The organism is Delftia sp. SD018, assembly GCF_017355445.1.
GTDB classification, from domain to species: domain Bacteria; phylum Pseudomonadota; class Gammaproteobacteria; order Burkholderiales; family Burkholderiaceae_C; genus Comamonas; species Comamonas acidovorans.
In genome coordinates this window covers 56,304-247,086 of record NZ_JADDRN010000003.1, presented here as the reverse complement: position 1 = coordinate 247,086, position 190,783 = coordinate 56,304, and the positions used below count along the sequence as shown (strand labels likewise).

The following is a 190,783-nucleotide window of genomic DNA, read 5'->3' as shown; positions in this document are numbered from 1 at the left end:
CGCGATGAGCGTCCGCGTGATGGTCAACGCGATGGCCAACGTGACGGCCAGCGCGATGGACCCCGTGACGGCCCGCGTGAAGGTGGTTTCCGCGACCGTCCCCGCGACGACGCTCGCGGCCCCCGCCGTGACGATGCGCGCGGACCGCGCCGCGACGACGCCCGTGGTCCCCGCCGTGATGACGCCCGTGGCCCGCGCCGCGACGAGGCGCCCCAGGCCGAGCCCGCCTACCGTCCGCTCAGCGGCATCCGCACCTACCGTCCCGCCGACGGTGGCGCCAGCCGCGAAATCCCCGTCAAGCGTGCTCCCGAGCCGCTGCAGGAGCAGGTTCCCGGTGGCGTGCGCATCAACAAGCGCCTGGCCGACATGGGCCTGTGCTCGCGCCGCGAGGCCGACGAGTGGGTGGACAAGGGCTGGGTCCGCGTCAACGGCGAACTCGCCGTGATGGGCCAGAACGTGGTGGCGGCCGACCGCATCACGGTCGAGCGCGAGGCGCGCGAGCGCCAGGACCAGCAGGTCACCATCCTGATCCACAAGCCCATGGGCTATGTCAGCGGACAGGCCGAGGACGGCCACGAGCCCGCCGTGGTCCTGGTCACGCCCCAGAACCACTGGAACCAGGACACCAGCCGCACGCGCTTCAACTTCGCGCAGCTCAAGGGTCTGGCGCCCTGCGGCCGGCTGGACATCGACTCCGTGGGCCTGCTGGTCATGACCCAGGATGGCCGCGTGGCGCGCCAGATCATTGGCGAAGACTCGGAGATGGACAAGGAGTACCTGGTGCGCGTGACCTACGGCGACCGCGACATCGACGTGCAATCCGTGTTCCCGGCCGAGCAGCTGGCACGCCTGTGCCATGGCCTGTCGCTGGACGGCGAGGCACTCAAGCCCGCCAAGGTGGACTGGCAGAACCCCGAGCAGCTGCGCTTTGTGCTGACCGAAGGCAAGAAGCGCCAGATCCGCCGCATGTGCGAACTGGTGGGCCTGCGCGTGGTGGGCCTCAAGCGCATCCGCATCGGCCGCGTGACGCTGGGCAACCTGCCTGTGGGCCAGTGGCGCTACCTGGGTGCACACGAGAATTTTTAGCACCTCCTGAGCGGCTGCGCCGCTTCCCCCTCTCTACCCGCTTCGCGGGGGAGGGGGACGACACCCTCGCGGCGGGGCGGCCCTTGCTTGGTGTCTCTGGTCTTGGGCCGCGCCGGTTTCAGTGAGCGCACAGCTCGTGTTTAGAATGCGAACCATTCTCAAACGAGCTTCAGCGCTGCGGCACGCCAGTCCGGAGCGCGTCCGTCTTTTCATGCGCGCACCGGCCGATCCCGTACACACCCTCTATGTCGAACACCACGGCTGGCTGCAAGGCTGGCTGCGCCGCAAGCTGGGCAATGTGTTCGAGGCTTCCGATATCGCGCACGACACTTTCGTCAACGTGATCACCTCGGGCATGGCCTGCCGCATCGAGCAGCCGCGCCCCTTTCTGGCCACCGTGGCCCGCCATCTTGTGATCCGCCAGCACCGGCGCCGGCTGCTGGAGCGCGCCTATCTCGACACCCTGGCCCTGCTGCCCGCTGAACTTGCCCCTTCGCCCGAAGAGCGGCTGATCGCCCTCGAATCGCTGCAGGCCGTGGACCAGGCGCTGGACGCGCTGGCGCCCAAGGTGCGCGAGGCCTTCCTGCTGGCCCACCTCGAAGGCCTGAGCTATGCGGACATCGCCACGCGCCTGGGCGTGTCCATGACCAGCGTCAAGCGCTATCTGGCTCAGGGCTATGAGCGCTGCTTCGTGCTGGCGCTGTCCTGATGGCGCCGGTGCCTCCTTCCGATCCTCGGCGCCTGTCCAGCGCCGCGCCGCTACCCGGCAGCAGTATCCAGGCGCCCCAGGCGCTGGGCCGGCCCTTGCCGGCCGGCGTGGCGCGGGCGGCTGCCGGCTGGTTTGCGCTGCTGCAATCGGGCCAGGCCTCGGCCGCCGACAGGGCGCGCTGGCAGCGCTGGCTCGATGAAGACGCCGACCATGGCCGCGCCTGGGCCCATCTGCAGGCCGTCACGGGCGCGCTGACGGGGCTCAACGCCGGTGGCGCGGGCTATCGCAGCCTGTCCGCCGCTCCCCGGGCTGCGCGGCGGCGCCTGCTGGGCCTGTTTGCGGGCCTGGGCACGGCGGCCGGCGCGGGCTGGCTGGCCAGCCGCACGCCGCAGTGGCAGCAGATGGCGGCCGACTACGCCACGGGCACGCAGCGCCGCCGCTGGACCCTGCCCGACGGCACGGACATGCTGCTGGGCCCCGGCAGCGCCGTGGCCTTGCAGTTCGACGGCAGCGAACGCCGGCTGCGCCTGCTGGCTGGCGAGGCGCTGTTCACCACCGGCCATCCCGCAGGACCGTTGGGCGATCTGCCCTTTGTGGTGGAGACCGCCCACGGCCGCGTGCGCGCCCTGGGCACGCGCTTCATGGTGCGCAGCAACCATGCAGGTGCGCGCGTGGCGGTGTTCGAGCGCGCCGTGGAACTGCGCACGGCCGGCACAGGCGCATCCGCACGGCGTCTGCAGGCGGGCGAGGCCATGGACTTCACGCGCACGGGCTGGAGCACGGTGCAGCCGGCCGGCCCTGCGGACGACGCCTGGAGCCGGGGCCAATTGTGGGTGGACAACCAGCGCCTGGACGACTTCCTGGCCGAGCTCAACCGCTACCGCCCCGGCTGGCTGCACGCCGATCCGGCCGTGGCCGGGCTGCGGTTCTCAGGCGTGTTCCCGCTGGACGAAGGCGGCATCGATGGCACGGACGCCGTGCTGGCCATGCTGCCCGGTGCGCTGCCCGTGCAGCTGCGCTGGCGCACGCGCTGGTGGGTGGTGGTGGAGCCTGCGCAGGCGCGCGGCTGAGGCTTTTTCTTCCTTTTCGTTTTTTTTGCGCCGGGGGTGACCCGATTTCCCGCGCCGCGCTTCCTTGCTTCCGAGAGCTTTGATTTTCGACATCGGAACACAGGGAGAACCCAGGACCATGCAACCCCTTTTCATGCCCCGCCCCGCGCTGGCGCTGGCCATCGCGCTCATGCCTGCCGCCGTGCTGGCCCAGGCCCAGCGCAGCTATGACGTCGCTGCCGGCCCGCTGGATGCCGCCTTGCGCAGCACGGCCGCCCAGGCCGGCGTGGCCCTGATCTTCACGGCCGATCAGACGGCCGGGCAGCGCAGCGCGGGACTGCGCGGCAGCTACACGGTGGAGGCTGCCTTCGAGGCCCTGCTGGCCGGCACCGCCTGGCAGGCCGTGCGCCAGGCCAGCGGCGCCTATGCGCTGCGGCGGGTGGAGCAGGTGGTGCCCGCTGCCGCTGCAGGCGCCACGCTGGCCACGGTCAACGTGACGGCCGCTGCCGAGCGCAGCGCGGTCTCCGAAGGCACGGGCTCCTACGCCACGCGCCAGTCCAGCACGGCCACACGGCTGGGCCTGTCGCAGCGCGAGACGCCGCAGTCCGTCAGCGTGGTCACGCGCCAGCTGATGGACGACCAGGGCCTGACCAGCCTGCCGGAGGTGCTGGAGAAGACGCCCGGCATTACCGTGGGCCGCAACGACAGCGAGCGCACCACCTTCTACTCGCGCGGCTATGCCATCGAGAATTTCCAGTTCGACGGCGTGCCCAACACCATGGACTCGGCCAACCAGTACACCACCTCGCTGGCCGACAGCGCCATCTATGACCGCGTGGAAGTGGTTAAGGGAGCGACCGGCCTGCTCACGGGCGCGGGCTATCCGTCGGCCGTGGTCAACCTGGTGCGCAAGCGGCCCACCAAGACCTTCCAGGCCTCGGCCGAGGCGGCCATCGGCAGCCATGACCGGTTGCGCGGCGTGGGCGACATCTCCGCTCCCCTGACAGAGGACGGCCGCGTGCGCGCCCGCGTGGTGGCCGTGGCGCAGAACGCCAAGTCCCATGTGGACGACTACAGCCGCAACGTGCGCAGCCTGTACGGCATCATCGAGGCCGACCTGGGTCCGGGCACGGTGGCCAGCCTGGGCATTGACCACATGCAGACGCGCGCCAACGGGGCCAGCTTCGGCCACATCCCGCTGTTCTTCAAGGATGGCAGCCGCACGCATTTCCCCACCTCGCTGAACCCGGCCGCGCGCTGGTCCTACTGGGACAACGACAGCACCAACCTGTTTGCCGAACTCAAGCACAGCTTCGGCAATGGCTGGAAGGCGGACCTGTCGGCCAGCCGGCTGCGCCAGTCGCGCGACGTGGAGGTCGGCGTGGCCGCCCACGGCATGGTGGACCCTGTCAGCGGCCTGGGCATCAACATGCTGTCCAACAAGATTCCCACCGATGCCACCACGCAGGCCGTGAATGCGGCGCTGTCCGGGCCGTTGCAGCTGTTCGGGCGCGAGCACGAGCTGTCGTTCGGCGCCAGCTGGTCGCGCCAGCGCCGCCATGCGCCCGGCTACACCAACGCCTACGGCCCCGTGGGCAACTACTTCGAATGGGACGGCCAGGTGCCCCGGCCCGATTTCCAGCTGCGCGACCACCGCATGACGCGCATCGTGGAAAAGGGCGTCTTCGGCGCCGCGCGCCTGCGGCCCACGGACGACCTGTCCGTGATCCTGGGCGCGCGCGTGAGCTGGTACGACATGCTGGACGACACCACGGGCCTGGACGGCAGCTACGGCGTGAACAACGCGCTGCGCGTGGCGCACAAGACCGTGCCCTATGCAGGCGTGGTCTATGACCTGAACCGCCAGCTGTCGCTGTACGCCAGCCAGACCGATATCTTCAATCCGCAGACCTACTACAAGGACGCAGCCGGCAGCCCGCTGCCGCCGCTCACCGGCCGCAGCCGCGAAGTGGGCGTGAAGGGCGAGTTCCTGGACGGCCGGCTCAACGCCTCGCTGGCGCTGTTCCACATCCAGCAGCGCAATGCCGCGCAGTACGTCAGCGCCAATCCGGAAACCGGGGAAGAGGTCTATGCGGCCATCGACGGCGTGACCAGCAAGGGCGTGGAGATGGAGGTGTCGGGCAGCATCACGCCGGCCTGGAATATCTACGGCGGCTACACCTACCGTACCTCGCGTGCACCGGCCCAGCCCGATGTGATCCTCAGCGCCGTCAACACCAACCAGCCGCGCCACCTGTTCAAGCTCAGCACCAGCTACCGTCTCAACCCGCAGTGGACCGTGGGCGGGTCGCTGGCCTGGCAGAGCCTGACCTACTACCAGCAATCCTCCGCCCCCTATGCACGCGCCGACCAGCGCGCCTATGCGCTGGTGGGCCTGATGGCGCGCTACGACGTGGACCGCCAGTGGTCGGTGACGCTGAACGTCAACAACCTGTTCGACAAGACCTATATGCCGGGCCTGGGCTCCTATGGCACGGGCGTGTATGGCGATCCGCGCAATGTGCTGGTCACGGCCCGCTACAGGTTCTGATGCGGCTGCCTGGCGGCTGTGCCACTAGGCCTGCGACCACATCCGCAACAGGTTGTGGTACGTGCCGGACAGCGCGGAAAGCGCGGGGTCTTGTGGGTGGCGCACCGTCAACTGCTGGATCTGCTGGTCCAGGTCGAACAGGATGCGGCGCTTCTCGTCCGAGGCCACGAGGCTGTGCGTCCAGAAGAAGCTGGCGTAGCGCGTGCCGCGCGTGACGGGGTTGACGCGGTGCAGGCTGGTGCCGGGGTAGACGATGGCGTCGCCTGCGGCCAGCTTCACGCTCTGGTGGCCGAAGGTGTCCTCCACGATCAGCTCGCCGCCTTCGTACTCGTCGGGCTCGCTGAAGAACACGGTGGTGGAGACATCGCTGCGCACCTTGATGGCCGTGCCGGGGATGGTGAAGATGGCGTTGTCTATATGGTTGCCGTAGGTGCCGCCGCCCTCGTAGCGGTTGAAGCGCGGCGGCAGCACCTTCAGCGGCAGGGTGGCCGACATGAACAGCGCGCTGGCCCCCAGCTTGTCGAGGATGAGGTTGCCTATCGCCTGGCCGGCCTGGCTGTCCAGCGGCAGCTGCAGGTTGGCCTTGACCTGGGCCGCCAGAGGGCCGGCCGTGGCGCGGCCGTCCTGCCACGGGGCCTGCTCCAGCGCCTGGCGGCACTGGCGCACTTCGTCGGGGCTGAGCAGGGCGGGTATGCGGAGCATCATGGCAGGCGGTCCTCAGGGGCGGAATCAATGAGTGTCCCGCAAAAAAGCCCCGCAGGCGGCGATGGCCTGCGGGGCTTTGCGGTGATCTGCGCAGCGTCAAGCCGCTGCGCGTTCGCGCGGGGCGATCAGCAGATCAGTACGTCCACTTGAGCGAGGCCACGGCCGAACGGCCTGCGGCCATGGTCGCGTAGTGGGGCGAGCGGATGCCGCTGTAGTAGACCTTGTCGCCCAGGTTGTACAGGTTCAGCTGCACGGTCAGGTTGCGGTCGATCTGGTAGGCCACCATGGCGTCGTAGCGCGCGTAGCCGCTGGCACCCTTGGTGACGATGCCGCCATCCACCGTGGACAGGATGTAGCTCTGGTTCACGCTGCTCTGGGCGTAGATGCCCAGGCCCACGGTCAGCTTTGCCATGGGCTTGTAGCTGGTCCACAGGCTGAAGCTGTGCTTGGGCGTGTTGGGGAAGGGCTGGCCATTGGCCACGCTGCCCGCGCCTGCGTTCTTCTGCTCGCTGTCCATGTAGGTGTAGCCGCCGAAGACGCTCAAGCCCGGCAGCACGCTGCCCGTGAAGCCCAGTTCCACGCCGTTGACCACCTTGTTGCCGCCCATGTAGGTGACGCCGTTTTCGGTGATGCGCGCATTGGTCACGTCGTTGCGGAACAGGGCTGCCGTCAGCGCCAGGCGCTTTTCCATCAGGTCCCACTTGGTGCCCAGCTCGAGCGAGCGGGTCTTCTCGGGAGCGAGGTTGGCCAGCTGGTCGGTGGAGATGCCCAGGTCCTCGTTGCCGTTGCCCAGCATGGAGCCGCCGGGACGCGAGGAGGTGCCGATGCTGGCGTAGATGCTGCCGTTGGTGGCCGGCTTGTAGACCAGGCCCAGCTGGTAGTTGAACAATGTGTCCGAACGGCTCAGGTCATAGGCCGGCGTGTTGCGGCCGGCGGGGCCGGAGGAGCTGATCTTGTAGTGGTCCATGCGCAGGCCGGCATTGAGCAACCACTGGTCGTTGAACTTCAGCGTGTCGAAACCGTACAGCGCCACGGTGTCGATCTGGTTGTGGCTGGGGTCGCCCAGCGTCACGGGCAGGTTCCACAGCGGGCTGCTGTCGGGGTTGTTCAGCGAGGCGCACCACAGGCTGGCGGCCGTGCAGGTGGTGTTGGTGGTCTGCAGCGCGGCGGTGCGGGATTCAGCCTTTTCCTTGGACAGTTCCAGGCCGAACGAGTAGCTGTGGCCCACGCTGCCGGTCTGGGCCTTGCCCGTGAATTCCGAGAGGTTCTGCAGCGTCTTGATGTCGGCCACGCGTGCATTGCCGCGGCGGAACACATAGCCATTGACGACATTGCCCTTGCTGTCGTCGGGCTGGGTCCACAGGTAGTCCTGTTCGGTCTTGCTGTAGCGCAGGCTGTTGCGGAACTTCTGGGTGTCGGTGAACTTGTGCTCCACGGTGGCCGTGAACAGGTCGCTCTTTTCCTTTTCGTAGTCGCGGCTGGTCAGGCCGTACCAGTTGTCGCGGTTGTTGCCGTAGGTGGGACGCACCACGCTGCCGCCGCGCAGGCCGGCCGCAGCCGTGCTGCTGTACAGGTAGGGCACGCCGCCATCGGGAATGTTGTCGGTCTGCAGGTGCTGCCAGGACAGCGAGACCTCCGTGGGCGTGCCCATGCCGAAGGTCACCGTGGGGGCAATGCCCCAGCGCTTGTTCTCGGGGCCGCTGCGGCCCGGAACGTCGGCGTCGTGCACCATGGCGTTCAGGCGCAGGCCCACGCCTTCGCCCAGCACGCGGTTGGCGTCGATGGTGGCGCGCCGGTAGCTGTCCGTGCCCAGGCCCACGTCGCCGCTGATGAAGTTCTCGTTCCTGGCCTTCTTGGTCACCAGGTTGATGGAGCCGCCAGCGCCGCCACGGCCTGCATAGGCCGAATCGGCGCCCTTGATGACTTCCACCGCTTCCAGGTTGAACACCTCGCGCGTGCCGGCCGCAATGTCGCGCATGCCGTCCACGAAGGTGCTGGCCTGGGCATCCATGCCGCGGATGAAGGGCTGGTCACCCGAGGGGTTGCCGCCTTCGCCGTTGCCGAAGGTGATGCCGGGCGTGGACCGCAGGGCTTCCTGCAGGCTGGTCGCGCCGGTCTGCTTGATGATTTCCTCGTTGATGACCTGCACCGTCTTGGGCGTGTCCACCAGCGGGGCCGTGAACTTGGCCGAGGAGGCGTTGTCGGTCTTGACGGGCGCTTCGGTCGAAGACGTCACGTTCACGGTGCCCAGCGTGGTGCTGGTCTGCGCGAAGGCCGGGGTGCCCGCGAGGCACAGGGCAGCGGCAAGGGCCAGCTGCGTGACGTTCGCGGGGGGGAGGATTTGTTGGATTTTGCTCATGTTCACTCCGATGAAAGCCCGCGAATTGTTATTGCGAATCACTAGCGTTCGGTTTCTGTTTCGTAAAGTTGGCCGGTTTGTGCCGGGTGAAAGTCCTTCGCGTTGCCGCCATGCAACAAACGAAAACCGTGTTTCACCAAAGATTCAATGAAAAAAGCGGCTGTCGCCAGCCGCTTGAGTCTGCTGCGGGGCGCCTGCAGCGCCCGTCCCTGGCCTTATTCGTTGGCCGGGTTGGCCAGCAGGGCCTTGTAGATCACGGCGCCGATCAGCGCACCCACGATGGGGGCCACCCAGAACAGCCACAGTTGCGAGATGGCGATCTCGGGGCCGAACAGGGCCGGGCCCGTGCTGCGCGCAGGATTGACCGAGGTATTGGTCACGGGAATAGAGATCAGGTGGATCAGCGTCAGGCACAGGCCGATGGCCAGCCCGCCAAAGCCGGCTGCCGCGCGCTTGGCCGTGGCGCCCAGGATGACCAGGATGAAGAAGGCGGTCATCACCACCTCGGTGACCAGGGCTGCCGTCATGCCGTAGCCGCCCGGCGAATGCGCGCCGTAGCCGTTGGTGGCAAAGCCGCCGATGTCGGCACCGGCCTTGCCCGTGGCGATCACATAGAGGATGGCCGCGCCCGTGATGGCGCCCAGCACCTGCGAGACGATGTAGCCCGGCAGTTCGCTCCAGGCAAAGCGCCCGCCCATGGCCAGGCCCACGGAGACGGCCGGGTTGAAGTGTCCGCCCGAGATGGGCCCGAAGGCATAGGCGCCCGTGAGCACCGTCAGGCCGAAGGCCAGCGAGACGCCGACCAGGCCGATGCCCACCTGCGGGAAGGCGGCGGCCAGCACGGCCGCACCGCAGCCGCCCAGGGTCAGCCACAGGGTTCCGAGGAATTCGGCGGACCATTTTTGAACAGAGCTGTGCATGGAAAATCTCCTGAAGCAGGCCCGCCATTGCGCCCGGGCCCTGCGCGCACCGTCCGCCGCACAGCGGAAAGTGGCGCAGTTATAGCCCTGCGCCAGCCCCGCCGTGAGGGCGAAAAAGTGAACAATCGTCCAGAGCCTGCGCCGCCACAGGGGCGGCGGGGTCTTGATAATGCGCTCGCAGGCCCGAGATGAGGGCTGATTTTTTCCCTGTTGTGAACCCATAGGACATAGGACACTGTCTGCATGAGCAAGCAAACCCATTCTTTTCAGGCCGAAGTTGCACAACTGCTGCACCTGGTCACGCATTCGCTGTATTCCAACCCCGAGATCTTCCTGCGCGAGCTGGTCTCCAACGCATCGGACGCCTGCGACAAGCTGCGCTTCGAGGCGCTGAACAATGCCGCGCTGTATGAAGACCAGCCCAACCTGGAAGTGCGCGTGTCCTTCGACGCCGCCGCCAAGACGCTGACCATTGCCGACACCGGCATCGGCATGAGCGAGCAGGAAGCCATCGACAACCTGGGCACCATCGCCAAGAGCGGCACCAAGGCCTTCATGGACAAGCTGTCGGGCGACCAGAAGTCGGACTCGCAGCTGATCGGTCAGTTCGGCGTGGGCTTTTACTCGGGCTACATCGTGGCCGACAAGATCACCGTGGAAACACGCCGCGCGGGCCTGCCGGCCTCCGAAGGCGTTCGCTGGACCAGCGGCGGCACGGGCGAGTTCGAGGTCGAGCAGATCGAGCGCCCCCAGCGCGGCACCAGCATCACGCTGCACCTGCGCCCCGAGGCCGAGGAGTTCCTCAACGCCTGGAAGATCAAGCAGGTCATCGGCAAGTACTCCGACCACATCAGCCTGCCCATCCTCATGGAAAAAGAGGAGTGGAAGGACGGCGAGAACGACCAGCCCGGCACCATGGAGAAGACGGGCGAGTGGGAGACCATCAACAAGGCCAGCGCGCTGTGGACGCGTCCCAAGAAGGACATCACGGCCGAGCAGTACCAAGACTTCTACAAGGCCATCAGCCACGACTTCGAGAACCCGCTGACCTGGAGCCACAACCGCGTCGAGGGCAACACCGAGTACACGCAGCTGCTGTTCATCCCGGCCAAGGCGCCGTTCGACCTCTACAACCGCGACAAGAAGGCCGGCGTCAAGCTCTACGTCAAGCGCGTCTTCATCATGGATGACGCCGAGGCGCTGATGCCCGGCTACCTGCGCTTCGTCAAGGGCGTGATCGACTCGGCCGACCTGCCGCTGAACGTCAGCCGCGAGCTGCTGCAGGAAAGCCGCGACGTGCGCCTGATCCGCGACGGCTCGACCAAGCGCGTGCTGTCCATGCTGGAAGACCTGGCCAAGCACGATCGCCACGACGCTGCCGCTGACGCGGCGGCCGACGGCGTCACCGACGTGGTCAGCGAAGAGGACAAGGCCAAGGAAGGCAAGTACAGCCAGTTCTACGCCGAGTTCGGCCCCGTGCTCAAGGAAGGCCTGGGCGAGGACTTTGCCAACAAGGAACGCATCGCCAAGCTGCTGCGCTTTTCCTCCACCAGCCAGGACGAGGCGATCGTCTCGCTGGCCGACTACAAGGCCCGCATGAAGGAAGGCCAGGACGCGATCTACTACATCACGGCCGACTCCCTGACCGCAGCCCGCAACAGCCCGCAGCTCGAAGTCTTCCGCAAGAAGGGCATCGAAGTGCTGCTGATGGCCGACCGCGTGGACGAATGGGCCATGGGCTACCTGACCGAATTCGACGGCACGCCGCTGCAGTCCGTGGCCAAGGGCGCCGTGGACCTGGGCAAGCTGCAGGACGAAGAGGAAAAGAAGGCCGCCGAGGAAGCGGCCGAGACCTTCAAGCCCCTGCTGGCCAAGCTCAAGGAAGCGCTCAAGGACAAGGCCGAGGACGTGCGTGTGACCACGCGCCTGGTGGACTCGCCCGCCTGCCTGGTGGTGCAGGACGGCGGCATGAGCCTGCAGCTGGCGCGCCTGCTCAAGCAGGCCGGCCAGCAGGCGCCGGACGCCCGCCCCGTGCTGGAGGTCAACCCCGAGCATCCGCTGGTCAAGAAGCTGGACGGATCGGTGCATTTCCATGACCTGGCCAACATCCTTTTCGACCAGGCCGTGCTGGCCGAAGGCGGCATGCCCGAGGACCCGGCTGCCTACGTCAGGCGCGTGAACGTGCTGCTGGCGTGAGTTCCTCACAAGGATTGCCCCGCCGCATTCCCTAGGCCTTAGTGCCTGCTCACTGCCGCGCCAGCGCGCGGCAGATCAGCATTGCAAGCCGGTGCCAGCCAAGCTGCCACCGGCTTTTTCACGTCTGCGTTCCGTGAGGAAAACCGACCGGAAAAGGTCGACTCACGAAAAACTCACAAATACCTCTAAATACTCACTTTTGTTAAAAATTCCAGATCATATTTACTTTTGGTAATAAAGAACCATCATGCCTCCTTTTGGTGCGTCCGGTAGTCGGCTTTCTGACAGAGCTGTTCCAGCCGGGCACCTCGTGCGTCCGTGCCTGCGGCATTCGGCGCTGTCAACGAAGCAAAAGAGAGGTTTGTATGGCTTTCACGAGAAAGGGCTGGCTGGCGCGTGCGCTGCTGTCCGGCGGCTTGCTGGCAACAGCGGCTGCCGTGGCGGCGCCGGCCGACACCGACATCCTGGTCAACCAGGACGGTCTCTATGACGGACAGGACGCATCGGCAGGCCCTGCCGGCGGCAACTTCACCTATGTGGCCAAGGTCAGGCACAACAACATCGGTCCCGACGCCATAGGCGTCACCCTGACCGAGGTGCTGCCCGTGGGCGCCGTGTTCCAGGGCTACAGCAGCAGCCCGGGCGGCATCACCTGCACGGCACCGGCTGCCGGCACGGTGCTCACCGCAGGCAACAACACGCTGGTCTGCAACATCGGCAACCTGGCGCCCGCCGATGGCTTCAAGTCCGTGGGCTTCGAGGTCATCCTGCCGACCGTCGGCACCAACTGGCGCGCCGTGGCCAGCGCGCGCATGGCCTCGCCCGACTACGACAACGACCAGAACAACACGCAGCTCGATCGCAACTTCACCACCACCGAGGCCGCCGATCTGGCCATCGCGATAGCGGCTCCCGCCAGCGTCGCCAACGGCGGCGCCTTCCAGTACACCATCGACGTGCAGAACAAGGGCCCGTCCGAGGTGCCCGCCGGTGGCCGTACCGTGGTGCGCTTTCCCGTGCCCAACGGGGCCGTGATCACCGGCGCGCCTGCAGGCAGCGGCTGGAGCTGCACGCCGGCCTCGGGTTATCCGCTGATCTCGGGCGAGCTCAGCTGCACGCGCGGCGGCCCGGTGCTGCCGGGCGCCGTGCTGCCTTCCATCTCCGTGCCGGCCATCGCCAACATGAGCGGCACCATTGCCGGCGCTGCCAGCGTCAAGGGCTACAAGGACGCCAGCACGGAGATGCCTGACGGCCAGTCCGGCAACAACACCGCCAGCGCCGCCGTGGTCTCCAGCGGCAGCGAGTTCGTGGATGTCTCGCTGCGCAAGCAGGTGGCGCCCACGGTGCTGGATGCGCTGCAGGCGACCGAGGTCACCTACACGCTGCAGCCGCGCCGCGAAGGCGGCTCGCTCGTGCCGCGCGATCTCACCATCACCGACACCCTGCCGGCCGGCGTGACCTTCACGGGCTTCGACGGCAGCACGGCGCCCTGGAACTGCGGCCACAGCAGCGGCACCATCACCTGCACCCACGCGGGCGAGTACCCGGTGGCCGGCTACGCCAACATGCAGGCCATCCGCTTCAAGGCTAGCGTGGCTGCGGGTGGAACGCCGGGTGCGCAACTGGTCAATCAGGGCGTGATCGGGGTTCCACCCGAACTCAACGAGCCCAACAAGACCAACAACACCGATAGCGCGGCGGTGAGCTTCAGCAACGATGCACGGCTGCGCCTCGTCAAGGCCGGCCCCAGCCGCCCGGTGCTGGCGGGTGAGGAGTTCCAGTACACGATCACGGTGACCAACAACGGTCCCATGCCTGTGCTGCCGAATCAGCTGATCACCGTATCCGACACCCCTGCGGACAACCGAATGACCGTCATCGGCATGTCCGGTGCGGGCACCGGCGCGGGGGACTGGACCTGCGCCGCCCAGAGCTGCACCTCGACCGCGGGCTTGGCCGTGGGCGCCAGCCGCCAGATCACGGTCAGGGCCAAGGTCACGCTGGCCTCGGGCCATCTGGACTTCACCAATAACGCCTCCGCTGGCGTGGTCGGCCGGGACAATGCGTCGGCCACCACCTCCGCGACCGTCACCGTGTCTGCCGACAAGGTGGATGTGGGCATCGTCAAGAGCGTGGTCAGCCCTGTGCCGCCGGCCTCCATCAAGAGCGGTGAGGAGGTCACCTACCAGCTGGTGGTGAAGAACCACTCGGCCAGCACGACGGTGACGAATGTCCGCGTGCGCGACGCGCTGCAGTCCCTGGTCAAGCAAATTGACGGCGTGCGCATCGTGGGCGGCAACCCGGTGGACGAGGCCGGCAATCCCGTGCCGTACACCTACCCGGGCGGCGGCTTTGTCTCCAGCCGCATCGTCTCCGGGGCCAACGCCAGCTGCGGCACCCCTTCGGGCGGCGTCAACAGCGAGACGCGCGATCTGACCTGCGACATCTCCTCCATGGCCCCGGAGGCCGAGGTGGTGATCGAGGTCAAGATCCGCCCCAAGCGCGCCACCACCGGCACCTATGCCAACGCGGCTTCGGCCCAGTCGCTGGACATCCATGACGCCGATCCCGGCAACGATTCCTCTACGGCCAGCATCACCGTGCAGGCCATCGCGGAAATCGCGGCGCAAAAGCAGGTCTCGCCCAAGGTGGCGGCTGCGGGCGAGCCGCTGACCTATACGGTCACGGTGCCCAACTACGGCCCCTCGTCGGCCGCCAATGTCACGCTCAAGGACGTGCTGCCTGCAGACGCCATCTTCATCGGCACGCCTACGGTCTCCGGCGGCGGCACCTGCACTCCGGCTGCCACCGATGGCGTGCAGGGCGGAACGCTGGAATGCGCCTGGACCGATCCGCTGGCTGCAGGCGAGCAGTACACCGTGAGCTACAAGATGCGCTCGCGCGGCGATCTGGCGGCCGATACGGAGATCTCCAACACCGTGGCGGTGGACACCACCACCGAGGAGCTGACCAAGGCCAACAACCAGGCCGAGGCCAAGGCCCGGCTCAAGCGTGCCGAGCTGGATGTGAACATCAGCATGCGCCACACTGCAGACGGCCTGGTGCTGGGTGAGGACACCGAATACACCATCACGGTGACCAACTCCGGCCCCTCCTACGCCACCCAGGTGGTCGTGACCGACAAGTTCCCCGCATCGGGCTCCACGGCCACCTTCAGCTACCAGAACGGCCTGGCGTTGGCCGGCATTCCCGGCGCCTCCGCATCCTGGTGCGGCGTGCAGCCGGCGCTGAACGCGACCAGCGGGCCGCTGCAGTGCACCATCCCGGCGCTGGCTCCGGGCCAGAGCATGACCATCAAGTTCAAGATGCGCGCACAGACCCTGCCCGACAAGGCATCGGGCGGCACCATCTACCACGAGGCCTCGGTCAAGCCCTTCGAGACGGAATGGCTGAGCAATGGCGGCGATGTGATCGTCAACAACACCACCACCGACCGCACCTCCACCAGCCGCCAGGGCAATGCCGTGGACCTGGGGATCGGCAAGCAGGGCCCCGCCGGCCCGCTGGACGATGGCGACACGGCCAGCTACACGCTGACCGTCACCAACTACGGCCGCGATCCGCAGTCGCCCGCGGGCGGCTCGGTGACCGACGTGCTGCCCGCCGGGCTGGAGTTCGTCTCGGCCTCGGCAGGCTGCAGCTACGCCAGCGGCACGCGCACCGTGACCTGCAGCGTGCCGCAGCTGGCCCAGGGCGGCACGGCGGTCTTCACGCTGGAGACAAAGCTGGACAAGCCCTACAAGGGCGCCCGCCCGCTGGTCAACTCGGCCACGGTCTCGGTGCCCGGTGACGGCAATCCCGACAACGACAAGAGCACGACCACCACGCCGCTCAAGCCGGGCCCGGACACCACGGCCAGCATCCCCACGCTGTCGCAGTGGGGCCTGATGCTGATGTCGTCCCTGCTGGCGCTGATGGCGCTGGGGACCATGCGCAGGCGCGAGCGTCGGTGATGCGCCCGTGACGGCAAGGGCCGGTGGCGTGATTCACGCACCGGCCTTTGTCGTCTTTGAGCGGTCCGAAGATAATGCGAGCCTATAGAGGGACACTGTTTCGCAACTGCCAGGTCGCAAGCCCGGCAACCAACACTCCAAGACCTGCCATGCTGCGCTTCTTTCTGATCTTTCTGGCCATCCAGCTGACGATGTTCGGGCTGAACCTGCTCAGTTGGGTGCAGCAGCACATCGTGCTGCCCTGGACGTCTTTTCTGGCGCACATCTGCGCCTCGCTGGTGACCTGGTTCGACAGCACGGCCTCGGCCACGGGCAAGGTGCTGTGGAACACGGCCACGGGCTTCGGCGTCTCCATCGAGGCCGGCTGCAACGGCCTGGAGGCCTACATCGTGCTGTTTGCCGCCGTGATGGCCTTCCCCTCGTCATGGCGCCAGAAGCTGGTGGGCCTGCTGGCCGGCTTCGTGGCCGTGCAGGCCATCAATGTGCTGCGCGTCATCAGCCTGTTCTACCTGGGCCAGTGGAGCACCACGGCCTTCAACTTCGCGCATGAGTACCTCTGGCAGGCGCTGATCATGCTGGACGTGCTGGTGTTCTGGCTGCTGTGGGTGCGCTGGAGCGGCCGCAAGGCGCCGTCGCAGGATGACGGCGGCCAGCCGCCGCTGCCGCCCGCCGCTGCAGCTTCCGCCGCCGTGGCCGCCTGAGGAGCAGGCCATGATCGGACGCAATCCCATCTCGCGCTTCGCGGCCCTGGCCATGGGCGGCATCGTGGTGCTGACCCTGGCCTGGACGCTGGCGGCCGGCTGGCTGGCCGTGCCGGTGTCCGGCATGAGCAAGTGGGTGCTGGAGAACGCCGCCAACGGCTGGGTGCAGCGCGTGGACCTGGAGACGCCCCGCAACCTGGTCGTCAATTCCTCGGTCCAGGTCTCCAACGAGCAGACCGGCTGGCGCCGCGCCGAGGCCATCGTCGAGGTCGATCCTGCCCGCTACGGCTACGGCCTGCCGGTGCTGGTGGCCATGCTGCTGGCGGCCTGGGGTCCGGGCCGGTGGTGGCGCATCCTGGTGGGCTATGTGGCGCTGCTGCCCTTGCAGACCTTCAGCGTGGTCTCGCAGGTGCTGATGCAGCTGTGCCTTGCGGCGCGGCTCGACCTCAACGTGCTGGGCATACAGACATGGCAGCTGGAGGCCATCGTCTACGCCTACCAGATGGGCGGGCTGATGGTGCCCACGCTGTGCCCGGTGCTGCTGTGGCTGGCGCTGGACATGGGCTTTGTGCGCCGCGTGCTGCTGCCGGCCTGGAACCGCAGCCGGGCGCCTGCCCCCGCGCCCCAGCCCATGGTGGCGCCCAAGCCCTCGGCCTGGCGCCAGACTGATGGTGCGGCCACCTCCACCGGCCATCCGCTGGTGTCTTCCAGCAGCGCGGCCACCCTGCCCAAGGCCAAGGCCACCAGCGGCACGCCGCAGCGCTGAAGGCCGTGCGCGGCCGTCTTCAGGCCTGCGCGGGCATGGGCGGCAGCAGGCCGCGCTCGGTGATGAAGTCGATCACCTCGCGCAGGCCCTTGCCGCTTTTCACGCTGCCCATCACATAGGGCTTGTGGGCGCGCATGCGCTGCGTGTCGGCTTCCATGATGGACAGGTTGGCGCCCACGTAGGGCGCCAGGTCGGTCTTGTTGACCACGAGCAGATCGCTCTTGGTGATGCCGGGGCCGCCCTTGCGCGGAATCTTCTCGCCGCCGGCCACGTCGATCACGTAGATGGTCAGGTCCGACAGCTCGGGGCTGAAGGTGGCGGCCAGGTTGTCGCCCCCGCTTTCGATGAAGACGATGTCCGCCTCGGGGAACTGGCGCAGCATGCGGTCCACGGCCTCGAGGTTGATGGAGGCGTCCTCGCGGATGGCCGTGTGCGGGCAGCCGCCGGTCTCCACGCCCATGATGCGCTCGGGCGGCAGGGCCTCGGCCACCGTCAGCAGGCGCTGGTCTTCCTTGGTGTAGATGTCGTTGGTGATGACCACCAGGTCGTAGTGGGCGCGCATGGCCTTGCACAGCATCTCCAGCAGCGTGGTCTTGCCGGAGCCGACAGGGCCGCCGATGCCGACGCGCAGCGGGGGGAGTTTCTTGGTGCGGGTGTTCATGGTGGACTTGGGGTAAGTGATCAGGACCGGAAGAGCCGGGAGTACTGGTGTTCGTGCCGTGCCTGCAGCACGCTCCATTGGGGCAGCATGGTGTCCAGCCGGGGCGGCGCCTCGCTGGCGCGGCGGCGTGCCTTGCCCACGGCCTGCTCCAGCAGCGGATGCAGGGCCAGCAGCAGGCTCTGGCCCGCCACTTGGCCCAGCGGCACGGCCTTGATGGCGGCGGCCACCTGGTTCTCCAGCCAGGCAAAGCCATAGGCCAGCAGGGCATGGTCCTCGTCGGCTTGCACGGCGGCGCAGGCGCAGGCAAAGGCCGTGGGATAGGCCAGGCCCGGTCCCTCCACAAGGGCGCCCAGTTGTGCGATGCGGGGCGCAAAGGCCTCGCCGCCCCAGGGCACGGAGCGCAGCAGGCTGTGCAGCGACCAGCCCATCTGCAGCGTCTCGGCACGGGCCTCGCGGCTGTCGCGGCTGGCAATGAACCACTGGTTCCATTCGCGCACCACCCCCTCGTCGCCTGCGCTCCAGGCCCGGCGCAGCAGCAGCCACAGCGGCGCCTCGCAGCGTGCAAAGCCGTGGGCCAGCGCATCGGCAATCCAGGTGCGCGCCGTGCCGGCATCCGTGACCAGGCCGTGCTCGATGGCGGCCTCCAGCCCCTGCGAATAGCTGAAGCCGCCCACGGGCAGCTGGGGCGATGCCAGGTGCAGTAGGGCGCACAGCCCCTGTATCGACAGGTCAGCCATGCGGATGGTCGTGGCCGTGCCCGTGTCCGCAGCAGCCTTTGTGATCATGGTCATGGCTGTGGTCGTGGCCATGTTCATGCCCGTGGGAATGATCGTGTGAATGGTCGTGTGAATGGCCGTGTACGTGCCCATGGTCATGCAGCGCATACACGCTCTGCGCCAGTGCCTGGTCCTCGGCAAAGCTGGCGTCATGGCCGTGGCGGTGGCCGCCGCCATAGGCACCGGCCTCGGGCTCGAAGGGCGCATCCACCAGGGCCACCTGCGCGCCCAGGCGCAGCAGCATGTCGTGGAGCACGGGGTCGTTTTCCAGGTGCAGGTGCGTGGGCGTGACCTCCACCGGGATATGCCGGTTGCCCAGATGGTAGGCCGCACGCAGCAGGCCCAGCGGCGTGGCCGCCGTCACGCGCAACACCGCCTGGGGCGCCGCGCGCACGGCGACCAGGCTGCCGTCCTCGGCCACCAGCACATCGCCGCCGCGCAGCACGCTGCCGCGCGCCAGCACCACGGCCAGCTCGCGCCCCGTGGAGTCTGTTGCCGCAAAACGGCTCTTCTGGCGCATGTCCCAGTCCAGTTCCAGCGTGGCGGCGCGCCTGACCAGCACGGCGGCAAGGCCGCCGCCCTGGGGCATGTGCTTGTTGACGGTGAGCATGGATTGTTTTGTATTAACGTTCGTTATAACATTGCAAGGTCAATGACTTTGCTGGAGATTCCACCATGACCACTCTCAAACTCACCCAGGTCGGCAATTCCGTGGGCTTGATCCTGCCCAAGGAGATTCTGGCGAAGCTGAACCTGGGCAAAGGCGACACGGTGTATCTGACCGAGGTTGCCGACGGCGGCATCAAGCTTTCTCCGTATGACGAGGACTTCGGGCAGCAGATGGATGCAGCGCGCCTGATCATGAAAAAGCGGCGTGGTGTTTTGCGTGAGCTGGCGAAATGACCGGGAACATGCAGGTTTGGGTCTGGCTCAGCGAGGCCGTCATGCTGGCTGTTCACGAAGAGCAACTGACCGAGCATGGTGGCCCGGTGGGCGTGCGTGATGCCGGGTTGCTGGCATCCGCCCTGGCCAGGCCGCGCCATCTGGCCGCTTATGGGGCGCCTGATGCGGCCGAGCTGGCGGCCAGCTATGGCTTTGGCATCGCGCGCAACCATCCCTTTGTGGATGGCAACAAACGCACAGCCTTTGTGGCGACCGAGCTGTTTCTCCATCTCAATGGCTGGGAATTGACGGCTGGTGACGAGTCCTGTGTGCTGACCATGGTGGCCTTGGCCGCAGGCGAACTGGACGAGGCCGGGTTCGCCCTCTGGATACGTGAGCACGGTGCGCCCTTGCCCCGCTGACCCCATTGCTCCGCCTTAAAAAAGAAAATACCGCTGCGCCATCGGCAGCTCGGTGGCGGGCTCGCAGGTCAGCAGCTGGCCGTCGGCCACGACCTGGTAGGTCTCGGGATCGACGCTGATGTCGGGCTGCCAGTCGTTGTGCACCATGTCGCGCTTGCTGACGCTGCGGCAGTTTTCCACGGCCACGGTGCGCTTGCGCAGGCCGTAGCGGTCGGCCACGCCGGCCTGCTGGGCGGCCTGCGAGACGAAGGTCAGGCTGGCCGCCGCCACGCCGCTGCCCTGGCCCGCGAACATGGGCCGGTAGTGCACGGGCTGGGGCGTGGGGATGCTGGCGTTGGGGTCGCCCATGGCGGCGCTGGCGATGCTGCCGCCCTTGAGGATGAGGCTGGGCTTGACGCCGAAAAACGCCGGCCGCCACAGCACCAGGTCGGCCAGCTTGCCGACCTCGACCGAGCCCACGACATGGGCGATGCCATGCGTGCGTGCGGGGTTGATGGTGTACTTGGCCACGTAGCGCTTGACGCGGAAGTTGTCGTGGCGCGCGTTGTCGCCCGGCAGGCTGCCGCGCTGGACCTTCATCTTGTGCGCGGTCTGCCAGGTGCGCAGCACGACCTCGCCCACGCGGCCCATGGCCTGGCTGTCGCTGGAGATCATGGAGAAGGCGCCCAGGTCGTGCAGCACGTCCTCGGCGGCGATGGTCTCGCGGCGGATGCGGCTTTCGGCGAAGGCGATGTCCTCGGCAATCGAGGCATCCAGGTGGTGGCAGACCATGAGCATGTCCAGGTGCTCGTCCAGCGTGTTCACCGTGTAGGGCCGCGTGGGGTTGGTGGACGAGGGCAGCACGTTGGCCTCGCCGCAGACCTTGATGATGTCGGGCGCGTGGCCGCCGCCCGCGCCTTCGGTGTGGTAGGTGTGGATGGTGCGGCCCTTGAAGGCGGCCACCGTGGCCTCGACGAAGCCGCCCTCGTTGAGCGTGTCGGTGTGGATGGCGACCTGGGTGTCGGTCTCGTCGGCCACGCCCAGGCAGCAGTCGATGGCGGCGGGCGTCGATCCCCAGTCCTCGTGCAGCTTCAGGCCGATGGCGCCCGCCGCGATCTGCTCGCGCAGCGGCGCGGCCTGGCTGGCGTTGCCCTTGCCCAGCAGGCCGATGTTCATGGGGTAGCCGTCCACGGCCTGCAGCATGCGCTCCATGTGCCAGGGGCCGGGCGTGACCGTGGTGGCGAAGGTGCCTGTGGCCGGGCCCGTGCCGCCGCCGATCATGGTGGTCACGCCGCTGGTCAGCGCCTCGTCGATCTGCTGCGGGCAGATGAAGTGGATGTGCGTGTCGATGCCGCCGGCCGTGACGATCATGCCCTCGCCTGCAATGATTTCCGTGCCGGGGCCGATGACGATGGTCACGCCCGGCTGCATGTCCGGGTTGCCGGCCTTGCCTATGCCTGCGATCAGCCCGTTCTTGATGGCGATGTCGGCCTTGACGATGCCCCAGTGGTCAATGATCACGGCATTGGTGATGACGGTGTCGGCGCAGTCGGCGGCCATGCGCTGGCTCTGGCCCATGCCGTCGCGGATGACCTTGCCGCCGCCGAACTTGACCTCTTCGCCGTAGATCGTGTGGTCCTTCTCGATCTCGATGACCAGGGCTGTGTCGGCCAGCCGCAGGCGGTCGCCCACGGTGGGGCCGAACATCTCGGCATAGGCCTGGCGCGTGATGCTTGCCATAGCATTCCCTTTCTGTTGTCTACGACGCTATGCGTTGCTCGTTGTACTTAAAACCGGCGTGGTCCAACCCGGGGACACCGAGGAAGGGCCGCCCCGCACCGAGGGTGTCGTCCCCCTCCCGCGAAGCGAGAGAGGGGGAAGCGGCGTAGCCGCTCAGGGGGTACTTCAAAGCCTGCCCATCACCTTGGCGTTGAAGCCATAGATGATGCGGTCGCCGGAGATTTCCACCAGTTCCACAGTGCGCTCCTGGCCCGGCTCGAAGCGCACGGCCGTGCCGGCCGCAATGTTCAGCCGCCAGCCGCGTGCGGCGGCGCGGTCGAAGTGCAGGGCCTCGTTGACCTCGAAGAAATGAAAGTGCGAGCCCACCTGCACCGGCCGGTCGCCGGTGTTGGTGACCGTGAGGGTCTGCACGGGCCGGCCTGCGTTCAGCAGGATCTCGCCGGGCTCGGCCAGCAGTTCGCCGGGGATGATGCGCTCGGTCATGTGCGGCTCCCGCGCTCAGCCTGCCAGCGCCACGGCACCGTAGCCCATGGCGGCCACTCCGGCCAGGCGTGCGGCCCAGGCCGATGCCGTGCCGCCGCGCATGGCCCGGCCAAAGGCCACGCCCAGCGCATGCAGCACCAGCGTGGTGGCGACCATGCCCGTCATGTAGGCCCAGAACACGGCTGCGGGCAGCGCGTGGGGGAAGACCTCGCCATGCGCGTATCCGTGGAACAGCGCGAAGGCGCCGGCCAGCACCATGGCCAGTGCCACGGGCAGGCGGCGCTGGGCCACCAGCAGCAGGCCGAAGGCCAGCAGCGAGGCGGCCACCATGGGCTCGACGGCCGGCAGCTCCAGCGGGGTCTGCGTCAGCGCCAGGCCCAGCGCCATGCAGGCGGCAAAGGCCACGGGCGGCAGCCACTGGCGCTGCAGCATCAGCCCGCACCACAGGCCCAGCGCCAGCATGGCCAGCAGATGGTCCAGGCCCGCGATGGGGTGGGACAGCCCGGCCATCAGGGCCTGCATGGCGCCGTCGCCGGCGTGCAGGTGCGCGCCTGCACCCGTATGGGCGCTGGCGGCCGTGGCGGTGGCCAGCAGGGCCGGGGCGAGCAGAAAGCGGGGATGGAACATGGCGGATCTCCTCAAACGATCGGGTGATGAACGGTGACCAGCTTGGTGCCGTCCGGGAAAGTGGCTTCGACCTGGATGTCCGGGATCATTTCTGGAATGCCCTCCATCACATCGGCGCGCGTCAGCACCGTGGTGCCCAGGTGCATGAGCTCGGCCACGGTCCTGCCGTCGCGCGCCCACTCCAGCACGGCGGCGCTGATCAGCGCCACGGCCTCGGGGTAGTTGAGCTTCAGGCCGCGCGCCTTGCGCCGCTCGGCCACCAGGGCTGCGGTGAACAGCAGCAGCTTGTCTTTTTCACGGGGCGTGAGTTCCATCGATGAGTCTCCGTTGATCAGGTGGCCCACAGGCGCGGGGGGCGGGCCGGTTGGTCCAGCAGGGCCGGGCGCAGCAGGCGCCAGCCTTCATGCAGCACGGCCCGTGCCGCCTCCATGCGCCGTGCCAGCACGCGCAGCAGCAGTACCGAGGGTGCGCCGCCCTGACCGGCCAGCAGGCTGGCGCCGGCGCGCACTTCATCGCTCCAGGGCAGGCTGGCGGCCAGTTGCTCGCTCAATGGCTCCATGGCCGCCAAGGGTTCCGGGGCCACGGCCCAGAGGCTGGCCTGTATGGGCAAGCCTGCCCAGGCAACGGGGCTGGACAGCAGGGCATGGCCGGCGTGCAGTTCGCCTTGCTCCAGCCACAGCGGCCGTCCGCCGCATGCGAGCCGGTTGTGAAGCTGCAGGCGCGCGGCAGCGGTGGGCGCGGCGCCGGTGTGGTTCCAGTGCTCGCCCGCGCCATAGCGGCCCAGCACCACGGCGTCCCAGCCGATGGCGCGCGCGCCCGGCGCAAGATCCAGGTCCAGCGCCATGGTGGCGTCGGCACCGGCGAAAAGCATGTTTTCCTGTGGCAGCCATTCCAGGATGGCGCCTTCTTCCACGCGCAGCCGCACGCGCTGCGCGGCCGGGCGGCCCTGGGACTTGTACCAGCGCGTGGCGCCCGGCGTGGTCAGCAGGGCGTGGGCGCCGGGCTCCACGGTCACATCGATCTGCAACTGGTCGCCGCCGGCCACGCCGCCGGGCGGGTGCAGCAGCACGGCATGGCAGATGCCGGGGCCTTCGGGGTGCAGCGGTTTTTGCACGCGCAGCGGGCCGCTGTGGCGTGCGTAGGAAAGCACGCTGCCCTGGCCGGCGCGGTGCCCGAAGCGCAGGTCCAGCATGGCCTGCCAGCCCGAGGCGCAAGCGGGCACGGCGGTGATCGGTAGCGCTGCGGACATGGGCGGGGCGGACGGTACAGGGCGTGGTGGTTGTAACGGCCTTTGTCATGCATTTAGCGTGCCAATCCGGTGCAGTGGCGGTTGCGCCATGCTGGTGCGCTGGCGCATCGGATTGGTGCGTTTCCTGCATGGCAAGGCGCGCAAGACGGCACGTTTGCAGTGCATTCTTGCGCAGCGTGCCGCAGGCTGGTGCTCTTTCTTACGCGTGGCCCTGCTGTCGATCTGCCTGGCCTGCCTGGCGCGCGAGGGACCTGTCCCAGGCCACGACGGCCAGCGTGGCCAGACTCAGAATCAGGCCCGCCACGCTGGCACCTGTCCATCCCCAGTGCAGCCAGACCGCCGAGCCCACGGCCGAGCCTGCCGAGGCGCCGATGAAATAGCCCGTCATATAGACCGCATTGATGCGCGAGCGCGCCAAGGGTGCCAGCGCGTAGATCACGTTCTGGTTGCTGATGTGCAGGGCCTGCAGCGCGGCATCGACGATGAGCAGCCCCGCCAGGAACCACCACAGGCTGGTGCCGCCCAGCCACAGCGCCCCCCAGCCCGCCAGCATCAGCAGGCCGCCGGCCAGCGTGGTGCGCTGCTCCAGCCCCCGGTCGGCCAGCCGGCCGGCCATGTTGGCCATGAGGGCGCCGGCCACGCCGACCAGGCCGATGAGGCCGATCTGCGCGTCGCCAAACCCGTAGCCCGGCCCGGCCAGCAGCAGTGCCATGGTCGAGAACAGCACGCTCACCGTGGCAAAGCCCATGCCGCCGATCAGCGCCCGGCTGCGCAGGCGCGGCTGCTCGCGTGCCAGCGTGAGCAGGGAGCGCATCACCGCGCCATAGCCTATGGGCTGGGCCGGCTGTGCCAGGGGCAGCGCGCGCCGCAGCAGCAGGGCAACGCCGGCCGTGGCCAGGGCGCCCACCCAGTAGACGGCATTCCAGCCGCCCAGCTCCGACAGCAGGCCCGCCACGCTGCGTGCCGCCAGGATGCCGATCAGCAGCCCGCTCATGACCAGCCCCACGGCGCGCCCGCTGGCGCCGGGCGCCGCAAAGCTGGCCGCCATGGGCACCAGCACCTGTGCCGCGACCGAGAACAGCCCCGTCATCAGCGTGCCCGCCGCCAGCAGCGCAAAGCTGTGCGCCATGCCGCTGGCTAGCATGCCCAGCGCGGCCAGCAGCATCAGGCCCAGCACCAGGCGGCGGCGTTCCAGCATGTCGCCCAGCGGCACGAGCAGCAGCAGTCCCAGCGCATAGGAGACCTGGGCCATGGTCACCGTCAGCGAGGCACGCGCCTCGCTGATGCCCAGGTCGATGGCGATGGAGTGCAGCAGCGGCTGGTTGAAGTAATTGGCGCCCGCGCACAGGCCGCATGCCGTGGCCATGAGCAGCAGGGTGCTCTGGGGCAGCACGGGCGTGGCGGTGGCCTGCATGGGCGGTGAGGGCTGGGCGCAAGCCTGGGAGGATCTGTTCATCGGACGAATGCCTGTGTTGTCTGCTTATGGGTGGCAAACGGATGGCTCAGACCCACAGCGGCGGCCGTGCGGGCTGGGCGTGGGCGGGCAGTGCGGCCACGGCATCGACCTCGATCAGCATGCCGGGCAGGGCCAGCCGGGGCACGGGGATCAGGGTGCAGGCCGGAAAGCGCGGCAGGGTATTGCTGGGGGCGCCATCGCTGGGGGCGCCGTCGCTCCAATGCAGGCGCACGGCGGCCTGCCAGTCGTTGAAGCGGGCCTCCGAGTGGTCGACGATGAGCAGGGTCAGCTTGACCACCTGGCCCATGTCCGCGCCCGCCGCCTGCAGCGCCAGCTTGAGGTTGGACAGCGCCTGCTGCGCCTGGGCCGCGAAGCTCTCGGGCAGGTCGCCCGCCTGGTTCTCGCCGCCCTGGCCCGAGACGAAGGCCCATTGCGCCGGCCCGTGCACGGTGACCACATGGGTGTAGCCGTTGGGCGTGGCGTCGTAGAGGCCGGCGGGCTGCAGATGGTGCAGTTGCGGGGCCGTGGAAGCAGCGGGCTGCGCCGAGGAGGTGGCAAGTGCGTCGTGTGGCATGTATGGCTTGGAGTCTGAGAGTGGGCCGGACCGGGCGGCGAGGCTTGCCAGTGTGAAACCTCAACCAAAGTTGAGGTCAAATGCAGGCCTGCTTGGACCTATTTTTCCTGCGCCTATTTTCCTGCGCCTATTTTCCTGCTGCCATGAATCTGTCTTCTGCCGGTGTCACCGCGTCCGACCATGACGGGCCGGCCATCCTCTCCGTGGGCGAAGTCGCCCGGCGCAGCGGCATCACCGTCTCGGCCCTGCATTTCTACGAGCGCCAGGGACTGATCGAGAGCCTGCGCACGCCCGGCAACCAGCGCCGCTATGCGCGTGCCGTGCTGCGGCGCGTGGCGGTCATCAGGGTGGCCCAGCGCATGGGCGTGCCGCTGGCCGAGATTGCCGAGGCGCTGCAGGACCTGCCCAGCGGCCGCACGCCCACGCAGGCCGACTGGGCCGCGCTGTCCGCGCGCTGGCGCCACGCGCTGGATGCGCGCATCCAGGGCCTGACCCAGCTGCGCGACCAGATCGACGGCTGCATCGGCTGCGGCTGCCTGTCCCTCAAGGTCTGCCCGCTGCGCAATGACGGCGACTGCCTGGCCGAAGACGGGCCGGGGCCGCACTTTCGCTGAACAGGCATGCGCCCTTGGCGGAACTAGTGCTTGGGCATGGGCAGCGTGGGCGTGCGCGTGCACATCCAGCACAGCCAGCCGGCCAGCGCGCCCATGACGATGCAGTAGGCGACCAGGGCCTCGGTGATGCCGATATGGTCCGAGAGCCAGCCCAGGCCGAGGATGGGCACGATGGTGCCCAGGTAGCCGACCACCAGGTACGTGGACAGCAGGCCCGTGCGTGTGGCCGGCGTGGAGACCTTGTTGACGATGGACATGCCCGCCAGGTTGCACAGGCCGTGGCCCGCCGCCGTGGTGATCACGCTGAGCGCGAACAGCAAGGCCGAGCCCGCGAAGCTGTTGACCAGCAGCAGGAGGTTGCAGGCCACCAGGCAGGCAAAGCCCACAATGGCCGAGCCCTTGGTCGGGCGCGGGCGCGCCAGGTACTGGAAGCCCGCCGAGAGGAACAGGATCACGCCGATGGACAGGCCCGAGACAGCCGGCCCGTGCCAGGGCACCATGCGCTGCATGAAGCTGGGCGCCAGCGATGCGAACAGGCTGAACATGCCGAAGGCGCAGAACGCGCACATGCCGCCCAGTGCGTAGTGGCGCGCAAAGCGGCGCTCCGGCAGCGTGATGGTGGGCATGAAATCGCGCCAGTGCAGCGCGCGTGCCTGGGTGGAGGCCAGCTCGGCCGGCTCGGCAATGCGCACCTGGTACAGCGCATAGACGGCCAGCAGGCCCAGCCCCAGCGAGGGGATGTAGGCCGTGACCAGCGGCCAGGGCAGCCACTGCGCGATCAGCCCGCCCACCACGGGGCCCAGCCCGAAGCCGAAGGCAATGGTCAGGCTGGTCGTGGCTGCGGCGCGCTGCAGGTCGCCCCGGTTGTTGAGCCGGGTCATGCCTACCGAGGCCGAGGTGGTGATCAGCCCCGAAGCCACGCCGATCACCACGCGCCCCAGCGCAAAGCTGGGCACGTTCCAGGCCACGGCGGAGACCAGCACGCCCAGCGTCATCAGGATCAGCCCGGCGCGCAGCACGGTGACAAAGCCGAATCGGTCGGTCAGCCGGCCCAGGAACAGCAGGCTGGCCAGCGCGCCGAACATATAGGCCACGAAGATCTGCGTGATGTGGCTGGGCTGCAGCCCCCAGGCCTGCTGGTACAGCGGGTACAGCGGGCTGGCCAGGGCGGTGCCCATGACACCCACGCACATGGAAAAACACACCCACGCATAGGGTGGCCAACGGGTTTGCATAGAAAAGGGAGCGAAAAGGGAGCGCGAAGAAAGCGAAGGGCAAAGCGGCGCCGCGCAGGCCTGGCGCCACCGGGGCGCCACGGCACTGTCCGGGAGCGCATGGAATCTGGAATGACCCGCAGGCCAATGGGTGAATTCTAAGAAACCCGCGTGTCCTGGGTGTTTCGCTGCCTCCGAGCCCCTGGCATGGACCCGGGCATACCGCTGGCATCGTGCGCCGGGCGGGCGGGTGTACCCTGTGGCCGTCCCTGTGTTTTCCCTTGTCCAGAGAGTCCGGCATGCCAGTTCCATCCTCCGCCTTCATGACCTCCCAGCCATCCCGCAAGGCAGCGTGGACCGCGCTTGGCGCGTGCGCGCTGCTGCTGGCCGGCTGCGGCTCGGTGGGCGGCGGCGTGGGCATCGGAATTCCGGTGGGCCCCGTGTCGGTGGGCGTGGGGCTGGGCAGCGGCGGGCTGAGTGCCGGAGTCGGCACGGGCGTGGGCCCGGTCGGCGTTGGCGTCGGCGTCAACCAGAGCGGCCAGGTGCTGGGCAGCGCAGGCGTGGGCGCCTCCACGGGTGTGGGCGGCGCGCGGGTCGGCGTGGGCGTGGGTTCATCCACCGTGCTGCACGATCCGCAGCGCTCCAACGTTCAACCGGCCCCGGCCCCGGCCCCGGAGCCAGCGCCTGCAGCCCCGCCTCAGACCCCGGCCGGCCAGGTGCAATGGCGTGATGCCAGCGGTCAGGTCGTGCCGACCTGCCGCGTCGATGGACGTTGCTGAGCCGGTGCGAGACAGGGGAACGGCGCGTAGCGCCTCAGGGGGTGCTTCTGATCACCCAGCCCAGACGATGCGGTCGCGACCAGCGTTTTTTGCGAGATAAAGGCGCCGATCGGCATCGGCCAGCAGTTGCTGGGCACTGTTGGTGGGCGAAGGCGCAATGCAGGCCACGCCCAGGCTCACGGTCAGCGCCTGGCCCAGGGGCGAGGCGGCATGCGGCAGGTCCAGCAGCCTGAGCGCATCGACGATGCCCTGCGCCACCAGCACCGCGCCATCCAGCGCCGTATGGGGCAGCAGGCAGACGAATTCCTCGCCCCCATAGCGCGCCAGCAGGTCGCCCGGCCGGTGCAGTGCGCCCTGAATGGCCTGGGAGATCTGGCTCAGGCATTCATCGCCGACCAGATGGCCGTAGTGGTCGTTGTAGGCCTTGAAGTGGTCCACGTCCATCATCACCAGCGACAGCGGCTCGCCCAGGCGCTGCAGGCGCATGAACTCGCGCTCCAGCTGGGCACTGAAGAAACGCCGGTTGGCCACTCCCGTCAGCCCGTCGCTGTGCGACAGCAGTTGCAGCATCTGGCGCTGCTGCGCAATCTCCAGATGCGTGCGCACGCGTGCCTTGAGCACGGCCGGACGAAAGGGCTTGGTCACGAAATCCACGGCGCCCAGGTTCAGGCCCAGTTCCTCGCAATGGGGCTCGGTCAGCGCGGTGAGGAAGATGATGGGGATATGCGCGGTCTGCAGGTCGGCCTTGAGGCGGCGGCAGACCTCGAAGCCGTCCATCTCCGGCATGCGGATGTCCAGCAGGATGAGGTCGGGCTGGTGCTGGTGGGCCAGGGCAAGCGCCTCCTCGCCGGTGTAGGCCACAAGCGGGCCGCACAGATCCTTGATCACCTGGCAGATGATGGTGGCGTTGTCCGGAACGTCGTCCACCACCAGCACCTTTTGCGCGGCAGGCAAGGGCTGTAGCGGGTTGGGCAGCGATGGTGGGAAGGCGGAGTAGGGCATGGCCGATGGGATTTCGGGCCGAGAATACCCCGGAATCCGCAGCCCTGGATAGGGCGCCGCGGGCCTGGACAATTTGTAAAGATATCTGTCTTCGGGAGGCAGGCAGTCCGGTGGCCTCAGGCGTATAGAGGCTCTTCCTGCATGGCCTCGATCTGCTCGTTGAGCATGTCCACCTGCCCGCGCCAGTAGTCGGGCGTGCCGAACCAGGGGAAGTTGATGGCAAAGATCGGGTCGTCCTGGCGCCGCGCCAGCCAGGCGCTGTAGTGGATGAGGCGCAGCGTGCGCAGCGGCTCGATCAGGGCCAGCTCGCGGCGGTCGAAGGGGCGGAACTGTTCGTACCCATCCAGCAGGGCGCCCAGCTGGCGCGTGCGCTGGCCCCGGTCGCCCGACAGCAGCATCCACAGGTCCTGCACGGCCGGGCCGGTGCGCGCATCGTCCAGGTCCACGAAATGCGGGCCGCCGCGGCCTTCGTCGTCCAGCGGCGTCCACAGCACGTTGCCGGGATGGCAGTCGCCATGCAGGCGCAGCGTGCGCGCGCTGTGCAGGCCGAAGTGGCCGGCTGCGCTCATGCCGTCGGCGGCGGGTGCCATCAGGTCCAGAGCGCGCTGGCAGGCGGCCTTCCAGGTGGATTCCACTTCCAGCGGAATCATTTGCCGGTCCAGCAGCCATTGCATGGAGTCGTGGCCGAAGCTGGCCAGGTCCAGCGCCGGCCGGTGCGCAAATGGCCGGGCCGCGCCCACGGTATGGATGCGGGCCAGGAAGCGCCCGGTCCACTCCAGCACCTCGAAGTCGTCCAGCTCGGGCGGACGGCCTCCGCGCCAGGGGCTGACCGAGAAATCAAAGCCCGCGTGGCTGTGCAGCGTGGCGCCTTCCAGCACCAGCGGGGGCACGGCGGGCACTTCGGCGGCCGTCAGCTCGGCGCTGAAGGCGTGCTCCTCCAGGATCTGATCGCGGCTCCAGCGGCCCGGGCGGTAGAACTTGAGCACGACGCGATCGCCGTCTTCCAGTACGGCCTGGTAGACGCGGTTTTCGTAGGAGGCCAGGGCCGTGAGCCGGCCGTCGCCCCACAGGCCGACCGAGGCCAGGGCGTCGAGCACCACGTCGGGCGTGAGGCGGGCATAGGCGTGCGAGTCGTCGTCGGGGACGACATTCAGATCAGGATCGTGCGGTGTGGCGGACATGGGCCGATTGTCGCCGGGCTGGCTTAAGCTGTGCGGCTGCCTAGCCTTCGCCGATTCGCCCGCCGTGCCGCTGCTGCCCCATTTCCTGCAATCCCATGCCATAGCGAGCGCCAGCGCCAGCTCCAGCGCGGCAGGCGCATCCGACGACTGGAGCGGCTGGCACCTGGGCCGGCGCCGCTATGCGGTCTGGGTGCTGGAGATCCAGGCGCTGGGCCCTGCCGAGGGCGAAGCCGTGCGCCGCGCCTGTGCGCAGGCGCGCCAGGCCCTGGCCGCTGCGCTGGCTCCGCGGTACGAGCGGCAGCTGCATGTGACCCTGGCCACGGCCGGTTTTCTGGATGGCGATGCGGCCCTGCCGGACGCCTACGGCGCGGCGGAACTATCGCGCGACTTGCACGCGCTGCAGGACCTGCCGGCTGCACCGCTGCAACTGGAGTTCGGCGGCTGGGGCAGTTTCGAGATGGCGCCATATCTGCAGGTGCGCGACCGCAGCCAGGGCGGGCCCACGCTGGGCATGCTGCATGGTGCACTCACGCCGGCAAGGCCCGAACTGGCGCTGACCGAGGCGCTGCGCCCCTACGTGCCCCATGTGACGCTGGGCGCCTGGAACGCCGCCTGGCCACGCGCCCAGGTGCTGCAATGGATAAGCGGCCTGCCGGTGCTGGAGCACTGGCAGGCCGCCGTGGGCGAGATCGCGCTGGTCAGCTATGCGGCCGACGCCTTGCACGGCCCGCTGACCTGCCATGCACGCTACGACCTCCGGGGTCGCAGGCTGCAATGGCGGGAGCGGCCGGGCTGGGCCTGATCAGACCAGGGTGATCTGCACGTCGATGTTGCCGCGCGTGGCGTTGGAGTAGGGGCAGACCTGGTGGGCTGCGTCCACCAGGGCCTGGGCGGCGGCCTTGTCCATGCCGGGCAGGCTGACCTTCAGGCGGGCAGCGATGCCGTAGGCGTTGGGGATGGTGCCCAGGTCCACTTCTGCGTCGATGGACAGGTCCTGCGGCAGGCTGATCTTCTGCTTGCCGGCCACTGCCTTGATGGCGCCGATGAAGCAGGCCGAGTAGCCTGCGGCGAACAGTTGCTCGGGATTGGTGCCCGTGCCGCTGGTGCCTGGCGAGGAAAGGGTCACGTCCAGGCGTCCGTCATCGGTGCGCGAGGCGCCGTCGCGGCCGCCGGTGGTGTGGGCACGTGCGGTGTACAGGACTTTTTCGAGCTGGGCCATGGTGTCTTCCTTTTGCAAAGTTGTCCGGCTGTGCGGACGGGTGGAGGAAATCGGCAATCCGTTGTCAGTCGCTGCGGCGCGGCGCCAGCCGCTCGCGCAGTGCGCCGAGTTGCTGCGTCAGCGCCTGCAACTCGGGCAGCGTGCACTGCGTGCTTTGCAGCACGCAGGCGGGAATCTTTTCAGCCGCATCGCGCAGTGCCCGGCCTTGCGGGGTGAGCGTGATGCGCACGCGGCGCTCGTCCTGTGCATCGCGCACCCGCTCCAGCAGGTTCGCGCCTTCGAGCCGCTTGAGCAGCGGCGTCAGCGTGCCCGAATCCAGGGTCAGCTGCTCGCCGATCTCCGACACGGTCAGGCCGTCGCGCTCCCACAGCACCAGCATCACCAGGTACTGCGGATAGGTCAGGCCGATGCCGTCGAGCAGGGGCTTGTACAGCTTGGTCATGGCCAGCGACGCCGAGTACAGCGCAAAGCAGACCTGGTTGTCCAGGCGCAGAAGCTCGGGGGTGTCGGTGGGCAGGGCGTTGCGTGGCATGGGTTGAATTATTGCTGTCAATTAAATTGTGCACAACTTAATTGATGAAATCCCTCCAGATCGGAGGGGGAAGATCGGGAGGGCGAGAAAGGCCTACCGGTCCGTGAAGCGCGCGGGGCGTTTCTCGATGAAGGAGCGCACGCCTTCGGCGGCATCCTCGCTGCTGGCCAGGCGCTGCTGCACGGGAATGAAGTCGGCCACGGCGGCGGCCTGGCCCAGCTCGATGGCCTTGAGCACATTGAGCCGCGTGGCCACCACGGCCTGCGGGGCCTGGGCGGCAATCCGCTCGGCAATGCGCAGGGCCTCGGCCAGTTCCTGGCCGGCCGGCACCACCTTCTGCACGAAGTTCAGGCGATAGGCCTCGGCGCTGTCGAACTCATCGGCCGTGAGCAGGTGCAGCATGGCATTGCCCACGCCCGCACGCTCGGCCATGCGCAGCGTGGCGCCGCCCGTGGGCATGATGCAGCGCTGCACTTCCAGCTGGGAAAAGCGGCAGTCATCGGCCGCGACCACGATGTCGGCGCCCAGCATCAGCTCGATGCCCACCGTGAAGCAAATCCCCTTGACCGCCACCACCATGGGCTTGGCGCGGCGCCGGTAGCCGACCAGGCCGTAGTCGTGCGGCTCCACCAGGCCTTGCGGGATGGCCTTCCTGCCCGAGCGCAGGTACTCCGCCATCACCGGCAGGTCCAGCCCCGCCGTGAAATGGCTGCCAAACGCATGCAGCACGCCCACGCGCAACTCTGGATCGTCGTCCAGGCGCGTATAGGCCTCGGCCAGCTGCTGGAACATGGGTGGCGTCCAGCCGTTGCGCTTGGCGGGTCGGTTGATCCCGATCAGCAGCACATGGCCGCGCACTTCGCAGCTGATGCAGCCTTCGGGCGGCGGGGTGGGGGTGTTGATGTCCATGGTTGTCTCCTGCGCATGGACCTTAGAGCAGGCCGCTGGAGGGCGCAGTCGCGCAGAAGACGGCCGGCCCGTGCGGGCCGGCAGGCCAAGGCCGTGTATCAGTAGCTGTACACGCCGCGGCCCGTCTTGCGGCCCAGGCGGCCGGCGGCCACCATTTCCTTGAGCAGGGGGCAGGCGCGGTACTTGCTGTCGCCGAATTCCTTGAGGTAGACCTCCATCACGGCTAGGCACACGTCCAGGCCGATCATGTCGGCCAGCGCCAGCGGGCCGATGGGCTGGTTGCAGCCCAGCTTCATGCCGGCGTCGATGTCCTCGGCCGATGCCAGGCCTTCGGCCAGCACGAAGAAGGCCTCGTTGATCATGGGCACCAGGATGCGGTTGACCACGAAGCCGGGCGCGTTCTTCACGGTGATGGGGCTCTTGCCCAGGCGCACGGACAGTTCCTTGACCGTGGCGTGCGTCTCGTCGCTGGTCTGCAGGCCGACGATGATCTCCACCAGCGCCATCATGGGCACGGGGTTGAAGAAGTGCATGCCGATGAACTTGTCGGCACGGCCCGTCACGGCGGCCAGCTGGGTGATGGAGATGGACGAGGTGTTGGTGGCGACGATGACGTCGGCATCCAGCAGGGCGTCCAACTGCTTGAGGATCTTGACCTTGAGCTCGTAGTTCTCGGTGGCGGCCTCGATGACCAGTTGCGCGCCCTTGAGCGCCGCGTAGTCCGTCGATGTCTTGATGCGGGCCAGGGCGGCGGTCTTCTCTGCCTCGGTCAGCTTTTCCTTCTTGATCAGGCGGTCCAGGCTGCCCGAGACCGTGGCCACGCCCTTTTGGACGGCGGCCTCAGAGATGTCCACCATGACCACGTCGATGCCCGATACCGCGCAGGCCTGCGCGATGCCGTTGCCCATGGTGCCTGCGCCGATGATGCCTAAGGTTTGAATTGCCATGACTGTCAGTCTCCTCAAACGAACAAAGTGAATGCGAACGTGAATGCGATCCGGCGATCGTAGCGGGATTCGGAGCATCCACCGGGTTTGCCCCGGCTTGCGGCGCCGCGCAGGCGACTGCAACAGTGGATGGCTACACCGCAGGGGAGGGGAGACATGCTGGACTACATCGTGATCGGAGGGGGATCGGCGGGCTCGGTGCTGGCCGGGCGGCTCAGCGAGGATGCCGAGACGCAGGTGGCGCTGCTGGAGGCCGGGCCCCCCGACTCCAGCGTGCTCATCCACTGTCCGGCGGGCATGGCCGCCATGGCCAAGGGCGGTCGCCACAGCTGGGGCCTGTCCACCGTGCCCCAGCCGGGCCTGGGCGGGCGGCGCGGCCACCAGCCGCGCGGCAAGGTGCTGGGCGGCTCCAGCGCGGTCAACGCCATGGTCTATGTGCGCGGCCAGCCGGCCGACTACGACCACTGGGCGGCCCAGGGCAACCCGGGCTGGAGCTGGAGCGAGGTGCTGCCCTATTTCCTGCGCGCCGAACACAACGAACGCGGCGCCGATGCCTGGCATGGCGCGGACGGGCCGCTGAACGTGGCCGACCTGCGCGATCCCAACCCGTTGTCCCGGGCCTTCGTGCAGGCGGGCGTGCAGGCCGGCCATGCGCACAACGCGGATTTCAACGGCCAGGCGCAGGAGGGCGTGGGCCTGTACCAGGTCACCCAGCGCAACGGCGAGCGCCACCACGTCGCCAAGGCCTATCTGGCGCCGCACCGTGCCAGGCCCAATCTGCGCGTGGAAACGGGTGCCCAGGTGCTGCGCATTCTGTTCGAGGGCCGGCGCGCCGTGGGCGTGGAGTACCTTCAGGGCGGTACGGTGCAGCAACTGCACTGCCGGCGCGAGGTGCTGCTTTGCGGCGGCGCACTGCTGTCGCCGCAGCTGCTGATGCTGTCTGGCGTGGGGCCGGGCGATCACCTGCGTTCGCTGGGCATCGATGTGGTCCACCATCTGCCCGGCGTGGGCGCCCATCTGCATGACCACCCGGATGTGGTGCTGGTGGTCGATGGCCCCCAACTGGCCGACAGCTTCGGCCTGTCCCTGGGGGGCGCACGCAGATTGCTGGCCGCCGTGGGCCAATGGCGCAGCCAGCGGCGCGGCATGCTGACCACCAACTTTGCCGAGGCGGGCGGCTTCATCCGCAGCAGCCCTGGCGAGCCTGCGCCCGATCTGCAATTGCATTTCGTCGTCGCCAAGCTGGTGGACCACGGGCGCAAGACGGTCTGGGGCCACGGCTATTCCCTGCATGTCTGCGTGCTGCAGCCGGCCAGCCGGGGCAGCCTGCGCCTGGCCAGTGCCGACCCGCTGGCCCTGCCGCTGGTGGACCCGGCCTTTTTCTCCGACGCGCACGACCTGCGGCGCATGGTGAACGGCGTGCGCCGCGCCCACGAGATCCTGGCCCAGCCGGCGCTGGCGGCCCTGGGCGGGCGCGAAATGCCGGCCTCGGCCGGCGCGCAGGACGATGCAGGCATCGAGGCCTTCATTCGCAGCCATGCCGACACCATCTACCACCCCGTGGGCAGCTGCCGCATGGGGCCGGGGCCCATGGACGTGGTCGATGCGCAGCTGCGTGTCTACGGCATCAAGGGCCTGCGCGTGGTCGATGCCTCGGTCATGCCGCGCATCGTCAGCGGCAACACCAATGCGCCCACGGTGATGATCGCGGAGAAGGCGGTGGACATGATCCGAGGGGGATCCCTCTAGGTGCCTGGCGTGCGCCCGTGCGCCATGGCCTGCTCAGGGATGGAGGCCGACGGCTGCGGTCCCTGCGCCTCGGACGCGGCCACCGGACTCAGCCGCACCTGCGTCCAGCAGTCGCGCCCGCGGCGCTTGGCGGCGTAGAGGGCGGCGTCTGCGGGGGCCAGCATCAGCTCCAGGCACAGGCCGTTCCAGGCCTGGGGTGCGTGGGCGCAGCCGGCGCTGAAGCGCACTTCGAAGCCCAGCACCTTGCGCGAGGCCTGCAGCAGCGCGGACTGCAGGCGGGTGCACAGGGTGTCCACGCCGTCGTCCGTGGTGTAGAGCAGCAGGCAGAACTCCTCGCCGCCCCAGCGCGCAGCGATTTCGTCGCTGCGCAGCTGCTGCTGCAGCAGGCGGGCGAACAGGCACAGCGTCTGGTCGCCCACGGCGTGGCCGTGCTCGTCGTTGACATGCTTGAAGTGGTCCAGGTCCAGCATCACCAGGGCCAGGGCCTGGCGGTGGCGCTGGGCATGGGCCAGCATGGCGGGTGCGCGCTCCAGCAGGGCGCGGCGGTTGGGCAGCCCGGTGAGCATGTCCTGCAAGGCCAGGTCGCGCAGTTGCTGGCTGGTCTCGTCGCGCCAGGCCACGAGCACGGCCACCATGAGCAGCGTGCTGCTCAGCGTGGTCAGCAGGGCGAAGATCTGGTTGGCGCCGCTGTCCGCAGTGAAGCTGGGCAGGAAGGGCGTGGCCAGGGCCAGGTAGCTGCGCACGAACAGCATCAGCCCCATGAAGGCGGCCACGCCGCACATCAGGTAGCGCCAGCTGCGCGCCACGGGCCGCTGTGGGTCCAGGCACAGGCCGGCCAGCGCCATCAGGCACAGGCCATGGACGGCGCTGAACCAGCCGGTGCGCAGGGCCGCCTGGGGCAGCAGCAGCGCAAAGCCCAGCGGCCCTAGCACGCACAGCGCGATCAGGCCGCGTTCCAGCAGCATCGGGCGCGGCCCCAGCCATTCGCGCAGGGCGCGCGCCATCTGCCACTGGGCGGTGGCGGCCAACGCCGCCGCGCCCAGCGACAGCAGGTCACGTCCCATCAGGCCGTGGGGCAGGCGGCTGGCGATCAGGATGAGGGTCCAGGCCACGGCCTGCATCAGGAAGAAGTGCTGCGCATGGCGCGCCGCACCGCTGACGCGCCGCCCCATGGCCAGCGGCAGGGCGGCCGACATGGCCATCATGTTGATGGCCACGACGGCGGTCATGGAGAAAAAGTCCAGGGTGGGCAGCGTGGATGGCATGTGCGTCCCTGGATGGCGGTGCGAAGCGTGGCCCGAGGCAGGAGGTGGCCGGTGGCGGGGCGCTACTGGAACGCCACCTCCGCGAAGCTGCGCAGCTTGCGGCTGTGCAGGCGCTGGGTGCCGCCTTCGCGCAGGATGTCGATGGCGCGCATGCCGATGCGTAGATGCTGGTCCACGCGCTCGCGGTAGAAGTGGTTGGCCATGCCGGGCAGCTTGATCTCGCCGTGCAGCGGCTTGTCGGACACGCACAGCAGCGTTCCATAGGGCACGCGGAAGCGGAAGCCGTTGGCCGCGATGGTGGCGCTTTCCATGTCCAGCGCCACGGCGCGGCTCTGGCTGAAGCGCAGCTGGGGCAGGTTGTTGGGCAGCAGTTCCCAGTTGCGGTTGTCGGTGCTGGCCACGGTGCCGGTGCGCATGATGCGCTTGAGGTCGGGGCCGTCCATCTGCGTGACGTCGGCCACGGCCTGCTGCAGTGCCAGCTGGATTTCGGCCAGCGCGGGAATGGGCACCCACAGCGGCAGCTCCTCGTCCAGCACATGGTCCTCGCGCACATAGGCGTGGGCCAGCACGTAGTCGCCCAGTTGCTGGCTGTTGCGCAGGCCTGCACAGTGGCCCAGCATCATCCAGGCGTGCGGGCGCAGCACGGCGATGTGGTCGGTGATGGTCTTGGCATTGGCCGGGCCCACGCCGATGTTGACCATGGTGATGCCGCTGTGGTCGGCGCGCACCAGGTGGTAGGCCGGCATCTGCGGCAGGCGCGGCGGCGGCGTGCCCAGCTCGTCATTGGGCTGGGCCGGCAGGCCGGTGCGGCGCGTGACCACGTTGCCGGGTTCGATGAAGGCCACGTACTCGCTGTCCTCCCGGGCCATCTCGGCGTGGCCCAGGCGGATGAATTCGTCGATGTAGAACTGGTAGTTGGTGAACAGCACGAAGTTCTGGAACCACTCGGGCTGGGTGCCCGTGTAGTGGCGCAGGCGGTGCAGCGAGTAGTCCACGCGCGGGGCGGTGAACAGGGACAGCGGCAGGGCCTCGCCGGGATGCGGGCGCCAGGTGCCGTTGGCAATGCCGTCGTCCATGGCTTCGAGGTCGGGCAGGTCGAACACATCGCGCATCAGCTGGCGCCGCTCGCGCGTGAGCGTTCCCTCGATGTGGTCGTTCTCGGCGAACGAGAAGTGGATGGGAATGGGCTTGTCGCTCAGCCCCACCTCCAGCGGCACGCCGTGGCTCTTGATCAGCAGGCGGAACTGCTCGGCGTAGTAGCGCGAGAACAGGTCGGGCCGCGTGAGCGTGGCCTCGTGCGTGCCCGGGCCCTCGACGAAGCCGTAGGCCAGCTGCGTGTCGGCGCGCGCCACGGTGCTCGTGTGCATGCGAACGAAGGGGTAGTAGGCGTGGACGGGAGCGGCCGGGGTTTCGCCGGAGACGAAGCGCTGCATGTTCGAGCGAAGGTGCTCTATCTGCTCCCGGTAGATCTGCTGTACGTGCTCCAGGGCCCGCTGGGGGTCGGTGTGCAAGGTGGCTGCGGCCCTGGAGGCCTGCGAGGGGTTGTGAAGCAAAACCATGGGCTATTGTCGTTGGACTGGATGACTGTTGTGCAATTGCCAGGCGCGCGCCCTCTCGGCCGGCAGGGGGGGCGCCACAAGGTATCCCTGCATCATGCCGCAGCCCAGCTCGCGCAAAAGCGCCAATTGGGCAGGTGTTTCCACGCCTTCCGCCACGATGTCCAGGTGCAGACTGTGGCCCATCTGCACGATGGCGGTGACGATGGCCGTGTCGTCCTCGCTATCGGGGACGTCGGCGATGAAGGAGCGGTCTATCTTGAGCTGGTTGATCGGGTGGCGGCGCAGGTAGGCCAGGGAGGAGTAGCCGGTGCCGAAGTCGTCGATGGCCAGGCCCACGCCCAGGGCCTGCAGCGCCTGCAAGGTGTCCTGCACCTGCCCGCTGGTGTGCATCAGCGTGGACTCGGTCAGCTCGATGTGCAGCCAGCGCGCCTCCAGCCCCGTTTCCTCCAGCACCTGTGCCACCTCGCGCGCCATGTCGCGCTGGCGGAATTCCAACGCCGAGAGGTTCACGGACAGCGGCACCGGCGCCAGGCCCTCGTCCTGCCACTGGCGCGCCTGGCGGCAGGCCTCGCGCAGCACCCAGTGGTCTATGGCCGAGATCAGGCCGCGCGCCTCGGCAAAGCCGATGAACTCGCCGGGCAGGACCAGGCCGCGCTGCGGGTGGCGCCAGCGCACCAGGGCCTCGAAGCCCGCCAGCCGGCCATCGGCCGTGAAGGTCTGGGGCTGGTAGTACAGCTCGAACTCGCCGCGCTCCAGCGCGCCGCGCAGCTGCTGCTCCTGCATCAGCATCTGGGCCTGGGTGGCCTGGCCGTCCTGGGCGGGTGCATAGAACTGCAGGTTGCGCCGGCCGCTGTCCTTGGCCATGTGCATGGCGCTTTCGGCGCGGTTGAGCAGCTCTTCGGCGTTTTTCCCGTCGCCGGGGTACATGGCGATGCCCATGCACGGCGAGATCACCAGCGGCGTGCCATCGATGGCGCAGGGCGCCTCGATGATGCGCTGCAGGTGGCTGGCCTGTGTCTCGGTTTCCTGCGGATCGGGGTCGTCGGTGAGCACGACCACGAACTCGTCGCCGCCCACGCGCGCCACCAGGTCGTGGGCGCGCACGCTGCCGCGCAGGCGCTGGGCGACCTCGCACAGCAGCAGGTCGCCGGCCTGGTGGCCCAGCGAGTCGTTGATGGTCTTGAAGTGGTCCAGGTCGATGATGAGCACGGCCAGGGCGCGCCGCTTGACCGAAGCCAGCGACAGCGCCTGGCGCAGCATCTGGATCAGGCGCACGCGGTTGGGCAGCTGGGTGAGCTGGTCGTGCTGGGCCAGGAAGTCCATGCGCTCTTGCGCCAGCTGGCGCAGCGTGATGTCGCGCACCAGCACGATGCGGTAGGGCCCGCCCTCGGCCGGCATGGTCTTGGCCTCGATCTCCACGGGGATGCGGTGGCCGTCCTTGTGCTGGATGGCGCCGTCGAAGCGGTCCTCGCGGCCGCTGCGCATGTACTGCAGCGCGTAGAGGCGGAACTCGGGGCAGATGTAGTCGAGGATGGGGCGGCCGGTCAGCTCGTCCAGCGTGTAGCCGGCCAGGCGGGACAGGGCCTCGTTGCCGTCGATGATCAGGCCGTCGCGGTGCATGACGATGGCTTCGGTCGTGACCTCGGTGAACTTGCGCATGCGCTCTTCGCTGTCGCGCACCTTCTGCGCCACATGGTGGTGGTGGCTCACGTCGGTGATCTGCACCACGGCACCCTGCAGCTGCCCGTGCTCGAAGTGCGGCATCAGCAGCGATTCGATATGGCGAGGCGGTCCATCCGGCTGGGGCACCTCGCGCTCGTAGCGCACATGTTCGCCGCGCAGGCCGCGCTCCACATGCTCGGCGATGAGCTGCCACACGGCTTCGCCCACGATCTCGCGCACGGTCTTGCCGACCGCCTCGGCGGGCGTCAATCCGAAATTGCGTGCGTAGTTGATGTTGGCGAAGCGGCAGCGCAGCGTGCGCGCATCGAAGTAGGCCAGCATGGCCGGAGCCGTATCTGCTATCAGCCGCAGCAGCGTATCGTTGGGCCCCGTGATTTGCGCATCGACGTTCTCTGGCATTCGTCCCCCTCGCTGGGGATTTATAGCGGAATCGCCGAGATTTTGATAGCGCTCTTGTGCGAGGGTGAGCGGCCGCTGACGCGAGGGAGCGCGTGCGGCTGTCGAGCCTCCGGGGCGACCGTGGTGGCCTGTCTTTTTTTTGCAGCGCCGCATCACGTGCGGCGCGGCTTCTTTACTTGAGCACGTCCTGCACCTGGCCCAGTGCAGCCTGGGCGCACTTGTCGTCCAGGTGGCCGCCGGGCGCGCCGCCGATGCCCACGGCGCCGATCACCTCGTTGCCCACCTTCACCGGCAGGCCGCCGCCCAGCAGCAGGTAGCCGGGAATGTTCACCAGGTTGGCTGCGCCGGGGTTCTTCTGCGCGCCTTCCATGATGGCCAGCGTGCTGTTCTTGGCCGATGCGGCCGTATAGGCCTTCAGGCGGCTGGCCTCCAGCGTGTGGGGGCCCGCGTTGTCGGCGCGCTGCACGGCGCGCACGGTGCCGGCACGGTCCACCACGGTGGCGGTGACGGCATAGCCGTCGGCGGCGCAGGCGGCCACGCTGCGTGCGGCGATCTGGTTGGCCAGCTCCAGCGACATGTTCTTTTCCGTGCGCACGGCCTCGGCCTGGGCGGCGGTGGTGATCAGGCCCAGGGTCAGGGCAGCGAGGGTGGCGAGCTTGGTGGCGTGGCGTTGCATGGTCTTCTCCTTGGGGGTCAGGACGGCCCGGGCCACAAGCCCGGACGGCATGCATGCACTGTAGAAAATGCCGCCGCCGCGCACCATTCGGACGGCTACGCGCGGCGCTGCGTAGAAATACGGAGAAGCCAGGCGCGCTGCTGGGCGAGGAGGTGGCGCCTCAGGCGCCTGCCGCCGTGTCCGCCAGGCTGGCGTAGCGGCGTATGAGCTGGGCCAGGCTGGGCGCCTCCAGCTTGGCGAAGAGGTTGGCCCGGTGCGTTTCCACCGTGCGCGGCGACAGCTCCAGGCTGCGGCCTATCTCCTTGTTGGTCAGGCCCTGCACGATCAGCGCCAGCACCTCGCGCTCGCGCGCCGAGAGCTGGGCGAAGCGCTGCTGCGCATCGCGGTCGGCCTGCTGGCGTTCGCGCGACTGCACATGCTGGCGCACGGCGCCTTGCAGCGCGTCGATCAGCACCTCGTCGTCCACGGGCTTTTCCAGGAACTCGGCCGCGCCGGCCTTGAAGGCGCGCCGGCACATGTCCACCGTGCCATGGCCGGTGAGCATGATCACGGGCTGGTCCACGCCCTGCTCCACCAGCCGGCCCAGCAGGGCCAGCCCGCCGATGCCGGGCATGCGCACGTCCATCACGATGGCGCCTATGCCCTGGCGGTCCAGCCCTTCGAGAAAGGCCAGCGGATCGGCCCAGCACTGCACGCGCAGTCCCACGGTGCCGATCAGCAGGGCCAGGCTGTCGCGCACGGCCTCGTCGTCATCGACCAGATGGATCAGCGGGGACAGGTCTTGGACAGGCGCGGCGGTCATGGGTTCGGTGGTGGTGGTGGTGTGGATGCGGTGGGGGCGGCGCGTGCCGTGGATGCATTGGCGCATGCACTGGCGCACGCCGCAGGCAGCAGCAGCTCGAAGCGGGCTCCGCTGCCCGGTCCCGAGGTGGCCAGCTCCAGGCTGCCGCCCATGGATTCGGCCAGGCTCTGGCTCAACGTCAGGCCCAGGCCCAGCCCCTGGGCGCGGCCCGTGGCAAACGGGGTGAACAAGCGCTGGCGCATCTCGGGCGCCACGCCGGGTCCGCTGTCCTGCACCGCCACCAGCAGGCGGGTGTCGCGTCGTTCCAGCTCCACCCGCAGATGGCGTGTTGCGGGCGGCTGCTCTTGCATGGCCTGCAGCGCATTGACCAGCAGGTTGTGCAGTATCTGCTGCACGGCCACGGGGTCGGCCTGGGCGGCGGGCAGATCGGCGGCCTGCACTTTCATCTGCACCTTGACCTGGACCTGGCGGCGCCGCAGCTCGGGCTCCAGCAGATAAAGCGCTTCGGCAACGGCCTGGTTCAGATCCAGCGGCTCGGCCTGGGGCGCAAGCCCCGGTTGCTCCACCAGGCGGCGCAGCCGGCCTACCACGGCGGACGCACGCTTGGCCTGCTCGGCCGCCTGCGTCATGGCCTGGCGGGCGGCGTCCATCTCGGGCGGGTCCTCGGCCAGCAGGCGGCGCGCGGCCTGGCTGTTGGACAGCACGGCCGTCAGCGGCTGGTTCAGCTCATGCGCCATGCCGGCGGCCAGTTCGCCCAGCGTATTGAGCCGCGCCACCTGGCCCAGCTGCAGCAATTGCTCGGCGCGGCGGCGGGCCACGCGCTGGCGCAGCAGGGCGCGCAGCGCGGCCACGGCCAGCGCACAGCCCAGGGCCCAGCCCAGCATGGCCGTCCAGGGCAGCACCGAGGCGTCCAGCGGCTGGCGCAGGTACAGCACCAGCCGCTGGCTGGGCGAGGCCAGGGTCTTGCTCACCTCCCAGGACCATGTGTTCCAGCCTGGCGAGCCTGTGCTGCCTGGCTGGATCAGGAATTCCTGCCCGCCCAGGGCCAGCCAGGCGCGCACCGGGCTGGTGGCCGGTGGCATGGGCCATTCGTCGGCGGGAATGGTGGCTCGCAGGTCCAGCAGCAATGCATAGCTGGCCGGCAGCCCGGCCTGCACCAGGTACAGGCGGCCCCGGGCCAGATCGGCCAGGGCCAGTTCGGCATGGCCGCTGGCCTGGGAGCGGCGCTCGGCCTCGGCCATGCCGTGCGGCCAGGGCGCGGGCCAGGACTCGCCTGCGGCGGCCGAGCGGCGCGCCACATCCAGCACCTGCGGATACAGGCGCGGCAACTGCTTCCACGAGGCCTGGTCGGGAGCGGGCTGGCGCGGCTGCAGCAGCGCCAGCGTGCCCAGGATGGCATCGTGCTGCACCATGCGCTGGCTCAGCAGCCGGTGGGCAATGCGGGCATCGGTATCGAAGACCTCGCGCAGCGACTGCAGGCGCCCATGCGCCAGCCAGGCCGCGCCGCAGCCTGCGGCCACGGCCCAGGCCAGCACCCACCCCGCTGATCGCTGCCATCCATTCATGGCGCGGATTCTGGCATGCGGCCCGCGCAGGCAGTGGTCTAATCCGCAGCACCCCCACCTATCGCAGCGCAGCATGGCCGAGTCCACTCCATCTACCGCCAACGCACCCGACTGGATGGCGCCGCACAGCCTGCTGCGCATCTCGGTCGTTGTGGCGCTGCTGACCATCGTGCTCAAGACCCTGGCCTGGTGGCTCACGGGCTCGGTGGGCCTGCTGTCGGACGCGCTCGAATCCTTCGTCAACCTGGCCGGTGCCGTGTTCGCCCTGACCATGGTCACCATCGCCAAGCGGCCGGCCGACACCGATCATCCCTATGGCCACCACAAGGCCGAGTACTTCTCTGCGGGCTTCGAGGGCATCCTGGTCATCGGCGCCAGCCTGGCCATCGCCTGGGCGGCGCTGGCGCGGCTGTGGAACCCGCAGCCGCTGGAGCAACTGGGCTGGGGCCTGGCGCTGTCCGTGGTCAGCTCGGCCCTCAACGGGCTGCTGGCCGTGGCCATGCTGCGCTCGGCGCGCCAGCACCGCTCCATGGCGCTGGAGGGGGATGCCCGCCACCTGCTCACCGATGTCTGGACCTCGGCAGGCGTCGTCATCGGCCTGATCGGCGCATCGCTCACAGGCTGGCTGTGGCTGGACGCGGCCGTGGCCATCGGCGTGGCGCTCAACATCTGCGTGCAGGGCGCGCAACTGGTCTGGCAGTCGTCCCAGGGCCTGATGGACCAGGCGCTGGACGCGCCCGAGCGCCTGCGCATCGACGCCGTTCTGGACCGCCATGCGCACCGCGAGCAGGGCGTGGTCTTCGACAACATCTCCAGCCGGCGCGCCGGCGAGCGCAGCTTTGCCGACCTGCACATGCATGTGCCCGGCGACTGGAGCGTGGCCCGCGCCGCGCGGCTGCGCACCGAGATCGAGGCCGAACTGCTGCAGGCCGTGCCCGGCCTGTACGCGCGCATCGAGCTGCTGCCGCTGGGCATGCAGACCGCGATGGAAGCCGCCATCGAGGCGGCAGGCCAGGCGGACACTCCTTCCCCATCCACCGACAAGAACCCGAACCCCGAACAATGATCAGCATCCTGCAGCGCGTGAAACAGGCCCGCGTGGAAATCGACGGCCAGGTCGCCGGCAGCATAGGCCCCGGCCTGCTGGCCCTGGTCTGCGCAGAGCGCGGCGACACCGAGGCCGAAGCCGACAAGCTGCTGGCCAAGATGCTCAAGCTGCGCATCTTTGCCGACGACGCGGGCAAGATGAACCGCAGCGTGCAGGACCTGGACGGGCAGGGCGCCTGCGGCGGCCTGCTCATCGTCAGCCAGTTCACGCTGGCGGCCGACACCGGCGGCGGCAACCGCCCCAGCTTCACGCGCGCCGCGCCACCGGCCGAGGGCGAGCGCCTGTACGACTACATCGTCCAGCGGGCGCGCGCCCTGCACCCGGAAGTCGCCACGGGCCGCTTCGGGGCCGACATGCAGGTGCACCTGCTCAACGACGGGCCCGTGACCATCCCGCTGTCGATAGCTCCGGCCACCGCGGCATAGCGCGCCGCAGACCTGCTGTTCCGGGGCGGATTCTGGCGCGATCTGCGAGCACGTCCTGGCCGGAGAAGGGCTGCAAAGCCCGTATTCTTGCGGCCTCAGCATTCATCGACAGACCGACGACCATGAAGAACCATCCGTTCAAAGCCTCCACCCTGGCCCTTGCCATGAGCATGGCCCTGGCGTGGAGCGGCGCGGCCGGCGCCGACACCCTCAAGAAGCCCGCGCTGGACGCGCTGGCCCAGGCCCAGCCGGCACCCACCGACTTCGCCAGCTTCCTGAAGCAGGCCGCGGCCGCGCAGCCTGCCATCGCCCAGGCCGTGCAGCGACATGCGGCAGGCCAGGCGCTTGCGGGGGAGGACCTCGACCACATCGCCCGCCTGCTGGGCCTGTACACGCGTCTCACGCAGGAGCGGGCCGTGCTGGCCAGCATCGAGCGCATGGTCGCCCTGCCGACCGTGCGCGATGCCAAGGTGCCGCCCCATGAAAGCCCGGCCATCCTGGCCTTCGGCGAGCTGGTGCAGCAGATGGCCAGGGACTTCGGCCTGCAGTACCGCAACGTGGACAACCGCATCTTCGAAGTCACCCTGCCTGCGACCACCGCGAACACCGCGAACGCGGGTGCCGATGAATTCGGCATCCTCACCCATGCCGACGTCGTGCCCGTCGTCCCCGCCGAATGGGTGCTGGACGGCCAGGCCATCGACCCCTTCAAGGTCACGCGCGTGGGCGACAAGCTCTACGGGCGCGGCACCATCGATGACAAGGGCTCCATCGCCACCGTGCTGTTCGCCATGAAGGCCGTCAAGGACAGCGGCCTGCCCCTGTCGCGCGGCATACGCCTCATGATCGAGACCACCGAGGAAACCGGCGGCGACGCCATGAAGTACTACCAGGGCAAGACCACGCTGCCCGCCTACAACATCGTGCTGGACAGCAAGTACCCGGCCGTCGTCGCGGAAAAAGGCTCGGGCGCGCTCAAGGCCGTATTCGACGACGTGAAGGCCGACCCCGCCCAGCCCGCCATCACCGCCATGGCCGGCGCCGCCTCGGCCAACGCCATTGCCCAGACCGCCACGGCCACCATCACGGCCGGCGACGAAGCCGCCATCGAAGCCATCGCCGCGCGCCTGCAGGCGGCCAAGGGTGACTTCACCACCAGCTATGCAGGGCAGGGCGGGCCGTTCACCATCGACATCCAGCGCAGCGGCACCGCAGCCACCGTCAAAGTCACGGGCACCTCGGCCCACGGCTCGCGCCCTGAGGAAGGCGTCAACCCCGTGCCGCGCCTGACGCTGTTCCTGCAGCAGGTGCTCATGCCCACCGATGGCGTGGCCCTGGTCCAGCCCAATGCCTACAGCAACGCCCTGCGCTACATCAACGGCGCCTTCGGCCTCGACTACTTCGGCAAGCAGCTGGGCGTTGCCTATGCCGACGACTTCATGGGCCCGCTGACCCTGTCGCCCAACCTCATCAAGGCGGCAGACGGCAAGCTGGAAGTCACCACCAACGTGCGCATGCCGCGCGGCAAGACGCCCGAGCAACTGCGCACCGAAGTCGAGCAACGCATCACCCGCTGGAGCGCGGCCGCCAAGGTCCCCCTGACCCTGCAATACACCCAGGGCAACTGGATGGCGCGCGACCCCAAGGGCGCCTGGCTGTCCACCCTGCTCAACATCTTCGGCGACACCACGGGCCTGGACGCCAAGCCCGTGCCCACGGCCGGCAGCACCACGGCCAAGCTCATGCCCAACGCCATCAACTTCGGCCCTGCCATGCCCGGCAAGAAGTACACGGCGCACAACGCGCTCGAATACAAGGAACTGCCGGACCTGCGCGCCGACATGCAGATGTTCACGGAAATGCTGGTGCGCATCGGGAATCTGAAGCAGATGCAGTGACACTCTCCGGCTATTGAAATGCGAAAGCGCCTTGTGAAAGCAAGGCGCTTTTTTTCGTCCACTTCCGCCCAGTCATTCGACACATGAAAGCCGACTGCCCTGGATGCGGCAGAGGCCTGCCTGCATTCAACCTTCCGGACCATGCTCCGCGTATTCCACAAAGGACGGTGCTTCATCAAACAGTTGCAAGAGCAGTTTCAGGCGCCGGGCGTAGAGACTATGTGGACGATTGAAGGCCTGGGCGGCCAGGGCGATGGCTGCGCGGGCGAGATACCACTCGTTGTCGAATTCGCTGGCGTCCTCGAATACCTTGTGCCGAATTTGCCGGATGTGATTCAGCGCCAGGTCTGCGGCCAGGTCCACCTCTACATCCGCGTCATGCCAATCCATGTCGGCGCAGCGTGTTTCGATCAGGGCAACCAGCCCCATCTCTGCGCGGGCAATGGACAGGGCGATCATTTGCTGCATGGTGGGCCAGGCAGCGGTGTCCATCGTGCAGGGCTTGTTCGTTGAGTGCCGTGACGCAGTCATATCGATTCCTTTGTCGTCGCTTCAATGACTCGGGCTTTCTATGCACGATCTATGCACTCAATATTCTATGCATTGTGCATAGAAAATGGCAAGCGTGTTCCATGGCAAAGTGCGCGGATGGCACGCGACGACCCAACCATCTACATGCGTATCCCTCAGGAGTTGAAGGATCTGCTGGATGCCGCTTCTGAAGAGAACCGGCGCTCAATGACTGCCGAGGTCGTGTCTCGGCTACAGCAGACCTTTGCGGCGCCGCGCGTTTCGGGCATGGACAGCGGTAGTTCGCAAATGAATCTGGATACACGCGTCGGTGACGAAACGCTGGAAACCGTGAAGCGTATCGAAGAGCGGTTGCAATCGCTTGCGCAAGCCCTGGCCCTGCCACAGCGCGGCCCTCAGCCAGACACGGATGCGGCGACGCCGGAAAAATCCACAGGCAAGCGCGTATCGAAGTCAGCGCAGAGTGCGGCGCCGAAGAAGTAGCTTTCTGGCCTCACTGCCGCCAGAAAAACACCCCCGCCATCACCAGCCCCGTCAGCACGATGCCCGCGCGCAGCCATTCGGGCGGGATGCGGCGCGCCAGGCGGGCGCCGCCGTAGCCGCCTGCGGTGGCGGCGATCATCATGACCAGGGCCTGTTCCCACTGCACGACGCCGCCGGCCGCATAGATGGCGACGGCAATGGCCGTGAGCAGGGCGGAGACCAGGTTCTTCATGCCGTTCATGGCGTGCAGCCTTGTCTGGCCCAGCAGGCCGAACAGGGCCAGCAGCAGTATGCCCAGGCCGCCGTTGAAGTAGCCGCCGTAGATGGCCACGGCCAGCATGCCGGCGCCGGCCTTCAGGGGCGATGCATGGGCGGCATGCTCGGCGCTGCCGCGTGATGCCATGCGCCTGAGCTGGGGCGCGAAGGCGAACATGGCGGTGGCGGCCAGCAGCAGCCAGGGGACGACCTTGCGGAACAGGTGGTCGGGCGTGACCAGCAGCAGGGCCGCGCCCAGCGAGCCGCCGATGAGCGACAGCACGATCACGCCGCGCATGCCCAGGCCGGGCGGCGGCTCCATGTCCTGGCGAAAGCCCCAGGCACCGGCCATGTAGCCGGGCAGCAGGGCGACGGTGCCGGTGGCGTTGGCGGCCACGGGCGGCACGCCGGTGAAGACCAGGGCGGGCAGGGTGAGGAAGCTGCCGCCTCCGGCAACGGCATTGAGCGCGCCGGCCACGAAGGCGGCGGCCATGAGCAGTGCGATGTCCCACATGGGTGTTGTCTCCTCCTGGAGCCGGGCATCGGCAGGCCGCCGTGGCCTTGCGCGGCCAGGCCGGTGTTATAGGTCGAGGCCGATCTTAGTGCCGGACCATCGGGCGGGCTGTCGCACCGGCATGGCGGCGGGGTCAGGGCTGCTTTGCGCAAAAGGACAGGATCGCGCCGGCGTGGTGGCCACCTGGCGACTAGGGCGGCTCCACCGCCGGGCCGGGCAGGCCCAGCGTGGCGCGCAGCAGGGCGACGCGTGGGTTGGCGACGGCGCTGCGGTAGATCAATGCCACGGGGCCCATGGAGATGGCGGGTGTGACATGCACCCTGCGCACCCCCAGCGACCGGGGCGAGGCCTGCAGCGTGGAGTCGGGTACGGCGCTGAGCCCCAGGCCGGCCCGGACCAGTTGCAGGTTGGTGAAGGGGCTGGTGGATTCGATGACGGGCGTGGGCGCGATCACGCCTTCGCGGCGGAACACCTCTTCCATCATGCGGCGCAGCATGGAGCTGCGCGTGGGCAGGATCCATCGCTGGCGCGCCAGCTCCTCCCAGCGGTTGCTGCGCGCGTGGCCTGCAGGGTGGTCCGGCGGGGCGATGACGGTGAAGCCGGTGTCGAACAGTTTTTCGTAGCGCAGCGGCTGGCCTGCAGCCTCGGGCAGCTCGGTGGGGTAGCTGGTGATGAGGGCGTCGAGCTCGCCGTGCAGCAGGCATTGCACAAGCAAAGGCACGCGTTCTTCCTTGAGCTGTACCCGCACATGGGGCTGCTGCGCGGCCAGGTCCGCCAGTACGCCGGGCAGGTAGCCCTGTGCCACGAAGGGCGGGGTGCCGATACGCAGCAAGGTGATGGCCGGTTGCTGGGCGGTCTCGCTGCCCAGATGGCGCAGCTCGGCCAGCAGCATGGCCGCGCCGCGGATGGCGATCTCGCCCTGGGCCGTGGGTTCGAGCCCGCGCGCATTGCGCAGGAACAGCGTCACGCCGAAGGCCGCCTCGATTTCGCCCAGGGCCTTGCTCAGCGCGGGCTGGGTCAAATGCATGAGGCCGGCGGCGGCACGCAGGCTGCCTCCCTGGTGCAGGGCCAGCAGGAGCTGCAGGTGCTTGAAGCGCAGCCGCGACAGCAGGCGTTGCGGGTCGAAGTCGTGCATGTTCCCGGGGGGGGAGTGATTACCGGAGGTTTGCCATCCATCCAAACATATCACTATTGGAAATGGGCCTGCCGTTCTATCGTGACCCCACGACGACAAGCGACAAGGAGACAGGACCATGGACAGACGCGTCTTTCTGGCAGGCGGCCTGGCGGCTGCCGCGCTTCCGCTGGTGCGGGCCAGCGATTTTCCGAGCCGGCCGGTGCGGGTGATTTCCCCGTATGCGGCGGGCGGGGGGCCTGATGTGCAATTGCGCCAGGCCGGCCCGGTGCTGGGGGAGATCCTGGGGCAGTCCATCGTGATCGAGAACAAGGTGGGCGCGGCCGGCGTGCTGGCCGCGCAGTATGTGGCGCAGCAGCCCGCCGATGGCTACACCTGCCTGATGGGCTCCAACACCCACCTGATCCAGAAGCTGCTGCAGCCGGGCCTGCGCTTCGACCCCATCGGCGACTTCACGCCCGTCAGCAACCTGGCCTCATCGCCCACGGTGCTGGTGGTGCGTGCCGATGCGCCCTGGCGCACGGCCCGGGAGCTGATCGCGGGGCTGAAGGCCCAGCCGGCGCAGGCCAACTACGGCTCGGGCGGCATAGGCACTTCGGCCCATCTGGCGGGCGCCACGCTGGCCTCGCTGGCGGGCCTGCAAGTCACGCACATACCGCTCAAGGGATCGGTGGAGATTGCTGCATCGCTGATCCGCGGGGATACGCAGTATGCGTTTCCGGTGGCGGGCACCGGCATTCCCCAGGTGCAGGGCGGCAAGCTGCGGGCCCTGGCGGTGACCAGCCGCAAGCGCCTGGCGCAGCTGCCCGAGGTGCCCACGCTGCAGGAGGTGCTGGGCAGCGAGCTGGCGGTGCAGGAGTCCTGGTTCGGGCTGTGGGCTCCGGCCAGGACGCCCCCTGCCGTGGTCGAGCGCCTGCACGCTGCCGTGCGCCAGGCCGCTGCCCAGCCAGCGCTGCGCGCCTCGTTCGAGGCTGTCGGCAACGAGGCCACGGCCAGCGCTTCGCCGCAGGCCTTCGCCGATTTCGTGCGCAGCGAGAACCGCAAGTGGGCCGCCATCATCGAGCTGGCCGGCATCACCGCCAACAGTTGAACCAGGGAAAGGCAAGACGGGTATGGACAAGCCGCTGCAAGGAGTGCGCGTCATCGACATGTCGCATGTGATCGCGGGGCCGCTGGCCTCGCACTACCTGGCCCAGCTCGGGGCCGAGGTCATCAAGGTCGAGCCCACGCGTGGCGAGGTCATGCGCAACAGCCGGGCGCCCGGCGAGCCCGGGGGCGGCATGCCTTCGGGCTTCGTGGCGCTCAATGCGGGAAAGCGTTCGCTGGCGGTGGACATCCGCCAGCCCGAGGGCGCGGACATCGTGCGTGCCCTGGCGCGCACGGCCGATGTGTTCATCGAGAACTTCCGCCCCGGCGTGGTGGCGCGCCACGGCCTGGGCTACGAGGACATCCGGGCGGTGCGTCCCGACGTGGTGTATTGCTCCATCTCGGGCTTTGGCCAGCAGGGCGAGTGGGCCGGGCGGGGCGCCTATGACCATGTGGTGCAGGCGCTCACGGGCATGATGATGATGGCGGGGGGCGACGAGGAAGCGCCGCCCGTGAAGGTGGGCTTTCCTGTGATCGACGTGGCGGTGGGCATGCTGGGGGCGCTGTCGGTCACGGCGGCCCTGCACCAGCGCAACGCCTGGGCGCCTGGCGAGCGGCGCAGCCAGCACATCGATGCCTCCATGCTGCAGGCCTCGCTGATGCTGATGTACCCGCATGCCTGTACCTATCTCACCCATGGCGTGGAGCCGCGGCGCGTGGGCAACCGGGGCTATACGGGGAGCCCGGCGGCCGACACCTACCGGTGCGCCGACGGCTGGCTGTCCACGGCCGCCAACACGCCGCAGCAGTTCCGCAGGCTTGCCAGCGTGCTGGGGCTCGATGCCCTGTGCGAGGACGCCACGCTGCTGGACCTCGATGCCTTCAACGCGCCCGAGGGCGGCTTTGTCGCCGCGCGTGATGCGTCCGCGCTGCAGCGACTGCAGGCATGTCTGGCCGAGGCCTTCGCCGCACGCAACGCACGGGACATGGAAGCCCGGCTCAACGCCGTGGGCGTGCCTGCCGCCAGGGTGCGGCGCCTGGGTGAATTCCTGGGCGAGGCCCGCGCCGCCGGCACCGTGTCACCTGTGAGCTATGGCGCCGGCGGCGCTGCGGTGGACACTCCGGGACTGGGGTTCCGGTGGATGGATGCCGAGCCCCTGCCGGGTGCGCCGGCCCCCGTCCTGGGCGATGGCAATCTCGCGCTGCTGCGGGAACTGGGGATGGCGGATGAGGCCATCGCCTGCCTGTGCCGCAGCGGCGTGCTGGGCGCGCCGCAGTCCTGATTGCCTTTGGATTCCTTTGCCACTGCCTTGCTGGAGACCCCATGTTCAAAGCCTTGCTGCTGACCCAACCCGTACCGCGTGAAACCCGTGCCGAGTGTGTGGAGCTGGACGAAGCCAGCCTGCCCGCCGGCGCGGTGCGCGTGGCCGTCTCGCATTCCACGCTCAACTACAAGGATGCACTGGCCATCACGGGGCGCTCGCCCGTGGTGCGCCAGTTCCCCATGGTGCCGGGCATCGACCTGGCTGGCACGGTGCTGGACAGCGAGGACGCGCGTTTCCAGCCCGGCGATGCCGTGCTGCTCAACGGCTGGGGCGTGGGCGAGACCCACTGGGGCGGGCTCGCCCAGCAGGCGCGCGTGAACGGCGACTGGCTGATCCGCCGGCCCGAGGCCTTCAGCGCACGGGATGCCATGGCCATAGGCACGGCAGGCTATACGGCCATGCTGTGCGTGATGGCGCTGCAGGCGCATGGCATCACGCCTTCCAGCGGCCCGGTGCTGGTGACGGGGGCCAATGGCGGCGTGGGCAGCATTGCCGTGGCCCTGCTGTCGCGCCTGGGTTTCGAGGTGCACGCCGGCACCGGGCGGCCCGAACAGGCCGAGCACCTGAAGGCGCTGGGCGCGGCGCGGATCGTGGAGCGCAGCAGCCTGGATGCGCCCGGCAAGCCGCTGCAAAAGGAGGTCTGGGCGGCGGCCGTGGACAGCGTGGGCAGCCATACGCTGGCCAATGTGTGCGCCAGCCTGCGCTACGGCGGCTGCGTGGCGGCCTGCGGACTGGCCCAGGGGCTGGACCTGCCGGCTTCCGTGGCGCCGTTCATCCTGCGCGGCGTGTCGCTGCTGGGCATCGACAGCGTCTATGCGCCGCAGGCGCGGCGTGAGCAGGCCTTGGCGCGGCTGGCTGCCGAACTGCCGCGCGAGGTGCTGGAGCGCAATACCGAAGAGGCGGGCCTGGCCGATGCGGTTGCGCTGGCGCCCAGGCTGCTTGCCGGCCAGGTGCGCGGCCGGGTCGTCATCGATACGGCGCGCTGAGGCCCGCGCGGGCCCTACTTGGCGTAGGGGTCGGCAAAGCCCAGCTCGACCATGATCTCGGTCTCGTAGGCTTCCATTTCCTCGGCGTCCTGCTCGCTGGTTTCATGGTCCCAGCCCTGGGCATGCAGCGTGCCATGCACCAGCAGGTGGGCGTAGTGCTCCTCCAGCGTCTTGTTCTGCTCGCGCGCCTCGCGCTCGACCACGGGGGCGCACAGCACCAGGTCGGCCATGGCGGTGGGCTCCTGCTGGTAGTCGAAGGTCAGGACGTTGGTGGCGTAGTCCTTTTGCCGGTACTCGCGGTTGAGCTGCTGGCCTTCCTCGGCGTCGACGATGCGCACGGTGATTTCGGCATCGACGGCCAGGGCGTGGCGTATCCAGCGCGTGACCTTGCTGCGGGACAGCACGGCGCGGTGGACAGGTGCCTCGGCAAAGCGCGCGAATTGCAGGGACAGTTGCAGTTGGTTCAGGGACATGGGAGGAGGCGTGGGCGTGAGCTTGGGCGTGTGCTTTGGGGCGCCCGTGGGCGGGCGTCTGCTGTGGCTGTCGAGATCAATGCGCGGCAAGGCGCGGTGCGGCACGGCGCGCAGGGGCCTGGCCGCGTGCGTCGTAGGCGTCCACGATGCGGGCCACCAGCGGGTGGCGCACCACGTCGGCGCTGGTGAAGTGGTTGATGGCGATGCCCTTGACGCGCTTCAAGACGCGTTCGGCATCGATCAGGCCGCTCAGGGCGCCCTTGGGCAGGTCGATCTGGCTGACGTCGCCCGTGACCACGGCGCGGGCGCCGAAGCCGATGCGCGTGAGGAACATCTTCATCTGCTCGGGCGTGGTGTTCTGCGCCTCGTCCAGGATGACGAAGGCGTTGTTCAGCGTGCGCCCGCGCATGAAGGCCAGCGGCGCGATCTCCAGCACATTGCGCTCGAAGGCCTTTTGCACCTTCTCGTAGCCCATGAGGTCGTAGAGCGCGTCGTACAGCGGGCGCAGGTAGGGGTCGACCTTCTGCGTGAGGTCGCCGGGCAGGAAGCCCAGGCGCTCGCCTGCCTCCACTGCGGGGCGCGTGAGCACGATTCGCTGCACGGCGCTGCGCTCCAGCGCGTCCACGGCGCAGGCCACGGCCAGGTAGGTCTTGCCGGTGCCGGCCGGGCCGATGCCGAAGGTGATGTCGTGGCGGGCGATGTTCTCCAGGTAGGCCGACTGGTTGGCCGTGCGCGCGCGCAGGTCGGGGCGGCGCGTGGACAGCTGGATGGCGTCCTGGGGCTGCTCGATGAGTTCGGTATCACCGGCCAGCATCAGTTGCAGGGAGTCGTCCAGGATGGGGTCGTCGGCCATCTCGTAGAGGGCCTGCAGCAGCTCCAGGGCGTCGTTGGCCTTGGCCTTGGGGCCGTCGATCTTGAATTGCTCGTGGCGGTGGGCGATCTTGACGCCCATTGCGATCTCGATGGTGCGCAGGTGCGCGTCGGCCGGGCCGCAGACGTGGCTCAACCGGTTGTTGTCGTGGGGTGTGAAGGTGTGGCGCAGGATCACGCGGATAATTCCAGAGATTCCGGGCGGCGGCCAGCGCGAGGGCGTGGTGCCATACCCTGTGAATGGGCCGGCGTTCGGTTGCGGACGGGCATGAAAAGCCGCCCCCAGGGCGGCAAAGGACACCAATGATAGGCAAATTGACAGGAACGCTGCTGGAAAAAAACCCGCCCGAGGTGCTGGTGGACTGCGGCGGCGTGGGCTACGAGGTGCAGGTGCCCATGAGCACCTTCTACAACCTGCCCGCCAGTGGGGCCAAGGTCAGCCTGCTGACGCACTTCGTGGTGCGCGAGGATGCGCAGCTTCTGTACGGCTTTGGCACGCACAGCGAGCGCCAGGCGTTCCGTGAGCTGATCAAGATCACCGGCATCGGCCCGCGCATGGCGCTGTCGGTGCTCAGCGGCATGAGCGTGGAGGACCTGGCCCAGGCCGTGACGCTGCAGGAGGTGGGCCGCCTGGTCAAGGTGCCGGGCATCGGCAAGAAGACGGCCGAGCGCCTGCTGCTGGAGCTCAAGGGCAAGATCGGCGCCGATACGGGCGCGCAGTCGCTGTTCGTGAACAACGATCAGAACGACATCGTGCAGGCGCTGATGGCGCTGGGCTATTCCGACAAGGATGCGGCCGCCGCGCTCAAGAAGCTGCCACCCGACGTGGGCGTGACCGAAGGCATCAAGCTGGCGCTGAAGGCGCTGGCCAAGTGAGCGGCACATGAGCATCCATACCGACGATTTCGGGCAGGGCGGTTTCGCGCCCGACAAGGCCCCGGAAAAGCCGCGCATGATCTCGGCAGCGCCGGTCTCGCGCGGGGAAGAGGCCATGGAGCGCGCGCTGCGCCCCAAGCTGCTGCAGGAGTACGTGGGCCAGGCCAAGGCGCGCGAGCAGCTGGAGATCTTCATCGGCGCGGCCCGAAAGCGCAACGAGGCGCTGGACCATGTGCTGCTGTTCGGCCCGCCGGGCCTGGGCAAGACCACGCTGTCGCACATCATCGCGGCCGAGCTGGGCGTGAATCTGCGCCAGACCAGCGGCCCCGTGCTGGAAAAGCCCAAGGACCTGGCGGCGCTGCTGACCAACCTCGAAGCCAACGATGTGCTGTTCATCGACGAGATCCACCGCCTGTCGCCCGTGGTCGAGGAAATCCTCTACCCGGCGCTGGAGGACTACCAGATCGACATCATGATCGGCGAGGGGCCGGCGGCGCGCTCCATCAAGCTGGACCTGCAGCCGTTCACGCTGGTGGGCGCGACCACGCGCGCGGGCATGCTGACCAACCCGCTGCGCGACCGCTTCGGCATCGTGGCGCGGCTGGAGTTCTATACGGCCGAGGAGCTGGCGCGCATCGTGCGGCGCAGTGCAGGCCTGTTGAACGCGCCCATCGATGACGAGGGCGCCTTCGAGATCGCGCGCCGCTCGCGCGGCACGCCACGCATTGCCAACCGCCTGCTGCGCCGCGTGCGCGACTATGCCGATGTGCGCGGCGACGGCAGCATCACGCGCGAGCTGGCCGACCGTGCGCTGGCCATGCTCGATGTCGATCCCCAGGGCTTCGACATCATGGACCGCAAGCTGCTGGAGGCCGTGGTGCACCGCTTCGACGGCGGCCCCGTGGGCCTGGACAACATCGCGGCCAGCATCGGCGAGGAGGCGGGCACCATCGAGGATGTGATCGAGCCCTATCTGATCCAGCAGGGCTTTTTGCAGCGCACGCCGCGCGGGCGCATGGCGACCCAGGCGGCGTACCGCCATCTCGGGTTGCCGGTGCCGGGCGACGACGCCAGCTGACGCAGGCTCACTCCTCCGTGCCGGCGTTCCAGAAGGCCTGCAGCACGCCGGGCAGGGCCTCGATGGCGGCGATCACGCGGTCGAGCTCGTCGGAGTCCACCGAGGTGGCGTAGAGCATGGCCTCGATCTCCGTGTCCTGCGGGCCGAAGGCGTGGGTTTCCACGCCGCGCACGGGGTAGCTGGCGTTCTCCAGCAGCTCCAGCATCTGCTCGCGCACATCGCCCTGGGCGCCGCGGTGGCAGATGGCGTATACGTAGTAGGTCGACTCCGTGGATTCGTCATCCACCGGGCGGCGGTTGATGCGGTTGACCACGGGGCGCAGCAAGGTGTTGCTGGCCAGCACGAACAGCGTGGCCAGGCCGGCCTCGGCCACCAGGCTGGCGCCCGCGCAGGCGCCCACGGCGGCCGAGCCCCACAGCGTGGCCGCCGTGTTCAGCCCGGTGATGTTGGCCCCTTCCTTCATGATGGCGCCCGCGCCCAGGAAGCCCACGCCCGAGACCACGTAGGCCACCACGCGCGTGGCGCCCTCGGCCCCGCCCAGGCGCACGGCCAGGTCCACGAAGACGGCCGCCCCCACGGCGACCAGGGTGTTGGTGCGCAGCCCCGCCGTGCGCTGGCGCACCTGGCGCTCCAGGCCGATGAGGGCGCCGAACACGAAGGCCGTGGTCAGGCTGACGAAGGTGTCCAGCATGGCGCCGGGGTTGAGGTTCTGCAGGGCCTGCATGGGGTTCCGGGCTTTCCTGGTGAATGGGTTGAAGGGTGCGTCACTGCCAGCCGTAGCGGCGGATGTAGACGCGCTTGAGCAGCGTGGCCAGGCAAGCGTAGCCCAGCAATATGGCAATCATCCACGGGAAGTAGGCCGCCGGCAGCGCCTGCAGCTTGAAGTAGCCGGCCAGCGGCCCCATCGGCAGGAAGATGCCGGCCGCCATCACGGCCGCCGTGGCCAGCAGCAGCGGCCAGGACGGGCGGCTTTGCAGGAAGGGGATCTTGGGCGTGCGGATCATGTGCACGATCAGCGTCTGCGTGAGCAGCCCGATGACGAACCAGCCCGACTGGAACAGCGTCTGCTGCTCGGGCGTGTTGGCCGCGAAGACGAACCACATCAGCGCGAAGGTCAGGATGTCGAACAGCGAGCTGATGGGCCCGAAGAACACCATGAAGCGGCCCAGGTCGGCCGGGTTCCAGCGCAGCGGCTGGCGCACCAGTTCGTCGTCCACGTTGTCGAAGGGGATGGCGATCTGCGAGAGGTCGTACAGCAGGTTCTGCACCAGCAGGTGCAGCGGCAGCATGGGCAGGAAGGGGATGAAGGCCGAGGCCACCATCACCGAGAACACGTTGCCGAAGTTGGAGCTGGCCGTCATGCGGATGTACTTCAGCATGTTGCTGAAGGTGCGCCGGCCCTCGATCACGCCCTGCTCCAGCACCATCAGGCTTTTTTCCAGCAGGATGATGTCGGCCGCTTCCTTGGCGATGTCCACGGCGCTGTCCACGCTGATGCCGATGTCGGCCGCGCGCAGGGCCGGGGCGTCGTTGATGCCGTCGCCCATGAAGCCGGTGATGTGGCCGTTGGCGCGCAGCGCATGCACGATGCGCTCCTTGTGCAGCGGCGTGAGCCGGGCGAACAGCTGGTGCCGTTCCACGGTCTGGCGCAGCATCTCGTCGTTCATGTGCTCGATCTGCGTGCCCAGGACGATGTGGTCTGCGGGCAGCCCCACATCACGGCAGACCTTGGCGGCCACCAGTTCGTTGTCGCCGGTCAGCAGCTTGACGGCCACGCCGTGCGCGGCCAGGGCGGCCAGCGCCTCGGCCGTGGTTTCCTTCGGTGGGTCCAGGAAGGCGATGTAGCCGATCAGGGTCAGCTCCGACTCGTCGGCCACGCCGTAGTCGCTCTTGTGCGGCGGCACTTCCTTCATGGCCACGGCGACCACGCGCAGGCCCTCGCGGTTGAGTTCGCGCGTCACGCGGCGCACGCGGGCCAGCTGCTCCTCGTCCAGCGGGCGCGTGCCGTCGCCTTCGCGAAGCCGGGTGCAGGCGCCCAGGATCTCCTCGACCGCGCCCTTGCAGATCAGCTCGTGGTGGTGGTTGCGTTCGGCCACCACCACGGACATGCGGCGGCGCTCGAAGTCGAAGGGGATCTCATCGACCTTGCGGTAGTCCTCGGCCAGGCGCATCTGGGTGTGCAGCTCCACGTGTTCCAGCACGGCATGGTCGAGCAGGTTCTTCAGGCCCGTCTGGTAGTGGCTGTTGAGGTAGGCGAAGCGCAGCGTCTCGTCGCAGGGCTGGCCAAAGGCGTCGGTGTGCCGCTCCAGCACGATGCGGTCCTGGGTCAGCGTGCCGGTCTTGTCGGTGCACAGCACGTCCATGGCGCCGAAGTTCTGGATGGCGTCCAGCCGCTTGACCACGACCTTGCGGCGCGACAGCACCACGGCGCCCTTGGCCAGGGTGGAGGTCACGATCATGGGCAGCATCTCGGGCGTCAGGCCCACGGCCACGGACAGCGCGAACAGGAAGGCCTCGGCCCAGTCGCCCTTGGTGTAGCCGTTGATGAACAGCACCACGGGCACCATCACCGCCGCAAAGCGGATCAGCAGCCAGCTGACGCTGTTGACCCCGGTCTCGAAGGCCGTGGGCGCGCGGTCGTTGGAGGTCACCCGCGTGGCAATGGTGCCGAAATAGCTGCGGTTGCCCGTGGCCAGCACCACGGCCAGCGCCGTGCCCGAGACCACGTTGGTGCCCATGAACAGCAGGTTGCTGGCGTCCAGCACGCCGGTGCCATTCGATGCACTGGCGTCGGCGCGCTTTTCCACGGGCAGGGATTCGCCGGTCATGGCGGACTGGCTCACGAACAGGTCCTTGGCGCTGAGCACGCGGCAGTCGGCAGGAATCATGTCCCCGGCCGACAGCACCACGAAATCGCCGGGCACGACCTCGCGCAGCGGCACCTCGTAGCGGCGCGCCTGCTGGCCGAAGCCGCTGTGCGGGGCGTCTGCGGAGTCGGCATCTGCCGGCGCCGTGGGGCCGCCATTGCGGCGCAGCACCGTGGCCGTGCTGCTGACCATGGCCTTGAGTCGTGCGGCGGCGCGGTTGGAGCGGCCTTCCTGCACAAAGCGCAGCAGCGTGGACAGCAGCACCATGGAGGCGATGACGACCGTGGCCTTCATGTCCTCCGTGGCGTAGGAGACCACGGCCAGCAGCGTCAGCAGCAGGTTGAAGGGATTGCGGTAGCAGTACCACAGGTGCAGCCAGCCGGGCAGCGGCTTTTCGTGCTCGACCTCGTTGGGGCCCAGACGCGTGAGCGCGGCGCGGGCCTGCTCGCGGGTCAGGCCGTCCTCGCTGGAGCCGGTGCGCGCCAGCACGGCGGCAATGTCATCGCGCGAGGCGCGCAGCAGCTCGCGCGTGAGGGTCGGCGATACCGAGCGCGAGTGGTGCACGGCCGTGCCCGAGGGCAGGGCATTGCGCCGGAACAGCCCCAGGGCATGGCGGCTGCGCAGAAACGCCTGGAACAGGTGCTTGAGGCTTTTCATGGTGACCTCCCTGGCGGCTCAGGCCTGGCTCGAACGAAGGGTGGCGCGCAGCCAGTGCCAGTTGCGCTGGCAGGCGCACAGCAGGCGGCGGCGCAGCGGCGGGCGGGTCACGGTGGCCGACTGCAGCCATTGGCGCCGCGCATGGGCAGGCAGGTGGCGGTAGACCTCGGCGCGCTCCTGCGCCGCCAGCAGGGACAGGACGTCGGCCTGCTGGCGCTGCGTGAGCGCCACGAGGGCGTGGGCGAAGAGATCGGGGCCGTGTTGCTGCAGCAGGGCGTGCAGTTGTCCGGTGTGGCGCGCCGCAATGGCGGCTTGCAGGGCCAGCTGCAGGGTGCTGGCGCGGGAGGTGTGGCTGGCGCTTGTGGCGGCCGGCGTGGCTGCGGGCAGGGTGCGCAGCGCGGTGATGACGTGTTGCATGGCGGGCTTCTTTCGTTGCGGCCGAAAGAAGCCCGGCACCTATCCGTCAATGGACGTGCGCGGGTCTCCCGGCCGGGGCCTTGGGATGGGGCGGAAGGGCCGCAGGCATGTGCGGCCGGACCGTGTCGGAGGGGTCAGGGCAAGATCGACTCGGATCGGGGTCCATGGGGGAGCTCCTTTCTGACGAGGGGACGGACAAAGGCGCGGCGCGTTCAGCGTGGCTGCAGGCTCAGAAAGCTGCGGATGCGGTGCGTGGGCCAGTGGGTCTGCAGGTCCAGGTGCATGGCGTGCTCCATGGCCGAAGGGGCCTGGGCTTGCATCTGTGCCTGTGCCTTGGCCTGCATTGCTGCCTGGGAGGCAGCCACGCGCGTGCCGGTGGCGCCGGGGCAGGGCGCGGCAGTGGCAGGCTGCAGGCGTTGCATTGCGGGGCGGACGAACGGTGTGGACATGGCTTTCTCCTTGGCGAACCAGGAAGACCGCCGTAGGCAGGGCCGTCAAGCAGCGTGGGCCGGGCGCTGCTCGATAGCAGCCACACGGGCACGCGGTCAGTGATCAACAGCCATTGGAATCTTCGGTGCAGGAGCGGCGTGCCTGATGCAGGCAAGCGCCACTGCAGCGCCGGGCGGCGCGAAGAGCCAAGGGGAAACGCAGCAATGGATGGAAGCCGACCGACATGGCCGCTCCCATCACAGGAGTCGGTCAGTCAGCCAGCAGCGAAGCCATTGCGGCGCGCTGTTTGTCACTGGTTGAACTGGCACTGTCCACGGAGGACTCCTGAAAATGCGATCCCTCGATTGTGCCTTGCGAGCTGCTTCGGGTCAACCCTGATGTCGATGCGCCACGGGCCAGCCAGCCCTGCACGATCAGCAGTTGCGCCGCGTAGTAGGTGGACAGCACGCCGGCTTGCGCACCGTCGAAGGGCTGCACAAATCGGTTGATGGCCAGCAGCGAGTCGCTGGCCATGAAGAAGCAGGCACCCATGGCCACCTGCCAGGCCGCCTTGCCGCCCAGATGCCGCGCGCGGCCCAGGGCCTGGGCCGCCATCAGCGCAATGACCAGCACATAGGCGGCCACGGGCAGGCGCAGCGCGGCGGGCAGGCCGCCCTGCCAGAGCACGGCATACATGCCCGCGCCCAGGGCCAGCGTGGCGGCCAGCGAGGGCCGGTGCGCAAACCAGGGTGCGTCCTGGCGCAGCAGCACGATATAGGCCAGGTGGGCCAGCAGGAAGCTGGCCAGGCCCGGGATGAACAGATCAGGCAGCATCAGGAACACGTCGCCCGCCAGGGATGCCGCCAGTGCCGCGGCCAGCCAGCAGGCGCCGCGCGCGGGTTTCGCCAGTGCCGAGAAGGCCGTGCTGCCGCGCCACAGCTGCATGACGGCGATCAGCGCAAAGACCATGGTCAGCGGCTTGAACAGCCAGTGCCAGTGCAGCATGTCCAGCGCGGCGGTGGCGGTGGCCAGTGCGCCGGCCTCGATGGCCAGTGCCAGCCACAGGCTGATGCGCCCCTGCATGGCTGCGCCCAGCGCCCATTGGCAGGCCAGCAGCACGGCAAACCACAGTGCATTGCGGGCCGTCGAGGACTGGTCGGCATGCCAGAGAAACAGCGACACCCCGGCGATCAGCGCCACGAACTGCAGTCCCGCAAACCAGCGCAGGCCGCGCTCCATCCCCGGTGCGTAGAGCACGCGGTGCGCGTCCAGGTCGAAGGCCGGCCTGGGAAAGCGCTGCGCCACATCGGCAGGGCGCCATCCGGGCGGCTTGAGCCAGACGCGCAGCTTGTCGCTCCAGCGCCGCGCATGCCAGCTGTCATGGATGAGTTGCCGGTACACCACGGCGTTGGCCCACAGCGGATCCCAGCTTTGCAGCAGGCCGCGCGTGCCGTAGACACAGGGCTCGCTGTCGTCTTCGGGCTTGAAGGTGCCGAACATACGGTCCCAGACGATGAGGATGCCGCCGTAGTTCCTGTCCAGGTAGCAGTCATTGACGGCGTGGTGCACGCGGTGGTTGCTGGGCGCACAGAACCAGCGGTCGAACCAGCCCAGGCGCCGCACCTGCTCGGTATGGACCCAGAACTGGTAGAGCAGATCGATCAGGCCCACGATGGCAAACACCAGCGGCGGCACGCCGGCCAGCGCCATGGGCAGGTAGAACAGCCAGCCCAGCAGCGCGCCCGAGCTGGTCTGGCGCAGCGCCGTCGACAGGTTGTAGTCCTGGCTCTGGTGGTGCACGGCGTGGGCTGCCCACAGCACGGCCACCTCATGGCCCATGCGGTGCAGCCAGTAGTAGCAGAAGTCATAGAGCAGCAGGGCCAGCAGCCAGCCGGGAATGCTGGTCCAGAAGGCATCGTTGCGCCACAGCGCCACATGATCGAAGGCCAGTGTGTACAGACCTATGCGCAGCAGCTGGGTGAAGACGGCGCTGGTCTGGCTGAGCATGCCCAGGCTGATGGAGCTGACGGCATCGGCCAGCCGGTAGGCATTGCGCCCGCGCCACAGGCTCACCCCCCATTCCAGCGCGATCAGCAGCAAAAAGGCCGGCGTGGCGAAGACGATGATTTGGCTGGGTGAAGGCATCATGGCCTGCCAATTCTGGACAGGGCCGTTGTGCGGCGCCTTAGGCGTGAACCCTAGGACACGGAATCACAAGGGTTGAAACGGATTGCAATAAATGGGGCTTCATGGCAAGCGCATGGCAGGAAAATTGCGCCCTATGGCAGAATCGCCCGCTTTCCACGCGCTGGACGTGCTTGCCCTGCAGGCCATTGCCAGCCCGCACCGCCTTTGCCGGCATGCGCCTTGCATGCCCAAGCCCCATGCCCTTGTCCCGCCGCTCCCTGCTATCGGCTGCCGCCTCACTGGCTGCGGCCCTTGCCGCTGCACCCGCCGCCCATGCCGCGCCGGGCGCGGGCAAGCCCTGGCCGGCAGCCGGGCCCATCACCCTGATCGTGCCCTTTGGCGCAGGCAGCGATGTGGACGCCACGGCGCGGCTGATCGCCGAAAAGCTGGGTGCGCGGCTGCACCAGTCGGTGGTGGTGGACAACGTGCCGGCCTCGGGCGGCGTGCTGGGCGTGAGCAAGGTGGCGCGCTCGCACGCCGATGGCTATACGCTGCTGCTGGGCTTTGACGGGCCGGTGAGCATTGCGCAACTGGTGAACTCCTCCGTGCGCTATGACGCCGAGCGAGATCTGGCGCCCGTGGGTCTGGTCACCGCGGCGCCCATGGTGATCGTGGCCCGCCCGGGCCTGCCGGTGCACAACCTCAACGAGCTGATCAGCATGGCCCGCGCCCGGCCCGGCGCGCTGACCTATGCCACGCCGGGCGTGGGCACGGTGCTGCACCTGGCCATGGAGCGATTGCAGGAGCGCGCCCGCATCCGCCTGGTCCATGTGCCCTATCGCGGTGTGGCCCAGGTGACCAGCGAGGTCATGGGCGGCCAGGTCGATCTGGGCATTCTGATGACCACCGGCGCCACGCCGCTGGTGCAGCAGAAAAAGCTGGAAGGCGTGGGCGTGACCTCGGCACAGCGCATCGACGTGATTCCCGAGGTGATGAGCTTTGCGGAGGCGCCTGATCTCAAGGGCTTCGAGCTGGAAGCCTGGACCGGCCTGTTCGCACCCGCCCGCACACCCGAACCCGTGGTCAGCCGCCTGGCCGCCGAACTGGCCGAGGTGCTGAAGCTGCCCGAGGTGCGCAAGCGCCTGCAGGACAGTGGCGCCACGCCCGGCTCGGGCACGCCGGCCACGTTCGCCCAATTCCTGAAGAAGGAAAAGGCGAGCTACACGCAGATCGTCAAGTCCGCCAATATCCAGGTGGAATAGGCCGCGCTGACGGTCACCGGGTCACCGCTTTTTTCCATTGAATGAAGACAGGGCCGGCGAAATCGGCGGAATTGTCGGCAGTCGCCTTTGTGCGCCGAGTGCCACGTATTGGTGTGTGAAATCTGTTACCCTCCGCTTACATTTTTAAGGGGGCGGTGTGGGGGTGGAGAAAATCATGCGCCGGGCCATGGCATGGCTCTGGCTTTTTGCGCTTGCAGCGTCGGGCGCTGCAATGGCCGAGGACCGGCCCAATGTCACTTTTGCGGGAGTCGCCTATTCGGGCGACGCCAGTTCGCAGCAGCAGCGATTCCCTTATTCAAAGCAGTATGAGAGCCGCCTGAAGGCCGCCGGGCACAGTCCCTATGCGCGGGTACTGGCATTCGTGCAGCAGGCGCCTGCACAGCATCTGCAGATATCCACCAATCCCATCGATGAGCTCAAGGGGCGCGACCAGGCCCTGGTGGTTTCTCTGGTGCTCAATTCCGAGACGGTCTCCGTGGAAAGCTTTGGCGGCGTGCGCAAGCTGTTCATCCTGATTCGTGGACAGGCCCTGTTTTTCGATTTCAAGTCCATGACGGCGGTGCGTTCGTATCCGCTCAGCTTTGCCTTCATCGACAACCTGCGCCACGAGCCGTCGCAAGAGGAAATCATGGAGCGCGTGACCAAGGTATACGAAGGCGCGGGAGGCAAGCCCGGCATCTTCGGCCGTTTTGCCCAGGTGCTGGCCACGGCCACCGTGCCCTCGCAGACTCCGCGTTTCCTGCAGGTCACCGATATCCAGATTCCCGCCGCCATGGCCGAGATGCTGCCCGGCTATCTGCAGGACCCGCAGGTGCACAAGACCTGGGCCGCCGATATCGTGGGCGAGGCCATTTCCAGCCGCATTGGTGTGCCCATCATTCCTTTTGCCATGGGCTATGCCGTGGGCAATGTGATGCGCATGCAGGTGCTTGACGGAGAGGTCTACACGCTGCAACTGCCCAGTGCCGATTACGCCATCAGCGTCGATTTCAAGGGATTCAAGAAGCTCAAGTTCAAGGAGTCCAGCGCCGGCACCAGCTATGTCTACGGCACCTTTGCCGATATGCGCATCCAGGAACCCAATGGGCCGGTGTTTCTCGGCGCCTCGCTGAAGAACGCGGAAGTGAAGGTGGTGCCTTCCACGCAAACCCATGTCGATGATTTTCCGGCGTTCTATGACTCGCTCAACGGCCTTTTCGTGAAGCTGGCCGAGACGGTGGCGGCTGGACGGGGCAATGACTGGCTCAAGTCGGCTGCTGCCGAGAGCGACATCGAAGCGCAAATTGTCAAAACAAAAGACCTGATGAATCTATGCAAGTAATCCAGAAAATCCTCCTGTGCCTTTCCATGGCGCTGTTCGCGGCCGGTGCGGGCGCGCAGGTGCAGCAGGCACGCGGCAAGGCCTCGGTCAGCTACCAGGATTCAAAGGTCAGCCCGCAGGACAAGGAGCGTGCGCTGATGGCGGCCCAGCTCAAGGCCGTGGAGTTCTACTACGCCGAAGCCGGCCAGTCGGAGGCCGAGAATTTCGACGCCGTGCGCGACAAGATCCTGGCCAACCCCGATCGCTACATCCTTGAGCACACCGTGCTCAGCGAAGAGGACAACGCCGACAGAAAGCAGTACACGGTCTCCGTGCGCGTGGCGCTGAACGTGGCCAATCTGCGCAATGCCGTCAAGGCCAACTCGGCCGTGGCCAGGGGCGGTCCCGCAGGCCGGTCGCCGCTGGCCTTCATGTTCGTCTCGCGCCAGGTGGCTACGACCAAGTCCTTCGATGACCGCGTCTACAAGCGCGTGGACGAGACCGAGGACGTCAAGGCCCAGGTCAGCGCTTCCGAAAAGGGCAGCGAGGGTGAATCCATCCGTGGCGGACGCATCAGCACGAATGCCTCCACGGCGACCTCGGGCACCGCCTCGGTCAAGAGCAGCCGCACTTCCGAGACCGGCGGCAGCACGACGCGCCGCTCGGCCGAGTCCACCTGGCGCGTGATCCCCAGCGCCAACCTGTCCCAGGTCTTTTCCTCCAACTTCGCCAAGGCCGGCTTCAAGGTGTCAGAGGCTGCCATGGTGGAGCCCTACACGGGCGGCCACTTCAAGGTCGCGGCCGTGGAGAACGACTACAAGAGCGGCATGGACCTGCAGCCCTCGACGCTGGCGGCCATGGTGGCCGGCATGCGCACGGCACAGATTCCCTACATCGCCCTGGGCACGCTGGATGTGGGCATGGGCGAGCCCGACCCCCAGACCGGCCTGATGCGCGTGAGCGTGACGGTCAACGCCAAGATCCTGGACATCGCCCAGACCATTCCCGACACGATTGCCGCCGTCGGCCCCGTGCTGTACGCGGGCATGGGCCCGTCCGAGGATGAGGCGCGCAACAACGCGCTGAAGCTGGCCGCCAACAACGCGGCCCGCGATCTCACCAGCCAGGTCACCAATCTGGGCCTGCGCTGAGCGCTGCGGCTTCCAAGGTCCGGCTGCCATGCAGCCGGACCTTTTTTCCGTTCTTTCGCTTTCCACGTTTTCCACGCCTACCTCGTTTTTATCTTCGCCGTCCGCGTTCACGGACTGCTGCAACCCGAGTCCATCTCCATGAAAAAGCTCTTCACCACCGTCGCCGTTGCCGCCGCCATGGCCAGCCCCGCCCTGACACAGGCCCAGTTCTCCATGCCCTCCATCCCGGGTGTCGGCAAGCTCATGGGCGGCAGCGGCTCTGCCGACGTGGCCGGCCAGGGCGACGCCCTGGTGCGCAGCTATGTGGGCGCCAGTAAGGAGGTGCTCAGCGCCAATGCCAAGATGGCCACGGCCCTGGGCCTGAAGGAGCAGGCCGCCAGCGCCGCCAGCACGGCGGACAGCCTGGGCGATGGCGCGACCATCGGCGCGCTGGGCGATGGCAACAAGGTGGTCTCGGACACCAGCGGCGCGATTGCCGAGTCCATGGCGAAGAAGCCCGTGCTCGATGCCGCGTCCAAGGCCACCTTCGCCGAGGGGCTGGTGCACCTGGTCAACGGCAGCGTGAAGTACGCCGGCATGGGCAAGGATGTATCGGTCATGGGCAAGAGCCTGCAAAGCGCCAACCCCATGCAGCTGACCAAGCTCACCTCCGCGGCCTGGGTGGTGTCCAAGTTCCCCGGCTCGGCCTCCGACCTGTTCAGCACCGTGCAGACGGCCATTGCCTTCGCGCGGGCCAACGACATCGAGGTGCCGGCCAATGCGGCTGACGCCACGGCCGCGCTGGGCACGCTCAAGCTGTGATCCGGTACAGGCAAGGAGCACCTTCTATGCGTATCCGCATCATTGCGGCCGTCGTGGCTGCCTGCGCCGCCATGTCCGGCTGTGGCGACAAGCCATCCGAGCAGCCCAGGACCGACGCGCCTGAACAACCCCAAAGCGTCGCCCCGCCCGTGCCCGACGTGGGCAAGCTGGAGACCGTCGAGGTCCAGGTCATCGGCCTGGGCCAGTCCCCTGGCGAAGCCATGGCGCAGGCGCTGCAGATGGCGCTGCTGCAGGTCAATGGCGCCGTGATCCAGTCCGCCTCGGTCACGGCCAAGTACGGCCTCGACGTGGCGCTGGGGCAGGACGCCGCCTCGCTGCGCGCCAGCGCCTTCGCCGAGGTGGTCAAGCAAAAGTCCGGTGGCGTCATCCAGTCGGTCCAGGTGGTGGATCTGGAGGAACCCAAGCCCTGGGCCAAGCGCTACAAGTACACCATCAAGGCCAACATTTCCAAGTTCAAGCCTTCGGCCGAGATGCAGAAGATCAAGGTCGTTGTGGGGCCGGTGCGCTTCGAGCAGGCCTCGCTGCCCATGGGCGACCGCAGCGTTTCCGCCGCCGAGGTGGGTGCAACGCTGAGGCAACGCATCAGCGACGCCCTGGTGCAGACAGGCCGCTTTGCCGTGCTGGACCGCGAATTCAGCCCCGAGATCGAGCAGGAACTGGCCATCATCGCCACGGGCCAGGCGCCCAGCGCCGAGCTGGCCAAGCTGTCCCAGGCTGCCAGCGCCGATCTGGTGTGGAGCGCCCGCGTCAGCAGCTTTGCCTACAACCGCCATGCCCGCCAGCTCAAGACCAGTGACCGCCAACTGGTGAGCTACTCGGGCGGCTGGGCCCTGTCGCAGAAGCTGGTGAACGTGGCCACGCGCCAGGTCACGGCCTCGGATTCGCTGCGCGGCTCCGTCCCTTCCATGGCTCCGACCACGCTGGGCGCGGGCGTGGATGGCAACAAGGTCATGACCGACATGAGCGATGCGCTGGTCGCCGGCGTGGTCAGCTCCATCCTGCAGCGCACCTTTCCGCTGACCGTGGTCGCCCGCGATGGCGAAAGCGTGGTGCTGAGCCAGGGCGGCCAGGCCGTGAAGGAGGGCGCGCGCTACCAGGTGGTGGCCATGGGCAAGGAGATGAAGGACCCGCAGACAGGGCAAAGCCTGGGGCGCCTGGAGTCACCGTGCTGCGAACTGGTGGTCGATCGCGTGACCCCCAACCTCTCCTATGGCCACCTGGAGAATATGCGTGGCGGCATGGAAGACCTGCCACCGGGCGGGCTGCAGGTGCGTGAGGTGCTGAAGGCATCCGCCGCGCCCGTGCTGGCTGCACAGGCTGCATCAGGTGATATGGCCGCGGCCGCTGAGCCCCAGGCCGCACCGGCACGTGCTGCACAACCGCCCGCAGCACGCCGCGCGGCATCGCCCGCCAAGGAGGCCGATGCCCCGGTCGGCAAGAAGGACGACGACAACTGGTAAGCGACAAGCGGCGGGAAGGCGCGCAGCGGCGCCCTTCCCCGTGCGGGTGCTTAGCTGAAAACCTCGTCGCGCGCACCGCCTTCCAGGTGCTGCACATCGCCCCAGCCGACCAGGCCCAGGCCCTGGGGCGTCCACAGCAGGCGGTTGATGGCCGCATTGCCCAGCGCCCAGGTGCGGGGCGCCTGCACTTCCTGGTGCGTGGCCAGGCGGTAGAGCACATCCATCACGCCGCCATGCGCCACGATCACGATCTGCTCGCCGGGATGGCCACTGGCCAGCCGGTTCACCGTGGCCGAGATGCGGTCGCGCAGCATCAGCAGCGACTCGCCACCGCCTGCGGGCACGAACTCGGGATCGCGCTTGCGCCAGCGCAGCGCATCCTCCGGGTGGGACGCCTCGATATCGTTGAAGGTCTGGCCCTCGAAGCTGCCGAAGCAGCGCTCGCGCAGGCCCTTGTCGGCCGTCAGCGTCGCCCCCGTGCTTGCGGCCACGGCCTCGGCCGTGACATAGGCACGCAGAAGGTCGCTGCTGTAGATGGCGGCTACCGGCTCACCCGCCAGGGCCTTGCCGGCCTGGGCGGCCTGCCAAAGTCCCATGTCGTTCAGAGGAATGTCCAGATGGCCCTGGATGCGGGCGTCCACATTCCAGGCGGTTTCTCCGTGGCGGATGGCAATGATGCGCGTGGCTTGCATGAGGGGCTGGCGTGGGGAAGCTGCAAAAAGAGCAGGCATTGTCCTGCAAGCTGCGGGAGCCTGCATGGCCCAGGTGCGCAGGCCAAGTGGATCCTTGGCATAGTCAACTAAAAGGCGAAACTGGCGCGCCCTAAACCCAGGGACACCGAGGAAGGGCCGCCCCGCACCGAGGGTGTCGTCCCCCTCAGGGGGAAGGCGCGCAGCGCCTCAGGGGGATCAAATAAGACTTTTTGCGTTGTTCAGCACGAAGTCGCAGGCCTTTTCCTTGAGGTCGCCCTTGAGCTTGTCGATGCTGAAGCTCTTGCCGTTGGAGCCGGTGACCAGGCCGCCCAGGCCGTTCTGGAATCCCGTGTCCTTGGGCTCTTCCTGCTTTTGCATGCCCAGCTTGCCCAGCAACTGGTCCTTGACCTGGGCCGCCTTGTCGGCATTGAGGTAGTTGTTCTTCATGCAGTAGGAGATGACGCCTGCCGCATTGCCGGCCGTGGCCGAGGGGCTCAGGCCCAGGGCGGACAGCGCACCCGCACCGCCCGCCCCCGCACCCAGCATGCCGCCGAGGCCGGAGCCAGCGCCTTCGCTGCTGGCGGCGGCCTTGTCACCGCCAAGGCCCGAGGCCTGGCGCAGCGAGTCGCCCAGGCCCGACGCCTGGGCAGGCAGGGCGCCCAGGCCCAGCATGGCGCACAGCAGTGCGCTGGCAATGGATGTCTTCATGGATGCTTCCTTTCCGCGGCAACCCGCAGGCTCGATACAGGGCCTGAAATTAGCACGCCGTGCGGCGCAGACATGTGCCCGATTGCAAACCTTTGCCAGAGTGGGCCGTGGCGGTCTTTCGCGTTTTCACTAGCTGTCAAAGCCGTTGGCCTGTCCATGATGGCCGCACGCCAATGGCGGGCCGCAGGCGGCGGGCTTGTTATTTGGAAATGGCTTTTAAGTATAAAAATCAATTCAACAAGCTGTAAAAGTTATTTACAGTGGGGCGCACCTATATGGCCCGCTTCTTGCGGCGCTAGGGCTGCTGCGTCGCATGACCGCCGCCCTTCCAATCAATCCACAGGGGAGCAGACAAATGATCATGAAGATTCTGGGCAGTTCTTTGCTGGCCGCAGGCCTGTTGACCTCGGCCGCGCTGGCCCAGGCCGAGACCGTGCGCTGGGCGCGCGGCTCCGATCCGACTTCGCTGGACCCGCATGCCTTCAACGTGGGCACCAATTTCGTGCTGCTGCACCAGATCTACGAAACCCTGGTCATCCGCTCGGCCGACGGCAAGCTGGTGCCCACGCTGGCCACCTCGTGGAAGATGACCTCCGACCCGTCGGTCTGGGAGTTCAAGCTGCGTCCCAACGTCAAGTTCCATGACGGCACGCCGTTCACGGCGCGCGACGTGGTCTTCTCGCTGAACCGCGCCAAGGGCGAGAACGCCCAGGTCAAGTCCCTGCTGTCCTCGATGGAGGAGGCCAAGGCCGTGGACGATCTCACGGTGCAGGTGAAGACCAAGGGCCCGAACCTGATCTTCCCCGACAACCTGACCAACCTCTTCATCATGAGCGAGAAGTGGTCCAAGGCCAACGGCGCCGAGACCACGCAGGACACGGCCAGCAAGACCGAGAACGGCGCCACGCGCGCGGCCAACGGCACGGGCGCCTACGTGCTGGCCAGCCGCGAGGTCGATTCGAGGACGGTGATGAAGCTCAACCCCGACTACTGGGGCAAGGGCCAGTTCCCGCTGCAGGTGACCGAGCTGATCTACCTGCCCATCAAGTCCCCGGCCACGCGCGTGGCGGCCCTGCTGTCGGGCGAGGTGGACTTCGCCCAGGACATTCCCGCACAGGACGTGGCGCGCCTGAAGCAGGACAAGCGCCTGCGCATCAATGAAGGCCCCGAGAACCGCTCCATCTTCCTGGGCCTGAACGTGGGTGCGGCCGAGCTCAAGAGCAGCAACGTCAAGGGCAAGAATCCGCTGGCCGATCCCAAGGTGCGCCAGGCCATCGAGCTGGCCATCGACCGCGATGCGATCAAGCGCTCGGTGATGCGCGGCCTGTCGATTCCCACGGGCGTGATCGCGCCGTCGTTCGTCAATGGCTATGACAAGGCCTTCGCGGCCTATCCCAAGGCGGATGCCGCCAAGGCCAAGCAGCTGCTGGCCGAGGCGGGCTACCCCAACGGCTTCACCATCACGCTGAACACGCCCAATGACCGCTATGTGAATGACGAGGCCATTGCCACGGCGGTGGCGGGCTTCCTGGGCCGCATCGGCATCAAGACCGAAGTCTCGGCCCGGCCGATCGCCATGCACAGCGTGTCGCTCACCAAGGCGGACAGCGACTTCTACCTGTACGGCTGGGGCGTGCCCACCTATGACTCGGCCTACATCTTCGACTTCCTGGTGCACACGCGCGGCAAGGACAGCCGTGGCGCGCAGAACGCGACGCACTACAGCAATGCCGATGTGGATGCCAAGATCCTGTCCCTGTCCTCGGAGAGCGACAAGGCAAAGCGCGATGCCACCATCAAGAGCATCTGGGAGACCGTGCAAAAGGAGCGCTTCTACATTGCGCTGCATGACCAGGTGATCCACTTCGCGTCCGTGCCCCGGATCAATGTGCCCGTGCACCCGGACAACGCGCTGCACTTCAAGTTCGTCAAGTTCGAGAAGAAGTAAGCACCGATGCTGGTCCATCTGCTGCGCCGGCTGGGCCAGTCCGCCCTGGTCCTGCTGGCCGTTTCCTTTGTCTCGTTCATGGTGTTCCGCCATATCGGCGATCCCACGATCAGCCTGCTGGGCGAGGACGCGACGGTTGCCGAGCGCGAGGCGCTGACGGAAAGCCTGGGCTTCAACAAGCCCGTGCCGCTGCAGTACCTGGGCTACGTGGGCAAGGTGCTGCAGGGCGACCTGGGCATCTCCTACCGGCTCAAGCGCCCCGTGACCGAGATCATTGCCGAGCGCCTGCCCGCCACGCTGGAGCTGGCGATGACGGCGGCGCTGTTCGCCCTGGTCATCGGCGTGGCGCTGGGCGTGTACACGGCCATACGGCGCGAGGGCTGGCTGAGCCGCTCGATCATGACGGTGTCGCTGGTGGGCGTGTCCCTGCCCACCTTCCTGATCGGCATCGCCCTGATCTACCTGTTCGCCGTGGAGCTGCGCTGGCTGCCGTCCTTCGGGCGCGGCGAGACGGTGAAGCTGGGCGGCTGGGAGACCGGGCTGCTGACGGCTTCGGGCTGGTCGGCGCTGATCCTGCCGGCCATCACGCTGGGCTTCTACAACATGACGCTGATCATGCGCCTGGTGCGCGCCGAGATGCTGGAGGTGCTGCGCGCCGACTACATGCGTTTCGGCCGCGCGCGCGGGCTGCGCGAGCGCGACCTGTACTTCGGCCATGCGCTGCGCAATACCCTGATTCCCGTGATCACCATCGCGGGCCTGCAGATCGGCTCGCTGATCGCCTTTGCCATCGTCACCGAGACCGTGTTCCAGTGGCCCGGCGTGGGCCTGCTGTTCATCTCCTCCATCCAGGGCGTGGACGTGCCGCTGATCGCCGCCTACCTGATGTTCATCGCGCTGCTGTACGTGGGCATCAACCTGCTCGTCGATTTCCTGTACGTGATCGTGGACCCCCGCTTGAGAAACCGATGACCGATTCCGCCAAACAAGCAATCCCTCCCACGGGCTGGCGCGCCAGCGACTCGCCGGTCAAGCGCGCCTTTGCACGCTCGCGCCTGGTGCAGGCGGCGGCGCTGGTGCTGGCGCTGATCTTGGCGGCCACGCTGCTGTCGCCCTGGCTGGCCTGGCAGAACCCCTTCGATCCGGCCAATCTGGACCTGATGGATGCCTTCACGCCGCCGGGCCAGGCGGGCACCAGCGGCACGCTGTACGCGCTGGGCTCGGACGACCAGGGCCGCGATGTGTGGAGCGCCATTCTCTACGGGCTGCGCATGTCGGTGCTGGTGGGCGTGTCGGCCGTGGGGCTGTCCCTGCTGATCGGTGTGCCGCTGGGCCTGGTCTGCGGCTATGCGGGCGGCTGGTTCGACACGCTGATGATGCGCATCGCCGATGTGCAGCTGACCTTTCCCGTGATCCTGGTGGCGCTGCTGGTCTTCGGCATCGCACGCGGCCTGCTGCCCGAGGGCTACCGCGACGACATGGCGGTCTTCGTGATCATCGTGGCCATCGGCCTGTCCGACTGGGTGCAGTACGCACGCACCGTGCGCGGCGCGGTGATGGTGGAAAAGCACAAGGACTACGTGCTGGCGGCCCAGCTCATTGGCCGCAGCCGCGTGGCCATCCTGGTGCGCCACATCCTGCCCAACCTGCTGGCGCCCATCCTGGTCATCGCCACCATCAGCTTCGCGCATGCCATCGTGGCCGAGTCCACGCTGTCCTACCTGGGCGTGGGCCTGCCGCCCACCCAGCCTTCGCTGGGCACGCTGATCCGCATCGGCCAGGGCTTCCTGTTCTCCGGCGAGTGGTGGATATTGCTGTTCCCCTCGCTGGTGCTGCTGGCGCTGGCGCTGTCCGTCAACCTCGTCGGCGACTGGCTGCGCGACGCACTGAACCCCAAGCTGCAATGAGCACGACACAAGAATCCGGGCAGCCCCCTGCACAGCCTCCGGTGCTGAGCGTTCGCGGCCTGTCCGTCACCTTCGACACCTACAAGGGCCCCGTGCAGGTGCTGGATGATGTGTCCTTCGACATCGCGCCCGGCGAGATCCTGGGCGTGGTCGGCGAGTCGGGCGCGGGCAAGTCCATGACGGGCGCCGCCGTGATCGGCCTGATCGAGCCGCCGGGCCGCATCTCGGCCGGCACGGTGCAGTTGCGCGGCGAGCGCATCGACACGCTGCGCGGCGAGGACCTGCGGCGCATACGCGGCCGGCGCATAGGCTCCATCTTCCAGGACCCGCTGACCAGCCTGAACCCGGTCTATACCGTGGGCCGGCACCTGGTGGAGACCATCCGCACGCACCTGCCCGTCTCCGAGAAAGAGGCCGAGGCACGCGCGCTGGCCCTGCTCGAAGAGGTGGAGATCCCGCAGGCGCGCGAGCGCATGGCCCAGTATCCGCACCAATTCTCGGGCGGCATGCGCCAGCGCGTGGCCATCGCCCTGGCGCTGTGCGCCGAGCCCGAACTCATCATTGCCGACGAGCCCACCACGGCGCTGGACGTGTCCGTGCAGGCGCAGATCATTGCCCTGCTGCGCCGCGTGTGCAAGGAGCGCGGCGCGGCCGCCATGCTGATCACGCACGACATGGGCGTCATCGCCGAGACGGCCGACCGCGTCATGGTCATGTACCAGGGCCGCGTGCTGGAAACCGGCCCCGTGCGCCAGGTGCTGGACGCGCCGCAGCAGCCCTACACCCAGGTGCTGATGGGCGCCATTCCCAGCGTGCACCACCGCGTGCAGCGCCTGCCCGTGCCCGAGGTGGGCGGCGGCCCGGCCGCGCCCGCCGTGCCCTGGCAGCCCAGGGCCGGTGCGCAGGAGCCCGCGGCTGCCCTGCTGGAGGTCCGGGATCTGTGCAAGGAGTTCGACCTGTCCAGCGGCTGGCTGGCCCGGATGCTGGCGCGCGAGGACAAAAAGATCCTCAAGGCCGTGGACGGCGTCGGCTTTTCGATCCGCAGGGGCTCCACCTTCGGCCTGGTCGGCGAGTCCGGTTCGGGAAAATCCACGGTGGCGCGCATGGTGGCCGGGCTGACGCCGCCCACCAGCGGCACCGTGCTGTTCGACGGCGTGGACAAGTGGAGCCCGGCCGCCCAGACCGTGGCCATGCGCCGGCGCTTCCAGATGATCTTCCAGGACCCGTATGCCAGCCTGAACCCGCGCTGGACCGTGCAGGAACTGATTGCCGAGCCCCTGCAGGTGCTAGCCCTCACGGCCGGCAAGGACGAGACGGCCGAGCGCGTGCAGGAGGCGCTGCGCCGCGTGCGCATGAAGCCCGACGATGCGCGCAAGTACCCGCACCAGTTCTCGGGCGGGCAGCGCCAGCGCATCGCCATCGCGCGCGCCCTGGCCAGCCGGCCCGAATTCATCATCTGCGACGAGCCCACCTCGGCGCTGGACGTCTCGGTCCAGGCCCAGGTGCTCAACCTCATGCGCGACCTGCAGGAGGAGTTCGGCCTGACCTATCTGCTGATCAGCCACAACCTGGCCGTGATCCGCCACATGTGCGACGACATCGGCGTCATGCAGCGTGGCCGCCTGGTCGAGGCCGGCGAGGCCGGCGCCGTGCTCGATGCGCCGCAGCATGCATACACGCGCGCGCTGATGGCTGCCGTGCCTGATATGGAGCATGTGCACTGAGGCGGGTGCACTGCCATGGCCTGGCGTTCAGGTCGCGGCAACGACCCGCACGTCGAACCGGACCTGAAGCCAGTTCTTGATGGCGGCAAAGATCGCGGCAAGATTGTCCATGCTGGGGTTGCCTTTCGGCGAAAGCATGCGGTGCAGGCTCTTGCTCGGCTTGTGCGTGAGGTCGGCCAGCGTCTCGAATCCCACCGTTGCGTTGACGAGATCGCGCAGGACGAGGCGTGCCGTTTCTGGCTCACCGCTCAGAAAAAGAGTGGCCGCCTCATCAAGCAGCGCCTGTGCGAAAGCAGGGTCGCGCTCAATGCGCTGAATGACCGTTTGTTTGAAATCGCGGGTGAGCGTCATGCCTTCGTTCCTTTTTTGGCATTGTCCGAGGGGCGTTGCCTCTTGCGAGCCTTGTATTCGCTGTGCAGGGCCACGGCTTCGTCGATGGCCTTCTGCTGGCCCTTTTTCGTGCTGCCCCCGAACAGGATGATCAATCTTTCCCCGTCCTTGGCGAGATAGATGCGGTAGCCCGGGCCCCAGTCGACCTTGTATTCGCCAATACCCCGGAACCATTCGATATTGGAGGTGTTGCCCAACTCCATGCGGGCCATGGCGACGGCCACCTTGGCGGCCGCCTGGCCATCCAGCCCGTTGAACCATGTCTGGTACGCGCTGCTGCCGTCTTCGCGGATGTACTCCTGGAGCTGGATTCGCATGGATTGGATGGTAACTTATGAGTTACCAACGCTGCAAGGCGCTGTCCACATGACCTACAGCGTTCTCATATCCCCAGGAACGAATGACAGCGATGGACCCAAAAAAGGCCTGCGGATGCGGGCCTTTGCTTTTGGGACGCGCGATGGCTTACCGGGCGGGTGCTGGCGTTGCCGGTGCGGCCTGGACTGCAGCGGGTGCCGACGGAGCCGGCGGCTGCGCCGGCGCGCCACCCTGCTGCACCGGACCGATGGTGGTGCGCACCACGCGCGAGCCCTTGGGCGGGTTGGGGAAGCCGGTGAGCGCAGCGTCGAACAGGATGCCGAAGATGGCCGGGTCATCGGTCCAGACATCCTGGCGCTGGGCCGAGGTCTCATAGACGATCTGCTGCGTGGTGGCGTTGCGCATCACGATGCTGACGGCGCGGTAGTACTCCAGCGGCGGGCCGTCGAACATGAAGCTGCCGCCAAAGCCCATGCCCCAGCCGCGCCCGTAGCCCACGCCCCAACCCCAGCGCGGGCCGCCCCAGCGGTCGTAGTAGGGCCAGGCGGCGTAGTCGCGCGCATAGCGTGCGTCGGCACCGATCTGCACGATCAGGCTGGCCCGGGAGTCGTCGCGCTGCAGGCCCACGCGGCCCAGGGCCTGCTGGGCCTGGGATTCGATGGCCGCGAAATGCGTCTGCGCCTCGCGTTGCGAGGGCAGCACTTCCAGGCGGTAGGTGGGCGGCGCGGGCAGGGCGCCCAGCGTGGAATAGCTCTGGACGGTGCTCTGGACTTCGCGCACGCTGGCGCAGCCCGTAAGCAAGGCCGTGGCCACGATGGCCAGGACATGGATGCAGCGCAGCTTCATGGTGTACTCCTTGGTCGAAAAAAGGCCCGTTTGCACGGGCCTTGGTTGGAGTGGGGCGATTGTTATAGGTTCAGCCGTCAGGACGACAGTTGTACCACCTGCAGGCCGGGCAGTGATGCGGAGACGGGCATCTCTTCATGGTCGAAGGCCATGTCGCCGTTGGGGTCGGCAATGCCGGTGGCCTTGGCGTTCTTGAAGTCGTGCAGCTCGGGGTCCATCATGTGCGTGGTCACGATGTGGCCCATGGCGCGGAACATGCTTTCCACGCGGCCCGGGAATTTCTTGTCCCACTCGCGCAGCAGCTCGCCCACGGCCACGCGCTGCAGGCCGTCCTGGCTGCCGCAGAGGTTGCAGGGGATGATGGGGAAGTTCTGGTACTGGGCCCAGCGGACGGTGTCCTTCTCGGGCACGTAGCACAGCGGGCGGATCACCACATGCTTGCCGTCGTCCGAGACCAGCTTCGGGGGCATGCCCTTCATGCGGCCGCCGTAGAACATGTTGAGCATCAGCGTCTGCACGATGTCGTCGCGGTGGTGGCCCAGGGCCACCTTGGTGCAACCCAGCTCGTCGGCCACCTTGTACAGGATGGCCCGGCGCAGGCGCGAGCACAGGCCGCAGGTAGTCTTGCCCTCGGGCACGACGCGCTTGACCACGCTGTAGGTGTCCTGCGTTTCGATGTGGTAGTCCACGCCGATGCTCTTGAAGTACTCGGGCAGCACATGGTCGGGAAAACCGGGCTGCTTCTGGTCGAGGTTCACAGCCACCAGCTCGAATTTGACGGGCGCGCGCTTTTGCAGCTTGCGCAGCACGTCCAGCATCGTGTAGCTGTCCTTGCCGCCCGACATGCAGACCATGATCTTGTCGCCTTCCTCGATCATGTTGAAGTCGGTGATGGCGCGGCCCACCTCGCGGCACAGGCGCTTTTCCAGCTTGACCTGCTCGCGCTCGATCTTGATGCGGTTGCCGTTCGCGGTATTGGCTTGGGCATCCGCATCGGCGGCGGCGGTTTCGGTTTCGGGGGCGGCTTCTTCGGCCAGCCAGGGGTTGTCGGTCACTGCATTCATGGGGTTCACCATTGTCCGGTTTCTATGCGAATGGCCACTTCGCAGTCTTCAAAGATTTCCAGCTTGGCGATTTTCACGCGCACGCCCAGCACGCCGGGCAGCTGCATCAGGCGCTGGGCCAGCTTGCCGATCAGGCTCTCCAGCAGGTTGACGTGCTCGGCCGTGCACTCATCGATGATGATCTGGCGCACCTTGCGGTAGTCCAGCACATGCAGGATGTCGTCGTCGCGCGGCGCCAGCGGTTGGGTGCCCAGGCTCAGCTCGGCATCGACCTGGATGGGCTGGGGCATCTGTTTTTCGTGGGCGAGGATGCCCAGGTTGGCGTCGAAGCGCAAACCCGTGAGCGTCAGGATCTGTTGTCCGGTGGCGGAGTGCATGGGGAAAAGCCGTGGAGTGTTTGGGGTGGCGCGCGCGGGCGCCTACATCATGGAAAAGTCGCGCTCGAAGCGCTGCAGGTGCTGGCCGCCATCGACCAGCAAGGTGGTGCCGGTGATGGACTGGTTGTCCAGCGCAAAGCACACGGTGGCGGCTACGTCGGCCGCGCTGGACGAGCGGCCCAGCGGGCTGAGGCGGTGCAGCGACTCGAAGCGCTCCTGGCTCAGCATGTGGCTGGTCAGCGTCAGGCCCGGGGCCACGCCGACGACGCGCACGCGCGGTGCCAGCGCCAGCGCCAGCATGGTGCCGGCGGCCTCGAGAGCCGCCTTGGACAGCGTGTAGCTGAGGAAATCGGGGTTCTGGTTCCAGAGCTTCTGGTCCAGCATATTGATCACGGCGCCGCTGGCATGCTCCTCGCCGGCCGCCACGCGGTCCTCGATATGGGCATGCAGCGCCTGGGCCAGCAGGATGGGCGCGCCGGTGTTGCTGCGCAGGTGGGCTTCCAGGGCCACGTAGCTGAAGCTGCCTGCATCGTCATGCTCGAACAGCGAGGCGTTGTTGACCACGGCATCCAGGTGGCCGAAATGCGCCACGGCGCGCGGCACCAGGGAACGCACCGAGTCCTCGTTGAAGAAATCGGCATCCAGGGCGGCGCTGTCGCCGGCCAGTTCAGCGCAGGCGGCGGCCGTCTCCAGCGCCTCGTCGTGCGAGTCGCGGTAGTGCACGGCCACTTGCCAGCCGGCGCTGGCAAGCGCGAGCGCGATGTCGCGCCCCAGGCGGCGGGCCGCGCCGGTCACCAAAACGGTGCGTGTTCGGGCAGGTGTGGACATTCGAGGACAATGTACGGATCGTGACGACAGAACCCTCAATTTTAACGGCCGCCCTGCAATCCCGTGTTGCGCAAGAGATTGCGTCCTCTGGAGGCTGGCTGGCTTTCGACCGTTTCATGGCCCTGGCACTGTACGAGCCGGGCCTGGGCTACTACGCCAATGACACCGCCAAGTTCGGGCTGATGCCATCGTCGGGCAGCGATTTCGTGACCGCGCCCGAGATGTCCCCGGTCTTCGGCCAGCTGCTGGCCGCCCAGGTGGCCGAGGCGCTGCAGCGCACGCATACCCGCGAAGTCTGGGAGTTTGGTGCCGGCACGGGCGCGCTGGCGCTGCAGGTGCTGGACGAGCTGGCCGCCCTGGGCGTGCGGCCGGACCGCTACACCATCGTCGATCTGTCGGGCACGCTGCGTGCGCGCCAGCAGCTCAGGCTGGTGAAGTACGAAGGACTGGTGCACTGGGCCGATGCCTTGCCCGAACGGCTCGAAGGCGTGGTCATCGGCAACGAGGTGCTGGATGCCATGCCCGTGCAACTGCTGGTGCGCAAGGCAGGTGTCTGGCACGAGCGCGGCGTGGTGCTGCAGCCGGACGGCAGCCTGGGCTGGGAAGACCGGCCCACGCAGCTGCGCCCGCCCATGGAGATCGAGGGCGAGCACGACTACCTGACCGAGATCCATCCGCAGGGCGAGGCCTTCATCCGCACGCTGGGCGAGCGCATGGCGCGGGGCGCTGCCTTCTTCATCGACTACGGCTTCGGCGAGTCCGAGTACTTCCATCCGCAGCGCCACATGGGCACCCTGGTCTGCCACCGCCTGCACAAGGTGGACGACGACCCGCTGGCCGAGGTCGGCCTCAAGGACATCACGGCCCACGTGAACTTCACGGGCACGGCCGTGGCCGCGCAGGAGGCGGGCTTCGAGGTGCTGGGCTATACCTCGCAGGCCCACTTCCTCATCAACTGCGGCCTGGGCCCCAAGCTCGACGCCCTGGCCCAGGGTCCGCGCGCCATGGCCACCAAGCTGATGATGGAGCACGAGATGGGCGAGCTGTTCAAGGTCATCGGCCTGGCCAAGGGCGTGGAGCCCTGGGACGCCATGGGCTTTGTGCGCGGCGACCGCACGCACCGCCTGTAGCGGGCCGGGGCCCGCCTGCCTCAGCGCTGGACGCTGCGGCCGTTGCTGACGTCGTGGACCGTCTGGTCCTTGAGGTTGATGCGGTAGATCTCGCGCGTGACGTTGCCAGAGAAACCCAGCTCCACGATGGACAGGTTCTCGAACGTGGTCGTGAAGCCGCCGGGCAGGATGCGGTTCAGGCGCGCGGCGGTCTCGCCCATGGCGCGCTCGATCTCGGGCGTGAAGGTGGCTTCGCTGTAGACCAGGGTGTTGTGCGGATTGTGGCTGCGCACCTCCTTGCCGGCCTGTACCTGGTTGATGCCGCTGACGCCCACGGTTTGCACCATGGCCTTTGCCGAATCGTTCATGCGGGCATAGACGGGCCCCGTCACGCGCGGCAGCGGGCCGTCGCGCAGCGGTGCCATGGCGGCGGTGGCGCGGGTGTTGAAGTCCATCATGGCCTCGTAGGCCGGGCCGGACTTGACGATGCCCAGGTCCAGCCACCACGGCTTGCCGGCGCCCTTGGCGGCCTCGGTGGTGTAGAAATTCTTCAGGTGCACGTCCTGCAGCACGGGCGGCAATGCCGGCAGGGCGGCCAGCATCTTGCGCGGCGTGGTCGGGTCGGCGCTGTGGATATGCACCACGGTGACATGGGGCAGGTTGAAGGTATTGGCCTCGGCCACCAGCTTCAGGCGCAGCAACTGCTCGTGCACCACGGGCGTGACCTGGCTGTCCATGATGGCCATGGCATCGGCCGGCAGTCGGTAGACCAGGCCATAGGTGGCCTGGTGGGCGCGGAAATCGCTGCGCTGCAGGGCGCTGTTGTCGATGGCGCCCGACGCTGCGGCTGCCGTGGTGGGGGCCGGAGCGCTGGCGCAGGCCGCCAGCAGGGCGGCAGGCAGGATGGCGAGAAGAAGGCGCCTGGATGTGTGTTGCATGGTGGGCTTGTCTTGTTGCGGCATGGAGCCATGGAAGAAGGGGGCGTGTCGCGAATGGTCCCGAAGCCTCCCGCCACGGGACTTTCCCAATGTAGGACGCCCATGTGTCCTGCCCATGACGCGCCGCCGCCGTACACTCGGCGCCATGATCCGCTGGCTCCTCGTCATCTTCCTGGCCCTGCTGCTGTTCAATGGCCTGCACGCCTGGCTGGAGCGCATAGGCCTGGGCCGCCTGCCGGGCGACTTCCGCTTTCGCCTGTTCGGCCGCGTGATTTTTCTGCCCATTGCCAGCACCGTGTTGCTCAGCGTGATTGCCGCCCTGATCGCCAAGCTGGTCTGAGCATGGCTTGAAGCACGGGCACGCCGCCCGTATATGCAGGCATTGCCCCATGACTTCCGAACAAGAGGCCGCCCATGTCCGACAAGCTGCATTTCGTCTGCCCCCATTGCCACACCACCAACCGCATTGCGGCCGACCAGCTCGGCAGCGCGCCTGACTGCGGCAGCTGCCACCAGCCGCTGGTCACCGGCCAGCCCGTGGCGCTGGATGCGCAGAGCTTTGCCAGGCATGTGGGGCGCAGCCAGGCGCCGGTGGTGGTGGACTTCTGGGCGCCCTGGTGCGGCCCCTGCCGCATGATGGCGCCCGCCTTCGAGCAGGCGGCGCAGGCGCTGGCGCCCGGCGTGCAGCTGGCCAAGCTCGATACCGAAGCCCATCCCCAGGCCGCCGCGCCCTGGAACATCCGCAGCATCCCGACCATGGTGGTGTTCAAGGAAGGGCGCGAGATCGCCCGTGTCTCCGGCGCTTTGCCGGCCGGCGAGATCGTGCGCTGGGTGCGTTCGGTCGTCTGATTTCTCTGCGGGTCCCCAAGGCCGGGCGCCTTCAGGCCCGCCCTCAGGCCTGCACTTCGCCCGCTTGGTAGAAGCAATAGCCGCTGTTGCGCAGCGTCTTGACGGGTAGTTGCTGGCCGCTGGCCTCCTCCACCTTGCGGCGCAGCCGGCGCATCTGGGTGTCCAGGCGGCGCTGGTCGTAGACCAGGTAGTCGCCGCCCAGGGCCTGCACGATCTTTCGGCGGCTCACCTCGGTGCCTGCCTGGCCCATAAGGCACTGCAGCACCAGCAGGTCCTGCTGGGAGAGCGCGACCGGCGGGGCCGATGGGGGCAGCAGGCGGCTCGGACCCAGCTGCAACAGCCAGCGCGCCTGGCGCTGCTGCAGGCCCAGGCGGCGCACCAGCGCGGCCAGCGTGGCCTCCAGCTCGTCCAGATCACAACCTTTGCCCAGATAGTGGTCGGCTCCGTTTTCCAGGCCGTCTATGCGGTTGGCGCTGGTGTTGTGCGCGCTGAACACGATGATGCCCAGTTGCTGGCCCTGCTGGCGCAGGCGCTGGATCAGGGCCAGGCCGCTGCCATCGGGCAGGCCGATGTCGATGATGGCCAGGCGGTGGCGCCGGGCGTCGAAGTGGCGGTCGAACTCCTGCAGGCTGGCAACGCATTGCGGCGCGTAGCCCAGGCCCTCCAGGAATTCACCCAGTTCATGGCGCAGCACGGGCTCGTCTTCGAGCAGGATCACATCAAGCATGGAGGGAAGGGGGCGGAGCGGCGAGGCCGGGAGGCTGGTGTACGCTGGCGGCCCTGTGGTGGACCTCCGATGCGATATTACCGTGCAACCCTCCTGCTGCTGGCCTGGCTGCTGTGTCCGCTGCTGACCCAGGCCCAGGCGCTCCTGCTGAACCCCGATGTGCCCATGCTGGAGACCGCCGGTCAGTGGCAACGGCTCGATGACGCCGCTGGCCTGCTCGACGCCGGGCAGGCCGACGCCGCCCCCGGATGGCAGCCGCTGCCCGGTCACCTGAACGCCAGCTTCACGCAGGTGGCGGTCTGGCTGCGCATGCCGCTGCAGGTGGAGCAGCCCGGCAGCTGGATGCTGCTGCTGGGCAATGCCCTGCTGGACGAGGTGGAGGTCCACGTGCGCAGATCCGGTGGCCCCTGGCAGCTGCTGGGGCGCAGCGGCGAAGAAGTGCCGCGCCACGCCTGGCCGGTGGACTACCGCAGTCCGGCATTCCAGTTCGAGCCCCCTGCCGCCGGGTCTTACGAGTTGCTGGTGCGCCTGCGCGCGCGCAACGCGCTCGTCACCCGCATCGATCTGTGGCAGCGACTGGCGTTCGACAACCACACGCGGCGCGAGGCCCTGTCGTTCGGCCTGTATTTCGGGCTGTACCTGCTGTTGATCGGCGTGCAGCTGGTGTTCTGGCTGGGCACGCGGGCCCCCTTGAGCGGCCTGTTCCTGGCCTATCTCAGCGTCTGCGTGCTCAATGAGGTGGTATCGCTGGGGCTGGTGCAGCAGCTGACGGGCCTGCCCGGGTTCTGGAGCGACCGCCTGCTGGGATGCGGCATTGCCGCCGCCCTTGCGATCTCCATACAACTGGCCTGCAGGCAGCTGGACCTGGCGTCGCTGTACCCGCGGCTGGTGCGCCAGATCGTGCCGCTGCTGTGGCTGTTCAGCCTGTGCTGCATGCTGCTGGTGGTGTCGGGGCACTACTCGGCGGGCATGGTCCCGGTGCAGGCCATGACCCTGCCGCTGACCCTGGGCTTTCTTGCTTTCGCCCTTTGGCTGTGGCGGCGCGGCCATGCCCCGGCGCGGTTCTTCATGCTGGCGTTCGGCATCTTCTATGCCGGCGTGCTGATCTCTTTTCTGCGCAACCTGGGCTGGCTGCCCATGAATGCGCTGACCGCGCTGGTGTCCACGCATGCGTCCGCGCTGGGCACCATGGCGCACATGCTGCTGCTCAGCGGCTGGATCATCGGCGGATACGAGCACAAGCGCCGCGTTCGAGAGCGGGAGCAGGTGCTGCTGGAGGCCGAGCTTGTACAGCGCCAGTTGCGCGAGAGTGAACTCAGCGAGGCGCTGGTGCTGGAGCGCAGGGTCCGCCAGGAGCAGCGCGACTTTGTCGCCATGGTCTCGCACGAACTGCGCACACCGCTGGCCATCATCCTGACCAGTGCGCAGCAACTGGCGCGCAATCTGGCGGCACCGCCCGACAAGACGCTGGCACGCAGCCGCAACATCCGCGAAGCCGCACAGCGCCTGCTGGCCCTGGTGGACGACTGCCTGGCCGACGACCGCATGGCCGACCCCCAGCCCCATGCCGAGCCACGCCTGCAGCCCTGCGACCTGCATGCGCTGGTGGATGGCTTGTGCCTGGACTTTGCGCCCGGCCGCATCGTCTGCCACCTGGGCGGGGGCACGCAGCAATTAATCACTGACGCCGGCCTGCTGCGCATCGCGCTGCGCAATCTGCTGGCCAATGCAGACCGCCACACGCCCGAAGGCGAATCGGTCCGCCTGGACGTGACCAGGCAGGGCGAGGGTCTGGAGATCCAGGTCTCGAACCCGGCAGAGCCCATTGCCCAGGCGGACCAGGACCAGTTGTTCGAAAGGTATTACCGTGGCCGCAACGCCCAGCACCGGCCCGGCGCCGGGCTGGGGCTGTACCTGGTGCGGCGCATCGCCGAGCGGTTGGGCGGCAGCGTGGCCTTGTTGACGGCAGGGGGCGAGCAGCCCGTGTGCCTGCGACTGGTCCTGCCCGTGGCGCGAGCCTGATTCCCGTGTGTGGCGGCCTTTGCGCTCAGGCGGCCGCCTGGGCCAGCCAATCGGCCACGGCCTGCGCGCGGGCTGCTTGCACGGCCTCGCCTATGGCCTTGCCCTGTTTGCCGCGCGCGGCGGCCTGGGCCGCGATGTCCGAGGTGGAGATGGACAGCGCGGCAGCCAGCGCATCGCGCAGGCGGGCGCGCTGGGGGTAGGGCCGGTCCTCGAAACCCAGGCGTCCCCGCGCGTCGCTTTCACAGGCCGCAAGGGCCTGTTCGAAGCGCGCGGGCTTGCGGATGGCGTCGCAGCGCTCCAGCAGGCGCACGATGGCGGCGCCGTTGAGCTCGCCGCTGCGGTGGATGTTGCCGTGCTCGCGCGCCACCACGTCGCCCAGTTCGCGGCAGTCGGTGGGCACGCGCAGCCGCTCGCCCACCTTTTCAGCCAGGCGGGCGCTGCGGTGCTCGTGTCCTATGTGGCGCGGCAGCACATCGGCCGGTGTCGTGCCCTTGCCCAGGTCGTGCACCAGGCAGGCATAGCGCACGGGCAGCGGGGTGTCCAGCTGCGCGGCCATGTCCAGCACCATCATGGCGTGCACGCCGGTATCGACCTCGGGGTGGTATTCGGCACGCTGGGGCACGCCCCACAGGCGCTCCAGCTCGGGCAGCAGCACGGCCAGCGCACCGCATTCGCGCAGCAGCTCGAACATGCGCGAGGGCTGGCGCTCCATCAGGCCCCGGCTGATCTCCTGCCAGATGCGTTCGGGCACCAGGGCATCCACCTCGCCGGCGGCCACCATCTCTTGCATCAGGGCCATGGTTTCCGGTGCCACCGTGAATTCGTGGAACCGAGCCGCAAAGCGCGCCACGCGCAGGATGCGCACCGGGTCTTCGCGAAAGGCATCGGTCACATGGCGCAGTACCCGTGCCTGCAGATCGGCCTGGCCGCCGTAGGGATCGTCGATGGCGCCTTTGCCATCCCAGTCCGGCGGGGCAGCCATGGCGTTGATGGTCAGGTCGCGCCGGGCCAGGTCCTGCTCCAGCGTGACGTCGGGCGCCGCCTGCACGACGAAGCCGCGGTAGCCCGGCCCGCTCTTGCGCTCGGTGCGCGCCAGGGCGTACTCCTCGTGGGTTTCGGGGTGCAGGAAGACGGGGAAGTCCCGTCCCACGGGCATGAAGCCGCGCTCGGCCATCTGCTCGGGCGTGGCGCCGACCACGACCCAGTCGCGGTCATGCACGGCCCGCCCCAGAAGGCGGTCGCGCACCGCGCCGCCCACCATGTACACCTGAAATTCGCTCATCCCGCAATGGTACGGCCTGGGCGGTGACATGATGGCGGGCTGCACCGGGCGCCGAGGGGCGCCGCATGCCCATTTTCCATTTGGAGACAAAACCATGGCTTGGTCCTTTCGACCGCGTGTTCCCGCCCTGATCCTGGGCCTGGCGGCTGCCGGCCTGCTGTCCGCAGCCAGCGCCGCACCGCTGGCCGACACCACCCGGCAGGCGGCCCGTGCCAGCCTGCATGAATGGGTCGAGGTGCTGGCCCTGCCCAACGACGCCAATGTGCCCGTTGACATCCAGAAGAACGTGACCTGGTTTGCCAAGGCCTTCGAGCGGCGGGGCTTCGAGGTAAGGCAACTGGCCAATGGCGACAAGCCCATGCTCATGGCCACGCTGCCGTCGGCTGGGCCCGGGCGCAAGACCGTGCTGTTCTACGCCCACCTTGACGGGCAGGCCGTCAAGCCCGAGGAGTGGCAGCAGGCCAGCCCCTGGCAGGCTACGCTCAAGCAGCGCCAGCCGGACGGCCGCTGGGCCGCGCTGCCGCTGGAACAGCTGTACGGCGAGCAGCCCGATCCGCAGTGGCGCGTGTTTGCGCGCTCGTCCTCGGACGTCAAGGCGCCCATCGTCATGCTGCTGGCGGCGCTGGATGCGCTCAAGGCCCAGGGCAAGCAGCCGGGCGTGGACATCAAGGTGCTGCTGGATTCCGAAGAGGAAAAGGGCTCTCCCACGCTCGGCCGCGTGATCGGCGAGAACCTGGGCGCGCTGAAGTCCGATGCCATGGTGGTGCTCGACGGTCCCATGCACGCCAGCAACCGGCCCACCCTGGTGTTCGGCAACCGGGGCATTGCCCAGGCCACGCTCACTGTCTATGGAGCCAGCCAGGAACTGCACAGCGGCCACTACGGCAACTACGCGGCCAATCCGGCCCAGACCCTGGCGCGCCTGCTGGCCAGCATGAAGGGCGATGACGGCAAGGTCCTGATCCAGGGCTACTACGACGGCATCGAGTTCGATGCGCAGGCACGCGAGGTGATGCAGGCCGTGCCCGACGACGAGGCCGCCCTGCGCAAGCGCCTGGGGATTGCGAAGGCCGAGACCGTGGGACGCAACTACCAGGAGTCCATGCAATACCCCTCGCTGAACGTGCGCGGCCTGCAAAGCGCCGAGGTGGGCAGCAAGGCGCGTACCGTCGTGCCCTCCGTGGCCGTGGCCGAGATCGACATGCGCACCGTACCCGAGACGCCTCCCGAGCGGCTGGAGAAGCTGTTGCGCACCCATATCGAGGCGCAGGGCTTCCATCTGGTCGATGGCCCGCCCACGGCCGAGCAGCGTGCCAGCCACCCCAGGCTCGCCACCCTCAAGCTGGGCGGTGTATCAGCCTCCGGCTCTGCCGTTCGCACACCGCTGGATGCCCCTGTCGGCCAGTGGCTGCGCAAGGGCATGAACAAGGCCTGGGACAGCGACCCGGTGCAGATCCGCATGATGGGCGGCACCGTGCCCACGGGCGCCGCCGTGCAGGCGCTGAAGATTCCCTTCGTCATCGTGCCCCTGGTCAATGCCGACAACAACCAGCACAGCTTTGACGAGAACATGCGCCTGGGCAACTACTTCGATGGCGTGCACAGCCTGGTGCATCTGCTGGCCGAGCCGTTCTGACAGGCGGCAGACTGGCAGCAGACAGGCGGCACTCAGCCCGCCGCAGCCGTGCGGTACGGCTCCTCGAACGGCCGGAAATCATGCTCGGCCAGTGCGCCCTGCACCCAGTCCTGCACGCCCGGCAGGGCGCGCACGCGGCGCACATAGGCGTCGATGGCCGGTGCCACGGGCAGCTCATAGGTCGCCAGGCGCATGCACACGGGGGCGAAGAAGGCATCGACAATGCTGAACTGGTCGTACAGCATGGGGCCGCTGGCCGTGGACAGCAGCGGTTGCCACAGCTCGGACAGGTGCTGCACATCGTCGCGCAGTGCGGCGTTCTCTGCCCATAGCCGTGCGCCGACCTCGGGCAGCTGGGCCTCGATGTTCATCGGGCACAGCGAGCGCAGGGCGCCGAAGCCGCTGTGCATCTCGGCGCAGAGGCTGCGCGCGCGGGCGCGGTTCAGCGCCAGCGTGGGCCACAGGTGCTTTTCAGGGAATTTCTCGGCCAGGTACTCGCAGATGGCCAGGCTGTCCCAGATGGCCATGCCTTCATCCATGAGCACGGGCACGCGGCCCGAGGGCGAGAGCGCGCGGGCGCGCTGCTTGAAGGCGGACTGCTCGTCGAAGCTGTCAAAGCGCAGCATGACCTCTTCGAAAGCAATGCCGGCCTGGCGCATCAGCACCCAGGGGCGCATGGACCAGGACGAATAATTCTTGTTGCCGATATAGAGCGTGAGCATGGCCGCAACCTCCGCGATAGGCCCTACAGCTTAGCAAGCATGGCAGGAAAACCCATGTAGGAGCCGGGCGCTGCCTGGGCGCGCTCTAATGCGTTCCATGCAAAACGATAGCTCTTCTCCCCAGGCGCCAGCGGCGCGCCACACGGCTGCGCTGGTCCTGTTTTCCGGCGGCCAGGATTCGACCACCTGCCTGGCGCAGGCGCTGTCGCTCTACGAGCGCGTCGAGACCCTGGGTTTTGACTACGGCCAGCGCCACAGCGTGGAAATGCAGGTGCGCCAGCAGGTGCGCGAGCGGCTGGCCAGGGACTTTCCCCAATGGGCTCCGCGCCTGGGCGATGACCATGTCCTCTCGCTGGACGTGCTGCAACAGATCGGCGGCTCCTCCCTGACCGAGGACGTGGCCTTCGCCATGCAGGCCGACGGCCTGCCCAACACCTTCGTGCCCGGCCGCAACCTGCTGTTCCTGACCCTGGCCGGCGCGCTGGCCTACCGGCGCGGCCTGTCGGTGATCGTCACCGGCGTCTGCGAGACCGACTACTCCGGCTACCCCGACTGCCGAGACGACACCATGAAGGCCATGCAGCTCGCCCTGAACCTGGGCCTGGAGCGGCGCCTGCGCATCGAAACGCCCCTGATGTGGATAGACAAGGCCCAAACCTGGCAAATGGCCCACGACCTGGGTGGCGACACCCTGGTGGACCTCATCCAGCGCGACACCCACACCTGCTACCAGGGCACGCGCGAGACGCTGCACGACTGGGGCTACGGCTGCGGCACCTGCCCCGCCTGCGACCTGCGAGCCCGCGGCTGGCATCAATGGCAGGCGCAGCGCGAGACAGCAAACTAAAGAAGCACAGCGCTAAAAACCGGCGCGGCCAAAAGCGAGGGACACCGAGCAAGGGCCGCCCCGCAGTGAGGGTGTCGTCCCCCTCCCCCGCGAAGCGGGCAGAGAGGGGGAAGGCGCGCAGCGCCTCAGGGGGTGCCTGTTCTACACCGGCCAGACGACCCCATGGTCATTCAGGATGGCGTCCAGCGGCAGGTCATGCGGCTCGGGCTCGAACTCGTCCACATAGCCGCAGCCGTAGCCCAGGCCCACGGTGAAGGGCTTGGGCTGCAGTTCGGCCAGGGTGCGGTCGTAGAAACCCCCGCCATAGCCCAGGCGGTAGCCGCCGGCCGCGTAGCCCACGCAGGGCACGAACAGCAGGGTGGGGGTCAGGGTTTCGGTGTCCTTGGGCTTGGGAATGCCGTAGGCATCCTCTTCCATGGGACAGCCCGGGTACCAGGCGTGGAAGCTGAGTGTCTTACGCTGCTTGTCAATCACCGGCAGTCCGATTCGGCGCCTTTGTGGGGTACCCTGTAGCTCGCCATCTTCCTTCCAGCGGTGAAGCGCGGGCAGCGGATCGAACTCTCCCTTGATCGGCCAATAGGCGCCGATCACGGTGTCGGGCCGCTGTATCAGCCAAAAGCGCATGACCTGTTGCAGCGCGTCGGCGCGCTGCAGTCGGTCGGGAAGATTGAGGCGCTGGTCTATCAAGCTGCGGCGCAGGGCTGCTTTGTCCATCAGATAATTTCCTCCATGCACTGGCTGAAGATTTTGACACCGCTTTTGGCGGCTTCCCTCTGGACCACCGCAGCCACGCCTGCGCTGGCGCAAAACCGTGGCGACGATGTCTTGCTGGAAATGCAGCAGGCCTTCCGCAAAGGCGACAAGGCCAAGCTCACGCAGCTGCTGCCTTCTGCGCGTGGCCATGTGCTCGAACCTTGGGCCGCGTACTGGGAACTCAAGGCCCGGCTGGATGAAGCCAGTGCCGATGAGATTCTGGGGTTTTTCAAGCGCTGGCCCGGCACCTACCAGGAAGACCGGCTGCGCAACGACTGGCTGCTGCTGCTGGGGCAGCGCCGCGACTGGGGCATGTTCGACCAGGTGCATGGTGCGTTTCGCATGCGCGATGACCGCTCCGTGAGCTGCTACGCCCTGCTGATCGACAGCATCAAGGGCCAGCCTGCTGCCAACCTGGGCCAGCAGGTGCGCGACCTGTGGTGGGCCCAGCGCGACGCCGACGACGGCTGCACCTACGCCGCCGGCGAGCTGTACGCGGCCAAGCAGATCAGCGAACCCGAAGTCTGGCGCAAGGCGCGCCAGGCGGCCGAGGCCAATCGCCAGAAGGCCACGCGCGATGCCGTGGCCATCGTCGCTCCCGAGGCCTTGCCCCAGGTGGCGCAGGTCTTTGCTTCGCCCGCCAAGTACCTGGCCGGGCAGACGCGCGTGCGTGGTGCCGTGCCCAAGGAACTGGCGCTGCTGGCGTTGATCCGCATGGCCTCCAGCGACCCGGCGGCGGCGGCCACGCAGCTGGAAGGCGGCTGGGGTGCCCGGCTGACGGCCGAGGAGAACAACTGGGCCTGGGGCGTGATCGGCAAGCAGGCCGCACTCAAGCTGCAGCCCGAGGCGGCGACCTATTTCGGCAAGGTGCGCAAGGACGGCGACCTCAGCGATGAACTGCTGGGCTGGAAGGTGCGCGCCGCGCTGCGCGCCGGCGACTGGCGCACGGTGCGCCGCGCCATCGACGCCATGGGGCCTGAGCGCACCGAACACACATGGACCTACTGGAAGGCGCGCGCCCTGCTGTCCGGCCGACCGAGTGAGCAGGAACGCTCCGAGGCGCGCCAGCTGCTGGAGGACATGGCCGGCCCCGGCAGCTTCTACGAGCAACTGGCGCTGGAGGATATCGGCCAGCGCGTGACGGCGCCACCTCCGCCTGCGCCGCCCACGGCACAGGAGAAGGCCGCCGCCCGCGCCAACCCCAGCCTGGTGCGCGGCCTCTACGCCATCCAGAACGGCCTGCGCAGCGAAGGCGTGCGCGAATGGAACTACGCCACCAACCTGCACCAGGCCGGCGGCATGAGCGACCGCGAACTGCTGGCCGCCGCCGACCTGGCCTGCCAGCAGCAGGTCTGGGACCGCTGCATCAACACCAGCGAGCGCACCCGCAGCTTTGCCGACTGGGGCCAGCGCTTTCCCATGCCCTTCCACGACACGGTGCTGGCGCGCTCGCGCTCCATCGGCCTGGACCCGGCCTACGTCTACGGCCTGATCCGCCAGGAAAGCCGCTTCATCATGGATGCCCGCTCGGGCGTGGGCGCCTCGGGCCTGATGCAGGTCATGCCGGCCACGGCCCGCTGGACGGCGCGCAAGATCGGCATGACGGACTTTTCCCCGTCCATGATCAATGACCGCGAGGTGAACATCACCATCGGTACCGCCTATCTGAAGCTGGCGCTGGACGATTTCGACGGTTCCATGGCGCTGGCTGCAGCCGGCTACAACGCAGGTCCCGGCCGCCCGCGCAACTGGCGCAACGGCCCGGTGCTCGACGCCGCCATCTGGGCCGAGAACGTGCCCTTCACCGAGACGCGCGACTACGTGAAGAAGGTGCTGTCCAACACCACCAACTACGCGGCGCTCATCACCGGCCAGCCCCAGTCGCTCAAGAGCCGCCTGGGTACCATCGGCCCCCGCGATGCAGCCACGCCCGACCCCAGCAAGGACCTGCCCTGAGCCGCACTTGACATTCCTGCGGGGTGCAGCGTCGCCTGGTGTCGCTACACTTGGTTACCGATAGGCGGGCCGCATGCCGCGGCCCCGGATACCGCAGGGGTTTCAACAATGACAACAACATGGAGCCGCGCGGCCTGGGCCGCGCTGGGTCTTGCATGGGCGTGCACGGCGGCAGCGCAGCCGGTCTACAAGTGGGTGGACGCGGAGGGGCGCACGCATTACGGATCGCAGCTGCCCACCGACCAGGCCGATGCCGGCCAGATCAAGGTATCGCCCAATGGCAGCTCGGGCGCAGGCTCGGGCCGGTTTGGCGAAGAGCGCAATCCCGACGGCACGAAGAAGTTGCCCAAGCAGGTGCGCGAGATGGCGGACGGCGTGGCCAAGGGCCTGAGCAAGGTCGATTCCAAGGAGGTGCCGCTGAACTGCGCCGCCGCCGTGGACAACATCCGCAGCCAGGTGGACACCATGGTCGAGAACGGGCAGAAGAACGTCAAGGGCGGCTACATCACCCAGGCGCAGTTCGATGCAACCGCCGGCAAGTTTCGCGAGGCGCGCACCCATGCCACGGTGGCCGACTGCCAGGCCGCCACGGGCCGCTCCAAGGCCATGTACCAGTGCATGTCCAGCAGCTACAACCACCTGATCGGCTGCGCGGAAAAGCACAAGCCCTGAGCCTGGCGCCGGCAACCCATACAGACGCCAGCGTGCCCATGTGCTGAGTCAGGGCCGCTGGCCTTGCCCTTCGGGAAATGGGCCGTGATGGTGCTGTCCGGACGCATTTGCAGGTATGCCCGCGTTCAGGCCTTCAGGCATTCAGGCCTTCAGGCATTCACCAGCCACTCGCCCTCACGCTGCGCCGCGCCGGAGTGCACGAGCATGTCCACCAGCGCACGGCCCCAATCGTCAGGGGGCTGGTCAGAGAAATAGCCTGCGTGCAGTGTGCCGAAGTAGGGCGTGGCGGCCAGCCAGGCCAGCAGATCGGTGGTGCGTATGCGCTGCCAGTCCAGCAGCCGGTACTTGAGCAGCACCTTGGCCGCGTAGAGCGCGTGGCGCTCGGGGGCGCGCACAAAGCCGTCCAGGCGGCGGCGTGCCGTGTCCAGCGCGGCGGCCACGCTCGTGAAAACGCCGCCGTGGCCGGGGACGATGGTCAGCGGTGCCAGGCCTTCGATCACGTCGAGCGTGGCGGCCACCTCGTCGAAGGCGCTCAGGCCCTCGATCTCGGGGAAGACCACGCCGAAGCCGTTTTCCCAGAGCGCGTCGGCCGAGATCAGGGTGCGGCTGGCGGGCTCGAACAGGATGATGGAGTGCGGATCGTGCCCGGGCGCGGCATGGATCTGCCAGTCGCGCCCCGACAGCCGCACGCTGGTGCCGGGCTGCAGCACGCCGGTCAGCGCAAATTGCGGGCATTCCTGGCCGGTGGGCGTGTAGCTCAGTGCAGCGGGGTTCCAGTCGCGCACGAAGGCGGCCTGGCCCGGTGCGGCGTAGGTCCGGGCCTGCGGCCAGTGCGCCTGCAAGGCTGCATTGCCGCCGCAGTGATCGCTGTGCAGATGGGTGTTGAGGATGCGTGCCAGCGGTTGGCCGGCCAGCGTCTGCTCGACCAGCAGCACGGTCTGCCCGGCATGGCTGACGTAGCCGGTATCGACCACGGCAGCGCCGTCGTCCTGCGGGTCGTCTACAGGGACATCGGCATCGGCGGCGAAGACGATGTTGTTGGCCGACAGCCAGCCGCGCTCCAGCACGGTCATGCCGGGGGGCAGCGCGGCGCTGTCGCTGGTTGGGGCGGAAGTTGTCATGAGGAGGCGGGGCGGCTTTTGCCCGAGGCTAACAGCCGCAGGCAGCCACGGCTGACGCGTGGGCTACAGCTGCGGCCGTGCGGGTTTCAGGCGGGATCGCGCAGGGCGCGCCTGAGGATCTTGCCTACGTTGGTCTTGGGCAGTTCGTCGCGGAACTCCACCGTGCGCGGGCGCTTGTAGCCGGTGAGCTGGTCATGGCAAAAGCGCATCACCTGGTCCTCGGTCAGTGCCGGGTCGCTGCGCACCACGTAGACCTTGATGGCCTCGCCCTGGCGCTCGTCGGCCACGCCCACGGCTGCGCATTCGAGCACGCCGGGGCACATGGAGATCACGTTCTCCAGCTCGTTCGGATAGACGTTGAAGCCGCTGACCACCATCATGTCCTTCTTGCGGTCGATGATGCGGGTGAAGCCCTCCTGGTCCATCACGCCGATGTCGCCGGTGCGCATGTAGCCGTCGGCCGTGAAGGCCTTGGCGGTTTCGTCGGGCTGGTTGTAGTAGCCGCGCATGACGTTGGGCCCCTTGATGCACAGCTCGCCGGCCTCTCCCATGGGCAGGTCGCGGCCTTCGTCGTCCTTGATGGCGATGGAGATGCCCGGCAGCGGCAGGCCGATGGTGCCGCTGAAGGAGGTGGTGATGACGGGGTTGTTGGTGCCGATGGCGCAGGTCTCGCTCATGCCCCAGCCTTCGATCATCACGCTGCCCGTGACCTGCTGCCACTGGCGCGCCGTGCCCTCGCTGGCGGCCATGCCCCCGGCCTGCGACACGCGCAGTTGCGAGAAGTCCAGCTCGCGGAACTGGGCGTTGTTGAGCAGGGCGTTGAACAGGGTGTTGACGGCCGGCAGGATGTGGAAGGGCCGTTTTTGCAGCACCTTGACGAACTTGGGGATGTTGCGCGGATTGGGGATCAGGCTCAGGCTGGCGCCCATGCGCATGGCAAACAGGCTCACCGTGAGCGCGAAGATGTGATACAGCGGCAGCGCGGCGATGATGTGCGTGTCCTGGGCCTTCACGCGGCCATGCAGCGCCGGCGTGAACCAGGCATGGGCCTGCAGCGTGGCGGCCACGATGCAGCGGTGGGTGAGCACGGCGCCCTTGGACAGGCCCGTGGTGCCGCCCGTGTACTGGAGAAAGGCCACCGAATCCAGCCCCGCCTGGCTGGGCCGCAGCTCTTTCTGGGCGCCGCGCGCCAGTGCCTGGGAAAAGGTCGTGACCTCGCGCACTGTGCCGCCCGCGCCGTCCAGCGGCAGGCTGTAGGCCGGCACCATCTTGGCCAGGTGGCGCACGGCGAAGGTGATCCAGCTGCCGTACATGCCGCCCAGCAGATCGCCCATGGCCGTGACGCAGATATGGCGTATGGCGCTGCGCTCGATCACGTCGGCCAGGGTGTGGGCGAAGTTCTCCAGGATGATGATGGCCGTGGCGCCCGAGTCCTTGAGCTGGTGCTCCAGCTCGCGCGGGGTGTACAGCGGATTGACGTTGACGCAGGTGTAGCCGGCGCGCAGCACGGCCGCCATGCTGACGGCGAACTGCGGCACATTGGGCAGCATGATGGCCACGCGCGCATCGGGCTCCAGGCCCAGCCCCTGCAGCCAGGCGCCCAGGCGGGTGGACAGCTGGTCCAGCTCGCGGTAGCTCATCCAGCGGTCCATGCAGACCGAAAAGGGCAGGTCCGCATGCTGGGTGAAGGCCTCCTCCAGCAGGTGTGTGAGCGAGCGGTATTGCTCGGGATGCACCTCGTGGGGCACATCGGCGGGATAGTTCTTGAGCCAGGGCGCAGCGTCCATGCAGGGTACCTTGGGTTGCTGGGAAGACAGGGGGACAGCGAAGTTGCAGGCGCCGGTCGGCCGGCCACCGCTGCGGCCGATTCTGGTCAGGCGGGTGCTTTGCGGTCTACACGGGGTTGTCCTAGGGCCTGTGCTACGTTGGCTTCTTTTTTCATTGGGGACGGGCTGCCGTGAACGCACGCATTCTGCAAATGGTGGCGCTGGGCACGCTGGCGGGCGCCGCGGCCTGGCTGGCATGGTGGTGGCCGCGTTCACCCGGGCTGGCGCTGGCGGGGGCGCTGCTGGGCCTGTGCTGGCCGGGCCTGCACCTGGGCCTGCAGATGCTGCTGATGCGCCGCGTGGTGCGCAAGGCGGGTGCGCCCGTGCCGTCATGGCGCACGGTGGCGGCGGCCTGGCTGGCCGAGTGGCGGTTGGCCGTGCAGGTGTTTGGCTGGCGGCTGCCGTTTCGCGCCCGTGCCCAGGCCGATGGCTGGCCTGAGGGCGGCACCACCGGCCAAGTGGGTGCGATGGGCCAAGTGGGCGTGGTGCTGGTCCACGGGTTCTTCTGCAACCGCGCGGTCTGGGCGCCCTGGCTGCGGCGACTCAAGAAAGGCGGCATTGCCTGCGCTGCCATGACGCTGGAGCCGGCGCATGGCGCATCCATCGATGCCATGGTGGCCGACCTTGACGCCTGCGCGCGCCGCATGGCCCAGGCCACGGGGCGCGCTCCGCTGATCGTGGCGCACAGCATGGGTGGACTGGTGGTGCGGGCCTGGCTGGGGCAACTGTCGGCGCAGGAGCGCCCGCAACTGGCGGCCCACGTGGTGACGCTGGCCACGCCGCACCGTGGCACCTGGATGGCGCGCTTCGCCCATGGCCTGCCGGCGCTGCAGATGCGCACGGACAGCGCCTGGTTGCAGCGCCTGGGGCCGCCGCCCTCGGACGTGCCCTTCAGCTGCTGGTGGAGCTGCTGCGACAACATCGTCTTTCCATCGCCCGTGGCCACGCTGCCGGGGCAGGATGCGCACCGCCTGGACGATGTGGCCCACGTGCAGCTGGTGTTCGACGAGCGCGTCTGGCGCTTTTGCCTGGCGCTGCGCGAGCGGCTTCAGGCTGCAGATTCCTACAGAGCGACCTCGCCCGGCAGCAGCGCATCTGCCGCGACGGTGGGCTGATCGCGCAGCTGGCGGTACAGCGGCTCGAAATCGGCGGCCGTGAGGTCGAACAGCTGCTGCAGGTCGTCGATCACGAAGTAGGTGTGCTGGTAGCTGTCGATCTTGTAGAGCGTGCGCATGGCGCGCTCCAGCGACAGCGGCAGGCGCTGCGGCTCGGGGCTGCGCACCGAGTAGTTGAGTTCGCCCGATGAACTGAGAATGCCCGCGCCATAGGCGCGCAGGCCGCCCTGCTCGCGGATCAGGCCGAATTCGATGGTGTACCAGTATAGGCGCGACAGCATCTCGCAGGCGCCCAGTTCGGCCGCCTTGAGCCCGCCCTGGCCGTAGGCCTGGATGTAGTCGGCGATGACGGGGTTGAACAGCAGCGGCACATGGCCGAAGAGGTCGTGGAAGACATCGGGCTCGACGATGTACTCGAACTCCTCGGGCTTGCGGATCCAGTCCGTGACCGGGAATTTGCGGTTGGCCAGCAGCGAGAAGAAGGGCACCTCGGGAATCAGCCCGGGCACGCCGACGATTTCCCAGCCCGTGGCGCGGCGCAGGCGCTCGTTGACTTCCTCGAAGCGCGGAATGCGGTCCTTGGCGCCCAGCGAGGGCAGGGCGTCGATGAAGTGCTGGCTTGCCAGGCCCGGCAGCAGGGCGGACTGGCGCTCGTACAGGCGCCGGTAGGTGTCGTGGTCGGCCTCGGTGTAGGCGTCGTAGTCCTGCGCGCAGGTGTAGTCGTCGCTGGCGCGGCTGTAGTCGCCGCGCGGGGGGCGGTCGGCCTGGCCGTAGACCACGGGTGCCACACCGGGGGCGTGGGCGGGGGCGTGGGACGAGGTGGGGGTCGCTGCGGTGCTCATCATGGTGCTCTCCAAGGATCTTGTCATTGCCGCCCCGGGCCGGGGGCAGGCAAGGCACCTGCGCGGCTCAGAGCTGGCGGATTCGGGCGGCCTGTACCAGCAGGCCGTATTTGCTGTGCTCGGAGCGCACAAAGCGCGCGAACTCCTGCAGTTGCAGTTCTTCGGGCAGCGCGCCCATGGCGGACAGGGTGTCCTGCACCGGGCGGCTGCGCATGGCCTGCGAGAACGCGGCGGCATGGCGCTGCGCCTGTTCCGCGGGCCAGCTGGCCGGCGCAAACAGGCCGAACCAGTTGGCCATGTTGAAGCCCTGCACCGTGTCGTTGAGGCTGGGCACCTCGGGCAGCAGGGGCGCGCGCTCCAGCGTGGTCACGGCCAGGGCCTGCAGCCGCCCTGCGCGGATGTGCGGCAGCGAAGACGCCAGGCTGTCGAACAGCAGGTCGGCCGATCCGTCGAGCAGGGCCGACAGTGCCGGCTGCGTGCCGCCGAAGGGCAGGTGCAGCAGCGGCAGCCGCGTGAGCATCTGGTACATCTCGCCCGACAGGTGGCCGCTGCTGCCCGGCCCGCCCGAGGCATAGCGCAGCGGCTGGCGGTGCTTGGCAAGAAAGCGCTGCAGGTCCAGCGGCGTGCGTATGCGCCACTGGCGTGCCAGATCGCTGCGCATGACCAGCACATTGGGCATGCGCGCCACCAGCACCAGCGGCTGGAAGTCGCGCAGCGGGTCGTAGCCCAGCTGGGGCTGCAGCCAGGGCAGCACGGCATGGGTGGCGGCCGCGCCCATCAGCAGCAAGCGGTCCTGGGCGGTGGCCTGGGCCACCATGTTGGAGCCCTTGGCGCCGCCGTCGCCCGGCACATAGAGGATTTGGATGGCTCCCAGCTTCGCGGTGCTGGCCTCGACCAGCGGCCGTGCCGTGCGGTCCAGCGGGCCGCCGGCCGCATAGGGAACGATCAGGGTCAGGGAGTCGGACTTCGCATCGCGCGGCTGGGCGGCGGAGGGCTGCTGGGCCTGCGCCGCCGCAGGCAGCCAGGGCAGGGCGGCCAGCGCTGCCAGCAGGCTGCGCCGCGCCAACCGGGCCGACGGCTGCGGGCGGGCTGGCGCAGGCGCTCGGGCATGGCGTGACATGGCGCGGTTGGCGTCGTGGCGGGGCGTCATGGCGTGAAGCGAAATGGAGGCGATCCCCGCAGTATAGGCAGCGTGGGCAGGCCGGAAGGCGTGGACGATGCATGTCCCGTTGGCGCTTGACTGTTTGCGCGCAGGCCTGGGCGGCAGCCTGGTTCAGCGGGGCATTCATGGGGATCTCCGGCCAGTTCAGTGCAGGACAGTCGGACGGGCGCCATGGCCGGCGCCTGCGTCTTCTCGATCGGTGCTGTCACTGTAGGCGGGAGGGGCTTCAGCTTTTTGCCGTTTGCCCGTGTAGGGAAAATGCGAAATGCATGAAAATTGCGGAATTCTTTCGCTTATCGCAATTTAACTGGTTAATTCGGGTTAACCCTGAAGAAATCCGTACTTATTTACGAGTCCACCGCCATGAGCGCCACGCACAACATCGACAAACTGGATCGGGCCATTTTGCGCCGCCTGCAGGCCAACGGCCGGGAAACCTATGACGTCATCGGGGAGCAGGTCGGCCTGTCTCCCAGCGCCGTGCTGCGCCGGGTCAAGCGCCTGGAAGACGGCGGTGTGATCGATCGCTACGTGGCCCTGGTCCAGCCCGAGACGGTGGGCCTGGGGCTGACCGCCTATCTCAACGTGCGCCTGGAAAAGTACACCGAGACCAGCAAGCGCAACCCCATGGACGTGTTCCGCGCCAGCGTGCAGACTTGGCCCGAGGTGGTGGAATGCGTGTCACTGACCGGCGAAATGGACTACCTGATGCGCGTGGTCGTGGCCGATATGCAGCACTACACGCGCTTCGTCATGGACACCTTGCTCAAGCACCCCAGCGTGCAGGACTGCAAGACCAGCTTCGTGATGGACCGGGTGAAGGTGACCACGGCGGTGCCTCTGTAGCCCCGAAGGCTCGGACAGGGGCCTGGCCGTCGATAGGTGCAGGGAGGGTAAATTGGTTTGCATGCCAAAACCTTACGGTTTTGTTGCATTGCAATATCTCCGTTGCTCGACATCGGGTTTTTACCTATATTTGAGCCATGAATGCATCCAAAGACTGGTTGAAGGCGTCCTGGCAGGCCGGCCGGGACATGTTGCGTGCGAGCGCAGGCCAGCCGCACCGTCCCGATGGGCGCTCCGCGTCCATGGTGCCCATTCGCTCGCTGGGCCCGTCCCACCGCGAGCGCGTGGTGGCGCATTTGCTCAAGCTCGATGAAGGCGACCGCTACCTGCGCTTCGGCTATGCCGCCAGCGACGAGCAGGTCCGCCGCTATGCCATGCAGCTCGACTTCGAGCGCGATGACATCTTCGGCATCTACAACCGCCGGCTCGAGCTGATCGCCATGGCGCACCTAGCCTTTGCCTCGCATCCCGAGCACAAGAGCTGCGCCGAATTCGGCGTCTCCGTGCTCAAGCAGGCACGTGGCCGTGGCTATGGCGGGCGCCTGTTCAACCGCGCCGTGATCCATGCACGCACCAAGGGCGTGTCCATGATGTTCATCCACGCGCTGTCGGAGAACACGGCCATGCTCAGGATTGCGCGCAAGGCCGGCGCCACCATCAAGCGCGATGGTTCCGAATCCGAGGCCTACCTGCAACTGCCGCCCGCCGGCATCGACACGCACATGGCGTCTCTGATGACCGAGCACATCGGCGAGGTGGACTACCAGTTCAAGAAGCAGGCCAAGCAGTTCTGGGATTTCCTGGCCGACGTGCAGGAAATCCGCCGTGGCGTGCAGGATGGCCGCCACCAGGCCGGCGAATAAGCGCAAAACGCCGCAAGGGAATTGGCGCAGCGCATGCAGGGGTGACGGAGCAATCCGCTATCCTTGCAGCTTGTTTCACTACCGCACGTCCTGCACTCCAAGACAGTGTCCGACCCCCATCCTGCGCGCTCTTCCGAGAAGGAAAGCAAGCGAAGCTTCCTGCAAAAGGTGGCCGAGTTCATTCACCCGGCCCCCGACTCTCCCGACGAGCTGATCGAGACCCTGGCCGACGCCGAGGACAATCAGGTCATCGGCCCCGAGTCGCGCGTCATGCTCGAACGCGTGATCCGCATGGCCGACATGACGGCCGGCGACGTCATGGTTGCAGCCCCTCGCATGGACCTGGTCAACATCGACGCGCCGTTCGATGAATTGCTGCACCAGGTCATCACCACGGCCCATTCGCGCTTCCCGGTCTACCAGGGCGAGCGCGAGAACATCATCGGCATCCTGCTGGCCAAGGACCTGCTCAAGCTGCAGCGTTCGCCGGACCTGAACATCCGCGCCCTGCTGCGCCCCGCCGCCTTCGTGCCGGAGAGCAAGGGCCTGAACGATCTGCTGCGCGAATTCCGGGGCAACCGCAACCACCTCGCCGTGGTCATCGACGAGTTCGGCCGTGTGGCGGGCCTTGTGACCATCGAGGACGTGCTGGAGGAAATCGTCGGCGAGATCGAGGACGAGTTCGACATCCCCGAGGACGAGGGCGACATCTTCGCCCTGGCCGACAACAGCTACCGCGTGGCGGGCGACACCACCATCGAGCATGTCAACGAGACCTTCGAGGTCGCCCTGCATGCCCGCGATCCCGACGATGAGTTCGACACCATCGGCGGCCTGATCGCCCACGAAATGGGCCATGTGCCCAAGCGCGGCGAGCAGATCCATCTGGCGGGCCTGGAATTCACCGTGCTGCACACCAAGGGCGGCGCCGTGCGCTGGTTCAAGGTGGTGCGCGATCCCGCCGCCGACAGCCTGCTGCGCAGCTGAGGCTGCGCCTGAACCTGCCCTTGGCTGGACCTCTCTCACCCGAGACCTACCTCTTTTTGCGCACAACCGGCCGATGCCCCTGTCCAGTTCTTCCGCTTTCTCGCAAGACGGCCGGCGCATGGGCCGGTTCGCCCAGGGCATGCTGCTGCTTGTCGCGGGTGCGGCACAGGCCCTGTCACTGGCCTGGCCCTGGGCGCGCGGGCAAGGTGACGGGCCGCTGAGCCACATCGGCGGCTATGGCCGCCCGCTGTGGTGGCTGCAGATTCTGTCGCTGGCCGTGCTGGCGCGCGCCCTGCAGACGGCGCAGCGTCCGGCCCAGGCGGCAGGGCGTGCCATGCTCTTCGCCACGGCCTGGCTGGTGGCCACCTTCTGGTGGCTGTTCATCTCCATGCATGTCTATGGCGGCCTGCCTGCGCCGCTGGCCGTTGCCGCCGTGCTGGCGCTTGCGGCGTTTCTGGGCAGCTACTACGCGGTGGCCGCCTGGGGTTGGCAAAGGCTGCGCCCTGCTGGTGCTGCGGGTGGCGCGCTGCTGTTTTCCGCCGTCTGGCTGCTGGCCGAGCTGGCGCGTGGCTGGCTGTGGACCGGCTTTCCCTGGGGTGCGGGCGGTTATGCCCATGTGGAAGGCCCCTTGTCCGTGCTGCCGCGCTGGATTGGCGTCTATGGCACGGGCGCCGTGGCGGCCTGGCTGGCATATGGGCTGGCGCATGGGCTGGCTGCCTTGCTGGACAGACAGGGTCTCCGGCCCGTCCGCCTGGTGGCCACTGCAGCGGCGCTGGTCCTGGCCTGGGGCGGGCTGTGGTGGCTTCGCGATGCCGCCATCAATGCACCGTCGGCCGAACGGCCGGCGCTGAGCGTGGCCTTGCTGCAGGGCAATATCCCGCAGGATGAGAAATTCGAGGCCGGCAGCGGCATTCCGCTGGCGCTGGGCTGGTACGGGCGCGAGTTGCGCGCGGCCACCGCGCAACTGGTCGTGGCCCCTGAGACGGCCGTTCCCCTGCTGCCCCAGCAACTGCCCGACGAATACCTGGACCTGCTGCGCGAACCGTATCTGAAGAAGGACGGCCGGCAGGCTGCGCTGCTGGGCATTCCCCTGGGGTCGGAAGAGACCGGCTACACGAACTCGGTCGTGGGCTGGCAGCCCGGCCAGATCCAGGACTACCAATACGACAAGCACCATCTGGTGCCCTTCGGGGAGTTCATCCCGCCGCTGTTCCGCTGGTTCACGCAGATGATGAACATACCGCTGGGCGACTTCAACCGCGGCGCGCTGGGCCAGCCCTCCATGGCCTGGGCCGGCGAGCGTCTGTCGCCCAACATCTGCTACGAGGATTTGTTTGGCGAGGAGCTGGGTGCGCATTTTGGCAACGCGGCGACGGCGCCGACGGTGCTGGTGAATTTCAGCAACATCGGATGGTTTGGCGACAGCGTGGCCATCGACCAGCATCTGGCCATCAGCCGCATGCGCGCGCTGGAATTCGAGCGCCCCATGCTGCGCGCCACCAACACCGGCGCCACGGTTGCCATCGACCACCGGGGTGTGGTCACGCAGGCGCTGGTGCCTTACGAGCGCGCCGTGCTGCAGGCCAGCGTGCAGGGGCGCGAGGCCTTGACGCCATTCGCGCGCTGGGTGCACGCGGCAGGTCTGGTGCCGCTGTGCCTGGCTGCCTTGGCGGTGCTGGCGGTGGCGTGGATCAGGCGCCGCAAGCGGCCGGTCCAGGGGCTGTAGCCAAGGCCCGCGACCTGGGTCGGCGTGGCTTTTGTGGCAGAGTTTTGATGCGGCCTCGGGGTTTTGTTGCAGTCTGGCAACGTTCAACCCCGATAATGCGCGGCTGCATGGTCCGCTGCGGGCCGCACCCATTCAGAGATAGAGGTGGCGTCAGTGCCGCCGTGGAGCAAGTTAGACAATGGCCGATTCTTTTTCGTATGAGCAACTGATCGCTTCGGGCGAAGGCAAGCTGTTTTCCGCAGACAGCGGACGTCTTCCCCTGCCTCCCATGTTGATGTTCGACCGCATCACGCACATCGACACCGATGGTGGCGCCCACGGCCTGGGCAAGATCGTCGCCGAACTCGACATCAAGCCTGATCTCTGGTTCTTCGATTGCCATTTCCGGGGCGATCCCGTCATGCCCGGCTGCCTGGGCCTGGACGCCATGTGGCAGTTGATCGGCTTTTACCTGACCTGGCTGCGCCTTCCCGGCCGTGGCCGCGCCCTGGGTGCCGGCGAGGTCAAGTTCACGGGCGAAGTGGGTCCTGACGTCAAGCTGGTGACCTACGAAATCAACATCAAGCGCGTGATCAAGCGCAAGCTCAACATGGCCATCGGCGATGCACGCCTTCTGGCCGATGGCAAGGAAATCTACGTGGCCAATGACCTGCGCGTGGGTCTGTTCCTGCGCGAGGGTGAAGGCCAGGGAACGGCAGCATGACCAAACGTCGCGTAGTCATCACCGGCGCGGGCATTGTCTCGTGCATCGGCAACGACCTCGATACCGTGGAGACCTCGCTGCGCGAGGGCCGCACGGGCATCAAGGCCATGCCGAAGTTCACCGAACTGGGCATGCGCAGCCAGGTGGCCGGTGTGCCGGAGATCGACGTCGAGGCACGGATCGATCGCAAGCAGCTGCGCTTCATGGGCGATGCCGCTGCCTATGCGCAGATCGCGCTGGAAGATGCCATCGCCCAGGCCGGCCTCACGCCCGAGCAGGTCAGCCATCCGCGCACGGGCCTGATCATGGGCTCGGGCGGCGGCTCGCCGGCCAACCAGATCGAGGCGGCCGACACATTGCGCGAGAAGGGCATTCGCCGCGTCGGTCCCTACCAGGTCACGCGCTGCATGAGCTCCACGGTGTCGGCCTGCCTGGCGACCAATTTCAAGGTCAAGGGCATCAACTACTCCATCACCTCGGCCTGCTCCACCTCGGCGCACTGCATCGGTGCTGCGGCACAGCAGATTGCCTGGGGCATGCAGGACGTGATGTTTGCCGGTGGTGGCGAAGAGCTGTCCTGGGGCATGGCCCTGCTGTTCGACGGCATGGGTGCCATGTCCAGCAAGCACAACGATCAGCCCGAAAAGGCTTCGCGCGCCTATGACGCCAACCGCGACGGTTTCGTGATCGCAGGCGGCGGCGGTGCCGTGGTGCTGGAAAGCCTGGAGCACGCCCAGGCCCGGGGTGCGAACATCCTGGCCGAAGTCGTGGGCTTTGGCGCCACCAGCGATGGCGAGGACATGGTCGCGCCCTCGGGCGACGGCGCCATCGCCTGCATGCAGCAGGCCCTTGAAGGCATCGAAGGCGGCGTGGACTACATCAACACCCACGGCACCTCCACGCCTGTGGGCGACATGCAGGAAGTGCGCGCCATGCGCGCGCTGTTCGGCGACCAGGTGCCGCCGTTCTCCTCCACCAAGTCGCTGACCGGCCACTCACTGGGCGCGACCGGCGTGCAGGAAGCCATCTACTGCATGATCATGATGAACAAGGGCTTCATCGCAGGCTCGGTCAATGTGGACACGCCCGATCCGGCACTGGGCGACATGCCCCTGGTCACCCGCACGCGCGATGCCCAGTTGAACACCGTGCTGTCCAACAGCTTCGGCTTCGGTGGCACGAACGCCTCGCTGGTGCTGCGCCGCTGGCAGGGCCAGTGAACACGCCCTGGTGTGTAAAAGGCGTGTCCTGAAGGAAAAAGCCCGCCTCCTGCGGGCTTTTTTACTGGCGAGCGCCGACAATGCCCAGGCCGGGCGGGAGGCTGCACCCCATGCTGCTGCCGGATCCCCGCCCCAAGAACAATGAAATTTTGCAAGGTTGAACCATGATTCTTGTCACAGGCGGCGCTGGCTTCATCGGCGCCAATTTCGTGCTGGACTGGCTGGCTGCCGGCGATGAGCCGGTGCTCAACGTGGACAAGCTCACCTACGCCGGCAACCTCAAAAGCCTGGAGAGCCTGCAAGGCGATGCGCGCCATGTCTTCGTGCAGGCCGACATTGGCGACGGCCAGACCCTGGCCCGACTGCTGGCCGAGCACAGGCCGCGCGCCGTGGTCAACTTCGCGGCCGAGAGCCATGTGGACCGCTCCATCCATGGCCCCGAGGACTTCATCCAGACCAACGTGGTCGGCACCTTCCGCCTGCTCGAAGCCGTGCGCGGCTACTGGAGCGCGCTGGATGCCGAGGCCAAGGCGGCCTTCCGCTTCCTGCATGTCTCCACTGACGAGGTCTACGGCAGCCTGGCGCCTGCGGCACCGGCCTTCACCGAAGACCACCTCTACGAGCCCAACAGCCCGTACTCGGCCAGCAAGGCCGCCAGCGACCACCTGGTGCGCGCCTGGCACCACACCTACGGCCTGCCCGTGCTGACCACCAACTGCAGCAACAACTACGGCCCGCTGCACTTCCCCGAGAAGCTGATCCCGCTGATGATCGTCAACGCCCTGGCCGGCAAGCCGCTGCCCATCTATGGCGACGGCATGCAGGTACGCGACTGGCTCTATGTGCGCGACCACTGCAGCGCCATCCGCCGCGTGCTGGAGGCGGGCAGGCTGGGCGACACCTACAACGTGGGCGGCTGGAACGAGAAGCCCAACGTCGAGATCGTGAACACGGTCTGCGCGCTGCTCGACGAGCTGCGCCCCAAGGCCGATGGCACCAGCTACAGCGCACAGATCACCTATGTGAAGGACCGGCCCGGCCATGACCGGCGCTATGCCATCGACGCGCGCAAGCTCGAGCGCGAACTGGGCTGGAAGCCTGCCGAGACCTTCGAGACCGGCATCCGCAAGACCGTGCAGTGGTACCTGGACAACCCCGAATGGGTGGCCGATGTGCAGTCCGGCGCCTACCGCGAATGGGTCAGCCGCCAGTACACCGACGGAGCCGGCGCATGAAGCTGCTGCTGCTGGGCCGCAATGGCCAGGTGGGCTGGGAGCTGCAGCGCAGCCTGGCGCCACTGGGCGAACTGATTGCGCTGGACCGCCAGGGCGACGCCGGTGGCCAGGGCCTGTGCGGCGATCTCTCGCACCTCGATGAGCTTGCACGCACCGTGCGCGCTCTGCGTCCCGATGTCATCGTCAATGCCGCAGCCCACACGGCCGTGGACACGGCCGAAAGCGAGCCTGACCAGGCGCGGCTGCTCAACGCGCTGGCACCCCAGGTGCTGGCCCGCGAGGCGGTGCAGACCGGTGCGCTGCTGGTGCACTACAGCACGGACTACGTCTTCGACGGCAGCGGCAGCGCCGCGCGCACGGAGACCGAGGCCACGGCGCCGCTGTCCGTCTATGGCAGCAGCAAGCTCGAAGGCGAGCAACTGATCCAGGCTTCGGGCTGCCGCCACCTGATCTTTCGCACCAGCTGGGTCTATGCGGCGCGCGGCGGCAACTTCGCCAAGACCATGCTGCGCCTGGCCCAGGAGCGTGAGGCGCTGAGCGTGATCGACGACCAATGGGGCGCACCGACGGGTGCGGACCTCATCGCCGACGTCACGGCCCATGCCATTCGCCAGCTGCAGCGCCAACCCGGCGACCAGGGCCTGTACCACCTGGTGGCCGGTGGCGAGACCACCTGGCACGCCTATGCCAGCCACGTGATCGCCCGCGCCCGCGAACTCGCGCCCGACCGGCCCTGGAAGGTGCAGCGCATAGCTGCCGTGCCCACCAGCGCCTTTCCCACCCCGGCGCAGCGTCCGCACAATTCCCGGCTGAACACCGACCGGTTGCAGCAGACCTTCGGCCTGCGCCTGCCGCACTGGCAGGCAGGCGTGGACCGCATGCTGCAGGAAATCATCTGAGCGTGGCTGCGCGCTTCAGCAAGAACCCCAGGATCCAGGACATGAACCAGACACGCAAAGGCATCATCCTCGCGGGCGGCTCCGGCACCCGCCTGCACCCGGCCACGCTGGCCATCAGCAAGCAACTGCTGCCGGTCTACGACAAGCCCATGATCTACTACCCGCTGAGCGCCCTCATGCTCGCGGGCATCCGCGAGATCCTCGTGATCAGCACCCCGCAGGACACGCCGCGCTTCGAGCAATTGCTGGGCGACGGCTCGCAGTGGGGCCTGAAGCTGGAGTACGCCGTCCAGCCCAGCCCGGATGGCCTGGCCCAGGCCTTTCTGATTGCCGAAGACTTTCTGGCCGGCGCCCCCAGCGCCCTGGTGCTGGGCGACAACATCTACTACGGACACGATTTCCCCCGCCTGCTCGAACGCGCTGACGCGCGCAGCGAAGGCGCCACGGTGTTTGCCTACCATGTGCAGGACCCGGAACGCTATGGCGTGGCCGAGTTCGATGCCCAGGGCCGGGTTCTTTCCCTGGAGGAAAAGCCCAAGCAGCCCAGGAGCAACTACGCGGTCACGGGCCTGTATTTCTACGACAACCAGGTCGTTGAGCTGGCCAAGTCCATCAAGCCCTCGGCGCGCGGCGAGCTGGAAATCACCGACCTCAACCGCCTGTATCTGGACAAGGGCCAGCTCAATGTGGAACTCATGGGCCGTGGCTATGCCTGGCTGGACACGGGCACGCACGACAGCCTGCTGGAGGCTGGCCAGTTCATTGCCACCCTGCAGCAGCGCCAGGGCCTGAAGGTTTCCTGCCCCGAGGAGATCGCCTTCCGCCAGGGCTGGATAGACCGTGCCCAGCTCGAGACGCTGGGCCAGGCCCTGGCCAAGAATGGCTACGGCCAGTACCTGCTGCAGATCCTCAAGGAAAAGGTGCACGCATGAAGGCAACACCCCTGGCCATCCCCGAGGTGATGCTGATCGAGCCCAAGGTGTTTGGTGACGATCGCGGCTTTTTCCTCGAAAGCTTCAACCAGCAGGCCTTCAACCAGGCCACGGGCACGGACCACCAGTTCGTGCAGGACAACCACAGTCGCAGCAAGAAAGGCGTGCTGCGCGGCCTGCACTACCAACTGCCGCCCCATGCCCAGGGCAAGCTCGTGCGCGTGGTGCGCGGCGCCGTGTTCGACGTGGCCGTGGACATCCGCAAGGGCTCGCCCACCTTCGGCCAATGGGTGGGCGCCGAACTGACGGAAGACAACCACCGCCAGCTGTGGGTGCCCCCAGGCTTTGCCCACGGCTTCATGGTGCTCAGCGACAGCGCCGACTTCCTCTACAAGGCCACGGCCTTCTACGCGCCCCAGGCCGATCGCGGCATTGCCTGGGACGACCCGGCCATCGGCGTGCAATGGCCGCAGCTCGATGTGGAGCTGTCGCTGTCTGACAAGGACCTCAGGCAGCCGCCGCTGGCGGATGCCGAGCTGGCCTGAGCCGGTTCACATCTGGTCCGGCAGCACCCCGCCCGGCACGGCTTCCTCCAGAAAGCCGGCGATCAGCCGGGCCTGGCGGCGTTCGCGCAGGCAGTACAGGTATTCGGGCAGGCGCGGCACGGGGCCGGCGAAGGGCAGGACGACGATGTCGGGGTGGGCCGAGGCTTCATGCCGGGCGAAGACGCTGATGCCCATGTCGCGGATAACGGCCTCGCGGATGGCTTCGCGGCTGGCGATTTCCATGATGTGGCGCGGTGCCAGGCCGGCGGCGGCCAGCATCTGTTCGGTGAGCTGGCGCGTCATGGAGCCGCGCTCGCGCAGGATCAGCGTGTCGTGCACCAGATCGGATGCCTGCACCATGGTGCGCTGCGCCAGCCGGTGGCTGCGGTGCACCAGCAGGGCCAGCGGGTCCTGGCCCAGCTCCACGCGCAGCAGGCGCGGATCGCTCTCCAGGTGTGACGAGGTCGCCAGGTCCACCTGGTAGTCCACCAGCGCCTGCACCATCTGGCGCGAGTTGCCGCCCACGATGGCCACTTCCACCCGCTCGAAGCGCCGCTGGTAGCGCTTGACGATGTCCAGCACGTAGTAGGGCGCCGTCGCGCCTATGCGCAGCTGGCCCTGGCTGGCATCGCCCGAATGGCGCAGCGCCGACTCCAGCTGGATGGTCTGCAGCAGCAATTGCTCGACCTGGGGCAGCAGGCGCAAGCCGGCATCGGTGATGGACAGCCGTCCGCCCTGGCGATGGAACAGCTCCACGCCGTAGTGCTCTTCCAGCGCGCGGATCTGGGTGGTCACGGTGGGCTGGCTCAGTGCGAGCTGGCGCGCGGCTTGCGTGATGCTGCCAAGACGGGCGACCCAGAAAAAGGACTTGAGCTGCGTGACGAACATGGCGGGGTTGGAGGGAGGGGAGGTCCGGCTCCATATTTCACCATGTCGCCGCAGCCTGAAGGCCTGCGGTGGCCGGGTATGTCCCGGGAAAAAACTCCTGCGCTCAAAGGCACACTTCTTGCATACCAGTTTGCGTGCCAGTTTGTGTGCCAGCTGATCATGGGTTTCGGCTGGTCTTGTGTCAGTGATTACTCGTGGTCAAGGAGCGCATCAATGGACATCCGCAACCCCTCGCCAGGTCTCTACAACGAAGACTTGGCGCCCACCAAGGACCGCCGCTGGGGCGCCTTCAGCATCTTCAACGTCTGGACTTCGGACGTGCACAGCCTCTGGGGCTACTACCTGGCGGCCAGCCTGTTTCTGCTGTGCGGCAGCTTCGTCAATTTTCTGATCGCTATCGGCATCAGCTCCCTGGTCATCTTTTTTCTGATGAACCTGGTGGGCTATGCGGGCGAGAAGACCGGCGTGCCCTACCCGGTGCTGGCGCGTGCCTCGTTCGGGGTCTGGGGGGCGAATCTGGCCGCACTGGTGCGCGCCATCGTGGCCTGCTTCTGGTACGGGGCGCAGACGGCGGCGGCCTCGGGCGCCATGGTGGCGCTGCTGGTGCGCAATGAGGCGTTGCTGTCCTTCCACCAGACCACGCACTGGCTGGGCCATTCGGGGCTGGAGGTGATCTGCTACGTGGTCATCTGGGCCTTGCAGCTGCTGATCATCCAAAGGGGCATGGAGACCGTGCGGCGATTCCAGGACTGGGCCGGGCCTGCCGTGTGGATCGCCATGCTGGTGCTGGCCATCGGCCTGTGCGTGAAGGCCGGCGGCTTCAGCTTCGACCATGGCATTCCCATGGATGTGCTGCTGGACAAGACCAAGGATGCGGGGGTGAGCGGCGCGCCGGGCAGCTTCTGGGCGCTGATGGCCGTGGGCGCGACCTGGATCACCTACTTTGCGGCGCTGTACCTGAACTTCTGCGACTTCTCGCGCTATGCGAAGAACAAGGAGGCGGTTGCCAAGGGCAACCTCTGGGGCCTGCCCGTGAATCTGATCGCGTTCTCGCTGGTGGCCGGCATCACCACGATTGCGGCCTTCAAGGTCTATGGCGAGGTGCTGCTGCATCCCGAGCAGATCTCGGCCAAGTTCGACAGCTGGGTGCTGGCCCTGCTGGCCGCCGTCACCTTTGCCGTGGCCACGCTGGGCATCAACGTGGTGGCCAACTTCGTCTCGGCGGCCTTCGATATTTCCAACGTTTTTCCCAAGCGCATCGACTTCAAGCGCGGCGGCTACATCGCCGCACTGATTGCCCTGGCTCTCTACCCCTTTGCACCATGGGAGGGCGGCGCTGCCCACTTCGTGAACGCCATCGGCGCCACCATGGGGCCGCTGCTGGGCATCATCCTGGTGGACTACTACCTGGTGGCCAAGGGCAACATCAACGTGGCCGCGCTGTATGACGAGCATGGCGAGTACCGCTACGAGGGCGGCTGGAACGTCAACGCGCTGATCGCCACCGGCATCGGCAGCGTGTTCTCCACCATCCTGCCCAACTTCACCAGCCTGCTGCCGGTCTGGTGGGGCACCTACGGCTGGTTCTTCGGCGTGCTGATCGGCGGCAGCGTGTACTGGGTGATGGCCACGCTGCGCCCGCGCCGCATTCCGGCCGCGGCCTGAGGAGGCCGCCATGTCCGAGCCACAGGATGCGCCGGCCACCGGGCCGGCCTTGATTGCCGAGCGTGTCATGCGCTCCATCGTCGAGCGCAAGCTGCGCCCTGGCGAACGCCTGGGCGAAAAGGAACTGGCCGAGGTCTTCGGCGTGAGCCGCACCATGGTGCGCGAGGCGCTGATGCAGCTGCAGGCGCGAGGCTTCGTCGAGGTGCGCTCGCGCCAGGGCTGGTACGTGGTCGAGCCCTCGTTCGAGGAAGCCCAGGAAACCTATGCCGCGCGCCGCGTGCTGGAGTCCGGCATGCTGCGCGACGCGGGCCGGCCGCTGCAGGCGGCCATACGCACGCTGCGCGAGCATGTGGCCCAGGAGCGGGGCGCCATCGCCGAGGCCGACAACGCCGGCCAGCGCAGCGTGCTGCTGGCCGACTTCCACGTCTGCCTGGCCGAGCAGATGGGCAACCGCTTTCTCACGGCCATGATGGCCGACCTGTCGGCGCGCACCACCCTGGTGTCTGCGCTGTACCAGTCGCAGACCGAGGCCCAGCACTCCAATGCCGACCACGAGGCCATCGTCGATGCGCTGGCGGCCGGCGACATGGCGCGCGCCGAGCAACTGATGCGCGAGCACATCGACGCGCTGGCCGCGCGGCTGGATCAGAACCTTGCCCACCGCGCGCGCCTGCAGGACCGGCTGCTGGATGCGCTGCAGCCCCAGGCGGCCCAGGCAACGCGCACAGGCAGGGGCAAGCCGCGCGGCTGAAGAGACGGGGTGGGCGATGGGTGGGACACCCAAATCCGCCAATACCCGCTTCGCCAAATTTCCGTTGTGTGACACGGGCGTTTCACCTGCGCTTCCTAAAGTGGGTGTCAGAGGTGGTGAACCTGCCACCTGTCCACGAACCCACAACGGAACTGCCACGCCATGCGCCACACCCTTGCCTCCCTGGGCCGCCGCCTCGCCATTGCCTCTGCGGCGCTGACCGTCGCCTCATTCGCATCCCTGGCCCACGCGGCCAAGACCGAGCTGCTGGTCTACAGCGCGCTGGAGGCCGACCAGATCAAGGCCTACAAGAGCGGCTTCGAGAAGGCCCATCCCGATATCGAACTCAAGTTCGTGCGTGACAGCACGGGCATCATCACGGCCCGCCTGTTGGCCGAAAAGGCCAATCCCCAGGCCGACGTGATCTGGGGCGTGGCCGCCACCTCGCTGATGCTGCTGGACAAGCAGGGCATGCTCCAGCCCTACGCGCCCAAGGGCCTGGACAAGGTGCGCGCCAACATGCGCGATCCGCGCGCCCAGCCGACCTGGGTGGGCATGGACCTGTGGTCCTCGGCCATCTGCTTCAACACCGTGGAGGCCGGCAAGCGCAAGCTGCCCGTGCCCGCCAGCTGGGCCGACCTGGTCAGGCCCGAGTTCAAGGGCACGATCACCATGCCCCACCCGGCCTCCAGCGGCACGGGCTACCTGATGGTCGCGGCCTGGCTGCAGATCATGGGCGAGGAAAAGGGCTGGGCCTACATGGACGGCCTGCACCAGAACATGGGCGTGTACACGCACAGCGGCTCCAAGCCCTGCCGCCAGGCGGGGGCCGGCGAGTTTCCCGTGGGCCTGAGCTTCGAGTACCGCGCCAGCAAGACCAAGAAGGACGGTGCGCCCATCGACATCGTCTTCCCGCAGGAAGGCCTGGGCTGGGACGTGGAGGCCACGGCCATCCTCAAGACCAGCAAGAAACAGGAAGCCGCCAAGGCGCTGGCCGACTGGGCCGTCACGCCAGAGGCCAACAAGCTGTATGCCGCCAACTTCGCCGTGCTGGCCCTGCCCGAGGCGCAGGAGAAGCTGGAGTTCATTCCTGCCGAACTGGAAAAGCGGTTGGCGAAAAACGATTTCAACTGGGCTGCCGATAACCGCGACCGCATCCTGGCCGAGTGGAGCCGCCGCTACGAAGCCAAGGCAGAGAAAAAGTAAGCCGGAGCCACGCCATGCTGCGCATAGACCATATCGCCAAGCGCTACCGCGAGCAGCAGGTGCTGCGCGGCATTGACCTGAACGTGGAGGCGGGCGAGTTCGTCAGCCTGCTCGGCCCTTCGGGCTGCGGCAAGACCACGCTGCTGCGCATCGTCTGCGGCATCGACATGCCTGACGAGGGCAGGGTGCTGTTCCAGGGCGATGACATCACGCGCTGGCCGGCCGCACGCCGTGGCTTTGGCGTTGTGTTCCAGAGCTATGCGCTGTTTCCCAATCTCACGGCCGCGCAGAACGTGGCCTTCGGGCTGAACGGGCAGCCTGCGGCGCAGGCGCGCGAGCGTGTGGCCGAGATGCTGTCGCTGGTGGGCCTGGGCGCGCAGGCCCAGCGCTACCCGGCCCAGCTGTCGGGCGGCCAGCAGCAGCGCGTGGCCCTGGCCCGTGCGCTGGCGCCCCGGCCGCGCCTGCTGCTGCTCGACGAGCCGCTGTCCGCGCTCGATGCCCAGGTGCGCACCGAGCTGCGCAGCGAGATCCGCCAGCTGCAGCGCCAGCTGGGCATTGCCTCCATCATGGTCACGCACGACCAGGAAGAGGCCTTGTCCATGGCCGACCGCGTGGTGCTCATGCACCAGGGCCGCATCGAGCAGCAGGGCTCGCCCGAGCAGCTCTATGCCCGGCCCGTGAGCCAGTTCGCGGCCGGCTTCGTGGGCCGCATGAACCTGCTGCCGGCCACGGCCGAATCGGCGGACCAGGTGCGCATCGGCGAGGCCAGCCTGCGCTGCGCGCTGGCCGGTTTCGAGCCTGGCGCTGCCCTGCTGGTGGGCGTGCGGCCCGAAAGCGTGGTGCTGCACCCGGCCCAGCCCACGGCATTGGCCAACCTGTTCCGCGCCCACGTGGTGGAGACCTCCTTTCTGGGATCGATGGCCCTGGTGCGCCTGTTCAGCCCCACGCTGCAATGCCAGGTTGACGCCCAGTGGCCCCTGCGCCACGACGTGGGCCTGCCCGACTGGCTGCAGGGCGAGGTGCTGATGGAGCTGCCCGCCGCCGCGCTGCAGCCGTTGGCGGCGCCCGACGTGAGGAAGGCCGCATGAGCGCGCATCCCATGGACACGGCCATTTCCGTGCCTGTGCCCGTCCCCGTGCCCGTGCCGGTGGACCGCTCCGTTCCCGCCCGCCGCAGCGCGCCTGCAGGGCCCGCGCGTCCGCGGGGGCGCAGCGCAGGCTGGGAGCGCTGGTGGCTGGGCGCGCTGGTGCTGGGCGCACTGGCCTGGCTGCTGGCCACCATCGCCCTGCCGGTCGCCAGCCTGCTGGGCAGGAGTTTCTGGGACGACACGGGCCGCTTCACGGGCCTGGCCCAGTTCATCACCTATGCGCGCATGCCGGGCGTGGCGCAATCGCTGTTCAACAGCCTGTGGCTGTCGGCCGTGAGCAGCACGGTCTGCGTGCTGCTGGCCTATGTCTACGCCTATGGCGTGGTGCGCAGCTGCATGCCGCTGGCGCGCTGGTTCCGGGGCCTGGCGCTGGTGCCGCTGCTGGCGCCTTCGTTGCTCATGGCCATCAGCCTGATCTACCTGTTCGGCAGCCAGGGCCTGCTCAAGGGCTGGCTGCAGGGGGGCTCGGCCTACGGGCCCTTCGGCATCATCGTGGGCTCGGTGCTCTGGACCTTTCCGCATGCGCTGATGATCCTGTGCACCACGCTGGCCTCGGGCGATGCGCGCTTGTACGAGGCGGCCGCCACGCTGGGCGCCAGCCGCTGGCGCAGCTTCCGCCAGGTCACGCTGCCGGCCAGCCGCTACGGGCTGATGATTTCGTGGATCGTGGTCTTCGTGCTCGTGGTGACCGACTTCGGCGTGCCCAAGGTCATTGGCGGCAACACGGCCATGCTGGCCACCGATATCTACAAGCAGGTCATAGGCCAGCAAAAGCTGTCCATGGGTGCCGTGGTGGCCATGCTGCTGCTGGTGCCTGCGGGCCTGGCCTTTGCGGCAGAGCGCCATTTGCGTGCGCGCCAGGCGGCGACCATGGGTGTGCGCTCCGTGCCGCTGGTGCCTCAGCCCCATGCGCCGCTGGACCGCGCGCTGCTGGCCTACTGCGCGCTGGTGGCGCTGGCGCTGCTGGCCGTCATGGGCACGGCCGTGCTGGCCTCCCTGGTCAGCTACTGGCCCTACAACCTCACGCTGACGTTCAAGAACTACCGCTTCGACATGATGGACGGCGGCGGCTGGGCCAGCTATGGCAACTCGCTGTCCATGGCGCTGGCCACGGCGGTGGTGGGGGCGGTGCTGAGTTTTGTGACCGCCTACCTGGTGGCCAAGCCCCAGCGCTGGGCACGCACGCGCCAGTGGCTGCATGCCGTGGCCACGCTGCCCATGGCCGTGCCGGGGCTGGCGCTGGGCCTGGGCTACATCCTGTTCTTCAATGCCCAGGGCAATCCGCTGCACTTCCTGTACGGCAGCATGGTCATCCTGGTGCTGTGTTCGGTGGCGCATTTCTTCTCGGTGGCGCACATCACGCAACTGGCCGCGCTGCAGCAGCTCGATGCCGAATACGAGCGCGTGGCCGATTCCCTGGGCGTGGCCTTCTGGACGCTGCTGTGGCGCGTGCACCTGCCGGTGTGCATGCCCGTAGTGATGCAGGTGGCCGGTTACTTCTTCGTCAACGCCATGACCACGGTGTCGGCCGTGGTGTTCCTCTACTCGCCCGAGACCACGCTGGCCTCGGTGGCCGTGCTGGCCATGGACGACGCGGGCGACACCGCGCCGGCCGCCGCCATGGCCGCGCTGATCTTTGCCACCGCTGCCACGGGCCGGCTGCTGATCGCGGCGCTGGATGCCTGGGTGCAGCGGCGCACGCAGCGCTGGCGCCAGCGCTGATTCCTTCTCTCTTCCTCCCTCCGTTTTTTTCTCATGAAGAACTACGACCTGATCGTGGTGGGGGCCGGCATTGTCGGCCTGGCCCACGCCTATGCGGCTGCGCGCCGTGGCCGCAGCGTGCTTGTCATCGAGCGCGACGCGGCCTGCATCTCCGCCTCCATCCGCAACTTCGGCTTTGTGACCGTCACGGGCCAGCAGGCCGGTGCCCACTGGCGGCGTGCCATGCGCTCGCGCGACACCTGGGCCGAGATCGCGCCGCAGGCCGGCATCGAGGTCGTGCACCGCGGCCTGTGGCTGACGGCGCGCCGGGCCAGCGCCGAGGCCGTGCTCCATGCCTTTCTGAGCACCTCCATGGGCGAGCGCTGCGAGCTGCTCACGCCGGCCCAGGCCGCCGAGCGCCATCCTGCACTGCGTACCGGGGATTTGTCCGCCGTGCTCTACAGCCCGCATGAACTGCGCGTGGAGTCGCGCACGGCCATTCCCAGGTTGGCGCAGTGGCTGGAGCAGGCCATGGGCGTGGATTTCCGCTTTGGCGAGGCCGTGCTCGACGTGGCCGCGCCCCGGGTGCGCAGCACGCGCGCCAGCTACCACGGCGAACGCGTGGTGGTCTGCAACAACGCCGACCCGGGCGGCCTGTTCGCCGGCCTGTGGGCGCCGCACCGCATCCAGCTGTGCCAGCTGCAGATGCTGCGCGTGCGGCCGCAGCCGGGCTTTCGGCTCAAGGGCTCGGTCATGGGTGATCTGAGCATGGTCAGATACGAGGGCTACAGCGCCCTGCCCGAAGCCGCCGCGCTGCGCGCTGAGCTGGAGCGGGAGGAGGGCGAGAGCCTGGCCCACGGCATCCACCTGATCGCCGTGCAAAGCGCTGATGGCAGCCTGGTGGTGGGCGATTCCCACCACTACGGCGCAGCGCCCCAGCCCTTTGCCAGCGAAGCCGTGGACCGGCTGATGCTGCGCCACATGAACGAGGCCCTCAATCTGCGCGATGCGCAGGTGGTGGAGCGCTGGGTGGGCGTCTACCCGAGTGCGCAGGACGCGCCCTGCGTGGTGCATGCGCCCGACGAGGCCACACGCGTGGTCGCTGTCACGGGCGGGTCCGGCGCCAGCACGGCGTTCGGTCTGGCCGAGGAGGTCTGGAGCGCGTGGTGAGCGGCAGCCGGCCTACTTGCCGAACATCACCCACAGCAGCGCCAGCACCATGATCGTGGCCAGCACGGCCAGCGTGATCTTGAGGGCGCTGTAGGGGCGCTCGCCCGCAATCTGGCCCGTGTAGCCGTTGGCGATGATCTGGAAGGTCTTGCTGCCGTAGGTGTAGCCCACCAGCCAGACCGGCACGAGGATGTGCTTGAAGGTGCGGCCCTGGTACTCGCGCTGCATCTGCAGGTTGCGGTAGGTGTCGCCGGGCACCTGGCGCGCGCACAGGGCGCGCAGCTGCTCGTCCATGTCCTGCACGTTGACCTGGGCGGCCTTGCCCAGGTCGATCTGGTAGCGCTCCACGGTCCAGCCGCGCACGAACTCGGGCGTGTAGGGCTTGAGGTCGGTGGTGGTGGGAAAGGGCTCCACCTGGCGCAGCAGGTTGGCGTGCACGCCCACGGTGCCGGGCACCAGCTCGTCGTCGAAGAAATGGGCGAGGCTGCCCGAGGCCGGCTCCCAGCGCACATGGCGCACCTGGCGCGTCTGCACGTTGCCGTTGCTGTCGCGGTAGGACTCGGTGGTGTAGTAGTAGAAGCCCGCCTCGGCCTGCCAGTCGGCGCTGGCGTGGGCGTCGAAGGTCCAGTAGGGCAGGTAGACGCCGTGCAGCGTGTCGGTCAGCGCGGCGGACTTCAGGCGGTTGGGCGCGAACCAGCGGCTGCCGTACCACTGGCGGATGCGGTCGCGGATCTGGCCGTCGCTGATCTTGAAGGGCAGGATGCTCTGCGGCGTGATGGCATCGCCCTGGTCCTCATGGGCGACGATGGAGGGCGAGCCGCAGAAGTCGCAGCGCTGGGCCACGGTGCGGTTCACGAAGACCGAGATGGCACGGCAGTTCTGGCACTGGACCTCGTAGCGGTCCTCCGTGCCCCAGCCCCGGCCGGACTTTGGGTTGCGCAGCGCCTCGGCCAGGTCCTGCTCGACCACATCGCGGCCCAGTTCCTCGCGCGTTTCCTCGCTCCAGGGCACCGTGGTGCCGCAGTACGGGCACTTGAGCGCCTGGGCCTGGGCATTCCATTCGAGGTTGGCGCCGCATTCGGGGCAGGGGTGCTTGCGCACCATGGCCGGCGCGGCGGCTGCGGCCTCCCAGGAACCGGAGGCGGGGGAAGTCGAGGTGCTGGAGGAACTGGAGGAAGGCGCGCTCACGGCATCGGTCCTGGAAAACGGGACGCGGCGCCAGGCAGGGCCTGGCGCCGCAAAGGGTCAAACCACGGAAATGTCAGCCGCGCAGGAAGTCATCGAGTGCGGCTTGCGCAATGCGCCACTGGCTGCCGATCTGGCGCGCCTTGAGGTTGCCGGCCTGGATCTCGGCCAGCACATCGGCCTCGCTCACACCCAGCACCTGGGCCGCCTGCGCCGGGGTCAGCACCTGCAGTCCACCGGCGGCGGGCGCTGCGGGGGCCTGGGCCGCCTGTGCGGCAGCGGGCGAGAACGGATCGGACGCCTGGCCCTGGCCGGCCGGTGCGCCACCGCCACCGCCGTTTTGCATGCTCTTCATCATCTCCTGCGCCATGCCGAAACCCATGGCCATGGTGGCGGGCAGGGTGGCTGCGGCAGCGCCTTCGCCGCCCGTGGTCATGGCCTGGCCCATCTGGTATTTGACGTAGTCGTTGAGGTTGCCGATGGCCGTCATGCTGGAGCGCTTGTCGATGGCCTGCTCCACCTCGGGCGGCACGGACACGTTCTCCAGCACGAAGCTGGTGATCTCCAGGCCGTACTTGTCCGTCATGGCCGGGTTGATCAGCGGCAGCAGCGCATCGCCCAGCTCGCCATAGCGCTGGGCCACGTCCAGCACGGGCACCTGGGCCTTGGCCAGCGACTCGGTGAACACGCTGATGATGCGCGAGCGCATGGTGTCGGCGAACTCGTCGATGCGGAAGTTCTGGTCCGTGCCCGCCACTTCCTTGAGGAACTTGGCCGGCTCGACGATGCGGAAGTCGTAGGTGCCGAAGGCGCGCAGGCGCACGGCGCCGAAGTCCTTGTCGCGCACCATCACGGGGTTGGATGTGCCCCACTTGTTGCCCGTGAACAGGCGCGTGTTGATGAAGTAGACATCGCACTTGAACGGCGAGTTGAAGCCGTACTTCCAGCCCTGGATGGTGGACAGGATGGGAATGTTCTGCGTGGTCAGCGTGTGCTTGCCGGGGCTGAACAGGTCGGCGTACTGGCCGGCCGAGACGAACTGCACCTGCTGCGACTCGCGCACGATGAGCTGTGCGCCGTTCTTGATTTCCTTGTCGTCGTCGGGCCAGCGGTAGGAGAGCGTGTCGCGCGAGTCATCGGTCCACTCGATGATCTCTATCAGTTGCTTGGTGATGATGTTCATCAGGTTCATGGCAGGCTCCGGGGCGGTGGTGGTCCACGACAAAAAAGGTCAGTGGGCCATTCTAGGGGGCGTGCATGGCGGCGTGGCGAACGGTCACCGGCCGCTGCCCTGGTGAATTGTCAAAAAATGATCCGGATGCGTCGTGCAAGGCGGGCTTTCGGGTCTTCGCGCGCCACGGCCTTTGCCGGCATGTGTCGCCTGCTCCGTTTTTTGATGCAGATCGCCCTGTGGAGCGTCTGCCGTGGGGCCGCAGGCCCGCGCCACGGCGCAGGGCCGGGCGGCGCCTTAAAATCGTCGTTTGCGCGGCGCGAGCCGCCTCTCATTCACCGGCGCGGCCCCGGCCTGCGTGCGACGCCTGAAACAAGTCATGCTCACTTTCCAACAAATCATCCTCAAGCTGCAGTCCTACTGGGCCGACCAGGGCTGCGCGCTGCTCCAGCCCTATGACATGGAAGTGGGCGCGGGCACCTCGCACACCGCCACCTTCCTGCGCGCCCTGGGCCCCGAGCCCTGGAAGGCCGCCTACGTGCAGCCCAGCCGCCGCCCCAAGGACGGCCGCTATGGCGACAACCCCAACCGCCTGCAGCACTACTACCAGTTCCAGGTGGTGCTCAAGCCCGCGCCCGACAACATCCTGGAGCTGTACCTGGGCTCGCTCGAAGCCCTGGGCTTCGACCTGAAGAAGAACGACATCCGCTTCGTCGAGGACGACTGGGAGAACCCCACGCTGGGCGCCTGGGGCCTGGGCTGGGAAGTCTGGCTCAACGGCATGGAGGTGACGCAGTTCACCTACTTCCAGCAGGTCGGCGGCATCGACTGCAAGCCCGCCACGGGCGAGATCACCTACGGCCTGGAGCGCCTGGCCATGTACCTGCAGGGCGTGGACAACGTCTACAACCTGACCTGGACCGACGGCCTGAGCTACGGCGACGTCTACCACCAAAACGAGGTGGAGCAGTCCACCTACAACTTCGAGCATTCGGACGCCGACTTCCTGTTCACCGCCTTCGGCGCCTACGAAAAGCAGGCCAACCACCTGATCGGCGAACAGCTGGCGCTGCCGGCCTACGAGCAGGTGCTCAAGGCCGCCCACACCTTCAACCTGCTCGATGCGCGCGGCGCCATCAGCGTGACGGAGCGTGCCGCCTACATCGGACGCATCCGCAACCTGGCCCGCGCCGTGGCCAAGGCCTATATGGACAGCCGTGCGCGCCTGGGCTTCCCCATGGCGCCCAAGGCCCATGCCGACGAAGTGCTGGCCGAGCTGGCCAAGGCCGCCGAACAACAGGGCAAGAAGGCCGCCTGAGGCGGACACCGCTGCACCGAGAGAACACCAGACCATGAACGCATCGAATCTTCTTGTTGAACTGTTTGTCGAAGAGCTGCCCCCGAAGGCGCTGCAAAAGCTGGGCGACGCCTTTGCCGGCGTGCTGTTCGAGCAGCTCAAGGCCCAGGGCCTGCTGGCCTCCAGCGAAGCGCGCCTGACGGCCTATGCCTCGCCGCGCCGCCTGGCCGCCCACATCACCGAAGTCCTGCCCCAGGCCGAGGACAAGGCCGTGTCGCAAAAGCTCATGCCCGTCTCCGTGGGCCTGGACGCCGACGGCAAGCCCACGCCCGCCCTGATCAAGAAGCTGGCCGCCCTGGGCGCCGGCGAAGAAGCCGTTGCCGGCCTGACCCGCCAGGGCGAAGGCAAGGCCGAAGCCCTGTTCCACGCCTCCACCGTGCGCGGCGTGATGTTGGCCGACGGCGTGCAAAAGGCGCTGGACGAAGCCATTGCCAAGCTGCCCATCCCCAAGGTCATGCGCTACCAGCTGGCCGACGGCTGGAGCAGTGTCCATTTCGTGCGCCCGGCCCACGGCCTGGTGGTGCTGCACGGCACCGAGGTGCTGATCGGCGTCAAGGCCCTGGGCCTGACGGCCGGCACGGCCACGCATGGCCACCGCTTCGAGGCGGCGGTCGATCCCGTGGTCATCCGCTCCGCCGATGACTACGCCGCGCAGCTGCGCGAGGAGGGCGCCGTCATCGCCAGCTTCGCCGAGCGCCGTGCCGAGATCGCGCGCCAGCTGCAGGCCGCTGCCGAGCGCGTGGGCGGCGGTGTCCGTCCCATCGAGGACGAGGCCCTGCTGGACGAAGTCACGGCGCTGGTCGAGCGCCCCAATGTGCTGGTCTGCGAGTTCGAGAAGGAATTCCTCGACGTGCCGCAGGAATGCCTGATCCTCACCATGAAGGCCAACCAGAAGTACTTCCCGCTGCTGGACGCCGCCGGCAAGCTGACCCACCAGTTCCTGGTGGTCAGCAACATCAGCCCCCAGGATGCCAGCGCCGTCATCGGCGGCAACGAACGCGTGGTGCGCCCGCGCCTGGCCGACGCCAAGTTCTTCTTCGACCAGGACCGCAAGAAGACCCTGGCCTCGCGCGTGGACGGGCTGGGCAAGGTGGTCTACCACAACAAGCTCGGCACCCAGGGCGAGCGCGTGGAGCGCGTGCGCTCCATCGCCAAGAGCATTGCGCGCCAGCTGGGCGACACGGGCCTGGCCCAGCAGGCCGATCTGGCCGCGCAACTGGCCAAGACCGACCTCGTGACCGACATGGTGGGCGAGTTCCCCGAGCTGCAGGGCACCATGGGCCGTTACTACGCGCTCAACGACGGCCTGGACGTGGCCGTGGCCGATGCCATCGAGGACCACTACAAGCCCCGCTTTGCGGGCGACGAACTGCCGCGCGGCAACGCCGGCGTGGTCGTGGCCCTGGCCGACAAGCTGGAAACCCTGGTCGGCATGTTCGGCATCGGCAACCTGCCCACGGGCGACCGCGACCCGTTCGCGCTGCGCCGCCATGCGCTGGGCGTGATCCGCATGCTGGTCGAGAAGGACCTGGCGCTGGATCTGGAAACCCTGCTGGTCAGCGTGCTGCCTGCCTTCGGCGACAAGATCGAGGACGCCACGCCCCAGCTGGCCGACTTCATCTACGACCGCCTGGCCGGCAACCTGCGCGAGCAGGGCTTCTCGGCCCAGGAAGTGGACTCCGTGCTGGCCCTGCGCCCGCAGCGCCTGTCCGACGTGCAAAAGCGCCTGGAAGCCGTGCGCGCCTTCGGCGAGCTGCCCGAGGCACCGGCCCTGGCCGCCGCCAACAAGCGCGTGGGCAACATCCTCAAGAAGGCCGACCAGGCCGTGCAGGCCCAGGTCAATGCCGCCGTGCTGGCCGAGGTGGCAGAGAAGGACCTGTACGCGGCCCTGCAATCGGTGGCGCCCAAGGCACAGCAGCAGTTTGCTGCCGGCGACTACACGGCCAGCCTGCAGACCCTGGCCGCGCTGCGCGCCCCGGTCGATGCCTTCTTCGAGCATGTGATGGTCAACGCCGAAGACCCGGCGCTCAAGGCCAACCGCCTGGGCCTGCTGGCCACGTTGCACGAAGCCATGAACCGCGTGGCGGACCTTTCGCGACTGGCGTAAATGGAGCACCCCCTGAGGCGCTTCGCGCCTTCCCCCTCTCTACTTGCTTCGCAAGGGAGGGGGACGACACCCTCGGTGCGGGGCGGCCCTTCCTCGGTGTCCCTCGTCTTGGGACGCGCGCAATTGAGTTCTGACATTCTTGGGACCCGACCATGAAAATTGCGATCCTGGACCGTGACGGAACCCTCAACCAGATCGGTGAGGAGGGCTTCATCGGCTCTGCCGAGGCCTGGAAGGCCCAGCGCGGGGCGCTGGAAGCCGTGGCGCGCCTGAACCGGGCGGGCTGGCATGTGGTGGTCGCCACCAACCAGCCGGGCCTGGGCCGGGGCCTGTTCGACGTGACCGAGCTCAATGCCGTGCACGCGCGCATGCACCGCGAAATGGCGGCGGCAGGCGCGCGCGTCGATGCGGTTTTCTACTGCCCCCATGCCCCGGACGAGGAATGCCATTGCCGCAAGCCCGGCACGGCGCTGTTCGAGCAGATTGCCGAGCGCTTCGGCGTCGAGGGGCATCAGCTGTGGGTGGTCGGCTCCTGCGTGGCCCACCTGCAGGCCGGCGCCGCCATGGGCGCGCGCCTGCACCTGGTCTGCACGGGCGCCAGCGCCGGAGTGTCTCTGGACGGGGCGCTGCCGCCTGGACTGCCGCCCGGCACCCAGCGCCATGCCAGCCTGGCCGCGCTGGCCGATGCGCTGGTTCCGGCAGATGCCGCACCCGCTCCCTGAACGCCTGAACGCCCGAATGGCGCTTTGCCCATGCGCCGCCGGCCTGCCGTCCTGCGCACAATGCTATCTTTGTGAATTCCGATTCCTGAGGGCGCAAGGCCCGGGCCTGCCGCCCGGCCCCTGCGCCGCTTTCTGCACCACACTGCCGCCATGTCCCTGATCCGCTCCACCCTCCACATGCTCTGGATGGGCATCACCGTGATCCCCTACACCCTGGCCGTGCTGCTCACGCGCTGGCTGGGCGGCGGGCCGCGCCGCGTCTATGCCGTGGCGCGCGCCTGGCTCAAGCTGTCGGTGGACAGCGCCCGCGTCATCATGGGCGTGCGCCACCGCGTGCAGGGCATGGAGAACCTGCCCACCGACCCCAAGCAGGGCGTGGTGCTGCTGGTCAAGCACCAGTCCACCTACGAGACCTTCCTCATGCCGGCGATCATGCCGCGCCCGCTGGCCTATGTGTTCAAGAAGGAGCTGCTCATGGTGCCCTTCTTCGGCTGGTCCATCGGCAGCATGGACATGATCCACATTGACCGCAAGCACGGTTCGCGCGCCTTCCACAAGGTGGTCGAGCAGGGCAAGCGCCTGTTGGGCCAGGGCACCTGGGTGATCATGTTTCCCGAAGGCACGCGCATCCCGCGCGGCCAAAGGGGCGAGTACAAGACCGGCGCCACGCGCCTGGCCATCATGACCGGCGTGCCCGTCGTGCCCGTGGCCGTCACCTCGGCCAAGTGCTGGCCGCGCAAGGCCTTCATCAAGACGCCGGGCGTGGTCGATGTCTCCATCGGCAAGCCCATTCCTTCCGTGGGCCGCAAGCACGAGGAGCTGATGGTGGAAGTCGAAAACTGGATCGAGGCCGAAATGCAGCGCCTCGACCCCGAGGCCTACCGCGCCTGAGGCGCCGGAGAGCGGCATGGCGGACCCGGCACAGCGCAGTTGGGATTGGCTGCTGCCACCTGCCGTGCAAACGCAGGACGGCGGGCTGAAGCCGCGCCGTGACAGGGCCGCTCCCCCCGCCCAGCCTTCGTCCGCGCCTCTTCCTCCTTCTCCTCCTTCTCCTACATCTCTCCCATCTCCATCCACCATCCCCGAGCCCAGTGCCCGCATCCACCCGGACGCCAACCAGCAGGCGGTCCTCCAGGGGCAGGTGCTGCATTACCGGTTGCAGCGCTCGCGCCGGCGCACCATAGGCTTCACCATCGGCGCGCAGGGGCTGGTGGTCAGCGCGCCTGCCTGGGTCAACATGGCTGCCATCGCGCAGGCGCTGGAGGCGAAATCGGGCTGGATACTGCGCAAGCTGCATGAGGCCGGCCAGCGCCAGCAAGCCCAGCATGCGGCACGCATCCGCTGGGAGCACGGCGCAGAGATCGGCTATCTGGGCCGCCCCTTGCAGCTGTGCCTGACCGGCGGCGAAACCCAGCCGCTGCGCACGCGCCAGGTACACCGTGAACAGGCGGCCGATGGCAGCCAGTCCCTGCACCTGCCGCTGGCGCCCGGGGCATCGGCCGCCGAGGTGCGCGCCTGCGTGCAGGCCTGGATGCTGCGCGAGGCGCGCTCCTGGTTCACGGCCAGCCTGCAGCGCCACGCGCCGCTCCTGGGCGTGCAGTGGACCAGCCTGAGACTGACCAGCGCAAGCACGCGCTGGGGCAGTGCCAACTCGGCGGGCGCCATCCGGCTGAACTGGCGGCTCATGCAGCACGCGCCCGAGGTCATCGACTACGTGGTCGTGCACGAGCTGTCCCACCTGCGGTACATGGACCACAGCCCGCGCTTCTGGGCCACGGTGGCCAGCGTGATGCCGGGCTGGGAGGCGCAGCGCCAGGTGCTGCGCGACAGGCTGCTGCCGCCCTGGGAATAGGCGATCCGGGCACCGGCGAGCCGGCGCCAGTCGGGCTGGACGGTTATTCTTGCCGGGCACACAACCGCGTCCTATCAAGAAAGCCAATCCATGTCCGCAAGCGCTCCCGTTCCCGCAGCCATTCCGCTGACCGTCCAGCCCGCACAGGGCTATGCAGGCGACATTCCTCCCGAACTTGCCTGGCAATGGCAGCAATCCGGCGAAGCCGTGCTCGTCGATGTGCGCACCGATGCCGAGCGCGACTGGGTGGGCCGCGTACCGGGTGCCGTGGCCGTGGCCTGGAAGCAGTGGCCGTCCATGGCGATGAACCCCGATTTCGACAGCCAGCTGCGCGCCGCCGTGCCTGAAGGAGGCAAGGTGGTCCTGCTGTGCCGTAGCGGCGTGCGCTCGGTGGCCGCTGCCCAGCGCGCGGCCCAGCTGGGCATCGAGGCCTACAACATCCTCGAAGGTTTCGAGGGCGATGTGGACGCCAACGGCCAGCGCGGCCATGTCGGCGGCTGGCGCCTGCGCGGCCTGCCCTGGCGCCAGTAAGCCGGGGCCGACCTGGCGTCGTTCAGAGCTGCGGCTCCGCGAATCCCAACGCCACCGCCCGGGCGGCCACCATGTCCACCAGGGCCTGGGCCGGTCCTGACAGCGTGGCCTGCGAGCGCATGGCCAGCAGCAGCCGGCGCCGGGTGTTGAGCGCCCCCAGCGGGCGCAGCCGCAGTGCCCGCGCGGCCAGGTGCGGGGCGGTGGCCGCGCGCGGCAGGATGGCCAGGCCCAGACCCACCGAGACCATGTGGCACATGGCGTCGAAGCTGCGCACCTGGATGCGGATCCGCACGGGCCGGTTGATGGATTCGGCCTCGGCCGCAATGCGCCGCATCAGCGAGGTGGAGCGGGCCAGGCTCACGAAGTCGTGGTCCAGCACGGTGGCCAGGGGCACGGGGGAGGCGTCGTCCGTGTCCAGCGCATGGCCGCGCGGCATGACCAGCACCAGCTCGTCCACATCGCAGACCTGGGTGCTCAGCCCTTCCAGGGGCGTGTTCTCCCCGATGATGGCCAGCTCGGCCACGCCGCTGAGCACGGCGCGCACTGATTCCTCGCTCAGCGCGTCCTCCAGGTCCACCGAAACGCCTGGGTGGGCGGCCATGAAGTCGGCCAGCAGCCGGGGCAGAAATCCCGCAAATGCGGAGTTGTTGGCCCACAGGCGCAACTGGCCCGTGGCGCCGCTGCGAAAGTCGTCCATGGCCAGGGCCAGGTGCTCCAGCCGGGCCACCACGTCCACGGCATGGTGGTACATGCTCTGACCAGCGGGCGTGGGCGTGACGCCGCGCTTGCTGCGCACCAGCAGGGTCACGCCGCAGTGCTGTTCCAGCTCGGCTACGCGTTTGCTGGCGGCCGCCAATGACAGCCCCAGCGTGCGCGAGCCGGCCGTCAGGCTGCCGGCATCGACCACGGCCACATACAGGCGCAGCGTCAGCAGATCGAATCGGTGCAGGTTGATCATTCCCATCCTCCACCGCAGACGAAGGATGGATCAACGAGATACGGCTGTTCGGCCGCGCGCAGGCCCGCAAGAATGCGCCGGTACAAAGAGAACATGGAGACAAGCATGAATCGACGCATTGTGCTGCAGGCCGCCGGCCTGGCAGCGGCCGCCCTGCTGGGCGCAGGAACCGTCCAGGCCCAGGCCTTTCCAACCAAGTCCATCACCCTCGTGGTCCCCAACCCGCCCGGCGGCGTGGTGGACACGGCTGCACGCCTGGCGTCCGACCCGCTGTCGCGCCTGCTGGGGCAGTCGGTCGTGGTGGACAACCGGGGCGGCGCCAGCGGCAACATTGCCTACCAGATGGTGGCCCGGTCGCCCAAGGACGGCTACACGCTGCTGGCCTCGTATTCGGCCTACCACGTGGGCAATCCGGCACTGTTCCCCAAGCTGCCCTGGGCGCAGTCCGAGCTGGCGCCCGTGGGGCTGATCGTGGCCGCCACCAATGTGATCGCCGTTCATCCTTCCGTTCCGGCGAACAATCTGCAGGAGTTCATTGCCTATCTGCGCAAGAACCCGGGCAAGGTCAATTACGCGTCGCAGGGCAATGGCTCGCTGTCCCATGTGGGCACGGCCGTGTTCGCCCAGGTGACCCAGACCCAGATCACGCATGTGCCCTACAAGGGGTCCGGCCCGGCCATCCAGGACGTGCTGGGTGGCCAGGTGCAGATGTTCATCACCACGCCGCCTTCAGTGCTGGGCCATGTGCAGACGGGCAAGCTCAGGGCCCTGGCCGTAACCAGCAAGACGCGCCATCCCATGCTGCCCGATGTGCCCACCACGGCCGAAGCGGGCCTGCCGGGCTTCGAACTGGAAGCCTGGGTCGGCCTGTTCGCACCTGCGGGCACGCCGCCCGAGGCCATCGCCAGGCTGTCGGACGCGCTCAAGACCTCCCTGGAGTCGCCTGACGTGCAAAAGCGCGCGGCCCTGCAGGGCGTGGAGCCGCGATTCCTTGGCCCGCAAGCGCTGGGCGCGCTGGTCCAGCGGGAGACCGATCACTGGGGCAAGGTCATCAAGGCCAACCACATCACGGTGGATTGACATGACAGCCAAAACCCATTTCCGCATCGGGCAGATCGTGCCCAGCTCCAACACCACGATGGAGACCGAGATCCCCGCCATCCTGCGCGCCCGCGAGGCGCTGGCGCCCGAGCGTTTCACCTTCCACTCCAGCCGCATGCGCATGAAGCATGTGACCAAGGAGGAACTGGCCGCCATGGACGGCGACAGCGATCGCTGCGCGCTGGAACTGTCGGATGCGCGTGTCGATGTGCTCGGCTATGCCTGCCTGGTGGCCATCATGAGCATGGGGCGCGGCTATCACCGTGTCTCGCAAGCGCGCCTGCACCAGCGCACCGTGGACAACGGCGGTCCCGCGCCCGTTGTCACCAGCGCCGGCGCCCTGGTCGATGGCCTGCACGCCATCGGCGCGAAGAAGGTGGCGCTGCTGGCGCCCTATATGAAGCCGCTGACGCAGCTGGTCATCGACTACATAGAGAACGAAGGCATCGAAGTGGTGGACAGTATCTCGCTGGAGATTGCCGACAACCTGCAGGTGGGCGCCCAGGATGCGCGCGCACCCATCGAGATCACGCGGCGCCTGAACACGGCCAACGCCGACGCGGTCATCGCCTCGGCCTGCGTGCAGATGCCCTCGCTGGCCTCGGTGCAGCCCATCGAGGACCGCGTGGGCCTGCCGGTACTGTCCTCCTCGGTGGCCACGACGTTCATGATGCTCAAGCGCCTGGGCTTGCCGACAGCCGTTCCGGGATTCGGTGCGCTGTTGAGCGGTAAATACTGACTACTGACTGAGCCCACGAAAAAACCGCCCGAAGGCGGTTTTTTCACGGAGGCAAAGAGATCACAGCGCCGGGATGCGCAGCTTCTGGCCGGGATAGATCTTATCCGGGTGGCTCAGCATGGGCTTGTTGGCCTCGAAGATCACCGGGTACTTGTTGGCATCGCCATAGAACTTCTTGGCAATGGCCGACAGCGTGTCGCCGCGCACCACGTCGTGGTACTGGGCCTCGGGCTCGGGGTTGGTCACCGTCATCTGGTTGTCCACCGACTGCACGCTGGAGACGTTGCCGCAGCACAGCGTTACCTTTTCCTTGACCGCCTGGGTGGGCGCCGTGCCCAGCACCGTGACCTTGCCCTGAGAGCCGTCGAACTGCACCTTCACGTCGCTGACGCCCAGGTTCTGCGTGCCGATATAGGTCTCGATGGCCTTGGCGGCCTTGGCATTCAGGTCTTGCGCAGGCTCGGCTGCCTGTGCGGCGCTGCCGCCGAACAGCTTTTCGCCGGCTTCCTTGATGAAACTGAAAAGTCCCATGGGTGACTCCTGTTGGTGGGTGGAAAAACGGAAAGGCCAATGTAACGCCTAACAGTGGCAGCGCGCGCTGCCGGGCAGGAGCGCTCCCGGATTTTTGACATTTGCGCCATTCTTGCGTTCACGTCCTCACTCAGTTGTCGTCCATGGCTGACGCTATCCTCCGGAAAACTCCGATAATCGCGCCCATGACTTTTTTGGCCATAGACATCGGCAACACCCGCTTGAAATGGGCGATGTACGACGCGCATCGGCCTGGCGCCGCTTTGCTGGCGCACGGCGCGGAGTTCCTGGAGCACATCGAGCACCTGGCCGAAGGGCCGTGGAGCGACCTGCCCACGCCTACGCGCATGCTGGGCTGCGTGGTGGCCGGCGACACGGCGCGCCGGCGCGTGCACGACCAGATCGACATGATGCTGGGATGGGATTTCGAGCCGCAGTGGGCCGTGCCCGGCGCGGCCGAGGCCGGAGTCACCAACGGCTACGACTTCCCCTCGCGCCTGGGGGCGGACCGCTGGGTGGCCATGATCGGCGCGCGCCAGCACATCCTGCAGCGTGGGCCAGAGCGGCCCCTGATCGTGGTCATGATCGGCACCGCCGTCACCGTGGATGCACTGGACCAGCACGGCCACTTCATGGGCGGCCTGATCCTGCCGGGGCACGGCATCATGCTGCGCGCCCTGGAAAGCGGCACGGCCGGCCTGCACGTGCCCACGGGTGCGGTCACGCCATTCCCCACTAACACCAGCGACGCGCTGACCAGTGGCGGCACCTACGCCATCGCCGGGGCCGTGGAGCGCATGTACCAGCATCTGTACATGCATTGCAGCATGGAGCCCGCCTGCGTCATGGCCGGCGGTGCAGGCTGGAAGATGGTGCCCAGCATGACGCGCCCCTTCGAGCTGGTGGACAACCTCATCTTCGAAGGCCTGCTGGTCATGGCGCAGCGCCGCTGGGGCGATGCCAGCGGCCTGCCGGCCGACGCGGTCAGAGCGGCCTGAAGCCACTTCGATCGTGCGGCGCAGCATCGCGCCGTTATATCCGTTGCGTAACAGTTGATGACAGCGCTGGTGCCGGGTGCAGGGGCGGGCGTGGACCCCGCATCCGGAGCCTTTCGCGGGGGATGCGGCGACAGTGGATAATCCGCGGCAATGTCTTCCACCAATCACGTCATGGAACCGATTGCCGGTGTCGAAGCCCCGATCAAGGGGCGGCTGGGCGAACGCCTGCTTTCCGCCGGCAAGCTGAACGAGCGCGATCTGCAAAACGCCCTGCAGGCGCAGCAGGAGCTGGGCGGCTACCTGGGCCAGGTGCTGGTCCAGCTGGGCGTGGTGGCGGAAGCCGACGTGGCCCAGGCGCTGTCCGAGCAGCTGCACATGCGCTGGCTGCGCGCGGAAGAGTTTCCTGACCTGCTGCCCGATGTGCCGGGCCTGCTGGCCAGCTTTCTGGATGCGCAGTGCGTTTGCCCCATTTCGCTGCAGGACGGCGTGCTGGAAGTGGCCATGTCCGTGCCGCAGGATCCCTTCATCACCAAGGCGCTGCGCCTGGCCACGGGTCTGCAGATCAAGCCCGTGCTGGCGCTGGAAGCCGATATCCGCAAGGCCCTGTCCGAAGCCGGCCAGGAACCCGAAGGCGAAGAAGGCCAGGACTGGGAGTCGGACGCCACGGGCGGCGACTTCGTCGAGCATCTGAAGGACCTGGCCAGCGAGGCGCCGGTCATCCGCTTGGTCACGGGCATCATTTCCCGCGCCATCGAGCTGCACGCCTCCGACATCCACCTGGAGCCCTTCGAGGCCGGCCTGCAGGTGCGCTACCGCATGGACGGCGTGATCCATGCGGCCGAACTCGTGCCGCCCCGGCTGAGCGCGGCCGTGGGCTCGCGCGTCAAGCTGCTGGCCCATCTGGACATTGCCGAGCGGCGCCTGCCGCAGGACGGTCGCATCAAGACCCGCGCCAAGGGCCGCGAATTGGACCTGCGTGTCTCCACCGCACCCACGGTGCATGGCGAGAGCATCGTCATGCGGGTGCTGGACCGCGCCAACGTGCGCCTGCGCCTGGAAAGCATGGGCTTCGAGGTCGATACGCTGGAGCGCTTCAACACCTTGCTGGCCAAGCCGCACGGCATCGTGCTGGTCACGGGGCCCACGGGCTCGGGCAAGACCACCACGCTGTACGCGGCCCTGTCTAAGATCGACGCGGTTTCCAACAAGATCATCACCGTCGAGGACCCGGTCGAGTACCAGCTCGACGGCATCAACCAGATCCAGGTCCATCCGCAGATCGACCTCACCTTTGCCAACGCCCTGCGCTCCATCCTGCGCCAGGACCCGGACATCATCATGATCGGCGAAATGCGTGACGGAGAAACCGCGCAGATCGCCGTGCAGTCCGCGCTGACGGGTCACCTGGTGCTGTCCACGCTGCACACCAACACGGCCGCAGGCGCCGTCACCCGCATGCGCGACATGGGAGTGGAAAGCTACCTGATCACGTCCTCGGTCAACGGCGTGTTGGCCCAGCGCCTGGTGCGCACGCTGTGCTCGCATTGCAAGCAGCCCGACACGCTGCCGGCCGCCGCCGTCGAGGGCAGCGGCCTCAAGCGTTTTTTGCGCGAGGGCTCGCCCATCTACCGCGCCGTTGGCTGCGAGCATTGCCGGGGCACGGGCTACAAGGGCCGTACCGGCATCCATGAACTCATGGTCATCGACGAGCCGCTGCGCCGCGCCATCATCGAAGGCCAGGACGCCAACGCCCTGCATGCCATGGCGGCCAAGAGCGGCATGCTGAGCCTCTACGACGACGGCCTGCGCAAGGTGGCCTCGGGCGCCACCACGCTGGACGAAGTGCTGCGCGTGACCCAGGATCAAAGCGATGCCTGATTACAGCTGGGAGGCCGTGGACAGCCGCGGTCAGATGGTCAAGGGCACTTTTTCCGCTGCGGCCGTGGCCGAGGTGGTGGTGCACCTGCGCAAGAGCCGCCTGTCGCCCATCAAGGTCGAGGAAGCCGCAAGCCTGGGCAATGTGCCGCTGGCGGCGCGTGCGCTCAAGAAAGGCCGCATCAAGGCCGACGACATCCAGGGCATGACCACCGAGCTGGCCATCATGATGCGGGCCGGCCTGTCGCTGGACAACGCGCTCAAGGTCCTGGTCGAGATGAGCCACAAGGTGCAGATGCAGGCCATGCTCCAGTCCGTGCTCGACAGCGTCAAGGCCGGCATGCCGCTGAGCCAGGCACTGGGCAAGCACCACGACCTGTTCGGCGACTTCTATATCAACATGGTGCGATCGGGCGAAGCCAGCGGCCAGATGTCGGGCGTGCTCAACCGGCTGGTGGAACACATGGCGCGCCAGCGTGCCCTGCGCGACAGCGTGGTCTCGGCCACCATCTATCCCGCCATCCTGCTGGGCGTGGCCGTGCTGTCCCTGGTGGCCATGCTGGGCTTCGTGGTGCCGCAGTTCGAACAGCTTTTCAACGACATGGGTGACGCGCTGCCCCTTCCCACGCAATTCGTGATGGGGCTGGGCCATGCGTTTCGCAGCTACGGCTGGGCGGTGTTCATCGTGCTGGGCGCGCTGGGCTGGGTCTTCGCCCGCTGGGCCAAGAGTCCCAAGGGACGTCAGACCTGGCAATCGTGGCTGCTGGGCCTGCCGGGCCTGGGTGGCGTAGTGCGCAAGTACCAGCTCACCCTGTTCAGCCGCTCGCTGGGCACGCTGCTGGGCAACGGCGTCACGCTGCTGACCGCACTGCGCATTGCCAGCGACACGGTCTCCAACGTCGCCATCCGCGAGCGCCTGGAAAAAATGGGTCCCATGGTCAAGGAAGGTCATCGCATGGCCCATGCCGCCCAGAAAACCGGAGAATTCGAGCCCCTGGCCCTGAATCTGGTGCGGGTCGGCGAAGAAACCGGCCGCCTGGGCGACATGATGCTGGAGCTGTCCAACATATTGAACCGCGAGGTCGAAAACGCGATCAAACGCCTCCTGACCATGCTGGAGCCGGCGCTGATCCTGGTCCTCGGTATCCTTATCGCCTCCATCATCGTGTCGATCCTGCTCGGAATCCTGTCCGTCAACGATCTGGCCGTCTGATGAATCTGAATTGACTGAAAGGTATGTAGAAGATGATGCGCATGCAAAAGCAACTGTCCTCCCGCGCCCGCAAGCGTGGCTTCACGCTGATCGAACTGCTGGTCGTGCTGGCCATCCTGACCCTGCTGGCCGGCCTGGTCGGCCCCAAGGTGCTGAACCAGTTGGGTGGAGCAAAGACCAAGACGGCCGGCGTGCAGATCGCCGACATCGAAAAGGCGCTGGAGCTGTACAAGCTCGACGTGGGCCGCTACCCCACCTCGCAGCAGGGCCTGGACGCGCTGGTCAAGCAGCCTGCCGGCGTTGCCGGCTGGGCAGGCCCCTACCTCAAGGGCGGCGTGCCCAATGATCCCTGGAACAACCCTTACCGCTACACCTACCCGGCTGCCAATGGCGACCTCGAAATCCTCTCGCTGGGTGCTGACGGTGCTCCGGGCGGCGAAGGTGAAGCAGCCGACGTGCGCAACACCAAGTAAGGTGCTCTTGAACACTGCTGTCGCCACCGTTGCCGCACCGTTTTGCCAAGGATGAGTCTTGAAGCGCGCCCAGGGTTTCACGCTGATCGAGCTGCTGGTGGTGTTCGCCATTCTTGGTGCCATCATCGGCATCGTGCCGCCTGCCATGGGCAAGCTGCGCGATGCCGTGGACTATCGGCAGACGGTGCAGGACGTGACGGCCCTGCTGCGCAAGGCGCGCCAGCAGGCCACGCTGCAGGGCATGCCTGTGGCATTCGCTGTCAATACGAATAGCAGGCAGTACGGCATCGCCGGACAGGCCACGGCCAAGCTGCCCGACAGCCTGACGGTGCAACTGACCACGGCAGCCGGCATGGCGCTTGCCGATGGCAGCCAGACCATCGTCTTTCTGCCCGAAGGCGGCGCCACGGGGGGCAGTATTTCGCTCGCCCGCGCGCAAAGCGGCGGTGGCGTGCGTCTGCGTGTGGACTGGCTGTCCGGCCAAGTCACCAAAGAGGCCCTGTAATGCGTCGGCGCGCCGCTTCCCGCCCCAGGGTGCGGGGCATGACCTTGCTGGAGCTGTTGGTGGCGCTGTCCATCATGGCTATCTCGCTGGCGCTCATTTATCGGGCCGTTGGTGGTTCCGCGCGCGGTGTTTCCAAACTGGAGCAGAACCAGGGCGTGGCCCTGCTGGCCGATTCGCTGATGGACGCCTTTCCCATGGTCGATCCTGGAGGCACCCAGGCCTCAGGGCAGGATGGTGTCTACGCCTGGCAGGTGGCTTCCGCGCCTTTCTCCGTGGGCGGCCTGCCCGAAACCGCGGTTCCCCTGCATGCCTTGCGCATCACGATCTCCGTTGAAAACCGCAGTTGGGTCTTCGAGACCCTGCGCCCGCAGCGCCCTTTGCAGCAAGGCGAGGTGACGCGATGACCGGGCGCGCTCCATCTTCTGGCAGGCAAAAGGGCTTCACGTTGGTGGAGCTGCTGGTGGTCATGGCCCTTCTGTCCCTGCTCATGCTGGGGCTGGCGTCGGCCATGTCCACGGTCTCGCAGACGCAGGAGCGTGTGGATGCGCGGCTGGACCGCATGGACCACCAGCGTGTCTCGATTGGTTTTCTTCGTTCTATCCTGGGACAGGTGTCCGCCGTGCGGCGCCAGGCCGGTTTGCGCAAGCAGGGCGAGAGCGAATTGTTCTTCGAAGGCGGCCCGCAAGGCATGCGCTGGTTGGGCATCATGCCTGCGCGCTTCGGCATGGGCGGCCGTACCCACTTCCAGCTTTCCGTCGAAGGCGATGCGCTGGTGCTGCGCTTCGCGCCTTGGCAGGGTCCCGATGTCATGCCCGACTGGGGGCAGAGCCAGTCCTATGTGGTTGATCGCGGTGTCACGGCTTTTGCCTTGCGTTACCAGAATGCCAAGCTGGGCGTGGCACATTGGCAGCCGCAATGGGGACCCGAAAAGGACAACGAAAAGGAACTGCCGTCTGCCGTGCAGATCGAGTTGCAGTCGGCTTCTGGGGCGTGGCCGTTGATGATCATCGCGATGAACACGCCTGCAGGTTCGAATCCCGCAAGCACCGTTCGAGCCACTTTGGGCGGAGGCTCCGTCTGGTGAAAGGCCGCTCAATTACGTTCATGCGTCGTTCTGTTATGCAGCGTGGCATGGCCCTGGTGCTGGTGCTCTGGATCGTGGCTGCCTTGGCCATCTTCGCGAGCAGCTTGGGGCGCGTGGTGCGCAGTGAGGCTTCGCTCATAGGCGTGACCCGCCAAATGGCCGAGGGGCGGGCGCTGGGCGAAGCCGCCATCTACCAGCTTCTGCAGCGGATCGCTCTCAAACCGACGGAGTTCCGTGAGTACGCCGTAATCCCGGTGCCGACGGCAAAAGGGATAATAGAGATTGCCGTTGTCCCTTGGAGCGGTTTGGTGAACATCAACGACGCGCCGCCTGCTTTGCTGGCGTTGTTGCTGTCCAAGGCGGCCGGTCTCGGTGGCGGTGCCGCCGAAGCATTGGCCCAGGCCATTGTGCAGTCGCGCAATGGTGTAGACAATCGCCAGCCGCTGCGCCCTGCCTGGGACGCACCTGAAGATTTGCTGCAGGTGCCAGGCATGACCTATGGGATTTTTGCCAGCATTCGTGACTTCATTGTTGCGGATTCGGACGGGCGTGGCGCTGTGAACCCCGGGGCCGCTCCGGAAGGGCTCAAGCCTTGGTTGGAAGGGGGCACGGGCTCCCAGCAGGGCGTATCCGGTTCGCGCTACACCCTCATTGCCAAGGTGCCGTTTGACGGCGCGGGGGAGGCATTGATCACGCGGCAGGTGGACGTGCCGGGCGGAATGGGGCCCGGGCGTTTGCCCTGGACTGTGCTCGCTGCCTCCCAGACCTGGAAAGGGCGCTTGTAGCGCTTCAAGTGCCAAGAAAGGAAGAATTTCAAGATGGCTCAACGTGAGAGTGGAGGGGGTAGTCCATGCCGATGCTGAGTTCCGACGCGAAACTGTTCGGCATCGACCTGAGTTCGCTGGGTGGCCAATTGCGCGAGGCATGGCAGCAACTGGCACACCTGCCCTGGATGCGGCGTTTTATGCCGCGGTTCCCCGTGAAGGTGGCAGGCTGGGAGTCCCGGCCTGATGGTATGGCCTGGGTCAGGGGAGATCGTTTCGAGTGGGGGCAGCGGGGCAATGGCGGGACCACCGCCTCGCCTGACTATGCTGCCGTCTTGCTGCCGTCCGAGTTGGTGCTGGTACGCACGCTGCGCCTGCCTGCCATGTCTCCCAAGGCGCTGCATGGGGCTGTACAGCTCGATGTGCAGATGATGTCGCCTTTTACTGAAGAGCAGACCCTTTGGGCCTATGCTGCGCGTTCCCCAGGGGGGGCATCTTCAGTCCGGCTGGTCGATGTGGTGATCACATCTCGCGATCAGGTGGAGCGGGCTCTAAGGGAGCAGGGATACCGCCTGCCGGCCGGTGTGGCGCCCGAGGTCTGGGCAGATGCCGTGACGCAGACCATCATGATCACGGGGTTTGGCGAGCAGCGCCGTCTGGCCCGTGAGGCGCGGCAACGCGTCTGGCTACTGACTGGCGTATTGGTCGTGGCGGCGCTGGCCGCAGCCCTGGCCGCCACGCCTACCGCACAGCTTTATCTGCGTGCCGAGGATGCCAACGCCCAATTTGCCCGGCTGACCCAGGCTACCCGGGAAGTCGTGGCCAAGCGGCAGGCCTTGGTGGCTGAAGCGGAAAGCGTTTCCGCCCTGATGGATCGCAGGAATCAGCAGATCGACCATCTGCGTGTAATGGCGCTCCTGACGCGGGTGTTGCCTGATGACACAGCCGTTCAACGCGTGCAGTTCAAGGGAGACAAGCTCACGGTGCAGGGCCTGAGTGATGACACCTCCGAAGCGGTGCGCCTGCTCTCCAAGGAGCCTGGATTGCGCGATGTGCGTTTGCCCAGCGCCGTGACACGGTCCTCGCGAACCAGCAAAGAGAGCTTTACGCTCGAAGCCACGCTGGATCCAGCCGTGCTCGGTGTGCACGCCATGGACGAGGCCAAGGATGAGTCTGAAGCAACGGGTACGCCCTCCGTGCCGGCGAAGGAGGGTGCGTAATGGCCGAGAAGCCAAGACTGCCCTGGCGCCAACTGGCAATCCTGTCGCTGCCTGCCCTGGCATTGTTGCTCCCTCTGGTTGTGGGCGGGCTCTGGGTCCATGCCAAGCACAACTGGGGGCAGAGCCAGCTGGATGTCGTGGAGCCACGCCATGCGCGGTTGCTGGGTCTGCAGCAGCAGGAAGAGGAAATTCAACAGGCATTGGAAAGCCTGGCCGAGACCAAGGCCAAGCATGTCTATCCGGGCGAGAGTGACGCTACCCAGACCGGTAACGCGGTGCAGCAGCGCCTGCGTACGGTGCTGGACCGTGCGGGCCTGGCCATCGTCAGCAGCCAGGTGCGCCCCAATCCTGAAGACGGCAACTATGAGCGCATTGATGTTGTGATGTCCACGGAGGGCGACTGGCCCTCGATCCAGATGGCACTGCTGTCCCTGCGCGACATCAGCCCCACGGTCTGGCTCGACGACCTGGAGGTCAATCTGCCGGGCAGCCTGCAAAATGCCAATCCCCGAGTGGCGCCCAGGTTGAGTGCGCAATTTACCTTCAGCATTCTCCGGAGCAAGACGCCGTGAATCAGATCAACTGGCTGGGATGGGGCGTAGGAGCCACCCAGGTATTGCTGTGCGGTGCCCTGGCGATGGCCTGGCTCACGCCACAGATGGAGATCAAGAACAGCCGCTGGCAGCCGCCTGAACCCATCAAGGCGGACGTTCAGGCATTGCTGCCAAAGCAGCCGGAGACCCCTGAGCTTGGCATACGCCAGGAGGATCAGTTGATGCTCCAGATGCAGGAGCGGCCTTTATTCGCGCTCAGCCGTCGTCCTCCCCCCCCCCCCGCCGCCTCCCAAAAAGTCGGACGAAGAACCGGTCGAGCAGGACCAATGGTCCAAGGCCAAGGTGCTGGGCCTGTTTGATGGGGCCGTCACGGGCGCCATCGTCCAGTACGCAGGCAAGGAACAGCGCTTCATGCTCAGCCAAAGCCTTGGCGGCTGGAAGCTGTCTCGTGTGCTGGACCGCGAAATTGAATTGGAACGTGGCGGCCGCAAGCGCAGGCTGCCCATAACGCGGGCCGCAATGGACAAGGGACCGGCCATTCCCGCAAATGTTCGTGTGCCGTCGCCTCCTGCTCCGGTGGCGCGAGTCCCCAGGGGGGGCTCATATGCTGGGCAACAGCTGGAGGCTGAGCAGCCGCAAAACACCGGTCCGGCGCCCCAGGAAGAGGGCGCCTCGTTGGGTGGCGGGATTGTCCGCTGAGACTTCCCCGCCTCAAGAAACCAGTCAAGAGAATCTATGCAACTGCCTAATCGACCTATCCGAACCGCATTGGCACTCGCCGTGTGCCAGTTGCTGCTGGCCTGTGCCCAACCGGCCAAGAACAACTTCGTGAGCCATTTCCGTGACGATACCGTTCAACGGGACTATGTCTTTCTGCCCGAAGGGGAGGGTACCGATGGCGCATCGCAGGGCAAAAAGACGTCGGACGATGCTGATGGCGCCAAGCCACGCATCCTGTCCGGGACGGGCAAGCTGCTGGGCGATGCCAAGGCATTTCCTCCGGTGGCTGGCAAGCCCTCCAAGCTGAACTTCGAGGACGCGCCACTATCCCAGGTAGTGCGCACGGTGCTGGGCGACATCCTGTCGCTCGACTATGTGTTGCATCCGCCGATCACGGGCAACATCACGCTCAGTACGCGCAGTGCCATTCCGGCGGACCAGATCCTCAACCTGCTGGAGACTGCTCTGCAAGCCAATGGCATGGCCATGGTGCGCGATGCGCGCGGCACCTACCATGTGGGCCGGGTCGATGCACTAAAGAGCATAGGTGCCACCGTGCGCCAGGCCACGACCGACAAGCCGCTGGCACCAGGATACGGAACCATCATCGTGCCGCTGCAGTACATCGGTGCCAACGAGATGGCTGCCATCCTGCGGCCCATGGTGCCTGGCGATGCCATCGTGCGCGTGGACAACATCCGCAACCTGCTGGTGATGGCAGGCTCGCGGGCGCAGGCTGAAGGCTGGCTGGACATGGTGCGGACTTTTGACGTGAACCTGCTCGAAGGCATGTCCGTGGGAGTTTTTCCCCTCAAGTATGTTTCCATCCAGGAAGTCAGTGCGGCGCTCCAGATCATGAATGGTGGAGGCGCTGGCGGTGCCGCAACCCCTGGGGCGCCCGGCGCTGCCGGTGGATCAGTCCGGCCGGGCGCGGCCGTTGGCGCCGCTGCGGCGGCCAGCGCAGGCGCGGTGACATCGCTGAGCGAGGGCAACCCCATGTTCGGCGCGCTGCGCATCATTCCCATCGAGCGTCTCAACAGCGTGATCGTCATCACGCCCCGGGCGGCCTATCTGGACGAGGCGCGGCGCTGGCTGGCCAAGCTGGACCAGCCGGGCTCCGGAGGCTCGCAGCCGCAGTTGAACATCTACCGCGTGCAGAACGGCAATGCCAGGCATCTGGCCGGCGTGCTGGCCGGCATCTTCGGTGGCTCTGCGGGCGGCAGTACGGCCAACAGCGGTGTGGCTCCTGGGTTGGGAACCTCGACTTCAGGGACCTCGGCTTTCGGGAACAACAGCTTTGGCAATAGCGGGTTCGGAAATAGCGGGTTCGGCAATAGCGGGTTCGGCAACAGCGGGTTCGGCAACAGCGGGTTCGGCAACAGCGGGTTCGGCAACAGCGGATTTGGGAACAGTGGTTTCGGCTCGAACTCTGGGCAGCGCTTCGGTTCCACGACATCGGGGATCGGCAACCAGGTTGGGACAGGGCAGGGCATGGTCAGCGCGAGCCTGGGTAGCGTGCGCGTCATGGCCGACGAACTCAACAACTCCGTGCTGGTCTGGGGCACGCCAGCTGAGTTCGAGCGCATCGAAGCTTCGCTCAAGAAGCTGGACCTGCCGCCCACCCAGGTGCTGATCGAGGCCAGCATCGTGGAGGTTACGCTCAACGACACGTTGCGCTATGGCCTGCAGTGGGCCTTCAGTGGCGATGTCGGTAACAAGGGCTACAGTGGAAATGGTGGACTGCTGGGGCAGGCGGGCGATGACCGTCCCCCTGGCGCTACATCATTGGATACAGCCACAGGAGGGCTGGGCGGTCTTAGCCTTGGACAGGGCTTCAATTACACACTTAAAAACTCTCTTGGCAACATCAAGGCCGTTTTGACAGCCCTGGCCGGCAAGACCCAGGTCAAGGTAGTTGCCAGTCCCACGCTGATGGTGCTGGACAACCATCCGGCGGCTATCGCCGTCGGTACGCAGCAGCCTTACAAATCCGGCACTACTGTGACTGGGACCTCGGGGACCGCCATCGACAACTTCTCTTATAAGGACACGGGGGTGAATTTGCAGGTCGTCCCTTCTGTCAATGCGGGCAATCTGGTCACTATGACAGTCAATCAATCGGTGACAGATGTGGGCGCCATGGATGAGGTGACTCGGCAGCGAGCCTTCCTTCAGCGCCAGATCTCAAGCCGTGTGGCCGTACGGTCGGGTGAATCCATCGTCATGGGGGGGCTGATCCAAGAGAATTCGAATGAGGGCCGGTCGGGCATACCTTATTTGTATGATCTGCCCGTGGTCGGCAATCTGTTCGGCTCCACCAACAACTCAGGTGCCCGCACCGAGCTCATCGTCATCATCACCCCGCGCGTGGTCCGCACCGACATCGATGTGCGCGAAGTCAGCGATGACCTGCGCGAGCAGATGCGTTCACTGGCTCCTCTGCTCAAGTCGCCTTCTTCGAACCGGACGGCTCCCGTTGATTCCTTCCCGGCGCCCGCGAAGGCGTCTGTGGAAGTCGGGCCTCTTGCGCCCGCTGCGCGCTGAATCCGTGGAACATTCAGGCCTAGCCTGTCTCGAAACTTCTTTTTGGAGAAAACCATATGAGCAACAAGATCATCAAGCAACCCCTGGCACAAGGCTCGCGTTGGCTGGCCTGGGCGTTGGGCGGCGTATGCGCCGCGCTGCTGGCAGGCTGCGCCACCACGGGTGATGGAGGCAAGACGCCCGAGGACATCGTGAACGCCCGCTCGACGGCCTACCTCAAGGCACGGCAGAGCGGCGATGTGGACAAGGCTTACACCTATCTGACCCCTACCTACCGCGCGCTCAAGAACAAGGAGCGCTTCCGTCTGGAAAACGGGGCCGCCACCGTGCTCAAGGGCGGTGAGTTGCTGTCTACCACCTGCGTGCCCGAGCGCTGCGTGGTACGCCGCAATTTCACGACCGTGGCACCCACCATGCCGAGTGTGGATGTACCCATCAGCATCACCGAAGCCTGGGTGGTCGAAGATGGCCAGTGGTGGCTGTTCCTCGAATAAGTTCAGGTGCCATTGTGTGAAGTGGTAGATTGAGGGGATAATTCGCCGTCCCTGTGGTAGTGCATGTTGGGCAAGTGTTGTTTTTTTCGCAAAGCGGCGCTTGCAAGCCCCCAGAAAGCCATATGGCGGCGTAACCGGCTGTGCTACGATTCCTCGGCGATCAATCGTGGTGGTTGCAACTACCTTATCTTTTTTACTGGAGATAGTTCTTATGAAGAAAAATGTTCTGGCCCTGAGCATTGCTGCCATGGTTGGTGGCCTGGGCTTCGCAGGCGCGGCTTCGGCTGGTGTCGTTCCCGGTACGCTGGTTCCTGACGCGGCGACCCTCGGCGCTACCAACGCAACTGGCTTCCAGCTGACCGAAGGCGGCACGGGCCACAACCTGGTGGTGCCTTACTTCAGCGCGCAAAACGGCAACATGACCGTTCTGCACCTGGTGAACACCGACACCCAGAACGGCAAGGCCGTCAAGGTGCGTTTCCGCGGCGCCGCCAACTCTGACGACCTGATGGACTTCCAAGTCTTCCTGTCGCCCCAAGACGTGTTCACTGCTGCCGTGACGCAAGGTGCCAATGGCATTCTGCAACTGGTCAGCTCTGACAACACCTGCACGCTGCCCCGCCTGAACTCCGCTCCTCTGCAAGCCACTCCCGATGGCGCAAAGGCTGCTAACGCAGTCGGCTTCTTCAACGGTACCACTGCCCGCCTGAACCCCAAGCTGTCGGCTGATGCCCTGGCTGCCGGTTCGCGTGAAGGCTATGTTGAAATCTTCAACATGGCTGACATCCCGAGCGCTGCTGTATACAACGGCAACAACACCCAGTCCAACCTGTACAAGACCATCAAGCACAACGCTGCTGGCGTGGCTGCTTGCGATAGCACCGTGCTGAACCCCAGCGTGCTGACCACGGACCACGTGGCTGAAGGCACTGCCGCCGCTGTTGGCCTGGCCACTCCGACCACCGGTCTGATGGGTGACTGGTACATCATGAACGTGCCGCAAACGACGACCTTCTCGGGCGCCGCTACGGCTCTGACGGCTGTTGACGGTACGGGTGTTGCTGCTCGCGGCAACTTCGTGCTGTTCCCCCAGCGCGCTACCGCTGTGACGACTGCTGTGGCCAACAACGCCACGGCTGACCCGCTGTTCCGTACGGTTGACGTCGGCCTGTCCAAGGATGCAACCACTGGTGCCGTGACCGGTGGCACGTTCACGAACCCCGTGATCCGCGCTGGCCAGTACGACCTGCCCGACATGTCCACGCCTTACTTCGCGGCTCCTGCTCCTGCGGCTCCTCTGGCCCAGGCTGAGGCTCTGTCGCGTCAGCTGGCGGTGACCAGCGTGATCAACCAGTACGCAAACGACACCAGCATCTCCGGCAAGACCGACTGGGTGTTCTCCATGCCCACCCGTCGCTACAGCGTGGCTCTGAACTACAACGGCGCAGGCACCACGCCCGCAGCCCGCGTGTTCTCGGCACAAATCATGGGTGCCGCTGGTACGCCCTTCTTCCACGATGGCAACACGGAAGTGACTGCCGCCGCTGCTGATGCCCGCATCTGCGTGACTGCCGACGGTCAAGCCTTCTATGGCCGTGAAGAACAGTTCCGTGAAGACGGCGCCGTTCTGTCGCCCGGCCAAGTCGCTCAAGTTCGCTTCTGCGGCGAAACCAGCGTGCTGAGTTTTGCCGACGCAGGCACCTCCGTTCTGGGTGCTACGGTTGCTCGTCAAGACACCGGTGCTTCCGCCTTCATGCGCGGCTGGGCCAACGCCAACGTCGCCAACGGTGGCAATGGTCTGCCTATCCTGGGCGCTTCCTTCCAGAAGCTGACCAACCCCAGCGCTGGCGCTGGCTTCTCGGGCACCTACGGTATCACCTGGCCCCACCGCGCTACTCGCGTTGCTCCCTAATGTATTGTTTGCGTAAGCAGGCAACTTAGGAACTAAGTAGCACTCTAAGAAAGCGGGACGCAAGTCCCGCTTTTTTTATTTGTATCGATGACATCCGACGCAACATGCAATTGACCAAGACTGCTTTTTCTTCCCTGTCACGCAACTCCGTGGCGCTGGCCCTTGCTGCCGGCTATCTGCTAGGCGCTACGGCCCAGGCTGATCAAGCTGCGGCACTGATGGACGGTCCTGCCCGGATCACCGCCGCCGATGTGAATGCCGACGCACAGCGCATGCCCGAGATGCTGCGCAGCCAGGTACTCAGTGATCCGAAGAAGGTGGAACAGGTCGTCTCCAACCTGTATGTGCGCCGCGCCCTGGCTGACGAGGCGCAGAACATGGAATTTGCCAAGCAGGCCGATGTGCAGGCCGCCTTGCGCCTGGCACGCGACAAGGTGTTGTCGGATGCATGGCTGCAGCATATGCAGGCCAAGCATCGCCTTTCGGATCAGTTGGCCGAAGCACAGGCCCGCAATGTGTACAACGCCAAGCCCGTCCGCTTCGAGCAGTTCGAGCAGGTCCAGGTGCGCCACATCCTGGTGGCTGGCGACACCCCGGAAGCCAAGGCCAAGGCCGAAGAACTTCTGACCCAGCTCAAGGCGGGCGCTGATTTCGCCGAGCTGGCCAAGACCAATTCGGACGACAAGGGCAGTGCTGCCAAGGGTGGCGATCTGGGCTACTTCGAAAGCGGCCGCATGGTACCCGAGTTCGACAAGGCCGCCTTCGCGCTCGAAAAGCCCGGCGCCCTGAGCGACTTGGTGAAGACTCAGTTCGGTTATCACATTCTGCGTCTTGAGGCACGTCGCCCGGCCGGTGTGCAGCCCTATTCGGAAGTGCGTGACCAGTTGCTGACCGAGGTGCGCAACAAGGCCGTGCAGGAGGCAATTGACCTGGAAGCCGAAAAGCTGCGCAGCCAGGGCAAGCTGAATTCGGATGCGGTTCGCGCCTTCAGCGAAGGCGTCAAGAAGCCCTGACCGCTTTACTGCGCAAGGCTGCCTAGAGGTTTAATCAGGTGGGGGCCGGTAGGGTCTGCACCCACTGCACTTGCTTGCCTTTGAGGCCAAGCTGCAAAAACTGACAATCTTTGCGCAAGCTACCCATGTAGCAGTGACACATCACGTGTGTAATGCGCGAAAATCGCAGGTTTGGCATGAATGAAGTGCTGCGCCACCGTTTCTGGGGCGCGGCGCTTTTGCTTTACAACGCATGTACTCTCTACTCGGCGAATGCCGCGCGCTGTGGCAGGCCCGCAGCCTGCTGTGGGTGATGACCCGGCGCGAGGTGGCGGCTCGCCACGCAGGCACGGCCGCTGGCGTGCTCTGGCCCTATCTGCAGCCGCTGCTCACGGTGGCTGCCTACTATCTTGTCTTCGACGTGGTGTTCTCCATGCGCCTGGGGGACAACGCGCCCACGCATGCCGTAGGTGCGTTCCTGGTCGTGGGCGCCCTGCCCTGGATGGCGTTCTGCGATGCCACGTCGCGCGGCATGAACAGTCTTGTCGAGGCGGGCGGCATCCTGCAGAAGAACCCTTTGCCACCGGTGCTCTTCCCCCTGCGGGCCGTCTTGGCCAGCAGCGTGATCTTCGGGCCGCTGCTCGTGCTGGTGGCTCTGGCCTATCTGCCGCAGCACGGATTGAACGCATCGATGCTGGCCTTGGTGCCGCTGTTGCTGGGTCAATTGCTGCTGTGCGCACTGCTGGCCTATGCACTGGCCATCCTGACGGCGGCGCTGCGTGACGTAGGCCAGCTGGTGACCTTCTTTTTGTCGGTGGGGATTTATCTGTCGCCCATTCTGTTTCCCTTGGCCTTGTTCCCCGAGCGATGGCGCTGGGTGCTCTGGGCCAACCCCATGACGGCGCTGGTGCTGGGTTACCAGAACGTGTTGCTTCAGGGGCTGTGGCCCCAGATCTCCGTGTGGGTGGCGCTTGCCGCATGGCTATTGGTGCTGGCCGTACTGCTCAACGGCCTGGTGCGGCGCAGCCGCGATCAATTGGTGGACTGGCTATGAACGCCAAGCATGTCGAGCTGCCCGAAGATCTGGTCCTGCGCGTGCGTGACCTGGGCAAGGAATACAAGCTGTACCCGTCGCCGCGTGCACGGTTCAAGGCGCTGCTGACGGGCGCTGCCACGCACCGCAGTCATTGGGCGCTGCGTGATGTGTCGTTCGAACTGCACCGTGGCCAGTGCATTGGCGTGATCGGCGATAACGGTGCGGGCAAGAGCTCGCTGCTGAAGCTGCTGGCGGGCACTTTGCAGCCCAGTTGCGGAACGATCGAGCGGGTGGGCCGGGTGACGGCCATCCTTGAGTTGGGCGCGGGCTTCCATCCTGATTTCAGCGGCCGGGACAATCTGTATTTCGGCGGTAGCCTGATCGGCATCAGTCCCGAACGCATGCGCGAGCTGGAGCCTGAGATTGCTGCCTTTGCAGAGCTGGGCGAGGCGATGGAGCGCCCGGTCAAGACCTATTCATCAGGCATGACCGTTCGGTTGGCGTTTGCGTTGGTGACGGCGGTGCAGCCGGATGTGCTGATCATCGACGAGGCTCTTGCCGTGGGCGACCAGCATTTCCAGAAGAAGTGCATAGAGCGCATCATGGCGTTCCGCAACAGCGGCTGCACCATCCTGTTCTGCTCCCACAGTCCGTATCACATTCGCCATCTCTGTGATGCTGCGCTGTGGTTGCGCGGTGGACAGGTGGCACAGTTCGGTGATACCGAGCCGGTGCTGGCCGCCTACGATCTGCATACCCGCGAACGCCAGGAGCGTGAGCAGCTGGCACTGGAGGGCGCGGTTGCGCCGCAGGTGCCGGGCCATGAGGAGGAAAAGGCACGCGAGGCCACGGCGTCTCCTGCAAACCCCGTGGCTGCGGTGGACAGCGGCACGGCCTGCATCCTGTCGGTGGATGTGAAGGACCTTGCGGAGCCCGTGGGCGACCAACCTGGACTGCTGCAGAGCCAGGATCTGGTGGTCACCATCACGGCGCGAGGACGTGGCAATGAGCGGCCCCACATAGGCTTCATGATCGAGCAATCCAAAGGCGTGGGAATCACCTCGCTGGCCACCCACGAAGACAATGCGTTCCCGCGTCAACTGCCGGATGGAAGCTGGCAGACGGTGCTGACCTTTCCCGAGCTGCCTTTGCACAGCGGGGACTATGTGATCAGTGCCTTCCTGTTCGATGAGACGGGACTTGCCGTTTATGACGAGTGGTTCCAGTTCCTGCATCTGCGCTTTATCTTCCCAAAGCCGTTGCCAGGGCTTGTGCGCCTTCCTCATCACTGGAGCTGAACGATGGCGCAGGAGTCGGCACGATTGCAGCAGCACGCGTCACCCACCGGCGAAGCGAGGAGGGGCGTTGATCCGCGCTTGAATTTGCTCAAGGTGCTGGCATCGTTCGCCGTGATCATGGTGCACACGGCGGTTCTGCGGGTCTCTCAGGTAGACGTGCACAGCCTTGGCTGGTGGGTGGCCAATATTGGCGATGCGGCAGGGCGTTTCGGCAGCTCGATGTTCGTGATGGTCGGGGGAGCCGTATTGCTGGCGCGTCCTGCAGAGCGTGATCCCTGGGGTTTTGTCGGCCAGCGATTGTCCCGCCTGCTGCCTGCACTGCTGTTCTGGTCGGTGTTCTATTTCGCCTGGCGTGAATGGATGTGGGGTGGCATTACCTGGCCCGGTATCGTGCAGGATGTCGTGCTGGGCAGCCCCTGGTACCACCTGTGGTTCATGTACATGATGCTGGGCCTGTATCTGATGATGCCGGCCATGCGTTACGCGGTCCTGGGCGTGGGGGAGGGGCCAGGCTGGCGCCACCTTTTGATGGTGGCGGCAGGAATGACCTGGTTTGCCTCCATCGCTCAGACGCTGCAAAAGACATCGCATGCCAGTTTCATCGGTCTGGCCCCCTTGTTTGTGGTCTATTTCCTGGGTGGCTACTATCTGCTGCGGCGTCCGGTGCGCGTTGCCACTTGGCAGCTTGTGGCCGGTGTAGTGCTGGCCGTTGCGGGCATGGCGGTTGGCGTGGCGGTGGCCTATCCGGTGCTCAAGGATTGGGCCTTCGTGCTTTTCTACAGCAACCGCAGCCCCTTTGCGATGCTGCTGACTTTCTCGGTGTTTTTGCTGGCATTGCGCCTGCCGCCTCAAGCCGTGCCCGCCTGGGTCAACCACCTTGGCAAGGCGACCCTGGGCATCTATGCCATCCACCCATTCTGGATCGACATGCTGGCGCGCTGGGGCTATGGCCTGCCGCAGGCAGGCGGATACTGGCCAGTACTGACGCTGGTGGTGTTTGCCTTGTCTGCCCTGACCTCGCTGACTCTTTTTTCGATTCCCGGGTTGAGGCGCCTGGTGAGCTGAGGTCGGCGGCAAAGCCGATCTCTCGCAATTTTTGGTATACCGATGAATACAACGAATTCTTCCCCCGCGATAACCAGTGAAGGACAGCGACTGTTGCTTGAGGCGCAGCAGCTTTTGGTTCAAGGAGACTTGGCTGGAGCAGCCCAGGTCCTGGTGCGGGCGCGCAGCGAGCGCGATACGCTGCTTCAGGCGCATGAACTGATTGAGGCCCATGGCCTTGTGGGCTCGTTCTCCAACATCATGGGGCTGGAGTGCCGGATTTCGCCCCAGGACGATATCTTCGGATTTTTCTGCGCCCACCCTTCCAGCCTGAATCCCCTGCGCGACTACTTCGCCGACGGTTGGCGCACGCTATCGGAGCTGATGCTGCTGCTGGAGGCTGTGGACAAGCCTTTGCTGCGCACGGCCAGCGTCCTGGAGTTCGCGAGTGGTCACGGCCGCTTTACGCGGCACCTGGTCAAGGCGCTGGGGGCGGAACGGGTCACGGTCTCGGACATCGTGGTCGATGCTGTGGATTTTTCGCAGCAGACCTTCGGGGTGAAGGGCTTTGCGTCGGCCAGCGTGCCGGAGCAAGTACGCTGGCCGCAGCAGTACGAACTGGTGTTCGTGCTCTCGCTGTTCAGCCATCTGCCGCGCTCGACCTGGACGCGCTGGCTGCAGGTGCTGCGTGATGCCGTGGCTCCTGGCGGGTTGCTGGTTTTCAGCACGCACGGCATGAAGGCCGCAGATTTCGACAGCGTGAAGCTGGATGACGAGGGATTTTTCTTTGCCCCGTCCAGCGAGTCGAATGCCATCGATGCCAATGAGTATGGAACGGCGTTCACTTCCGAGCAATTCGTCCTGGACCGCATTGCCGAAACCTGGGGGGGCGATGCACTGCGTCACCGATCACTTGTGCATTTCTGGAACCACCAGGATGCCTATGTGCTTCAGCGGCTGTGAGCGTGTTGACAGGGTTGTAGAGAGAACAGAGAGGACGATTGCATGAGTTGGATGCTGCGTTTGCAGGAACGGCTGTTGGGCCTGGCGCCATGGGACGCAGGCAAGATCACCGATGAGTGGTTTCGTGCGCATTTCAACTATGCGGCGGATCTGGCCCATGACTGGCTCGGACGGTCGTTGGACCTGTCCAAGGCCAGGTTGCTGAATTTCGGATGTGGCGATGGCATCACCGATCTGGCTTTGGTACTGCGCCATGGCGCAACCTCCATCCATGGCATCGATATCCGTCAGGAGTACGCCAAGCTGCCCCGCATTGCACGCGAGCAGTTGGGCATGTCGCGCATTCCCGCTGCGCTGAGCTTCGAGACCATCGTGCCGAATTCGCCATTGGCCGGCCGGCATGCGAACTATGACGGATTGCTTAGCTGGTCCACCTTCGAGCATGTGCAGCGCGACAAGGTGCTGCCGATCCTGTCCGACCTGCATGCCTGCCTGCGCCCGGGAGGCGTGTTCTTCCTGCAGATCGAGCCCTTGTTTCATTCTCCCTGGGGCTCGCACCTGCGCCGCTACGACGATGTGCCCTGGCACCACTTGCTGGCGTCGGAGGAGGAGTTGTGGAGCATCATCGAAAAGCATGAAGGTCCGCTGGACGCCGCCGAGGTGGACTTCGGCTTTGCCGATTTCGGTGTCGATGGCTACAAGCGCTTTGTCTTCAAGGAGTACCAGGCGCTGAACCGGTTGACGGCAGACGAGCTGGTCGATATCGCTCGTCAGGCCGGCTTTGAGGTGTTGCGTGAGGAGCGGCGCCACGTGGACATGGCCATTCCCGAGGCGCTGGTGGGGCGCTATCCCGAGGAGTGGCTGCGCAACAACGAGATTTTGCTTTTGTTGGGCAAGAGCTGAGCTTGCGATGAGTGCTCCTGGCCTCACGGCGCGGCCTGCGCATCACAATGGCTTTGATGTGTTGCGCATGGCTGCAGCGTCTGCCGTGATATTCAGCCATCACTTCCACATCACGGGCACCAAGCCTCCCGGGTGGCTGCACGCAGACATGGTGGGCGGAGTGGCCGTGATGACCTTTTTCAGCATCAGCGGCTTTCTTGTCACATTGAGCTGGTTGCGCGATCCTCGGGTTCTGGCATTCGTTTTCAAGAGGTTGCTGCGACTTTGGCCAGGCATGCTTGTCGCCGTCTTGTTGGGCGTATTTCTGTTCGGTCCCATCTTCACGTCGCTGCCACTGGGCGAATTCCTGATTCATCCGGAAACGCTGGCGCATTGGCGCAATCTCTTACTGGTCAAGGCCTATGTCGTGATGCCTGGGGTGTTCCCTGCAAATCCACTGGCAGGACTGATGAATGGCCCTTTATGGACGATTCCCTTGGAGCTGTTGTGCTACGCCGTCCTTGTGGGTGCTGGCGCCCTGGGGGTTTTCCGCTGGAGGCCATTGGCATGTGCCGTGCTTCTGGCCTATCTGGCCTTCTTTTTGGCAATGAGAAACGCGGACCTGACAGGGTCGATGCGGCATTGGTTTGAGTATCCTGCCTACTTTGCCTTCGGCAGTCTGCTTGCCTTGTGGCAACAGAGGTTTGCTGAGCACGGCGGTGTGATGGTGCTGGTACTGCTGCCGTTGTCTGCCGTGCTGTTCTTCGGATTGAAGCTTCAGCACACGGCGGGGCTGCTGCTGCTTCCTCCGCTTCTGGTCTATCTTGGATCTTTGCGCGCCCCTGTCTTTTCCTGGCTGCACCGGGCAGGAGACCCTTCATATGGCATCTATGTATTGGGATGCCCGATACAGCAGGCAGTGCAGGCGACGTGGCCACACTTGCCGTTTGCCTGGAGCCTTCTGGCCGCGCTCATGCTGGCGTTGGTTGCTGGTTATGCCTCCTGGCATCTGGTGGAGGCTCCCGCCTTGCGTTTCAAACGTCTGGCGCATCGTTTTTGAGTTTGGCAGAGGGTTAATGCTGCATGGAGAATTCCCAAGGCATCGGCAACCGCTTTGATCTTCTGCGCCTTGCGGCGGCTCTGGCCGTCTTCGCCGCGCACGGAGATTTTCTGTATCGACTCCATCTGCCCGTGCCATTTCCGGGCCATAGCCTGGGGTCGTTGGCGGTTTATGTGTTTTTCTTTATCAGCGGTTATCTGGTTTGCGAGAGCTGGATGCGGGCACCCATGTGGCGCGCCTTTTGGCTGAAGCGCTTGATGCGCATCTTCCCGGGTCTGGCAGTGGCTGTCACTTTTTCGGTTTTTGTGCTGGGCTGGGCCGTCACCACGATGCCGTCCACTGAATACTGGGCCGCGCGAGGAACCTGGAATAACTTCCTGAACAATGTGATGGGCTTGGCGACCGTCCAGACCCTGCCAGGTGTGTTCGAGTCAAATCCGTTTGCGCGCGCAGTCAATGGTTCGCTGTGGACCATACGCTACGAGCTTTTCATGTACCTGCTGCTGGCGTCGCTGGCATGGTTTGCCAGAGGACGCCGCTGGATTTACCCCCTGTCGGCTTTCCTGCTGGCGATTGCGTGGCAGCTTGCCCGCAGCGGAGGGTGGGATGAAGCCTTGGCCGCCACAGGTGGTCCGGTGGCCGAGTTGTTCAGATGGCGGGATTTCTGCGGCTTTGGCGTGCCGTTTTTTCTGGGCAGCACGATGGCAGCCTACCGCGTCCGTCCCCGTGCATGGATGGCTGCAATTGCATTGGGCGCCATCGTATGCGCATTGCTGGCTGACGTTGCGCTTTGGCGGCAGGTTGCTGTCTGGGTCCTGATTGCCTGCGGGACGCTCTATGTGGCCTTCGTGGGCAATCCGAAGGCTGGCAGCCGTTGGCGTGCAGATTTGTCCTATGGCGTATACATCTACGCTTTCCCTGTGCAGCAAGCCGTCGTTGAACTGTGTCTGCGCAGGGTATGGCCGCTGTGGGTCAGCTTGCTGTTGTCTCTGGGGCTGATCCTGGCGTTGGCCCTGCTGTCCTGGCATTGTGTGGAGCGCCCCTGCATTCAGACGGCCAAGCGTTGGTTGAAGCGCTGGCCTACCACCGAAGGGACGCAGCCTAGGCCTGCAGCCAATTCTTGACCCGGCGCTGCCAGTGCGCGGGAATGCGCCTAGCCACGCCGCGCAGGATGGGGAGCGAGCGCAGATGGGCCAGCAGGATCAAGGCCCCAGATCTTGCCGCATGGTCCTGGCGTTGCAGGCGATGTGTGGCCAGGAAAGCCGAATCCAGTGGCTGGAGCAGGGCCTGATCGCGCGGCTGCAGTCCCTGGAGATAACCGTCGCCATAGAAAGTGGCTCCCGGCTGGGCGGTCGCACTCTCTGTCGCGGTGGGTTGCTGCGGTGGCTGCCCTTCAATGAAGTGGCGTTCGCGTATTTGCGCGAAGAAGTCCAGCCATTGGGCGGTGCTGGCGTCCCAGGGCATGACCCAGGACCAGTCGCGGCCCGCCAGCCTTTCGGGAAAGGCCCCTATGTCGGGCGCGACGATCGGCAGCCCGGCGGCCAGGCAGGCGCTCAGGGTGTAGCTGTAGGTCTCCGGCCATTGGGCAGGGAACCAGGCCAGGTCGGGCTGCAACCACTGCAGCAGAGCAGGCAGTTCTTCTTCCTTGTAGCCGCCGTGCACGGTCAGGCGTGCGCGCGGCTGGGTCTGCAGGCTGCGGTAGCCATAGCCGAGCAGATGGAATTCCACAGGAGCTCCCCGCTTAGCGGCTTCGATCGCCACGGCTTCCAGTACGTCGGCGCCCTTGATGGCGCTCATGGCTCCCAGTACGACGATCTTGAGCGGGGCCGTGGCGGCCAGCGGGTGTGCCACCGGGGCCGGCAGCTGTGCCGGCAGGTCGGTGTGGGCAACTGCCTGGACGCGGGCACCGGGCACGAAACCGGAGATCCGGCTGGCCGTGTCCTGGCTGGGGGCCAGCACATGGCGCGCGTTGTTCAGCAGCAGCGCATTGCGATGGCGCCACTGGGCCACGGTGCCGGCATAGGGGGCTGTGTCCGTTGGTTCGCAGCAGCCGCACTCGCCCGCGCGGGGCGGCACGACGTAGCGGTTGTCGATGCCGGTCAGCGAGATGTTCTTGCAGTAGGTATAGAAATCATGGGCCGTGAAGTCATGGGCCGCACCCAGACGGGCTGGAAGGTCCAGGATGGTTTCGCTGTGGCCCAGGAGATGCTGGTAGTGCACATGCACCACGCCCAGCTGGCGCAGTGCCTGCACCAGTTCCTCCATCTGGTCGGCGACGCGGAAGGCGAGCTCGAATGCTTCCTTTTCCTCGGCACGGCGCAATATCACGGTGCCACCTGCGGCTGGCGAGAGCATGAGGAACAGTGCCTTGCCTTGCAGGAACTGCGCCAGTTCGCGGACATGGCGCACGGTGCCGCCCGCCCGGTCGTGGAGTACGGCCAGCACCACAGGCTGGTGTGCGGCCTCTGCCTGCAGGCGTGCCACATCCAGCGCAAGGCGCGCGGTGCGCGCAGGGTCGGCCTGGACGAAGGTCATGACATCGGCTTCGTAGCGCGGATGCAGGCGGCGCAGCGTCTCCATGGCGGCACGTTCGCGCGGGCTCTTGCTTTCGCCGAAGCTCACGCCGCCCGTGTGCAGCACGAAGGTGTCCAGCAGATGCAGGTTGCGCCAGCCGGCCGCAGCGGCGCGCTGGCAGAAGTCGTTTTCTTCGCCATAGCCCTTGCCGAAGTGCTCGGTATCGAACAGGCCGACGGCGTTCAGGCTATCGCGGCGGATGTACATGCAAAAGCCCACGCCGGTGGGCACGTCCACCACCTGGCCGGGATTGGTGCGCGCGCACAGTGCGTCGATGGCGGCGGTGTCCATGCCGGGCGGCAGGTCGTTGCCCTCGCAAAAGCGCGGATAGCTGCAGATGGTGGCGTTGTTGGAAAACGGCGTGACGGAGGCGATACGTGCATCGCCGTAGGCGGCCTGGCGGATGCGGTCCAGCCAGTCATTGGCGACTACGGTGTCGCTGTTGAGCAGCAGCACGTCATGGGCGGTGTTCAGCGCCATGCCCCGGTTGACGGTGCCGACGAAGCCGAGGTTCTCCTCGTTCTCCAGCAGGGTGATGCGAGGCTCTTGTGCCGCCTTCTCGCGCAGCCAAGCCGTGACTTCGGGCTCTGGGCTGGCATCGTTGATGACCACCAGTTGCCAGTGCGTGCGGCAGGGGCTGGCCAGAACGGATTCGATGCAGTTGCGCGTGTCATCCAGGCCGCGGTACACGGGCACGATCACATCGACGGGCTGCTGGGGCATCTGCTGGGGTACGGGCGTATGGAGGACGGGGGCAGGCACTGGCGTGCGGCCCAGCAGGCGGTCAATGCGCATCTTGGCGTGGACGAGGGGGCGCGTGGCCCGGAAGACGGTGGAGTTCTCGATGTCGCGCAGGTGCTGTTCCAGGCGCGCGAAATCCCGCTGTACGCGGGTGGCTTCCTGTTGCCAGATGGCGCGCTCCTTGCTCTGTGATTGGTGGCTGTCTTCCAACAGGGCGTTGCGGTGCTGCAGGCGCTGGATCGAAGCACTGCGTTCCTCCAGCTGCTGGATATCCTGCGCATGCTGCTGCTCGAGCAGCATGCGCTGTGTGTGCCATTGGTCCTGCAGATCATTGGCCCTGCTGCGTTCCTGCGCGATCTGCCGCTCAAGCGGCTGCACGGCCCCGGCCAGTGCCAGATAGTCGGCCGACATGGGCCATCCCATCTCGATCTCCAGCGAGGCGCCACGCAGGGGGGCCAGGGTTTCTGCGGGAATGGGAAGTTCGAACCAGGGGTCATCGCCGGTCAGCAGCAGCATCAGCGCGAATGCGCCTGCCGGATGGAGCCCGTTCCACACCAACTGATGGTGAGGGCGTTGCCCCAGCAAGGCGGCGTCCGAATCCTCGGGCAGCCATTGCCAGACGACGGCGCCTTGCGCATCGAACAAGGCCAGCCGGTGCAGATGTACGAAGCCCGGCCGGTCGGCCAAGTCCAGGCGCAGATGGCTCAGCGAAGTGTTGTGGTCGGGCAGTGCAAAGCGCAATGTCTGACGTGCCTGGCCAATGATGCCGGTGGTGGAGAGCTTGCTCTCTTCCTCATAGCGGCCAGCGCGTGCCATGTAGAGCTGGGCCGTGAACAGCGCATGCCCCTGAGGGTAGTTCAGCGGCGGCTCGATGGGCAGCGCCTGGGCGGCGGGCGCTGCACTGGCGATGAACTGGTAGGCCAGTGCATCGGGCGTGGCCAGCAGGTGGCGGGCAACGGCCGGGGGCAGGCTGTCGTAGGCGACGCGGAATTCCGATTCGGGAAGGGCGCGCTCGATGGTGTCGATGTCATCGACCTGCCAGTTTTGCTCGGCCAGAAAGCGCGACAGCGAGCGCCGCGTGAAAAAGCGCAGGTGGGTGCGGTCCAGCAGGCCTTCTTCGCGGTAGCGGAATTCGCCGTGCAGCAGTTCTGCCACCAGGCCGCTGTAGCCTGCGTTGGGTACGGAGATCAGCAGCCGACCTTCCGGCGTCAGCCGCTTGCGGCAGGCAGCCAGAATGCGCTCGGGCTGGCGCAGGTGCTCGAGCACGTCGGCGCAGACGATGTAGTCATAGCGCGCGTCGCCGAAGAGCTGGTCCAGGTCGCAGTCCTCCAGGTCGGCCACATGGACATGGCGGTAGAAGGGCGCGGCATGGCGGGCCTCTTCCTGGCTCAGGGTGACGCCGTCGCAGACGCATTGCTTGTGCTCGGCGAGGAAGGCGCCCAGCGCGCCGCTGCCGCAGCCCAGATCCAGTATGTGCGCCTGGGCCCGGACATGGCCGGCCAGCACGGACAGCGACGTGCGCTCGTTCAGATCGACGGTGCGCAGGTAGACGTGGGGATCGGGAATGGGTGTGGTCATAGGAAATGAGGTGCCAGGCGCGGTCCGGGCAGGGATCGATCGCCCGTCATATTCATCTGCGCCAGTCGACCGTGGCCGGTCCGCAGAGAGCGGCGGAGCACGCCCACGCCAGGCGCAAAAAATCCCGGAAGTCCGGGCGGCAGATTGTCGCGCATCATAATCCCGGCCACCGCAGTGATTGCATGGCATGGCGGGTTAATGACATTTTGTGCGGCTGTTGCATTTCCTTGCATCACGGCATACCCGCTGACGCCTTCCGGGCGCCTTCCGCTGAATACTCGGAGCCGCCGTTTTTTCGGCACAGGTATGCGGGTTGGAATTTGAAGATCTGAAGGGCGGCATTGATGGGTTCATCGTTGGTCGTGTCGGTGGTGAGCCACGGACATGGCGCTCATATACAGAGGCTGCTTGAATGCCTGGGTTCGGCGCGCCTTGCGCCGATGTCCCGCGTGGTGCTGACGCTCAATATTCCCGAACCGGAGCCCCTGGCTCCAGCGACCGGCTGGCCTTTTGTCCTGGAGATACGGCGCAATGCGCAACCCCTGGGTTTTGGCTGCAACCACAACCGGGCGCTGGCGAATGCCCGGGAGGCGTTTGTCTGCGTGATCAATCCTGACGTGTACTGGGGAGCGCAGGAAGAGCCGCTGCAAGAGCTTCTGGCGCTGGCGGCCCGGCCGGGGTTGGCCCTGGCCTATCCCCCGCAGATCGGCGAAGACGGCACGCTGCAGGATTTCGAGCGGGAACTGCCATCTTTCTGGAATTTGCTGCGACGCAAGCTGCACGGGCGTGTGGAGCAGCGTGTGGAATGGGTCAATGCGGCCTGTCTGGTGCTGGGCCGGGATAGCTGGATGCGGCTGCGTGGGTTTGACGAAGGTTTCTATATGTATTGTGAGGATGTGGATCTGTGCCTTCGCCTGCGGGTGCTGGGCGGAGAGCTTCGGCGCGGTGAGTTGCCTGTCGTCCATGCGGGTCAGAGGGCGAGCCGGCGCAGCCTGCGCCATGGCGCATGGCACGTGGCCAGCCTGCTGCGGCTGTGGAGCCGTCCGGCCTACCGCAAGGCCCGAGACCTGCCGCAGGCAGCGCCCTCGCTGCGCAGCCTGCACGGGGAGCCATCGTGATCTGGATGGCGGTATTGGCCTTCATGGTGTCTTGCACCGGCTGTGCACTGCTGGTGCGCTGGGCCGGGCGGTCCTCGACGTCCTCTTACGGATACGACAAGCCGCAGCGCTTTCACATCGGCGAGGTACCCCGGCTTGGGGGCGTGCCGATGTACCTCGGGCTGGCTGTCTCCTGGGGCGTGGGCACCTGGCTGAGCATGCGCGGAGATCCTTCCTCGCTGCGCATGCAGTTGTGGGTTGTCGTGTGCCTGGCCGCCATGCTGCCGGCCGTGGTCGGCGGCGTCATCGAGGATGTATCGCAGCGCCTGAGCGTGCGTTACCGCCTGGTGCTGACCCTGCTGAGCGCCGTGCTGGCGGTTTTGCTGTGCGGCCTCACCGTGCCCCGGCTCGGCTGGCCCTGGCTGGAGCAGGCACTGGGCCCGGCCATGCCCTGGCTGGGCATGGGCCTGGCCGTCCTGGCCCTGACGGGCCTGCCCCATGCCTTCAACATCATCGACGGCTACAACGGGCTGGCCGGCATGGTGGCCACCATCATCTGCCTGGCGCTGGCCCACGTGGCACTGCAGGTGGGGGACCGAACCCTGGCCGCCATGCTGGTGACGCTGGCCGCCGCCACCTGCGGCTTCCTGGTCTGGAACTACCCGCGCGGCATGATGTTTGCAGGCGATGGCGGGGCCTATGTCTGGGGGCTGGCGATTGCCTTGGCCAGCATTGCCCTGGTGCAGCGCAATTCCGCAGTCTCGCCATGGTTTCCCATGCTGCTGCTGATCTATCCCGTCTGGGAGACGGTGTTTTCCATCTACCGCAAGCTGATGCGCGGCATGTCGCCGGGCATGGCGGATGCCCTGCATTTCCACCAGTTGATCTACCGGCGCATCGTGCGCGGCGTGTTCGACGACGATCTGGCACGGCGCATGCTGCGCCGCAATAACCGGACTTCGCCCTACCTGTGGGCCTTCACGCTGCTGACCGTGGTGCCGGCATTGCTGTTTTGGAGCAACACGCCCGTTCTGGTGGGTTTTTGCCTGCTGTTCGTGGTCAGCTATGTGATCGCCTATCTGGCCATCGTGCGCTTCAAGCTGCCGGGCTGGATGCAGAACAATGGATGATGGCCGGGCGCCAGTGGGCGTTCCGTCATCCGGGCATGCAACACTGCGGCGCAGTTGCGGCACAATGCCCGCCTTGTTGTTGACTACTTCCACGCCCCAGGGCTAGCACCATGAACGATATCCTCTCGATTGCCCCCCGCGACAAGGCCGAAATCCTCGCCCAGGCCCTGCCCTACATCCGCAAGTTCCATGGCAAGACCATGGTCATCAAGTATGGCGGCAACGCCATGACCGATCCGGCCCTGCAGGCCGACTTCGCGGAAGACGTGGTGCTGCTGAAGTTGGTGGGCATGAATCCGGTGGTGGTGCATGGCGGCGGGCCGCAGATCGAGACGGCCCTCAACCGCCTGGGCAAGAAGGGCGAGTTCATCCAGGGCATGCGCGTGACCGACGCGGAAACCATGGAAGTCGTGGAATGGGTGCTGGCCGGCGAGGTGCAGCAGGACATCGTGGGCCTGATCCACCAGGCCGGCGGCAAGGCCGTGGGCCTGACAGGGCGCGATGGTGGCCTGATCCGCGCACGCAAGCTCAAGATGGTCGACAACAAGGATCCGAACATCGAGTACGACGTGGGCCAGGTGGGCGATATCGTCTCCATCGACCCCAGCGTGGTGCGCGCGCTGCAGGATGACGCCTTCATCCCCGTGATCAGCCCCATCGGCTTTGGCGAGGAAAACGAGAGCTACAACATCAACGCAGACGTGGTTGCCAGCAAGCTGGCCACCGTGCTGCAAGCCGAAAAGCTGGTGCTGCTGACCAACACCCCCGGCGTACTGGACAAGGCGGGCAGCCTGCTGACCGACCTCACGGCGCGCGAGATCGACGCCCTGTTCGCCGACGGCACCATCTCGGGCGGCATGCTGCCCAAGATCAGCGGCGCCCTGGATGCCGCCAAGGCGGGAGTCAACGCAGTGCACATCATCGACGGCCGCGTGCCGCATGCCATGCTGCTGGAAATCCTGACCGACCAGGCCTACGGCACCATGATCCGCAGCCATTGAGGCCCGATGGCGCGGACTTTGCGGTTCGCGTTACCATCGTGCATGGCCCGGGCGTGGTCTGACGGCCTGGGCCGGTTTGCTGCAAGCCGCCTTTGGGCGGCTTTTGTTTTTTAGGTTTGATATGCGTTTGCTTCTTGTGGAAGACGATGTGATGGTGGCCAGCGGCATCAAGCTGGGGCTGTCCGATGCGGGCTATGCCGTGGACTGGGTCGGCAGTGCCGAGCGCGCCCTGGAGGTGCTGGCCCAGGAAGCCTTCGACCTGGCCGTGATCGACATCGGTCTGCCGGGCATCGACGGGCTGGAGCTCACACGCCGCCTGCGCAGCAGCGCCGTCGAGAGCTCGGCCATGCCCGTGCTGATCCTGACGGCGCGCGATGCGCTGCAGGACCGCGTGCAGGGCCTGGACCAGGGCGCCGACGACTACATGGTCAAGCCCTTCGAGCTTCCCGAACTGCTGGCCCGGCTGCGTGCGCTGCTGCGCCGCTCGCAGGCAGCCACATCGGCCGTCCTGAGCTTCGGTCCCATCGAGCTGGACACGGCAGGCCGCCGCGCCGGCGCGCGCCAGCCTGCGCAAGACGATGAGAGCGAGGGAAAACTGCTGCCCATCGACCTGGGCCCACGTGAATGGACCGTGCTGGAATACCTGCTGATCCACGCGCCCAAGCCCGCCAGCAAGGACAAGCTGCTGCAGGCGCTCACGGGCTGGGACCGCGAGATCACGCCCAATGCGGTCGAGGTCTATGTCTCTCGCCTGCGCAGCAAGCTGGAGCCGCATGGCGTGGCACTTCGTTCCATCCGTGGCTTCGGCTATCGGCTGGAGCTCTCGCATACCGCTGCCTGATGTGGACATGGCGCATGGCCCCAGGCGCTGACCGCCCATGACAGCCAATCTGCGCCTTCGCCTGCTGGTGCTGCTGGTGGTGCCGCTGACGCTGCTGGCACTGATGGGCGGCTGGTTCGGCTATCGCTCGGCAGACGAAGCCTCCACCCAGCATGACCAGCGCCTTTTGCGCCTGCTGCCTGCGCTGGCCGATTCAGTGCTGGCGCCGTCGATCGCCGAGGGAACGCCGCCCCTGGTGGCGCTGACGCCCGCCATCGAGGACGTCTTGCGCCAGCGCGGCGACGACGTCGGATATGCCATAGGTGACCTGCAGGGCCATGTGGTTGCCGGCGACACCTGGATCCGCTTCGACGTGCCTTCCACGCCGCTGGCCGAATTCCACAGCCAGGAGCATGACGGCCTGACCTACCGCGTGGCCGTCATGCGCGCCGAGACCTATGGCGCCGGTGAAATGGTGCTGGTGCTGGCCGATGGCGGCGATGTGCGCCAGCAATGGGTACGCCAGTTGCTGCTGCATGTGCTGCTGCCGAGCGTGCTGCTGATCGCGGGTGCCGGCATCGCCATCTACTGGTCGGTCAGCCGGGCTTTCCGGCCGCTTCTGACCCTGACCCAGGCTGTGGAGCGGCGCTCGCCGCGCGACCTCAGTCCCATCTCGGAGCACAGCTCGCCGGCCGAAGTCCGTCCGCTGGTGCGCTCGCTCAATCGCCTGTTTGCACTGGTCAACGCACAGGCCGAAGGCCAGCGGCGCTTTGTGGCCGATGCGGCCCATCAATTGCGCACGCCGCTGGCGGCCTTGCAGGCCCAGGTCGAGGCCTGGGCGCTGAGCGCGCAGGCTGCCCAGGCCGAGGCGCGGCGCAAGGGCACCGAGGCCCAGGTGGTGCTCAGCGTGACGCAGATCGAGCAGTTGCGCGATGCCACGCGGCGCACCTCGCAGCTGGCACGCCAGTTGCTGGCGCTGTCACGTGCCGACGCCCGCAATGCCGAAGTCCAGCCGCTGCAGAAGGTGGACCTCAAGGACCTGTGCGAAAGCATGCTGGAAATGTTCTTCGACCAGGCCAGCGCCAAGGGGCTGGACTTCGGCCTTGACGTGGCGGCCGCCAGTGTCTGGGGCCACAGCTGGCTGCTGCGCGAACTGGTGTCCAACCTCGTGGACAACGCCATCAAGTACACGCCGCCCGGCGGCAGCGTCACGCTGCGCTGCGGCATGTACCATGGCGCGGCACAGTCTGCGGATGAGCCGCAAGGCTGGGCCTTCCTGGAGATCGAGGACGACGGCCCCGGCGTGCCCGAGGCCGAGCGCTCGCAGATCACGCAGCGCTTTTACCGCGCGCAGGGCGCGGCCGGCGACGGCACCGGGCTGGGATTGGCCATTGCCGAAGAAATCGCCCTGCTGCACCAGGGCACTCTGGCCTTTGGCGCCGCAGCGCAGGGCAAGGGCCTGCTGGTACGCTTGGAGCTTCCATTGCAAATGCCGGCCATGCTCTCGGAAACAATAGCAGCGCAAGCAACAGGCAAGCGATCCTGACGGTTGCGCTCATGGGGACAGCTTTGTGCGGAGTTGCCGCCGAGGGCTGTGAGAGAATTACTTACAAATAGTTGATCTGCTTATGTCCGAGTCTGAAGTTCTGTCGCCTTTATCCGCTCCTGGCGCTGATGTCGTTTCCGACGAAGCCGCCTCCGCTTCCGCCCCTACGCCTGCGCGCAAACGCCCCAAACCCGGGGAGCGGCGCGAGCAGATCCTGCAGGCGCTTGCGGCCATGCTGGAGAAGCCGGGCGCAGAACGCATCACCACGGCAGCGCTGGCAGCCCATCTGGGCGTCAGCGAGGCAGCCCTGTACCGCCACTTCGCCAGCAAGGCACAGATGTTCGAAGGCCTGATCGAGTTCATCGAGCAGTCCGTCTTCACGCTGGTGCAGCAGATCGTCGGGCGGGATGTGCCGGAGGAAGAGCGTCCCGCAGTGGACGGAATGCGCCAGGCCAGCCGCGTGATCTCCCTTGTGCTGCAGTTCGGCGAGCGCAACCCCGGCATGGTGCGCGTCATGGTGGGCGATGCCATCGTCTTCGAGCACGAGCGCCTGCAGGCCCGCATGAACCAGTTCTTCGACCGCATCGAATCCACGCTGCGCCAGTGCCTGCGCCCCGCCGCCGGTGCGCTGGGCTCTTCCGCCCCGACGGTCGATGCCCAGGTGGCCGCCAGCGTGCTGACATCGTTCGCGCTGGGCCGCCTGCAGCGCTACGCGCGCTCGGGTTTCCGCCGCCTGCCGACCGAGCATCTGGAAGCCAGCCTGGCCTTGATGGTCTGAACATGGCCCAGCGGACCCCAGGGTCCGCTTTGCAGCCAAGCCACCCGCTTGCGCCGGTGGCTTTTTTTGCGACCAGGGCCTTGCTTCGTCGCGGTGGCTGTGCTCAGCCCACGAGATTGCGCCGCCGCCTGGCCGGTGCTGTCACGCCCAGCGCCGCAACGATGCGCCCCACCTGGCCTTCCGTAATCCCATGCTCGGCAGCCAGTTGCCGGGCCGTTTTGTCCGTGGCGTAGTCTGCAGCGATGCGCTGATTGCGCAGTGCCTGCAGTGCACGCGCCGCCCTGGGCAGCTGGAAGTGGGGCAGGCCGCCATACTCACGGGCGAGCTGGAGCAAGGCTGGCACGCCGATGGTGGCCGCATAGGGATGCTCGGCTGTGACCTTGTCCGGCGTGGGAACGTAGATGCGCAGTCCACCCCAGCGCTGCACCAGGGCCATCGTGGGCTGCAGCCCGATCAGGCGCTCGAAGTCCTGCAGCAGGGGCGGAAGCAGATCGCTGCAAGTGCCATGGTGCGAGGCGGCTGACGCGGGCGTGTGCATGCCGATGGCGAGAGGCAGGGCAGCAGGCCGAAAGCCCTGGAAGGCGGGTGCCGGATGGTGTTCGGAATGCATTTTGGCTGTACGCTCTTGGTTCAAAAGGAAACGGTTCAATTTGAACCATATTCTTGGTCCATAACGAACCACTGTCAAGATTCGCCATGCCTGCAAAACCTGTGACTGATGCGCTTACATCCAACGTTGATGAGGTACTGGCGCGCATGGCTGAAGCCTTGGGACCCGACTGGATGGCGGGCATGGAGGTTCAGCCTGAAACGGTGCGGACATGGCGCAAGCGCGGGGAAGTGCCAGCACGGCAACTGCTGCGGGCCTCGCAGCGAGCGGGCCGGCCGCTGGAGTATTTCAACGGCACGGGCGCAGCGAAGCCTGGGGCTCGGCATGGTGGGGCGGCCGAAGACGAGTTCACGCAGATCGAGATGCTCGATGCGCACGTCAGCGCAGGGCATGGGGCCGTCAACGGCCCCGACGAGGTGATAGGCCGCTTCGCCTTCCGTTCGTCCTGGCTGCAGTCCAAGGGACTGGGCAGGCACAACGCCAAGATCGTGCGTGCCCGTGGAAGATCCATGGCGGACCGCATCAACGACGGCGACATCCTGCTGGTCAACACCTCGGTCGATACGCTGACCCAGGATGGTGTCTATGTGATCGAGCTGGAGGGCGAGAACTACGTCAAGCTGCTGGAGCGCGACTTCAGCACGGGCGGTGTGCGCATCGTCAGCTACAACCCCGCCTATCCGCCCCAGGTTCTGGAAGGCGAAGCCGCCAACCGGCTGCGCATCTGCGGCCGGGTCCTCTGGCACGGCGGAGAACTCTAGCCCCAGGGCCGGCCGGCCGGCATAGCTTCAGAGACTTTGCCGCAGGCCTGAGGCCAGCCTGGGCGTTTCCGTCTTCTCCCCGCCTTTCCTGTCTTCCTCTTTCGTGCATCCATGCATGCCCGAGCGGCAGGACGTTTGCGCTTGCCTGGCCGTTGCGATGTGCCGGGCCAAGGCACATGTGCCTGGCATCCAGATTCGCTGCGCCTGAGAAGGCTCGCTCCTGTGGACGCTGAGACCGGGCCTGCATATGCAGGCCTTATTCATTTTTGCCTGCCTCGGCACAGTCACTCCATCGCAACGACGCATCTTTTTCTGCGTCCCCCACGGAGTGACCCATGTACGCCATCGCACAACTGTTCCTGCTCTTTGCCGCTCATCTGCGGCCCATCGTGGCCGAGGCTGCGGCGAGTGTGGCGGCGGCCTTTCCGGTGCTGCGCTCATGAATGCACTGGCCCAGCATCGCAACGCCATCGTGGCCATCTTGGCCTCGGTGCCGCAGATCGGCGTTGTCCAGGACCGCGAACGCCATGCCGCCAGCGATGCCGAACTGGCAGCCCTGTTCACGTACACGCCGCCTGCAGCAGGCACGGCCCATGTCCGCGGCTGGTGGCTGCGCAGAAGCAGCACGGCCGAGCACGGCAGCAGCACGGCCCGCACGGTAAGCGTGCACCAGTGGACGCTGCATGGCTACCTGGCCATTGCCGACGCCCAGGCCAGCGAGTTGTTGCTGGACGACCTGGTCGAGCAGTTCCGCGCCCTGGTGCGAGCCGATCCGACCCTGGGCGGCGCGTGCCAGCCCGGTCCCCTGGCAGGCAGCGACGACAGCACCGATGGCGTGCAGCTCATGCGTGCCGAGCCTGTGGATTTCGCGGGAGTGCGTTGCCACTCCGTTGTCCTGCAACTCAGAACCTGGAGCTACCTGTGACCTGCACACCCCCGAACCGGGCCTAGACCGGATAACCCGCACCTTTCCCGCAACCCCTGTGGCCCGCGGCGCTGGAGAACGGCGCCCAAGGTCGCGAAACATCTCTTCATCTCTTCAAAGGATTTTCCAAATGGCAGCAAAGATCATGCGCAAGATGGCCCTCCTGGCCCTGGTTGAAACCGTTGTCGGCACGGCCGTCGTACCGCTGGCGGCCAATGCCATGCTGGTCAGCGACGTGACCCTGACCCCCATCGAGGGCGACGTGGTCGAGCGCAACAACATCCGTCCCTTCTTCGGCTCCAGCGGCAGCACCCTGGTCACCGAATACCAGAAGGTGGCGTTCTCCGTGGAATTCGCGGGTGTGGCCGCAGCGGGCGAGCGTCCCGGCGTGACCGACCTGTTGCGTGCGTGTGCCGCCAGCGCCAGCACCGAGACTGGCGTGAAGACGGTCTTCGCTCCCGTGACCGACGGCATCCAGAGCGTGACCATCTACGGCAACGTGGACGGCACCCTCTACAAGATGCATGGCGCACGCGGCGAGGTGGAGTTCAGCACCGATGCCAAGGCCATTCCCAAGTGGAAGTTCGAGTTCACGGGCTCCTTCGTCCCCGCCGTGGATGAGGCCCTGCCGACAGTGGACTACAGCGACTTCGTCGCTCCCCTGGGCGTCAACAAGACCAACACCCAACTGACCCTCGACGGCCTGGCGGTGGCCTGCAGCGCCTTCAGCTTCAAGTGCGGCAACCAGGTGGTCAAGCGCGACCTGATGAACGTGGACACCGTGGAAATCACGGACCGCAAGTCCACGGGCAGCGTCACCTTCGAGAACACCAGCGTGGCCACCAAGGACTGGATCGGCCTGGCGCGCGCCAGCGCCATCGTGCCCGTCACGCTCAAGCACGGCCCCGGCGCCACCAACACCGTCAGTTTCAAGAGCGCGCGCGCCCAGATCGGCAAGCCGACCTACAGCGACAGCGATGGCGTGCAGATGATCACCATCCCCCTGTCGTTCATTCCCTCCGACGCGGGCAACGACGAATGGTCCATCGAGATCTGACGCCTCACCTCCCTGCCTGACAACTACACATCCAAGGATCACCATGGCCGTCAAGATTTCCGGGCTCAAGCCCACCATCTCCGTTCCCGCAACGCTGTACCTGCCCGTCGATGAGGGCAGGTTCGGAGCCCATCACTTTGCCGTCGTGTTCAAGCGCCTGGGCAAGGCGCGGCGTGACGAGATCAATGAACTCATCGTCGTCGGCAAGCCCGCCACGCAGCCCGATGGCTCGCAGGAGGTACGGCGCATGACCATCCCTGAACTGCTCGACGAAGTGGTTGTGGGCTGGGAGGGGATGCTGGGCGACGAAGGAACACCCGTGCCCTACAGCCGCGACGAACGCCTGGCGGCCGAGGAGGCCTACCCGGGACTGGAGCAGGCCATGGCCGTGGCCTGGTTCGACGGACTCAACGTGCACCAGCGGGATGCCGCCACAAAAAACTCCGTGGCGCTGTCCGGCATCACCTCGGCCTCGACGGCGCAGACCGCTATCTCGTAGACGACGAGCTGCGCGCCCAGTGCGCGCAGATGGGGATCGACCCCGACCGGATGGTGCCCGGCGATCTGCAACGCCAGCACCCCGAGGACTACGAACTGTGGCCGGAGCATGCGATGGCCTGGAGCGTGTACCTCGGCTGCTCCACCCAGTGGCGCAGGACGGCCACGCCCTGGGGCCAGTGGCACTGGGACGGGCTGGACTACGCCGGGGCCGAGATCGTGATGCGTCGCTACGCGGTGCCCGCCGCGCAGCGCGGCGAGGTCTTCGCGCAGTTGCAGGTGCTGGAGGCGCAGGCGCTGCGCCAGCTCAACCGGGGCTGAGGCATAGGGGCCTCGGCTCCGGCCTTTCAAGACAAACACAAGCGGTCAAGCATACCGAACAGAGATCAGCATGAGTACAGCCGTCACAAGCATTGGTCCTGCCACATTGCAGACCATTGCAGATCTGAAAAAACTCACTGGACAGCTTCAGCAGGCTGGTGCAGCTGCGGAGAGTCTGCGCGCGCGTCTTGACCTGGCTACAGGTGGCAAGGGTGCGCAGGAAATGGCCTATGTCACGGCGCTTGCGGACCGGCTTGGCCTCCAGCTGGAATCCACGGGCCAAGCCTATGCCGACTTTCTCACCAAGGCGCGTGGCACGGCACTCGAGGGGGAGCCTGTGCGAGCCCTGTTCACTGGCATAGCCAAAGCCAACGTGGCCATGCATTTGTCGGCGGAACAGAGCAGCGCTTCACTTGCCGGCGTGCTTGATCTGATGGGACGAGGTGCGATCAGCGTTGCCGATTTCAACGAGAAGCTGACCCGCATTCCTGCATCGGCACAGATCGGGGCCCAGGCACTCGGCGTGACGAAGGATCGTTTCACGGCGATGCTGCAGGCAGGACAGGTGCTTGCCGATGACTTCCTGCCGCGCTTTGCCGTCGCTCTGCAGCAAACCTTGGGCAATAGCGCCGAGCGCACAGCGGACCGGGTGGGTGCCGGGGCCACGCGCATGGAAAATGCCTGGGGCAAGTTCAAGGCGGCGGTCGGTGATTCTGGTGTGAACCGGGTGATCTCCGTCGGCATGAATGGCATCGCTTATGACATGAATGCCGTTTCCGAGGCGATGTCCAGGGCACGGGACAATGGGTCCGGATTCTTCGGTCAGGTCAACCAGGGCTTGGCCATCCTGATGGGGCGGGCGGTAGGGCTCAACTACGTCAGCATGGCCTTCCAGTCCAACGGGGAAAGGGCCGCCTACCTTGCCAAGGAGCTGCCAAAGGCCGCCGCTGAACTGGAGGCGCTGCAGGCCAGAGGCGCAGCCACCTCGGAAAACATCTATCTGCGCAGTTCGTACTTCGATTTGCTGAAGTACGTTGCCAAACTCAAGCAGGCGCAGCAGGAGCAACTGGCACTGGAAGGCAGACGTGACACAGGCGGTGGCCGGGGATTCATCAATCCGCCTTTTGCGGGCCCTGCTACCCCTTCCGAAGTGATCCCCCGTACGTGGGAAGAACCTCCTAGGGTCAAGGCTGCTCCGGTGGGCAAGGCCACGATTTTGCGGCCATCGCAGGGGGCAGGTAAATCTTCTGGTCAAGACCTTGAATCCTTGGATTTTGCTAAGGCCGCCGCCGATCTCGAAAAGCTGATAGAGACCCATGAGAGCAAAGCCCGCGCCATTCAGGAGAACATTCGACTGGCGCAGCGTGAAACCGAGGAAATCGGACTGACGGGAGCGGCTCTCGAAGAGTTACGTCAAAAACGAGTGGAAGAAGCCGCCAGCCAGCTGGAGGCTCAAGCCATGGTGATGCAAGGCATCGACCTTTCCGGAAGGGCGACCCAGGCATTGTTGGAAGAGGCCAAGGCCATTCGTGATCAGGCCAAGGTCAAAGGCTACAACGAGTCTGCGCGCATGGTGGCTGAGTACGCGAAAAACGTGCAGGTGGCCAACGATGAAGTGCAGTTTGAGCAGTCGCTCGCCGCCATGTCGCAGCGCGACCGCACGATTGCGATCGAGCAGCTAAAGATCGAACTTGATTTGCAGATCAAGCTGGCGGAGATCAACGCCAGGAACAGGGCCGACCCCGAAGAGGCCCGGCGGCTGAGGGAAGAGGCCACGGCCACAGCCAATCAGGCCAAGGCGAATGTCGCCGAGCGCACCCGCGTAAAGGAGACCCAGGCGTCGGTCGACCAGATGGACGAGATGTTCCGCAAGGGCTTCACAGACATGCTGGCCAACGGTACCGAGGGCTGGCGCACGTTCACGAAGAACCTGAGCGCAACGTTCAAGGCTTCGGTTGCCGATGAAATGTACAAGGCGTTTGCGCGGCCATTTATCGTGCCTGTGCTTGCACAGGTACGAGGCATGCTTGGTAACGTAACAGCCAATCTCGGGGTGGGCGGATCTGGCGCTGCCAATGGTGGAGGTTTTCTGAGTCAGGCCGGCAGCGCTTCCGGAGTGCTGGGGCTCGGTGGCGGTACCTTTGGCATGGGCCTGAACGCAGGCGTAGCTGGCATCTTTGGTGAGGCGGGCATTCTGGGGACGCTGGATGCAGGAATCACGGCACTTGGGGCAGGCAACCTTCTGGGGGGGCTCGGAACCTTGATGGGGGCGGCAAGCCCATTTGTGCTGGGTGCGATTGCCATCAGCTCCCTGTTTGGAGGCTTCGGCTCCCGCGGCCCCAACCACGCCGGTGCCGCCTACAGCACCGCTGGCGTCGGCAACGACAAGGCCGCCGAACAGCTGTTCGGCCGTGCGGCCGGAGACTGGTATGACGATCTGACGCAGCGCCACAGCGATGCCGTCGAAAAGCAGCTCAAGACCAGCCTGGACGGCCTGGCCTCGGTCTATGGGGCCCTCAGCAAATACGCGACGGGTAGCGCGCGCGGCATCGACCTGGTCGGTGGCTTTGCCGTCAACGGCCGGTACAGCGACGAGGACGCCTACGGCTACGCCAAGATCATCGACAAGACGACTGGCATGATCCTGGCCGGCTTCGAGAACCGCTCGCTGGGCAACAACCCGGAAGAAGCCTACAAGGCCTTCCTGGGCCAGACCGGTTCACTGCTGGTGTCCGAACTCAAGAAGGCGGACCTGCCCAGCTGGATGCGCACCACGCTGGACTCGCTGGGCGAAGCACCCAATGTCGAGGCGTTGCAGGCTGCCTTCCAGGCCATCGACCTCATCGGCCGCTCCTTTGACGAACTGGGCAAGAAGATCACGGGCTTTGCCGACCTGACCGACCTGGCCTTCGAGTCCCTGATCAAGGCTTCGGGCGGCATCGAGGCGCTGAATGCCAACGCGGGCAGCTTCTACCAGAACTTCTACAGCGAGGATGAGCGCAAGACCATCGCCAAGCGCGAGATGGGCAGCAAGCTCAAGGACTTGGGCGTGGACATCGACCTGGATGCCGACGACGCCCAGGCCCGGTTCCGCAAGCTGGTGGAGGACAAGCTCAAGGCAGCCAACTCCGAGGAGGCGAATGCCAAGGTATTGAAGGACGCCATCTCCAAGGTCCAGGGCACGCAAGGCCTCAAGGACATGGCCAAGACTGGCGCCTTCAAGGACTGGGCCAGCTCCACCCTGGGAGAAGGTTCGGGCGATACCGGGAAACTCGCGGCTGATCTCGAGAACCTGGCAAACACCAGCACGTCGCTGGCCGACTTCACTGCCGGTATGGACAAGCTGATCGGCAATATCGGCGGCACCGGCAAATCTTCGGCCGAGACCGCTGCCGAGCTGCTCAAGCTCAACGACACGTTCAAGGCCGTTACCAAGACATCCGAGGATGCTGCGGCGGCTTCGGCCAAACAGGCGGAGGAAGCCAAGCGCAAGCAGGAGGAGCAGGCGCAGGAGGCGAGGAAGAAGAACGAGGCCGATACGGATGCGGCGTGGAGCCTGCTGCAGCGTTCCGTCGATGCGGAGCGCTCGGCCATACAGGCACGCATCGATGTCGCGCAGGAGCGCGTGGATACCGAGCGCGCCCTCATGGAGACCTTGCGCGGGCATGTCGTCGAACTGCGCGGCCAGATCGAGAGCACCCAGGCCATGGCCTTGGCCAGAGCCAACGAGGTCATTGACCAGGCACTGGCTGCGTACCGGCGCACGGGCTATCTGCCCGAATCGGCTGACATCGGCGAGGCTGTCTCGGTTGCGCGCGGCGGTATTTCCTCGGGCAACTTCCGCTCGCGCCTGGACTATGAGGCCGCGCAGTTGATCCTGGCCAACAAGCTCGAAGTGCTGCATGACGCGGCGGGCGAGCAGCTGTCTGCCGATGAATTGATTCTGGAGCAGGAAAAAAGCCAGGTCGATGCGTTGGAGCGGCTGCTCAAGACCGAGAAGGAGGCGCTGGACATAGCGCGTGGCATCGACACGCGGCTGCTGTCGTCCGATCTCGCATGGGCGGAATTCCGCGCGGCACTGCTCAAGGAAGGAGCGGATACCGGAGGTGGTGCTGGTTCTGGTGAAAGCGGTTCCGGTGGCGGCAGCGGGGGTGCGGACTTTGGTCCTGGGCCAGGTCCTGGAAGTGGGGGTGGCAGCTCCACCGTGCACAGCAAGTACAAGATGCCTGTTGCCGTGCTCGGCGATGGCTTCGCGATCTACGACTACGAAACGGATCCCGAGCGAGTCAAGAAGCTCGATGCGCTGTCGCCAACCTTCCATAAGTACGACGGCACCGGAGACCTGGTGGGACTGGCCAATGACATCAAGGCCCAGGGGGGCACGGCGCTGGATCTTGCCTATCTGTATGGCTACTCGGAGCGCGACGTGCTGGCGGCGTTGGACCAGTTCGGCATTCCGCGCTTCGCCTCGGGTGGCGAGCACTTCGGCGGCCTGCGCCTGGTCGGGGAAAACGGCCCCGAACTCGAGGTCACCGGACCTTCACGGATCCACAGCGCCCAGCAGACGCGGCGCTTGCTGGAGGGTATGCAGGGCGGCGACCTGCACAGGGCCCTCGAGTCCCTACAGCGTCTGACCTATGACCTGGGGCGCCAGCAGATCGTACTGCTGCAAAGCCTCGAAAAGATGGCACGCAAGAGTGACGCCATCGGCGTCAAGCAAAGGGAGACGGCATGAGCGATGAATTCACACGTGGCATGGGATTTGTGCCGCCCCTGCCTATCACGCTGGACAACATGAGCACGAACGTCGCCGCAAGCGGCCTGCAGCCCTGGTCCGCCAGCAAGGCCTATGCGCTCAACGACGAGATCATCGACACCTCGCGCGTGATCTGGCGCAGCATGGCCGGCAGCAATACCGGCAATGACCCCGCCAGTTCTGAAGGCAAGTGGCAAAGGCGCGGTGTGGAAAACCGGCTGCGCATGTTCGATGCCAGCCTGGGTTCGTACACCGAGGCCGATGACCTCATCGAGGTCACCATCAAGCCCGGCCGCGTGGTCACGGACATCGAGCTGCTGGGCCTGCAGGCGCACACGGTCGAGGTGGTGATGACCGACCCCGTGGCCGGCGAGGTGTTCCACAGCGGGCAGCGCCTGGTGCTGCGCCCTTCAGGCAATTCGCACTGGGGCTACTTCTTCAACCCCATAGAGCGCGAACGCAAGCTGTCCATCTCGGGACTGCCGGCCTACACGCAGGCCAGCATCACGATACGCATCGCCAACCTGGGGGCCAAGGCGCGCTGCGCCGAGGTCGTCATCGGCCGTGCCGTCTGGCTGGGCAACACCCAGTGGCGGCCCTCGGTCAGCTTCGACGACTGGAGCCTCAAGAAGCGCGACGACTGGGGCGGCTGGATGGCCGAGCCCGGCGCCTACAGCGACCGCTTGAAGCTGCAGGTCCTCGTTCACGGCACGCAGTACGAGCGCGTGCGCAACGAAATCCTGGCGTATCGCGCCAGACCGGTCGTCTGGATAGGTGCGCGCGGCTACGGCGTGCTCACCACCTACGGCTACATCACGGGCTTCGACCAGGTTCTGGTGGCCCATGGCTTCTCCGATTGCAACCTAACCATTGAAGGACTGGAAGACGATGAACTTCACACCCCCCCCTAGTGCACCCGAGGAATCGGTGGCGATCCCGAATCGTCGCACGGACCCGCAGGACGTCTTCGACGTCAAGACGGATGTCTATCTGAACTGGCTGACGGGCTTTCGTAACTGGACGGAGGGCCTGGTGACGTGGCTCACGACGTTTGTGACGGAAATGGCCCAGGCCATGCTGACGGTCGAGGGCAACAAGAACGCTGCGCAGGCCGCCGCCTCCGCCGCCGCGACCAGCGCCCAGAACGCTGCCATTGTCGCCGGTGCCTCCCGATGGGCGCCGGGCAGCTACGCCCAGGGCGACGCCGTGTGGTCGCCCCAGTCGCTGCTGACCTATCGGCGCGTACCAGCCGGCACCACGGCCAGCGCGCTCGACCCGGCCCAGGATCCCGCGGGCTGGCGGCTGTCCGGTTCACCGCAGTCCATGCCGCAGCAGGAGTTGACAACGGCAGGGCCCCATCACCTGATCGTCGGCATGCACTACATCGTCCTGCATCCGCAGTGCGAATGCCTGATGCCGGCCGGGTCCGCGCCGCAGGAGCAACTGCGCGTCACCAACCGCTCCGGTGCACTGACTCCCGTGCTCAGGCGCAACGGAGGCAAGTTTTCCGGAATCGAGGACGACCTGGCGCTGGACTCGCGCTATGCCGACCGCGTATTTACTCAAACCGCAACCCTGGGGTGGATCTGATGCTTTCCTTCAACAATATCTATGGACAACCTGCCGCGCTGATGCGCCGGCGTATCTGGAGCGGGGAGGAGCGAAAGGTACCAAGTGTGTCCATGTTGACAGCCAACGCCTTTCGGCCCCTTGGTGCAACATCGCCTCCCAACATCGTCCCTGATCACGGTGTAAACAATGGTCGAGTCAACTTCCTGGTGGTTGGTGACAAGGTCTACACCTCTGCTGACCTCAGGACCATGGTGCTGCGCTTCACCCATACCGGCAGCGGACGCTGGCCTGCGATTTACTCGATTGCTGAGCGCGGCGGCAATGTCGTGATTGCATGCGGCAGCGGCGTTCCCTCCTCAAGTGCCACGCAATACGAGTCGTATGTCAGTGTCAACGATGGTCTGACATTCACGTCTTCGCCTCTGGGGGCGGTCCGACGGGTCATGTGTGCTGGCGGGTTTTTCTACGGCTTTCCTGAGTTTCGTGGGCTGAGTCGTTGCGAAACTGGAACAAGCGCCAGCGTAAGCCTGGTGATGCCCGTGGACACTTCCTGGCAATCCGTGGTCTACAACGGCGAGCGGTACTTGACCATTTCCTCCGATGGCACCGTACTGGCAACATCGGTCGATGGACTGAATTTTTCCGTATCGACTACGTTCGCTGCCTTCAAGCTCAGTGCGGACATCCAGCCCCAGAATGCCTTTGCAGTAGGGCGCAGATTCGTGCTGGTTGAAGTGCGGGGCAATACGGTCAGGTCCATCGTGACAGAAGACGGTGCGAGTTTTTCCGAGCAATCGTGGCAGGTTTTTGATGGAGAGAACGGAGAGCGTTGTCTCGGTGTCCCGCAGTATGCGGTGATGGCTGACGGTTGTGCCTATTTGAAGATGTATACGGTCGATTGGGCTCAAATCCGTCGAGTCCGGTTGATTGTGTCGGCGGATGGGATCACTTGGCGGGCATTTCCCCCACTTGCCGGGAGTAATGTGTCAGGGGATAGCACTTCAGCAGGGAAAGCCATGTTTGGCCTGGGGCCCGGCAAGGGCCTGTATGTAGCGCAGGGGCTGGACTCCGTCGTACATGTTTCGGAGACCCTTAACGACCGCGACTTCTATTACGAACTGGGTGCCGCATGAACTACGAATTCAACCTCTGGGGCTGGTACGCAGGCATGTCCACCATGCCCGGCTCGCGCACGACGACACTGCCACCCGACAACATGCAGACGCACGAGACAGCGGGCCGCCCGCGCAGCAACTTCACGGGCCTGGCCTGGGTCGAACTGCCTTATGAGGCCCCGCCCGAGCCGGTGCCCGAACCCGCGATGCCGGAGATCGTCATCACCGGCATCGCGGCCGACAAGGAGGACTTTGTACATACTCCCGACTTCACCGATGCGACGGTGCCGGTGGGCGCCACGCTGGCCTTCTCTGCCGAGCTGCGGGCAGGCGCGCAGGTGTTAGCCAAGGATGACAACTTTCGACTGCCCATCCGGTCGCGCGATGGCCGCGAGCGCGTGGTGCTGGCCTCCATGGCCAAGGGCTTCATTCACTTCTCTGTCCACTTCGAGGACAGTCGGGTCTGGGAAGTGACCGAAGCCATGGTCAATTCCGACCTTCCTCCCGAACGCCACATGCGCTTCAAGGGCATCAAGGTATTTACCGTGGAGGCATGACTTGCTCTGAGGCGTGACAACCAACCAAGCCGGCACCTGCCGGCTTTTTTGCGCCTGCCCACAAGCTAGGTGTTTTCCCCCGCATGTCTTCGCCGCGACAAGCTTTCCATGCAAAATAGCACGAACGTTCGTTTTAACAAGAATTTCGCATGTCCAGCGTTTCCGCCCCACGCCGCACGACCCGTTTGACCGCTGACGCCACGGCCGATCCCAAGGCGGGCTCTTCCGTGCACGAAGCCGCTGCGCCCGCGCCGCGCCGCGCGCTGCACAAGGGGCAGCAGACCAAGGCCACCATTGTGGAGGCTGCCCTCAACCTGGCCACGCACATCGGGCTTGAGGGCCTGTCCATCGGCGCTCTGGCCGAGCTGACGGGCATGAGCAAGTCCGGCGTGTTCGCGCATTTTGGCTCGCGTGAGGAGCTGCAGATTTCCGTGGTGCATGAGTACCACGACCGTTTCGAGCAGGAAGTGTTCTTTCCCGCGCTGGAGGCGCCGCGCGGCGTGGCGCGTCTGCGGGCGCTGTTCGACAACTGGATGAAGCGCACTTCGATCGAGCTGGACTCGGGCTGCATCTATATCAGCGGCGCCGTGGAGTTCGACGACCGCACGGGGCCGGTGCGCGATGCGCTGACGGCCTCGGTCCAGACCTGGCACGCAGCCATGCGCCGCACCATCGTGCAGTGCCGCGAAAGCGGCGACCTGCGTGCCGACCTGGACGAGAACCAGCTGCTGTTCGAGATCCACGGCCTGATCCTGGCCCTGCATTACGAGGCGCGCTTCCTGCGCAACGAAGGCTCCATGCAGCGCGCCATCGACGGCTTCGAGAGCATTCTGGCGCGCTACGCCAGCCCGGCCTGATTTTTTCGCTTCCACCGTTTTCACCGCATCCACCGCAAACCCCGCCATCACAGGAGAAGACAAATGCCCAGCTACAATCCGCCCCTGCGCGACATGCAATTCCTCATGCACGAGGTGTTCAAGGTCACGGACGACTACCAGCAGATGACGGCGCATGCCGAGGTCGATGCCGACACCATCAATGCCGTGCTCGAAGAGGCGGGCAAGTTCGCGGCCAATGTGACGTTTCCGCTGAACATCAGCGGCGATGCAGAGGGCTGCGTGCTCAACAAGGAAACCCACGAGGTCACCACGCCCAAGGGCTTCAAGGAGGCCTACCAGAAGTATGTGGAAGGCGGCTGGCCTTCGCTGTCCTGCGATACGGCCTACGGCGGCCAGGGCCTGCCCTTTGCGGTGAATTCGGCGGTGTACGAGATGCTCAACAGCGCCAACCAGGCCTGGACCATGTACCCGGGCCTGTCGCACGGCGCCTACGAGGCTCTGCATGTGCACGGCACGGAAGAGCAAAAGAAGCTGTACCTGCCCAAGCTGACCAGCGGCGAGTGGACCGGCACCATGTGCCTGACCGAGCCCCATTGCGGCACCGACCTGGGCCTGCTGCGCACCAAGGCCGAGCCCGTGGCCGGCGCGCCCGAGGGCACCTACAAGATCACCGGCAACAAGATCTTCATCAGCGCGGGCGAGCACGATTTCACCGACAACATCGTCCACCTGGTGCTGGCCCGACTGCCCGATGCGCCGGTCGGCTCCAAGGGCATCAGCCTGTTCGTGGTGCCCAAGTTCGTGGTCAAGGCCGATGGTTCGCTGGGCGAGCGCAACCCCATCTTCTGCGGCGCGCTGGAGCACAAGATGGGCATCCACGGCAATGCCACGGCACAGATCAATATCGACGGCGCCATCGGCACCCTGGTGGGCCAGCCGAACAAAGGCCTGCAGGCCATGTTCGTGATGATGAATGCCGCCCGCCTGGGCGTGGGCAACCAGTCGCTGGGCCTGACCGAGGTGGCCTACCAGAACGCCCTGGCCTATGCCAAGGACCGCCTGCAGATGCGCAGCCTGTCGGGCACCAAGGCCAAGGACAAGCCAGCCGATCCCATCATCGTCCACCCCGATGTGCGCCGCATGCTGCTGACGGCCAAGGCCTATGCCGAAGGCGGTCGCGCGCTGGTGACCTACTGCGCCTTCCTGATCGACAAGGAGTTCAACCACCCCGACGAGAAGGTGCGCAAGGACAGCGCCGAGCTGGTGGCGCTGCTGACGCCCATCGTCAAGGCCTTCATCACCGACAACGGCTGGACGGCCACCACCATGAGTCAGCAGGTCTATGGCGGCCATGGCTTCATCACCGAATGGGGCATGGAGCAGTTCGTGCGCGATGCGCGCATCAACATGATCTATGAAGGCACGAACGGCATCCAGGCGCTGGACCTGCTGGGCCGCAAGGTGCTGGGCAACCAGGGCGCCTCGCTCAAGAAGTTCGGCAAGCTGGTGGCGCAGCTGGTGGAGGAAGAGGGCGTCAACGAGAAGATGGCCGAGTTCATCAATCCCATCGCCTACCTGGGCGACCAGATGACCAAGTTCACCACCGAGATCGGCTTCAAGGGCATGCAAAACCCCGACGAGGTGGGTGCCGCGTCCGTGGACTACCTGCGTGTGGCGGGCCACCTGGTGTTCGGCTACTTCTTCGCCCGCATGGCCCAGGTGGCGCTGCGCGAAATCGCCAAGGGCAACACCGACCCGTTCTACCAGGCCAAGCTGCAGACCGCGCGTTTCTACTTCGCCAAGCTGCTGCCCGAGACCGCCACGCTTATGCGCACGGCCCGCGCGGGCAGCAAGTCCCTGATGGACACGGACGCGGCGCTGGCCTGAACGGCTTCACTCCAACATGGGAGCGCGGGCTGTGCGCATCAGCCTGGCCTGCGCACCTTTCTAGGCGAAAGGGGTTTGAAATGAAGGCATATCAAGCACTGGCAGCAATGGTCCTGGGCCTCACGGCTGCCGCAGCGCAGGCGCAGATGACGCCCGTGGGCCTGTGGAAGAGCGTGGACGACAAGAGCGGCGAAGCCAAGTCCGAGATCCGCGTGGCCGAGAACGACGGCGTGGTCACGGGCCGCATCGAGCAGATCCTGCGCAAGGGCGCCGATCCGGCCGCCACCTGCACCGAGTGTTCTGACGACCGCAAGGGCCAGCCGCTCAAGGGGCTGGAGATCATCCGCGGCGCCAAGAAGGCCGAGGGCAAGGACGTCTGGGAAGGCGGAAAGATCCTCGACCCTGAAAACGGCAAGACCTACACGCTGCGCCTGACGCCCATCGAAGGCGGCGCCAAGCTCGAGGTGCGCGGCTCCATCGGCCCCTTCGGCCGCACCCAGACCTGGGTGCGCGTGCAGTAACCATTCCGGAGGGCGGCCGCAGCGGCCACCTTCCTCCCACTTGTGGAATATCCATGTCCCGATTCAATGTGAAGAAAGTCGCCGTGCTCGGCGCTGGCGTGATGGGAGCGCAGATCGCGGCCCATCTGGTCAATGTCAAGGTGCCCGTGGTGCTGTTCGACCTGCCTGCCAAGGAAGGCCCGAAAAGCGGCATCGCCGAGCGCGCCATCGCCAACCTCAAGAAGCTCAAGCCTTCGCCCATCGGCGTGGCCGAGGACACGGACCTGATCCAGCCCGCTAACTACGAGGAGCACCTCAAGCTGCTCAAGGGCTGCGACCTGATCATCGAGGCCATTGCCGAGCGCATGGACTGGAAGCTCGACCTGTACACCAAGATCGCGCCCCATGTGGCCAAGCACGCCATCGTGGCGTCCAACACCTCGGGCCTGTCCATCACCAAGCTGTCCGAGGCGCTGCCTGACGCGATCAAGCCGCGCTTTTGCGGCATCCACTTCTTCAACCCGCCGCGCTACATGCCGCTGGTGGAGCTGATCGCCACGCCGACCACGCAGCCCGTGGTGCTGGACCAGCTCGAAGCCTTCGTCACCAGCGGCCTGGGCAAGGGCGTGGTGCGCGCCAAGGACACGCCCAACTTCATCGCCAACCGCATCGGCATCGCCGGCATGCTGGCCACCATGAAGGAGGTCGAGAACTTCGGCCTGACCTTCGACGTGGTCGATGACCTCACCGGCAAGAAGCTGGGCCGCGCATCCAGCGGCACCTTCCGCACGGCCGACGTGGTGGGCCTGGACACCATGGCCCATGTGATCAAGACGCTGCAGGACAACCTCAGCGCCGAGACCGATCCCTTCTACGGCAGCTTCGGCACGCCGCCCGTGCTGGCCAAGCTGATCGAGCTGGGCAACCTGGGTCAGAAGGCGAAGAAGGGCTTCTACAAGAAGGTCGGCCGCGACATCCTGCAGTTCGAGCTGGACAGCGAGGACTACGTGCCCGCCGGCGGCAAGGCCGACGAGGTCTATGGCCGCATGCTCAAGAAGCCCGCGGCCGAGCGCCTGAAGCTGCTGCGCAATGCCGAGGGCGCGCAGGGCCGCTTCCTGTGGGCCATCCTGCGCAACAGCTTCCACTACGCGGCCATCCACCTGGAGAGCATTGCGGAGTCCGCCCGCGACGTGGACCAGGCCATGCGCTGGGGCTTCGGCATGAAGCAGGGCCCGTTCGAGCTGTGGCAGGAAGCGGGCTGGCTGGAAGTGGCGAAGATGGTCCAGGAGGACATCGATGCCGGCAAGGCATTGAGCAAGGCACCCCTGCCCCAGTGGGTCTTCGAAGGCCCGGTGGCCGAGGCCGGCGGCGTGCACACGGCGCAGGGCTCGTGGAGCCCTGCCAAGGGCCAGTTCGTGCCCCGCCGCGTGCTGCCCGTCTACGAGCGCCAGATCTTCCCCGAGAAGCTGCTGGGCGAAGACAGCCTGCCGGACTGGAAGACGGCCGGCACCACGATCGCCGAATCCAAGGCGCTGCGCACCTGGACGCTGGACGGCCAGATTCTGATCGCCAGCATCAAGAACAAGATGCACGCCATCAGCCCCGAAGTCATGGAAGCGCTGATGGAAGCCGTGGACGTGGCCGAGACCGACTTCCAGGGCATGGTCATCTGGTCGGGCGATGCGCCGTTCAGCGTGGGCGCCGACCTGGAGGCCACCATGCCGGCCTTCGTGATCGGCGGCGCCGACGCCATCGAAAGCGTGGAGCAGGAGCTGCAAAACCTCATGCTGCGCATCCGCTACGCCCAGGTGCCCGTGGTTGCGGCCATCCATGGCATGGCGCTGGGCGGCGGCTGCGAGCTGGCCGTCTACAGCGCGCGCCGCGTGGCGCACATGGAGAGCTACATCGGCCTGGTGGAAGTCGGCGTGGGCCTGGTGCCCGGCGCGGGCGGCCTGACCTACATCGCGCGCCGCGCGGCAGAGAACGCCGCCACCAGCACGGGCAAGGACCTGCTGCCCTTCCTGACCGAAGGCTTCACGGCCGCGGCCATGGCCAAGGTGGGCACCAGTGCCATCGAGTCGCGCAAGCTGGGCTACCTGCTGGACAGCGACCTCATCGTGCCGCACAAGGACGAACTGCTCTTCGTCGCCATCAACGAGGCCAAGTCCATGGCCGCAGGCGGCTGGCGCGCGCCGCTGCCGCGCAGCTTCCCCGTGGCAGGACGCAGCGGCGTGGCCACCATCAAGGGCTCGCTGGTCAACATGCGTGACGGCGGCTTCATCAGCGAGTTCGACCAGCATGTGGCCAGCCTGATCGCCCACGTGGTCTGCGGCGGCGACGTGGATGCGGGCACCCTGGTGGACGAGGCCTATCTGATGAAGCTCGAACGCAAGGCGTTCTGCCACCTGATCGGCCATCCGAAGACCCATGAACGCATTCTCGGAATGCTGAACACCGGCAAGCCCGTCCGGAATTGATATGTCCCCCCTGAGTCGCTTCGCGCCTTCCCCCCAGGGGGACGACAGCCTCGCGGCGGGGCGGCCCTTGCTTGCTGTCCCTGACTTGGGACATGCGTGCGTTGCGGGCCGCGAATAACTGAGATCTATGAGCAATCTCCATGAAACAAATCCAAGACGCCTACATCGTCGCCGCCACGCGCACGCCCATCGGCAAGTCGCACAAGGGCTTTTTCCGCAACTACCGTCCCGACGACCTGCTGGCGACCACGCTGAAGGCCGCGCTGGCCCAGGTGCCGGGGCTGGACCCGGCTGCCATCGAGGACATCATCTGCGGCTGCGCCATCCCCGAGGCCCAGCAGGGCCTGAACGTGGCGCGCATCAGCGCCGTGCTGGCGGGCCTGCCCACCAGCGTGGGCGGCATCACCGTGAACCGCTTCTGCGCCTCGGGCCTGTCGGCCGTGGCCATGGCGGCGGACCGCATCCGCGTGGGCGAGGCTGACGTGATGATCGCGGCCGGCGTCGAGAGCATGAGCATGGTGCCCATGATGGGCAACGCGCCCTCGCTGTCGCCGTCCATCTTCGAGCGCGATGGCGACGTGGGCATTGCCTACGGCATGGGCCTGACGGCCGAGAAGGTGGCCCAGCAGTGGAAGGTCTCGCGCGATGCGCAGGACGCCTTTGCGCTGGAGTCGCACCGCCGTGCCCTGGCCGCGCAGCAGGCCGGCGAGTTCAAGGACGAGATCACGCCCATCGAGGTCACCGACCGGGGCCTGGACCTGGCCAAGGGCGAGCCCGTGGTGCGCACGCGCACCGTGGAGCTGGACGAGGGAGCACGCCCCGACACCAGCCTGGAAGGCCTGGGCAAGCTGCGCACCGTGTTCGCGGCGCGCGGCTCGGTGACGGCCGGCAACAGCTCGCAGACCAGCGATGGCGCAGGCGCGCTGATCCTGGCCAGCGGCGCTGCCGTGCAGCGCTTCGGCCTCACGCCGCTGGCGCGCTTCGTGAGCTATGCCAGCAAGGGTGTGCCGCCGGCCATCATGGGCATCGGCCCCATCGAGGCCATCCCGGCCGCGCTGCGCTATGCGGGCCTCAAGCAGGACGACATCGACTGGTTCGAGCTCAACGAAGCCTTTGCCGCCCAGTCGCTGGCCGTGGTCAACACGCTGGGTCTAGACCCCGCCAAGGTCAACCCCATGGGCGGCGCGATTGCCCTGGGCCACCCGCTGGGTGCCACGGGCGCCATCCGCTCGGCCACCGTGGTGCATGCGCTGCGCCGCAAGCAATTGCGCTACGGCATGGTGACGATGTGCGTCGGAATGGGCCAGGGCGCCGCCGGCATCTTCGAGCGGGTCTGACCGTTGCTCAAAGCCCCGTTCGCGGGGCTTTGTTTTTTCCGCTCATCCCATCCTTTCCCATCCATGCGAGCCGGCACAGAAACGGCACCGACCAGGAGACAGCCATGGAACAACACCAACTCAGCAGCGATGGCGCCACGCTGGCGCTGCGCGTCTACACGCCCGCTGGCCCGCCGCGCGCCAGCGTGGTCATCGGCGGGGCCATGGGGGTGCGCCAGGCCTTCTACGAGGCCTTTGCCACCTGGCTTGCGGGCCAGGGCTATCGGGTGACCAGCTTTGACTACCGGGGCCATGGCGATTCCCTGCAAGGCTCTTTGCGCCAGGTGCGTGCCGACCTGTGCGACTGGGCGCGCGACTACGAGGCAGTCATCGCCCATGCCAAGGCGCAGTTGCCGGACCAGCCGCTGTTCCTGATCGGCCACAGCCTGGGCGCCCAGCTGCCGGGCCTGCTGCGCTCCCCGCAGTTGGTGGACGGCCTTTTGAGCATTGCGGCCGGCAGCGGCTACTGGCGCGACAATGCGCCCCGCCTCAAGCGCATGGTTCCCTATTTCTGGCATGTGCTGGTGCCCGTGGCCACGCGCCTGTGCGGCTACTTTCCGGGCCGGCGCCTGCGCAAGGTGGGCGACCTGCCGGCCGGCGTCATGCTGCAGTGGCGCCGCTGGTGCCTGAACCCGCGCTACAGCGTGGGTGCCGAGGGCGAGGCCGCCGCGCGCAGCTACGCCGCCGTGCGCTTTCCGGTGATGGCGCTGTCCATGAGCGACGACGAACTCATGACCTGGCGCGGCACCGAGCACCTGTTCGCGCTCTACGCCAATGCCCCCAGCCGCATCGAGCGCATCGAACCCAAGGCCCTGCAGTTGCGGCGCATAGGGCATTTCGGCTTCTTCCGCGCCGATATGCGCGACGCGCTCTGGGGCCGGGCCGTGGACGTGTTCTCGGGCTGGACCAAGGCGCCGGCCGCCGCGGCCCACCCGCGCTTTCCCTCACCCGCAGAGTCGCCGGCTTGACGGACGCGGGCGACGCTTGCCATCACACTCGTTTGCCATGAGCACAGACATCCATCCTCTCGACCAGGCCGTGGCGCTCACGCCCACCGGCGCCGTTGGCCACTACCAGGGCCAGACCACGCAGGACTACTGGAACATGGTGGGCCCGTACGGCGGCATCACCGCCGCCGCGCTGGTGCAGGCCATCCAGCAGCATCCGCTGTGCCTGGGCGATCCGCTGTCCATCACCGTCAACTACGCAGCCGCGCTGGGCGCGGGGCGCTTCGACATCGAAGCCCGCCCCGTGCGCACCAACCGCTCCACCCAGCACTGGCTGCTGACCATCACCCAGCCCGACCAGGATGGCGATGCCCAGGTCGTCACCACGGCCACGGCCGTCACGGCCGTGCGGCGCAGCACCTGGAGCGGCACCGACCTGGCCATGCCCGAGGTACCGTCGCCCGCCGCCGTGTCGCGCGTGCCGCCTCTGGGCGGCGTGGAATGGCTCAACCGCTACGACATGCGCTTTCTCGACGGCATCATTCCCCAGACCTGGGATGGCCGCGAGACCGACAGCCTCACGCGCCTGTGGGTGCGCGACGAGCCGCCGCGCGCACTGGATTTTTGCGCGCTGGCCGGCCTGGCTGACGTATTCTTCCCGCGCGTGTGGCTGCGCCGCGCACAGCGCACCCCGGCGGGCACGGTGTCCATCACCGTCTACTTCCATGCGGGGCGTGAGGAACTGGCCGCCGCAGGCACGGGCCACCTGCTGGCCCAGGCGCGCGGCCAGGAATTTCGCAACGGCTTCTTCGACCAGAGCGCCCAGCTGTGGAGCGAGGCCGGCGTGATGCTGGCGACCAGCCACCAGATCGTGTATTTCAAGGAATAAGCAAGGCAAGACCATCATGAGCGAAACCACCCAGGACATCCTCGTGCACACCGAAGCCGGTGTCTGCACCATCACCTTCAACCGCGCAGACAAGAAGAACTCCATCACCGAGGCCATGTACGCCAGCATGGCCGATGCGCTGGCCCAGGCCGGCGAAGACGCCGCCGTGCGCTGCGTGGTCTTCCAGGGCGACATGGCCATCTTCAGCGCGGGCAACGACATTGCCGACTTCCTCAAGCAGTCGGCCGGCGGCGGCGCCAGGCCGGAGGGCGAGCAGCGCCCCGTCTGGCGCTTCCTGCACAACATCGCCGCCTTTCCCAAGCCCGTGATCGCCGCCGTCTGCGGCCCGGCCGTGGGCATCGGCACGACCTTGCTGCTGCACTGCGACCTGGTCTATGCGGGCGACAACGCGGCCTTCTCGCTGCCCTTCGTGAACCTGGGCCTGTGCCCCGAAGCGGCCTCCAGCCTGCTGCTGCCCCAGATGCTCGGCTACCACCGCGCGGCCGAGGCCCTGCTGCTGGGCGAGCCCTTCCTGGCCGAAGCCGCACTGGAGGTGGGCCTGGTCAACCGCGTCGTGCCGCCCAGCGAATGCAATGCACTGGCCCAGGCCCAGGCCAGGAAGCTGGCCGCCAAGCCTCTGTCGGCCCTGATCGAGACCAAGCGCCTCATGAAGGCCGGCCAGTCCGGCCTGGTGCGCGAGCGCATGGCCGAGGAGGGAGCGAGCTTTGGCAAGCTGATGGGCGGGCCTGCTGCCAAGGAGGCGTTCACCGCGTTCATGGAGAAGCGCAAGCCGGACTTCAGCCAGTGCTGAAATCCACGAAGGTCTCCGAGGCGCCCGTGCAGTTCGAGCCCGAGTTCATCGCCGGGCTGCGCGAAGTGTTCGAGCGCCAGATCGCCTTCAACCAGGTGCTGGGCCTGCGCATCACTGAAGTGCTGCCCGAGCGGGTTGAAGGCCGCATCACCATGCGGCCCGAGCTCATCGGCCACGCCGCCTACCAGCGCATCCACGGCGGCGTGATCAGCGCCGGCCTGGACTCCATGGGCGGCCTGGCCGTCATGGCCGCCATCGGCGCCAAGCACATGGACGATGCGCCGCTGCAGCGCCTGCACCGCTTCTCGCGACTGGGCACCATCGACCTGCGCGTGGACTACCTGCGCCCCGGCATAGGCAGCGAATTCATCCTGCGCGCCGAGGTGCTGCGGCTGGGTTCACGCGTGGCCAACACGCGCATGGAATTCCTGGGGGCCGATGGCAGCTTGCTGTCCACGGGGACGGCGGCGTACATCGTTTCTTGAAGCATGGCCCGCTGACTGCGGGCCTTCTTTTTGCGTCTCTTCACCCCCAGCGCGCGCGCCACACGGCCCAGGCCGTGCCTGCGCCATAGGCGGCCATGGCCACGGCGACCAGGATGAACAGCGACTGGGCGCTGCCCAGGCCGCTGGACATGAGCCAGCCGCCGCCCACCACCACGATCAGCAGGCGCACCGTGCCGGCCAGCACGGGAGCCCAGACGCGGCCTGCGCCCAGGGAGGCGAAGTACAGCACCAGTCCCAGGCCGAACAGCCCGAAGGCCGGGCCCACGGTGCGCAGGTAGAGGTCGGCGTAGGCGCGCACGGCCGGGTCGCCGGTGAAGATGCCTGACCACAGCTGCGGCCAGACCATGACCACCAGCCCCAGCACGCCCAGCAGGGCCGCGGCCATGGCGCCGCCCGACCAGGCCACGCGGCGCGCGCGTGCCACCTGGCCTGCGCCCATGGCCATGCCCACCATGGGCACGGCGGCCATGCCCACGCCGAAGGCCATGGGGATCAGCAGGAACTCCAGCCGCTGGCCTATGCCGTAGCCGGCCAGGGCCAGCGGGCCCAGGCGGGCGACCATGCCTGTCAGCAGCAGCGCGGCCAGCGCCGTTTGCACGGGGGACAGGCAGGCCAGGGCGCCCACGCGCAGGATGTCGCGGAACATGGGCCAGGCCAGGCGCGGCGTGCGCCAGTCCAGCTGCAGGCGCTGCTGGCCCCATTGCAGGTAGGCCAGAAAGGCCGCCACGGCCAGCACCATGGCCACGATGTTGCCCACGGCCACGCCCGGCATGCCCCAGCGCGGCATGGGCCCCAGGCCCAGGCCCAGCGTGCCGCCCACCACGATCTGCACCAGCGAGGCCGCAAAGATCACGGCCGACGGCAGGCGCATATTGCCCGTGCCCCGCACCACCGAGGCCAGCGTATTGCACAGCCACACCAGGATGGCGCCGCTGAACAGCACGGCGCCAAAGCCCGTGGCCGCCGCCAGCACCTCGCCGCGCCCGCCCAGCCAGCCGTAGAAGGTGGCGCCGCAGAGCACGAAGATGACCGAGTACAGCAGCCCTGCGATGGCGCCGATCACGATGGCGTGCAGGGCCAGTGCCGAGGCACGCGCGCCGTCGCCCGCGCCCAGCGCGCGGCTGATGGCCGAGGACACGCCGCTGCCCATGGCGCCGTTGCTCATCATCTGCGTGAGCATGGCCAGCGGAAACACCAGGGCCATGGCCGCCAGCGATACGGTTCCCAGCTGCCCCACGTAGTAGGTCTCGGCCACGGCGACCAGCACCGACATGCTCAGCGCCACCATGTTGGGCACGGCCAGGCGCATCAGGGTGGAGGCGATGGGGCCGCTGACCAACGGATGCGCGGACCCGCTGGCCGCAGCGCCAGGGGCTGCGGAGGGCAGGGCGGCGCTCATTCCGCGCTCTCCTGCGTGGCGGTTTCCAGCACGGGCAGCATGCCCAGCACCAGGCTTTCCAGCGCGCCGATCTGCTCGCTGCCGCACAGCTCGCGCACGCGCTGCTGGGCCTGGCGCCACAGGGCGGCAGCCTCGCGGATGCGGGCGCGGCCTTCGGGCGTGACCACCACGCAGCGGCTGCGCGCATCCGCGCCGGGAACCAGGTCGATGAAGCCGGCCTGCTGCAGCGTGCGCAGATTGCGCGTCATCGTCGTGCGGTCGGTGTGCAACTGCTCGGCCAGGGCCGAGACCGTGGGCGGGCCGTCGGGCGCATTGCGTGCCTGCACCAGCAGGCTGAACTGCGTGCCGCGCAGGCCGCTGGGCGCCAGCGTGTCGTCATAGAGCTGCGAGATCTTGCGCGACAGGCTGCGCACCATGAAGCAGGTGCAGACCGGACTGGCGGCGCTTGAGGTGGAGGAGGTCATGGGGCGTGGGGCAGGTGGCCTGGAATGGAAATGAGTGTAGATGCACCTATCGATTTGCGCATGTCCGCTGCGCGACCTGCGCATGCGCGGTGTGTGATCGAGAAAGGCTTGCAAGCACATGAAACGGGAGAACCATCTCGTTACCGTTCTTGCGAGATGCCGGCATTTGTTGCCAGTTCGTGTGCGTAGCATCGGATTTTTCCGAAGGAGACCCACCCATGGCTGTTCAGAACCCGTTCTTTGGCAAGCGCGACAACGATGCTTTCACCTCCCGCAACACCCTGGGCAGCGGCACAGGCGCCGCCAGCACGGGCGGCAGCCCTTCGGGAGCCGTCATGCCCAGCTCCAGCGTGAGCAGCCCGGCATCCACCCAGCGCCAGGCCTCGCCTGTGTCGCAGGACTCTCCGGGCAGCAAGCTCACCGTGGGCCCCAACATCAAGCTCAAGGGCGTGGAGATCACCGACTGCGACACGCTGGTGGTCGAAGGCACGGTGGAGGCCACCATGGACTCGCGCGTGATCCAGATCGCCGAGCAGGGTGCCTTCCATGGCACGGCCGAGATCGACATCGCCGAGATCCATGGCGTGTTCGACGGCACGCTGACCGTGCGCGAGAAACTGGTCATCTACGGCACGGGCAAGGTCAGCGGCAAGATCCGCTACGGCAAGGTGGTGATCGAAGAGGGTGGCGAGCTCACGGGCCAGATTGAGGCCGGTTCCTCGCCGCGTTCATCTTCGGGTTCGGCCGTGGCGTCCAGCGCCTCCAGCCTGTCCTCTTCCTCGTCGGCCGTCTCCAGCGACAGCGCCGCCAGTAGTTCCGCGGCCCTGGCTGCGGCCACCGCAGCGGCCTCGCTGCAGCCGCGCGTCACGCCGTCGCTGGCATGAGTCATCTCTGCTGCCGGAAATGAAAAAGCGACCTGCGAAGGTCGCTTTTTTCATGGCTGCTGAGGCGGGGCGGGTTCAGCCGGCCTGCTGCTGCTTGCGTTCTGCATTGCGCTCGGCCGCTGCGCGCCAGGAGCGCACCTGATCGTTGTCCGGCAGCGACTGGGGCTTGCCCTGGCCGTCGATGGCCACGTAGGTCAGCAGGGCTTCGGTCACCTTGACGAAGCGGCCCTGGTCGGCAAAGCGCTCGGCATAGACCTCGACATCGACCGTGACCGAGGTGCGGCCCACGCGCTGCACGCTGGAGTAGAACGACAGGATGTCGCCCACGCGCACGGGCTGCTTGAAGATGAACTCGTTCACGGCCACGGTGACCATGCGGCTCTGGCCCAGGCGCGATGGCAGCACCGAGCCCGCCAGGTCAACCTGCGCCATGACCCAGCCGCCGAAGATGTCGCCATTGGCGTTGACATCGGCGGGCATGGGAATGACCTTGAGAACCAGCTCCTTGTCTGCGGGCAAGGGATGGGGCGGGAGGTCGGGGCGGGGTGGCATGGGCACAATCGGGTCAATATAACAACCGAGAATTGTCTTTCATGCGACGCGAGAGCGCTTCCCCTACGGATTTACCCTTAGTCCCAACCCCGGCACCGTCGCGGGACTGGAACGCGCTGCGGCGCCTGCTGCCCTACCTGTGGCAATACAAGTGGCGCGTGCTGGCGGCGCTGGGCTTCATGATCGGGGCCAAGCTCGCCAACGTGGGCGTGCCGGTGCTGCTCAAGCACCTGGTCGATGCGCTGGATCTGAAGGCCGGCGACGCCCGCGCGGTGCTCGTCGTGCCCGTGGCCCTGTTGCTGGCCTACGGGCTGCTGCGCTTTTCCAGTTCGCTGTTCACCGAGCTGCGCGACCTGGTCTTTGCCAAGGCCACGCAGGGCGCCTCGCGGGCGATTGCGCTGTCCACCTTCGAGCACCTGCATGCGCTGAGCCTGCGCTTTCACCTGGAGCGCCAGACCGGCGGCATGACGCGCGACATCGAGCGCGGCGTGCGCAGCACCGAGTCGCTGATCTCGTATTCGCTCTACAGCATCCTGCCCACCTTCATCGAGATGGCGCTGGTGCTGGGCATCCTGGCGCTGCGCTTCGATATCTGGTTCGCGGTCATCACGCTGGCGGCGCTGGTGTTCTACATCACGTTCACCGTCACGGTGACCGAGTGGCGCACGCGCTTTCGGCGCGAGGCCAATGCCCAGGAGTCGGCGGCGCACACCAAGGCCATCGACTCGCTGCTGAACTACGAGACCGTCAAGTACTTCGGCAACGAGGGCTTCGAGGCGCGGCGCTATGACGAGAACCTGGAGGCGCTGCGCCGCGTGCGCCTCAAGAGCCAGACCACGCTGAGCATGCTCAACTGCGGGCAGCAGCTGATCATCGCCACGGCCCTGGTCGCCATCCTCTGGCGCGCCACGCAGGGTGTGGTGGACGGGCGGCTGTCGCTGGGCGACCTGGTCATGGTCAACGCCTTCATGATCCAGCTCTACATCCCGCTGGGCTTTCTGGGCGTGATCTACCGCGAGATCAAGCAGAGCCTGACCGACCTGGAGCGCATGTTCACCCTCATGGACAAGGAGCGCGAGGTGGCCGACGCGCCCGGCGCCCGGCCCTTGCCGGCCGACGGCGCACCGCCCGAGCTGCGCTTCGAGCATGTGGACTTCGCCTATGACCCCGAGCGGCCCATCCTCAAGGACGTGAGCTTCACCATTCCGGCCGGCAAGACCGTGGCTGTGGTCGGCCCATCGGGCTCGGGCAAGAGCACGCTGGCGCGGCTGATCTTCCGCTTCTACGACGTGCAGTCCGGCCATGTGCGCATCGCCGGGTGCGACCTGCGCGAGCTGACCCAGGACAGCGTGCGCGGCGCCGTGGGCATCGTGCCGCAGGACACGGTGCTGTTCAACGACACGGTGGAATACAACATCGCCTACGGCCGCCCCGGCGCCAGTCGCGACCAGGTGGTGGCGGCCGCGCGCGCCGCGCGCATCCACGACTTCATCGAGGCCACGCCCCAGGGCTATGCCACGCGCGTGGGCGAGCGCGGCCTCAAGCTGTC

Annotated in this window: 177 protein-coding genes (1 of these 177 running past the window's edge); 114 read left to right on the top strand and 63 right to left on the bottom strand. The window is 66.9% G+C overall.

The window, feature by feature from the left end; translation table 11 throughout:
* From INR38_RS06045 to INR38_RS06030, 4 genes are all read left to right on the top strand, one after another.
* Positions 1 to 1,086 (top strand): pseudouridine synthase (locus INR38_RS06045; RefSeq protein ID WP_242698972.1); only part of this gene is annotated, 1,086 nt, incomplete at its 5' end.
* Between the two features lie 211 nt (positions 1,087 to 1,297).
* Positions 1,298 to 1,795 carry a sigma-70 family RNA polymerase sigma factor gene (locus tag INR38_RS06040; protein ID WP_207443698.1) on the top strand — a complete coding sequence of 166 codons (498 nt, stop codon included), beginning with the start codon at positions 1,298 to 1,300 and terminating at the stop codon, positions 1,793 to 1,795.
* Positions 1,795 to 2,865 (top strand): FecR domain-containing protein, encoded by a 1,071-nt coding sequence (locus INR38_RS06035; RefSeq protein ID WP_207443699.1) that lies wholly within the window; start codon positions 1,795 to 1,797, stop codon positions 2,863 to 2,865. Before INR38_RS06040 ends, INR38_RS06035 begins: the two co-directional genes overlap by 1 nt.
* A gap of 118 nt (positions 2,866 to 2,983) precedes the next feature.
* Complete coding sequence (locus INR38_RS06030; RefSeq protein WP_207443700.1) at positions 2,984 to 5,395, top strand: TonB-dependent receptor; 2,412 nt, start codon at positions 2,984 to 2,986, stop codon at positions 5,393 to 5,395.
* Positions 5,396 to 5,419: 24 nt separating this feature from the next.
* Here INR38_RS06030 and INR38_RS06025 read toward each other — a convergent pair whose 3' ends face one another.
* The 3 genes from INR38_RS06025 to aqpZ form a co-directional block, all read right to left on the bottom strand.
* On the bottom strand, positions 5,420 to 6,100 hold the full coding sequence (locus INR38_RS06025; protein ID WP_207443701.1) for a Fe2+-dependent dioxygenase: 681 nt from the start codon (positions 6,098 to 6,100) through the stop codon (positions 5,420 to 5,422).
* Between the two features lie 133 nt (positions 6,101 to 6,233).
* Complete coding sequence (locus INR38_RS06020) at positions 6,234 to 8,459, bottom strand: TonB-dependent siderophore receptor (RefSeq protein ID WP_063327365.1); 2,226 nt, start codon at positions 8,457 to 8,459, stop codon at positions 6,234 to 6,236.
* A 215-nt stretch (positions 8,460 to 8,674) separates the two neighbouring features.
* A complete protein-coding gene (gene aqpZ / locus INR38_RS06015) occupies positions 8,675 to 9,379 on the bottom strand; it encodes an aquaporin Z (RefSeq protein WP_012203105.1) in 705 nt (234 codons plus the stop codon).
* 243 nt (positions 9,380 to 9,622) lie between these two features.
* On the opposite strand from aqpZ, the gene htpG reads away from it, so the two are divergent.
* The 4 genes from htpG to INR38_RS05995 all read left to right on the top strand — a co-directional run bounded on the left by htpG (position 9,623) and on the right by INR38_RS05995 (position 17,016).
* Entirely contained in the window at positions 9,623 to 11,575 is a 1,953-nt protein-coding gene (gene htpG, locus INR38_RS06010; RefSeq protein ID WP_207443702.1) for a molecular chaperone HtpG, read from the top strand.
* 365 nt (positions 11,576 to 11,940) lie between these two features.
* The gene (locus tag INR38_RS06005) at positions 11,941 to 15,549 is read left to right on the top strand and encodes an IPTL-CTERM sorting domain-containing protein (RefSeq protein ID WP_207443703.1); all 3,609 of its coding nucleotides are present in this window, start codon (positions 11,941 to 11,943) and stop codon (positions 15,547 to 15,549) included.
* A gap of 149 nt (positions 15,550 to 15,698) precedes the next feature.
* Positions 15,699 to 16,250, top strand: coding sequence for an exosortase H (gene xrtH / locus INR38_RS06000; RefSeq protein WP_063327363.1), 552 nt, complete (start codon positions 15,699 to 15,701; stop codon positions 16,248 to 16,250).
* A 10-nt stretch (positions 16,251 to 16,260) separates the two neighbouring features.
* The gene (locus INR38_RS05995; RefSeq protein ID WP_207443704.1) at positions 16,261 to 17,016 is read left to right on the top strand and encodes an exosortase H-associated membrane protein; all 756 of its coding nucleotides are present in this window, start codon (positions 16,261 to 16,263) and stop codon (positions 17,014 to 17,016) included.
* Between the two features lie 19 nt (positions 17,017 to 17,035).
* Here INR38_RS05995 and ureG read toward each other — a convergent pair whose 3' ends face one another.
* The 3 genes from ureG to ureE are packed head-to-tail and all read right to left on the bottom strand — an operon-like array spanning position 17,036 to position 19,063.
* A complete protein-coding gene (gene ureG, locus INR38_RS05990) occupies positions 17,036 to 17,677 on the bottom strand; it encodes an urease accessory protein UreG (RefSeq protein ID WP_016446573.1) in 642 nt (213 codons plus the stop codon).
* A gap of 20 nt (positions 17,678 to 17,697) precedes the next feature.
* A complete protein-coding gene (locus tag INR38_RS05985; protein WP_207443729.1) occupies positions 17,698 to 18,414 on the bottom strand; it encodes an urease accessory protein UreF in 717 nt (238 codons plus the stop codon).
* Positions 18,407 to 19,063, bottom strand: a complete 657-nt coding sequence (gene ureE / locus INR38_RS05980; RefSeq protein ID WP_207443705.1) for an urease accessory protein UreE — start codon at positions 19,061 to 19,063, stop codon at positions 18,407 to 18,409. Before ureE ends, INR38_RS05985 begins: the two co-directional genes overlap by 8 nt.
* A 65-nt stretch (positions 19,064 to 19,128) precedes the next feature.
* Between ureE and INR38_RS05975 the strand changes: the two genes are divergently transcribed.
* Positions 19,129 to 19,356, top strand: coding sequence for an AbrB/MazE/SpoVT family DNA-binding domain-containing protein (locus tag INR38_RS05975; protein ID WP_016446570.1), 228 nt, complete (start codon positions 19,129 to 19,131; stop codon positions 19,354 to 19,356).
* Complete coding sequence (locus INR38_RS05970) at positions 19,353 to 19,757, top strand: type II toxin-antitoxin system death-on-curing family toxin (protein ID WP_199961059.1); 405 nt, start codon at positions 19,353 to 19,355, stop codon at positions 19,755 to 19,757. Before INR38_RS05975 ends, INR38_RS05970 begins: the two co-directional genes overlap by 4 nt.
* Before the next feature lie 15 nt (positions 19,758 to 19,772).
* Here INR38_RS05970 and ureC read toward each other — a convergent pair whose 3' ends face one another.
* The 7 genes from ureC to INR38_RS05935 form a co-directional block, all read right to left on the bottom strand.
* Entirely contained in the window at positions 19,773 to 21,476 is a 1,704-nt protein-coding gene (ureC, locus tag INR38_RS05965) for an urease subunit alpha (protein WP_012203113.1), read from the bottom strand.
* A gap of 165 nt (positions 21,477 to 21,641) precedes the next feature.
* Positions 21,642 to 21,947, bottom strand: coding sequence for an urease subunit beta (locus tag INR38_RS05960; RefSeq protein WP_170962150.1), 306 nt, complete (start codon positions 21,945 to 21,947; stop codon positions 21,642 to 21,644).
* A gap of 27 nt (positions 21,948 to 21,974) precedes the next feature.
* Positions 21,975 to 22,586 (bottom strand): HupE/UreJ family protein, encoded by a 612-nt coding sequence (locus INR38_RS05955; RefSeq protein WP_207443706.1) that lies wholly within the window; start codon positions 22,584 to 22,586, stop codon positions 21,975 to 21,977.
* An 11-nt stretch (positions 22,587 to 22,597) separates the two neighbouring features.
* Positions 22,598 to 22,900: an urease subunit gamma gene (locus tag INR38_RS05950; RefSeq protein WP_012203116.1), complete on the bottom strand. Its 303-nt coding sequence runs from the start codon at positions 22,898 to 22,900 to the stop codon at positions 22,598 to 22,600.
* A gap of 17 nt (positions 22,901 to 22,917) precedes the next feature.
* Positions 22,918 to 23,835 (bottom strand): urease accessory protein UreD, encoded by a 918-nt coding sequence (locus INR38_RS05945; protein WP_207443707.1) that lies wholly within the window; start codon positions 23,833 to 23,835, stop codon positions 22,918 to 22,920.
* A 199-nt stretch (positions 23,836 to 24,034) separates the two neighbouring features.
* The gene (locus tag INR38_RS05940; RefSeq protein WP_207443708.1) at positions 24,035 to 25,291 is read right to left on the bottom strand and encodes an MFS transporter; all 1,257 of its coding nucleotides are present in this window, start codon (positions 25,289 to 25,291) and stop codon (positions 24,035 to 24,037) included.
* 46 nt (positions 25,292 to 25,337) lie between these two features.
* Entirely contained in the window at positions 25,338 to 25,865 is a 528-nt protein-coding gene (locus tag INR38_RS05935; RefSeq protein ID WP_207443709.1) for a RidA family protein, read from the bottom strand.
* Between the two features lie 143 nt (positions 25,866 to 26,008).
* Here INR38_RS05935 and soxR point away from each other — a divergent pair, with 143 nt between their 5' ends.
* Positions 26,009 to 26,479: a redox-sensitive transcriptional activator SoxR gene (soxR, locus tag INR38_RS05930; RefSeq protein ID WP_013804325.1), complete on the top strand. Its 471-nt coding sequence runs from the start codon at positions 26,009 to 26,011 to the stop codon at positions 26,477 to 26,479.
* A gap of 23 nt (positions 26,480 to 26,502) precedes the next feature.
* On the opposite strand, the gene INR38_RS05925 is transcribed toward soxR, so the two are convergent.
* Positions 26,503 to 27,714: an MFS transporter gene (locus tag INR38_RS05925; protein ID WP_347566751.1), complete on the bottom strand. Its 1,212-nt coding sequence runs from the start codon at positions 27,712 to 27,714 to the stop codon at positions 26,503 to 26,505.
* Between the two features lie 302 nt (positions 27,715 to 28,016).
* On the opposite strand from INR38_RS05925, the gene INR38_RS05920 reads away from it, so the two are divergent.
* Positions 28,017 to 28,472, top strand: coding sequence for a hypothetical protein (locus tag INR38_RS05920; protein ID WP_242698971.1), 456 nt, complete (start codon positions 28,017 to 28,019; stop codon positions 28,470 to 28,472).
* Between the two features lie 51 nt (positions 28,473 to 28,523).
* Here the strand turns inward: INR38_RS05920 and INR38_RS05915 are convergent, their stop codons facing one another.
* Both INR38_RS05915 and INR38_RS05910 read right to left on the bottom strand, forming a co-directional pair.
* On the bottom strand, positions 28,524 to 29,474 hold the full coding sequence (locus tag INR38_RS05915; protein ID WP_099753012.1) for a diguanylate cyclase: 951 nt from the start codon (positions 29,472 to 29,474) through the stop codon (positions 28,524 to 28,526).
* A gap of 116 nt (positions 29,475 to 29,590) precedes the next feature.
* Positions 29,591 to 30,655, bottom strand: a complete 1,065-nt coding sequence (locus INR38_RS05910) for a serine/threonine protein kinase (protein WP_099753011.1) — start codon at positions 30,653 to 30,655, stop codon at positions 29,591 to 29,593.
* Here INR38_RS05910 and INR38_RS05905 point away from each other — a divergent pair.
* Positions 30,654 to 31,457 carry a 2'-5' RNA ligase family protein gene (locus INR38_RS05905; RefSeq protein ID WP_242698970.1) on the top strand — a complete coding sequence of 268 codons (804 nt, stop codon included), beginning with the start codon at positions 30,654 to 30,656 and terminating at the stop codon, positions 31,455 to 31,457. The genes INR38_RS05910 and INR38_RS05905 overlap by 2 nt on opposite strands.
* Here INR38_RS05905 and INR38_RS05900 read toward each other — a convergent pair whose 3' ends face one another.
* The 4 genes from INR38_RS05900 to INR38_RS05885 form a co-directional block, all read right to left on the bottom strand.
* Entirely contained in the window at positions 31,458 to 31,874 is a 417-nt protein-coding gene (locus INR38_RS05900; RefSeq protein WP_012203126.1) for an organic hydroperoxide resistance protein, read from the bottom strand.
* A gap of 64 nt (positions 31,875 to 31,938) precedes the next feature.
* Positions 31,939 to 32,406 carry a MarR family transcriptional regulator gene (locus tag INR38_RS05895; RefSeq protein WP_012203127.1) on the bottom strand — a complete coding sequence of 156 codons (468 nt, stop codon included), beginning with the start codon at positions 32,404 to 32,406 and terminating at the stop codon, positions 31,939 to 31,941.
* 93 nt (positions 32,407 to 32,499) lie between these two features.
* Positions 32,500 to 33,315: a crotonase/enoyl-CoA hydratase family protein gene (locus INR38_RS05890; RefSeq protein WP_207443710.1), complete on the bottom strand. Its 816-nt coding sequence runs from the start codon at positions 33,313 to 33,315 to the stop codon at positions 32,500 to 32,502.
* Between the two features lie 98 nt (positions 33,316 to 33,413).
* On the bottom strand, positions 33,414 to 34,262 hold the full coding sequence (locus INR38_RS05885; RefSeq protein WP_207443711.1) for a 3-hydroxybutyryl-CoA dehydrogenase: 849 nt from the start codon (positions 34,260 to 34,262) through the stop codon (positions 33,414 to 33,416).
* 156 nt (positions 34,263 to 34,418) lie between these two features.
* Between INR38_RS05885 and INR38_RS05880 the strand changes: the two genes are divergently transcribed.
* On the top strand, positions 34,419 to 36,011 hold the full coding sequence (locus INR38_RS05880; protein ID WP_207443712.1) for a choline dehydrogenase: 1,593 nt from the start codon (positions 34,419 to 34,421) through the stop codon (positions 36,009 to 36,011).
* Here INR38_RS05880 and INR38_RS05875 read toward each other — a convergent pair.
* The 6 genes from INR38_RS05875 to INR38_RS05850 form a co-directional block, all read right to left on the bottom strand.
* Positions 36,008 to 37,276 (bottom strand): GGDEF domain-containing protein, encoded by a 1,269-nt coding sequence (locus INR38_RS05875; protein ID WP_207443713.1) that lies wholly within the window; start codon positions 37,274 to 37,276, stop codon positions 36,008 to 36,010. The genes INR38_RS05880 and INR38_RS05875 overlap by 4 nt on opposite strands.
* Positions 37,277 to 37,338: 62 nt before the next feature.
* Positions 37,339 to 38,835 (bottom strand): AMP nucleosidase, encoded by a 1,497-nt coding sequence (locus INR38_RS05870; protein ID WP_012203132.1) that lies wholly within the window; start codon positions 38,833 to 38,835, stop codon positions 37,339 to 37,341.
* A gap of 3 nt (positions 38,836 to 38,838) precedes the next feature.
* Entirely contained in the window at positions 38,839 to 40,917 is a 2,079-nt protein-coding gene (locus INR38_RS05865; protein ID WP_013804316.1) for an EAL domain-containing protein, read from the bottom strand.
* A gap of 172 nt (positions 40,918 to 41,089) precedes the next feature.
* Entirely contained in the window at positions 41,090 to 41,593 is a 504-nt protein-coding gene (locus INR38_RS05860; RefSeq protein ID WP_207443714.1) for a heme-binding protein, read from the bottom strand.
* Between the two features lie 160 nt (positions 41,594 to 41,753).
* Positions 41,754 to 42,395, bottom strand: coding sequence for a response regulator (locus INR38_RS05855; protein ID WP_207443715.1), 642 nt, complete (start codon positions 42,393 to 42,395; stop codon positions 41,754 to 41,756).
* Complete coding sequence (locus INR38_RS05850) at positions 42,392 to 43,960, bottom strand: ATP-binding protein (RefSeq protein ID WP_207443716.1); 1,569 nt, start codon at positions 43,958 to 43,960, stop codon at positions 42,392 to 42,394. The genes INR38_RS05855 and INR38_RS05850 overlap by 4 nt, the downstream gene beginning before the upstream one ends.
* Before the next feature lie 73 nt (positions 43,961 to 44,033).
* On the opposite strand from INR38_RS05850, the gene INR38_RS05845 reads away from it, so the two are divergent.
* The 3 genes from INR38_RS05845 to INR38_RS05835 all read left to right on the top strand — a co-directional run bounded on the left by INR38_RS05845 (position 44,034) and on the right by INR38_RS05835 (position 47,391).
* Positions 44,034 to 45,026: a cation diffusion facilitator family transporter gene (locus tag INR38_RS05845; RefSeq protein ID WP_207443717.1), complete on the top strand. Its 993-nt coding sequence runs from the start codon at positions 44,034 to 44,036 to the stop codon at positions 45,024 to 45,026.
* A complete protein-coding gene (dtd, locus tag INR38_RS05840; protein ID WP_012203138.1) occupies positions 45,023 to 45,493 on the top strand; it encodes a D-aminoacyl-tRNA deacylase in 471 nt (156 codons plus the stop codon). Before INR38_RS05845 ends, dtd begins: the two co-directional genes overlap by 4 nt.
* Before the next feature lie 122 nt (positions 45,494 to 45,615).
* Positions 45,616 to 47,391, top strand: coding sequence for a dipeptidase (locus INR38_RS05835; RefSeq protein WP_207443718.1), 1,776 nt, complete (start codon positions 45,616 to 45,618; stop codon positions 47,389 to 47,391).
* A 126-nt stretch (positions 47,392 to 47,517) separates the two neighbouring features.
* Here the strand turns inward: INR38_RS05835 and INR38_RS05830 are convergent, their stop codons facing one another.
* Entirely contained in the window at positions 47,518 to 47,883 is a 366-nt protein-coding gene (locus INR38_RS05830) for a hypothetical protein (protein ID WP_242698969.1), read from the bottom strand.
* A 156-nt stretch (positions 47,884 to 48,039) separates the two neighbouring features.
* Here INR38_RS05830 and INR38_RS05825 point away from each other — a divergent pair, with 156 nt between their 5' ends.
* Positions 48,040 to 48,405 carry an Arc family DNA-binding protein gene (locus INR38_RS05825; RefSeq protein ID WP_099734738.1) on the top strand — a complete coding sequence of 122 codons (366 nt, stop codon included), beginning with the start codon at positions 48,040 to 48,042 and terminating at the stop codon, positions 48,403 to 48,405.
* A gap of 10 nt (positions 48,406 to 48,415) precedes the next feature.
* Here INR38_RS05825 and INR38_RS05820 read toward each other — a convergent pair whose 3' ends face one another.
* Positions 48,416 to 49,174 carry a sulfite exporter TauE/SafE family protein gene (locus INR38_RS05820; protein ID WP_192367296.1) on the bottom strand — a complete coding sequence of 253 codons (759 nt, stop codon included), beginning with the start codon at positions 49,172 to 49,174 and terminating at the stop codon, positions 48,416 to 48,418.
* Between the two features lie 190 nt (positions 49,175 to 49,364).
* Positions 49,365 to 50,309 carry a LysR family transcriptional regulator gene (locus INR38_RS05815; protein ID WP_207443719.1) on the bottom strand — a complete coding sequence of 315 codons (945 nt, stop codon included), beginning with the start codon at positions 50,307 to 50,309 and terminating at the stop codon, positions 49,365 to 49,367.
* 118 nt (positions 50,310 to 50,427) lie between these two features.
* Here INR38_RS05815 and INR38_RS05810 point away from each other — a divergent pair, with 118 nt between their 5' ends.
* Genes INR38_RS05810 through INR38_RS05800 form a run of 3 tightly spaced genes read left to right on the top strand, consistent with a single transcriptional unit; the run spans position 50,428 to position 53,706 of the window.
* Positions 50,428 to 51,399 (top strand): tripartite tricarboxylate transporter substrate binding protein, encoded by a 972-nt coding sequence (locus INR38_RS05810; RefSeq protein ID WP_207443720.1) that lies wholly within the window; start codon positions 50,428 to 50,430, stop codon positions 51,397 to 51,399.
* A gap of 22 nt (positions 51,400 to 51,421) precedes the next feature.
* Positions 51,422 to 52,678 (top strand): CoA transferase, encoded by a 1,257-nt coding sequence (locus INR38_RS05805; protein ID WP_207443721.1) that lies wholly within the window; start codon positions 51,422 to 51,424, stop codon positions 52,676 to 52,678.
* Between the two features lie 41 nt (positions 52,679 to 52,719).
* Entirely contained in the window at positions 52,720 to 53,706 is a 987-nt protein-coding gene (locus INR38_RS05800) for an MDR family oxidoreductase (RefSeq protein ID WP_207443722.1), read from the top strand.
* A 14-nt stretch (positions 53,707 to 53,720) separates the two neighbouring features.
* Here INR38_RS05800 and ybeY read toward each other — a convergent pair whose 3' ends face one another.
* Together ybeY and INR38_RS05790 are read right to left on the bottom strand one after the other, a co-directional pair.
* Entirely contained in the window at positions 53,721 to 54,179 is a 459-nt protein-coding gene (ybeY, locus tag INR38_RS05795; RefSeq protein WP_012203154.1) for an rRNA maturation RNase YbeY, read from the bottom strand.
* Positions 54,180 to 54,255: 76 nt separating this feature from the next.
* A complete protein-coding gene (locus INR38_RS05790) occupies positions 54,256 to 55,227 on the bottom strand; it encodes a PhoH family protein (protein ID WP_012203155.1) in 972 nt (323 codons plus the stop codon).
* Positions 55,228 to 55,352: 125 nt separating this feature from the next.
* Between INR38_RS05790 and ruvA the strand changes: the two genes are divergently transcribed.
* Both ruvA and ruvB read left to right on the top strand, forming a co-directional pair.
* Positions 55,353 to 55,925 (top strand): Holliday junction branch migration protein RuvA, encoded by a 573-nt coding sequence (gene ruvA, locus INR38_RS05785; protein ID WP_012203156.1) that lies wholly within the window; start codon positions 55,353 to 55,355, stop codon positions 55,923 to 55,925.
* Between the two features lie 7 nt (positions 55,926 to 55,932).
* Positions 55,933 to 57,003 (top strand): Holliday junction branch migration DNA helicase RuvB, encoded by a 1,071-nt coding sequence (gene ruvB, locus INR38_RS05780; RefSeq protein WP_034390160.1) that lies wholly within the window; start codon positions 55,933 to 55,935, stop codon positions 57,001 to 57,003.
* 7 nt (positions 57,004 to 57,010) lie between these two features.
* Here the strand turns inward: ruvB and INR38_RS05775 are convergent, their stop codons facing one another.
* The 5 genes from INR38_RS05775 to INR38_RS05755 form a co-directional block, all read right to left on the bottom strand.
* A complete protein-coding gene (locus INR38_RS05775; protein ID WP_012203158.1) occupies positions 57,011 to 57,727 on the bottom strand; it encodes an MgtC/SapB family protein in 717 nt (238 codons plus the stop codon).
* A gap of 40 nt (positions 57,728 to 57,767) precedes the next feature.
* Positions 57,768 to 60,527, bottom strand: a complete 2,760-nt coding sequence (gene mgtA / locus INR38_RS05770; protein WP_207443724.1) for a magnesium-translocating P-type ATPase — start codon at positions 60,525 to 60,527, stop codon at positions 57,768 to 57,770.
* Between the two features lie 18 nt (positions 60,528 to 60,545).
* The gene (locus INR38_RS05765) at positions 60,546 to 60,944 is read right to left on the bottom strand and encodes a hypothetical protein (RefSeq protein WP_207443725.1); all 399 of its coding nucleotides are present in this window, start codon (positions 60,942 to 60,944) and stop codon (positions 60,546 to 60,548) included.
* Positions 60,945 to 61,156: 212 nt separating this feature from the next.
* Positions 61,157 to 61,393 (bottom strand): hypothetical protein, encoded by a 237-nt coding sequence (locus tag INR38_RS05760; RefSeq protein ID WP_012203161.1) that lies wholly within the window; start codon positions 61,391 to 61,393, stop codon positions 61,157 to 61,159.
* A 250-nt stretch (positions 61,394 to 61,643) separates the two neighbouring features.
* Positions 61,644 to 63,518 (bottom strand): lysoplasmalogenase family protein, encoded by a 1,875-nt coding sequence (locus tag INR38_RS05755; protein WP_013804292.1) that lies wholly within the window; start codon positions 63,516 to 63,518, stop codon positions 61,644 to 61,646.
* A 239-nt stretch (positions 63,519 to 63,757) separates the two neighbouring features.
* Between INR38_RS05755 and INR38_RS05750 the strand changes: the two genes are divergently transcribed.
* The 5 genes from INR38_RS05750 to INR38_RS05730 all read left to right on the top strand — a co-directional run bounded on the left by INR38_RS05750 (position 63,758) and on the right by INR38_RS05730 (position 69,516).
* The gene (locus INR38_RS05750) at positions 63,758 to 64,762 is read left to right on the top strand and encodes a tripartite tricarboxylate transporter substrate-binding protein (protein WP_043825721.1); all 1,005 of its coding nucleotides are present in this window, start codon (positions 63,758 to 63,760) and stop codon (positions 64,760 to 64,762) included.
* Between the two features lie 187 nt (positions 64,763 to 64,949).
* Entirely contained in the window at positions 64,950 to 66,104 is a 1,155-nt protein-coding gene (locus INR38_RS05745; protein WP_242698968.1) for a hypothetical protein, read from the top strand.
* Positions 66,105 to 66,130: 26 nt separating this feature from the next.
* Positions 66,131 to 67,234 (top strand): hypothetical protein, encoded by a 1,104-nt coding sequence (locus tag INR38_RS05740; protein WP_242698967.1) that lies wholly within the window; start codon positions 66,131 to 66,133, stop codon positions 67,232 to 67,234.
* Positions 67,235 to 67,372: 138 nt separating this feature from the next.
* Positions 67,373 to 68,035, top strand: coding sequence for a hypothetical protein (locus INR38_RS05735; RefSeq protein ID WP_012203166.1), 663 nt, complete (start codon positions 67,373 to 67,375; stop codon positions 68,033 to 68,035).
* A 26-nt stretch (positions 68,036 to 68,061) separates the two neighbouring features.
* The gene (locus tag INR38_RS05730; RefSeq protein WP_207443727.1) at positions 68,062 to 69,516 is read left to right on the top strand and encodes a CsgG/HfaB family protein; all 1,455 of its coding nucleotides are present in this window, start codon (positions 68,062 to 68,064) and stop codon (positions 69,514 to 69,516) included.
* Positions 69,517 to 69,566: 50 nt separating this feature from the next.
* On the opposite strand, the gene INR38_RS05725 is transcribed toward INR38_RS05730, so the two are convergent.
* Together INR38_RS05725 and INR38_RS05720 are read right to left on the bottom strand one after the other, a co-directional pair.
* Positions 69,567 to 70,208 carry a histidine phosphatase family protein gene (locus INR38_RS05725; RefSeq protein WP_065345339.1) on the bottom strand — a complete coding sequence of 214 codons (642 nt, stop codon included), beginning with the start codon at positions 70,206 to 70,208 and terminating at the stop codon, positions 69,567 to 69,569.
* A gap of 216 nt (positions 70,209 to 70,424) precedes the next feature.
* Positions 70,425 to 70,916, bottom strand: a complete 492-nt coding sequence (locus INR38_RS05720; RefSeq protein WP_013804286.1) for a DUF2501 domain-containing protein — start codon at positions 70,914 to 70,916, stop codon at positions 70,425 to 70,427.
* Positions 70,917 to 71,271: 355 nt separating this feature from the next.
* Between INR38_RS05720 and INR38_RS05715 the strand changes: the two genes are divergently transcribed.
* From INR38_RS05715 to INR38_RS05700, 4 genes are read left to right on the top strand one after another with little or no spacing between them, the layout of a single operon-like run.
* Positions 71,272 to 72,864, top strand: coding sequence for an ABC transporter substrate-binding protein (locus INR38_RS05715; protein WP_099734726.1), 1,593 nt, complete (start codon positions 71,272 to 71,274; stop codon positions 72,862 to 72,864).
* Positions 72,865 to 72,870: 6 nt separating this feature from the next.
* Positions 72,871 to 73,836 carry an ABC transporter permease gene (locus tag INR38_RS05710; RefSeq protein ID WP_012203171.1) on the top strand — a complete coding sequence of 322 codons (966 nt, stop codon included), beginning with the start codon at positions 72,871 to 72,873 and terminating at the stop codon, positions 73,834 to 73,836.
* The gene (locus INR38_RS05705; RefSeq protein ID WP_207444465.1) at positions 73,833 to 74,771 is read left to right on the top strand and encodes an ABC transporter permease; all 939 of its coding nucleotides are present in this window, start codon (positions 73,833 to 73,835) and stop codon (positions 74,769 to 74,771) included. The genes INR38_RS05710 and INR38_RS05705 overlap by 4 nt, the downstream gene beginning before the upstream one ends.
* Positions 74,768 to 76,495, top strand: coding sequence for an ABC transporter ATP-binding protein (locus tag INR38_RS05700; protein WP_207444466.1), 1,728 nt, complete (start codon positions 74,768 to 74,770; stop codon positions 76,493 to 76,495). Before INR38_RS05705 ends, INR38_RS05700 begins: the two co-directional genes overlap by 4 nt.
* A 27-nt stretch (positions 76,496 to 76,522) precedes the next feature.
* Here the strand turns inward: INR38_RS05700 and INR38_RS05695 are convergent, their stop codons facing one another.
* The 6 genes from INR38_RS05695 to INR38_RS05670 all read right to left on the bottom strand — a co-directional run bounded on the left by INR38_RS05695 (position 76,523) and on the right by INR38_RS05670 (position 80,318).
* Positions 76,523 to 76,846: a transcriptional regulator gene (locus INR38_RS05695; RefSeq protein WP_012203174.1), complete on the bottom strand. Its 324-nt coding sequence runs from the start codon at positions 76,844 to 76,846 to the stop codon at positions 76,523 to 76,525.
* On the bottom strand, positions 76,843 to 77,202 hold the full coding sequence (locus tag INR38_RS05690) for a type II toxin-antitoxin system RelE/ParE family toxin (protein WP_207444467.1): 360 nt from the start codon (positions 77,200 to 77,202) through the stop codon (positions 76,843 to 76,845). The genes INR38_RS05695 and INR38_RS05690 overlap by 4 nt, the downstream gene beginning before the upstream one ends.
* A 148-nt stretch (positions 77,203 to 77,350) precedes the next feature.
* Positions 77,351 to 78,049 (bottom strand): DUF4136 domain-containing protein, encoded by a 699-nt coding sequence (locus tag INR38_RS05685; protein WP_141830456.1) that lies wholly within the window; start codon positions 78,047 to 78,049, stop codon positions 77,351 to 77,353.
* 77 nt (positions 78,050 to 78,126) lie between these two features.
* Positions 78,127 to 79,125, bottom strand: coding sequence for a tRNA 2-thiocytidine(32) synthetase TtcA (gene ttcA, locus INR38_RS05680; protein WP_207444468.1), 999 nt, complete (start codon positions 79,123 to 79,125; stop codon positions 78,127 to 78,129).
* On the bottom strand, positions 79,119 to 79,490 hold the full coding sequence (locus tag INR38_RS05675) for a dihydroneopterin aldolase (RefSeq protein ID WP_013804281.1): 372 nt from the start codon (positions 79,488 to 79,490) through the stop codon (positions 79,119 to 79,121). The genes ttcA and INR38_RS05675 overlap by 7 nt, the downstream gene beginning before the upstream one ends.
* A gap of 42 nt (positions 79,491 to 79,532) precedes the next feature.
* Positions 79,533 to 80,318, bottom strand: coding sequence for an SDR family oxidoreductase (locus tag INR38_RS05670; RefSeq protein ID WP_012203180.1), 786 nt, complete (start codon positions 80,316 to 80,318; stop codon positions 79,533 to 79,535).
* Between the two features lie 116 nt (positions 80,319 to 80,434).
* Between INR38_RS05670 and INR38_RS05665 the strand changes: the two genes are divergently transcribed.
* Positions 80,435 to 81,448: an SAM-dependent methyltransferase gene (locus INR38_RS05665; RefSeq protein WP_097203798.1), complete on the top strand. Its 1,014-nt coding sequence runs from the start codon at positions 80,435 to 80,437 to the stop codon at positions 81,446 to 81,448.
* Positions 81,449 to 81,468: 20 nt separating this feature from the next.
* Here INR38_RS05665 and INR38_RS05660 read toward each other — a convergent pair whose 3' ends face one another.
* A complete protein-coding gene (locus tag INR38_RS05660) occupies positions 81,469 to 82,365 on the bottom strand; it encodes a hypothetical protein (RefSeq protein ID WP_207444469.1) in 897 nt (298 codons plus the stop codon).
* Between the two features lie 145 nt (positions 82,366 to 82,510).
* Between INR38_RS05660 and INR38_RS05655 the strand changes: the two genes are divergently transcribed.
* Entirely contained in the window at positions 82,511 to 82,705 is a 195-nt protein-coding gene (locus INR38_RS05655) for a DUF2905 domain-containing protein (RefSeq protein ID WP_012203183.1), read from the top strand.
* Positions 82,706 to 82,779: 74 nt separating this feature from the next.
* Positions 82,780 to 83,214, top strand: coding sequence for a thioredoxin TrxC (gene trxC, locus INR38_RS05650; RefSeq protein WP_012203184.1), 435 nt, complete (start codon positions 82,780 to 82,782; stop codon positions 83,212 to 83,214).
* A 43-nt stretch (positions 83,215 to 83,257) separates the two neighbouring features.
* Here trxC and INR38_RS05645 read toward each other — a convergent pair whose 3' ends face one another.
* The gene (locus tag INR38_RS05645; RefSeq protein WP_013804275.1) at positions 83,258 to 83,941 is read right to left on the bottom strand and encodes a response regulator transcription factor; all 684 of its coding nucleotides are present in this window, start codon (positions 83,939 to 83,941) and stop codon (positions 83,258 to 83,260) included.
* A gap of 69 nt (positions 83,942 to 84,010) precedes the next feature.
* Between INR38_RS05645 and INR38_RS05640 the strand changes: the two genes are divergently transcribed.
* A complete protein-coding gene (locus INR38_RS05640; RefSeq protein ID WP_207444470.1) occupies positions 84,011 to 85,963 on the top strand; it encodes a sensor histidine kinase in 1,953 nt (650 codons plus the stop codon).
* A gap of 25 nt (positions 85,964 to 85,988) precedes the next feature.
* Here the strand turns inward: INR38_RS05640 and INR38_RS05635 are convergent, their stop codons facing one another.
* Positions 85,989 to 87,245: a multifunctional CCA addition/repair protein gene (locus INR38_RS05635; protein ID WP_207444471.1), complete on the bottom strand. Its 1,257-nt coding sequence runs from the start codon at positions 87,243 to 87,245 to the stop codon at positions 85,989 to 85,991.
* 94 nt (positions 87,246 to 87,339) lie between these two features.
* Here INR38_RS05635 and INR38_RS05630 point away from each other — a divergent pair, with 94 nt between their 5' ends.
* Positions 87,340 to 88,881: a M20/M25/M40 family metallo-hydrolase gene (locus INR38_RS05630; protein ID WP_207444472.1), complete on the top strand. Its 1,542-nt coding sequence runs from the start codon at positions 87,340 to 87,342 to the stop codon at positions 88,879 to 88,881.
* Positions 88,882 to 88,913: 32 nt separating this feature from the next.
* Here INR38_RS05630 and INR38_RS05625 read toward each other — a convergent pair whose 3' ends face one another.
* Complete coding sequence (locus INR38_RS05625; protein WP_097203783.1) at positions 88,914 to 89,603, bottom strand: glutathione S-transferase family protein; 690 nt, start codon at positions 89,601 to 89,603, stop codon at positions 88,914 to 88,916.
* 97 nt (positions 89,604 to 89,700) lie between these two features.
* Here INR38_RS05625 and queC point away from each other — a divergent pair, with 97 nt between their 5' ends.
* Complete coding sequence (gene queC / locus INR38_RS05620; protein WP_170962089.1) at positions 89,701 to 90,450, top strand: 7-cyano-7-deazaguanine synthase QueC; 750 nt, start codon at positions 89,701 to 89,703, stop codon at positions 90,448 to 90,450.
* A gap of 141 nt (positions 90,451 to 90,591) precedes the next feature.
* Here the strand turns inward: queC and INR38_RS05615 are convergent, their stop codons facing one another.
* A complete protein-coding gene (locus tag INR38_RS05615) occupies positions 90,592 to 91,164 on the bottom strand; it encodes a 5-formyltetrahydrofolate cyclo-ligase (RefSeq protein WP_012203191.1) in 573 nt (190 codons plus the stop codon).
* 15 nt (positions 91,165 to 91,179) lie between these two features.
* Here INR38_RS05615 and INR38_RS05610 point away from each other — a divergent pair, with 15 nt between their 5' ends.
* Both INR38_RS05610 and INR38_RS05605 read left to right on the top strand, forming a co-directional pair.
* The gene (locus tag INR38_RS05610; RefSeq protein WP_207444473.1) at positions 91,180 to 93,159 is read left to right on the top strand and encodes a lytic transglycosylase domain-containing protein; all 1,980 of its coding nucleotides are present in this window, start codon (positions 91,180 to 91,182) and stop codon (positions 93,157 to 93,159) included.
* 108 nt (positions 93,160 to 93,267) lie between these two features.
* Complete coding sequence (locus INR38_RS05605; protein ID WP_012203193.1) at positions 93,268 to 93,831, top strand: DUF4124 domain-containing protein; 564 nt, start codon at positions 93,268 to 93,270, stop codon at positions 93,829 to 93,831.
* Between the two features lie 149 nt (positions 93,832 to 93,980).
* On the opposite strand, the gene INR38_RS05600 is transcribed toward INR38_RS05605, so the two are convergent.
* Both INR38_RS05600 and INR38_RS05595 read right to left on the bottom strand, forming a co-directional pair.
* Positions 93,981 to 94,952: an MBL fold metallo-hydrolase gene (locus INR38_RS05600; RefSeq protein ID WP_207444474.1), complete on the bottom strand. Its 972-nt coding sequence runs from the start codon at positions 94,950 to 94,952 to the stop codon at positions 93,981 to 93,983.
* 86 nt (positions 94,953 to 95,038) lie between these two features.
* Positions 95,039 to 96,739 carry an AMP-binding protein gene (locus INR38_RS05595; RefSeq protein ID WP_207444475.1) on the bottom strand — a complete coding sequence of 567 codons (1,701 nt, stop codon included), beginning with the start codon at positions 96,737 to 96,739 and terminating at the stop codon, positions 95,039 to 95,041.
* A gap of 170 nt (positions 96,740 to 96,909) precedes the next feature.
* On the opposite strand from INR38_RS05595, the gene INR38_RS05590 reads away from it, so the two are divergent.
* Positions 96,910 to 97,893, top strand: a complete 984-nt coding sequence (locus INR38_RS05590; protein WP_207444476.1) for an alpha/beta fold hydrolase — start codon at positions 96,910 to 96,912, stop codon at positions 97,891 to 97,893.
* Here the strand turns inward: INR38_RS05590 and phhA are convergent.
* Positions 97,842 to 98,738 (bottom strand): phenylalanine 4-monooxygenase, encoded by an 897-nt coding sequence (gene phhA, locus INR38_RS05585; RefSeq protein WP_063327318.1) that lies wholly within the window; start codon positions 98,736 to 98,738, stop codon positions 97,842 to 97,844. The two genes, INR38_RS05590 and phhA, sit on opposite strands and share 52 nt — an antisense overlap.
* A 64-nt stretch (positions 98,739 to 98,802) precedes the next feature.
* Positions 98,803 to 99,885, bottom strand: a complete 1,083-nt coding sequence (locus tag INR38_RS05580; RefSeq protein ID WP_242698966.1) for a tripartite tricarboxylate transporter substrate binding protein — start codon at positions 99,883 to 99,885, stop codon at positions 98,803 to 98,805.
* Positions 99,886 to 100,260: 375 nt separating this feature from the next.
* On the opposite strand from INR38_RS05580, the gene INR38_RS05575 reads away from it, so the two are divergent.
* From INR38_RS05575 to rfbC, 10 genes are all read left to right on the top strand, one after another.
* Positions 100,261 to 100,743 (top strand): Lrp/AsnC family transcriptional regulator, encoded by a 483-nt coding sequence (locus INR38_RS05575; RefSeq protein ID WP_012203199.1) that lies wholly within the window; start codon positions 100,261 to 100,263, stop codon positions 100,741 to 100,743.
* Between the two features lie 137 nt (positions 100,744 to 100,880).
* Positions 100,881 to 101,606 carry a GNAT family N-acetyltransferase gene (locus tag INR38_RS05570; RefSeq protein ID WP_013804260.1) on the top strand — a complete coding sequence of 242 codons (726 nt, stop codon included), beginning with the start codon at positions 100,881 to 100,883 and terminating at the stop codon, positions 101,604 to 101,606.
* Positions 101,607 to 101,711: 105 nt separating this feature from the next.
* Positions 101,712 to 102,593, top strand: coding sequence for a transporter associated domain-containing protein (locus tag INR38_RS05565; protein WP_013804259.1), 882 nt, complete (start codon positions 101,712 to 101,714; stop codon positions 102,591 to 102,593).
* A 73-nt stretch (positions 102,594 to 102,666) separates the two neighbouring features.
* Positions 102,667 to 104,319: an apolipoprotein N-acyltransferase gene (gene lnt / locus INR38_RS05560; protein ID WP_207444369.1), complete on the top strand. Its 1,653-nt coding sequence runs from the start codon at positions 102,667 to 102,669 to the stop codon at positions 104,317 to 104,319.
* A 178-nt stretch (positions 104,320 to 104,497) separates the two neighbouring features.
* Entirely contained in the window at positions 104,498 to 105,022 is a 525-nt protein-coding gene (fabA, locus tag INR38_RS05555) for a bifunctional 3-hydroxydecanoyl-ACP dehydratase/trans-2-decenoyl-ACP isomerase (protein WP_012203203.1), read from the top strand.
* Positions 105,019 to 106,242, top strand: coding sequence for a beta-ketoacyl-ACP synthase I (gene fabB, locus INR38_RS05550; protein ID WP_088166011.1), 1,224 nt, complete (start codon positions 105,019 to 105,021; stop codon positions 106,240 to 106,242). Before fabA ends, fabB begins: the two co-directional genes overlap by 4 nt.
* Positions 106,243 to 106,406: 164 nt before the next feature.
* Entirely contained in the window at positions 106,407 to 107,477 is a 1,071-nt protein-coding gene (rfbB, locus tag INR38_RS05545) for a dTDP-glucose 4,6-dehydratase (protein ID WP_012203205.1), read from the top strand.
* Entirely contained in the window at positions 107,474 to 108,376 is a 903-nt protein-coding gene (rfbD, locus tag INR38_RS05540; protein ID WP_207444370.1) for a dTDP-4-dehydrorhamnose reductase, read from the top strand. Before rfbB ends, rfbD begins: the two co-directional genes overlap by 4 nt.
* Positions 108,377 to 108,417: 41 nt before the next feature.
* A complete protein-coding gene (rfbA, locus tag INR38_RS05535; RefSeq protein WP_012203207.1) occupies positions 108,418 to 109,308 on the top strand; it encodes a glucose-1-phosphate thymidylyltransferase RfbA in 891 nt (296 codons plus the stop codon).
* Positions 109,305 to 109,853: a dTDP-4-dehydrorhamnose 3,5-epimerase gene (gene rfbC / locus INR38_RS05530; RefSeq protein ID WP_207444371.1), complete on the top strand. Its 549-nt coding sequence runs from the start codon at positions 109,305 to 109,307 to the stop codon at positions 109,851 to 109,853. Before rfbA ends, rfbC begins: the two co-directional genes overlap by 4 nt.
* Positions 109,854 to 109,859: 6 nt before the next feature.
* Here rfbC and INR38_RS05525 read toward each other — a convergent pair whose 3' ends face one another.
* On the bottom strand, positions 109,860 to 110,741 hold the full coding sequence (locus INR38_RS05525) for a LysR substrate-binding domain-containing protein (protein ID WP_034398134.1): 882 nt from the start codon (positions 110,739 to 110,741) through the stop codon (positions 109,860 to 109,862).
* Between the two features lie 213 nt (positions 110,742 to 110,954).
* Between INR38_RS05525 and INR38_RS05520 the strand changes: the two genes are divergently transcribed.
* The 6 genes from INR38_RS05520 (at position 110,955) to INR38_RS05495 (ending at position 118,381) form a co-directional block, all read left to right on the top strand.
* Complete coding sequence (locus tag INR38_RS05520; RefSeq protein ID WP_016446485.1) at positions 110,955 to 112,406, top strand: NCS1 family nucleobase:cation symporter-1; 1,452 nt, start codon at positions 110,955 to 110,957, stop codon at positions 112,404 to 112,406.
* A 10-nt stretch (positions 112,407 to 112,416) separates the two neighbouring features.
* Positions 112,417 to 113,157 carry a GntR family transcriptional regulator gene (locus INR38_RS05515; RefSeq protein ID WP_013804251.1) on the top strand — a complete coding sequence of 247 codons (741 nt, stop codon included), beginning with the start codon at positions 112,417 to 112,419 and terminating at the stop codon, positions 113,155 to 113,157.
* 162 nt (positions 113,158 to 113,319) lie between these two features.
* On the top strand, positions 113,320 to 114,363 hold the full coding sequence (locus tag INR38_RS05510; protein WP_207444372.1) for a putative 2-aminoethylphosphonate ABC transporter substrate-binding protein: 1,044 nt from the start codon (positions 113,320 to 113,322) through the stop codon (positions 114,361 to 114,363).
* 14 nt (positions 114,364 to 114,377) lie between these two features.
* Positions 114,378 to 115,451, top strand: a complete 1,074-nt coding sequence (locus INR38_RS05505) for an ATP-binding cassette domain-containing protein (protein WP_207444373.1) — start codon at positions 114,378 to 114,380, stop codon at positions 115,449 to 115,451.
* On the top strand, positions 115,448 to 117,232 hold the full coding sequence (locus INR38_RS05500; RefSeq protein WP_207444374.1) for a putative 2-aminoethylphosphonate ABC transporter permease subunit: 1,785 nt from the start codon (positions 115,448 to 115,450) through the stop codon (positions 117,230 to 117,232). The genes INR38_RS05505 and INR38_RS05500 overlap by 4 nt, the downstream gene beginning before the upstream one ends.
* 33 nt (positions 117,233 to 117,265) lie before the next feature.
* On the top strand, positions 117,266 to 118,381 hold the full coding sequence (locus INR38_RS05495) for a TIGR03364 family FAD-dependent oxidoreductase (RefSeq protein WP_207444375.1): 1,116 nt from the start codon (positions 117,266 to 117,268) through the stop codon (positions 118,379 to 118,381).
* Positions 118,382 to 118,393: 12 nt separating this feature from the next.
* On the opposite strand, the gene INR38_RS05490 is transcribed toward INR38_RS05495, so the two are convergent.
* Positions 118,394 to 119,569, bottom strand: coding sequence for a zinc ribbon domain-containing protein (locus INR38_RS05490; RefSeq protein ID WP_013804246.1), 1,176 nt, complete (start codon positions 119,567 to 119,569; stop codon positions 118,394 to 118,396).
* 73 nt (positions 119,570 to 119,642) lie between these two features.
* The gene (locus INR38_RS05485; RefSeq protein ID WP_096916848.1) at positions 119,643 to 120,758 is read right to left on the bottom strand and encodes an SPFH and helix-turn-helix domain-containing protein; all 1,116 of its coding nucleotides are present in this window, start codon (positions 120,756 to 120,758) and stop codon (positions 119,643 to 119,645) included.
* Positions 120,759 to 121,116: 358 nt separating this feature from the next.
* On the opposite strand from INR38_RS05485, the gene glyQ reads away from it, so the two are divergent.
* The 6 genes from glyQ (at position 121,117) to INR38_RS05455 (ending at position 127,306) form a co-directional block, all read left to right on the top strand.
* Entirely contained in the window at positions 121,117 to 122,055 is a 939-nt protein-coding gene (gene glyQ / locus INR38_RS05480; protein WP_012203218.1) for a glycine--tRNA ligase subunit alpha, read from the top strand.
* A 34-nt stretch (positions 122,056 to 122,089) separates the two neighbouring features.
* Complete coding sequence (glyS, locus tag INR38_RS05475) at positions 122,090 to 124,201, top strand: glycine--tRNA ligase subunit beta (RefSeq protein ID WP_207444376.1); 2,112 nt, start codon at positions 122,090 to 122,092, stop codon at positions 124,199 to 124,201.
* Between the two features lie 152 nt (positions 124,202 to 124,353).
* Entirely contained in the window at positions 124,354 to 124,923 is a 570-nt protein-coding gene (locus INR38_RS05470; protein ID WP_013804243.1) for an HAD-IIIA family hydrolase, read from the top strand.
* A 150-nt stretch (positions 124,924 to 125,073) separates the two neighbouring features.
* Positions 125,074 to 125,814, top strand: a complete 741-nt coding sequence (locus tag INR38_RS05465) for a lysophospholipid acyltransferase family protein (protein ID WP_013804242.1) — start codon at positions 125,074 to 125,076, stop codon at positions 125,812 to 125,814.
* Between the two features lie 16 nt (positions 125,815 to 125,830).
* Positions 125,831 to 126,775, top strand: a complete 945-nt coding sequence (locus INR38_RS05460; RefSeq protein WP_207444377.1) for a SprT family zinc-dependent metalloprotease — start codon at positions 125,831 to 125,833, stop codon at positions 126,773 to 126,775.
* Between the two features lie 90 nt (positions 126,776 to 126,865).
* On the top strand, positions 126,866 to 127,306 hold the full coding sequence (locus tag INR38_RS05455) for a rhodanese-like domain-containing protein (RefSeq protein WP_043819854.1): 441 nt from the start codon (positions 126,866 to 126,868) through the stop codon (positions 127,304 to 127,306).
* A 22-nt stretch (positions 127,307 to 127,328) separates the two neighbouring features.
* Here the strand turns inward: INR38_RS05455 and INR38_RS05450 are convergent, their stop codons facing one another.
* On the bottom strand, positions 127,329 to 128,264 hold the full coding sequence (locus INR38_RS05450) for a LysR family transcriptional regulator (protein WP_096915006.1): 936 nt from the start codon (positions 128,262 to 128,264) through the stop codon (positions 127,329 to 127,331).
* 105 nt (positions 128,265 to 128,369) lie between these two features.
* Here INR38_RS05450 and INR38_RS05445 point away from each other — a divergent pair, with 105 nt between their 5' ends.
* Positions 128,370 to 129,344, top strand: coding sequence for a tripartite tricarboxylate transporter substrate binding protein (locus INR38_RS05445; protein ID WP_123694138.1), 975 nt, complete (start codon positions 128,370 to 128,372; stop codon positions 129,342 to 129,344).
* Position 129,345: 1 nt separating this feature from the next.
* Positions 129,346 to 130,104, top strand: coding sequence for an Asp/Glu racemase (locus tag INR38_RS05440; protein ID WP_099750831.1), 759 nt, complete (start codon positions 129,346 to 129,348; stop codon positions 130,102 to 130,104).
* A 60-nt stretch (positions 130,105 to 130,164) separates the two neighbouring features.
* On the opposite strand, the gene lysM is transcribed toward INR38_RS05440, so the two are convergent.
* A complete protein-coding gene (gene lysM, locus INR38_RS05435) occupies positions 130,165 to 130,635 on the bottom strand; it encodes a peptidoglycan-binding protein LysM (protein ID WP_013804236.1) in 471 nt (156 codons plus the stop codon).
* Positions 130,636 to 130,820: 185 nt separating this feature from the next.
* Between lysM and INR38_RS05430 the strand changes: the two genes are divergently transcribed.
* The 22 genes from INR38_RS05430 to INR38_RS05325 all read left to right on the top strand — a co-directional run bounded on the left by INR38_RS05430 (position 130,821) and on the right by INR38_RS05325 (position 153,390).
* Entirely contained in the window at positions 130,821 to 131,633 is an 813-nt protein-coding gene (locus tag INR38_RS05430; RefSeq protein ID WP_207444378.1) for a type III pantothenate kinase, read from the top strand.
* Between the two features lie 171 nt (positions 131,634 to 131,804).
* The gene (gene gspE, locus INR38_RS05425; protein ID WP_043819858.1) at positions 131,805 to 133,511 is read left to right on the top strand and encodes a type II secretion system ATPase GspE; all 1,707 of its coding nucleotides are present in this window, start codon (positions 131,805 to 131,807) and stop codon (positions 133,509 to 133,511) included.
* Positions 133,504 to 134,721 (top strand): type II secretion system F family protein, encoded by a 1,218-nt coding sequence (locus INR38_RS05420; RefSeq protein ID WP_074920523.1) that lies wholly within the window; start codon positions 133,504 to 133,506, stop codon positions 134,719 to 134,721. Before gspE ends, INR38_RS05420 begins: the two co-directional genes overlap by 8 nt.
* Before the next feature lie 32 nt (positions 134,722 to 134,753).
* Positions 134,754 to 135,194, top strand: a complete 441-nt coding sequence (gene gspG, locus INR38_RS05415) for a type II secretion system major pseudopilin GspG (RefSeq protein WP_016446465.1) — start codon at positions 134,754 to 134,756, stop codon at positions 135,192 to 135,194.
* 58 nt (positions 135,195 to 135,252) lie between these two features.
* Positions 135,253 to 135,699 carry a GspH/FimT family pseudopilin gene (locus INR38_RS05410; RefSeq protein ID WP_065345374.1) on the top strand — a complete coding sequence of 149 codons (447 nt, stop codon included), beginning with the start codon at positions 135,253 to 135,255 and terminating at the stop codon, positions 135,697 to 135,699.
* Positions 135,699 to 136,103: a type II secretion system protein gene (locus INR38_RS05405; RefSeq protein ID WP_012203233.1), complete on the top strand. Its 405-nt coding sequence runs from the start codon at positions 135,699 to 135,701 to the stop codon at positions 136,101 to 136,103. The genes INR38_RS05410 and INR38_RS05405 overlap by 1 nt, the downstream gene beginning before the upstream one ends.
* A complete protein-coding gene (locus INR38_RS05400) occupies positions 136,100 to 136,783 on the top strand; it encodes a prepilin-type N-terminal cleavage/methylation domain-containing protein (RefSeq protein ID WP_207444379.1) in 684 nt (227 codons plus the stop codon). Before INR38_RS05405 ends, INR38_RS05400 begins: the two co-directional genes overlap by 4 nt.
* Positions 136,784 to 136,830: 47 nt before the next feature.
* Positions 136,831 to 137,568 (top strand): general secretion pathway protein GspK, encoded by a 738-nt coding sequence (locus INR38_RS05395; RefSeq protein ID WP_242698964.1) that lies wholly within the window; start codon positions 136,831 to 136,833, stop codon positions 137,566 to 137,568.
* Between the two features lie 65 nt (positions 137,569 to 137,633).
* Complete coding sequence (locus INR38_RS05390; RefSeq protein ID WP_207444381.1) at positions 137,634 to 138,767, top strand: PilN domain-containing protein; 1,134 nt, start codon at positions 137,634 to 137,636, stop codon at positions 138,765 to 138,767.
* Complete coding sequence (gene gspM, locus INR38_RS05385) at positions 138,767 to 139,339, top strand: type II secretion system protein GspM (RefSeq protein ID WP_097203741.1); 573 nt, start codon at positions 138,767 to 138,769, stop codon at positions 139,337 to 139,339. Before INR38_RS05390 ends, gspM begins: the two co-directional genes overlap by 1 nt.
* Entirely contained in the window at positions 139,336 to 139,680 is a 345-nt protein-coding gene (locus INR38_RS05380) for a hypothetical protein (protein ID WP_207475783.1), read from the top strand. Before gspM ends, INR38_RS05380 begins: the two co-directional genes overlap by 4 nt.
* 376 nt (positions 139,681 to 140,056) lie before the next feature.
* Positions 140,057 to 142,585 carry a type II secretion system secretin GspD gene (gene gspD / locus INR38_RS05375; protein ID WP_207444137.1) on the top strand — a complete coding sequence of 843 codons (2,529 nt, stop codon included), beginning with the start codon at positions 140,057 to 140,059 and terminating at the stop codon, positions 142,583 to 142,585.
* A gap of 56 nt (positions 142,586 to 142,641) precedes the next feature.
* Positions 142,642 to 143,079, top strand: a complete 438-nt coding sequence (locus INR38_RS05370) for a hypothetical protein (protein WP_242698963.1) — start codon at positions 142,642 to 142,644, stop codon at positions 143,077 to 143,079.
* Positions 143,080 to 143,290: 211 nt separating this feature from the next.
* Positions 143,291 to 144,991, top strand: a complete 1,701-nt coding sequence (locus INR38_RS05365) for a cell surface protein (RefSeq protein ID WP_207444136.1) — start codon at positions 143,291 to 143,293, stop codon at positions 144,989 to 144,991.
* A gap of 149 nt (positions 144,992 to 145,140) precedes the next feature.
* Positions 145,141 to 146,004 (top strand): peptidylprolyl isomerase, encoded by an 864-nt coding sequence (locus tag INR38_RS05360; RefSeq protein ID WP_347566749.1) that lies wholly within the window; start codon positions 145,141 to 145,143, stop codon positions 146,002 to 146,004.
* Positions 146,005 to 146,236: 232 nt separating this feature from the next.
* Positions 146,237 to 147,037: an ABC transporter permease gene (locus INR38_RS05355; RefSeq protein ID WP_207444134.1), complete on the top strand. Its 801-nt coding sequence runs from the start codon at positions 146,237 to 146,239 to the stop codon at positions 147,035 to 147,037.
* The gene (locus INR38_RS05350) at positions 147,034 to 148,317 is read left to right on the top strand and encodes an ABC transporter ATP-binding protein (protein WP_207444133.1); all 1,284 of its coding nucleotides are present in this window, start codon (positions 147,034 to 147,036) and stop codon (positions 148,315 to 148,317) included. Before INR38_RS05355 ends, INR38_RS05350 begins: the two co-directional genes overlap by 4 nt.
* A 3-nt stretch (positions 148,318 to 148,320) precedes the next feature.
* The gene (locus tag INR38_RS05345) at positions 148,321 to 149,382 is read left to right on the top strand and encodes an acyltransferase family protein (protein ID WP_097203722.1); all 1,062 of its coding nucleotides are present in this window, start codon (positions 148,321 to 148,323) and stop codon (positions 149,380 to 149,382) included.
* 42 nt (positions 149,383 to 149,424) lie between these two features.
* Entirely contained in the window at positions 149,425 to 150,324 is a 900-nt protein-coding gene (locus INR38_RS05340) for a class I SAM-dependent methyltransferase (protein WP_097203719.1), read from the top strand.
* A gap of 42 nt (positions 150,325 to 150,366) precedes the next feature.
* The gene (locus INR38_RS05335; RefSeq protein WP_097203717.1) at positions 150,367 to 151,227 is read left to right on the top strand and encodes a class I SAM-dependent methyltransferase; all 861 of its coding nucleotides are present in this window, start codon (positions 150,367 to 150,369) and stop codon (positions 151,225 to 151,227) included.
* A 7-nt stretch (positions 151,228 to 151,234) separates the two neighbouring features.
* The gene (locus INR38_RS05330; RefSeq protein ID WP_097203714.1) at positions 151,235 to 152,266 is read left to right on the top strand and encodes an acyltransferase; all 1,032 of its coding nucleotides are present in this window, start codon (positions 151,235 to 151,237) and stop codon (positions 152,264 to 152,266) included.
* A 23-nt stretch (positions 152,267 to 152,289) separates the two neighbouring features.
* Positions 152,290 to 153,390: an acyltransferase gene (locus tag INR38_RS05325; protein ID WP_207444132.1), complete on the top strand. Its 1,101-nt coding sequence runs from the start codon at positions 152,290 to 152,292 to the stop codon at positions 153,388 to 153,390.
* Here the strand turns inward: INR38_RS05325 and INR38_RS05320 are convergent.
* Positions 153,368 to 157,159 (bottom strand): methyltransferase domain-containing protein, encoded by a 3,792-nt coding sequence (locus INR38_RS05320; RefSeq protein WP_207444131.1) that lies wholly within the window; start codon positions 157,157 to 157,159, stop codon positions 153,368 to 153,370. The genes INR38_RS05325 and INR38_RS05320 overlap by 23 nt on opposite strands.
* A 344-nt stretch (positions 157,160 to 157,503) precedes the next feature.
* Here INR38_RS05320 and INR38_RS05315 point away from each other — a divergent pair, with 344 nt between their 5' ends.
* From INR38_RS05315 to slmA, 6 genes are all read left to right on the top strand, one after another.
* Positions 157,504 to 158,277: a glycosyl transferase gene (locus INR38_RS05315; protein ID WP_199961764.1), complete on the top strand. Its 774-nt coding sequence runs from the start codon at positions 157,504 to 157,506 to the stop codon at positions 158,275 to 158,277.
* A gap of 5 nt (positions 158,278 to 158,282) precedes the next feature.
* Positions 158,283 to 159,386, top strand: a complete 1,104-nt coding sequence (locus tag INR38_RS05310; RefSeq protein WP_012203250.1) for a glycosyltransferase — start codon at positions 158,283 to 158,285, stop codon at positions 159,384 to 159,386.
* 110 nt (positions 159,387 to 159,496) lie between these two features.
* Positions 159,497 to 160,387, top strand: coding sequence for an acetylglutamate kinase (gene argB, locus INR38_RS05305; RefSeq protein WP_012203251.1), 891 nt, complete (start codon positions 159,497 to 159,499; stop codon positions 160,385 to 160,387).
* A 121-nt stretch (positions 160,388 to 160,508) separates the two neighbouring features.
* Positions 160,509 to 161,228, top strand: coding sequence for a response regulator transcription factor (locus INR38_RS05300; RefSeq protein ID WP_012203252.1), 720 nt, complete (start codon positions 160,509 to 160,511; stop codon positions 161,226 to 161,228).
* Between the two features lie 37 nt (positions 161,229 to 161,265).
* Positions 161,266 to 162,753 carry a sensor histidine kinase gene (locus tag INR38_RS05295; RefSeq protein WP_034390299.1) on the top strand — a complete coding sequence of 496 codons (1,488 nt, stop codon included), beginning with the start codon at positions 161,266 to 161,268 and terminating at the stop codon, positions 162,751 to 162,753.
* 82 nt (positions 162,754 to 162,835) lie between these two features.
* Positions 162,836 to 163,531, top strand: a complete 696-nt coding sequence (slmA, locus tag INR38_RS05290) for a nucleoid occlusion factor SlmA (protein ID WP_012203254.1) — start codon at positions 162,836 to 162,838, stop codon at positions 163,529 to 163,531.
* A 103-nt stretch (positions 163,532 to 163,634) separates the two neighbouring features.
* Here slmA and INR38_RS05285 read toward each other — a convergent pair whose 3' ends face one another.
* Complete coding sequence (locus tag INR38_RS05285; protein ID WP_207444130.1) at positions 163,635 to 164,141, bottom strand: Mor transcription activator family protein; 507 nt, start codon at positions 164,139 to 164,141, stop codon at positions 163,635 to 163,637.
* Positions 164,142 to 164,287: 146 nt separating this feature from the next.
* Here INR38_RS05285 and INR38_RS05280 point away from each other — a divergent pair, with 146 nt between their 5' ends.
* The 19 genes from INR38_RS05280 to INR38_RS05190 all read left to right on the top strand — a co-directional run bounded on the left by INR38_RS05280 (position 164,288) and on the right by INR38_RS05190 (position 185,914).
* Positions 164,288 to 164,902, top strand: coding sequence for a S24 family peptidase (locus tag INR38_RS05280; RefSeq protein ID WP_013804208.1), 615 nt, complete (start codon positions 164,288 to 164,290; stop codon positions 164,900 to 164,902).
* 439 nt (positions 164,903 to 165,341) lie between these two features.
* Entirely contained in the window at positions 165,342 to 165,827 is a 486-nt protein-coding gene (locus INR38_RS05275; RefSeq protein WP_016446440.1) for a hypothetical protein, read from the top strand.
* Between the two features lie 130 nt (positions 165,828 to 165,957).
* Positions 165,958 to 166,884: a phage tail tube protein gene (locus INR38_RS05270; protein ID WP_207444129.1), complete on the top strand. Its 927-nt coding sequence runs from the start codon at positions 165,958 to 165,960 to the stop codon at positions 166,882 to 166,884.
* A 43-nt stretch (positions 166,885 to 166,927) separates the two neighbouring features.
* The gene (locus INR38_RS05265; RefSeq protein ID WP_012203259.1) at positions 166,928 to 167,383 is read left to right on the top strand and encodes a hypothetical protein; all 456 of its coding nucleotides are present in this window, start codon (positions 166,928 to 166,930) and stop codon (positions 167,381 to 167,383) included.
* A gap of 29 nt (positions 167,384 to 167,412) precedes the next feature.
* Complete coding sequence (locus INR38_RS05260; protein WP_012203260.1) at positions 167,413 to 167,703, top strand: DUF1799 domain-containing protein; 291 nt, start codon at positions 167,413 to 167,415, stop codon at positions 167,701 to 167,703.
* 70 nt (positions 167,704 to 167,773) lie between these two features.
* Positions 167,774 to 172,438 (top strand): tape measure protein, encoded by a 4,665-nt coding sequence (locus INR38_RS05255; protein ID WP_207444128.1) that lies wholly within the window; start codon positions 167,774 to 167,776, stop codon positions 172,436 to 172,438.
* Positions 172,435 to 173,370 carry a hypothetical protein gene (locus INR38_RS05250; protein ID WP_207444127.1) on the top strand — a complete coding sequence of 312 codons (936 nt, stop codon included), beginning with the start codon at positions 172,435 to 172,437 and terminating at the stop codon, positions 173,368 to 173,370. Before INR38_RS05255 ends, INR38_RS05250 begins: the two co-directional genes overlap by 4 nt.
* Complete coding sequence (locus INR38_RS05245; RefSeq protein WP_207444126.1) at positions 173,348 to 174,049, top strand: hypothetical protein; 702 nt, start codon at positions 173,348 to 173,350, stop codon at positions 174,047 to 174,049. Before INR38_RS05250 ends, INR38_RS05245 begins: the two co-directional genes overlap by 23 nt.
* Positions 174,049 to 175,164 carry a hypothetical protein gene (locus INR38_RS05240; protein WP_207444125.1) on the top strand — a complete coding sequence of 372 codons (1,116 nt, stop codon included), beginning with the start codon at positions 174,049 to 174,051 and terminating at the stop codon, positions 175,162 to 175,164. The genes INR38_RS05245 and INR38_RS05240 overlap by 1 nt, the downstream gene beginning before the upstream one ends.
* Entirely contained in the window at positions 175,161 to 175,703 is a 543-nt protein-coding gene (locus INR38_RS05235; RefSeq protein ID WP_207444124.1) for a hypothetical protein, read from the top strand. Before INR38_RS05240 ends, INR38_RS05235 begins: the two co-directional genes overlap by 4 nt.
* A gap of 149 nt (positions 175,704 to 175,852) precedes the next feature.
* Complete coding sequence (locus tag INR38_RS05230; RefSeq protein ID WP_013804200.1) at positions 175,853 to 176,560, top strand: TetR/AcrR family transcriptional regulator; 708 nt, start codon at positions 175,853 to 175,855, stop codon at positions 176,558 to 176,560.
* Between the two features lie 63 nt (positions 176,561 to 176,623).
* Positions 176,624 to 178,429 (top strand): acyl-CoA dehydrogenase C-terminal domain-containing protein, encoded by a 1,806-nt coding sequence (locus INR38_RS05225; protein WP_012203267.1) that lies wholly within the window; start codon positions 176,624 to 176,626, stop codon positions 178,427 to 178,429.
* An 80-nt stretch (positions 178,430 to 178,509) separates the two neighbouring features.
* The gene (locus tag INR38_RS05220; RefSeq protein ID WP_012203268.1) at positions 178,510 to 178,950 is read left to right on the top strand and encodes a DUF2147 domain-containing protein; all 441 of its coding nucleotides are present in this window, start codon (positions 178,510 to 178,512) and stop codon (positions 178,948 to 178,950) included.
* 53 nt (positions 178,951 to 179,003) lie between these two features.
* Positions 179,004 to 181,406: a 3-hydroxyacyl-CoA dehydrogenase/enoyl-CoA hydratase family protein gene (locus INR38_RS05215; protein WP_207444123.1), complete on the top strand. Its 2,403-nt coding sequence runs from the start codon at positions 179,004 to 179,006 to the stop codon at positions 181,404 to 181,406.
* Positions 181,407 to 181,546: 140 nt separating this feature from the next.
* Positions 181,547 to 182,743 carry an acetyl-CoA C-acyltransferase gene (locus tag INR38_RS05210; protein ID WP_016446429.1) on the top strand — a complete coding sequence of 399 codons (1,197 nt, stop codon included), beginning with the start codon at positions 181,547 to 181,549 and terminating at the stop codon, positions 182,741 to 182,743.
* 104 nt (positions 182,744 to 182,847) lie between these two features.
* On the top strand, positions 182,848 to 183,750 hold the full coding sequence (locus tag INR38_RS05205) for an alpha/beta fold hydrolase (RefSeq protein WP_016451807.1): 903 nt from the start codon (positions 182,848 to 182,850) through the stop codon (positions 183,748 to 183,750).
* A 37-nt stretch (positions 183,751 to 183,787) separates the two neighbouring features.
* Positions 183,788 to 184,618, top strand: coding sequence for a thioesterase family protein (locus INR38_RS05200; protein WP_207444122.1), 831 nt, complete (start codon positions 183,788 to 183,790; stop codon positions 184,616 to 184,618).
* A gap of 16 nt (positions 184,619 to 184,634) precedes the next feature.
* Positions 184,635 to 185,429, top strand: coding sequence for an enoyl-CoA hydratase (locus INR38_RS05195; protein ID WP_207444121.1), 795 nt, complete (start codon positions 184,635 to 184,637; stop codon positions 185,427 to 185,429).
* On the top strand, positions 185,423 to 185,914 hold the full coding sequence (locus INR38_RS05190) for a thioesterase family protein (RefSeq protein ID WP_088166039.1): 492 nt from the start codon (positions 185,423 to 185,425) through the stop codon (positions 185,912 to 185,914). Before INR38_RS05195 ends, INR38_RS05190 begins: the two co-directional genes overlap by 7 nt.
* A 40-nt stretch (positions 185,915 to 185,954) precedes the next feature.
* Here the strand turns inward: INR38_RS05190 and INR38_RS05185 are convergent, their stop codons facing one another.
* Positions 185,955 to 187,334 (bottom strand): MATE family efflux transporter, encoded by a 1,380-nt coding sequence (locus INR38_RS05185; protein ID WP_207444120.1) that lies wholly within the window; start codon positions 187,332 to 187,334, stop codon positions 185,955 to 185,957.
* A complete protein-coding gene (locus tag INR38_RS05180) occupies positions 187,331 to 187,798 on the bottom strand; it encodes a MarR family winged helix-turn-helix transcriptional regulator (RefSeq protein ID WP_013804191.1) in 468 nt (155 codons plus the stop codon). The genes INR38_RS05185 and INR38_RS05180 overlap by 4 nt, the downstream gene beginning before the upstream one ends.
* A gap of 218 nt (positions 187,799 to 188,016) precedes the next feature.
* Here INR38_RS05180 and INR38_RS05175 point away from each other — a divergent pair, with 218 nt between their 5' ends.
* Entirely contained in the window at positions 188,017 to 188,682 is a 666-nt protein-coding gene (locus INR38_RS05175) for a polymer-forming cytoskeletal protein (RefSeq protein ID WP_012203277.1), read from the top strand.
* 75 nt (positions 188,683 to 188,757) lie between these two features.
* On the opposite strand, the gene INR38_RS05170 is transcribed toward INR38_RS05175, so the two are convergent.
* Complete coding sequence (locus INR38_RS05170; RefSeq protein WP_012203278.1) at positions 188,758 to 189,234, bottom strand: acyl-CoA thioesterase; 477 nt, start codon at positions 189,232 to 189,234, stop codon at positions 188,758 to 188,760.
* 41 nt (positions 189,235 to 189,275) lie between these two features.
* Between INR38_RS05170 and INR38_RS05165 the strand changes: the two genes are divergently transcribed.
* A protein-coding gene (locus INR38_RS05165; RefSeq protein WP_207475781.1) for an ABC transporter ATP-binding protein/permease crosses the window boundary here: on the top strand, positions 189,276 to 190,783 show its 5' portion. 319 nt of this gene lie beyond the right edge of the window; the window shows 1,508 of its 1,827 coding nt (coding positions 1-1,508); the start codon lies at positions 189,276 to 189,278; its stop codon lies off the right edge, out of view.

What these genes read in the sequence shown, in the direction of transcription:
- INR38_RS06040 (WP_207443698.1), top strand. Translation starts at nt 1,298, where the DNA reads ATGCGCGCACCGGCCGATCCCGTACACACCCTCTATGTCGAACACCAC.
- INR38_RS06035 (WP_207443699.1), top strand. Translation starts at nt 1,795, where the DNA reads ATGGCGCCGGTGCCTCCTTCCGATCCTCGGCGCCTGTCCAGCGCCGCG.
- INR38_RS06030 (WP_207443700.1), top strand. Translation starts at nt 2,984, where the DNA reads ATGCAACCCCTTTTCATGCCCCGCCCCGCGCTGGCGCTGGCCATCGCG.
- INR38_RS06025 (WP_207443701.1), bottom strand. Translation starts at nt 6,100, where the DNA reads ATGATGCTCCGCATACCCGCCCTGCTCAGCCCCGACGAAGTGCGCCAG.
- INR38_RS06020 (WP_063327365.1), bottom strand. Translation starts at nt 8,459, where the DNA reads ATGAGCAAAATCCAACAAATCCTCCCCCCCGCGAACGTCACGCAGCTG.
- aqpZ (WP_012203105.1), bottom strand. Translation starts at nt 9,379, where the DNA reads ATGCACAGCTCTGTTCAAAAATGGTCCGCCGAATTCCTCGGAACCCTG.
- htpG (WP_207443702.1), top strand. Translation starts at nt 9,623, where the DNA reads ATGAGCAAGCAAACCCATTCTTTTCAGGCCGAAGTTGCACAACTGCTG.
- INR38_RS06005 (WP_207443703.1), top strand. Translation starts at nt 11,941, where the DNA reads ATGGCTTTCACGAGAAAGGGCTGGCTGGCGCGTGCGCTGCTGTCCGGC.
- xrtH (WP_063327363.1), top strand. Translation starts at nt 15,699, where the DNA reads ATGCTGCGCTTCTTTCTGATCTTTCTGGCCATCCAGCTGACGATGTTC.
- INR38_RS05995 (WP_207443704.1), top strand. Translation starts at nt 16,261, where the DNA reads ATGATCGGACGCAATCCCATCTCGCGCTTCGCGGCCCTGGCCATGGGC.
- ureG (WP_016446573.1), bottom strand. Translation starts at nt 17,677, where the DNA reads ATGAACACCCGCACCAAGAAACTCCCCCCGCTGCGCGTCGGCATCGGC.
- INR38_RS05985 (WP_207443729.1), bottom strand. Translation starts at nt 18,414, where the DNA reads ATGGCTGACCTGTCGATACAGGGGCTGTGCGCCCTACTGCACCTGGCA.
- ureE (WP_207443705.1), bottom strand. Translation starts at nt 19,063, where the DNA reads ATGCTCACCGTCAACAAGCACATGCCCCAGGGCGGCGGCCTTGCCGCC.
- INR38_RS05975 (WP_016446570.1), top strand. Translation starts at nt 19,129, where the DNA reads ATGACCACTCTCAAACTCACCCAGGTCGGCAATTCCGTGGGCTTGATC.
- INR38_RS05970 (WP_199961059.1), top strand. Translation starts at nt 19,353, where the DNA reads ATGACCGGGAACATGCAGGTTTGGGTCTGGCTCAGCGAGGCCGTCATG.
- ureC (WP_012203113.1), bottom strand. Translation starts at nt 21,476, where the DNA reads ATGGCAAGCATCACGCGCCAGGCCTATGCCGAGATGTTCGGCCCCACC.
- INR38_RS05955 (WP_207443706.1), bottom strand. Translation starts at nt 22,586, where the DNA reads ATGTTCCATCCCCGCTTTCTGCTCGCCCCGGCCCTGCTGGCCACCGCC.
- INR38_RS05950 (WP_012203116.1), bottom strand. Translation starts at nt 22,900, where the DNA reads ATGGAACTCACGCCCCGTGAAAAAGACAAGCTGCTGCTGTTCACCGCA.
- INR38_RS05945 (WP_207443707.1), bottom strand. Translation starts at nt 23,835, where the DNA reads ATGTCCGCAGCGCTACCGATCACCGCCGTGCCCGCTTGCGCCTCGGGC.
- INR38_RS05940 (WP_207443708.1), bottom strand. Translation starts at nt 25,291, where the DNA reads ATGAACAGATCCTCCCAGGCTTGCGCCCAGCCCTCACCGCCCATGCAG.
- INR38_RS05935 (WP_207443709.1), bottom strand. Translation starts at nt 25,865, where the DNA reads ATGCCACACGACGCACTTGCCACCTCCTCGGCGCAGCCCGCTGCTTCC.
- soxR (WP_013804325.1), top strand. Translation starts at nt 26,009, where the DNA reads ATGAATCTGTCTTCTGCCGGTGTCACCGCGTCCGACCATGACGGGCCG.
- INR38_RS05925 (WP_347566751.1), bottom strand. Translation starts at nt 27,714, where the DNA reads ATGCAAACCCGTTGGCCACCCTATGCGTGGGTGTGTTTTTCCATGTGC.
- INR38_RS05920 (WP_242698971.1), top strand. Translation starts at nt 28,017, where the DNA reads ATGACCTCCCAGCCATCCCGCAAGGCAGCGTGGACCGCGCTTGGCGCG.
- INR38_RS05915 (WP_099753012.1), bottom strand. Translation starts at nt 29,474, where the DNA reads ATGCCCTACTCCGCCTTCCCACCATCGCTGCCCAACCCGCTACAGCCC.
- INR38_RS05905 (WP_242698970.1), top strand. Translation starts at nt 30,654, where the DNA reads ATGGGCCGATTGTCGCCGGGCTGGCTTAAGCTGTGCGGCTGCCTAGCC.
- INR38_RS05910 (WP_099753011.1), bottom strand. Translation starts at nt 30,655, where the DNA reads ATGTCCGCCACACCGCACGATCCTGATCTGAATGTCGTCCCCGACGAC.
- INR38_RS05900 (WP_012203126.1), bottom strand. Translation starts at nt 31,874, where the DNA reads ATGGCCCAGCTCGAAAAAGTCCTGTACACCGCACGTGCCCACACCACC.
- INR38_RS05895 (WP_012203127.1), bottom strand. Translation starts at nt 32,406, where the DNA reads ATGCCACGCAACGCCCTGCCCACCGACACCCCCGAGCTTCTGCGCCTG.
- INR38_RS05890 (WP_207443710.1), bottom strand. Translation starts at nt 33,315, where the DNA reads ATGGACATCAACACCCCCACCCCGCCGCCCGAAGGCTGCATCAGCTGC.
- INR38_RS05885 (WP_207443711.1), bottom strand. Translation starts at nt 34,262, where the DNA reads ATGGCAATTCAAACCTTAGGCATCATCGGCGCAGGCACCATGGGCAAC.
- INR38_RS05880 (WP_207443712.1), top strand. Translation starts at nt 34,419, where the DNA reads ATGCTGGACTACATCGTGATCGGAGGGGGATCGGCGGGCTCGGTGCTG.
- INR38_RS05875 (WP_207443713.1), bottom strand. Translation starts at nt 37,276, where the DNA reads ATGCCATCCACGCTGCCCACCCTGGACTTTTTCTCCATGACCGCCGTC.
- INR38_RS05870 (WP_012203132.1), bottom strand. Translation starts at nt 38,835, where the DNA reads ATGGTTTTGCTTCACAACCCCTCGCAGGCCTCCAGGGCCGCAGCCACC.
- INR38_RS05865 (WP_013804316.1), bottom strand. Translation starts at nt 40,917, where the DNA reads ATGCCAGAGAACGTCGATGCGCAAATCACGGGGCCCAACGATACGCTG.
- INR38_RS05860 (WP_207443714.1), bottom strand. Translation starts at nt 41,593, where the DNA reads ATGCAACGCCACGCCACCAAGCTCGCCACCCTCGCTGCCCTGACCCTG.
- INR38_RS05855 (WP_207443715.1), bottom strand. Translation starts at nt 42,395, where the DNA reads ATGACCGCCGCGCCTGTCCAAGACCTGTCCCCGCTGATCCATCTGGTC.
- INR38_RS05850 (WP_207443716.1), bottom strand. Translation starts at nt 43,960, where the DNA reads ATGAATGGATGGCAGCGATCAGCGGGGTGGGTGCTGGCCTGGGCCGTG.
- INR38_RS05845 (WP_207443717.1), top strand. Translation starts at nt 44,034, where the DNA reads ATGGCCGAGTCCACTCCATCTACCGCCAACGCACCCGACTGGATGGCG.
- dtd (WP_012203138.1), top strand. Translation starts at nt 45,023, where the DNA reads ATGATCAGCATCCTGCAGCGCGTGAAACAGGCCCGCGTGGAAATCGAC.
- INR38_RS05835 (WP_207443718.1), top strand. Translation starts at nt 45,616, where the DNA reads ATGAAGAACCATCCGTTCAAAGCCTCCACCCTGGCCCTTGCCATGAGC.
- INR38_RS05830 (WP_242698969.1), bottom strand. Translation starts at nt 47,883, where the DNA reads ATGGACACCGCTGCCTGGCCCACCATGCAGCAAATGATCGCCCTGTCC.
- INR38_RS05825 (WP_099734738.1), top strand. Translation starts at nt 48,040, where the DNA reads ATGGCACGCGACGACCCAACCATCTACATGCGTATCCCTCAGGAGTTG.
- INR38_RS05820 (WP_192367296.1), bottom strand. Translation starts at nt 49,174, where the DNA reads ATGTGGGACATCGCACTGCTCATGGCCGCCGCCTTCGTGGCCGGCGCG.
- INR38_RS05815 (WP_207443719.1), bottom strand. Translation starts at nt 50,309, where the DNA reads ATGCACGACTTCGACCCGCAACGCCTGCTGTCGCGGCTGCGCTTCAAG.
- INR38_RS05810 (WP_207443720.1), top strand. Translation starts at nt 50,428, where the DNA reads ATGGACAGACGCGTCTTTCTGGCAGGCGGCCTGGCGGCTGCCGCGCTT.
- INR38_RS05805 (WP_207443721.1), top strand. Translation starts at nt 51,422, where the DNA reads ATGGACAAGCCGCTGCAAGGAGTGCGCGTCATCGACATGTCGCATGTG.
- INR38_RS05800 (WP_207443722.1), top strand. Translation starts at nt 52,720, where the DNA reads ATGTTCAAAGCCTTGCTGCTGACCCAACCCGTACCGCGTGAAACCCGT.
- ybeY (WP_012203154.1), bottom strand. Translation starts at nt 54,179, where the DNA reads ATGTCCCTGAACCAACTGCAACTGTCCCTGCAATTCGCGCGCTTTGCC.
- ruvA (WP_012203156.1), top strand. Translation starts at nt 55,353, where the DNA reads ATGATAGGCAAATTGACAGGAACGCTGCTGGAAAAAAACCCGCCCGAG.
- ruvB (WP_034390160.1), top strand. Translation starts at nt 55,933, where the DNA reads ATGAGCATCCATACCGACGATTTCGGGCAGGGCGGTTTCGCGCCCGAC.
- INR38_RS05775 (WP_012203158.1), bottom strand. Translation starts at nt 57,727, where the DNA reads ATGCAGGCCCTGCAGAACCTCAACCCCGGCGCCATGCTGGACACCTTC.
- mgtA (WP_207443724.1), bottom strand. Translation starts at nt 60,527, where the DNA reads ATGAAAAGCCTCAAGCACCTGTTCCAGGCGTTTCTGCGCAGCCGCCAT.
- INR38_RS05765 (WP_207443725.1), bottom strand. Translation starts at nt 60,944, where the DNA reads ATGCAACACGTCATCACCGCGCTGCGCACCCTGCCCGCAGCCACGCCG.
- INR38_RS05760 (WP_012203161.1), bottom strand. Translation starts at nt 61,393, where the DNA reads ATGTCCACACCGTTCGTCCGCCCCGCAATGCAACGCCTGCAGCCTGCC.
- INR38_RS05755 (WP_013804292.1), bottom strand. Translation starts at nt 63,518, where the DNA reads ATGCCTTCACCCAGCCAAATCATCGTCTTCGCCACGCCGGCCTTTTTG.
- INR38_RS05750 (WP_043825721.1), top strand. Translation starts at nt 63,758, where the DNA reads ATGCCCTTGTCCCGCCGCTCCCTGCTATCGGCTGCCGCCTCACTGGCT.
- INR38_RS05745 (WP_242698968.1), top strand. Translation starts at nt 64,950, where the DNA reads ATGGCATGGCTCTGGCTTTTTGCGCTTGCAGCGTCGGGCGCTGCAATG.
- INR38_RS05740 (WP_242698967.1), top strand. Translation starts at nt 66,131, where the DNA reads ATGGCGCTGTTCGCGGCCGGTGCGGGCGCGCAGGTGCAGCAGGCACGC.
- INR38_RS05735 (WP_012203166.1), top strand. Translation starts at nt 67,373, where the DNA reads ATGAAAAAGCTCTTCACCACCGTCGCCGTTGCCGCCGCCATGGCCAGC.
- INR38_RS05730 (WP_207443727.1), top strand. Translation starts at nt 68,062, where the DNA reads ATGCGTATCCGCATCATTGCGGCCGTCGTGGCTGCCTGCGCCGCCATG.
- INR38_RS05725 (WP_065345339.1), bottom strand. Translation starts at nt 70,208, where the DNA reads ATGCAAGCCACGCGCATCATTGCCATCCGCCACGGAGAAACCGCCTGG.
- INR38_RS05720 (WP_013804286.1), bottom strand. Translation starts at nt 70,916, where the DNA reads ATGAAGACATCCATTGCCAGCGCACTGCTGTGCGCCATGCTGGGCCTG.
- INR38_RS05715 (WP_099734726.1), top strand. Translation starts at nt 71,272, where the DNA reads ATGATCATGAAGATTCTGGGCAGTTCTTTGCTGGCCGCAGGCCTGTTG.
- INR38_RS05710 (WP_012203171.1), top strand. Translation starts at nt 72,871, where the DNA reads ATGCTGGTCCATCTGCTGCGCCGGCTGGGCCAGTCCGCCCTGGTCCTG.
- INR38_RS05705 (WP_207444465.1), top strand. Translation starts at nt 73,833, where the DNA reads ATGACCGATTCCGCCAAACAAGCAATCCCTCCCACGGGCTGGCGCGCC.
- INR38_RS05700 (WP_207444466.1), top strand. Translation starts at nt 74,768, where the DNA reads ATGAGCACGACACAAGAATCCGGGCAGCCCCCTGCACAGCCTCCGGTG.
- INR38_RS05695 (WP_012203174.1), bottom strand. Translation starts at nt 76,846, where the DNA reads ATGACGCTCACCCGCGATTTCAAACAAACGGTCATTCAGCGCATTGAG.
- INR38_RS05690 (WP_207444467.1), bottom strand. Translation starts at nt 77,202, where the DNA reads ATGCGAATCCAGCTCCAGGAGTACATCCGCGAAGACGGCAGCAGCGCG.
- INR38_RS05685 (WP_141830456.1), bottom strand. Translation starts at nt 78,049, where the DNA reads ATGAAGCTGCGCTGCATCCATGTCCTGGCCATCGTGGCCACGGCCTTG.
- ttcA (WP_207444468.1), bottom strand. Translation starts at nt 79,125, where the DNA reads ATGGTGAACCCCATGAATGCAGTGACCGACAACCCCTGGCTGGCCGAA.
- INR38_RS05675 (WP_013804281.1), bottom strand. Translation starts at nt 79,490, where the DNA reads ATGCACTCCGCCACCGGACAACAGATCCTGACGCTCACGGGTTTGCGC.
- INR38_RS05670 (WP_012203180.1), bottom strand. Translation starts at nt 80,318, where the DNA reads ATGTCCACACCTGCCCGAACACGCACCGTTTTGGTGACCGGCGCGGCC.
- INR38_RS05665 (WP_097203798.1), top strand. Translation starts at nt 80,435, where the DNA reads ATGGCCCTGGCACTGTACGAGCCGGGCCTGGGCTACTACGCCAATGAC.
- INR38_RS05660 (WP_207444469.1), bottom strand. Translation starts at nt 82,365, where the DNA reads ATGCAACACACATCCAGGCGCCTTCTTCTCGCCATCCTGCCTGCCGCC.
- INR38_RS05655 (WP_012203183.1), top strand. Translation starts at nt 82,511, where the DNA reads ATGATCCGCTGGCTCCTCGTCATCTTCCTGGCCCTGCTGCTGTTCAAT.
- trxC (WP_012203184.1), top strand. Translation starts at nt 82,780, where the DNA reads ATGTCCGACAAGCTGCATTTCGTCTGCCCCCATTGCCACACCACCAAC.
- INR38_RS05645 (WP_013804275.1), bottom strand. Translation starts at nt 83,941, where the DNA reads ATGCTTGATGTGATCCTGCTCGAAGACGAGCCCGTGCTGCGCCATGAA.
- INR38_RS05640 (WP_207444470.1), top strand. Translation starts at nt 84,011, where the DNA reads ATGCGATATTACCGTGCAACCCTCCTGCTGCTGGCCTGGCTGCTGTGT.
- INR38_RS05635 (WP_207444471.1), bottom strand. Translation starts at nt 87,245, where the DNA reads ATGAGCGAATTTCAGGTGTACATGGTGGGCGGCGCGGTGCGCGACCGC.
- INR38_RS05630 (WP_207444472.1), top strand. Translation starts at nt 87,340, where the DNA reads ATGGCTTGGTCCTTTCGACCGCGTGTTCCCGCCCTGATCCTGGGCCTG.
- INR38_RS05625 (WP_097203783.1), bottom strand. Translation starts at nt 89,603, where the DNA reads ATGCTCACGCTCTATATCGGCAACAAGAATTATTCGTCCTGGTCCATG.
- queC (WP_170962089.1), top strand. Translation starts at nt 89,701, where the DNA reads ATGCAAAACGATAGCTCTTCTCCCCAGGCGCCAGCGGCGCGCCACACG.
- INR38_RS05615 (WP_012203191.1), bottom strand. Translation starts at nt 91,164, where the DNA reads ATGGACAAAGCAGCCCTGCGCCGCAGCTTGATAGACCAGCGCCTCAAT.
- INR38_RS05610 (WP_207444473.1), top strand. Translation starts at nt 91,180, where the DNA reads ATGCACTGGCTGAAGATTTTGACACCGCTTTTGGCGGCTTCCCTCTGG.
- INR38_RS05605 (WP_012203193.1), top strand. Translation starts at nt 93,268, where the DNA reads ATGACAACAACATGGAGCCGCGCGGCCTGGGCCGCGCTGGGTCTTGCA.
- INR38_RS05600 (WP_207444474.1), bottom strand. Translation starts at nt 94,952, where the DNA reads ATGACAACTTCCGCCCCAACCAGCGACAGCGCCGCGCTGCCCCCCGGC.
- INR38_RS05595 (WP_207444475.1), bottom strand. Translation starts at nt 96,739, where the DNA reads ATGGACGCTGCGCCCTGGCTCAAGAACTATCCCGCCGATGTGCCCCAC.
- phhA (WP_063327318.1), bottom strand. Translation starts at nt 98,738, where the DNA reads ATGATGAGCACCGCAGCGACCCCCACCTCGTCCCACGCCCCCGCCCAC.
- INR38_RS05580 (WP_242698966.1), bottom strand. Translation starts at nt 99,885, where the DNA reads ATGACGCCCCGCCACGACGCCAACCGCGCCATGTCACGCCATGCCCGA.
- INR38_RS05575 (WP_012203199.1), top strand. Translation starts at nt 100,261, where the DNA reads ATGAGCGCCACGCACAACATCGACAAACTGGATCGGGCCATTTTGCGC.
- INR38_RS05570 (WP_013804260.1), top strand. Translation starts at nt 100,881, where the DNA reads ATGAATGCATCCAAAGACTGGTTGAAGGCGTCCTGGCAGGCCGGCCGG.
- lnt (WP_207444369.1), top strand. Translation starts at nt 102,667, where the DNA reads ATGCCCCTGTCCAGTTCTTCCGCTTTCTCGCAAGACGGCCGGCGCATG.
- fabA (WP_012203203.1), top strand. Translation starts at nt 104,498, where the DNA reads ATGGCCGATTCTTTTTCGTATGAGCAACTGATCGCTTCGGGCGAAGGC.
- fabB (WP_088166011.1), top strand. Translation starts at nt 105,019, where the DNA reads ATGACCAAACGTCGCGTAGTCATCACCGGCGCGGGCATTGTCTCGTGC.
- rfbB (WP_012203205.1), top strand. Translation starts at nt 106,407, where the DNA reads ATGATTCTTGTCACAGGCGGCGCTGGCTTCATCGGCGCCAATTTCGTG.
- rfbD (WP_207444370.1), top strand. Translation starts at nt 107,474, where the DNA reads ATGAAGCTGCTGCTGCTGGGCCGCAATGGCCAGGTGGGCTGGGAGCTG.
- rfbA (WP_012203207.1), top strand. Translation starts at nt 108,418, where the DNA reads ATGAACCAGACACGCAAAGGCATCATCCTCGCGGGCGGCTCCGGCACC.
- rfbC (WP_207444371.1), top strand. Translation starts at nt 109,305, where the DNA reads ATGAAGGCAACACCCCTGGCCATCCCCGAGGTGATGCTGATCGAGCCC.
- INR38_RS05525 (WP_034398134.1), bottom strand. Translation starts at nt 110,741, where the DNA reads ATGTTCGTCACGCAGCTCAAGTCCTTTTTCTGGGTCGCCCGTCTTGGC.
- INR38_RS05520 (WP_016446485.1), top strand. Translation starts at nt 110,955, where the DNA reads ATGGACATCCGCAACCCCTCGCCAGGTCTCTACAACGAAGACTTGGCG.
- INR38_RS05515 (WP_013804251.1), top strand. Translation starts at nt 112,417, where the DNA reads ATGTCCGAGCCACAGGATGCGCCGGCCACCGGGCCGGCCTTGATTGCC.
- INR38_RS05510 (WP_207444372.1), top strand. Translation starts at nt 113,320, where the DNA reads ATGCGCCACACCCTTGCCTCCCTGGGCCGCCGCCTCGCCATTGCCTCT.
- INR38_RS05505 (WP_207444373.1), top strand. Translation starts at nt 114,378, where the DNA reads ATGCTGCGCATAGACCATATCGCCAAGCGCTACCGCGAGCAGCAGGTG.
- INR38_RS05500 (WP_207444374.1), top strand. Translation starts at nt 115,448, where the DNA reads ATGAGCGCGCATCCCATGGACACGGCCATTTCCGTGCCTGTGCCCGTC.
- INR38_RS05495 (WP_207444375.1), top strand. Translation starts at nt 117,266, where the DNA reads ATGAAGAACTACGACCTGATCGTGGTGGGGGCCGGCATTGTCGGCCTG.
- INR38_RS05485 (WP_096916848.1), bottom strand. Translation starts at nt 120,758, where the DNA reads ATGAACCTGATGAACATCATCACCAAGCAACTGATAGAGATCATCGAG.
- glyQ (WP_012203218.1), top strand. Translation starts at nt 121,117, where the DNA reads ATGCTCACTTTCCAACAAATCATCCTCAAGCTGCAGTCCTACTGGGCC.
- glyS (WP_207444376.1), top strand. Translation starts at nt 122,090, where the DNA reads ATGAACGCATCGAATCTTCTTGTTGAACTGTTTGTCGAAGAGCTGCCC.
- INR38_RS05470 (WP_013804243.1), top strand. Translation starts at nt 124,354, where the DNA reads ATGAAAATTGCGATCCTGGACCGTGACGGAACCCTCAACCAGATCGGT.
- INR38_RS05465 (WP_013804242.1), top strand. Translation starts at nt 125,074, where the DNA reads ATGTCCCTGATCCGCTCCACCCTCCACATGCTCTGGATGGGCATCACC.
- INR38_RS05460 (WP_207444377.1), top strand. Translation starts at nt 125,831, where the DNA reads ATGGCGGACCCGGCACAGCGCAGTTGGGATTGGCTGCTGCCACCTGCC.
- INR38_RS05455 (WP_043819854.1), top strand. Translation starts at nt 126,866, where the DNA reads ATGTCCGCAAGCGCTCCCGTTCCCGCAGCCATTCCGCTGACCGTCCAG.
- INR38_RS05450 (WP_096915006.1), bottom strand. Translation starts at nt 128,264, where the DNA reads ATGATCAACCTGCACCGATTCGATCTGCTGACGCTGCGCCTGTATGTG.
- INR38_RS05445 (WP_123694138.1), top strand. Translation starts at nt 128,370, where the DNA reads ATGAATCGACGCATTGTGCTGCAGGCCGCCGGCCTGGCAGCGGCCGCC.
- INR38_RS05440 (WP_099750831.1), top strand. Translation starts at nt 129,346, where the DNA reads ATGACAGCCAAAACCCATTTCCGCATCGGGCAGATCGTGCCCAGCTCC.
- lysM (WP_013804236.1), bottom strand. Translation starts at nt 130,635, where the DNA reads ATGGGACTTTTCAGTTTCATCAAGGAAGCCGGCGAAAAGCTGTTCGGC.
- INR38_RS05430 (WP_207444378.1), top strand. Translation starts at nt 130,821, where the DNA reads ATGACTTTTTTGGCCATAGACATCGGCAACACCCGCTTGAAATGGGCG.
- gspE (WP_043819858.1), top strand. Translation starts at nt 131,805, where the DNA reads ATGGAACCGATTGCCGGTGTCGAAGCCCCGATCAAGGGGCGGCTGGGC.
- INR38_RS05420 (WP_074920523.1), top strand. Translation starts at nt 133,504, where the DNA reads ATGCCTGATTACAGCTGGGAGGCCGTGGACAGCCGCGGTCAGATGGTC.
- gspG (WP_016446465.1), top strand. Translation starts at nt 134,754, where the DNA reads ATGATGCGCATGCAAAAGCAACTGTCCTCCCGCGCCCGCAAGCGTGGC.
- INR38_RS05405 (WP_012203233.1), top strand. Translation starts at nt 135,699, where the DNA reads ATGCGTCGGCGCGCCGCTTCCCGCCCCAGGGTGCGGGGCATGACCTTG.
- INR38_RS05400 (WP_207444379.1), top strand. Translation starts at nt 136,100, where the DNA reads ATGACCGGGCGCGCTCCATCTTCTGGCAGGCAAAAGGGCTTCACGTTG.
- INR38_RS05395 (WP_242698964.1), top strand. Translation starts at nt 136,831, where the DNA reads ATGGCCCTGGTGCTGGTGCTCTGGATCGTGGCTGCCTTGGCCATCTTC.
- INR38_RS05390 (WP_207444381.1), top strand. Translation starts at nt 137,634, where the DNA reads ATGCCGATGCTGAGTTCCGACGCGAAACTGTTCGGCATCGACCTGAGT.
- gspM (WP_097203741.1), top strand. Translation starts at nt 138,767, where the DNA reads ATGGCCGAGAAGCCAAGACTGCCCTGGCGCCAACTGGCAATCCTGTCG.
- gspD (WP_207444137.1), top strand. Translation starts at nt 140,057, where the DNA reads ATGCAACTGCCTAATCGACCTATCCGAACCGCATTGGCACTCGCCGTG.
- INR38_RS05370 (WP_242698963.1), top strand. Translation starts at nt 142,642, where the DNA reads ATGAGCAACAAGATCATCAAGCAACCCCTGGCACAAGGCTCGCGTTGG.
- INR38_RS05365 (WP_207444136.1), top strand. Translation starts at nt 143,291, where the DNA reads ATGAAGAAAAATGTTCTGGCCCTGAGCATTGCTGCCATGGTTGGTGGC.
- INR38_RS05355 (WP_207444134.1), top strand. Translation starts at nt 146,237, where the DNA reads ATGTACTCTCTACTCGGCGAATGCCGCGCGCTGTGGCAGGCCCGCAGC.
- INR38_RS05350 (WP_207444133.1), top strand. Translation starts at nt 147,034, where the DNA reads ATGAACGCCAAGCATGTCGAGCTGCCCGAAGATCTGGTCCTGCGCGTG.
- INR38_RS05345 (WP_097203722.1), top strand. Translation starts at nt 148,321, where the DNA reads ATGGCGCAGGAGTCGGCACGATTGCAGCAGCACGCGTCACCCACCGGC.
- INR38_RS05340 (WP_097203719.1), top strand. Translation starts at nt 149,425, where the DNA reads ATGAATACAACGAATTCTTCCCCCGCGATAACCAGTGAAGGACAGCGA.
- INR38_RS05335 (WP_097203717.1), top strand. Translation starts at nt 150,367, where the DNA reads ATGAGTTGGATGCTGCGTTTGCAGGAACGGCTGTTGGGCCTGGCGCCA.
- INR38_RS05330 (WP_097203714.1), top strand. Translation starts at nt 151,235, where the DNA reads ATGAGTGCTCCTGGCCTCACGGCGCGGCCTGCGCATCACAATGGCTTT.
- INR38_RS05325 (WP_207444132.1), top strand. Translation starts at nt 152,290, where the DNA reads ATGGAGAATTCCCAAGGCATCGGCAACCGCTTTGATCTTCTGCGCCTT.
- INR38_RS05320 (WP_207444131.1), bottom strand. Translation starts at nt 157,159, where the DNA reads ATGACCACACCCATTCCCGATCCCCACGTCTACCTGCGCACCGTCGAT.
- INR38_RS05315 (WP_199961764.1), top strand. Translation starts at nt 157,504, where the DNA reads ATGGGTTCATCGTTGGTCGTGTCGGTGGTGAGCCACGGACATGGCGCT.
- INR38_RS05310 (WP_012203250.1), top strand. Translation starts at nt 158,283, where the DNA reads ATGGCGGTATTGGCCTTCATGGTGTCTTGCACCGGCTGTGCACTGCTG.
- argB (WP_012203251.1), top strand. Translation starts at nt 159,497, where the DNA reads ATGAACGATATCCTCTCGATTGCCCCCCGCGACAAGGCCGAAATCCTC.
- INR38_RS05300 (WP_012203252.1), top strand. Translation starts at nt 160,509, where the DNA reads ATGCGTTTGCTTCTTGTGGAAGACGATGTGATGGTGGCCAGCGGCATC.
- INR38_RS05295 (WP_034390299.1), top strand. Translation starts at nt 161,266, where the DNA reads ATGACAGCCAATCTGCGCCTTCGCCTGCTGGTGCTGCTGGTGGTGCCG.
- slmA (WP_012203254.1), top strand. Translation starts at nt 162,836, where the DNA reads ATGTCCGAGTCTGAAGTTCTGTCGCCTTTATCCGCTCCTGGCGCTGAT.
- INR38_RS05285 (WP_207444130.1), bottom strand. Translation starts at nt 164,141, where the DNA reads ATGCATTCCGAACACCATCCGGCACCCGCCTTCCAGGGCTTTCGGCCT.
- INR38_RS05280 (WP_013804208.1), top strand. Translation starts at nt 164,288, where the DNA reads ATGGCTGAAGCCTTGGGACCCGACTGGATGGCGGGCATGGAGGTTCAG.
- INR38_RS05275 (WP_016446440.1), top strand. Translation starts at nt 165,342, where the DNA reads ATGAATGCACTGGCCCAGCATCGCAACGCCATCGTGGCCATCTTGGCC.
- INR38_RS05270 (WP_207444129.1), top strand. Translation starts at nt 165,958, where the DNA reads ATGGCAGCAAAGATCATGCGCAAGATGGCCCTCCTGGCCCTGGTTGAA.
- INR38_RS05265 (WP_012203259.1), top strand. Translation starts at nt 166,928, where the DNA reads ATGGCCGTCAAGATTTCCGGGCTCAAGCCCACCATCTCCGTTCCCGCA.
- INR38_RS05260 (WP_012203260.1), top strand. Translation starts at nt 167,413, where the DNA reads ATGGGGATCGACCCCGACCGGATGGTGCCCGGCGATCTGCAACGCCAG.
- INR38_RS05255 (WP_207444128.1), top strand. Translation starts at nt 167,774, where the DNA reads ATGAGTACAGCCGTCACAAGCATTGGTCCTGCCACATTGCAGACCATT.
- INR38_RS05250 (WP_207444127.1), top strand. Translation starts at nt 172,435, where the DNA reads ATGAGCGATGAATTCACACGTGGCATGGGATTTGTGCCGCCCCTGCCT.
- INR38_RS05245 (WP_207444126.1), top strand. Translation starts at nt 173,348, where the DNA reads ATGAACTTCACACCCCCCCCTAGTGCACCCGAGGAATCGGTGGCGATC.
- INR38_RS05240 (WP_207444125.1), top strand. Translation starts at nt 174,049, where the DNA reads ATGCTTTCCTTCAACAATATCTATGGACAACCTGCCGCGCTGATGCGC.
- INR38_RS05235 (WP_207444124.1), top strand. Translation starts at nt 175,161, where the DNA reads ATGAACTACGAATTCAACCTCTGGGGCTGGTACGCAGGCATGTCCACC.
- INR38_RS05230 (WP_013804200.1), top strand. Translation starts at nt 175,853, where the DNA reads ATGTCCAGCGTTTCCGCCCCACGCCGCACGACCCGTTTGACCGCTGAC.
- INR38_RS05225 (WP_012203267.1), top strand. Translation starts at nt 176,624, where the DNA reads ATGCCCAGCTACAATCCGCCCCTGCGCGACATGCAATTCCTCATGCAC.
- INR38_RS05220 (WP_012203268.1), top strand. Translation starts at nt 178,510, where the DNA reads ATGAAGGCATATCAAGCACTGGCAGCAATGGTCCTGGGCCTCACGGCT.
- INR38_RS05215 (WP_207444123.1), top strand. Translation starts at nt 179,004, where the DNA reads ATGTCCCGATTCAATGTGAAGAAAGTCGCCGTGCTCGGCGCTGGCGTG.
- INR38_RS05210 (WP_016446429.1), top strand. Translation starts at nt 181,547, where the DNA reads ATGAAACAAATCCAAGACGCCTACATCGTCGCCGCCACGCGCACGCCC.
- INR38_RS05205 (WP_016451807.1), top strand. Translation starts at nt 182,848, where the DNA reads ATGGAACAACACCAACTCAGCAGCGATGGCGCCACGCTGGCGCTGCGC.
- INR38_RS05200 (WP_207444122.1), top strand. Translation starts at nt 183,788, where the DNA reads ATGAGCACAGACATCCATCCTCTCGACCAGGCCGTGGCGCTCACGCCC.
- INR38_RS05195 (WP_207444121.1), top strand. Translation starts at nt 184,635, where the DNA reads ATGAGCGAAACCACCCAGGACATCCTCGTGCACACCGAAGCCGGTGTC.
- INR38_RS05185 (WP_207444120.1), bottom strand. Translation starts at nt 187,334, where the DNA reads ATGAGCGCCGCCCTGCCCTCCGCAGCCCCTGGCGCTGCGGCCAGCGGG.
- INR38_RS05180 (WP_013804191.1), bottom strand. Translation starts at nt 187,798, where the DNA reads ATGACCTCCTCCACCTCAAGCGCCGCCAGTCCGGTCTGCACCTGCTTC.
- INR38_RS05175 (WP_012203277.1), top strand. Translation starts at nt 188,017, where the DNA reads ATGGCTGTTCAGAACCCGTTCTTTGGCAAGCGCGACAACGATGCTTTC.
- INR38_RS05170 (WP_012203278.1), bottom strand. Translation starts at nt 189,234, where the DNA reads ATGCCACCCCGCCCCGACCTCCCGCCCCATCCCTTGCCCGCAGACAAG.